At 71.2% G+C, this 230686-nt stretch carries 198 protein-coding genes, 7 tRNA genes and 3 pseudogenes (2 of these 208 cut by a window edge); 90 read left to right on the top strand and 118 right to left on the bottom strand.

What is annotated here, in order from left to right:
- Window positions 1-1140 carry the 5' portion of a histidine--tRNA ligase gene (gene hisS, locus OG352_RS07375; RefSeq protein WP_329215577.1) on the bottom strand. Its footprint begins 123 nt before the window's first position, so the window shows 1140 of its 1263 coding nt (coding positions 1-1140); the start codon lies at window positions 1138-1140; its stop codon lies beyond the left edge, outside the window.
- Window positions 1141-1152: 12 nt separating this feature from the next.
- The gene (locus OG352_RS07380) at window positions 1153-1869 is read right to left on the bottom strand and encodes an MBL fold metallo-hydrolase (RefSeq protein ID WP_329215578.1); all 717 of its coding nucleotides are present in this window, start codon (window positions 1867-1869) and stop codon (window positions 1153-1155) included.
- Between the two features lie 177 nt (window positions 1870-2046).
- Between OG352_RS07380 and OG352_RS07385 the strand changes: the two genes are divergently transcribed.
- The gene (locus OG352_RS07385; protein ID WP_329215579.1) at window positions 2047-2877 is read left to right on the top strand and encodes a peptidylprolyl isomerase; all 831 of its coding nucleotides are present in this window, start codon (window positions 2047-2049) and stop codon (window positions 2875-2877) included.
- Window positions 2878-3045: 168 nt separating this feature from the next.
- Complete coding sequence (locus OG352_RS07390) at window positions 3046-4275, top strand: DUF349 domain-containing protein (protein ID WP_329215580.1); 1230 nt, start codon at window positions 3046-3048, stop codon at window positions 4273-4275.
- A gap of 73 nt (window positions 4276-4348) precedes the next feature.
- Here OG352_RS07390 and OG352_RS07395 read toward each other — a convergent pair whose 3' ends face one another.
- From OG352_RS07395 to pgsA, 15 genes are all read right to left on the bottom strand, one after another.
- On the bottom strand, window positions 4349-6865 hold the full coding sequence (locus tag OG352_RS07395) for a RelA/SpoT family protein (RefSeq protein ID WP_329215581.1): 2517 nt from the start codon (window positions 6863-6865) through the stop codon (window positions 4349-4351).
- Between the two features lie 192 nt (window positions 6866-7057).
- Window positions 7058-7606: an adenine phosphoribosyltransferase gene (locus OG352_RS07400; RefSeq protein ID WP_329215582.1), complete on the bottom strand. Its 549-nt coding sequence runs from the start codon at window positions 7604-7606 to the stop codon at window positions 7058-7060.
- Window positions 7603-8718 (bottom strand): protein translocase subunit SecF, encoded by a 1116-nt coding sequence (secF, locus tag OG352_RS07405; protein WP_329215583.1) that lies wholly within the window; start codon window positions 8716-8718, stop codon window positions 7603-7605. The genes OG352_RS07400 and secF overlap by 4 nt, the downstream gene beginning before the upstream one ends.
- A gap of 3 nt (window positions 8719-8721) precedes the next feature.
- Window positions 8722-10524, bottom strand: coding sequence for a protein translocase subunit SecD (gene secD, locus OG352_RS07410; RefSeq protein WP_329215584.1), 1803 nt, complete (start codon window positions 10522-10524; stop codon window positions 8722-8724).
- A gap of 134 nt (window positions 10525-10658) precedes the next feature.
- Window positions 10659-11177 carry a preprotein translocase subunit YajC gene (gene yajC, locus OG352_RS07415; RefSeq protein ID WP_329215585.1) on the bottom strand — a complete coding sequence of 173 codons (519 nt, stop codon included), beginning with the start codon at window positions 11175-11177 and terminating at the stop codon, window positions 10659-10661.
- 224 nt (window positions 11178-11401) lie between these two features.
- Window positions 11402-12496 carry a Holliday junction branch migration DNA helicase RuvB gene (ruvB, locus tag OG352_RS07420; RefSeq protein WP_329215586.1) on the bottom strand — a complete coding sequence of 365 codons (1095 nt, stop codon included), beginning with the start codon at window positions 12494-12496 and terminating at the stop codon, window positions 11402-11404.
- Window positions 12497-12506: 10 nt separating this feature from the next.
- Window positions 12507-13112, bottom strand: a complete 606-nt coding sequence (gene ruvA / locus OG352_RS07425) for a Holliday junction branch migration protein RuvA (protein WP_329215587.1) — start codon at window positions 13110-13112, stop codon at window positions 12507-12509.
- Window positions 13109-13675 carry a crossover junction endodeoxyribonuclease RuvC gene (ruvC, locus tag OG352_RS07430; RefSeq protein ID WP_329215588.1) on the bottom strand — a complete coding sequence of 189 codons (567 nt, stop codon included), beginning with the start codon at window positions 13673-13675 and terminating at the stop codon, window positions 13109-13111. Before ruvC ends, ruvA begins: the two co-directional genes overlap by 4 nt.
- A 120-nt stretch (window positions 13676-13795) precedes the next feature.
- Complete coding sequence (locus tag OG352_RS07435) at window positions 13796-14548, bottom strand: YebC/PmpR family DNA-binding transcriptional regulator (RefSeq protein WP_329215589.1); 753 nt, start codon at window positions 14546-14548, stop codon at window positions 13796-13798.
- A gap of 48 nt (window positions 14549-14596) precedes the next feature.
- Complete coding sequence (gene pdxT / locus OG352_RS07440; RefSeq protein WP_329215590.1) at window positions 14597-15202, bottom strand: pyridoxal 5'-phosphate synthase glutaminase subunit PdxT; 606 nt, start codon at window positions 15200-15202, stop codon at window positions 14597-14599.
- 6 nt (window positions 15203-15208) lie between these two features.
- Entirely contained in the window at window positions 15209-16120 is a 912-nt protein-coding gene (gene pdxS, locus OG352_RS07445) for a pyridoxal 5'-phosphate synthase lyase subunit PdxS (RefSeq protein ID WP_329215591.1), read from the bottom strand.
- A gap of 141 nt (window positions 16121-16261) precedes the next feature.
- Entirely contained in the window at window positions 16262-16804 is a 543-nt protein-coding gene (locus tag OG352_RS07450; RefSeq protein ID WP_329215592.1) for a hypothetical protein, read from the bottom strand.
- Between the two features lie 44 nt (window positions 16805-16848).
- Window positions 16849-18027 carry a glycosyltransferase family 4 protein gene (locus tag OG352_RS07455; RefSeq protein WP_329215593.1) on the bottom strand — a complete coding sequence of 393 codons (1179 nt, stop codon included), beginning with the start codon at window positions 18025-18027 and terminating at the stop codon, window positions 16849-16851.
- Window positions 18024-18941: a phosphatidylinositol mannoside acyltransferase gene (locus tag OG352_RS07460; protein ID WP_329215594.1), complete on the bottom strand. Its 918-nt coding sequence runs from the start codon at window positions 18939-18941 to the stop codon at window positions 18024-18026. The genes OG352_RS07455 and OG352_RS07460 overlap by 4 nt, the downstream gene beginning before the upstream one ends.
- Entirely contained in the window at window positions 18938-19636 is a 699-nt protein-coding gene (pgsA, locus tag OG352_RS07465; protein ID WP_329215595.1) for a phosphatidylinositol phosphate synthase, read from the bottom strand. The genes OG352_RS07460 and pgsA overlap by 4 nt, the downstream gene beginning before the upstream one ends.
- A 305-nt stretch (window positions 19637-19941) precedes the next feature.
- Between pgsA and OG352_RS07470 the strand changes: the two genes are divergently transcribed.
- Together OG352_RS07470 and OG352_RS07475 are read left to right on the top strand one after the other, a co-directional pair.
- The gene (locus OG352_RS07470; RefSeq protein ID WP_329215596.1) at window positions 19942-22137 is read left to right on the top strand and encodes an elongation factor G-like protein EF-G2; all 2196 of its coding nucleotides are present in this window, start codon (window positions 19942-19944) and stop codon (window positions 22135-22137) included.
- Between the two features lie 187 nt (window positions 22138-22324).
- Window positions 22325-23989 carry a hypothetical protein gene (locus tag OG352_RS07475; RefSeq protein ID WP_329215597.1) on the top strand — a complete coding sequence of 555 codons (1665 nt, stop codon included), beginning with the start codon at window positions 22325-22327 and terminating at the stop codon, window positions 23987-23989.
- Between the two features lie 141 nt (window positions 23990-24130).
- Here the strand turns inward: OG352_RS07475 and OG352_RS07480 are convergent, their stop codons facing one another.
- Complete coding sequence (locus tag OG352_RS07480) at window positions 24131-24694, bottom strand: HIT family protein (RefSeq protein ID WP_329215598.1); 564 nt, start codon at window positions 24692-24694, stop codon at window positions 24131-24133.
- Between the two features lie 67 nt (window positions 24695-24761).
- Between OG352_RS07480 and OG352_RS07485 the strand changes: the two genes are divergently transcribed.
- Window positions 24762-25424, top strand: coding sequence for a potassium channel family protein (locus OG352_RS07485; RefSeq protein ID WP_329215599.1), 663 nt, complete (start codon window positions 24762-24764; stop codon window positions 25422-25424).
- A gap of 28 nt (window positions 25425-25452) precedes the next feature.
- On the opposite strand, the gene thrS is transcribed toward OG352_RS07485, so the two are convergent.
- From thrS to OG352_RS07500, 3 genes are all read right to left on the bottom strand, one after another.
- Window positions 25453-27429: a threonine--tRNA ligase gene (gene thrS, locus OG352_RS07490; RefSeq protein WP_329215600.1), complete on the bottom strand. Its 1977-nt coding sequence runs from the start codon at window positions 27427-27429 to the stop codon at window positions 25453-25455.
- Between the two features lie 98 nt (window positions 27430-27527).
- The gene (locus tag OG352_RS07495) at window positions 27528-28745 is read right to left on the bottom strand and encodes a hypothetical protein (RefSeq protein WP_329215601.1); all 1218 of its coding nucleotides are present in this window, start codon (window positions 28743-28745) and stop codon (window positions 27528-27530) included.
- Window positions 28742-29365, bottom strand: a complete 624-nt coding sequence (locus tag OG352_RS07500) for a DUF4365 domain-containing protein (RefSeq protein WP_329215602.1) — start codon at window positions 29363-29365, stop codon at window positions 28742-28744. The genes OG352_RS07495 and OG352_RS07500 overlap by 4 nt, the downstream gene beginning before the upstream one ends.
- Window positions 29366-29533: 168 nt before the next feature.
- Here OG352_RS07500 and OG352_RS07505 point away from each other — a divergent pair, with 168 nt between their 5' ends.
- Window positions 29534-30259: a 3'-5' exonuclease gene (locus OG352_RS07505; RefSeq protein ID WP_329215603.1), complete on the top strand. Its 726-nt coding sequence runs from the start codon at window positions 29534-29536 to the stop codon at window positions 30257-30259.
- 54 nt (window positions 30260-30313) lie between these two features.
- Here OG352_RS07505 and OG352_RS07510 read toward each other — a convergent pair.
- Window positions 30314-30385 (bottom strand) — tRNA-Val (locus tag OG352_RS07510).
- Window positions 30386-30424: 39 nt separating this feature from the next.
- On the bottom strand, window positions 30425-30871 hold the full coding sequence (locus OG352_RS07515; protein ID WP_329215604.1) for an SRPBCC family protein: 447 nt from the start codon (window positions 30869-30871) through the stop codon (window positions 30425-30427).
- An 81-nt stretch (window positions 30872-30952) separates the two neighbouring features.
- Between OG352_RS07515 and OG352_RS07520 the strand changes: the two genes are divergently transcribed.
- Window positions 30953-33358: an SCO7613 C-terminal domain-containing membrane protein gene (locus tag OG352_RS07520; protein WP_329215605.1), complete on the top strand. Its 2406-nt coding sequence runs from the start codon at window positions 30953-30955 to the stop codon at window positions 33356-33358.
- Window positions 33359-33365: 7 nt separating this feature from the next.
- On the opposite strand, the gene OG352_RS07525 is transcribed toward OG352_RS07520, so the two are convergent.
- The 5 genes from OG352_RS07525 to OG352_RS07545 all read right to left on the bottom strand — a co-directional run bounded on the left by OG352_RS07525 (window position 33366) and on the right by OG352_RS07545 (window position 40046).
- Window positions 33366-36101: an exo-rhamnogalacturonan lyase family protein gene (locus OG352_RS07525; protein ID WP_329215606.1), complete on the bottom strand. Its 2736-nt coding sequence runs from the start codon at window positions 36099-36101 to the stop codon at window positions 33366-33368.
- Between the two features lie 112 nt (window positions 36102-36213).
- Window positions 36214-36843 carry a hypothetical protein gene (locus tag OG352_RS07530; RefSeq protein WP_329215607.1) on the bottom strand — a complete coding sequence of 210 codons (630 nt, stop codon included), beginning with the start codon at window positions 36841-36843 and terminating at the stop codon, window positions 36214-36216.
- Between the two features lie 13 nt (window positions 36844-36856).
- On the bottom strand, window positions 36857-37777 hold the full coding sequence (locus tag OG352_RS07535; RefSeq protein ID WP_329215608.1) for a carbohydrate ABC transporter permease: 921 nt from the start codon (window positions 37775-37777) through the stop codon (window positions 36857-36859).
- On the bottom strand, window positions 37774-38739 hold the full coding sequence (locus OG352_RS07540; RefSeq protein WP_329215609.1) for a carbohydrate ABC transporter permease: 966 nt from the start codon (window positions 38737-38739) through the stop codon (window positions 37774-37776). The genes OG352_RS07535 and OG352_RS07540 overlap by 4 nt, the downstream gene beginning before the upstream one ends.
- 20 nt (window positions 38740-38759) lie before the next feature.
- Window positions 38760-40046 carry an ABC transporter substrate-binding protein gene (locus OG352_RS07545; RefSeq protein WP_329215610.1) on the bottom strand — a complete coding sequence of 429 codons (1287 nt, stop codon included), beginning with the start codon at window positions 40044-40046 and terminating at the stop codon, window positions 38760-38762.
- 324 nt (window positions 40047-40370) lie between these two features.
- Between OG352_RS07545 and OG352_RS07550 the strand changes: the two genes are divergently transcribed.
- Window positions 40371-40658: a hypothetical protein gene (locus OG352_RS07550; protein ID WP_329215611.1), complete on the top strand. Its 288-nt coding sequence runs from the start codon at window positions 40371-40373 to the stop codon at window positions 40656-40658.
- Window positions 40659-40744: 86 nt separating this feature from the next.
- Here the strand turns inward: OG352_RS07550 and OG352_RS07555 are convergent.
- Window positions 40745-40816: transfer RNA gene (locus OG352_RS07555), tRNA-Val, on the bottom strand.
- Between the two features lie 123 nt (window positions 40817-40939).
- The gene (locus OG352_RS07560; protein WP_329215612.1) at window positions 40940-41401 is read right to left on the bottom strand and encodes a TIGR02611 family protein; all 462 of its coding nucleotides are present in this window, start codon (window positions 41399-41401) and stop codon (window positions 40940-40942) included.
- Window positions 41402-41592: 191 nt separating this feature from the next.
- On the opposite strand from OG352_RS07560, the gene OG352_RS07565 reads away from it, so the two are divergent.
- A complete protein-coding gene (locus OG352_RS07565; RefSeq protein WP_004002642.1) occupies window positions 41593-42006 on the top strand; it encodes an SsgA family sporulation/cell division regulator in 414 nt (137 codons plus the stop codon).
- A 577-nt stretch (window positions 42007-42583) separates the two neighbouring features.
- A complete protein-coding gene (locus OG352_RS07570; protein WP_329215613.1) occupies window positions 42584-43144 on the top strand; it encodes a CGNR zinc finger domain-containing protein in 561 nt (186 codons plus the stop codon).
- A gap of 79 nt (window positions 43145-43223) precedes the next feature.
- On the opposite strand, the gene OG352_RS07575 is transcribed toward OG352_RS07570, so the two are convergent.
- Window positions 43224-43427, bottom strand: coding sequence for a hypothetical protein (locus OG352_RS07575; protein ID WP_329224183.1), 204 nt, complete (start codon window positions 43425-43427; stop codon window positions 43224-43226).
- A gap of 174 nt (window positions 43428-43601) precedes the next feature.
- Window positions 43602-44042 (bottom strand): hypothetical protein, encoded by a 441-nt coding sequence (locus OG352_RS07580; protein ID WP_329215614.1) that lies wholly within the window; start codon window positions 44040-44042, stop codon window positions 43602-43604.
- 290 nt (window positions 44043-44332) lie between these two features.
- Here OG352_RS07580 and OG352_RS07585 point away from each other — a divergent pair, with 290 nt between their 5' ends.
- Entirely contained in the window at window positions 44333-44863 is a 531-nt protein-coding gene (locus OG352_RS07585) for a DsbA family protein (protein ID WP_329215615.1), read from the top strand.
- 22 nt (window positions 44864-44885) lie between these two features.
- On the opposite strand, the gene OG352_RS07590 is transcribed toward OG352_RS07585, so the two are convergent.
- The 3 genes from OG352_RS07590 to OG352_RS07600 all read right to left on the bottom strand — a co-directional run bounded on the left by OG352_RS07590 (window position 44886) and on the right by OG352_RS07600 (window position 47674).
- Window positions 44886-45710: a GNAT family N-acetyltransferase gene (locus OG352_RS07590; protein ID WP_329215616.1), complete on the bottom strand. Its 825-nt coding sequence runs from the start codon at window positions 45708-45710 to the stop codon at window positions 44886-44888.
- 93 nt (window positions 45711-45803) lie between these two features.
- On the bottom strand, window positions 45804-46625 hold the full coding sequence (locus OG352_RS07595; RefSeq protein ID WP_329215617.1) for an aminotransferase class IV: 822 nt from the start codon (window positions 46623-46625) through the stop codon (window positions 45804-45806).
- Window positions 46622-47674, bottom strand: a complete 1053-nt coding sequence (locus tag OG352_RS07600; protein ID WP_329215618.1) for a chorismate-binding protein — start codon at window positions 47672-47674, stop codon at window positions 46622-46624. Before OG352_RS07600 ends, OG352_RS07595 begins: the two co-directional genes overlap by 4 nt.
- A gap of 190 nt (window positions 47675-47864) precedes the next feature.
- On the opposite strand from OG352_RS07600, the gene OG352_RS07605 reads away from it, so the two are divergent.
- From OG352_RS07605 to OG352_RS07625, 5 genes are all read left to right on the top strand, one after another.
- Window positions 47865-47937: transfer RNA gene (locus tag OG352_RS07605), tRNA-Gly, on the top strand.
- Window positions 47938-47976: 39 nt separating this feature from the next.
- Window positions 47977-48050: transfer RNA gene (locus OG352_RS07610), tRNA-Cys, on the top strand.
- 1 nt (window position 48051) lies between these two features.
- Window positions 48052-48123: transfer RNA gene (locus OG352_RS07615), tRNA-Val, on the top strand.
- Between the two features lie 19 nt (window positions 48124-48142).
- A tRNA-Val gene (locus tag OG352_RS07620) sits at window positions 48143-48214 on the top strand.
- Window positions 48215-48233: 19 nt separating this feature from the next.
- Window positions 48234-48305, top strand: a tRNA-Val gene (locus tag OG352_RS07625).
- A 69-nt stretch (window positions 48306-48374) separates the two neighbouring features.
- Here the strand turns inward: OG352_RS07625 and OG352_RS07630 are convergent.
- The 3 genes from OG352_RS07630 to OG352_RS07640 form a co-directional block, all read right to left on the bottom strand.
- Window positions 48375-48683, bottom strand: coding sequence for a TFIIB-type zinc ribbon-containing protein (locus tag OG352_RS07630; RefSeq protein WP_329215619.1), 309 nt, complete (start codon window positions 48681-48683; stop codon window positions 48375-48377).
- Between the two features lie 81 nt (window positions 48684-48764).
- Window positions 48765-49700, bottom strand: a complete 936-nt coding sequence (locus OG352_RS07635) for a phosphotransferase family protein (protein WP_329215620.1) — start codon at window positions 49698-49700, stop codon at window positions 48765-48767.
- 206 nt (window positions 49701-49906) lie between these two features.
- A complete protein-coding gene (locus tag OG352_RS07640; RefSeq protein ID WP_329215621.1) occupies window positions 49907-50101 on the bottom strand; it encodes a hypothetical protein in 195 nt (64 codons plus the stop codon).
- Window positions 50102-50724: 623 nt separating this feature from the next.
- Here OG352_RS07640 and OG352_RS07645 point away from each other — a divergent pair.
- Together OG352_RS07645 and OG352_RS39940 are read left to right on the top strand one after the other, a co-directional pair.
- The gene (locus OG352_RS07645) at window positions 50725-52110 is read left to right on the top strand and encodes a serine/threonine-protein kinase (protein WP_329223749.1); all 1386 of its coding nucleotides are present in this window, start codon (window positions 50725-50727) and stop codon (window positions 52108-52110) included.
- A gap of 5 nt (window positions 52111-52115) precedes the next feature.
- Complete coding sequence (locus tag OG352_RS39940) at window positions 52116-52493, top strand: hypothetical protein (RefSeq protein ID WP_443072179.1); 378 nt, start codon at window positions 52116-52118, stop codon at window positions 52491-52493.
- A 124-nt stretch (window positions 52494-52617) separates the two neighbouring features.
- Here the strand turns inward: OG352_RS39940 and OG352_RS07655 are convergent, their stop codons facing one another.
- A complete protein-coding gene (locus OG352_RS07655) occupies window positions 52618-54051 on the bottom strand; it encodes an aldehyde dehydrogenase family protein (protein WP_329215622.1) in 1434 nt (477 codons plus the stop codon).
- Window positions 54052-54248: 197 nt separating this feature from the next.
- Between OG352_RS07655 and OG352_RS07660 the strand changes: the two genes are divergently transcribed.
- Entirely contained in the window at window positions 54249-55010 is a 762-nt protein-coding gene (locus tag OG352_RS07660; protein WP_329215623.1) for an SDR family NAD(P)-dependent oxidoreductase, read from the top strand.
- A gap of 120 nt (window positions 55011-55130) precedes the next feature.
- On the opposite strand, the gene OG352_RS07665 is transcribed toward OG352_RS07660, so the two are convergent.
- The 11 genes from OG352_RS07665 to OG352_RS07715 all read right to left on the bottom strand — a co-directional run bounded on the left by OG352_RS07665 (window position 55131) and on the right by OG352_RS07715 (window position 75136).
- Complete coding sequence (locus OG352_RS07665) at window positions 55131-56570, bottom strand: carotenoid oxygenase family protein (RefSeq protein WP_329215624.1); 1440 nt, start codon at window positions 56568-56570, stop codon at window positions 55131-55133.
- Window positions 56567-57814, bottom strand: a complete 1248-nt coding sequence (locus tag OG352_RS07670) for a cytochrome P450 (RefSeq protein ID WP_329215625.1) — start codon at window positions 57812-57814, stop codon at window positions 56567-56569. Before OG352_RS07670 ends, OG352_RS07665 begins: the two co-directional genes overlap by 4 nt.
- Window positions 57811-60300: an SDR family NAD(P)-dependent oxidoreductase gene (locus tag OG352_RS07675; protein WP_329215626.1), complete on the bottom strand. Its 2490-nt coding sequence runs from the start codon at window positions 60298-60300 to the stop codon at window positions 57811-57813. Before OG352_RS07675 ends, OG352_RS07670 begins: the two co-directional genes overlap by 4 nt.
- Window positions 60297-61826 carry a cytochrome P450 gene (locus tag OG352_RS07680; RefSeq protein WP_329215627.1) on the bottom strand — a complete coding sequence of 510 codons (1530 nt, stop codon included), beginning with the start codon at window positions 61824-61826 and terminating at the stop codon, window positions 60297-60299. Before OG352_RS07680 ends, OG352_RS07675 begins: the two co-directional genes overlap by 4 nt.
- Window positions 61826-68029: an SDR family oxidoreductase gene (locus OG352_RS07685; RefSeq protein WP_329215628.1), complete on the bottom strand. Its 6204-nt coding sequence runs from the start codon at window positions 68027-68029 to the stop codon at window positions 61826-61828. Before OG352_RS07685 ends, OG352_RS07680 begins: the two co-directional genes overlap by 1 nt.
- A gap of 76 nt (window positions 68030-68105) precedes the next feature.
- Window positions 68106-69536, bottom strand: a complete 1431-nt coding sequence (locus OG352_RS07690) for an acyltransferase domain-containing protein (protein WP_329215629.1) — start codon at window positions 69534-69536, stop codon at window positions 68106-68108.
- A gap of 139 nt (window positions 69537-69675) precedes the next feature.
- Window positions 69676-70023 (bottom strand): response regulator transcription factor, encoded by a 348-nt coding sequence (locus tag OG352_RS07695; protein WP_329215630.1) that lies wholly within the window; start codon window positions 70021-70023, stop codon window positions 69676-69678.
- A gap of 313 nt (window positions 70024-70336) precedes the next feature.
- Window positions 70337-71539, bottom strand: a complete 1203-nt coding sequence (locus tag OG352_RS07700) for an MFS transporter (RefSeq protein WP_329215631.1) — start codon at window positions 71537-71539, stop codon at window positions 70337-70339.
- 167 nt (window positions 71540-71706) lie between these two features.
- On the bottom strand, window positions 71707-72825 hold the full coding sequence (locus OG352_RS07705) for an NADH:flavin oxidoreductase (RefSeq protein ID WP_329215632.1): 1119 nt from the start codon (window positions 72823-72825) through the stop codon (window positions 71707-71709).
- Window positions 72826-72931: 106 nt separating this feature from the next.
- On the bottom strand, window positions 72932-74506 hold the full coding sequence (locus OG352_RS07710; protein WP_329215633.1) for an MDR family MFS transporter: 1575 nt from the start codon (window positions 74504-74506) through the stop codon (window positions 72932-72934).
- A gap of 30 nt (window positions 74507-74536) precedes the next feature.
- Entirely contained in the window at window positions 74537-75136 is a 600-nt protein-coding gene (locus OG352_RS07715) for an NADPH-dependent FMN reductase (protein ID WP_329215634.1), read from the bottom strand.
- A gap of 119 nt (window positions 75137-75255) precedes the next feature.
- On the opposite strand from OG352_RS07715, the gene OG352_RS07720 reads away from it, so the two are divergent.
- The 28 genes from OG352_RS07720 (at window position 75256) to OG352_RS07855 (ending at window position 105286) form a co-directional block, all read left to right on the top strand.
- The gene (locus OG352_RS07720; RefSeq protein WP_329215635.1) at window positions 75256-75993 is read left to right on the top strand and encodes a TetR/AcrR family transcriptional regulator; all 738 of its coding nucleotides are present in this window, start codon (window positions 75256-75258) and stop codon (window positions 75991-75993) included.
- 130 nt (window positions 75994-76123) lie between these two features.
- A complete protein-coding gene (locus OG352_RS07725) occupies window positions 76124-76984 on the top strand; it encodes a hypothetical protein (protein ID WP_329215636.1) in 861 nt (286 codons plus the stop codon).
- A gap of 323 nt (window positions 76985-77307) precedes the next feature.
- Window positions 77308-78795 carry an FAD-dependent monooxygenase gene (locus OG352_RS07730; RefSeq protein WP_329215637.1) on the top strand — a complete coding sequence of 496 codons (1488 nt, stop codon included), beginning with the start codon at window positions 77308-77310 and terminating at the stop codon, window positions 78793-78795.
- A gap of 13 nt (window positions 78796-78808) precedes the next feature.
- Window positions 78809-79135: a TcmI family type II polyketide cyclase gene (locus tag OG352_RS07735; protein WP_329215638.1), complete on the top strand. Its 327-nt coding sequence runs from the start codon at window positions 78809-78811 to the stop codon at window positions 79133-79135.
- Window positions 79132-80412, top strand: coding sequence for a beta-ketoacyl-[acyl-carrier-protein] synthase family protein (locus OG352_RS07740; protein WP_329215639.1), 1281 nt, complete (start codon window positions 79132-79134; stop codon window positions 80410-80412). The genes OG352_RS07735 and OG352_RS07740 overlap by 4 nt, the downstream gene beginning before the upstream one ends.
- Window positions 80409-81635 carry a ketosynthase chain-length factor gene (locus tag OG352_RS07745; RefSeq protein WP_329215640.1) on the top strand — a complete coding sequence of 409 codons (1227 nt, stop codon included), beginning with the start codon at window positions 80409-80411 and terminating at the stop codon, window positions 81633-81635. Before OG352_RS07740 ends, OG352_RS07745 begins: the two co-directional genes overlap by 4 nt.
- Before the next feature lie 93 nt (window positions 81636-81728).
- Window positions 81729-81998, top strand: coding sequence for an acyl carrier protein (locus tag OG352_RS07750; protein WP_329215641.1), 270 nt, complete (start codon window positions 81729-81731; stop codon window positions 81996-81998).
- Between the two features lie 129 nt (window positions 81999-82127).
- Window positions 82128-82913, top strand: coding sequence for a 3-oxoacyl-ACP reductase FabG (fabG, locus tag OG352_RS07755; RefSeq protein ID WP_329215642.1), 786 nt, complete (start codon window positions 82128-82130; stop codon window positions 82911-82913).
- A gap of 20 nt (window positions 82914-82933) precedes the next feature.
- Window positions 82934-83869: an aromatase/cyclase gene (locus OG352_RS07760; protein ID WP_329215643.1), complete on the top strand. Its 936-nt coding sequence runs from the start codon at window positions 82934-82936 to the stop codon at window positions 83867-83869.
- Window positions 83870-83871: 2 nt separating this feature from the next.
- On the top strand, window positions 83872-85857 hold the full coding sequence (locus tag OG352_RS07765) for an SDR family oxidoreductase (protein ID WP_329215644.1): 1986 nt from the start codon (window positions 83872-83874) through the stop codon (window positions 85855-85857).
- 20 nt (window positions 85858-85877) lie between these two features.
- Window positions 85878-87089: an MFS transporter gene (locus tag OG352_RS07770; protein WP_329215645.1), complete on the top strand. Its 1212-nt coding sequence runs from the start codon at window positions 85878-85880 to the stop codon at window positions 87087-87089.
- 81 nt (window positions 87090-87170) lie between these two features.
- Window positions 87171-88463: an activator-dependent family glycosyltransferase gene (locus tag OG352_RS07775; protein ID WP_329215646.1), complete on the top strand. Its 1293-nt coding sequence runs from the start codon at window positions 87171-87173 to the stop codon at window positions 88461-88463.
- A 36-nt stretch (window positions 88464-88499) separates the two neighbouring features.
- A complete protein-coding gene (locus tag OG352_RS07780) occupies window positions 88500-89696 on the top strand; it encodes a nucleotide disphospho-sugar-binding domain-containing protein (RefSeq protein ID WP_329215647.1) in 1197 nt (398 codons plus the stop codon).
- Window positions 89696-90277 (top strand): dTDP-4-dehydrorhamnose 3,5-epimerase family protein, encoded by a 582-nt coding sequence (locus tag OG352_RS07785; protein ID WP_443072181.1) that lies wholly within the window; start codon window positions 89696-89698, stop codon window positions 90275-90277. The genes OG352_RS07780 and OG352_RS07785 overlap by 1 nt, the downstream gene beginning before the upstream one ends.
- Before the next feature lie 2 nt (window positions 90278-90279).
- Window positions 90280-91407, top strand: coding sequence for a nucleotide disphospho-sugar-binding domain-containing protein (locus OG352_RS07790; RefSeq protein ID WP_329223750.1), 1128 nt, complete (start codon window positions 90280-90282; stop codon window positions 91405-91407).
- 25 nt (window positions 91408-91432) lie between these two features.
- Entirely contained in the window at window positions 91433-92500 is a 1068-nt protein-coding gene (locus tag OG352_RS07795) for a glucose-1-phosphate thymidylyltransferase (protein WP_329215649.1), read from the top strand.
- A complete protein-coding gene (gene rfbB, locus OG352_RS07800) occupies window positions 92497-93480 on the top strand; it encodes a dTDP-glucose 4,6-dehydratase (protein WP_329215650.1) in 984 nt (327 codons plus the stop codon). The genes OG352_RS07795 and rfbB overlap by 4 nt, the downstream gene beginning before the upstream one ends.
- On the top strand, window positions 93470-94531 hold the full coding sequence (locus OG352_RS07805; RefSeq protein WP_329215651.1) for an NAD-dependent epimerase/dehydratase family protein: 1062 nt from the start codon (window positions 93470-93472) through the stop codon (window positions 94529-94531). Before rfbB ends, OG352_RS07805 begins: the two co-directional genes overlap by 11 nt.
- Complete coding sequence (gene rfbH, locus OG352_RS07810; protein WP_329215652.1) at window positions 94528-95832, top strand: lipopolysaccharide biosynthesis protein RfbH; 1305 nt, start codon at window positions 94528-94530, stop codon at window positions 95830-95832. The genes OG352_RS07805 and rfbH overlap by 4 nt, the downstream gene beginning before the upstream one ends.
- Before the next feature lie 43 nt (window positions 95833-95875).
- Window positions 95876-96622: an NAD-dependent epimerase/dehydratase family protein gene (locus OG352_RS07815; protein ID WP_329215653.1), complete on the top strand. Its 747-nt coding sequence runs from the start codon at window positions 95876-95878 to the stop codon at window positions 96620-96622.
- A gap of 27 nt (window positions 96623-96649) precedes the next feature.
- Window positions 96650-97594 carry a hypothetical protein gene (locus tag OG352_RS07820; RefSeq protein ID WP_329215654.1) on the top strand — a complete coding sequence of 315 codons (945 nt, stop codon included), beginning with the start codon at window positions 96650-96652 and terminating at the stop codon, window positions 97592-97594.
- A 47-nt stretch (window positions 97595-97641) separates the two neighbouring features.
- The gene (locus OG352_RS07825; RefSeq protein ID WP_329215655.1) at window positions 97642-99042 is read left to right on the top strand and encodes an NDP-hexose 2,3-dehydratase family protein; all 1401 of its coding nucleotides are present in this window, start codon (window positions 97642-97644) and stop codon (window positions 99040-99042) included.
- The gene (locus OG352_RS07830; RefSeq protein ID WP_329215656.1) at window positions 99039-99998 is read left to right on the top strand and encodes a Gfo/Idh/MocA family protein; all 960 of its coding nucleotides are present in this window, start codon (window positions 99039-99041) and stop codon (window positions 99996-99998) included. The genes OG352_RS07825 and OG352_RS07830 overlap by 4 nt, the downstream gene beginning before the upstream one ends.
- A 384-nt stretch (window positions 99999-100382) precedes the next feature.
- On the top strand, window positions 100383-101915 hold the full coding sequence (locus OG352_RS07835; RefSeq protein ID WP_329223751.1) for an acyl-CoA carboxylase subunit beta: 1533 nt from the start codon (window positions 100383-100385) through the stop codon (window positions 101913-101915).
- A gap of 40 nt (window positions 101916-101955) precedes the next feature.
- Complete coding sequence (locus OG352_RS07840; RefSeq protein ID WP_329215657.1) at window positions 101956-102636, top strand: DsbA family oxidoreductase; 681 nt, start codon at window positions 101956-101958, stop codon at window positions 102634-102636.
- A gap of 198 nt (window positions 102637-102834) precedes the next feature.
- Complete coding sequence (locus tag OG352_RS07845; protein ID WP_329215658.1) at window positions 102835-104382, top strand: FAD-binding oxidoreductase; 1548 nt, start codon at window positions 102835-102837, stop codon at window positions 104380-104382.
- A 117-nt stretch (window positions 104383-104499) separates the two neighbouring features.
- A complete protein-coding gene (locus OG352_RS07850) occupies window positions 104500-104937 on the top strand; it encodes a DUF6069 family protein (protein ID WP_329215659.1) in 438 nt (145 codons plus the stop codon).
- Window positions 104938-105016: 79 nt separating this feature from the next.
- On the top strand, window positions 105017-105286 hold the full coding sequence (locus OG352_RS07855; RefSeq protein WP_329215660.1) for a hypothetical protein: 270 nt from the start codon (window positions 105017-105019) through the stop codon (window positions 105284-105286).
- A gap of 223 nt (window positions 105287-105509) precedes the next feature.
- Here OG352_RS07855 and OG352_RS07860 read toward each other — a convergent pair whose 3' ends face one another.
- Window positions 105510-106166, bottom strand: coding sequence for a response regulator transcription factor (locus tag OG352_RS07860; RefSeq protein ID WP_329215661.1), 657 nt, complete (start codon window positions 106164-106166; stop codon window positions 105510-105512).
- A gap of 672 nt (window positions 106167-106838) precedes the next feature.
- Between OG352_RS07860 and OG352_RS07865 the strand changes: the two genes are divergently transcribed.
- Complete coding sequence (locus tag OG352_RS07865; protein ID WP_329215662.1) at window positions 106839-108734, top strand: 2-oxoacid:acceptor oxidoreductase subunit alpha; 1896 nt, start codon at window positions 106839-106841, stop codon at window positions 108732-108734.
- Entirely contained in the window at window positions 108724-109749 is a 1026-nt protein-coding gene (locus OG352_RS07870; RefSeq protein WP_329215663.1) for a 2-oxoacid:ferredoxin oxidoreductase subunit beta, read from the top strand. The genes OG352_RS07865 and OG352_RS07870 overlap by 11 nt, the downstream gene beginning before the upstream one ends.
- A 198-nt stretch (window positions 109750-109947) precedes the next feature.
- Here the strand turns inward: OG352_RS07870 and OG352_RS07875 are convergent, their stop codons facing one another.
- The 8 genes from OG352_RS07875 to OG352_RS07910 all read right to left on the bottom strand — a co-directional run bounded on the left by OG352_RS07875 (window position 109948) and on the right by OG352_RS07910 (window position 121692).
- Window positions 109948-110847 carry a TrmH family RNA methyltransferase gene (locus OG352_RS07875; protein WP_329215664.1) on the bottom strand — a complete coding sequence of 300 codons (900 nt, stop codon included), beginning with the start codon at window positions 110845-110847 and terminating at the stop codon, window positions 109948-109950.
- Between the two features lie 64 nt (window positions 110848-110911).
- Complete coding sequence (gene cobA, locus OG352_RS07880) at window positions 110912-112144, bottom strand: uroporphyrinogen-III C-methyltransferase (protein WP_329215665.1); 1233 nt, start codon at window positions 112142-112144, stop codon at window positions 110912-110914.
- Between the two features lie 180 nt (window positions 112145-112324).
- Complete coding sequence (cobT, locus tag OG352_RS07885; RefSeq protein ID WP_329215666.1) at window positions 112325-116491, bottom strand: nicotinate-nucleotide--dimethylbenzimidazole phosphoribosyltransferase; 4167 nt, start codon at window positions 116489-116491, stop codon at window positions 112325-112327.
- A gap of 367 nt (window positions 116492-116858) precedes the next feature.
- The gene (gene cbiE, locus OG352_RS07890) at window positions 116859-118076 is read right to left on the bottom strand and encodes a precorrin-6y C5,15-methyltransferase (decarboxylating) subunit CbiE (protein ID WP_329215667.1); all 1218 of its coding nucleotides are present in this window, start codon (window positions 118074-118076) and stop codon (window positions 116859-116861) included.
- 96 nt (window positions 118077-118172) lie between these two features.
- Window positions 118173-118811: a GNAT family N-acetyltransferase gene (locus tag OG352_RS07895; RefSeq protein WP_329215668.1), complete on the bottom strand. Its 639-nt coding sequence runs from the start codon at window positions 118809-118811 to the stop codon at window positions 118173-118175.
- Window positions 118812-118968: 157 nt separating this feature from the next.
- A complete protein-coding gene (locus tag OG352_RS07900) occupies window positions 118969-119814 on the bottom strand; it encodes a MetQ/NlpA family ABC transporter substrate-binding protein (protein ID WP_329215669.1) in 846 nt (281 codons plus the stop codon).
- A gap of 88 nt (window positions 119815-119902) precedes the next feature.
- A complete protein-coding gene (locus tag OG352_RS07905; protein WP_329215670.1) occupies window positions 119903-120652 on the bottom strand; it encodes a methionine ABC transporter permease in 750 nt (249 codons plus the stop codon).
- Window positions 120649-121692 carry a methionine ABC transporter ATP-binding protein gene (locus tag OG352_RS07910; protein WP_329215671.1) on the bottom strand — a complete coding sequence of 348 codons (1044 nt, stop codon included), beginning with the start codon at window positions 121690-121692 and terminating at the stop codon, window positions 120649-120651. Before OG352_RS07910 ends, OG352_RS07905 begins: the two co-directional genes overlap by 4 nt.
- A gap of 467 nt (window positions 121693-122159) precedes the next feature.
- Here OG352_RS07910 and OG352_RS07915 point away from each other — a divergent pair, with 467 nt between their 5' ends.
- Together OG352_RS07915 and OG352_RS07920 are read left to right on the top strand one after the other, a co-directional pair.
- Window positions 122160-122519, top strand: a complete 360-nt coding sequence (locus tag OG352_RS07915; protein ID WP_329215672.1) for a hypothetical protein — start codon at window positions 122160-122162, stop codon at window positions 122517-122519.
- Window position 122520: 1 nt separating this feature from the next.
- Window positions 122521-122961 carry a hypothetical protein gene (locus tag OG352_RS07920; protein ID WP_329215673.1) on the top strand — a complete coding sequence of 147 codons (441 nt, stop codon included), beginning with the start codon at window positions 122521-122523 and terminating at the stop codon, window positions 122959-122961.
- Here OG352_RS07920 and OG352_RS07925 read toward each other — a convergent pair.
- The 3 genes from OG352_RS07925 to OG352_RS07935 form a co-directional block, all read right to left on the bottom strand.
- A complete protein-coding gene (locus tag OG352_RS07925; RefSeq protein WP_329223752.1) occupies window positions 122951-123448 on the bottom strand; it encodes a GNAT family N-acetyltransferase in 498 nt (165 codons plus the stop codon). The two genes, OG352_RS07920 and OG352_RS07925, sit on opposite strands and share 11 nt — an antisense overlap.
- Window positions 123449-123493: 45 nt before the next feature.
- Window positions 123494-124000 (bottom strand): RNA polymerase sigma factor, encoded by a 507-nt coding sequence (locus tag OG352_RS07930; RefSeq protein WP_329215674.1) that lies wholly within the window; start codon window positions 123998-124000, stop codon window positions 123494-123496.
- 67 nt (window positions 124001-124067) lie between these two features.
- The gene (locus OG352_RS07935) at window positions 124068-125270 is read right to left on the bottom strand and encodes a glycerophosphodiester phosphodiesterase (protein WP_329215675.1); all 1203 of its coding nucleotides are present in this window, start codon (window positions 125268-125270) and stop codon (window positions 124068-124070) included.
- A gap of 382 nt (window positions 125271-125652) precedes the next feature.
- Here OG352_RS07935 and OG352_RS07940 point away from each other — a divergent pair, with 382 nt between their 5' ends.
- On the top strand, window positions 125653-126324 hold the full coding sequence (locus tag OG352_RS07940) for a lysophospholipid acyltransferase family protein (protein ID WP_329223753.1): 672 nt from the start codon (window positions 125653-125655) through the stop codon (window positions 126322-126324).
- 55 nt (window positions 126325-126379) lie between these two features.
- On the opposite strand, the gene OG352_RS07945 is transcribed toward OG352_RS07940, so the two are convergent.
- The 4 genes from OG352_RS07945 to argH all read right to left on the bottom strand — a co-directional run bounded on the left by OG352_RS07945 (window position 126380) and on the right by argH (window position 131161).
- Complete coding sequence (locus tag OG352_RS07945; RefSeq protein WP_329215676.1) at window positions 126380-127891, bottom strand: MFS transporter; 1512 nt, start codon at window positions 127889-127891, stop codon at window positions 126380-126382.
- On the bottom strand, window positions 127888-128469 hold the full coding sequence (locus OG352_RS07950; RefSeq protein WP_329215677.1) for a TetR/AcrR family transcriptional regulator: 582 nt from the start codon (window positions 128467-128469) through the stop codon (window positions 127888-127890). The genes OG352_RS07945 and OG352_RS07950 overlap by 4 nt, the downstream gene beginning before the upstream one ends.
- A 104-nt stretch (window positions 128470-128573) precedes the next feature.
- Window positions 128574-129545 (bottom strand): aldo/keto reductase, encoded by a 972-nt coding sequence (locus OG352_RS07955; RefSeq protein WP_329215678.1) that lies wholly within the window; start codon window positions 129543-129545, stop codon window positions 128574-128576.
- 182 nt (window positions 129546-129727) lie between these two features.
- Window positions 129728-131161, bottom strand: a complete 1434-nt coding sequence (gene argH, locus OG352_RS07960; protein ID WP_329215679.1) for an argininosuccinate lyase — start codon at window positions 131159-131161, stop codon at window positions 129728-129730.
- A gap of 434 nt (window positions 131162-131595) precedes the next feature.
- Here argH and OG352_RS07965 point away from each other — a divergent pair, with 434 nt between their 5' ends.
- The 7 genes from OG352_RS07965 to OG352_RS07995 all read left to right on the top strand — a co-directional run bounded on the left by OG352_RS07965 (window position 131596) and on the right by OG352_RS07995 (window position 139495).
- A complete protein-coding gene (locus tag OG352_RS07965; RefSeq protein WP_329215680.1) occupies window positions 131596-132504 on the top strand; it encodes a hypothetical protein in 909 nt (302 codons plus the stop codon).
- 163 nt (window positions 132505-132667) lie between these two features.
- Window positions 132668-133249 carry a pyridoxamine 5'-phosphate oxidase family protein gene (locus OG352_RS07970; RefSeq protein ID WP_329215681.1) on the top strand — a complete coding sequence of 194 codons (582 nt, stop codon included), beginning with the start codon at window positions 132668-132670 and terminating at the stop codon, window positions 133247-133249.
- 140 nt (window positions 133250-133389) lie between these two features.
- The gene (locus tag OG352_RS07975; protein WP_329215682.1) at window positions 133390-135090 is read left to right on the top strand and encodes a peroxidase family protein; all 1701 of its coding nucleotides are present in this window, start codon (window positions 133390-133392) and stop codon (window positions 135088-135090) included.
- A 94-nt stretch (window positions 135091-135184) separates the two neighbouring features.
- Window positions 135185-135907, top strand: coding sequence for a L,D-transpeptidase family protein (locus OG352_RS07980; RefSeq protein ID WP_329215683.1), 723 nt, complete (start codon window positions 135185-135187; stop codon window positions 135905-135907).
- Window positions 135908-136108: 201 nt separating this feature from the next.
- Window positions 136109-137491, top strand: a complete 1383-nt coding sequence (locus OG352_RS07985) for a ferredoxin reductase family protein (protein ID WP_329215684.1) — start codon at window positions 136109-136111, stop codon at window positions 137489-137491.
- 65 nt (window positions 137492-137556) lie between these two features.
- Window positions 137557-138702, top strand: coding sequence for an FMN-binding protein (locus tag OG352_RS07990; RefSeq protein WP_329215685.1), 1146 nt, complete (start codon window positions 137557-137559; stop codon window positions 138700-138702).
- A gap of 55 nt (window positions 138703-138757) precedes the next feature.
- A complete protein-coding gene (locus tag OG352_RS07995; RefSeq protein WP_329223754.1) occupies window positions 138758-139495 on the top strand; it encodes an FAD:protein FMN transferase in 738 nt (245 codons plus the stop codon).
- A 272-nt stretch (window positions 139496-139767) separates the two neighbouring features.
- Here OG352_RS07995 and OG352_RS08000 read toward each other — a convergent pair whose 3' ends face one another.
- The 5 genes from OG352_RS08000 to argC are packed head-to-tail and all read right to left on the bottom strand — an operon-like array spanning window position 139768 to window position 144601.
- Window positions 139768-140313: an arginine repressor gene (locus tag OG352_RS08000; RefSeq protein WP_329215686.1), complete on the bottom strand. Its 546-nt coding sequence runs from the start codon at window positions 140311-140313 to the stop codon at window positions 139768-139770.
- A 7-nt stretch (window positions 140314-140320) separates the two neighbouring features.
- Window positions 140321-141514 (bottom strand): acetylornithine transaminase, encoded by a 1194-nt coding sequence (locus tag OG352_RS08005; protein ID WP_329215687.1) that lies wholly within the window; start codon window positions 141512-141514, stop codon window positions 140321-140323.
- A complete protein-coding gene (gene argB, locus OG352_RS08010; protein ID WP_329215688.1) occupies window positions 141511-142428 on the bottom strand; it encodes an acetylglutamate kinase in 918 nt (305 codons plus the stop codon). Before argB ends, OG352_RS08005 begins: the two co-directional genes overlap by 4 nt.
- The gene (gene argJ / locus OG352_RS08015) at window positions 142425-143576 is read right to left on the bottom strand and encodes a bifunctional glutamate N-acetyltransferase/amino-acid acetyltransferase ArgJ (protein ID WP_329215689.1); all 1152 of its coding nucleotides are present in this window, start codon (window positions 143574-143576) and stop codon (window positions 142425-142427) included. Before argJ ends, argB begins: the two co-directional genes overlap by 4 nt.
- Window positions 143573-144601 (bottom strand): N-acetyl-gamma-glutamyl-phosphate reductase, encoded by a 1029-nt coding sequence (gene argC / locus OG352_RS08020; protein ID WP_329215690.1) that lies wholly within the window; start codon window positions 144599-144601, stop codon window positions 143573-143575. Before argC ends, argJ begins: the two co-directional genes overlap by 4 nt.
- Before the next feature lie 88 nt (window positions 144602-144689).
- On the opposite strand from argC, the pseudogene OG352_RS08025 reads away from it, so the two are divergent.
- The 4 genes and pseudogenes from OG352_RS08025 to OG352_RS08040 all read left to right on the top strand — a co-directional run.
- A pseudogene (locus OG352_RS08025) lies at window positions 144690-145043 on the top strand (VOC family protein); the annotation flags it as partial.
- A 1191-nt stretch (window positions 145044-146234) separates the two neighbouring features.
- Window positions 146235-147740 carry a hypothetical protein gene (locus OG352_RS08030; protein WP_329215691.1) on the top strand — a complete coding sequence of 502 codons (1506 nt, stop codon included), beginning with the start codon at window positions 146235-146237 and terminating at the stop codon, window positions 147738-147740.
- Window position 147741: 1 nt separating this feature from the next.
- The gene (gene ribD / locus OG352_RS08035; RefSeq protein WP_329215692.1) at window positions 147742-148644 is read left to right on the top strand and encodes a bifunctional diaminohydroxyphosphoribosylaminopyrimidine deaminase/5-amino-6-(5-phosphoribosylamino)uracil reductase RibD; all 903 of its coding nucleotides are present in this window, start codon (window positions 147742-147744) and stop codon (window positions 148642-148644) included.
- A gap of 1406 nt (window positions 148645-150050) precedes the next feature.
- Window positions 150051-150170 (top strand): annotated as a pseudogene (locus OG352_RS08040) (VOC family protein); the annotation flags it as partial.
- Between the two features lie 36 nt (window positions 150171-150206).
- Here the strand turns inward: OG352_RS08040 and OG352_RS08045 are convergent.
- Window positions 150207-152696, bottom strand: coding sequence for an alpha-L-arabinofuranosidase C-terminal domain-containing protein (locus OG352_RS08045; RefSeq protein ID WP_329215693.1), 2490 nt, complete (start codon window positions 152694-152696; stop codon window positions 150207-150209).
- 181 nt (window positions 152697-152877) lie between these two features.
- On the opposite strand from OG352_RS08045, the gene OG352_RS08050 reads away from it, so the two are divergent.
- Window positions 152878-153336 carry a DUF6314 family protein gene (locus OG352_RS08050; protein WP_329215694.1) on the top strand — a complete coding sequence of 153 codons (459 nt, stop codon included), beginning with the start codon at window positions 152878-152880 and terminating at the stop codon, window positions 153334-153336.
- Here OG352_RS08050 and OG352_RS08055 read toward each other — a convergent pair.
- The 3 genes from OG352_RS08055 to OG352_RS08065 all read right to left on the bottom strand — a co-directional run bounded on the left by OG352_RS08055 (window position 153318) and on the right by OG352_RS08065 (window position 155979).
- Window positions 153318-153911: a histidine phosphatase family protein gene (locus OG352_RS08055; protein WP_329215695.1), complete on the bottom strand. Its 594-nt coding sequence runs from the start codon at window positions 153909-153911 to the stop codon at window positions 153318-153320. The two genes, OG352_RS08050 and OG352_RS08055, sit on opposite strands and share 19 nt — an antisense overlap.
- A gap of 97 nt (window positions 153912-154008) precedes the next feature.
- On the bottom strand, window positions 154009-154443 hold the full coding sequence (locus OG352_RS08060; RefSeq protein ID WP_329223755.1) for a GNAT family N-acetyltransferase: 435 nt from the start codon (window positions 154441-154443) through the stop codon (window positions 154009-154011).
- A gap of 54 nt (window positions 154444-154497) precedes the next feature.
- Entirely contained in the window at window positions 154498-155979 is a 1482-nt protein-coding gene (locus OG352_RS08065) for an aminotransferase-like domain-containing protein (RefSeq protein WP_329215696.1), read from the bottom strand.
- Between OG352_RS08065 and OG352_RS08070 the strand changes: the two genes are divergently transcribed.
- Both OG352_RS08070 and OG352_RS08075 read left to right on the top strand, forming a co-directional pair.
- Window positions 155978-156928, top strand: a complete 951-nt coding sequence (locus OG352_RS08070; RefSeq protein WP_329215697.1) for a DMT family transporter — start codon at window positions 155978-155980, stop codon at window positions 156926-156928. The genes OG352_RS08065 and OG352_RS08070 overlap by 2 nt on opposite strands.
- A 41-nt stretch (window positions 156929-156969) precedes the next feature.
- The gene (locus tag OG352_RS08075; protein ID WP_329215698.1) at window positions 156970-157176 is read left to right on the top strand and encodes a DUF1918 domain-containing protein; all 207 of its coding nucleotides are present in this window, start codon (window positions 156970-156972) and stop codon (window positions 157174-157176) included.
- Window position 157177: 1 nt separating this feature from the next.
- Here OG352_RS08075 and OG352_RS08080 read toward each other — a convergent pair whose 3' ends face one another.
- Window positions 157178-158446: a glycoside hydrolase family 10 protein gene (locus OG352_RS08080; RefSeq protein WP_329215699.1), complete on the bottom strand. Its 1269-nt coding sequence runs from the start codon at window positions 158444-158446 to the stop codon at window positions 157178-157180.
- 204 nt (window positions 158447-158650) lie between these two features.
- Between OG352_RS08080 and OG352_RS08085 the strand changes: the two genes are divergently transcribed.
- The 3 genes and pseudogenes from OG352_RS08085 to OG352_RS08095 all read left to right on the top strand — a co-directional run bounded on the left by OG352_RS08085 (window position 158651) and on the right by OG352_RS08095 (window position 160013).
- Entirely contained in the window at window positions 158651-159523 is an 873-nt protein-coding gene (locus OG352_RS08085) for a 3-hydroxybutyryl-CoA dehydrogenase (protein WP_329215700.1), read from the top strand.
- A gap of 237 nt (window positions 159524-159760) precedes the next feature.
- Window positions 159761-159808: pseudogene (locus OG352_RS08090) on the top strand (hypothetical protein); the annotation flags it as partial.
- On the top strand, window positions 159807-160013 hold the full coding sequence (locus OG352_RS08095) for a 2Fe-2S iron-sulfur cluster-binding protein (protein WP_329215701.1): 207 nt from the start codon (window positions 159807-159809) through the stop codon (window positions 160011-160013). The pseudogene OG352_RS08090 and the gene OG352_RS08095, both read left to right, overlap by 2 nt.
- Before the next feature lie 31 nt (window positions 160014-160044).
- On the opposite strand, the gene OG352_RS08100 is transcribed toward OG352_RS08095, so the two are convergent.
- A complete protein-coding gene (locus tag OG352_RS08100) occupies window positions 160045-160320 on the bottom strand; it encodes a pyridoxine 5'-phosphate oxidase C-terminal domain-containing protein (protein WP_329215702.1) in 276 nt (91 codons plus the stop codon).
- A gap of 188 nt (window positions 160321-160508) precedes the next feature.
- On the opposite strand from OG352_RS08100, the gene OG352_RS08105 reads away from it, so the two are divergent.
- Window positions 160509-162716, top strand: coding sequence for a helix-turn-helix transcriptional regulator (locus tag OG352_RS08105; protein WP_329215703.1), 2208 nt, complete (start codon window positions 160509-160511; stop codon window positions 162714-162716).
- Between the two features lie 256 nt (window positions 162717-162972).
- Here the strand turns inward: OG352_RS08105 and OG352_RS08110 are convergent, their stop codons facing one another.
- Window positions 162973-163602, bottom strand: coding sequence for a helix-turn-helix transcriptional regulator (locus tag OG352_RS08110; RefSeq protein WP_329215704.1), 630 nt, complete (start codon window positions 163600-163602; stop codon window positions 162973-162975).
- Window positions 163603-164048: 446 nt separating this feature from the next.
- Here OG352_RS08110 and OG352_RS08115 point away from each other — a divergent pair, with 446 nt between their 5' ends.
- The 6 genes from OG352_RS08115 (at window position 164049) to OG352_RS08140 (ending at window position 173209) form a co-directional block, all read left to right on the top strand.
- On the top strand, window positions 164049-167690 hold the full coding sequence (locus OG352_RS08115) for a putative Ig domain-containing protein (RefSeq protein ID WP_329215705.1): 3642 nt from the start codon (window positions 164049-164051) through the stop codon (window positions 167688-167690).
- The gene (locus OG352_RS08120; RefSeq protein ID WP_329215706.1) at window positions 167687-168316 is read left to right on the top strand and encodes a ferritin-like domain-containing protein; all 630 of its coding nucleotides are present in this window, start codon (window positions 167687-167689) and stop codon (window positions 168314-168316) included. The genes OG352_RS08115 and OG352_RS08120 overlap by 4 nt, the downstream gene beginning before the upstream one ends.
- Window positions 168313-169038, top strand: a complete 726-nt coding sequence (locus OG352_RS08125; protein ID WP_329215707.1) for a ferritin-like domain-containing protein — start codon at window positions 168313-168315, stop codon at window positions 169036-169038. Before OG352_RS08120 ends, OG352_RS08125 begins: the two co-directional genes overlap by 4 nt.
- A 124-nt stretch (window positions 169039-169162) precedes the next feature.
- Window positions 169163-170242 carry a hypothetical protein gene (locus tag OG352_RS08130; RefSeq protein ID WP_329215708.1) on the top strand — a complete coding sequence of 360 codons (1080 nt, stop codon included), beginning with the start codon at window positions 169163-169165 and terminating at the stop codon, window positions 170240-170242.
- Window positions 170243-170255: 13 nt separating this feature from the next.
- Window positions 170256-172388 (top strand): hypothetical protein, encoded by a 2133-nt coding sequence (locus tag OG352_RS08135; protein WP_329215709.1) that lies wholly within the window; start codon window positions 170256-170258, stop codon window positions 172386-172388.
- A 38-nt stretch (window positions 172389-172426) separates the two neighbouring features.
- Complete coding sequence (locus tag OG352_RS08140) at window positions 172427-173209, top strand: Pvc16 family protein (protein WP_329215710.1); 783 nt, start codon at window positions 172427-172429, stop codon at window positions 173207-173209.
- Window positions 173210-173361: 152 nt separating this feature from the next.
- Here OG352_RS08140 and OG352_RS08145 read toward each other — a convergent pair whose 3' ends face one another.
- From OG352_RS08145 to OG352_RS08215, 15 genes are all read right to left on the bottom strand, one after another.
- A complete protein-coding gene (locus OG352_RS08145) occupies window positions 173362-173793 on the bottom strand; it encodes a hypothetical protein (RefSeq protein ID WP_329215711.1) in 432 nt (143 codons plus the stop codon).
- Between the two features lie 43 nt (window positions 173794-173836).
- Window positions 173837-174676 (bottom strand): NADase-type glycan-binding domain-containing protein, encoded by an 840-nt coding sequence (locus tag OG352_RS08150; protein ID WP_329215712.1) that lies wholly within the window; start codon window positions 174674-174676, stop codon window positions 173837-173839.
- 896 nt (window positions 174677-175572) lie between these two features.
- Window positions 175573-176112 carry a phage tail protein gene (locus OG352_RS08155; RefSeq protein ID WP_329215713.1) on the bottom strand — a complete coding sequence of 180 codons (540 nt, stop codon included), beginning with the start codon at window positions 176110-176112 and terminating at the stop codon, window positions 175573-175575.
- Window positions 176112-178112 carry a putative baseplate assembly protein gene (locus tag OG352_RS08160; protein WP_329215714.1) on the bottom strand — a complete coding sequence of 667 codons (2001 nt, stop codon included), beginning with the start codon at window positions 178110-178112 and terminating at the stop codon, window positions 176112-176114. Before OG352_RS08160 ends, OG352_RS08155 begins: the two co-directional genes overlap by 1 nt.
- The gene (locus OG352_RS08165; protein ID WP_329215715.1) at window positions 178112-178519 is read right to left on the bottom strand and encodes a GPW/gp25 family protein; all 408 of its coding nucleotides are present in this window, start codon (window positions 178517-178519) and stop codon (window positions 178112-178114) included. Before OG352_RS08165 ends, OG352_RS08160 begins: the two co-directional genes overlap by 1 nt.
- Window positions 178520-178528: 9 nt before the next feature.
- The gene (locus tag OG352_RS08170; protein ID WP_329215716.1) at window positions 178529-180400 is read right to left on the bottom strand and encodes a phage baseplate assembly protein V; all 1872 of its coding nucleotides are present in this window, start codon (window positions 180398-180400) and stop codon (window positions 178529-178531) included.
- Entirely contained in the window at window positions 180397-181188 is a 792-nt protein-coding gene (locus tag OG352_RS08175) for a CIS tube protein (RefSeq protein WP_329215717.1), read from the bottom strand. Before OG352_RS08175 ends, OG352_RS08170 begins: the two co-directional genes overlap by 4 nt.
- A gap of 11 nt (window positions 181189-181199) precedes the next feature.
- The gene (locus OG352_RS08180; protein ID WP_329215718.1) at window positions 181200-181814 is read right to left on the bottom strand and encodes a phage tail protein; all 615 of its coding nucleotides are present in this window, start codon (window positions 181812-181814) and stop codon (window positions 181200-181202) included.
- A gap of 36 nt (window positions 181815-181850) precedes the next feature.
- On the bottom strand, window positions 181851-182384 hold the full coding sequence (locus OG352_RS08185; RefSeq protein WP_329215719.1) for a phage tail protein: 534 nt from the start codon (window positions 182382-182384) through the stop codon (window positions 181851-181853).
- Window positions 182385-182471: 87 nt separating this feature from the next.
- On the bottom strand, window positions 182472-184784 hold the full coding sequence (locus tag OG352_RS08190; protein ID WP_329215720.1) for an eCIS core domain-containing protein: 2313 nt from the start codon (window positions 184782-184784) through the stop codon (window positions 182472-182474).
- Between the two features lie 36 nt (window positions 184785-184820).
- A complete protein-coding gene (locus OG352_RS08195; RefSeq protein WP_443072183.1) occupies window positions 184821-184964 on the bottom strand; it encodes a hypothetical protein in 144 nt (47 codons plus the stop codon).
- 32 nt (window positions 184965-184996) lie between these two features.
- Window positions 184997-185425: a hypothetical protein gene (locus OG352_RS08200; protein ID WP_329215721.1), complete on the bottom strand. Its 429-nt coding sequence runs from the start codon at window positions 185423-185425 to the stop codon at window positions 184997-184999.
- 13 nt (window positions 185426-185438) lie between these two features.
- Entirely contained in the window at window positions 185439-185906 is a 468-nt protein-coding gene (locus tag OG352_RS08205) for a phage tail protein (protein ID WP_329215722.1), read from the bottom strand.
- A 71-nt stretch (window positions 185907-185977) separates the two neighbouring features.
- Window positions 185978-186493 (bottom strand): phage tail protein, encoded by a 516-nt coding sequence (locus OG352_RS08210; RefSeq protein WP_329215723.1) that lies wholly within the window; start codon window positions 186491-186493, stop codon window positions 185978-185980.
- Between the two features lie 37 nt (window positions 186494-186530).
- The gene (locus OG352_RS08215) at window positions 186531-188141 is read right to left on the bottom strand and encodes a phage tail sheath family protein (RefSeq protein WP_329215724.1); all 1611 of its coding nucleotides are present in this window, start codon (window positions 188139-188141) and stop codon (window positions 186531-186533) included.
- Window positions 188142-188518: 377 nt separating this feature from the next.
- On the opposite strand from OG352_RS08215, the gene OG352_RS08220 reads away from it, so the two are divergent.
- Window positions 188519-190774 (top strand): helix-turn-helix transcriptional regulator, encoded by a 2256-nt coding sequence (locus tag OG352_RS08220; RefSeq protein WP_329215725.1) that lies wholly within the window; start codon window positions 188519-188521, stop codon window positions 190772-190774.
- 119 nt (window positions 190775-190893) lie between these two features.
- On the opposite strand, the gene OG352_RS08225 is transcribed toward OG352_RS08220, so the two are convergent.
- The 9 genes from OG352_RS08225 to infC all read right to left on the bottom strand — a co-directional run bounded on the left by OG352_RS08225 (window position 190894) and on the right by infC (window position 200566).
- Window positions 190894-191442, bottom strand: a complete 549-nt coding sequence (locus OG352_RS08225) for an NUDIX hydrolase (protein ID WP_329215726.1) — start codon at window positions 191440-191442, stop codon at window positions 190894-190896.
- A gap of 52 nt (window positions 191443-191494) precedes the next feature.
- Window positions 191495-192835, bottom strand: coding sequence for a transcriptional regulator (locus OG352_RS08230; protein ID WP_329223757.1), 1341 nt, complete (start codon window positions 192833-192835; stop codon window positions 191495-191497).
- Between the two features lie 264 nt (window positions 192836-193099).
- Window positions 193100-195616 (bottom strand): phenylalanine--tRNA ligase subunit beta, encoded by a 2517-nt coding sequence (gene pheT / locus OG352_RS08235; RefSeq protein WP_329215727.1) that lies wholly within the window; start codon window positions 195614-195616, stop codon window positions 193100-193102.
- Window positions 195616-196737: a phenylalanine--tRNA ligase subunit alpha gene (gene pheS / locus OG352_RS08240; protein WP_329215728.1), complete on the bottom strand. Its 1122-nt coding sequence runs from the start codon at window positions 196735-196737 to the stop codon at window positions 195616-195618. The genes pheT and pheS overlap by 1 nt, the downstream gene beginning before the upstream one ends.
- A 139-nt stretch (window positions 196738-196876) precedes the next feature.
- Window positions 196877-197992: a sensor histidine kinase gene (locus tag OG352_RS08245; RefSeq protein ID WP_329215729.1), complete on the bottom strand. Its 1116-nt coding sequence runs from the start codon at window positions 197990-197992 to the stop codon at window positions 196877-196879.
- A gap of 52 nt (window positions 197993-198044) precedes the next feature.
- Window positions 198045-198899 (bottom strand): TrmH family RNA methyltransferase, encoded by an 855-nt coding sequence (locus OG352_RS08250; RefSeq protein ID WP_329215730.1) that lies wholly within the window; start codon window positions 198897-198899, stop codon window positions 198045-198047.
- 117 nt (window positions 198900-199016) lie between these two features.
- Entirely contained in the window at window positions 199017-199400 is a 384-nt protein-coding gene (rplT, locus tag OG352_RS08255) for a 50S ribosomal protein L20 (RefSeq protein WP_329215731.1), read from the bottom strand.
- A 111-nt stretch (window positions 199401-199511) separates the two neighbouring features.
- Window positions 199512-199706, bottom strand: a complete 195-nt coding sequence (gene rpmI, locus OG352_RS08260; RefSeq protein WP_006374321.1) for a 50S ribosomal protein L35 — start codon at window positions 199704-199706, stop codon at window positions 199512-199514.
- 107 nt (window positions 199707-199813) lie between these two features.
- Window positions 199814-200566: a translation initiation factor IF-3 gene (infC, locus tag OG352_RS08265; RefSeq protein WP_329223758.1), complete on the bottom strand. Its 753-nt coding sequence runs from the start codon at window positions 200564-200566 to the stop codon at window positions 199814-199816.
- Window positions 200567-200962: 396 nt separating this feature from the next.
- Here infC and OG352_RS08270 point away from each other — a divergent pair, with 396 nt between their 5' ends.
- Window positions 200963-201337 (top strand): DUF1844 domain-containing protein, encoded by a 375-nt coding sequence (locus OG352_RS08270; RefSeq protein WP_329215732.1) that lies wholly within the window; start codon window positions 200963-200965, stop codon window positions 201335-201337.
- Window positions 201338-201358: 21 nt separating this feature from the next.
- Here OG352_RS08270 and OG352_RS08275 read toward each other — a convergent pair whose 3' ends face one another.
- A complete protein-coding gene (locus OG352_RS08275) occupies window positions 201359-202138 on the bottom strand; it encodes an SseB family protein (RefSeq protein WP_329215733.1) in 780 nt (259 codons plus the stop codon).
- A gap of 151 nt (window positions 202139-202289) precedes the next feature.
- Here OG352_RS08275 and OG352_RS08280 point away from each other — a divergent pair, with 151 nt between their 5' ends.
- Entirely contained in the window at window positions 202290-203279 is a 990-nt protein-coding gene (locus tag OG352_RS08280; protein WP_329215734.1) for a serine hydrolase, read from the top strand.
- 23 nt (window positions 203280-203302) lie between these two features.
- On the opposite strand, the gene mycP is transcribed toward OG352_RS08280, so the two are convergent.
- Together mycP and OG352_RS08290 are read right to left on the bottom strand one after the other, a co-directional pair.
- Window positions 203303-204523 carry a type VII secretion-associated serine protease mycosin gene (gene mycP, locus OG352_RS08285; RefSeq protein WP_329215735.1) on the bottom strand — a complete coding sequence of 407 codons (1221 nt, stop codon included), beginning with the start codon at window positions 204521-204523 and terminating at the stop codon, window positions 203303-203305.
- The gene (locus OG352_RS08290; RefSeq protein ID WP_329215736.1) at window positions 204520-206340 is read right to left on the bottom strand and encodes a hypothetical protein; all 1821 of its coding nucleotides are present in this window, start codon (window positions 206338-206340) and stop codon (window positions 204520-204522) included. Before OG352_RS08290 ends, mycP begins: the two co-directional genes overlap by 4 nt.
- Window positions 206341-207054: 714 nt before the next feature.
- Between OG352_RS08290 and OG352_RS08295 the strand changes: the two genes are divergently transcribed.
- A complete protein-coding gene (locus tag OG352_RS08295) occupies window positions 207055-208257 on the top strand; it encodes an amino acid deaminase/aldolase (RefSeq protein ID WP_329215737.1) in 1203 nt (400 codons plus the stop codon).
- An 11-nt stretch (window positions 208258-208268) separates the two neighbouring features.
- On the opposite strand, the gene OG352_RS08300 is transcribed toward OG352_RS08295, so the two are convergent.
- The 3 genes from OG352_RS08300 to OG352_RS08310 are packed head-to-tail and all read right to left on the bottom strand — an operon-like array spanning window position 208269 to window position 211830.
- The gene (locus OG352_RS08300; RefSeq protein WP_329215738.1) at window positions 208269-209060 is read right to left on the bottom strand and encodes a 3-oxoacyl-ACP reductase; all 792 of its coding nucleotides are present in this window, start codon (window positions 209058-209060) and stop codon (window positions 208269-208271) included.
- Window positions 209057-210430, bottom strand: a complete 1374-nt coding sequence (locus OG352_RS08305) for an aldehyde dehydrogenase family protein (RefSeq protein ID WP_329223759.1) — start codon at window positions 210428-210430, stop codon at window positions 209057-209059. The genes OG352_RS08300 and OG352_RS08305 overlap by 4 nt, the downstream gene beginning before the upstream one ends.
- A 29-nt stretch (window positions 210431-210459) precedes the next feature.
- Window positions 210460-211830: a glutamine synthetase family protein gene (locus OG352_RS08310; protein ID WP_329215739.1), complete on the bottom strand. Its 1371-nt coding sequence runs from the start codon at window positions 211828-211830 to the stop codon at window positions 210460-210462.
- 75 nt (window positions 211831-211905) lie between these two features.
- Between OG352_RS08310 and OG352_RS08315 the strand changes: the two genes are divergently transcribed.
- Both OG352_RS08315 and OG352_RS08320 read left to right on the top strand, forming a co-directional pair.
- Complete coding sequence (locus OG352_RS08315) at window positions 211906-212664, top strand: FadR/GntR family transcriptional regulator (protein WP_329215740.1); 759 nt, start codon at window positions 211906-211908, stop codon at window positions 212662-212664.
- Between the two features lie 43 nt (window positions 212665-212707).
- The gene (locus OG352_RS08320; protein WP_329215741.1) at window positions 212708-213424 is read left to right on the top strand and encodes a gamma-glutamyl-gamma-aminobutyrate hydrolase family protein; all 717 of its coding nucleotides are present in this window, start codon (window positions 212708-212710) and stop codon (window positions 213422-213424) included.
- A gap of 134 nt (window positions 213425-213558) precedes the next feature.
- On the opposite strand, the gene OG352_RS08325 is transcribed toward OG352_RS08320, so the two are convergent.
- Window positions 213559-214452: a LysR family transcriptional regulator gene (locus OG352_RS08325; RefSeq protein ID WP_329215742.1), complete on the bottom strand. Its 894-nt coding sequence runs from the start codon at window positions 214450-214452 to the stop codon at window positions 213559-213561.
- 160 nt (window positions 214453-214612) lie between these two features.
- Here OG352_RS08325 and OG352_RS08330 point away from each other — a divergent pair, with 160 nt between their 5' ends.
- Window positions 214613-215779, top strand: a complete 1167-nt coding sequence (locus tag OG352_RS08330) for a TDT family transporter (protein ID WP_329215743.1) — start codon at window positions 214613-214615, stop codon at window positions 215777-215779.
- Here OG352_RS08330 and OG352_RS08335 read toward each other — a convergent pair.
- On the bottom strand, window positions 215691-216410 hold the full coding sequence (locus tag OG352_RS08335; RefSeq protein WP_329215744.1) for a helical backbone metal receptor: 720 nt from the start codon (window positions 216408-216410) through the stop codon (window positions 215691-215693). The two genes, OG352_RS08330 and OG352_RS08335, sit on opposite strands and share 89 nt — an antisense overlap.
- Window positions 216410-217036, bottom strand: coding sequence for a helix-turn-helix domain-containing protein (locus OG352_RS08340; RefSeq protein ID WP_329215745.1), 627 nt, complete (start codon window positions 217034-217036; stop codon window positions 216410-216412). The genes OG352_RS08335 and OG352_RS08340 overlap by 1 nt, the downstream gene beginning before the upstream one ends.
- Window positions 217037-217614: 578 nt before the next feature.
- Here OG352_RS08340 and OG352_RS08345 point away from each other — a divergent pair.
- From OG352_RS08345 to OG352_RS08355, 3 genes are all read left to right on the top strand, one after another.
- Window positions 217615-218553, top strand: coding sequence for a 5'-3' exonuclease (locus OG352_RS08345; RefSeq protein ID WP_329223760.1), 939 nt, complete (start codon window positions 217615-217617; stop codon window positions 218551-218553).
- An 84-nt stretch (window positions 218554-218637) separates the two neighbouring features.
- Window positions 218638-219483 (top strand): siderophore-interacting protein, encoded by an 846-nt coding sequence (locus tag OG352_RS08350; RefSeq protein ID WP_329215746.1) that lies wholly within the window; start codon window positions 218638-218640, stop codon window positions 219481-219483.
- Window positions 219484-219859: 376 nt separating this feature from the next.
- The gene (locus tag OG352_RS08355) at window positions 219860-221422 is read left to right on the top strand and encodes an amino acid permease (protein WP_329215747.1); all 1563 of its coding nucleotides are present in this window, start codon (window positions 219860-219862) and stop codon (window positions 221420-221422) included.
- A gap of 31 nt (window positions 221423-221453) precedes the next feature.
- Here OG352_RS08355 and OG352_RS08360 read toward each other — a convergent pair whose 3' ends face one another.
- On the bottom strand, window positions 221454-222035 hold the full coding sequence (locus OG352_RS08360) for a GNAT family N-acetyltransferase (RefSeq protein WP_329215748.1): 582 nt from the start codon (window positions 222033-222035) through the stop codon (window positions 221454-221456).
- A 67-nt stretch (window positions 222036-222102) separates the two neighbouring features.
- Here OG352_RS08360 and OG352_RS08365 point away from each other — a divergent pair, with 67 nt between their 5' ends.
- On the top strand, window positions 222103-223086 hold the full coding sequence (locus OG352_RS08365) for an RluA family pseudouridine synthase (RefSeq protein ID WP_329215749.1): 984 nt from the start codon (window positions 222103-222105) through the stop codon (window positions 223084-223086).
- Here OG352_RS08365 and OG352_RS08370 read toward each other — a convergent pair.
- The 6 genes from OG352_RS08370 to OG352_RS08395 form a co-directional block, all read right to left on the bottom strand.
- Window positions 223080-224573 carry a cytochrome P450 gene (locus OG352_RS08370; RefSeq protein WP_329215750.1) on the bottom strand — a complete coding sequence of 498 codons (1494 nt, stop codon included), beginning with the start codon at window positions 224571-224573 and terminating at the stop codon, window positions 223080-223082. The two genes, OG352_RS08365 and OG352_RS08370, sit on opposite strands and share 7 nt — an antisense overlap.
- A gap of 69 nt (window positions 224574-224642) precedes the next feature.
- A complete protein-coding gene (locus OG352_RS08375) occupies window positions 224643-225263 on the bottom strand; it encodes a GTP-binding protein (protein WP_329215751.1) in 621 nt (206 codons plus the stop codon).
- Window positions 225244-225660: a DUF742 domain-containing protein gene (locus OG352_RS08380; protein WP_329215752.1), complete on the bottom strand. Its 417-nt coding sequence runs from the start codon at window positions 225658-225660 to the stop codon at window positions 225244-225246. Before OG352_RS08380 ends, OG352_RS08375 begins: the two co-directional genes overlap by 20 nt.
- Window positions 225657-226064 (bottom strand): roadblock/LC7 domain-containing protein, encoded by a 408-nt coding sequence (locus tag OG352_RS08385; RefSeq protein ID WP_329215753.1) that lies wholly within the window; start codon window positions 226062-226064, stop codon window positions 225657-225659. Before OG352_RS08385 ends, OG352_RS08380 begins: the two co-directional genes overlap by 4 nt.
- Window positions 226061-227686 (bottom strand): sensor histidine kinase, encoded by a 1626-nt coding sequence (locus OG352_RS08390; protein ID WP_329215754.1) that lies wholly within the window; start codon window positions 227684-227686, stop codon window positions 226061-226063. The genes OG352_RS08385 and OG352_RS08390 overlap by 4 nt, the downstream gene beginning before the upstream one ends.
- Before the next feature lie 336 nt (window positions 227687-228022).
- Complete coding sequence (locus OG352_RS08395; protein ID WP_329215755.1) at window positions 228023-228649, bottom strand: TetR/AcrR family transcriptional regulator; 627 nt, start codon at window positions 228647-228649, stop codon at window positions 228023-228025.
- Between the two features lie 145 nt (window positions 228650-228794).
- On the opposite strand from OG352_RS08395, the gene OG352_RS08400 reads away from it, so the two are divergent.
- The 3 genes in view from OG352_RS08400 to OG352_RS08410 are tightly spaced (each overlapping or abutting the next) and all read left to right on the top strand, a layout consistent with a single transcriptional unit that may run on beyond the window.
- A complete protein-coding gene (locus OG352_RS08400) occupies window positions 228795-229619 on the top strand; it encodes an urea amidolyase associated protein UAAP1 (protein ID WP_329215756.1) in 825 nt (274 codons plus the stop codon).
- The gene (locus tag OG352_RS08405; RefSeq protein WP_329215757.1) at window positions 229616-230251 is read left to right on the top strand and encodes an urea amidolyase associated protein UAAP2; all 636 of its coding nucleotides are present in this window, start codon (window positions 229616-229618) and stop codon (window positions 230249-230251) included. Before OG352_RS08400 ends, OG352_RS08405 begins: the two co-directional genes overlap by 4 nt.
- On the top strand, window positions 230248-230686 hold the start of the coding sequence (locus OG352_RS08410; protein WP_329215758.1) for a 5-oxoprolinase/urea amidolyase family protein. The gene runs 3110 nt beyond the window's last position; 439 of the gene's 3549 nt are visible here — the first part of the coding sequence; its start codon is at window positions 230248-230250; its stop codon lies off the right edge, out of view. Before OG352_RS08405 ends, OG352_RS08410 begins: the two co-directional genes overlap by 4 nt.

Genomic DNA, 230686 nt, shown 5'->3' on the forward strand with positions numbered 1-230686 from the left:
CGTGTAGCGGGCCCCGCTGCGGTTGGCGCTCTTCATGGCCCCCTTGAGCCCCTTGGCGCCGTAGGAGAAGTCGGCCGCGATGCCCACCTTGCGCAGCTCCGTCACCTTGGCGAAGAGCACCCGGCGGGCCTCCTCGCCGAGCGGGACCGCGAACACGGAGGTCGAGGCCGGCAGCTCCAGCCGCACGCCCTCCGCCTCCAGCGCCAGGACCGTACGGTCGACGCCCAGCGCCCAGCCCACCGACGGCAGCGCGGGGCCGCCGATCATCTCGGAGAGACCGTCGTAGCGGCCGCCGCCGCCCACCGCGGACTGGGAGCCCAGACCGTCGTGGACGAACTCGAAGGTCGTCCGGGTGTAGTAGTCCAGGCCGCGGACCAGCTTCGGGTCGTCCTCGAAGACGACGCCCGCCGCCGTGATCAGCTCGCGGACCTCCTCGTGGTACGCCTTGCAGGCGTCGCAGAGGTAGTCGCGCAGCAGCGGGGCGTCGCCGAGCTGCTTCTGGACCGACTCCCGCTTGTCGTCCAGGACGCGCAGCGGGTTGATCTCCGCGCGGCGCAGGGTGTCCTCGTCGAGGTCCAGGCCCCGCAGGAAGGTCTGCAGCGCCTCCCGGTACACCGGACGGCACTCCGTGTCGCCCAGGCTGTTCAGCAGGATGCGGAAGTCGCGCAGGCCCAGCGAGCGGTACGCCTGGTCGGCCAGGATGATCAGCTCGGCGTCCAGCGCCGGGTCCTCCGCGCCGATCGCCTCGGCGCCGACCTGGGAGAAGTGGCGGTAGCGGCCCTTCTGGGGGCGCTCGTAGCGGTAGTACGAGCCCGAGTACCAGAGCTTGACCGGCAGGTTGCCCAGCTTGTGCAGGTTGGCCTCGAGGGCGGCGCGCAGGACGGAAGCGGTCCCCTCGGGGCGCAGGGCGAGCCGGTCGCCGCCCTTGGTCTCGAAGGCGTACATCTCCTTCGTCACGATGTCGGTCGACTCGCCGACACCGCGCGCGAAGAGCTCCACGTTCTCGAAGCCGGGCGTCTCGACGTAGCCGTAGCCGGAGTTGCGCAGGGGCGCGGCGATGGCCTCGCGGACGGCGAGGTACGCGGCGCTGTCCGGCGGAATCAGGTCGTACGTGCCCTTGGGGGCCTGGAAGGTACTCACGGAGGTCTCTCGTCACATTCCTCGTCGGGGAGGGGTGTTCGATCCCGCTCCCTGGCCGCCGGGCGCCACCTGCCGCAGATACGGGTTGGTGGCGCGCTCCTGGCCGATGGTCGTCTGGGGGCCGTGGCCGGACAGGACCACGGTCGAGTCCTCGAGGGGCAGGCACACGCGGGCCAGCGAGTCGAGCATCTCGGCCATGTCACCGCCGGGCAGGTCGGTGCGTCCGATGGAGCCGGCGAACAGCAGATCCCCGGAGAAGAAGACCGACGGGACGTCGGTCTTCTCGGGCATCCGGAAGGTCACCGACCCCTTCGTATGGCCCGGCGCGTGCGCGACGGAGAACTCCAGACCCGCCAGATCCAGCCGCACTCCGTCGGTCAGCTCCCGGACGTCGTCCGGCTCCCCCACGGTCAGCTCGCCCATCAGCGGCATCCCGATGGACCGGCCGAGCGCCTTCTCGGGGTCGCTCATCATGAAGCGGTCCTCGGGGTGGATCCAGGCCGGCACGTCGTGCGCGCCGCACACCGGGACGACCGAGGCCACATGGTCGATGTGGCCGTGGGTGAGGACGACGGCGACGGGCTTGAGCCGATGTTTCTTCAGCGCTTCCTCGACTCCTGGGGCCGCCTGATGGCCCGGGTCGATGATCACGCACTCCTCACCGGCGGCGGGGGCGACGAGATAACAGTTCGTCCCCCAGGCCCCGGCGGGGAACCCGGCAATGAGCACGATCGTCCTTCGTTTGTGTCGATACGCGTGGGCTTCTGGCGGCTGCGCCAGTGGTCAGAGCCTACCGGCGCTGCCGTTTCCTCAGCGAACCCATATACGGTACGGGGCACACGCAGGCGGTCGGCTCACAAGACGCACGCGTCCCAGTCGACGTACGAGACGCACGAGGAGAAACCGGTGGTCACCCAGGAACAGCGGAAGCGTCAGCTCGCTCGGGAGAAGTTCTTGCGGCAGCAGCAGCGACGCACCTCCGCACGACGCAAGGCGCGGGTGCGCAACTCGGTGATCGCGTCGGTGCTCGGCGTGATCATCATCGGCAGTCTGGCGCTGTACACGACCGGCGTCCTGAAGGACGACGACAAGGCGAACGCGAGCGCGGAGACCAGTGCCTCTCCCTCCGCGGCGCCCAGCGCGGTGAAGGACCCGTGCGAGAAGGCGGCCGCGGGCTCGATCAAGAAGTTGACCTGGAAGAAGGAGCCGGCGGTCACGATCGACACGTCGGCGAAGTACACGATGAAGCTCGCGACGACGTGCGGTGACATCGACATAGCGCTGAAGGCCAAGGCCGCGCCGCACACGGTGAACTCGTTCGACTTCCTGGCCGGCAAGGGGTACTTCGACCACACCAAGTGCCACCGGCTCACCACCAACGGCATCTACGTGCTGCAGTGCGGCGACCCGACGGGCTCCGGCAGCGGCGGCCCCGGCTACACCATCCCGGACGAGAACCTGAAGGACGCCACCCTCAAGAGCAACGTCTACCCGGCGGGCACGATCGCGATGGCCAACACCGGTCAGGCGCACACCGGCGGCAGCCAGTTCTTCCTCGTCTACCAGGACAGTCAGCTGCCGCCCAGCTACACGCCGTTCGGTACGGTGTCGGCCGACGGCATGAAGGTTCTGAAGAAGATCGCCGCCGCGGGGTCACAGCCCGCCGACCCGACGACACAGAACACCGCCCCGAACGCGACGGTCGTGATCAACAAGGCGACGGTCACGAAATCCTGACGACAACCCGACGACAATCCGACGACTAAGGCGCGGTCAACCGCGCAATTTCGGTCGCGCTGGATGCGGACAGGCGACCCGCCGGTCGCCTATGTTGGCCGTGACGAAACTGTGGAGGATGCCCAGGGGCACTGAAGCCCCTCGGAGGCATCATGTGGAGGAGGCGCTGTGAGCAGCGACCCGTGGGGCCGCGTCGACGAGACGGGGACCGTGTACGTGCGTACCGCCGACGGCGAGCAGGTGGTCGGTTCCTGGCAGGCAGGCTCCCCTGAGGAAGCACTGGCCTACTTCGAGCGCAAGTACGAGGGCCTGGTTGTCGAGATCGGCCTCCTCGAGAAGCGAGTGCAGACCACCGATCTGTCGTCGAAGGACGCCCAGGTCGCCATCGACCACATCCGCGACCAGGTGGACGCGCATCACGCGGTCGGCGATCTTCAGGCCCTGCGGGACCGGCTGGACAAGCTCGTGGCGACCGTCGAGTCGCGGCGCGAGGAGCGCAAGCAGCAGCGCGCCAAGCAGTCCGACGAGGCCCGCAAGGCCAAGGAGGACCTGGTCGTCGAGGCGGAGCAGTTGGCCGAGTCCGACCAGTGGCGGGCCGCCGGTGAGCGGCTGCGCTCCCTGGTGGACATCTGGAAGGGTCTGCCGCGCCTGGACCGCAAGTCGGACGACGAGCTGTGGCACCGTTTCTCGCACGCGCGCTCGGCGTTCTCCAAGCGGCGCAAGGCGCACTTCGCGCAGTTGGACGCGCAGCGCGAGGACGCCCGTCGGGTCAAGGAGCGGCTGGTCTCCGAGGCCGAGGCGCTGTCCGGTTCGGCGGACTGGGGTCCGACGGCCGCGCGCTACCGCGAGCTGATGGCGGACTGGAAGGCGGCGGGCCGCGCCCAGCGCGAGCACGAGGACGACCTGTGGAACCGCTTCCGCGGCGCCCAGGACGTCTTCTTCGCCGCCCGCAGCTCGGTGTTCGCCGAGCGGGACGCGGAGCAGACGGAGAACCTGAAGCTCAAGGAGGAGCTGGCCGAGGAGGCCGAGAAGCTCCTCCCGATCGGTGACCTGAAGGCGGCGCGTGCCGCCTTCCGCTCGATCAACGAGCGCTGGGAGGCCATCGGTCACGTCCCCCGTGACGCACGGCCGAAGGTCGAGGGCCGGATGCACACCGTGGAGCGGGCGATGCAGGAGTCCGAGGAGACCGAGTGGCGCCGGACGAACCCGGAGGCACGCGCGCGTGCCGAGGGTCTCACCGGCCAGCTCCAGGCCGCCGTGGACAAGCTGCGGTCCCAGATCGACCAGGCCCGCACCCAGGGCAACTCCGCGAAGGCCGACAAGCTGGAGCGCGAGCTGGAGGGCCGCCAGGCCCTGCTGGACCAGGCCCTGAAGGGCCTGCACGAGTTCGGCGGCTGACAGACGCGGCCAACAACACAGGGCATGAGGGAGGCCCCCGTACATCACGTACGGGGGCCTCCCTCATGCCGCCCTACGGCCGCCGCGCCGACGTCACGCGGTACACGTCGTAGACGCCCTCCACGCCTCTGACCGCCTTCAGGACGTGGCCCAGGTGTTTGGGGTCGCCCATCTCGAAGGTGAAGCGGGAGGTGGCCACGCGGTCGCGGGAGGTCTGGACGGCGGCGGAGAGGATGTTGACGTGCTGGTCGGACAGGACGCGGGTGACGTCCGACAGGAGGCGGGAGCGGTCCAGGGCCTCGACCTGGATGGCGACCAGGAAGACCGAGGACTGCGTCGGCGCCCACTCGACCTCGAGGATGCGCTCCGGTTCGCGGGACAGTGACTCCACGTTGACGCAGTCGCTGCGGTGAACCGATACGCCACTACCGCGTGTGACGAAACCGATGATGGGGTCGCCGGGCACCGGCGTACAGCAGCGGGCCAGCTTGACCCACACGTCGTCGACGCCCTTGACGACCACACCCGGGTCCTGGTTGCTGCGCCGCTTGCGGCCACGGCCGTGGGACGGCGGGACCGACTCGTCGATCTCCTCGGTGGCCGCCTCCTCGCCGCCGAGGGCCTGCACCAGCTTCTGCACGACGTTCTGCGCGGCCACATGGCCCTCGCCGATCGCCGCGTACAGCGAGGAGATGTCCGGGTAGCGCATCTCGTGCGCGAGGGTGACGAGCGAGTCGCCGGTGAGGATGCGCTGGATCGGCAGGTTCTGCTTGCGCATCGCGCGCGCGATGGCGTCCTTGCCCTGCTCGATCGCCTCGTCCCGGCGCTCCTTGGAGAACCAGGCCCGGATCTTGTTGCGGGCGCGCGGCGACTTGACGAAGTTCAGCCAGTCCCGGGACGGCCCGGCCCCGGCGGCCTTGGAGGTGAAGACCTCCACCAGGTCGCCGTTGTCCAGGGTGGATTCCAGCGGCACGAGGCGTCCGTTGACCCGGGCTCCTATGGTGCGGTGGCCCACCTCGGTGTGCACCGCGTACGAGAAGTCCACGGGCGTGGCACCGGCCGGCAGCGCTATCACGTCGCCCTTCGGCGTGAAGACGAAGACCTCGTTGCGCGACAGGTCGAAGCGCAGGGACTCCAGGAACTCGCCGGGGTCCTCGGTCTCCTTCTGCCAGTCGAGGAGCTGGCGCAGCCACGCCATGTCGTTGAGGTGGTCGTCCTTGCCGGTGGTTCTCGGCTGGTCCGAGCGCACCTTGGAGGCGCCGGCGACGGCCTCCTGCTTGTACTTCCAGTGCGCGGCGATGCCGTACTCCGCGCGGCGGTGCATGTCGAAGGTGCGGATCTGCAGTTCGACCGGCTTGCCGTTGGGGCCGATGACCGTCGTGTGCAGCGACTGGTACATGTTGAACTTGGGCATCGCGATGTAGTCCTTGAACCGGCCGGGGACCGGGTTCCATCGCGCGTGCACGGTGCCGAGGGCCGCGTAGCAGTCGCGGACGGTGTCCACGAGGACGCGGATGCCCACCAGGTCGTAGATCTCCGCGAAGTCGCGCCCGCGGACGATCATCTTCTGGTAGACGCTGTAGTAGTGCTTCGGGCGGCCGGTGACGGTCGCCTTGATGCGGGCGGCGCGCAGGTCGGCCTGGACCTCGTCGGTCACTATGGCCAGGTACTCGTCACGCTTCGGTGCCCTTTCGGCCACCAGCCGGACGATTTCGTCGTACATCTTGGGGTAGAGGATCGCGAAGGCGAGGTCCTCCAGTTCCCACTTGATGGTGTTCATGCCCAGGCGATGGGCGAGCGGCGCGTAGATCTCCAGGGTCTCGCGCGCCTTCTTCTCCTGCTTCTCGCGCTTGAGGTAGCGCATGGTGCGCATGTTGTGCAGGCGGTCGGCGAGCTTGATGACCAGGACGCGCGGGTCCTTGGCCATGGCGACGACCATCTTGCGCACGGTCTCGGCCTGGGCGGCCTCGCCGAACTTGACCTTGTCGAGCTTGGTGACGCCGTCGACGAGCAGGGCGACCTGGTCGCCGAAGTCGCGGCGCAGGTCCTCCAGGCCGTACTCGGTGTCCTCGACGGTGTCGTGCAGCAGGCCCGCCATGAGGGTGGCCGGGTCCATGCCGAGCTCGGCGAGGATCGTGGTCACCGCGAGCGGGTGCGTGATGTACGGGTCGCCGCTCTTGCGCTTCTGGCCGCGGTGCCAGCGCTCGGCGACCTGGTAGGACTTCTCGATCTGGCGCAGCGTCGCGGTCTCGATCTTGGGGTCGTTGCTGCGCACTATCCGCAGCAGCGGTTCCAGGACCGGGTTGTACGGGTTCTGGCGCTGGACGCCGAGGCGGGCGAGGCGGGCCCGGACGCGGTTGGAGGAGCCGGAGCGGGCGGGCTGCTGGGCCGCGGCCGGGCGGCCGGCGGGCGCGGCCGAGGGGTGCTCGGCAGGGGCCGACTTGGGGCGGGGCTGCTCGGCTGGCTTGTCGACGGGCGCGGAACGGTCGTGCTCGACCGGCCCGTGAGTGTCGCTCTTCGCGGGCGTGGCCGCGGGGCCCGAGGTGGACTCGGGCTTGGCGGCGGTCAGGTGCTGGGCCTCGTCTGGCAAGAGGACTCCTCGTGCGCGATCCGGGTCCCCGGTCAGGCTCCGGAGCACCCATCGTAGCGATCCCGGGCTCCGGCATCGCCTTCAGGCCGCTGTGAGGGCCGTCCACCGGGGAAAACACAAGGGGCGGGCGCCGGATTCCTCCGGGCCCGCCCGCTTGGCGTACGGCGTTCGAGAGATCGTGTTCAGACCGCCTCAGATGGTGAGGAGGGCCTCCAGGGGCGCCCCGCCGAGGGCCGCCTCCAGTCGTGGCCTGCCGTCGAGGAAGCCCAGCTCCATCAGGACGGCGACGCCCGCGACCTCGGCGCCCGCGCGGTGGATGAGCTGGATCGACGCCTCGGCGGTGCCGCCGGTGGCGAGCACGTCGTCGACGATGAGGATCCGGTCGTCGGCGGTCAGGTCCTCGGCGTGCACCTCGATCTCGGCCGAGCCGTACTCCAGGTCGTAGGCCTGGGCGAGGGTGGCTCCGGGGAGCTTGCCCGCCTTGCGTACGGGGATGAAGCCGAGGCCGGCGCGGACGGCGACCGGGGCGCCGAGGATGAAGCCCCGGGCCTCCAGGCCGACGATCTTGGTGGCACCGGTGCGCTCGGCGATCTCCGCGAACGCGTCGGTGAGCGCGGAGAACGCCACCGGGTCCGCCAGGAGCGGGGTGATGTCCTTGAACATCACCCCCGGCTCCGGGTGGTCCGCCACGTCACGGATGCGGCCGAGGAGCAGCGTCGTGACGTCGGTGAGTTCCGTCATCGGCGCTTCCCCGACGGCCGGCCGCGGCCCCGGCCCCGGGCCGCGGGCTGGGTGCGCGGGCCGACGACCGCGTGTGCGGCGTCCTCCGGCTCGTCGTCGTAGCCGTCGTCGCCGCGGGTCTCGGTGCCCTCCTCCTCGGCGCTCGCCTGGGCGGCGCGCTTGGCGAGGACGCGCTTCTTCAGCGCCTTCATCTGCGGCTCGCGCTCCTTGAGGTCGGCGACGAGCGGCGTGGCGATGAAGATCGACGAGTAGGCGCCGGCCGCGAGGCCGACGAACAGCGACAGCGAGATGTCGTTGAGCGTGCCCGCGCCGAGGAAGCCGCCGCCGATGAACAGCAGGCCGGCCACCGGCAGCAGGGCGACCACCGTGGTGTTGATGGAGCGGACCAGGGTGCCGTTGATCGAGCGGTTGGCGACCTCGCTGTAGGTGAAGCGGGTCTGCTTCGTGAGGTCCTTCGTCTGCTCCTTGAGGGAGTCGAAGACGACGACCGTGTCGTACAGCGAGTAACCGAGGATCGTCAGCAGACCGATCACCGTGCCCGGCGTGACCTCGAAGCCCACCAGGGCGTAGATGCCGACCGTGATGGTGATGTCGTGGATCAGGGCGATGAGCGCGGCGACGGCCATGCGCAGCTCGAAGGCGATCGCCAGATAGATCACGACCAGGACCATGAAGATCGCCAGGCCCTGCCAGGCCTTGTTGGCGACCTGGTCGCCCCAGCTGGGACCCACCAGCTCGGCGGTGATCGACTCCGGGTCGGCCTTGAGGTCCTTGGCGAGGTCGTCCTTGATCTGGTTGGACTGCTTGATGTCCATACCGGCGATCTGGATGCGCAGCGAGCCGTTGCCGAGCTTCTGCACGACCGCGTCATGGCCTGACGCGTCCTTGGCGTACTCCTCGGCCTGGGAGACGGAGACGCTCGTCTTCTCCGTGGTGAAGACGGCGCCGCCCTGGAAGTCGATGCCCATGTTCAGGCCGCGCACCGCCAGGCCGACGATCGCCGTGATGGTGATCAGGATCGAGATGCTGTACCAGAGCTTGCGGTGGCCGATGAAGTCGTAGCTGATCTCGCCACGGTGCAGTCGGGCGCCGAGGTTACCGAGTTTCGACATCGCTCACGCCTCCTTCGTCTCGACAGGGCCGGCGGCGGGACCGGCGGGACGGCGGGTGCGGCGGATCGGCGGCTGCGCGCCCAGGCTCTTCGGGTCGAGCCCGGACCACTTGTGGCCGTCCGCGAAGAACTTGCGCCGGGCGATGAGCGTCATCAGCGGCTTGGTGAAGAAGAAGACCACGACCACGTCGAGGACGGTGGTCAGGCCCAGCGTGAACGCGAAGCCCTGGACCTTGCCGACCGTGACGATGAACAGCACGGCGGCGGCGAGGAACGACACGAAGTCGGAGACCAGGATGGTGCGCCGGGCGCGCGGCCAGGCCCGCTCCACGGCGGGGCGCAGGGTGCGGCCCTCGCGGATCTCGTCCCGGACCCGTTCGAAGTACACGATGAACGAGTCCGCCGTGATGCCGATGGCGACGATGGCGCCACAGACGGCGGGCAGGTTCAGCGCGAAGCCGATGGCCGGGCCGAGCAGCGCCATGAGTACGTACGTGAGGGCCGCGGAGACCAGCAGCGAGGCGAGCGCGATGAGCGCGAGACCCCGGTAGTAGGCCACCAGGTAGATGACGACCAGGACGAGGCCGATGGCGCCGGCGAGCAGACCGGCGTGCAGCTGGTCACCGCCGAGCGCCGCGGTCACCGTGGTCACGCTCTGCTCCTTGAAGGAGAGCGGGAGCGCACCGTAGGACAGCATGTTGGCGAGGCTCTGGGCCTCCTCCTGCGTGAAGCTGCCGGAGATCTGGGCCTGGCCGCCGGTGATGGAGTTCTGCACGAACGGGCTGGAGACCACGTTGCCGTCGAGGACGATGCCGAACTCGTTCTGCGGCTGCTGGTTCTGCGCGAGCTGGGCCGTGATGGCGGCGAACTTCGCGGCGCCCTTCTTGGTGAACTCCATGGTGACCTGCCAGCCGGAGGCACCCTGTGTGTCGAAGACCGCCGAGGCCTTGTCGACCTCGGTGCCGTCGACGGCGGCCGGGCCGAGCAGGTACTTGTACCAGACCTTGTCGATCTCACCGCAGGCCACGGTCGCGTTCCCGGGCTGGACGCCCTCGCCCGCCGTGGTGCGCACCGACTCCTTGGAGCAGTCCAGAGCCGCGTACTTGGCCTGGAGCGCGGCGTCCTCCGGCGTGACGGCGCCGCCGCTCGCGGCGGCCGACGGGCTGGCGGAGGTGCCCGCCTTGGCGCTCGCCTTCGTGCTCGCCGAGGCCGACGGGGTGGAGTCGGCCTTCAGCGCGTCGGTGACGGCGCGGCCCTGCGAGGTGGCGCTGGCCGACGGGGACGACGAGGTCGCCTTCTCACCGGTGGACCCGGACGCGCTCGGCGAAGCACTCGTCGACGCGCTCGGCGAGGCGGTGGACGCGCCGCTCGTGGACGCGCTCGGCGAGGGGACGGCGGCGGAGCCGGTGGCCTCCTGGGCCAGGACCGGACGGAAGTACAGCTTGGCGGTGGTGCCGACCTGCTCCCGGGCCTTCTCGGAGTTGGTGCCCTTGGGGATGTTCACGATGATGTTGTCGCTGCCCTGGGTCTGCACCTCCGCCTCGGAGACGCCCAGCCCGTTGACACGGCGGTTCATGATCTCGACCGCTGTGTCCATGTTGGCCTTGTTGATCGCGGATCCCTGGTCCGACTTCGCCTTCAGCGTGATGCTGGTACCGCCGGCAAGGTCGATGCCGAGACGCGGAGTGGTGTGACCGGAGACGAACATGCCTCCGGTGAGCGCCACGATGGCGATCAGGATCAGGGCCAACGAGCGCCCTGGCTTGCTCTGGGCGCTCGCGCTCCGGCCCTTCTTAGGTGCTGCCACCTTCTCGTACTCCCTCTCGGGCCGCCTTGCGCCGGGTCAGCGCGGCAGCGGCCATGACATGGTGTCGGGATCCCCTGGCGAGATGCGCGCGCCCCGGCATGCACGGGTGTGACCCGTGTTCGCCGGGGACGTGACTACTTCTTCGCGTCGGAGTCGCCGTCGGTCTTCTTCGGCTCTTCGTCGGCCTCGGCCTGGTCGGCCTGCTCGGCCTCGTCGGCCTTCTCCTGGACCTCGTCAGGCCCGTCCTTCTTACCGAGGTCGACGGCCTTGTCGCCGGGGGCGGCGGCAGCTTCGTCGGCGGACTCGTCGGTCTCGGTGAGGGAGGAGGCGTCGTCGGGGACGACGTCGGAGTCGGACTTCAGGTCGTGCTCGATGCCGTGGACGATGCGGTTGTACTCGTCGTCGGTCAGGACGGCGCCGATCGCGTTCTTCGCGAAGAGCAGTTCCACGCCCGGTCCCGCGTCGAGGAGAAGCGTGTCGTCGCTGACCTCCTTGACCGTCGCGTACATGCCCCCGATGGTGCGGACACCGCTGCCGGGCTGCAGTTGGTTACGCATGTCGGCCGCTTGCTGCTGCTTCTTCTTGGCCGATCGGGTCATCAGGAACATGGCCCCGATGAGCACGATGAACGGGAGGAGGGTCAAAGGACTCACGGGACGGAACTTCCTTCAGACGACCGCGATGGTTGAGCGGCCTGATGGATGGGGGTGTGTGCTGCCGACAACGGCGGCATCGGCGGAGTCTAAGCGAGTCCGCGTGCAGGGAACAACGCTCAGCATGGCACCTGGGTTCCTGACCCGGCCAATGTCTCCGCTGCGGCCCTCTGTGTCCACGTGCCGGGTCACATATCGGGTCATGTCCTCGGTCACATACCGGGTTATGTACCGAACAGGTCCTGTTGTCCGCTTCCCTGGCCGGGGGCGCGGGCCGGGGTGAGGCCGAGGTGCGTCCAGGCGGCCGGGGTGGCCACCCGCCCGCGCGGTGTACGGGCCAGTAGCCCCTCCCGTACGAGGAAGGGTTCGGCGACCTCCTCCACGGTCTCGCGCTCCTCGCCCACGGCGACGGCGAGCGTGGACAGGCCGACCGGGCCGCCGCCGAACAGCTTCAGCAGGGCCTGCAGTACCGCGCGGTCGAGACGGTCCAGTCCCCGGCCGTCCACCTCGTAGACCTTCAGGGCCGCCTGCGCGATCTCGCGGTCGATGATCCCGTCGGCCTTGACCTGCGCGTAGTCGCGTACGCGGCGCAGCAGGCGGTTGGCGATGCGGGGCGTGCCGCGGGAGCGGCCGGCGATCTCGGCGGCGCCGTCGGTGTCGATCTCGACGTCGAGGAGGTTCGCCGAGCGGTGGATGACGCGCTCCAGCTCGGCGGGCTCGTAGAACTCCATGTGTCCGGTGAAGCCGAAGCGGTCGCGCAGCGGGGGCGGCAGCAGGCCCGCGCGCGTGGTGGCGCCGACCAGGGTGAAGGGGGGCAGTTCGAGGGGGATCGCGGTGGCGCCGGGGCCCTTGCCGACGATGACGTCGACGCGGAAGTCCTCCATCGCCATGTAGAGCATCTCCTCGGCGGGCCGCGACATGCGGTGGATCTCGTCGAGGAAGAGGACCTCGCCCTCCTGGAGGGAGGAGAGGATCGCCGCGAGGTCGCCGGCGTGCTGGATGGCGGGGCCGCTGGTGATGCGGATCGGGGCGCCCATCTCGGCGGCGATGATCATCGAGAGGGTGGTCTTGCCGAGGCCTGGGGCGCCGGAGAGCAGCACATGGTCGGCGGTCGCGCCACGCGCGCGTGCGGCGCGAAGGACGAGGTCGAGCTGTTCGCGGACCTTCTCCTGGCCGATGAACTCGCCCAGGTCCTTGGGGCGCAGGGCGGCCTCGACGGCCTGGTCCTCACCGTCGGCGACAGAGCCCACCAGCCGGTCCTCGGCGGGGCCGACGAGCCGCTCGGGGGCGCTCTCCTCGGTCGTGTCGTCCCAGTTCACTGACGTTCTCCTAGCGGGCGCGGTTCAGGGTCTGCAGGGCGGCCCTCAGCAGGTGGCCCACCTGGGGTGTGCCGCCGGCGGCCTCGGCCTGCGGGGTCACGGCGGCGACCGCCTCGTCGGCCTCGCGGGTGGCGTAGCCGAGGCCGATCAGGGCGGCGTGCAGCTGGTCGCGCCAGCCGCTGGTGACCGGGGCGCCGACCGCGGGTGCGCCGACCGGCGCGCCCAGCCGGTCCTTGAGCTCCAGCAGCAGCTTCTGCGCGCCCTTCTTGCCGATGCCGGGAACCGCGATGAGCGCCTTCTCGTCCGCCGTGGCCACCGCTCGGCGCAGGGCGTCCGGCGCGTGGACCGCCAGCATGGCCTGGGCCAGCCGGGGGCCGACCCCGCTCGCGGTCTGCAGCAGCTCGAAGACCTGGCGTTCGTCGTCGTCCACGAAGCCGTACAGGGTCAGGGAGTCCTCCCGTACGACGAGGGAGGTGGCGAGCTTGGCGGGGCGGCCGAGCCGGAGCGTGGACAGGGTGTTCGGCGTGCACTGGACGGCCATGCCGACGCCACCCACCTCGACCACCGCGGTGTCGGGGGCGAGTGCGGCGACCGTGCCGCTGACGAAGGCGATCATGCCGTACGGCCTTTCGAAGTCATCGGTGCTTGGGGGGCTTTGGGGGCCTTGGCCGCGTGCAGGGCGACGGCCTGCTGGAGCCGGTTCTGCGCGGGGGCGCGCCAGATGTGGCAGATGGCGAGGGCCAGGGCGTCGGCGGCGTCAGCCGGTTTCGGGGGTGCGTCGAGCCGCAGCAGGCGGGTGACCATCGCGCCGACCTGCGCCTTGTCCGCGCGACCGCTGCCGGTGACGGCGGCCTTGACCTCGCTGGGCGTGTGCAGGGCGACGGGGATGCCGCGGCGGGCGGCGCACAGCATGGCGACGGCACTGGCCTGGGCGGTGCCCATGACCGTGCGCACGTTGTGCTGGCTGAACACCCGCTCCACGGCGACGCATTCGGGCCGGTACTCGTCCAGCCACGCTTCGATGCCCTGCTCGACGGCGACGAGGCGCGGCCCCAACTCGGCGTCCGCGGGCGTCCGTACGACACCGACGCCGACCATCGTGAGCGGTCGGCCCGCGACGCCCTCGACGACACCGACGCCACACCGCGTCAGTCCGGGGTCCACCCCGAGTACGCGCACGCCCAACCCCTCCCTTCGGCCACCTGTTTGTGCAGGCTATCCGCTGCCACCGACAACAGCGGCGGGCCGGGGGACGTGTGTCCCACCCGGCCCGCCGAAACCGCGTCGCTCGCGGCAGCGTTACGCGTCGACCTTCTCCATGACCTCGTCGCTGACGTCGAAGTTGGCGAAGACGTTCTGCACGTCGTCGCTGTCCTCGAGCGCGTCGATCAGCTTGAAGATCTTCCTCGCGCCGTCCTCGTCCAGCTCGACCTGCATGGTCGGGACGAAGTTGGCGTCGGCGGAGTCGTAGTCCACGCCGGCTTCCTGAAGGGCGGTGCGGACCGCGACCAGGTCGGTGGCCTCGGAGATGACCTCGAAGGACTCACCGAGGTCGTTGACCTCCTCGGCGCCCGCGTCGAGGACCGCGCCGAGCACGTCGTCCTCGGTCAGCTCACCCTTGGGGACGAGCACGACGCCCTTGCGGTTGAAGAGGTACGACACCGAGCCCGGGTCGGCCATCGAGCCGCCGTTGCGGGTCATGGCGACGCGGACGTCGGAGGCGGCGCGGTTGCGGTTGTCGGTGAGGCACTCGATGAGCACCGCGACGCCGTTCGGGCCGTAGCCCTCGTACATGATCGTCTCGTAGTCGGCGCCACCGGCTTCGAGACCGGCGCCGCGCTTGACCGCGGAGTCGATGTTCTTGTTCGGGACCGAGCTCTTCTTGGCCTTCTGGATGGCGTCGAACAGCGTCGGGTTGCCGGACACGTCAGCGCCGCCGGTGCGGGCCGCGACCTCGATGTTCTTGATCATCTTCGCGAAGAGCTTGCCGCGTTTGGCGTCGATCACGGCCTTCTTGTGCTTCGTCGTAGCCCATTTAGAGTGGCCGGACATCTGCCTGTCTCCTTCGCGTAACCCGTCTATGAACCAACGGCAGAGATCCTACAAGGACTCCGTCGCGCGGCTCGCGCGCACCATGTCGACGAACAGGGCGTGCACGCGGTGGTCGCCGGTCAGCTCGGGGTGGAACGACGTGGCGAGCGCGTTGCCCTGGCGGACCGCGACGATGTGGCCGTCGTGCTCGGCGAGCACCTCGGTCGCGGCGCCGACGGACTCGACCCAGGGGGCGCGGATGAAGACGCCCTCCACAGGATCGCCCGCGATGCCCCGCACGTCGAGCGCCGCTTCGAAGGACTCGTTCTGGCGGCCGAAGGCGTTGCGGCGGACGATCATGTCGATGCCGCCGATGGTCTCCTGGCCCGAGCGCGGGTCGAGGATCTTGTCGGCGAGCATGATCATGCCCGCGCAGGTGCCGTAGACGGGCATTCCGCCGCGCACGCGCGCGCGGAGGGACTCCATCACGCCGAAGAGGACGGCCAGCTTGGAGATGGTCGTGGACTCGCCGCCGGGGATGACGAGGCCGTCGACCTCGGCGAGTTCCTCGGGGCGCCTGACCGGCCTGGCCACGGCGTCGGCCGCGGCCAGGGCGATGAGATGTTCCCGGACGTCGCCCTGGAGGGCCAGGACGCCTATGACAGGGGTGTTCACAGGTGACTACCAGCCGCGGTTGGCGTAGCGCTCGGACTCGGGGAGGGTGTCGCAGTTGATGCCGACCATGGCCTCGCCCAGGTTGCGGGAGGCGTCCGCGATGATCTTCGGGTCGTCGTAGAAGGTGGTGGCCTTCACGATGGCGGCGGCGCGCTTGGCCGGGTCGCCGGACTTGAAGATGCCGGAGCCGACGAAGACGCCCTCGGCGCCGAGCTGGCGCATCAGCGCGGCGTCGGCAGGGGTGGCGACGCCGCCGGCGGAGAACAGCACGACCGGGAGCTTGCCGAGTTCGGCGACCTCCTTGACGATCTCGTACGGGGCGCGCAGCTCCTTGGCGGCGGCGTACAGCTCGTTGTTGTCGTAGCCGCGCAGGCGGGCGATCTCGTTCTTGATCTGGCGCAGGTGGCGGACGGCCTCGACGACGTTGCCGGTGCCGGCCTCGCCCTTGGAGCGGATCATCGCGGCGCCCTCGGCGATGCGGCGCAGGGCCTCGCCCAGGTTGGTGGCGCCGCAGACGAAGGGGGTGGTGAAGGCCCACTTGTCGGAGTGGTTGACCTCGTCGGCCGGGGTGAGGACCTCGGACTCGTCGATGTAGTCGACGCCGAGGGACTGCAGCACCTGCGCCTCGACGAAGTGCCCGATCCGGGACTTGGCCATCACCGGGATGGACACGGCCTCGATGATGCCCTCGATCATGTCCGGGTCGGACATCCGGGCCACGCCGCCGTCCTTGCGGATGTCGGCCGGGACCCGCTCCAGCGCCATGACGGCCACGGCGCCGGCGTCCTCGGCGATCTTCGCCTGCTCGGCGTTGACCACGTCCATGATCACGCCGCCCTTGAGCTGCTCGGCCATACCGCGCTTCACGCGCGCGGTGCCGGTCTCGGGGGTCTGGTTTTCGGAGATCGTGCTGGGCACGGGGTGACCTCACTCGTCGAAAAGAGGATCTTTACCCCACCGAGGAAACGCGAGGGGACCAGTCCACAGCAAGGGCCAATGAACAGCCGGTGGATCCTTTTCGGCCGACAGCGGCGGGCGGAGGCGTCATCGGGCAGCGGGTCAGGCCGAGCGATCCGCCAGGGTGGCCGGGGGTTCGTCGTCCATTTCGAAGGCCATCGGGAACGGGGCGTGGCCGGCCAGGCGGAACCAGCGGACCTTGCGGTGTTCGCGGAGGCGGCGGGCCGCGCCCACCGCGTCGTTGTGGAAGCGGCGGGCCATGGGGACGCGGCGGACGGCCTCCGTGAGCTCGCGGGCCGCCGCGACTCCGCCGGGCGCCTCGCGTACGACGTCCAGTTGCCGCGCGTCCGCGAAGACCGCGCGCAGGGCCTGGCTGAGATCGCTCTCGGCGACCTCCCGCTGCTCCTCCTCGGCCTGCCGGGCGGCGTGCGCGGCCTCGTACAGGACGATCGACGCGGCCGGGTCCAGGACCTTGGAGGTGGCCAGTTCCTGGGCGACGGACGCCCGGCGCAGCAGTTGTGCGTCGAGCGCGGCGCGGGCGGCGTCGATGCGGGTGTGCAGCCGGTCCAGCCGTCCCGCCGTCCAGCTCAGGTAGAGGGCGATGGCGACGAGGACGACGAGGGTCCAGATCAGGGTTGCGGTCACGGGCGGCAAGGCTACCGGGGCGCCCTACGGCCACGGGGCTGCGGTCAGTCGCGCGCCAGTCCGAGCCGGGCCCGCAGGCCCGCCCCGCCCGCCGATCCCCGGTCGTCGTCGGCCGCCACCGCCGCCGCGCCGTCCGTCACCGTCTCGTACACGGACAGGATGTCCGCGCCGACGGTCGACCAGTCGAAGCGCCGTACGTGGGCGCTGCCCCGCTCCCGCAGTTCGGCCCGCCGCTCCGGGTCGCCCAGGAGCCGTACGGCGGCGTCGGCCAGCGCGTCCGCGTCCTCGTTGGCGAACAGTTCGCCCGCCGCTCCCTGGTCGAGGACCTGGGCGAAGGCGTCGAGGTCGGCTGCGAGCACGGGGGCCCCGGCCGACATGGCCTCGACGAGGATGATGCCGAAGCTCTCGCCGCCGGTGTTGGGCGCCACGTACAGGTCGACGCTGCGCAGGAAGCGCGCCTTGTCCTCGTCGCTGATCATGCCGAGGAACTCCACGCGCGCGTGCAGCTCCTTCGGCAGGTTCGCCACCGCCTCCTCCTCGTCGCCGCGGCCCGCGACCAGCAGACGGGCGTCCGGCCGCTCGGCGAAGATCCTCGGCAGCGCCTTCATCAGCACCGGCAGGCCCTTGCGGGGCTCGTCGATGCGACCGACGAAGCCGATGGTGCCGCCCTGCCAGGCGGGGTTGGGCTCGGCCCTGGCGAAGAAGTCGACGTCGACGCCGTTGGGGATGACGACCGCGTCCCCGCCGAGGTGCTCCACCAGCGTGCGCCGGGCGTACTCGCTGACCGCGATCCGCGCGCTGATCTTCTCCAGGGCGGCCTGGAGGATCGAGTACGCGGCGATCATCGCGCGCGAGCGCGGGTTGGACGTGTGGAAGGTGGCCACGATCGGCCCGGAGGCCGCCCAGCAGGTCAGCAGGCCCAGCGACGGCGAGGTCGGCTCATGGATGTGGACGACGTCGAACGCGCCGTCGTGCAGCCAGCGGCGCACCCGCGCGGCGGACAGGAAGCCGAAGTTGAGGCGGGCCACCGAGCCGTTGTAGGGCACCGGGACCGCGCGGCCGGCCGAGACGACGTACGGCGGCAGCGGGGTGTCGTCGTCGGCCGGGGCCAGGACGGAGACCTCGTGGCCGAGCCGGATGAAGTACTCGGCGAGGTCGCGGATGTGGAACTGGACGCCGCCCGGAACGTCCCACGAGTACGGGCAGACGATGCCGATTCTCACGCGAGGTCCCCGTCCGACGGGCGGGGTTCCAGGTCCGCGAGCCACAAACGCTGGAGCATGTGCCAGTCCTCCGGGTGGTCGGCGATGCCGGTGGCGAAGGCGTCTGCCAGCGCCTGTGTCATGACGGACGTCTTCTCCGCGCGCGTGCCTGTCTCGGGTACCTCGATCGGGGGATGCACGCGCCCCCGCATGACGGGCGAGTCGTCGTACCAGAGTGTGACGGGCAGCAGGAGCGCGCCGGTCTGCTGGGCGAGCAGGGCCGGGCCGGCGGGCATCCGGGTCCGGTCGCCGAAGAAGTCCACCTCGACGCCGGAGGCGGACAGGTCGCGCTCGGCGACCAGGCAGACCAGGCCGCCGTCGCGCAGCCGCCGGGCCAGCGTGGCGAAGGCGGTGCCGCCGTTGTGCGGCAGCACCTCCATGCCGAGGCCCTCGCGGTAGGCGACGAAGCGGTCGTACAGCGTCTCCGGCCTGAGGCGTTCGGCGACCGTGGTGAACGGTGTCTTCAGCCTGGTGGTGACCCAGGCGCCGGCCAGGTCCCAGTTGCCCATGTGCGGGAGGGCGAGGACGACGCCCCGGTCGGAGGCGATGCCGTCGATCAGGTGATGCCCGTCATGGAGGTCGAAGCCGTCCCGGATCCGCTCGGCGCTCCAGGCCGGCAGCCGGAAGGACTCCATCCAGTAGCGCAGGTAGGAACGCATCCCCGCGCGCGAGAGCTCCGCCAGCCTTTCGGGGCCCGCGTCCGGCACCACGCGCGCGTAGTTGCTCTCCAGCCGCTGAACACCCTTGCCGCGCCGCTTCCACGCGAGGTCGGCGACGGCGCGTCCGAGACGTACGGCGACGGGCTCGGGGAGCTTCTTGACGGTGCTCCAGCCGAGGCCGTACAACGCGTCGGTCAGGCGCTCCTGGGCGCTCACTTCGCGGCCTCGCTCCCCTGGGCCTCCTGCTGCTCCGCGGTGCCCTCCGCCTCCGCTTCCGCTTCCGCCTCGGCCTCCGCGGACTCCCGCCGGACCGTGACGACGCGCTGGATCAGCGTGACCAGGCTGCCGACGGCGACGATCCACAGCGCGATCGGCAGCAGGACCTGGACGCCGGGCACGCCGAACGTGTGCAGGCCCGCCAGACCGGCCGCGACCAGGGAGATCACCAGCCGCTCGGCCCGCTCGACGAGCCCGTTGACGGCGACCGGCAGGCCGATCGACTCACCGCGCGCCTTGGTGTACGACACCACCTGGCCGCTGGCGAGGCAGAAGATCGACACGGCGCACAGGGCGTTGTCGTCGCCGTTGCCCGCGTACCAGAGTGCGAAACCGCCGAAGATCGCCCCGTCGGCGACCCGGTCGAGCGTGGAGTCGAGGAAGGCGCCCCAGCGGCTGGTGCGGCCCAACTGGCGTGCCATGTTGCCGTCGACGAGGTCGGAGAACACGAACAGCGTGATGACGATCGTGCCCCAGAAGAACTCCCCCCGGGGGTAGAAGACCAGCGCGCCCGCGATCACTCCGGCGGTCCCGAGGAGCGTGACCGTGTCGGGGCTCACCCCCCGGCGGATGAGAAACGCGGCGAACGGTGTGAGGACACGCGTGAAGAATGCACGCGCGTACTTGTTCAGCATGGCCTTCCCGAGGGTCGGTGTCGCCGCGCGGCCCTGGTGGCCACCGGCTGGCCCATCGTAGCCACGCGCGTGTGTGTGCGACGGTCGGGCACCCGGACCCCCGTGTCACGGCCTGACGGCATCCGGGTCACGGCCGGGTCGCGTACGTCGCCGTCCGCTGTCGACCGCCGTCGTCCGCCGTATGGACGCGCGGTGACGGGAGTGGAAAGCTCGAAGGACCGCGGGCGTCGCCGGAGCCGCCATCGCACGCGGGGCCGCCGTGCCCGCGCCCCCAGTGACCTCACCGTGCACGGGAGGCAAGGAAAATGGGCGACAAGGCGAACACACACCCCGGAGCCGCCGGCAGGGCTACAGCGGCCGACCACCCCGCAGCCGTACGAAATGTGGTGCTGGTCGGCCACTGCGGATCGGGCAAGACGACCTTGGTGGAGGCTCTCGCGCTCACGGCGGGAGCCGTGAACCGCGCGGGCCGCGTGGAGGACGGCACCGCCGTCTCCGACTACGACGAGATCGAGCACCGGCAACAGCGCTCGGTACAGCTCTCCCTGGTGCCCTTCACCTGGGACGGCATCAAGATCAACCTCCTCGACACCCCCGGCTACGCCGACTTCGTCGGGGAACTCAGGGCCGGTCTGCGCGCGGCGGACGCGGCCCTCTTCGTCGTCTCGGCGTCGGACGGCGTGGACGGCTCGACCCGCATGGTGTGGGAGGAGTGCGCGGCCGTCGGCATGCCCCGCGCGATCGTGGTCACGCACCTGGAGGCCGCCCGTGCGGACTTCGAGGAGATGACCCGGATCTGCGCGGAGGCCTTCGGCGGCGACGACCCGGACGCGGTCCTCCCGCTGTATCTGCCGCTGCACGGGCCCGAGGGGCCGGACGGGCACGCGCCCGTGACCGGACTGACCGGGCTGCTCTCCCGCAAGCTGTTCGACTACTCCTCCGGCGAGCGCAAGGAGGCCGAGCCGGACGCGGACCGGCTGGCGGACATCGAGGAGGCCCGCAACCGGCTGATCGAGGGGATCATCGCCGAGAGCGAGGACGAGACCCTCATGGACCGCTATCTCGGCGGCGAGCAGATCGACGTCACGACACTGATCGACGACCTGGAGCGGGCCGTCGTGCGCGGCACGTTCTTCCCCGTCCTGGCGGCCGCCCCCGCCGCCGAGGGAGCCCGGCAGGGCCTCGGCACGGTCGAGCTGCTGGAACTGGTCACCAGGGGCTTCCCGACGCCCCTGGAGCGCACGGCACCCCACGTGACGACCGTCGACGGCATCCCGCGCGAGCTGAAGGCGTGCGATCCGGACGGCCCACTGGTCGCGGAGGTCGTGAAGACCTCCTCCGACCCCTACGTCGGCCGCGTCTCGCTGGTCCGCGTCTTCTCCGGCACCCTCCACCCCGACGAGACCGTCCACGTCTCGGGCCACGGCCTGGCCGACCGCGGCCACGAGGACCATGACGTCGACGAGCGCATCGGCGCCCTGTCCGCGCCGTTCGGGAAACAGCAGCGGGTCCTGACGCACTGCATCGCGGGCGACCTCGCGTGCGTGGCGAAACTCGGCCGCGCGGAGACCGGCGACACGCTCTCCGCCAAGGACGACCCGCTCCTCATGGAGCCCTGGCAGATGCCCGACCCGCTGCTGCCGCTCGCCATCGAGGCGCACAGCAAGGCCGACGAGGACAAGCTCTCGCAGGGCCTCGGCCGGCTGGTCGCCGAGGACCCGACGATGCGCCTGGAGCAGAACCAGCACACCCACCAGGTCGTCCTGTGGTGCCTGGGCGAGGCCCACTCGGACGTCGCCCTGGAACGGCTGCGCTCCCGCTACGGCGTCCAGGTCGACGTCGTCCCGCACAAGGTCTCCCTACGGGAGACGTTCGCGGCGCCGTCCGCCGGGCGCGGCCGGCATGTGAAGCAGTCCGGCGGGCACGGCCAGTACGCGATCTGCGAGATCGAGGTGGAACCGCTGCCGGGCGGCTCGGGCATCGAGTTCGTCGACAAGGTCGTCGGCGGCTCGGTGCCGCGCCAGTTCATCCCGTCCGTCGAGAAGGGCGTCCGGGCCCAGGCGGCCAAGGGCCTGGCGGCCGGGCATCCGCTGGTCGACGTCCGGATCACGCTGCTCGACGGCAAGGCGCACTCGGTGGACTCCTCCGACGCCGCGTTCCAGACGGCCGGCGCACTCGCGCTGCGGGAGGCCGGCGCCGACGCCCGCATCCATCTCCTGGAGCCGGTGGCCGAGGTGACCGTGCTGGTCGGCGACGACTACGTGGGCGCTGTGATGAGCGACCTGTCGGGGCGGCGCGGCCGGGTGCTGGGCACCGAGCAGACCGACGGCGGGCGCACGCTCGTACGGGCCGAGGTGCCCGAGATCGAGATCGGCCGGTACGCGGTCGACCTGCGCTCCGTCTCGCACGGCACGGCCCGCTTCGAGCGCGCGTACGCCCGGCACGAGCCGATGCCGCCGCAGGTCGCCGAGAAGCTCCGCCAACAGGCGCAAGCCGGTTAGGGGTTGTTGCCCGGGCACACTCAAGTGACCGGTGCGGAAGGTGATCCTCCGGTTCGGCGGGCGGCTTCGGCCGTCCGCCGACGGATGTCGGTGGCTGGAGATACGCTGATGACCTGATCAACAGGTGTGCGGAGTACGGAAGTCGGGAAGGCCGCAGAAGCGAGAGTGGCGGCGATCGGGGGCGGGAATGACCGTTGACAGCGGTTACGCGGACATCTTCGGACCACAGGTGCCGCGCACGGGCGGCGAGGGGCAGGCCCCGACGAACGCCCTGGCCTCGGCGGCCTATCGGGACACCCCGATGGAGGAGATCAAGAAGGCCGACAACGAATGGCACCAGTCGACGGTCAACGACGGCCGCAAGTGGGCGAAGATCTTCCGCCCCAACTTCGGTGAGGCGTACTCCCAGGCGGTCATCGACCGCATGCTGGGCGTCGGCCGCAAGCCGCTCATCCAGTCGTTCGGCAGCGAGCCGCAGGTCGTCGTCGAGCACTGCCTCGCGGCCAACCGCATCCGCCGGGAGCGCGACAAGAAGCTCACCGGCCTCATGCTGCTGTGCGGCGTGCTCTTCCTGCCGGGCCTGGTGGTCTGGCTGCTCGTGTTCCAGCTCCGCGCCACCGTGGGCAGGACGGACAACAAGCGGATATCCGGGCTCGGCACCGGCCTGCTGGTCGCCGTCGGCGCCCTCGCCGTGCTCTTCCTGGTCAAGATGCCGTTCACCGGCCTGGCCGGGTGGTACGCGCGCGGGTGCATCGTCGCCCCCGTGGTCGGCTGGTTCCTGGCCAAGCGGATCTGCGAGAGCACCGCGAAGGACCTGCGCGAGCGCTGGGACGGCCTGCTGTCCGGCGGCAGCGTCGGCGCGAAGGTCCCCGAGGCGGTGCCGACCAGCCCCGACCAGGCCGCCGCCGAGCAACTGCGCCAGTCCCTGGCCCGGCTCAGCGCCGAGCAGCAGTCCAACTCCGTCTTCTACGCCGGCCCCAAGGGCATCCTCGGCATGGGCACCCGCTGGGGCGCGTGGCATCTCGCGGAGGAGCTCAAACCGCTGGACCCCGTCAAGGGCGTCCACGAGTTCCGCAGTTGGACGGTCGTACGGGCGATCCACGACGAGCTGTCCGTGCTGCACCGGCAACGCCTGAAGACCGGCGGTTTCCCCGCCCCTTCGGTACGGCACTGGATCGTCACGCACGTGGGCGAGAAGGCCACGGCGGTGGCCCGGCCCGAGGGCACCGACGTCGAGGCGTACCAGGTCAAGCCGAGGGCCGTCGAGGACATCTGCAACAACCAGCAGTTCGACAGCGGCGACCGGCACTATCTGGGCGTGCAGTGGGCGCACCTGTGGGGCGGCGATCTGATCCTCACCATGCTGATCACCGTCACCGTGCTGAAGGAGACCCTCCGCATCGAGGTCACCGGACACGCCCTGGGCCCGGTCAACGGCCTGTTCAGCGGCAAGCCGGAGGCCCCCACCAAGGAGGTCGCCAAGACCGTCCGCTTCTGGGAGACCCGGACCATCAAGCTGCCGCTGATCACCACCGACGAGGTGGTCCGGCTCGCCGCGCGGGCCACGATCAGCTGGTACCCGCCGGTCCTGAAGTGGCTCGGCGGCTCCCTGGGCCTGCCCGAGCCGTTCGGCCTGCGGCACGCCTGGGCCGACCAGCCCTGGCGGCACCGTTTCATGGCCGACGACGCGCTGCGCGCGGCCACACCGGTGCTGCGAGCGGTGCACACGGCCGCGCTCAAGGTGCTCAAGGAGCACGACGTGGACACCGAGAAGTTCAGCTCACGCTCGTCGGCCCTCAGCGGAGCGGTCCAGGAGGTCTCGCCGAAGAAGGCGGACACCTACGACGCGTAGGCCTCCGGCGGTGGGGCGGGTATTCGTGCGGGTGGGTCTGGGTGGCTGTCCACTGGGGGCTGCGCCCCCAGACCCCCGCTTCGGCCCTTAAGGGGCCTCGTCCTCAAACGCCGGACGGGCTGAGTGTGCCGGACCGGCTGACTAGAGGCCCGTCGGCCAGGCCTCTGCCAGCATTTTTCTCGTGTCCGCGAGGAGTTGTGGCAGCACGCGCGTGTGGCCCACCACCGGCATGAAGTTCGTGTCGCCGCCCCAGCGGGGCACGATGTGCTGGTGGAGGTGGGCGGCGATACCGGCGCCGGCGACCGTCCCCTGGTTCATGCCGATGTTGAAGCCGTGCGCGCCGGACGCGGTGCGCAGCGCCGTCATCGCCTGCTTCGTCAGCTCGCCCAGCTCGGCGGTCTCGGCCAACGTCAGGTCGGTGTAGTCGGCCACATGCCGGTACGGGACGGTCATCAGGTGGCCGCCGTTGTACGGGTACAGGTTCAGCACCGCGTACACGTGCTCACCGCGCCGGACCACGAGCCCGTCCTCGTCGGACTTCGCCGGGATCGAGCAGAACGGACAGCCGTCGTCGGCCCCCGGACCGGTCGGCTTGTTCTCACCCTGGATGTAGGCCATCCGGTGGGGCGTCCACAGGCGCTGGAACGCGTCCTGCGTCCCCACTCCGATCTGCTGCTCCGGCTCACTCGTCATGCAAGGCAGCATATGGCTTCGCCCGTTCGCGGCGTGTCGCCGGGGTTGCGGGCGGCGCCCTCCGGGCCAAGCTGGGCCGATGGACGCCAACAGCCCCACGGCCCGCTGGGAGGAGCACGTCGAGCTGCCGCTCGCGCTCGCCTCGATCCTCTACCTCGCCGCGTACGCCGTCCACGTCCTCGTCCCGGGCATGTCCGCCTTCTGGCACACCGTCTGCCTCGCTGTCCTGTTCACCATGTGGGCGGCGTTCGGCGTCGACTACGCGGTCCGCTGGCGGCTCAGCGGACGCCGCCTGGGCTTCGTACGGACTCACGTGCTGGACACCCTCGTACTGTTCCTGCCGCTGCTGCGCCCGCTGCGGGTCGTGAAGGTGTACGAGGCCGTCGAGCGCCGGCGCGGGCAGCCACGGCTGTCCCTGCACGGGCGCGTGGCGGCCTATGCCGGGCTGGCCACCGTACTGCTCGGTTTCTCCGGAGCCCTCGCCGTGTACCAGCAGGAGCGCTACGCCCCCGGGGCCAGCATCCGCACCTTCGGGGACTCGCTGTGGTGGACCTGCGCCACCCTCTCGACCGTCGGCTACGGCGATGTCGTACCGGTGACGGAGAAGGGCCGGGTGATCGCGGTCGGCATGATGGCCTGCGGACTGGCCCTCCTCGGCGCGGTCACCGGGTCGTTCTCGTCCTGGCTGCTCCAGGTGTTCACCCTGGAGAGCGACAAGCAGGAAGGGCCCCCGGGGACCTGAGTCCCCGGAGGCCCCTCACCGCACGGCGTCAGACCTGGGACCGCTCCTCGACCACCTTGGCGATCTTCGCGATGGCCTCGTCGAAGGGGATGCCGTTCTCCTGCGAGCCGTCCCGGTAGCGGAAGGACACCGACCCGGCCGACATGTCCTCGTCGCCCGCGATGACCATGAAGGGCACCTTCTGCTTCTGGGCGTTGCGGATCTTCTTCTGCATGCGGTCGGACGAGGAGTCGACGTCCACCCGCAGCCCCTGCTTCCTGGCGGCCGCGGCGAACTTCTCCAGGTACTCCACGTGCCCGTCGCCGATCGGGATGCCGATCGCCTGGACCGGGGCCAGCCACGCCGGGAACGCGCCCGCGTAGTGCTCCAGGAGCACCGCGAAGAACCGCTCGATGGAGCCGAACAGCGCGCGGTGGATCATCACCGGACGCTGCTTGGAGCCGTCGGGGCCGGTGTACTCCAGGTCGAAGCGCTCGGGCAGGTTGAAGTCGAGCTGCACGGTCGACATCTGCCAGGTGCGGCCGATGGCGTCCTTGGTCTGGACGGAGATCTTCGGCCCGTAGAACGCGGCGCCGCCCGGGTCGGGGACGAGGGGCAGGCCCTGCTTCTCGGCGACCTGGCGCAGCGTCTCCGTGGCCTCCTCCCACACCTCGTCGGAGCCGACGAACTTCTCCGGGTCCTTGGTGGACAGCTCCAGGTAGAAGTCGGTGAGGCCGTAGTCGCGCAGCAGGTTCAGGACGAAGGTGAGCGTCTTGTCGAGCTCCTCCGCCATCTGCTCCTTGGTGCAGTAGATGTGCGCGTCGTCCTGCGTGAAGCCCCGCGCGCGGGTGAGTCCGTGCACGACGCCCGACTTCTCGTACCGGTAGACCGTGCCGAACTCGAAGAGCCTCAAGGGCAGTTCACGGTACGAGCGGCCGCGCGCGTCGAAGATCAGGTTGTGCATCGGGCAGTTCATGGGCTTGAGGTAGTAGTCCACGCCCTCGTCGAGCTGCATGGGCGGGTACATGCCGTCGGCGTACCAGTCCAGGTGCCCGGACGTCTCGAAGAGCTTCCCCTTCGTCGCGTGCGGGGTGTAGACGAACTCGTAGCCCTCCTCCTCGTGGCGGCGGCGCGAGTAGTCCTCCATGACCCGGCGGATGACGCCGCCCTTGGGGTGGAAGACGGCGAGGCCGGAGCCGATCTGCTCGGGGATGGAGAAGAGGTCCAGCTCGCTGCCCAGCTTGCGGTGGTCGCGCTTCTCGGCCTCGACGAGGAAGTCGAGGTGGGCCTTCAGCTCCTCCTTGGAGGGCCAGGCGGTGCCGTAGATGCGCTGGAGCATGGGGTTCTTCTCGCTGCCGCGCCAGTAGGCGGCCGCGTTGCGCATCAGCTTGAACGCCGGGATGTTGCGGGTGGTGGGCAGGTGGGGACCGCGGCAGAGGTCCTTCCAGCACAGGTCGCCGGTCTTGGCGTCGAGGTTGTCGTAGATCGTCAGCTCGCCGCCGCCGACCTCGACGTCCGCGCCGTCGTCGGTCGACGCGGAGCCCTTGATGCCGATCAGTTCCAGCTTGTACGGCTCCGCGGCCAGCTCCTCGCGGGCGGCCTCGTCGGTGACCACGCGGCGGGAGAACCGCTGCCCCCGCTTCTGGATCTCCTGCATCTTCTTCTCGACGGCCTTGAGGTCCTCGGGCGTGAACGGCTTCTCGACGTCGAAGTCGTAGTAGAAGCCGTCCTTGACCGGCGGGCCGATGCCCAGCTTGGCCTCGGGGAAGAGCTCCTGGACGGCCTGGGCCATCACGTGCGCGGTGGAGTGGCGCAGGATGTTGAGGCCGTCCTCGGACGAGATCTCGACGCCCTCGACCTCCTCGCCGTCCGCGAGCACGTACGACAGGTCCCTGAGCTCCCCGGCCACGCGGGCGGCGATGATCGAGCGCTCGCCGGCGAAGAGGTCGGCGGCCGTGGTGCCCGTCGTCACCGTGCGCTCTTCCCGCTCGGAATCGCGTTGGATGATCACACGGACGTCTGACACCGGTCTCTCCTGACTGAAGGGGGTGCGGCGCCATACCGTGAGCGCGCGCAAGTGAGGATCGTACCGACCCGCACCCGTCGACCGCGAAACGGTTACTTTCAGTCCTCGCCTCCGCACGCTTCCTCGAAGAAGTCCAGGTTCTCCTGGAGGGACTTCATCAGCCGGTCCCGCTCGGCCTCGTCCACCTGTACGGGGACGACGCCGCCGGCGCCGGTGAGCCTGCGGAAGCCGCCTCTGCTCTCGAGCCGGCCCTGCACCCGCACCGGCAGTCCGACCAGGTGGGCCTGCCCGGCGATGCGGTAGTCCTCCTCGTCGAGGGTGAGCCGGACGTGCGGGATCTCGGCGCCGGCCAGCACCCGCAGCCGTACGCTGCCCTCGCCGCGCGGCCCCGACCTGCGCATCCGGACGACCGTGCCGGTGACCCGCACGGGCACGGAGGGCTCCTCGCGCAGATAGCGGGCGCCGGCCTCACGCAGCACGGGCAGGTCGCCGGGCGAGAACTCGACGGGTTCGTCGCTCGCGGCGCAGTCCTCGGGGACACCGGCCGCGGGCGACCACTCGACGGCGATCCGGGCGCCCTCGGTGCCCCGCACGAGGGCGATCAGCGCCTCGGTGAGCTCACGGCTGGCGCCGGCCTCCACGGCGCCGTCGAAGGCGTCCATGCCGCCGGTGGCCCGCTGGTAGTCGATGGCCTCGCGGACGGCGTACAGGGCCTGGTGGAGGCGGACGGCGAGGGGGCGGGCGCCCGCGACGGGGGCGAAGGCCGTCAGCCGGCGTCCGCCGGCCGCGCTGCCGACGAGGACGCTCTCCAGGGTCGTCAGGGCCGCGCGGCGGTGGCGGGCGCCGTAGTAGCCCGCACGCGCGCGGGTGGCCAGCGCGCCGGCGACGAGCAACTGGCGGGCTGCCCCGCGCAGTTGTTCCTCGACGGCCCAGGACGCGGCCCCTGCGGGCCCGGTCGGCGCGTCCCGCCACCAGCTGATCTCGTCGCTGGGCACGGCGAGCCCGACGAGCACCTCGCGGGCGGCGGGCGTGCCGCTGCGGGCCAGCGCGAGGAGCGCCTCGCCGAGCAGGTCGTCGCTGTCGGGGAAGGCGCGGCTCTCGGGCACGAGGAGGCTGGTCCCGCCGCCGCCCGGGCCGGGCGGGGTCCAGCGGCCGTAGCGTCCGGCGGCGCCGCCGCGCCGCTGCCAGCCGTGCCGGCGCAGCAGGGCGGCGAGGACGGCCGGGTCGACCTCGCCGGGCTGCGGGGTCTCGTTCCAGTGGATTTCGGGGTGTGGCCGTACGGTCCGCAGCGGCTCGCCCAGGGGGCGGTGGTTCATGGTCTGCCTCCCGTCCCGGCCCGCGTCATGATCTCGCACAGCGCCCGGTCGTCGAAGATGCGTGTGGTGGGTATCCGCACGGTGGTCCGGGTCCGGCCGGTGATCGGGTGGCCGGCGAGATTGACCCAGTAGCAGCAGTGCCGCAGGTCGAGACGGTCGTGACCGGCGCGCAGCCAGTCGTCCTGGGATCGGGGCACGAGCATCACGACGAGGATCTTGTGCACCGACACCGGGGTACGGGCGAGCTTGCGCAGGTGGTCGTTGTCGAGGGTGAAGGAGAAGAAGCGGCGCATCGAGTGGGGCGGGGGCGCAGCCCCCTCGGTCGAGGGTGGTGGTGGGAGACGGGCGGGCGGGTTGGGCCGCACCTGGTAGGTGGCCTTGAGCTGCACCTTGATGGTGACCTCGTCGTCGACGGTGTGGCCGGGTGCGCTGTGGCTGACGTGCCAGTCGATGCCGTTGTCGGGGAACGGCTGGGACAGCGAGCACCCGGCTGCCGCCGCGACGGCGTGCAGATAGCCCACCTGCAGTGTCTCCATGCAGGCGGTGGTGGCGAGGGTGCCGCGATGAATGCCCGCGCTTTCGGGCAGCAGCCCGCCCCGCTCGGGCTGCGCTATCGCCATGGCCAACAGCCTTCCACGCAGAGCCAGTCCCCGTGACGGGTCGCTGAACTGCAAAGACCCGTACTCGTGTTGTGTCCTTCCGGCGTACGGCGCAAACAGCCCGGGTATCACCAAACAGGCAGAAGACGGTGCGTCAGCTGCCGTGGGTGAACGAGGGGTTGAGTAGGTATGACGTACTGGTACGAGGGGCCGTTGGCCGCCTTTGACACGGAGACGACGGGCGTCGACGTGGAGACCGACCGGATCGTGTCGGCCGCCCTCGTCGTCCAGGACGCGCCGGGGGTGCGGCCGCGGGTGAGCCGCTGGCTGGTGAACCCGGGCGTGCCGGTGCCCGCCGGGGCGACGGAGGTGCACGGGCTGACGGACGAACACCTGCAGCGCAACGGCCGCTGGCCGTCGCCGGTGATGTTCGAGATAGCCGAGCTGCTCGCCGAACAGGCCGCCGCGGGGCGCCCGTTGGTGGTGATGAACGCGCCGTTCGACCTGACGCTGCTCGACCGCGAGCTGCGCAGGCACCGCGCCTCGGCGCTGGGCGACTGGCTGGACGCGACGCCGCTGCGGGTGCTGGACCCGCGGGTCCTGGACAGGCATCTGGACCGCTACCGCAAGGGCCGGCGCACGCTCACCGACCTGTGCGGGCACTACGGCGTGACGCTGGCCGAGGCGCACGACGCGGCGGCGGACGCGCTGGCCTCGCTGGAGGTCGTCCGGGCGCTGGGCCGACGGTTCGCGACGCGTCTGGAGCGCCTGTCCCCCGCAGATCTGCACGCCCTGCAGGCGACCTGGCACGCGGCCCAGGCGCGGGGCCTGCAGGCATGGTTCGCGCGCAGCGGCACTCCGGAGACGGTGGACACGTCGTGGCCCCTGCGCCCGGAGCTGTCGGAGGCGGCCTAGGGACTGCCCGGGCATAAAAAAGTCGGCCCGCGTGACGCGGACCGACTTTCCCGGTGGGCGATACTGGGTTCGAACCAGTGACCTCTTCGGTGTGAACGAAGCGCTCTCCCACTGAGCTAATCGCCCGGGAACGCAGCGAACAATACAGGTCTCCGCGCGCTTCGTTCAAACCGCTTGCAGGTGGGCCGTCAGGCCGCGCCGTCCGGCCCGCATCATCAGCCGGTGGTTCAGGCGGAACACCGGCCGCCCGGCGACGGCGAACCGCCTCAGCAGCGGCTTGTTGACGTCGACCACCTGGTCGTAGCGGGCGAGGGTGCCGGGGCCGCCGGCGGTGAGGGTCCAGCGCGCCCAGCCGTCGACGTCGCCGGTCATCGCGATCTCCAGCACCCCGGCCGCCGGATCGCGCCGCACCTCACGCGCGGTGAAGGTCAGGTCGTACGGGAGGACGGAGCGGATGCGGACGACGCCGGTGGTGTCGTCGAGCCGGTTCACCTCGCGCACCTGGGGCCACCAGCGCGGGTAGTCCTCGGCCTGCTCCAGGGCTTCGTACACCCGGGCGGGCGGCGCGGGCAGGGCCCACAGGCTGCGGAAACGGTAACGGGTCCAGTCCATGGGCCGAGTGTGCCCGCGCGGGCGGGTGCCGGCGGCATTGAGCACGTGCGGCATTTGAGTACGTCCTGAGTACGTGCACTCATGCCGCCGCGCGTGACGCGGACCACACTCCGGGGCATGACGCATTTTCCGCCCCCGGCCGAGGAGCTGCGGCTCCTCGACACCGAGCTGCGGCAACTGGACGCCCGCCGCGCCCAGTTGCTGGACCGCCGCACCTGGCTGGTCGCCACGCTTCAGCAGGCGGTACGGCCGGCCCAGCCGGTGTGGCCGACCCCGCCGATGCCTGCGGGACCGTCCGCCCGACCCGAGGCCACCGCGCCGGGTGTGCAGAACCTTCTGCTCCTGCTCGGCGGCGTCCTGCTCACCGTCGCGGCGATGGTGTTCACGCTGGTCAGCTGGGGTCACCTGGGCATCGTCGGCCGGTCCGTGGTGCTGGGCGCGGTCACGTTGGCGGTGCTCGGCGCTCCCGTGGCGCTGCTGCGGCGGGGGCTGCGTTCGACCGCCGAGTCGGTCGCGGGTCTGGGCCTCGCGCTGACGGTGCTGGACGCGTACGCCCTGCGTGAGGCGGCGTTCCCGGCGGCGGACGGCACGGCGTACGCGGCGGCCGCGTCGACGGTGCTGGCGGCGCTGTGGGCGGCGTACGGCACGGCGCTCGCCGCGCTGCCGGGCTCGGCCACGGTGCGACTGCCTCGACCGGCCGCCCTGATGGTCGGTCAATTTCCTTTGCTGCTCTGGGTGTTGGCAGCCGGCGGCGAGGCACACACGGTCACGGCCGCAGTGTTGCTGACGGCGGCGTTCGACACGGTGGTCGCGCTGCGGGTGACCGACCGGCCGGTGCGTCTGGTCGCCGTGGTGTGCGCGTTCGGCACGGGCGGCTGGGGCGTCCTGGCAGCCGGCCTGCTCTCCTTGGACGCGGCCGGTCCGGTCGCCGCCGTCCGGGCGGCGGCGCTGCTCGCCCTCGCGGCGGCGATCGCCCTGGGCGTGGCCCGCATCGCCCCTCGCCCTGAACTCGTGACGGGGGCGGCGGCGACCGGCGCCCTGTGCGGGGTGGTCGGCCTCGGCGGCATCCTGCGGGTGTGGGTGCCCGGCGACTGGGCGGTGCCGGCGTATCTGGCGTGCGCGATCGCCCTGTTGGCCGCCGTGCGGGGCCGGGAGGCGGTGCGGCGGGGTGTCGCCCGGGCCTCCGGTGTCGTCCAGGCGGGGGCGGTGCTGTGGGCGGTGCCGGCCGTCGGTGTGACGCTGCTGGGTCCGGCGGCGTGGCTGCGGCAGCCGTGGTCCGGAGCTCCGGCCGGCGCGCGCGCCGCGTCGACGATGGACGCCTTCTGGCCGCCGTACGCCGTCACGGCTCCCCTGATCCTCGTCGCGGTGGCCGCCGTTCTGGCGACGGCGGTCCGCGACGAGGAGTGGCGCCCGCAGGCGCTGACCGGCGCGCTGACGTTGGCATGGGCCGCAGCCCTCGTCACCCCGGCCGCGCTGCAACTCCCCTACGCCGTGGGCCTGTTGATCCAGGGGTCCACGACGCTGGCGCTCCTGGTGCCGGTGGCGCGGACGGCCACCGGGCTCGCCCTGGTCACCTCCCTCGGCCTCGCCTTCCTCTCCCTGGCCACCGAACCGGCGACTCTCACCGTGCTCGGCTCACTGACCGTGGTGTTCGCGGTGGCCGCCCGGCGCGAGCGCCTGGCACCGGCGTCGGCGGCCGCCGCTCTCGGCTACGCCACCGCCCTGGCCTGCGCCGTGGGCGCCTCCGCCGGCTGGCGGCCGGAACACATCGCGCTGCCGGTGCTGGTGGTCCCGGTGGTCGCGGCCCTGGTCGCACCCCGGATCGGCGACGCCGCGACGACGGTCGCCGTCGAGGTGACGGGGGCCGTGGCGGGCCTGGTCGCCATCGGTCTGGCGGTGTCCGATCCGCCGCTGCTCGCCCTGGTGCTGTCCCTGTGCGCGGTGATCGCCGCGGGCACGGCGGTACGCCCGGACCGCCGCGCCGTCGGCTACGCGGCCGTCGTCCTGTTCGTGCTGGCCGCGTGGGTGCGGCTGGCGGCCTGGCGGGTGGGGCTCCCGGAGGCATACACCCTGCCGGTCACGGTTCCGGCGCTGCTCGTCGGCGCCCTGCGCCGGCGCCGCGACCCGGCGGCGTCGTCCTGGACGGCGTACGGTCCCGGGCTCGCCGCCACGCTCCTGCCGAGCCTGGCCACGGCCTGGGCCGACGTCGAGTTCACCCGCCCCCTGCTGCTGGGCGCGGCGGCGCTGGCGCTCACCCTGCTGGGCGCCCGGCACCGGTTGCAGGCGCCGCTGGTGCTGGGCGGTTCGGTGCTGGTCCTGGACGCGCTGCACGAACTCGCCCCGTATCTCGTCCAGATGACCGACGCACTCCCCCGCTGGGTGCCTCCCGCCCTCGCCGGACTGCTGCTGCTCGCACTCGGTGCGACGTACGAGCAGCGGCTGCGGGACGTCCGGAAGGCGCGGGAGGTCCTGGGGAGGATGAACTAGCCGTCGGCTACGGCATCTTGTCGCCGAGGAGGGACAGGTTCTCGATGGCGGCGAGGCCGTAGAGCGCGGTGTCGTTGGAGGACACCCAGACGGCCTCGCTGCCCGCGACCAGGGTGGCGGGGCCGCTCAGCGCCTCCGTCTTCCACGGCGAGGACTCCATGTATCCGTCGGAGCCGAAGAACTTCGTCCACGCCCGCTTGGCGAGCGCCGTGTCCCCGGTCTGGACGGCGGCGTACGCGTCGAGGCGCGAGTGGCCCTGGAAGAGCAGCAGGGAGCCGAAGTTGGAGCCGTAGCGCGCCGCCTGTTCGGCCTTGGTGGCGTTGAAGTAGCGGCAGTAGTCGAAGTACGCCTCGTTGAAGGCCGGCATGTCCACCAAGTGGATGAGTTCGGCGCACAGTTCGTTGAGGCCGAAGACGGCGGAGAGGTGGGAGACGCTCACCACGGGTGCCGGGGCGACGGCGAACTTGCCGGTGTCGAGGTCGTACAGCCCGCTGCCCTGCACGAAGCCGTTGGGCTGGGCGGCGATCGTCTCCATGGTGGACAGGACACGGGCCTTGGCCTTCTCCCACTTGGGGCCCTTGCGTTCCCACTCGGTCAGCCACGCCGAGACCAGGCCGCTCCAGTCGGTGCCGAAGCCGATCGACAGGGCGTGCCGGTCGGGCGTGTACGGCTCGGTGCGGATCTTGCGCAGCGGGTCCAGGGCGAGGAACGTCTCGTCGGAGTCGACGTTGGCGTGCATGAGGTCGCCGACCCGCTCGTCGGCGGTGAGGAAGTAGTAGTAACGGCGGTAGGTCGTGTTGGCGATGCGCTGCTGCTTGGCGCTGTCGGCGTAGTGCTGGACGCCGTGCCGGGTGCCAAGGCCCGCCCACTGGCCGATGTGGTAGACGTCGACCTCGCCGGTGTGCCGGGTCATCGCCTCGGCGAAGCGGAAGATGTCCGCGCGGCCGGAGCGCAGGTACGCGAACCACAGCCACAGGTCCGGCGACAGCTCGGAGTTGTCCCAGGCGTAGCCGCCTATGTCGTACCGCCACTGGTGCCGGACGCTGTCGTACGTGTGCATGATGTCGCCGTAGTCCCAGAAGCCGTACCAACGGCGTTGCTCCACCTGGTCCTTGTAGTACGTGAAGAGGAAGTCGAGGTGGTCCTCGATCTTCGCCTTGGCCGGGGTGGAGCGGTCCGGCTCGGAGTAGAGACCGGGGCCGAAGACCTTCGCCTTGATGAGCTGCTTCGGCGGGGCGGCGAGCTGCGGCAACACCCGTACGGCCTCGACCTGTTCGGCGAGCTTCTCGGGGGCGGGCGTCGACTCGTTGACCCAGAAGAGGAGTTCGGAGGTACGGGCGATGCCGTAGGGGGTGCCGAAGCCGGGCTCGTAGTCCTCGTAGGTGATGTTGAGGCCCTCGAGCTGCTCGGGGAAGGTGTCCTGGCCCATGCCGTCGTGGTAGAAGCGCAGGTCCATGGGCTGCGCCTCGGGCGACCAGAGCCAGAGAGTGACCTCGGCCTCGTCGGTGTGGGCGTCGCGGATGTCGAGTTGGCTCGGGTGCTTCTCCCAGAAGTCCCTCAGCCCGAAGGAGAATCCGCCGCTCGCGCCGCCGACGTACCCGAAGCCGGAGGCGCGCTTGCCGCCGCCGGCGCCGATCCAGCCGTAGCCCTTCTTGGTGCGCTTGCGGAGCGTGAAGCCGTCGGCGGAGAGCTGGGAGAGGGTGTAGTCGCCCCACTCGGGGATGTACTGGAGACGGGTGGTGACCCGCTGGTCCCAGGCGGCCGGGTCGGGCAGCTTCTGGCCCGCGTACTGGGCGGCCTGGACCGCCGCGCCGGGGTCGCGGCGCAGACCCGTGATGCCTTTGACCGCTTCCCTCAGCAGGCCGGTGCCCTCGCCGCCGATGCGGATGTGGCGGTCGTAGGACTCGTCGCGCATCGGGACGGTGAAGCGGACGCCGAGGCCCCGGATGAAGTCGCCGCTCGCCTTGCCGGGCTCCTGCTTCCCGTCGTAGGTGATGGTGTGCACCATGCGGAAGGAGTCGGCGCCCGCGTAGAAGTAGAGGCGGATGGAGAACGGGAGCCAACTACGGCCGCCCTTGCGGTGCTTGCCGTCGATGCGGACGACCGCGCGGACGGGGCCCGACTGCTCGACGGTGACGGTGTCGATGGCGCCCTCGAAGCGCTCGGTCTTGACGGTGCCCTGGTCCTCGTCCTCGATCTCGGGCTGACGGATCAGGACGAGGCGGCCGTTCTTGGCGATCTCGGTGGAGCCGCGGGTGACCGATTTGATGAGCGTGGCCCCGGACTTTCCGATCCTCGCGGTGATGACGCCGGTCGAGACGTCGATGGTGCCGCCGCTCTTGTCGACGGTGACCTTCTTCGCGGGGGCGGCGGGCGCGCCGGCGGCGAGGGTGAGCTTCCCGGAGCCCGAACTCACCGCGTGCGCGGTCCACTTGAGCGATCCGTCCGGCCAGTACGCGAGCGGCCAGGACTGTACGGGGACGTCCTCGCCGGCGGTGTCCGTCAGCGCGAAGGTCTGGTCCTGCCGGTAGGCGCCCATCGGCCAGGGCACGCCGAGCGTGGCGCCGGGGGCGGCGCCGAGACCGCCGTCCTCCAGCCAGTCCAGGGTGACCGGATCGGCGTCCGCCGCCCCGGCTCCCGGCGCGGCCTCGGCGCCCTTCACACCCAGCGCCCAGCTGAACTGTGCGGCGGCGCCGGCGACGGCCGCCGCCTTGAGGAGGGACCTGCGGGGGATGGGAGACATGAGATGCGGCCTTCCTTTGCGTGCGGGATGCGATCCGTACGGTGGTCAGGACGATGGTCAGGGGCATGACAGAGAGATTCGCGGGCGCCATCCCGGGCGCCGACCATGGTGCTCAGCGGTCGCGGTACCGCTGCTCCACGGCCACGGCCGCCGCAGCCACCGCCCCCAGGACGGGGACCGCCAGCGGTACGACGACCCAGCCGGACAGGGCCACCATGGCCAGTCCGGCGATGAGCAGAAACGATCCGGCGGGGTCGAGCACGGTACGGCGACCGGCCTGCGCGAGCAGGGCGCGCCAGGAGTCGCCCGGCGTCCAGACCGCCGCCGCGCGCAGCCCGGCGACCATGAGGCCGATCAGCGCGAACAGGCCGACGGCCCCGACGAACGGCCCGCCGGGAATTCCGGCCCGCGCGGCCTGGACGTCCACCCAGACCGCGGCCACCGCCAGCCACCCGGCCAGCCCGGCCGCCCAGCCGCCGCGCACGGCGGAGCGGAAGTCGGCGACGAACTCCCGCCGGCCGCCGCGCTCATGGGCGATGCGGCGGCGCAGGTGCCGGGACCCGGCGGCGAAGGCGGCCGGATACGTGACCACGCCGACCGAGGCCACCACGATCCACACCCCGGTCAGCAGACACTCGGCGAACACCCCGAACCGCTCGGCGAGGACCGACTCCTCGCGCTCCTCGTGTCGCTCCCTACGACGCCCTTTGTGGCTACGGGCTTTCACACGCGCTTCGGCCATGACGTGACCCGCCTCAGCCCTTCAGTCCGGAGGTCGCCATTCCGTCGATGAGATACCGCTGGAAGGCGAGGAAGAACAGCACCACCGGCAGCAGCGCCACCAGCGACATGGCGATCAGTCCGCCGTAGTTGGCGGCGACGCCGTCGGAGTCGCGGAACATCGTCAGCCCGAGGGAGACGGTGTACTTGCCGGGCTCGTTGAGGTAGATCAGCGGGCCCATGAAGTCGTTCCAGGCGTTGATGAAGGTGAAGATGGCGCTGGTGATGAGCGCGGGCCGGCACAGCGGCAGCACGATCGACCAGTAGATGCGCAGGTGCCCGCACCCGTCGAGCCGGGCGGCCTCGTCGAGCTCCCGGGGCAGGTTGCGCATGAACTGCACCATCAGGAACACGAAGAACGCCTCGGTGGCCAGGTACTTGCCGATGAGCAGCGGCACGTAGGTGTTGATGAGCTCCAGCTTCTGGAACATCACGTACTGCGGGATGAGCAGCACGTGGTAGGGCAGCAGGAGCGTGCCGATCATCAGCGAGAACAGCAGGTTCCGGCCCGCGAACCTGATCTTGGCGAACGCGTACGCGGTCAGCGAGCAGGAGACGAGGATGCCGGCGACGGAGCCGAGCGCGTAGAAGAGGGAGTTCTGGAAGAACGTCCAGATGCTGATGTCCGCTATGCCGTCGGCGAGGCCCTTGAAGTTGCCGAGGATGGGGCTGGTGGGGAACAGGTCGAGGCTGTTGATGATGTGCTTGCTCGGCTTGAACGAGGCGCCGACGACCCAGAGGACCGGGTAGAGCACGACCGCGAGGACGAGCAGGGAGCCGAGATGCCAGACGAGCGAGCCGGCCCGTCTGCGGCCGAGGCCGGCCGACTTGTACGCGGCGGGCGGGCCGGCGGGTGGGCCTGCGGGTGCGGCGGTGGGCGTGGTGGTGGCGCTCATCGGGCGTCCTCCGCGTCGTTTTCGTAATGCACCCACTTCTTCTGCGACCAGAAGAGGACGGCCGTCACGAGGGCCACGGCCAGCAGCAGCATCCAGGCCATCGCGGAGGCGAAGCCCATCTGCGCGTTCTTGAAGCCCTGCTGGTAGAGGTAGCAGGTGTAGACGAGCGTGGCGTCGGCCGGGCCGCAGTAGCTGTTGGAGACGACGTAGGCCGAGCCGAAGATCTGGAAGGAGTGGATGGTCTCCAGCAGCACGTTGAAGAAGAGCACCGGGGAAATCATCGGGAGCGTGATGCTCCAGAACCGGCGAAACGGCCCCGCGCCGTCCAGTTCGGCCGCCTCGTACAGTTCCCTGGGCACCTGCTTGAGACCGGCCAGGAAGATGACCATGGGCGCGCCGAACTGCCAGACGGTGAGCGCGACCAGGCAGTACAGGATCCAGTCGGGGTTGCCGACCCAGCCGCCGACATGGACTCCGAAGACCGACATCGTCCGGTCGACGATCGCGTCGTCGGAGAACATGGACCGCCAGACGAAGGCGATCGACACGCTCGCACCGATGAGCGAGGGCGCGTAGAAGGCCGCCCGGTAGAAGGCCTGGCCGCGCCGGCTCTGGGCGAGCAGGAGGGCGACGCCGAGCGCGAGCAGCAGCTTCAGGGGCGTGCCGATGACGACGTACTTCGCCGTCACCTCGACCGACTTCTGCCAGCGCGGATCGTCGAACATCTTCGTGAAGTTGTCGAAGCCGATCCACTTCGGACTGTTGAAGAGGTTGTAGTCGGTGAAGGCGAAGTAGAGCGACGCCACCATGGGCCCCGCCGTCAGCAGTACGAAGCCGGCGATCCACGGGGACATGAAGAGATAGCCGGCGAGGTTCTCCCGGCGCCCCCGCCGCTTGCCGACGGCGGGGGCTGCGGAGCGGGCCTTCCGGGTGGTGGGCGGAGATTCCTTGACGAGCGTCACAGTTGGTTCCCCATCAGGCGTCAGGCTTGGAAAGCGGCCTCGGACTCGTCGAAGAACTGCTTCACCGCGTCGGAGACCTTGGTCTTTCCCAGGCTCATGTCACCGGCGATGCGCAGGAACGCCGCCTCGACGGTGTCGGCGCCGGAGGGGTGCGGGGTGATCGTGCCGAGGACGCCTGACTTCGTGGTGTCGGCCTCGTACTGGGCGATCTCCTTGGCGACCGCGTCGGTCGGCTTGAACGCCGCGTACTGCTCGGTGCTGGCGAGGATGCCCCGGTCGTAGCCCATGATCCTGCCGACCTCGGGGTCGTGGACCATGAAGTCGATGAACTGGGCGACTTCCTTGGGATGCGAGGTGCGCGCGGAGGCGCTCAGCATCAGGGAGGCGAGGTACTGGCCGGTGTTCTTGCCGTCCATGGTGGGGATCGGGGCGAGGCCGTACTCGCTGTCGCCCTCGGCGGTGTAGCGGACGGTGAAGTTGTCCCAGGTGAACTCCGAGGCGGCGTGCCCGGCCGAGAGGGAGGACTTGGGGCGGTCCTGGGCGACGATCTTCGGGTCGGTGACGACTCCGGCCTTGGTGCGGTTGTAGCCGTCCTGCCACCACTCCGTCAGATCGGCCTTGTCGAAGCCGAGTCCGTCCTTGGTGAAGAACGCCTTTCCGTTCTGACGGAGATACAGGTCGTAGAGATACATGATGCTGAAGTAGCCCGTGTCCCCGGGAACCTTCGTCTTGTCATAGATGGTCTTCAGTGCCTTGAAGTAGTCGTCCCAGGTCCAGCCGGGAGCGGCCTCGACGCCCGCCTTCTGGAACGCCTTCTTGTCGATGACCAGCGCCATGGTGTTGGAGCCCACCGGAACACCGAGCTGCTTGCCGTCGACCTCGCCGACCTTGGTGACGCCCGCGCGGAAATCGTCGAGTCTCAGATTGCCCGCGTCCACCTGGGACTTGAGGTCGAGCAGGATTCCTCTCTTGTCGTACTTCCGAAGAAATCCGACGGCGTTCTGGAATACGTCCGGGGGATTTCCGCCGGCCGCCTGCGTCTGGAACTTCTCCCAGAATGCGACGTAGTCCTGGAAGTCACCCTGGACCTTGATCTTCGGGTACTTCTTCTCGAAGAGCGCGATGCTCTGGTTGATCCTCTTCGTGCGCTCCTCGGCACCCCACCACGCGTAACGGATCGTCACCGTCCCGTTCCCGGAACCGCTGTCGCCCCCGCATCCCGTCGTCGCGGCCAGCCCGAGCGTGACCGCCGTGGCTCCGGCCGCCTTCAGGATCGTTCGCCTCTCAATATTCCCGCTGGTTCCCACGGTCGGGCCCTCCCCGGAGCGTCGTTGCCGCCTGCATGAATCGTTTCAAGAAAGCGCTTGCTGGCACAAGGTACGAGGGGGCCGGGGGAGCGTCAATGATTCGGACAGGAATTTCTTGTGCGCGGCCTCTGCGAGAAGCGCGGCACTGCTGGGCGATGTTGCGTCTACTGCGGGACGAACTCGCAGGTGAGGTACGTCCGTTCGGCGCCTCGAACCGGTGACCGGCCGCTGGGGAATCGAACCGGCGGGCCGAAATCCGCCTGGGGGACGGGGGTTGCGTGGGCGATGGGGTGACGGTTGGGGTGACGGAAAGGAGTTGCCGGTGTGGAGGCAGGACAGGCGGGGCACGGCCTGACCGGCTGGCGGCTGGCGGCTGGCGGCTGGCGGCTGGCGGCTGGCGGCTGGCGGCTGGCGGCTGGCGGCTGGCGGCTGGCGGCTGGCGGACCACGGGACACCCCGGGGCGGGTGCCGAAGGGCTGCGCGACGGAGTGGCGCGAGGGGTGGGAGGAGTGTGTAGCGCCGACGGGGAGGCGCGCGATGATCGTGTCGACAGCGGGAACATCGGGCGGCCGTCGGGGCGGTTGCCAGCGACTTCTGGGCGGTTGTCAGTGACTGTCGAGCGGACGCCGGGGAGCATGCCGGCCGCACAGAACGACGGCGGCCCGTCTGCACTCTCGCAGACGGGCCGCCGTTCCGGGTGGGCGATACTGGGTTCGAACCAGTGACCTCTTCGGTGTGAACGAAGCGCTCTCCCACTGAGCTAATCGCCCGGACGCAGGAAGAACATTACCCCATGTCAGGGGGTGGCCGTGACCACTACCGACCGGCCCCCGCACCCGTGCAGACGATCAGCCGAAGGCCGCCCGAAGATCACCGGACTCGCTCTCCGAAGATCACTGGTTCTTGATCTTCCAGGGCATCTCCAGACCGAACTTCCACAGGTAGACACCCATGAGCGTGCCGATGATCACGAGGCCGATCGAGGTCAGGATGATGTTGCGGCGCCGCACCGTCGGGTCGAGTGCGCGCTGTGCCGCCTCGGTGACCTTGCGCTTGGTCCAGCGCAGCACCAGCTGGGCCCAGACGAACTCGGTCGCCCAGATCGCCATGCCGCCGAAGATCACGACCCAGCCGGGACCGGGCAGCGGCAGCATGATGATGCCGGCGACCACCACGGCGAGGCCGATCACGAAGACACCGACCTGCCAGCTCAGGTGCAGCATGCGGCGCGCCTTGACGTATTCGGGCGCCTTGGAGCCGAGCCCCTGCCCGCGATCTTCCGCCGGCGTCCCGCCCGGCTTCGACCCGTTCACCGTCACGACCGCCTCACCCGGCTCGTCACTCCCCGTATTCATACAGCCAGACCCTACCCGAGAGATTCCAGTCACCGGAATGGTGGTACTTCGCGAACGAGGCATCGGCCGGAAGAGTTACGTAAAGGCACGCAAAACACGCAGAGGGGTTTACAACGGCACCGTAGGTGGCATGTCGATTTCGCCGACGTGCGAATCCCCGAGCGCACACTGAGCGAAAGGCCCTGGCGCTTATGAACACCACGGTCAGCTGCGAGCTGCACCTGCGCCTCGTTGTGTCGAGCGAGTCCTCCCTGCCTGTCCCCGCAGGCCTGCGGTACGACACGGCCGACCCCTACGCCGTGCACGCCACCTTCCACACCGGAGCCGAGGAAACCGTCGAGTGGGTGTTCGCCCGCGACCTCCTCGCCGAGGGCCTGCACCGGCCCACGGGAACCGGCGACGTCCGTGTCTGGCCGTCGCGCAGCCACGGTCAGGGCGTCGTCTGCATCGCCCTGAGCTCTCCTGAGGGCGAGGCCCTGCTCGAAGCCCCGGCGCGGGCCCTGGAGTCCTTCCTGAAGCGGACGGACGCGGCCGTGCCACCTGGCACGGAACACCGGCATTTCGATCTCGATCAAGAGCTCTCGCACATCCTGGCGGAAAGCTAGCGCGAGGCTCACACCGAGCCGCCCGGCGCCGTCCACTCGGGGAGACGGCTCGGGCCGGTACAACCGCATAGGGCATGCGCCGACGCCGTGCCACGGGCTCCCGTGGGGCGGCGTCGGCGTGCGTGCGGCCCGTTGTGCCTGTTCGCGGCGCGTTCGACGCGTTCGGACAGCGCTCCCAGGCCTCGGGCGTCCGGGCTCCGTCGGCTTCGGACGTCCGGGCTCCGCCAGGGGTCGGGCATCCGGACTCCCCCAGGGCTGGAGTGTCCGGCACCCCGCAGGCTTCGGAGGGGCCGGTGCCCCGCAGCCTTCAGGGGCGGTGCCCCGAAGCCTTGGGGCCCGGTGCCCCGAAGCCTTGGGGCCCGGTGCCTTGAAGGCTTGGGGCCCGGTGCCTTGAAGGCTTGGGAAGCCGGTGCCCTCGAAGGCTTCGAGGGGTCCGGTTGTCCCGCCCTTTCGGTGCCTGGTGGCTGGCACGCGCGGGATCCGTGCCGCGATCGGCCGTGGTTCGACTGCCCGGTGCGGCTACCATCGGCCAGCATCGGCGGGCGCTCGCCCGACCCTCCATGCCAGGGAGCGAAACGTGCTGATCACCCATGACACCCGGTGCGCGCTCGATGTCGTGGTGGATCTGGTGAACACCGCGGCCGAGGGCGACTCGGCCCCGGACACGCTGCCGGACGTCGCCGCCCTCGCGGATTTCGTACGAAAGCACGACTTCAGTGATGTCGGTGTGCTCTCCGAGTTCGACCTGTCGGCGGTGCGCAAGGTCCGTGGGCGCTTCGCCGGGATCTTCGCGTCTACGGACCCCCGGACCGCCGCCGGACTGATCAACGAGCTGGTCGCCGCCGCCGGCACCACGCCCCAGCTCACGGACCACGACGGCTACGACTGGCATGTGCACTACTTCGCGCCCGGCGCGTCCGTCGCCGACCACCTGGCGGCCGACTGCGGGATGGCGCTGGCGTTCTTCGTGGTGGCCGGGGAGCAGGAGCGGCTGCGGCGCTGCGAGGCCCCGGACTGCCGGCGCGCCTTCGTCGACCTCTCCCGCAACCGCTCCCGCCGGTACTGCGACAGCCGCACCTGCGGCAACCGCCTCCACGTGGCCGCCTACCGGGCGCGCCGCAAGGAGGCCGCGGGCTGAGGAGCCCGTGCAGGTTCCGTCGGAATTCCTTGATGCCGACGCGGCCCCGGCGGGTGACGCCGGGGACCGCGGGTACGGCTCAGAGCAGCAGCAGATCGTGCAGCGAAGCCATGAGCAGCAGACACCCGATCACCGCAAGGAAGATCATCAGCGGTGGCTGGGAAAGGGCGAAGAGGCACCCGCGCGGCTCGTCCTTGGGCGGCGCGGCGTCGCTCTGTGTCGTGTCCAGCATCTCGCGGGCGATGATGACGCAGGTGGCACCCCCCGCGCGATCAACACGCACGGATTGAGCGGGAGTTCGCCGGATTCCGTGACGTCGGTTTCAGGCCGTGATCACTTACGTGCGCGGGCAGGCCGACTGTGTCGTTTCCATGCGAGGGCAACTGTCACGGCCGCAGGTCAGGCCGCCGTCATATGCGGGCCGCCGAAGGTGCGGACCCGCCCCCTGCGCCGTGCGTCATATGCCGTGCTTCTTGAGGATGGCCTCGATATCTCTGAAGTCGTCGGAGGCGCCGGTCGCGCGGGGTGCGGCTGCGGGTCGGGGGGCCGGGCGGGAGGCCTGGCCCAGGGAGGGGGCGGAGGCGGTGGGGGCCACGGCCTCGGGCTGTGCGGAGCGGGTCGCCGCCTTGCGCTCCTTGCCGCCGCGGCGGCGCTCCACGGCACGGGTGGTGGCGAACAGCGCCCAGGCGCCGCCGAGCACTCCGAAGCCCAGCCAGGCCGTGGGACTGAAGGCGGTGTCGGCGACCCATCCGACGATGCCGGTCATCACCAGGCCGAGCGGTACGAGGGCGTAGGCCGCGATGCGGGCGGCCGCCAGGAAGCGCTTGCGGTAGGCCGTGACCACCGCGATGCCCAGGCCGGCCACGGCGACGGCGGAACAGACTGTCTCGGCGATCATCCGGTCCTCCAGGCGTGACTCACTCGGGCAGGGCTCATACCGACTCGGCACCACGCCCGGCAGGCCGGCGCCTCGTCCCTTCCATCCTGCACCTGCGCACCCCTCGCGGGCCATCCTTCGACCCGGACATCAGGGACATCTCCGGGTCGGCTCCTTCGCAGGTGCCGCCCGCGCTCCTCCCTCGGGGGCGGGTCGGGGTCTCCGTGGCGTGCGGCCATGATCCAGGCTCCGGGTTCCGGGGTCCAGGTTCCGGATTGGGGCCGTCGGGCAGGGGCTGGAAGACTGGCGTCATGAGCGACTCGTCCCCGACCTCCTCCCCCGCCCGTCCCGCCGTCGTCCTTGACGTGTGGTGCGAGCTGCAGTGCCCGGACTGCCGTGGCGCCCTCGACGACCTGCGCGCCCTGCGCGAGCGCTACGGCGACCGGCTGGAGCTGCGGTTGCGGCACTTCCCGCTGGACAAGCACCGGCACTCCTTCGCCGCCGCGCAGTCCGCCGAGGAAGCTCTGGAGCAGGGGCAGGGGTGGCCGTACGTCGAGGCCGTGCTGGGTCGCGTGACGGAGCTGGACCGTAAGGGAGAACCCTTCCTGGTCGAGGTCGCCGGGGAACTCGGGCTCGACGCCGAGGAGTTCGACACCGCTCTGATCGACGGCCGGCACATCCTGATCGTGGACGCCGACCAGGCCGAGGGCAAGGCGATCGGCGTCACCGGGACCCCGACGTACGTCATCGGAGGCGAGCGGCTCGACGGCGGCAAGAGCCAGGAAGGACTGCGCGAGCGCGTCGAGGAGATCGCCGACCGGCTGCTGGCCGAGCAGGCGTGAGAGCGGATCCCCACAGGTCGGCTCAGAGCAGGTTCTTGTACATCGAGTAGCCCACCGGCACGTATCCCAGCGACTCGTACAGCCGCTCGGCCGGGGTGTTGTCGGCGAAGACGTTCAGGCCGAGGACCCGCTTGCCGGCCGCGATCGCCTGGGTCTCGGCCAGCAGCATCAGGGAGCGGCCGTGGCCCCGGCCGCGGAAGGGCGCTTCGGCCTCGACGTCGAACACGAACGCCTTGTCGTCGGCGAACGACACCCAGAGGAAGCCGACCCGGGTTCCTTCGTGTTCCAGGACGCTGATCAGCGTGTTCTCCGTCGCCAGGCCCCGCGGCAGCAGGAGGTCCTGGTCCCGCCGCGACTTGGCCCGCGCCTCGTCCTCGGGCACCCCGCGCTCCCACCAGTCCCGGGCGTACTCCTCGATGCCGCGCTCGAACCAGGGCCCGTACTCGGCCTCCGTCATCGGCCTGCCCCGGCTGCCCTCGGGCAGTCGGGGAGCGGTGGCGGCGAGGTGCTTCTCCATGCCGCGGTTGCGGTGGACGTAGCCGAGCGCCGTCGCCAGCCGCAGCGCGGTCCGCGCGTCGGCGGGCACCCTGACGTCGATCCGTTTACAGCCCCAGCCGCGTGCCACTTCCTCGGCGGCGAGCGCGGCCACCGTGCCCCGGCCGCGACCGCGGTCCGGTTCCTCGATGCGCAGGTCCGCGATCTGGGCGACGCCGGGCCCGAAGGCGGGGGACGTCGAGAGGTGGACCGTTCCGACGGGACGGCTGTTCACGCACACCTGGTAGTGGCGCGACAGCGCCCCGTCGGCGGCGCGCTGAAGCGGCTCGGTCGGCCGCAGAGTCGTGGTCATCAGGGGCTTTCTACCCACTGCGGCGACCCACGTCAGCCTGTTTTCCGGGTCTTGCCGGGTCTTAAGGGGTCCAGGCCTTACGGGTTCGGGGCCTTACGGGTCGAGGTCGTTCCCGGCTCGCTCGGTGAAGATCCGCATCGCTTTGGCGGTCACCGGCCCCGGTGTGCCCGGCAGTTCGCGGTCGTCGACGCGGTGGACGGCCTGGACGTCGCGCAGGGTGGAGGTGAGGAAGACCTCGTCCGCCCGCTCCAGGACGTCCAGCGGGAGGTCGGTCTCCTTGGCGCCGGTCCACTCGGCGGTCAGCTCGCGGGTGATGCCCGCGAGGCAGCCGGAGGCCAGCGGCGGAGTGTGGATCTCGCCGTCCAGGACGACGAAGACGTTGGACCCGGTGCCCTCGCAGAGTTGCCCGACCGTGTTGGCGAACAGCGCCTCGGTGGCGCCGTGTTGGTGGGCACGGGCCAGGGCGACGACGTTCTCGGCGTACGAGGTCGTCTTCAGGCCGGTGAGCGCGCCGCGTTCGTTGCGGGTCCAGGGGACGGTGACGACGGCCGTGGAGTCGGCGCGCCGGGTGGTCCCGCCGAGGGCGACGACGAGGGTGGGGCCGTGGTCGCCGCGGTCGGAGCCGAGCGGGCCGTAGCCTCCCGTGTAGGTGATGCGCAGCCGGCCGAGCGGCATCGGGTCGGCCTCGAGGACGGCGGCGCAGGCGCGGCGGACCTCGTCGTGGTCGGGGTCGGTCAGGCCGAGGCCGCGTGCGGAGCGGGTCAGCCGGTCGAGGTGGCGGGTGAGCGCGAACGTCGTGCCTTCCACCGCCTTCACCGTCTCGAAGATGCCGTCGCCCACGGTCAGCCCGTGGTCGAAGACGGAGACACGGGCGGACTCGGCGTCCTGCAGCCCGCCGTCGAGCCAGATCTTCACGTCAGTCCCTCTCCTTCGGCCTCGTACGTTCCCGACGCTACCGCGAGCAGCCGGGACGCCTTCAGCTCGGTCTCCGCCCACTCGGCCTCGGGGTCGGAGCCCCAGGTGATGCCGGCGCCGGTGCCGAAGCGCAGCACGGCCGTGCCGTCGGCGGCGCGGCCGATCCAGAAGGTGCGGATGCCGACGGCCAGCTCCCCCGTCCCCCGGTCGGCGTCGACCCACCCGATGCCGCCGCAGTACGGGCCGCGGGGTGCCGTCTCCAGCGCGTCGATGATCCTGAGGGCGCTGGACTTCGGGGCGCCGGTGACCGAGCCGGGCGGGAAGGCGGCGGCGAGCAGCTCCGGCCAGCCGGCGCCGTCGGGCAGCTCGCCGCGGACCGTGGACACGAGGTGGACCAGGCCCGGGTGTTTCTCGACGGCGCACAGGTCGGGGACGGTCACGCTGCCGGTGGCGCAGACCCGCCCGATGTCGTTGCGCACGAGGTCCACGATCATCACGTTCTCGGCGTAGTCCTTGTCGAGCAGGTCGGCCTCGGTGCGCCCGGTGCCCTTGATGGGCCCGGACTCGACGACCCGGCCGGCGCGGCGCAGGAAGAGCTCGGGGGAGGCGGTGGCCGTCTCTATGCCGTGCGCGGGCAGGCGAATCGTTCCTGCATAGGGCGCCGGGTTGCCCCGAGCCAGCAGGGCGGTGAGCGCGTCCACGTCGGCGTCGGCCGTCACGGGCGCGGTCAGGACGCGGCAGAGGTTGGCCTGGTACACCTCGCCGGCCGCGATGTGCTCGCGGATGCGGCGCACGCCGGCCGTGTACGCGGCGCGGTCGAGGGAGGACGTCCAGTCACCGGCCGCGGGCCCCCGCCACGCCCCCGGCACCGGAGCGGGCACGGGCTCCTCGCGTACGTCGGCGAAGCGCGCGCAGACCAGACGGCCGTCGAAGTCGGCGCAGACGGCCCAGAAACCGGCGGAGTCGAGGGCCGCGGGATCGCTGGTGACGTCGAGGAGGCCGGTCGCGACGCGGGCGCCGAAACGGGCGAGAGGAGGGAGGTCGGGCACATTGTCGAGTCTAGGGCGGGTCTCCCGGGGGCCGGGTCGGGCATGTCCCGCAGGTCCCGCCCAGGGGGCCTGACCAGGTCATCGAGCAGGCACAGCGCAGCACGCTGCACAAACGCGTTTTTGTGCTGGCCGAGGAATCCGCTAGAGTTCAACACGTCGCCGCGACGCGCAAGCCGAGCGGAAACGACAAGCGGACGTAGCTCAGTTGGTAGAGCGCAACCTTGCCAAGGTTGAGGTCGCCAGTTCGAACCTGGTCGTCCGCTCGCAGGAAGTGGGGGATCTTCCCGAACCCCTACGCTCCTGGTGGAGTGGCCGAGAGGCGAGGCAACGGCCTGCAAAGCCGTCTACACGGGTTCAAATCCCGTCTCCACCTCCAAGGACGATTAGCTCAGCGGGAGAGCGCTTCCCTGACACGGAAGAGGTCACTGGTTCAATCCCAGTATCGTCCACTGGATCTTCGGATCCCTGGCGCGATTAGCTCAGCGGGAGAGCGCTTCCCTGACACGGAAGAGGTCACTGGTTCAATCCCAGTATCGCGCACGCAGCACCACAGCATCCCGGACGATTAGCTCAGCGGGAGAGCGCTTCCCTGACACGGAAGAGGTCACTGGTTCAATCCCAGTATCGTCCACACGCCGAGAGCCCCCGGCCGCCTTCGCGGTCGGGGGCTCTTCTGTGTGCCAGCTCAGCTTGCGCCGGTTCAGCTGGAGAACAGCATGTGGCCGAAGCTCTTGTGGCGGTTGTGGCCGCCGTGGTGACCGCCGTAGTGCGCACCGCCGTGACCGCCGCCGTGCGGGGCGCCCCAGGCGGGCGCGGCCGGGGCCGCCGGGTACGCCTGCGGGGCGCCCGGGGGCGGCGGCGCGGGCTGGGACCACTGGGACTCCACGCGGGTCAGCGCCTCCAGCTCGCCGTAGTCGAGGAAGATCCCGCGGCAGTTGCTGCACTGTTCGATCTGGACGCCGTTGCGGTTGTATGTGTGCATTTGAGCGTGACACTTCGGGCACTGCATGGTTCGGCTCAACTCCTCGCCGGTCGGTGCTGTTTCACGTACCGCCAGTTCAGACACTGTCCGACCGCGGTCGGTTGCACCCTACTTCGCGGCATCTGCCGCCAACTGCGGGGGGACCGAACCCATTCGGGCACAGGCGTCGACGAGGCACTGCTCGACCTCGTCCAGCGACCGCCCCTGCGCGATCGACTTCGTGACAGCCCGTGCGGCGGTCTGCACGGTGAGTGCACGCGCCGGGACGTCGAGGGCGGGCCAGGGGTCGCCGGACCCGGGGACGGCGGGGCCGGCCCCGGCCCGGTAGGCGGTCAGGAAGCGGGTCCACTCGTCGGGTGGGAGCAGACCACAGGCGTACCAGGCGGCGGGGCGGGCGAGGTCCCAGGCCGGGACGCCGACGCCCAGATCATCGACGTCGATCAGGCGCCAGGGTCCGTCGGGGGCGGGGTGGCGGACGAGCTGGCCGAGGTGGAGGTCGCCGTGGCAGAGGGTCGCGGTGTCGGGCATGGGGGCCTCGGCGCGGGCCCAGGCGGGCAGTGCGCGCCAGGCGGCCAGGACGGGGGCGACGGCGGCATGCGAGGCGGCGGCGCGCAGGCGGGCCACGGCGTGGGCGGCCTTTGCGGGGCCGCGCATCGGGGGGAGTGCGGTCGGGGCGGGGGTGCGGTGGAGGCGGGCGAGCAGGGTGCCCGCGGCTTCCCAGGGGGCCGCGTCCGGGTCGTCCGGGTCCACCGGGGTGCCGTACGGCCAGAAGGTGACGAGTCTGCCGTGGAGGGGGGACGGGGTCGCGGCCAGCGGCGGGAGGAGGACGTCGGGGAGGTGGGCGGCCGTGGTGAGGCGGGGCGTGAGGTCGGCCGGGTCGGTTTCGGGGGCGTGCGCCTTCGCGACGGTCCCGGCGTGCCGGACGACGGTGGCGTCGGGGCGGTCGGCGAGGGTGGCCGCGCCGCACGGGCAGGACGAACCGGTTTCGTGAGCCCGGTCCCGGGCGTGGAAGGTGAGCTCGGTGAGCAGGGGGTGGGCGGTCACGGGGCTCCCTGAGCGGCGGCGTGCGGTCTCCCCGCGAGGGTACGCAGGTGAGGGCGCCGGGGCCGTCCTGCGCCGGGGAAAAGCAATGCAGGCGCAGCTCCCCAGCTGCGCCTGCATTTTTTGCCGTCCGCCGCACCCCCGTCCCCACGGGGTTTCATGGGTGGATGTCCCCGCCCGGACCGCTCTTCCGGGCCTGGGGTCGCCGCTCAGCGCCCCAGCATCACTCCCACGGACGACGCCTGTGTGGCCACTGTCTCCCAGCCGTCGAAGACGACGAGGAGCAGGACCGCCAGAGGAAGGGCCATCAGCGTCGCCACCAAGGGGTGGCGGCGGCCCGTGCGGCGGGTGCGCTTGGTGCGTCCCTGCGTGCGGATCATCGTCCGCGGTGCCGTAAGGGCCATGGTCCCTCTCCTGACCTGATCAGTTGTCGTTGGCAGCGGCGGGTGTCTGACCTCGGGGGACGAGTGCTGCCACCCGCCGCTTGACTTCAAATCTAGGCGTGCGGCGGGCGCCGGGCGTCATGCCCTCGTACCGATTGCCGGGCCTCCCGGAGGATGAGCCATGACCTGGGGAGTACTCCCCTGGGTGGAGACGCGGTCCCAGGTCTCGGGGTCTTCCCTGAGGGGGTGTCCGGTCCGGGCCGGTTTCCGCGCCGCCCCGGGGACCCCCGAACGAAGCCTCGGGGACGGCCGTGGTGACTTCGCTCACTCGCACCACCCCTCGCCGGACCGCCGCAACCACCCGGCGGCCCGCCCTCAAAGCCATCACCGCATCGGTCAGGGACGTGTCGGCGACGTCGACGGCCCTCGCCACACGGCCACTCCGCACAGGTTCAATCCCCCTTCCGGGAAGGGTGGTTGAGGCCACCCGACCGCCAAAACGCGCCAGATCTCAGGCCCTCTGACCACCCTTCAACTGTCCCACCGGGCACTGACAATCGATCAGGACGAGAGGGCGCGGCCTCTGCGCGCGAACGGCCGTGTAAACGTAAGCTGTGCCACGTCACACGGACCGGGCAGCGGGGATGAACATGGCGATGATGCGCCTGAGGCGCGAGGACCCGCGTGTCGTCGGCTCGTTCAGGCTCCACCGACGGCTCGGCGCGGGCGGGATGGGTGTTGTCTATCTGGGGTCCGACAAGAAGGGGCAGCGGGTCGCGCTGAAGGTGATCCGGCCCGATCTGGCGGAGGACCAGGAGTTCCGGTCGCGGTTCGCGCGCGAGGTCTCGGCCGCCCGGCGGATCCGGGGCGGGTGCACGGCGCGGCTGGTCGCGGCGGATCTGGACGCCGACCGGCCGTGGTTCGCCACCCAGTACGTCCCCGGGCCCTCCCTCCACGACAAGGTCAACGACGACGGGCCGCTCGGCGCCGCCGAGCTCGCCTCGATCGGGGCCGCGCTGTCGGAGGGGCTCGTCGCCGTGCACGAGGCCGGGGTCGTGCACCGGGACCTGAAGCCCTCCAACATCCTGCTCTCCCCCAAGGGCCCCCGGATCATCGACTTCGGCATCGCCTGGGCGACGGGCGCCTCCACGCTGACGCACGTCGGCACGGCGGTCGGCTCCCCCGGGTTCCTCGCGCCGGAGCAGGTGCGAGGGGCGCTGGTCACCCCGGCCACCGACGTGTTCTCGCTCGGCGCCACGCTCGCGTACGCCTCGACGGCCGACTCGCCTTTCGGGCAAGGCAGTTCCGAGGTGATGCTGTACCGCGTGGTGCACGAGGAGCCGCAGTTGCACGGCGTTCCGGACGCGCTGGCCCCGCTGGTGCGGGCCTGCCTCGCGAAGGACCCCGAGGAGCGGCCCAGCACCCTCGACCTCTCCCTGCGGCTGAAGGAGATCGCGACCCGGGAGTCCCAGGGGATGGCGGACGCGCGACCTCCGGTGCCTCGGACGGCCGAGGCGGACCGTCCCACGGGACGGCTCTCCGACCACAGCCACCCGGAGCGCACGCTGCGCCAGCCGGGCGGGCCGGGCACTCCCCCGCCGCGCGGCGGGGCGCCGTCCTCGCGCGGGCCGGTTCCCTCGCGGGGCGGGGCTCCCGTTCGTGGGGGAAGCCCTTCGCGAGGCGGCGGTGGCGGCAGTGCCTCGTCGTCGCGGTCGGGGGCCCGGCCGGTGCCCGGTTCGCGCAACACCCGTCCCGGCAGCGGCAGTCGGCCGGCGCCCCGTGGCGGGCGGCCGGGGCCGCGGACCACGGGGACCGGGCTGCGGCCCGCCAATCCGCGGCTGCTGCGTCAGCGGCTGTTCGTCTTCGTCGTGGTGACCCTGCTCGTGGCGCTGGGCATCGCCGTCGTCCAGGGCTGCGAGGGACCGGCGCGCGGGCTCGGCGGGGACGACGGCGTCGTACGGCAGGACGTCGTACGGCAGGAGCCGGGGCACGTCCTGCCGGAGCCGGGCGGCGGTCCGCTGGGGGACTGACCCCCGTGGGCTACGTCTCCGGCAAGCAGGTCCACGGCGTTGCTCGCGGTGCCGACCGCCTCGTCCAGCCTGTTCTGCAGGAGGAACGCCGTCGCGAGCACCGAGCGGCTGATGGCCTGGCGACGACGGCGGTCGCTGTTCGCCTCGACGGACGCCATGGCGAGATGCTCAGCCTGAGTCGCCTCGCCGAGGTCGCAGTGGACCAGGGCGGCTTCAGCCTCCAGATAGTGGTGGTCCAGGAAGCGAACCCACGGCGATTCCTCGGCCGGCCCCTGGCTGACTTCCAGCCGCTCAAGCTCCATGCGAAGGTCGCCGCCGCGAGCCTGCACCCGAGCTGGCCGCGGCGGCGGGAGGGACGAGACGTGCTGCCCGACGCCTGCTGATCGAGGCCGGCGGCACCCCGCGTGTGCGCTGAACACCACGACGGCACACACGAAGCGGAGCCCCGCGCACTGGCGCCGGTCGGGGCAAGCCAGCGCCGACGGCAGTCATGTGGTTCCGTTCGGGTCAGGACAGGTCGGCGATGACCGTTTTGGTCTCGAGGTAGTTCTCCAGCACCGCGTGCCCCATCTCCCGGCCCCATCCGGACTGCTTGTAGCCGCCGAAGGGGAGGGCCGCGTCCAGGGCGTTCCATGTGTTGACGAACACGGTGCCCGCCCGCATGGTGTCAGCCGTCCGGAACGCCTTGCCGATGTCGCGGGTGAAGACGCCGGCGGCCAGGCCGTAGGGGTTGGCGCGCTCGATGCCCACGACGTCCTCGAGCCGGTCGAAGGGCAGGACCACCAGCACCGGGCCGAAGATCTCCTCGTCGACGATCCTCATGCCGGGTTCGGTCCCGGTGAAGATCGTGGGCGGGGCGAAGTACCCCGTGTCCGGCAGACTCTGGCCTCCGGTGTGCGGGACGGCCCCGTCGCGCACACCGGACTCGACGTAGCCCTGGACCCGGTCGAGCTGCTCCTTGGACACCAGCGGGCCGAGCTGAGTCGCGGGGTCGGCGCCCACGCCGACGACGAGCCGGTTCATCTCGGCGACCAGGCCTTCGACCACCTGGTCCAGGACCGGCCGCTGCACGTACAGACGGGAGCCCGCCATGCAGGACTCGCCCTGGTTGAAGAAGATGGCGCCGGCCGAAGCGGCCACGGCGCGTTGCAGGTCGGCGTCGGCGTAGACGATGTTCGGGGACTTGCCGCCCAGTTCCAGGGTGAGCTTCTTGAGGTTGCCCGCCGAGGCCCGGACGATCTCCTTGCCGACCTCTGTGGAACCGGTGAAGGCGACCTTGTCGACGTCCGGGTGGGCCACCAGGGCCGCCCCCGTCGCGCCGTCGCCGGTCACGATGTTCACGACGCCGTCCGGGAACCCCGCCTCCTGGATCAGCTCGCCGAGCCGCAGCGCGCTCAGCGGTGTCTGCTCGGCGGGCTTGAGAACGACGGTGCAGCCGGCCGTCAGCGCCGGGGCCAGTTTCCAGGCGGCCATCATCAGGGGGAAGTTCCAGGGGATGATCTGGCCGACCACGCCGATGGGCTCCCGCGTGGTGTAGGAGAGGAAGCTGCCGGGCGGCGCGGCGGAGAACGGGATCGTGTTGCCCTCGATCTTGGTGGTCCATCCGGACATGTAGTGGAACAGGTCGGCGGCCATCGGGATGTCCGCCATCGCCGCGTACGCCACCGGTTTGCCGTTGTCCCGCGACTCGGTCAGGGCGAGTTCCTCGGCGTGTTCCAGGACGAGGTCGCCGAGCCGGTGGATGAGCCTGCCCCGCTGCGACGGGGACAGCCGACGCCACGGCGAGCCCGGTTCGAAGGCCGCGCGGGCGGCGCGGACGGCACGGTCCACGTCCGCGACGCCGCCCAGTGGCACCGTGGTCAGCACCTGCTCCGTCGCGGGGTCCAGAGTCTCCAGGACGGCGCCGTCGAGCGCGTCCGCCCACACTCCGCCGACGAGCATCTTCCGCGGCGCCGTGGAAATTCCAGGCGCCGGGCGTTCCGTCGTGACTGACATTCGCACACTCCATTCTCGTATACCAAGAAAATCGTCGTATTTCGACCGGCGCAAATTACTTGACAGCCACTACTGCCGGGCTATTCCATACCTCTGCCTGCAATGCATCCGCATTCCGGGCTTCCTGGACGCGAGGAGATCCGATGAGCAACGCATCCGAAAAACCCGTCGCCCTGGTCACCGGAGCCGGCCGGGGAATAGGCCGGGCGACCGCGGCGCTGCTCGCCGAGCGCGGCTACTCGATCGTCGCCGTGGACCAGGACGAGTCCGCGGAGACCACGGCTCGGTCGGTCGGCGGGACCGGCGTCCGCTGCGATGTCCGCGACGCCGCGGGGCTCCGGTCCCTGGCGGCGGGATTGGACCGGCTCGACCTGCTGGTCAACAACGCCGGCGTATGGACGTTCAGCTCGCTGGAGGAAATCGACGTCGAGCATTTCCGCCGCGTTCTCGATGTCAATGTCCTCGGTAACCTGATCTGCACCCAGATTTTCGCTCCGATCATCGCACGCAGCGGCGGCGGGGCCATTGTGAACGTCACCTCCTTCCTCGCCGAGACCGCCCGCGCCAATTCCGGTGTCTATCCCGCGGCAAAGGCCGCGATCATCGCCCTCACCAAACAGGCCGCCATCGAGTACGCCGACGCGGGAATTCGCGTCAACGCGGTCGGCCCCGGCCTCATCCGCACCGAGGGGGCCGCCAACCTGTTCGGCCCGGACCCGGCCGAGCACGCCCGGCGGGGGGCGTACCTCCCGCTCGGCCGACTCGGGGAGGCCGACGACATCGCCGGTGTGATCGCCTTCCTGGGCTCCGCCGAGGCCCGCTACGTCACCGGGCAGACGCTGTATGCGGACGGCGGCATCGGCGTCGGCACCATGCGGTTCCTCCATCAGGCCTGGACGCCGTGACTGCGGTCCGGTCGGCCGGGCAGGAGCGCTCATGCCCGGCCGACCCGGACCGGTCCGGGTCGGCCATGACGGGCGTGAATCAGTGGTGCCCCGTCCCCGGCGGTGGTGCCCCGGTCCGGATCAGCGGTGCAGATCCGGGAAGAACTGTCCGTGGAAGTCGTTCGGAATGTGGTGCGGTACCTCGGCCCGGCCCAGTTCCTCGAACGAGGGCCCGTCGAGGACCAGCAGGAACGACCGCCCGCTCCGGGCGTCCAGCACACCCGACAGCACCACGCCGTCGTCCTCCCCCGTGGCCCCCGGGCGCGGCACGAAGACGCCCTCGCCGGGGAAGCAGCCCTTCTCGTACCAAGCCTTGTGGGTGCCCGCCACCACGTCGACCTTCAGCAGCCTGTTCATCGCGCGCAGGCTGCGCGGGGAGTGCCCGAGGCCGTAGGCATAGCGGTACGCCCTCCCGTTGTGCTGCCGGTAGTTGATGCGCGGCATCTCCACGCCGGCGTCGGCGAGCGGCTCCCACCCGACCGAGCCGCCGGAGCGCGCCAACGGCAGTGTGTAGCGCCGCAGTTGGTACCCGTACGTCTCGAGGTCGAGCTGGTCCTCCGTCGGCTCGAGGCCGAGCACGGTCTCGTAGGGATGGTGCGTGGCCGCGATGTCGACCAGGAGGTCCCCGCCCGTCTCGACGGCGTTGACGTGATGGAAGGCGAAGAACGCCTCGCTCTCGAAGGTGGCGACCAGTCGGCCCTCGCGCTTGTCCACCACGAGGAAGCGGGCCGGCCGCTCGGGCTGCCATTCGAAGGTTGCCAGAAACGGGTTTCGGGCCTGCCGGAAACGCTCGGCGTCGATGACGACCGGGAACTCCACGAGGACGACGTAGTTCTCGGTCGCGGCGAAGCTGTGCATGTAGCACGGCTCGCCGACCTCGACCGTGGCAAGCGGCCGCTGGACGAGCTCGCCGTCCGGGACGTAGAAGAGCTGGTACGCCGCTCGGTCCGCCATCGACGTGGTGTAGTTGATCAGCACCCGCCGGTCGAAGTCGTAGTGCGGGTGCGGCGTGGACGTCTCGCCCTGGACCTGGCCCTCGAACGGTACCTCGCCCAGTGTGTCCAACGTCCGTGGGTCGAACTCATTGGCCAGGGGCTGCTCCGCGAAGGCGAAGTAACGCCCGGCCATCCGGGCCACGTTGACGTTGGTGTTGTCCGTGAGGTTCGGTGAGTAGGCCGCGAAGTGCCGTCCGAAGAGCTGCTCGCAGGGGTCGTAGCCGAACTGCTTTCCGTAGAGCTGGTCCTTGGTGGTGGCCAGGTCGTACGCCGTCGTGCGCAGGAACTTGTTGGCGTACTTCACCCGGCCGTCGGCGAAGGAGAACGCGTGCAGCATCGCCAGACCGTTGAACCAGTGCGTGAGCCGGTAGTCGCCGACCTCGAACTTCGCCGGCCCGTTGCGCAGCAGGGTGCCGCTCAGCCAGCCGGGGAGGGCCCCTCTGACCGGCAGCCGGTCCAGCGACACCTCCCGGTCCAGGGTGGTGAAGCCGGCGAAGTCCGGCAGCGGCGGCCTGGCGGTGCTCATCGTGTCTCCTTGGCGTCGAAGGTCATCGGCATCACGTGGGGACCGCGGAAGGTGGGGGTGGCCGTCCGGTGGACACCGGAGAGGTCGACGCCCGGTCCGGTCACCCGCTCCAGGAAGCTCCGTACGGCGATCTCGTTGACGAGCTGCCCGAGTCGGCCGCCCAGGCAGTAGTGGGCCCCGTGGCCCAGTGCGAGGTTCGGGGTGCGTGGACGGTCCAGGTCGATCCGGTCGGGGCCGGGGAAGACCGCCGGGTCGCGGTGGGCAGCGCCGATCCAGACAAACACCTCCTGGCCCGCCTCGATGAGCCGGCCGCCGAGTTCCACCGGCTCGGTCGCGCGTCGTTTGGTCAGCTGCACCGAGCTGTCGTACCGCATGAACTCGGGCGTGGCCGCGGGCACGAGGGACGGGTCGGCGGCGACCTTGCCGTACACCTCCGGCTGGGCCAGCAGGGCCAGCACGGTGTTCCCGATCTGGTGGGCGGTCGTCGTCTGGCCGGCTGTCAGCAGGAAGATCAGGTTGCCCAGCAACTCCTCCTCGCTACTGAACCCGCCGTCGTCCCAGGCGTCGGCCACGGTCTGCATCAGGTCGTCGGTGCGCCGCCTGCGGCGCAGGGCCAGCTGCCCGCGGAAGTAGTCCATGTACTTCCCGATCCCGGCCAGGTGGTACTCCGGGTGCTCTTTGCTGAGCGGACCCTCGTCCACGAGCAGTCCCCAGCTGAGGATGAACTTCCAGACCGTGCCCCGGTCCTCCCGGGGGACGCCGAGGACCTGGCAGACCGTCTCGGACGGCAGTGCCAGGGCGTAGTCCGCCATGAAGTCCATTTCCCCACGGTGCAGTACGGCGTCCAGCAGCCGGTGCGCGGCCCGCTCGATGTCCCCTCGCATCGCGTCCACGGCCCGCGGCAGGAACGGCTGGGACATCGCCTTGCGGATGCGCTGGTGGTCCGGCGCGTCGCTGACGAACACCTGGGTGTGCAGGGCGCGCAGGGGGGACGCGGTGCGCTCGGTGCCGGTCGCCGGGTCCCACTGGGGGCGGTGGGCGGAGAACCGCGCGTCGCGCAACGCGGTGAGAGCCGTTTCGTAGCCGGTCACCATCCAGGCCCCGGCGTCGCCCATCTGCGGGTCCCAGAGCACTGGGTCCCTCTCACGGGCCCGCCGGTAGAGCGGATACGGGTCGTCGATGAACTCGGGCCGGTACACCCCTGACAGCGACACTTCGGGGGCGGTCGGCCGTGGCTGCGTCATCGCTGATCTCCTCGGTAGGTGACGCCAGAAAGACGGAGTGCACGGTTGTCGCCGTCTGCCGCGGACACCGTCCAGCGCCCGGCGCCCGGGCTTCCCCGGACGACGAGCGCCGCGCCCGGGGCCGCCGGTGAGGGGATCCCGCCCCGGACCTCGAGGCGCCGGACCGTGAGCGCGGCGCCCGGGGCGTGCTCCGCCGTCCGGCGGAAGACGTTCTCCAGGGCGGTCAGCGGGAGTGTGCTGACCGGCCAGCTGGGCAGCACCCACAAATCGCCGGCCGGCGTCTCACGGACCTCGGCCGTGCACGTGTCCTGCGGCCCGGTGCGCCAGCGGGCGCCCCGCAGGACCAGACCCGACCAGCGCAGGGGAAGCCCTGCCGCGCCAAGGTGCGGGGGGTGGCGGGCGGCGTCGGTGCCGGCCTCAGCGGCGTCGTCGGTGTCGGCCTCGCCGTCGGCGTACGGCTCCCCGGTTCCGTCCGCGTCGCCGCCCTGTCCGGCGTACGGCTCACTCGGAGCGTCCGCGCGGCGGTACGCCAGGCACAGCCGGGCGGCCTCGTGGCCGGTGTCGGCGTGGTGAAAGCGGACGTGAGCGGTCCAGCGGCCGTCGGCGTAGCCCGCGGTGACCGACCGTCGAAGGGCGATGCGGCCGTGCCGGAGGCGGAGTTCCGGGAGGGCGACGTACACGTCCTCCAGGCTCTGCAGGGCCAGCGGGGTGTAGTCCTCCGGCTGCACCCAGGCGGCGCCTCGTACCGCGTTCTCCAGCAGCAGGGACACCGGCAGCGCGGGCTCCCCGCCGACCAGTACGTCGTTCAGGACGGGGGCGTGCGCGCTGTCCAGGGCGAACAGCGCTTCCTGCGCTGTATGCGGCACGTGGGTGCGCAGATCGCCCAGGTGGAACACGGCCGACAGCACGTCTCGGTGGCCCGGCAGATCCGCGCTCACCCGGTATCCGCGGCTCTGGAGCGGGCCGAGCGCGCGGCCCAGCGGGCCGATGTAGGTGATCTCGCCGCGGGAGGCGGCCGTCAGTTCCCGCGTCCACAGGTCGAGCCCCTCCTGCACGTCGAGCGCGGCCATGTAGCGCAGCGTGGCCTCGAAGTTGGCGACCATGCCGAGCCGGTCCCAGGTGGGCCAGCACAGCGTCATGACGGGGAACGCGACCCGCGCCTGGGCCCAGAGGCCGAGGCGGGCCAGTCCGTCGTTCGCGGCGGCGTAGTCGAGCTGGCCGACCATGCCGCCCAGCCGTCCGGTGAGGGAGCCGACGTTGCAGAAGAACTTGAGGGGCAGCTCGCGTACCGCGCAGAAGAGGTTGACGAAACCGTCCACCTTGGTCGCGACCGTGCTCAGGAACTCGTCGTCGGTCTTCTTGGGCAGCCGCGCGGGCGTGTCGACGCCCGCGTTGTGCACGACGGCGGTGATCGCCTTCCCGTACCGGGCGACCAGGGCCGCGGTCTGGTCGCGGTCCGTGACGTCGCACACCGTGTAGGAGATGCGCAGGCCGGCCCGCCGGGCCTGGTCCAGATGCCGGACCAGTTCCCGGTCGCGCCGGGCGGCGTCGACGGCGGTGCGGACGGCGGCCAGCCCGCGGCCCTGCCGCCGCTGCGCCCACAGGCTCTGCTCATAGACCTTGAACTGCTCGTCGTCGAGCGCTCGGGACGGGTCGTCCGGGCCGGGCAGCGGGCCGCGCCCGGTGACGACCACCCGGCAGCCGTGGCGGGCCGCGAGCGTCCGGGCGAGCCGCCAGCCGATGCCGCGTCCGCCGCCCGAGAGCAGCACCAGGTCCCCGGTGTCCAGGGACAGCCCCGGCGGGCCGGCGTCCTCCGGGGCCGCCTCCAGGGTGCGGCGGCGCCCCGCACGGTAGCCGACCTCGAACAGGCCCCAGCGGTACAGCTCATGGGTGATCCGGCGCGGCAGCTCCGCCAGGTCGGCGGGGTCGGTGTCCACGACTCGGGTGTTGCAGTTGGCGATCTCCCGGTGCACGGTCTTGGCGAGGCCGGCCCAGATGCCGCCGAGCGGCTGCTCGGCCGTTGCGGCGTCGTCGGGAGCGTCGTATCCCATGGCACCGCCGAGGTAGGTGACGACGACATAGAAGAGCAGGTGCGCGTCCGGTTCGCGCCGCCAGTACGGGTAGCAGGCCCGCAGCGCTGTCACCGAGCGCAGCAGCGACCGGCGGTAGCCGTGGTGTTCTCCCGGTACGAAGGGTTCGGCGTGCCCCAGGTCCACCAGCCCGTCGGGCGCCTCGCCCGCGACCGGCCACCGCCCCGATTCGTCGGCGTGGGCCTCGGCGCCCGCGGCCCGCAGGGCGTCGCAGACGGCGCGGGCCAGCTGGTGTGTGCCGCCGAAGACGAGCACCCTGGCCCCGCGCAGGGCCGGCGCCGGATGCGGCGGCGGACCGGACGCGGTGACGGTCCGCCACCGGACGCGGCGCACCGGGGCCACGGCCGACGCCGGGGGGCGGGTCGTCGCGGGCACCGGCCAGGAGACGGTGCTCATGCCGTGGGCGCCTTCCGCTCCGCCGGCCTGATGTGCATGAGGACACCGGGCTGCGGTCGGAGCGAGACCAGCGCCGCGGGGCTGACCGGGCGGCCCGCGACCAGCTGGAGCCGGTAGCGCTGCACCACCATGGCGACGGCGAGGCGCAGTTCCAGCAGGGCCAGGTCCATTCCGATGCACTTGCGGGCGCCGCCGCCGAAGGGGAAGTAGTCGTAACGGTCACGCTGCCTGGGCGTGCTGCGGGCACCGCTCCCGTTCTCGTCTGCGGTCCCGCTTCCGGTCCCGCCTCCGTTCGCGCTCCCGATTTCGTCTGGGCTCCCGTCTCCGCTGTTCGTGGGGCGGACGGCGTGGGCAGGGCAGAAACGTTCCGGGTCGAACGCCTCCGGGTTGTCCCACACGGCCGGGTTGTGGTGGGCCGCGTACACCGGGACGATCACCGTGCTGCCGGCCGAGATGTGGTAACCGCCGACCCGGTCATCGGCGACCGCGTCCCGCGGAAACAGCCAGATGGGCGGATACAGACGCAGCGACTCGTCGACGACCGCCCGCAGATACGGCAGGTCGTCCACGTCCTCGGCCGTGGGCACCCGGCCGCCGAGCACCTCGGTCAGCTCGGCGTCGAGCCTGCGCCGGACGTCCTCGTGCTGGGCGACCGCGTACAGCGTCCAGGTGAGGGCGCAGCCGGTGGTCTCGTGGCCGGCGAGGAACAGCGTCTTGAGCTCGGCCCGTATCTGCCGCTGGTTGAACGGTTCGCCGGTGACCTCGTGCGTCGCCTTCAAAAGCGCGGAGACCACGCTGTCGGGGCTGCCCTCGCCGCGCCGGTGGAGGTCGATGATCTCGTCCATGACGTCGTTGAGGACCTGCTGATGACCCTTGAGGCGGCGCTGGTAGGCGGTGGGCACCCAGCGGGGCAGCAACTGCTTGACCTCGCCGGTGAGGATCATGGCCTTCAGCGAGAAGCGGACCGCGGGCAGCAACCGGTCCGCGTACCGGCGCAGGTCCACGCCGAACAGCATGCGGCCCAGCACACCCATCGCCAGCCACATCATGTCGTCGGTGATGTCGACCGGGTCGCCCGAGCGCGCGCTGGGCTCCCATCGCGCCAGCAGCTCCTCCACCGTGTCGGTGACGGTGCCGGAGCGCGCGCGCAGCCCGGCCCGGTGGAAGAAGGGCCGACTGACCGCGCGACGGGTCCGCCACTCCGCGCCGTCGGTGGTGAGCATCCCCCGGCCGAAGAACAGGTTGAAGCCCCGGTAGAACCTGCCGCGCACGTAGTTGCGCGCGTTGTCCTGGAGGACCTGCTTGACGGCCTCGGGTTCGGTCACCTGATGGACGAGGTAGGGACCCATCTTCATCCGGGCCACGCCGCCGTACTGGCGTTGAAGCTCCGTCAGCAGACGGAGGGTGTCCTTCTTGAAGCTGCTGAGCGCGCCGAACAGCACACTGCCGACGGGCCCGGGGGCCTGCTCTGCCTGCACGTGCCTCTGCTCCCCGGCCGCGTCCTTGGTCGTCGTCCGCTGCTCCATCAGCCGGCCTTCCTCGGGGTCTCGGTGTCGGCAAGGCCGGGAAGCGGTTGCTTGTCCGGGGAGTACAGGCGCCCGGAGACCGCGTCCAGGTAGCCGACGACGGTGGCGGAGACGTCCTTCATCTGGGCGACGACCCGGCCCTCGGGGGTGACGGCGAGGAACCGGTTTTCGGGTGCGTGTCCGGTCATTTCGAAGCCGGCGGGCGTGGCGTAGAGGTGGAGCCGGCCGTACCGCCTGGTCAGTTCGATGTCGTTGGCCTCCTCGTACAGATCCACCCGGCGGATGGACAGGGGTGCGGCGACGGGCACGAGCCGGCCGTCCTCCAGGTGCAGGACACCGGTGCGGGCCAGACCGTCGAGCAGGATCGCGGGGGTGGTGAACCGGGAGAGCGCGGGATCGTCGGCGGCGACGTCGGCCCGGTAGACGGAGCGTTTACCCAGGGGGTGCAGCCGGGTCTGCGCGGTGGAGACGAAGGGGCCCGTCAGGGACACCGGCGACGCCGGGGCATGGTATGGGTCGAGGACCGGGACGTCGTCGCCGTCGTCCCAGTGCTGCCAGCCCGGGGCCTCGGGCAGCTCGCTGCGCAGCAGCACCCGCGCGGTGAAGTGCACCCTGTCCTTCACCAGCAGGACGCCGCCGGGCGCCCGTACGTCTGCGGTCACGGACACCTCGACCACGGTGAGTTCGTCGCCGCGTTCCAGCACCCGGGCGGTGATCTTCTTGGGGTCGGGGGCCGACCGGACGGCGTTGTGGACGCGCAGGAAGTGTTCGAACCGGAGGTCCTCCAGGGCGACGGCCCTGAGGCCGGGCGCCAGGTGGCGCGCCGCCTCCGCGGCGATCTCCACGACGAACGTGCCCGGCAGGGTCGGTACGCCGCGGACGGTGTGGTGGGCGAGGTAGCCGTCGGTGCTCAGGTCGAAGGCACAGGCGAAGACCGCCGAGTCTGCGTCCGAAGACAGCGTCTCGCGCAGGTAGAACGTACCCTTGCCGGCGCCCTCCGGCACGGACCCGCCCGACGCGGTCACGCAGGACGCGGTCGCGCAGGACGCGGTCGCGCAGGACGCTTGACGGTCCAAATAACCGGGATAGAAACCCTCGATCGTCTCCCGCTCCGCCGCCCCTATGTGCACCACCGACGCCGTACGGCGCTCGGCGTGGAGCTCCTGGAGGAAATGGTGCACGCCTTCGCGCACCGGCATGTGGCTGTAGGAGCCGGCGCGTTTGAAGTACGCCTTGGTCAGCTCGTTGGCTCCCATGCCCACGCCGTCCCAGAGCGTCCAGCCGACGGTGAACTCGTCGGCCCCGTGCGCGGCGGCGTCGACCGCGGCCGCTGCCAGGTAGTCGTTGCCCGAGGCGTAGTCTGGCTCGCCGAGCTGGCCGAAGTGGCCGAGCAGGGAACCGAAGTTGCACCATGTCGCCGGGGACCGGCCGGCGAACGCGCGCTTGAGGTTGCGGTAGGCGAGGGCCTTCAGGTCGCGGATGGCCTTGAACTCGGCGAACTCCTTGTCCTTGATCAGGGCGGACCTGTTGCGTCCGGCGGCGTTGACGAGCAGGTCCACGGCCGGCTGCTCCGCCAGGACGCGGTCGACGGCCTGGACGACCGCCTTCCTGTCCCGGACGTCGCACGTCAGATAGGTCACCCGGCCGGCTCCGCAGAACTCCTCCATGCGCCGGATGACGCGGCGGGCAGCGCGGGCGTCCAGCAACCGGTCGAACGCGCGGTTGACGTCCGCGACCGTCCGGCCACCTCCCGCCAGGTTCTCGCGAATGTAGGACCGCCGGGTGGCGGCGAAGGTCTCGTCGTCCCCTTCGAAGACAGCCTCGGGATACCCCTCCAACGGGTTGCTCCCCAACAGGTAGATCCGCGGGCGGAAGTGCTCGGCCAGTGCCGTGACGGCCTCCGCGGTGATACCCCGGGCGCCGCCGACGGCGACCACCACGGAGTCGGGGCCGAGGCGGCCCGCGGCGCTCCCCCGTCCGGCGCCGGAGAGGGCGTACTCCGGCGTGAGCACGGGGGCGTGGCGCCGGCCGTCCTCGTGGAAGACGACCGGTAAGGCGCGTACGGCCCGTGTCTCCCGCTCCGCGAGCAGCGCGCCCTTGCGCAGTCCTCGTTCGCCGGTGGCCAGGAGGAACGTCAGGGTGTCGGGCAGTTCCAGGGCCGCGCACTTGACCAGCCCGGAGAACAGGCCGGTGCAGGGGTGCGGGATCCGCTCCGTGACGGCACCCAGGAGCAGGGTCAGGAACGACGATCCTTCGGCGGCCAGGTCCGTATGGGCGGTCTGCAGCACGAGGAACGTCGCGTCGTGCAGGGTGGTCAGGGAGGGGACCAGGCCGTCGCGGGAGGCGGGCGGGCCGGCCTGGGGGTCGGGCAGCGGCGCCGAGCGGGCGAGGTCGGCGACGACCCGCAGATGCCGTACGGGCCCGTGGTCGGCCAGCACCGCGCGGACCGCGTCCGGGGTGGCCTCGGGCAGATGGCGCCAGCCGGGCCGGGTCACACTGACCGGCGCCGTGCACAGCACGGTCGCGTCGGCCGGCAGATGACGCAGGGAGGCCCACAGGTCGGGCATGTCGGTGAGCACCACGACGCCGGGCGGCAGGAACGCGACCCGCTCGTGCGGCTCGGGTCCGGCCGCAAGTTCGGACAGCACCGACACATGACGCGCGGTCATCAAGCCCTCGCCCGTGGCCAGCCGGTCGGCGCCGGCGAACTGGGCGGGCAACGGGAGCAGCGGGGCCTGCGGGCGGCGAGGGGCCGGTCGCGGACCGGGGGTGGGCGGTTGTGCGGGGTTCCGGGGGCCGGTGATCGTCGGGTGGGGCCGGTCCGGCGGCGCCTCAGCCGTGGCGGCGGGTATGCCGAGGGTGAGACGGACGGTGCTCTGCTCGGTCCGGCCCGGGCAGGTGACGTCCACCGCGCCGGACGGGCCGAGCAGTCCCTGGAGGACGGCCAGGGCGCCGGCGGCGCCGAGGTAGCGGGCGGTGGAGGCCTCGGCCGGCCGTGCCGGCAGGAGGTCGATGCGGCGGCCGCCGGACGGTGTGCCGCCGACCGTCAGATCCGCCACGTGGCCGAGGACCGGCAGCCCCGCGGCGACGGCTCTGGCCTCGGTGGTGAGGGCGAACATGAAGGCGCCCTCGGCGAGTTGCCCGTCCGCGACGCCCTCCGGAAGCCCGGCCAGCAGCGTCGCGTACTCAGGGAGGCTGTTGCCGTTGATCCCGCCCGCCAGGGCGAAGTCCAGCTGTCCGGCCCGCAGATAGCGCGCGGCCGTCTCGATGGCGGTCAGACTCGAGGCGTACCCGGAGTCGAGGGTGATGTTGGGGCCCTTGAGGTCGAAGTAGTTGGCGACCCGGGCGGAGATGACGTTGGGCATCATTCCGGGGAACGAGTCCTCGTTGGACGCCGGGATCTCCTCGCGCACCAGCTCGCGCAGCCCCGTCAGCAGCTCGGCCAGTCCGGGCAGGGACGCCGTGGCCGGGTCCTCGGTGAGAGCCTTCTCGACGTCGTCGAGGAAGCAGCGGTTGGCGAACAGCATGGCCGCCCTGGTGGGGCCCATGTTGCCCACGAACACGCCGGTCGACCCTGTGGTGGCGTCCCAGAACTCGGTGAGCCGGCCGCGCAGGTCGTGGGCGCACTCCAGGATCATCAACTGGCAGCGGTCGATGGTGCGCACCGTCGCAGGAGGCAGCCGGACCCTGTGCAGCGGCGGCGTCGGGTACGAGGAGCCGAAACTGTCGGCCGGCCCGGCGCCCCGCCCGCCGATCCACTCCACGACGCCCTCGCGGTCGAGGCCCGGGACATGCGCGGACCATCCGACGACCACCACCCGGTCCTCGGCGCCGGCGGCCCCAGGTCGCGCGGGGCGGCCGTCGCGCGGACGGTGTTGCGGGCCGTGGTCCCGCGGACGGCGTTCGGGCGGACGGTGCTCACCCGCGAGGTGTTCCCGCAAGAGCACGTGCGCGTTCGTGCCGCCGAAGCCGAAGCCGGACACCGCGACCGTGCGGGGCCGGCCCGCCGACGCGGTCCAGGGGACGTTCTCGGTCGGGATCTCCAGCAGGCTGTCGTCCAGGCCGAACGACTCGGGAGCGCGGGTGAACCGGAACTGCTTCGGGATCGTCTCGTGCTCCATCGCCAGCAACGCCTCGATGACCGATACGACGCCCGCCGCCCATCCGGTGTGCCCGATGAGCGACTTGTTGGACGTGACGTACGCCGGCTTCGTCCGGCCGAAGTGCGCACGGAGTGTGGTGAACTCGGCGAGGTCTCCGGCCGGGGTGCCCGTGGCGTGGGCGATGATCCAGTCGACGTCGGCGGGCGAGGCGCCGTCGGAGAAGGCGGCGCGGACCGCCAGGTCCTGACCGGCCGAGTTCGGTGCGTAGACCGCCTTGCCCCGGCCGTCGGAGGAGGCTCCGACAGACGTGAGCACGCCGAGGATCCGGTCCCCGTCGCGCCGCGCGTCGCTGAGCCGCTTCATGACGACGACGCCCGCGCCGTCGGCGAAGATCACGCCGTCCGCGTCCGCGTCGAGCGAGTGGACCGCGCCGCGCCGGGACAGACCCTGCAGTTTGGAGAACAGCACGGTGCCGCGCGGGGCCAGGGCGAACGCGCCGCCGCATACGGCGATGTCGTGCTTGCCGCTCAGCAGGCCCTTGGCGCCGATGTCGATGGCGTAGAGCGACGACGAGCAGGCGGTGTCGATCATCTGCACTTCGGTGTCGGCCGGCAGGACTCCCGCCATCGCGAGCTGTCCCACCCGGTGCGGGAGGAACCGCTCCGGCGCCCGTGCGCCGCGCCGGTACCGCCGGGTCAGGGTGTCCTGGACCGCGTCGAGGAGGCGGTCGCGTTGCGGTGCGGTGAGGTCGAGCGAGCCGGCCGTCCGTCGGGCCCGTGCGGCCATGCCCGCGAGGACGCCGGCCTCCTCCAGGTGCTGGCTGCCGTCGGGGGTGTAGCCCACCAGGAAGGAATGGCGGGCGGACGGGTCGCGCCGTACCCCCTCCAGCGCCTGCACCAGACTGTGGCGCAGCCAGGTGGTCGTCAGTTCGTGGTCTGCGCCGCCGGCCTCGTCCATCGTCTCGACGGCTGCGGTGACCGGCTGGAAGTCGGTGATGAAGACACAGGTGTCCTGGTACGACTTGTCGAGCGCCGAGAGGTCGGCCGAGTGGAAGGTCGAGCGCTGCCAGCGGTCCTCGGGAACGGGGACGAACAGTTCGGCCCCGGTGGTGCGCAACTCCCAGAACTCCTCCGGGCTGTTGGCGCCGGCGACGGCCAGACCCATGCCGACGATGGCGATGCCGTCCATGGCACTGTCGTCGTCCACGACCTCGCCAGAAACGGTGCCGCCGTTCAGGGCGGGTTCCTCCACGGCGTCTGCGTCCAAGGCACCGTCGTCCACGGTGTGTTCCTCGGCAGCGAGAGCGCTTTGGTCCACGCGCGGCGGCGACAGCAACGCCGCCCCCAGGGACAGGCCGCCGTCCGCCAGGATCGTCTGGCCGGTGATCCAGCGGGAGTCGTCGGAGGCCAGGAACGCCACGAGGGCGGCGAACTCCTCCGGCGTGCCGAGCCGGCCGAGCGGGGTGGCGTCCCGGATGACCTCCTGCATGGCCTCGGCGTCCGGGAACGCGTCCGCGACCTCGCTGACCAGCATGGCCGCGGACGCGGTGTTCACCCTGATGCCGAGCGGGGCGAACTCCACGGCCAGATAGCGGGTGAGGGTCTCGACGGCGGCCTTCGCCGGCGCACAGGCCAGATAGTTCGCCATCACCATCTGGGAGCTGCCGAGGGCCGACATCTGGACGATCGAGCCGCCGCCCCGGCGTGCCATCAGCGGGGCCGCGGCCCTGGCGCAGCGCAGGCTGCCCTTGTAGTTGGTGTCGAGGGCCTTGTCGAGGTCGGCCTCGGTGATCCGGTCGAGCGGGAGCAGCGCGCCGTTCGCGGCGCTGTTCACCAGGATGTCGAGGTGGCCGAAGCGTTCCTCGATCTCCGCGAACATCCGCTCGACCTGGTCCTGTCGGGCCACCGAGGCCCTGATCAGATCCACCCGGGCACCGAGCGCCGCCAGCTCCGCGCGGGTGCGCAGGGCCTCCTTGTGCGAGTGGAAGTAGTTCACCAGAACGTGGGCGCCGCGCTCGGCGAGCGCCCTGGCCACGCTCCGGCCGATGTTCCTGGCACCGCCGGTGACCAGGGCGAGCCTGCCACTGAGCTGCTGCTGCATCGCGAGATTGCTCCTTGTCGCGCGGTCCGGGACCGGAAGCGGGCGGGTCGCCGCCACTCCGGTCGTGGTGATCCGCTCAGGCGGCTGCGATGGACACGTCGCCGCTCGCCAGGCGGGCGTGCAGCAGGTCGACCACCTTGCCGACGGTGTCGTGGTCGGAGAGACGGATGTCGCTGGGCGACAGGCCGTAGCGACCGGTCACCCGGGTCAGCAGCTCCACCTGCTTGACGGAGTCGATGCCGAGTTCGGCCTCCAGCAGGACCTCTTCGGTGAAGACCTCCTCGGGATACTCCAGCGCCTGCGCGTACAGCGAACGGAGCTCGGCGAAGAGCTCCTCCCGGTCCGGCGCCCCGCCGGGGGCGGGCGCGGCGGGCGCGGCGGACACGGGGACCGGGGCAGCCGCCGCGGCCGGCGCCGGCGCCGCCGGGCCCGCGAGTGCGGCGGCGGAGGCAGCCAGCTCTGCCTGGACGCGCGCGACGAGCCGCGTGCCGAAGGCGGCCCAGAACTGCTCGAAGGAGTCCGGTGCGGCGCCAGAAAGGCCGGTGACGGCCTGCTCCACACCGAGCCGTCCGTCCGCCTCCAGCCTGAAGGTCGACCGGACCGTGAGGTCGCCGGCGTCGGCCAGGACGCGTTCGACGCACCGGCCGAGGGAGCCGAGCCCGCCCGCCTCGACGAACGTGGTGACGCCGCCGTCGTAGAGAGAGCGCACCGTCCCGCGGAAGTCGACCGGCCGGACCAGGTGTTCGGCGAGCAGTGTCGCCAGGTCGTCGTCCGCCCGGTAGGTCCGGCGCAGGATCGGCGAGTACACGGCCGTGCGCGGAGCCTGCCGGAGCAGGCCGCCGATCCGGGCGGCGAACGGCGCCCGCACCGGCTCCAGCGCGGGGTGGTGGAACGCGAACGGCGAGGCGAGCAGGAGGCCCCCGGCATTCAGTTCGCGGGCCACGCGCAGCGCGGCGCGCACGGAGTGCTCGGGGCCGCTGATCACCGTCTGCCGGTCGTGGTTCTCGGCGGCCACCACCAGGGCCGGGTCGTCGAGGAGGTCGAGCAGCTGCCGGGTCCGCTGCCCGTCGAGCGTCAGAGCCGCCATTCGTCCCGCCGGCAGGTCCGCCTCCTCCAGGGCGCGCAGCCGCTCCGCGACGATGCGCGCGCCGTCTTCCACGGAGAACGCCCCTGCGGCGACGAGCGCCGGTATTTCGCCCATGCTGTGGCCCACGAAAAGCCGCGGTCGCAGGCCGTGTTCCTGCAGAATGCGCCAGGCAGCCACATCGCTGCCATAAATGGCCAGTTGTGACACCCAACTGGTTTGTTGCAGCAGGTCGTCCAGGGTGAGCGGAGGGCCGTCGAAGAGTACGGCGGAAACCGCACCCCCGAATATTTCCTCCGCCACCGCGTCAACGGCCTTGAAAGTCTCATCGACTTGCTGATACTTCATTCTGGCGGCATTGAGCGCCGCACCGCTGAATCCGCCCTGTCCCGGAAAGAGAACCGCCGATTCCTCTGCCGTCATCCCCGTTTTCACTCCACTCGACTTGAACCGTAAAAGCTATTGCGAGATACGAGACTTGAGGAGCGTGTATACGTACGGCAGGAGTCAACCATCGGACCGGCCGGCAGCGCACCGGACGAAAGTACAGTTGACAAATGCGCTATTTGGAGCTGAGCGCGACCACGTGCATGTAGGCCTGGGCCACCAGGCCGGCCTGCAGCCGCGAGTCCAGTTGCAGCTTGGCCAGGATGCGCGTGACGTGCGACTTGACCGTGCGCTCGGTGACGTAGAGGGCCGTCGAGATCCCATGGTTCGACAGGCCTCGGCCGAGGAGGATGAACACGTCGAATTCTCGGTCGGTGAGTTCTTCGATGTGGCGCACGGGGTCTTCGACCCAATTGGCACCGCTTTCACCGATGAGTGAGCTGATGCGTCTCCACTCCTGTCCGGACTCCCCTCTGTCGTCGGTCAGTTCATGCCAGGTTTCAGAGAGTAGGGCGATCAACATTCCCCCCTTGCTGACCAGCGGGGCGCCCGATCAGACCGGCGCCCCAGAAACCTTGCAGCCTTGTGCGGCGTGTGTGGCAGATCACCGGATCAGCATTGATCGGCGATCGTCAGGCAACGCCGAAGAACAGCTCCGTCCGGGGCGGGTCTGTTGACCGGGCCTCATTGAGCCGGTGGCCGCTCGACCGGAGAATTCTCGCAGGAACAGGGAAATTCAAACCGGTCCCGTAATCGGAGCTTCCCACTACCGTAGCAAGACCTGGGCACGATTTTCTATGGCAGCATGGAGAAATTGCCGTGCCGTGTGGAACCGGTCAACGGACGGTCCCGCTCGGGGAGTCGGGAAGAGGCACGGCGCCGTCGGCCGGGGCCGTCGCGGACTCCTCCCGGCGCCGGATGACCCGGTGCGCCAGCTCGGCGCTGCACAGCCCCAGGGCGAGGAACACCACGCTGATCAGACCGAGTCGATGGGCGCCCACGAGATGGAGACCCGCCGCACCGATGACGCCGGACAGGCCGACCCCGAGGTAGGTCGCGGTCGCGTTGAGCGCGATCGACAGCGGAGCTCCGGCGCCGGACACGGAGATCAGCCGGTGCTGTTGCGGGACGAGCACTCCGAAGCCGCACACGCCCCACACCGCGACGGCGAGCAGCGCACTCGGCAGGCCGGACCCGCTCCAGGGCATCAGCGCGAAGTCGACGACGCAGGCCAGCAGGGCGACGGTGAGCACCCGGCGGGTGCCGAACCGGTCGGTCAGGCTGCCGGCGGTCAGGTTGCCGGCCGTGGCCGCGAGGCCGAAGACGACGAGCAGGAGGGCGAGGCGGTTGCCGCTGCCGTCGGTCGCCCGGTCGAAGGAGAGGCTGATGTACGTGTAGACGGTGTACAGGCCGGTCAGGGTGAGCAGGGTCGTCGACAGCACCGTGGCGATCCGGATGTCGCGCAGGGGCGCGAGCCGTCGGCGCAGGCCGACGGCCGGCGGCCGGGGCGTCTCCGGGAGGAGGGCCGCGACGCCGAGTGCCGCGACGATGCCCAGGGCCGCCACTCCCCAGAGGGAGAGCCGCCAGTGGCCCGCGCCGCCGAGCGCGGTGCCCAGCGGAGCGCCGAGCGCGGTCGCCGCGCTCAGCCCGGCCACGACCAGGGCCAGCGCCCTGCCCCGCTGTTCGGGTGGGACGAGCCCGGTCGCCACGACGGTGGCGGCCGGCGTCACCACGGCCGCCCCGGCGGCGGCCACCAGCCGACCGGCCATGGCGACGCCGTAGTCGGGGGCGACGGCGACGATCACGTTGCCCAGGGTGAAGACCAGCAGCGCCGTCACCAGCAGGCGACGTCGCGGCCAGGACGCCGTGGCCGCGGCCAGCACGGGCGAGAGCAGCGCGTAGGCGAGCGCGAAGAAGGTCACCAACTGCCCGGCGACGGACGGCGAGACGTCGAGGGAGCGGGAGATGTCGGGCAGGATCCCCGCGATGAGGAAACCGTCGGTGCCGACGGCGAACGTCGCAGACGTCAGAACGAGCAAGCGTGGGTTCACCTGGATCCTCCGAATTTCCGGACATGCAAGCACGCGGACGGCCGCGGTGGTACCGGACTTACGTACACATCCGCGCCGCCCGCGCGGCCGTCGCTCCGGAGGCCGTCCGGAGCGACGGGATCATCGGCCTGCGGTCGGGCAGGCGGCCGTACGGCTCAGTGGAGGCCGCTGACGAGGCCCCGGTGGAACGGGGTGAGTTCGTCGACGCGTCCGGCGAGGACCTTCTGCAGCCACTCGGGGTCCCCGAGCAGGGCCCGGCCGACCGCCACGAGGTCGAACTCGTCGTGCTCCATGCGGTCGAGCAGCTCGCCGATGTCCGTGACCGTGGCCTGCTCGCCCTGGAACACCTGGAGGAACTCGTTGCTGAGGCCCACCGAGCCGACGCTGATGGCGGGTTTGCCGGCGAGCTTCTTCGCCCAGCCCGCAAGGTTGAGGTCGGACCCCTCGAACTCGGGGAGGTGGAACCGCCGGGTGGAGCAGTGGAAGGCGTCGGCGCCCGCGTCGGCCAACAGGCCGAGCATGGTCTCCAGTTCCTGCGGCGTCTCGGCGACCCGCGCCTGGTAGTGGTTCATCTTCCACTGGGAGAACCGGAAGGAGATCGGGAAGTCGTCGGAGACGCTCTCCCGGCAGGCGGCCACGATCTGGGCGGCGAAACGGCTGCGGCCGACGATGTCGCCGCCGTAGGCGTCGGTGCGCCGGTTGGTGTGCCCCCACAGGAACTGGTCGATGAGATAGCCGTGGCCGCCGTGGATCTCGACGCCGTCGAAGCCCAGCGCCTCGGCGGACGCCGCGGCCGTGGCGTAGGCGGCGACCACGTTGTCGATGTCCGCCTGGGTCATCTCCTTGCCCGACTTCGTGCCGTCCAGGGCGATGCCCGAGGGGCCGATCTGCGGGGCGTGGGGGACCGGCGGATTGCCTGCGGTGCGGTCCATGCCGACGTGCCACAGCTGCGGCATGATCCGGCCGCCCGCCTGATGGACGGCCTCGGCCACGGCCGACCAGCCGGCGAGCGCCTCGTCGCCGTAGAAGTGGGGGACGCGGGCGCTGTTGCCCGCCGATTCGTCGCCGACGTAGGTGCCCTCGGTGATGATCAGACCGACCCCGGCGGCCGCCCGCCGGGCGTAGTACTGCGCCACGTCGTCGCCCGGCACGCCGCCGGGGGAGAACTCGCGCGTCATCGGGGCCATCACGACGCGGTTGGGCAGTGTGAGGCCTCCCAGGGAGAACGGACGGACCAGGATGTCCCTGACACGTTCGACGGAATTCGTGGGCATCGGTGTTCACCTTCGATAGGGGCCGACCGCACGGCGACGGGGGATTCGGACCGTGCGGCCGGCAGCTTGGGTGGGTGCGGGGACCGGTGGCGGCGCGGGGCCGCGCTCAGTCCCCCGGAGGGGTGCGGGCGGAGTGCTTCCCGGCGCCGGCGATCGGCGTCCCGGCGGCCGCCGGGATCGGGGCCGGCGCCGCACGGACGAACCACGCCGTGCCGAACGCGATCGCGGACAAGACGGCCGCGCCGACCAGGACGCCGTGCAGACCGCTACTGACGGCTTCCCGGACCGCGTCGCGCATGGCGGTCGGCATGTCCTTCAGCAGCGCCGGGGTCAGTCCGCCGCCCGCGGTCAGCCGCTCCTGCGCGGCGGAGCCGAGCCGCTCGGTCAGCACCTCGCTCATGCGGCTGCTCTGCAGGGCGCCGAGCAGGGCGACCCCGAGGGAGCCGCCGATGGTGCGCACCAGGGTGACCGTGCCCGTGGCCGCGCCCATGTCCCGCACGTCCGCGTTGTTCATGGTGGTCAGCAGGGTGCTCTGGATCAGGGCGCCGACTCCCACCCCGATGACCAGGGTGAGCGCGGAGGCCGCGGCGAGCGGGGTGTCCGTGCCGAGCAGGAGCAGCAGCAGCGCCCCGGCGAAGGTGACGGCGCCGCCGGCGAGCGGCACGACGCGGTCCAGACCGCCGCCGTCCATCAGCCGCCCGGTGGTCAGCTGGGCCGTCAGCATGCCGAGCATCAGCGGCAGGATGAGCAGGCCGCTGGCCGTGGACGAGGAGCCCTGGACGAACTGCATGTACTGCGGGAGGTAGTTGACGACGGAGAAGAGGACGGCGCCGACCAGGAAGCTGAGGATCTGGGCGAGGGTGAAGTCCCGGCGGGCGAAGAGCCGGGGCGGCGTGATCGGTTCGGCGGCGCGCAGTTCTACGCGCACGAACCAGGCCAGGGCCGACGCGACGACCACGGCGAGTCCGGCGATCTGCCAGGACGTCCAGGCGTAGGTGGTGCCGGCCCAGCCGGCCAGCAGGGTGAGGGCCAGGATGCCGGTGGTGAGCAGGGCCGTGCCGAGCCAGTCGATCCGCCCCGTGACGCGGCCGGCGGGCAGCCGTACGCCCTTGGCGACCGCCAGCAGCGCGACGAGGCCGACGGGCACGTTGACGTAGAAGGCCCAGCGCCAGCTCATGTAGTCGGTGATGAACCCGCCGAGCAGGGGGCCGCCGACGAACGCGACCGGCATCATGACGCCCACCATCGACTGGATGCGGCCGCGGTCCTGCGCGGGCACCACCACGCCGATGACCGAGAGCGCGCCGACCATCAGGCCGCCCGCGCCGAGGCCCTGGAGGGCGCGGAAGGCGATGAGCTGCCCCATGCTCTGCGCCAGGCCGCAGAGCACCGTCCCGACCAGGAAGAGCGTCACGGAGTTCATGCAGGCGCCCTTGCGGCCGTACAAGTCCCCGAGCTTGCCCCAGATGGGAGTGGACGCGGCCATGGTGAGCAGGTACGCCGTCACCGACCACGAGAAGTGGTCGAGGCCGCCGAGGTCGCCCACGATCGTGGGAAGCGCTGTGCTGACGATCTGTCCGTCGAGCGTCGCCAGGAAGATGCTGAGCATCAGTCCGAAGACGCCCAGCCGGGGCAGACCGGGCCGGTCGGGCGCGGGAGCGTCGGTAGGGCGGTCGTTCATCGCTGCCCCCAGGGCACGAGTGGAGGGATGTCAGACGGCATACGGGCGCACGCGCCTGGCCTCGCGCAGGGCCTGCCCCCACCAGGTGAGCTGGTCGAGCATGGCCTTGGCCGCAACGTCGCACCCGGGGTCGGTCGGCCTGCCGTCGGCGCCGAAGACCTCGCCGTAGTTGTGGAAGCTGACGGTGTTGCGGATCGTGACCGCGTGCAGCTCCGCGAGCACGACACGGAGCTGTTCGACGGCGCGCAGGCCGCCCGCGAGTCCGCCGTAGGAGACGAAGCCGACCGGCTTGGCGTGCCACTGCTCGTTGTGCCAGTCGACGGCGTTCTTCAGCGGCGCGGGGAAGCTGTGGTTGTACTCGGGCGTGACGATCACGAAGGCGTCGGCCCGGGCCAGCCGCGGCGACACCGCGCCCAGTTGGGCCACGACCTCGTCGGTGGGGGCCTGCCCGAACGCCGGGAAGACGGTGGGCAGAGGCGTCTCGACGAGGTCGATCAGGTCGACCTCCATGTCCTCGCGCTGGGCGATGTGTCCGGCGATCCAGTCCGCGACGACCGGACCGAACCGCCCATCCCGGGTGCTGCCGATGATCACCGCGGTCCGGAGGGTGCCGTCAGTCACGTCGGCCATGGAAGACTCCTCGGTGGTGTGTACGCCGTATCGTTCTCGTACAACGTACACATTGAAGTGTACGTTGTCCACTCCTGATACGATGTACACAGCACCGTTCGTCGGAAGGAACCGAAGCGATGGCCGCCCAGGAGAGACAAGCAGCGAGCGAGGACAAGGACCACGTCTCCGTGTGGGAACGCCTCGAACGGCCGACGCCCGCCCCCCGCACCACCCTCACCCCCCTGCGGATCGCCGGGGCCGCCGTCGGCGTCGCCGACGCGGAGGGACTCGACGCGGTCACCATGCGCCGCCTGGCCACCGAACTCGGCGTCGCCCCCATGGCCGCGTACCGCTACGTCACCGGCAAGGACGAGCTTCTCGAGCTGATGATCGACTTCGTGTACGCGGAGCTGGAGCTGCCCGACGGCAAGGAGGGCTGGCGCGCGACCATGCGGTCCGTCGCCCTGCGGATAAGGGAGGTCCTGCTGCGGCACTCGTGGGTGACGCGGGCGACGTGGTGCGCGCCGACCCCGAACCAGCTGGCCGTGCCGGAGGCCGTCCTGGCCGCGCTCGACGGCCTCGGGCTCGACGCGGACAACGCCATGGCGGTCTACAACACCCTCACCGCCTATGTCCACGGCGCGGTGGACTCGGAGGTCGGGCTGACGCAGATGCTGCGCGTCCGCGGCTGGTCCACCCGCGAGGAGGCCCGCGCCGGACTGGCCTCACAGATGGGCTGGCTCGTGACCACCGGCCGTTTCCCGATGTACGCGCGCTACATCGGCGAGGCCCGGCGCAAGGACGATCAGCAGTGGCAGTTCGAGGCCGGTCTGGACTCCGTCCTCGACGGCATCGCGGCGCGCCTCTCGATCTGAGGACATCGCCAGGACAGGTCGGTGCGGAAAACCGAAGGCCCGCTACAGAGAAAATACATGTAGCGGGCTTTCGCTTGCCGGTTCCTGAATCCGAGAAATAGATTCGCCGCACTTCGAAGCGGTGGGGGAAATGACTTACGGATTCACGGACACCACGGATACAGCCCTTACGACGACCACGGAACCGACGGAGTGCGAGGGCGCCGCGTGCCTGCGCAGCGAGACCGCCGGCCGCGCCCCGGAACTGGCCGTCGCCGGCAGCCGGCTCTGCCCGAACTGCCGGCTCCGTCTCACCCACGACCTGCGGCGGCTGCCGCGCCTGCACGACGAGTGCGGACAGTTGCTCACCGGCGTCGACCGGCCGCGCGACCGCACGTCCGGCGGCGGCTCCGTGCCCGGTCTGCCCTTCAACACGGCGGCCGCCGAGGCCCGTTCGGGGATCATCGGGATTCTGCGGTCCTGGGCTGCGCTGGTGATCGAGGAGCGGGGCATCGGCGCCCCGCAGGACACCCCGGCCGGGATCGCGGACTTCCTGCTGCAGCACTGCGCATGGCTCTTCGTACACCGGGCCGCCGGTGAGCTGTCCGACGAGGTGGCACGGTGTGTGCGCCGGGCCCGCCGGGTGATCGACCCGGCTCCGCGGCGCCGGGTCCAGGTCGGCGACTGCGTCGTGCCGGGCTGCGGGGGCGTCCTGACCGCGGCGGTCCGGCCCGGCGGCTCCGACCCCGCGGTCGAGGTGGGCTGCGACGCAGAGCCCGCGCACCGCTGGTCCGGGCAGGAGTGGATGCGGCGGGGCGGCCGGCTCGGCGCGGAGCGCACGGAGCCGGCGGGGCGCTGGATGACCGCCCGGGACATCGCCGTGCTGTGGGGCGTCGCGCCCGGCAGCGTCTACCGCCGCGCCAGCGAGGACCAGTGGCGCCGCCACGCCGTCAACGGCCGCACCTACTACCACGAGCAGGACGTCCACGCGTCATTCGGCGCCCGCGCCTGACAGACGCAGGCGACGGCGCCGGCGCCGGCGACAGCCGCAGCGATCAACGGCTCCACCAGGGTGAACCGCCCTGGTGGAGCTTTTTTCGTTGCCCCCGGAAATTTGATTTAACAAAGGTTTGACTCAAACATGTCGTTGAACTGGAATACGGGTATTGACATCCGTCGGGATTCCGAAGAAGCTCTTCATTAGCTTCCGCAGCACTGTGTCGATTCATCCGACACGAACGTCACTGCAGAAAAGCATCAAGCGGCGCACCGATGTCCCATTCCGGTGCGCCGCTTCGTCGTATCGACCATTCCGACGCCCCGGAGGACACATCCATGGACGCTTCCGTCATCGTCGCCGGCGCAGGTCCCACCGGACTCATGCTCGCCGGGGAACTACGGCTTGCGGGAGTCGACGTCATCGTGCTGGACCGGCTTCAGGAGCGCACCGGCGAGTCCCGCGGGCTAGGCTTCACGACACGGACGATGGAGGTCTTCGACCAGCGCGGACTGCTGCACCGCTTCGGCGACATGGGCACCAGCAACGCCGGCCACTTCGGCGGTCTGCCGGTGGACTTCGGCGTCCTCGACAGCATCCACCAGGCGGCCAAGACCGTGCCGCAGTCGGACACCGAGACAATGCTCGAAGGCTGGGTGCGCGAGCTGGGCGTCGACCTCCGGCGCGGCCACAGCCTGGTCACCCTGCGCGACCACGGCGACCATGTCGAGGCCGAGGTGCGCGGCCCCGAGGGCGAGGAGAGCCGGCTGACGGCTTCCTACCTCGTGGGGTGCGACGGCGGCCGCAGCACCGCGCGCAAGGCCTCCGGCTTCGACTTCCCGGGCACCGCGGCGACCATGGAGATGTACCTGGCGGACATCAAGGGCGTGGACCTGGCCCCGCGGCTGATCGGCGAGACGTACTCCGGCGGCATGGTCATGTGCGGCCCGCTCGGCGACCGCGGCGTCACCCGCATCATCGTCTGCGAACGCGGCACGCCGCCGCGCCGGCGCACCGAGCCGCCCTCGTACGCGGAGGTGGCCGCGGCCTGGCAGCGGATCACCGGCATCGACATCTCGCACGCCGAGCACGAGTGGGTCAGCGCGTTCGGCGACGCGACGCGGCTCGCCACCGAGTACCGGCGGGGCCGGGTGCTGCTGGCCGGGGACGCCGCGCACATCCATCTGCCGGCCGGCGGCCAGGGCATGAACACCGGCATCCAGGACGCCGTGAACCTCGGCTGGAAGCTGGCCGCCGTGGTCCGCGGCGCCGCGCCCGAGGAGCTGCTGGACACCTATCACGGCGAACGGCACGCGGTGGGCGAGCGGCTGATGATGAACACCAAGGCGCAAGGCCTGCTCTTCCTCAGCGGCGACGAGGTCCAGCCGCTGCGCGACGTGCTGGCGGAGCTGATCCGGTACGAGGAGGTCAGCCGCCATCTCGCCGGCATGGTGAGCGGCCTGGAGATCCGCTACGACGTCGGCCCGGGCCGCCACCCGCTGCTGGGTCTGCGGATGCCGCACCTGGAGCTGGTCGGCGACCGGCGCAAGACCAGCAGCACCGAACTGCTGCGCGCGGGGCGGGGTGTGCTGCTCGACCTGGAGGACAACGCCGTCCTCCGCGACCGCGCGGCCGGGTGGTCGGACCGGGTGGACATCGTGACCGCAGAGCCCCACGGCGTCCTGGCCGGCAGTCCGCTCTCGGGCACGTCGGCGGTGCTGGTCCGTCCCGACGGGCACGTGGCCTGGGCCGCGCCGGGCAGCCATCACGATCTGCCCATGGCACTGGAGCGCTGGTTCGGTCCGTCCCGGATCCAGCAGGTCTGACAAGGAGAGACTCATGCACAGCACATTGATCGTGGCCCGGATGGAACCCCATTCGGCTGATGACGTCGCCCGCCTCTTCGGCGATTTCGACGGCACGGACATGGCACACCGGATGGGCACCCGGCGCCGACAGCTCTTCACCTACCGGGGCCTCTACTTCCACCTCCAGGACTTCGACTCCGAGGACGGCGGCGAGCGGATCGAGGCAGCCAAGACGGACCCGCGGTTCGTCGGCATCAGCGAGGACCTCAAGCCGTTCATCACCGCCTACGACCCCGCCACCTGGCGCTCCCCCGCCGATGCCATGGCGCAGCGCTTCTACCACTGGACCGCGCTGTGAGCGGCCCGTACGGCAGGCGGGTCGTGATCACCGGCATCGGCGTCACCGCGCCGGGCGGCGTGGGCGCCAAGAGCTTCTGGAGCCTGCTGTCCGACGGGCACACCGCGACCCGGCGCATCAGTTTCTTCGACCCCTCCCCGTTCCGCTCGCAGGTCGCCGCCGAGGTCGACTTCGACGCCGAACTGCTGGGCCTCGGCGCCCAGGAGATCCGGCGGATGGACCGGGCCGCACAGTTCGCCGTGGTCACCGCGCGGGAGGCGGTGGCGGACAGCGGACTCGAGTTCGACGCCCTCGCCCCGCACCGCACCGGCGTGACCATCGGCAGCGCGGTCGGCGCGACAACGGGGCTCGACGAGGAGTACCGGACCGTCAGCGACAGCGGACGGCTCGAGCTCGTCGACCACCAGTACGCGGTCCCGCACCTCTACAGCTATATGGTGCCCAGTTCCTTCGCCGCGGAGGTGGCCTGGGCGGTGGGCGCGGAGGGCCCGACCACGGTGGTCTCCACCGGCTGCACCTCAGGCCTCGACGCCGTGGGCTACGCCGCCGAACTGATCCGCGAGGGATCGGCCGACGTCATGGTGGCCGGCGCGGCGGACGCCCCGATCTCGCCCATCACCGTGGCCTGCTTCGACGCGATCAAGGCCACCACATCGCACAACGACGACCCACAGCACGCCTCCCGCCCGTTCGACGGGACCCGCAACGGGTTCGTCCTGGGCGAGGGTTCGGCCGTCTTCGTCCTGGAGGAACTGGACAGCGCGCGGCGGCGCGGCGCCCATGTGTACGCGGAGATAGCCGGGTACGCCACGCGCAGCAACGCCTTCCACATGACGGGGCTGCGCCCCGACGGACGCGAGATGGCCGAGGCGATCCGGGTCGCCCTGGACGAGGCGAGGCTCGCCCCGCAGGCGGTCGACTACATCAACGCGCACGGTTCGGGCACCAAGCAGAACGACCGGCACGAGACCGCCGCGTTCAAGCGCAGCCTCGGCGAGCACGCGTACGCCGTGCCGGTCAGCTCCATCAAGTCGATGGTGGGGCACTCGCTGGGCGCCATCGGCTCGATCGAGATCGCGGCGAGCGCGCTGGCGATGGAGAACAACGTCGTGCCGCCCACCGCCAACCTGCACACGCCCGACCCCGAGTGCGATCTCGACTACGTGCCGCTCACCGCGCGGGACTGGAGGACCGACGCCGTGCTGTCCGTGGGCAGCGGCTTCGGCGGATTCCAGAGCGCCATGGTGCTCGCCCGTCCCGATCGGAGGGCCGCATGAGCGGGTCCGGCGTCCGGGTCGCCGTCACCGGGCTGGGCGTGGTCGCGCCCAACGGCCTGGGTGCTGAGGCCTACTGGACGGCGACCCGCAAGGGGATCAGCGGCATCGGCCGCATCTCACGGTTCGTCCCCGACCGGTATCCGACCCAACTGGCCGGTGAGATCGAGGGATTCGCCGCGCAGGAGCATCTGCCGGGCCGGCTGCTGCCGCAGACCGACCGGATGACCCAGCTCGCCCTCGTGGCCGCGGACTGGGCGTTCGAGGACGCCGCGGTGCGGCCCGGGGAGCTGCCCGAGTTCGAGATGGGCGTGATCACGGCCAGCTCGTCGGGTGGCTTCGAGTTCGGCCAGCGGGAGTTGCAGGCCTTGTGGAGTCAGGGGAGTCGGTACGTCAGCGCGTATCAATCGTTCGCCTGGTTCTACGCCGTCAACAGCGGCCAGATCTCCATCCGCAACGGCATGCGAGGCCCGAGCGGCGTGGTCGTCAGCGACCAGGCGGGCGGGCTCGACGCGGTCGCCCAGGCGCGGCGGCAGATCCGCAAGGGCACCCGGCTGGTGATGTCGGGGGCCGTCGACGCCTCGATCTGCCCCTGGGGCTGGGTCGCCCAGATGGCGAGCAACCGGCTGAGCACCAGCACCGACCCGGCGCGGGCCTATCTGCCCTTCGACGCCGCGGCGAACGGCCACGTGGCCGGCGAGGGCGGCGCCCTGCTCGTCCTGGAGGAGCTGGAGCAGGCCCGGGCCCGGGGCGCGAAGCAGATCTACGGCGAGATCGCCGGGTACGGCTCCACGCTCGACCCCCGGCCGGGCAGCGAGCGTCCCGCGGGTCTGCGCAAGGCGATCGAACTGGCGCTGGCCGATGCCGGGGCCACGCCGGGCGAGATCGACGTGGTGTTCGCCGACGCGGCCGCGATCCCCGAGCTGGACCGGATCGAGGCCGCGGCGATCACCGAGGTGTTCGGGGCCGGGGCGGTGCCGGTGACGGCGCCCAAGACGATGACCGGGCGGCTCTACTCGGGAGCGGCTCCCCTGGACCTGGCCGCCGCGTTCCTCGCCATGCGGGACGGGGTGATCCCGCCGTCCATCGGCATCACGCCCTCCCCCGAGCACGGCCTCGACCTGGTCGTCGACCAGGAGCGGACCGCCACGGTGCGCTCCGCCCTGGTGATCGCCCGCGGCCACGGCGGTTTCAACTCCGCGATCGTGGTGCGCTCCGCCGCATAGGGCCCGGCCCGCCGACGAGCGGCGACTGTCACCCGGCGCGCGGAGGACCGGCGTGACCGACTCCCCACCCCAGCAACGAAAGGACACTCACCCATGCCTTCACACGAGTTCACCATCGCCGACCTCAAGCGCATCCTGCGCGAGGGGGCCGGCGCGGACGAAGGCGTCGACCTCGACGGGGACATCACCGACATCGACTTCGAGTCGCTGGGCTACGAGTCCCTGGCCATGCTGGAGACCGGCGGCCGCATCGAGCGCGAGTTCGGCGTCACCCTTGACGACGACACGCTGACCGACGCCAAGACGCCGCGCGCGCTGATCGAGTCCGTCAACGCCCTTCTGGTGCCCGCCGAGATCGGCTGAGCCCAGCCCCGGACCGCGCCGCCGGTTCCCGCCGGTTCCCGTCGATGCCTCCGACGGGAACCGGCGGCGCGCTTTCTCCTCCTCGCCCCCCTGCGCTTTGCGCCTCCCACCCTTCTGCAGGAGACAGACATGAAACAGCAGAATCCGAAGGTCGCCCTCGTCACCGGCGCGACCAGCGGCATCGGCCTGGCGGTGACCAGGCTGCTGGCCGAGCAGGGCCATCGGGTGTTCCTGTGCGCCCGCACCGAGGACAGCGTGACCCGCACGGTCAAGGAACTCCTCGACGAGGGGCTGGAGGTGGACGGCGCCCCCTGCGACGTCCGCTCCCCCGACGACATAGGACGGTTCGTGCGGCAGGCGGTCGAGCGCTTCGGCACGATCGACGTACTCGTCAACAACGCGGGCCGGTCCGGCGGCGGAATCACCGCCGACATCACCGACGAACTCTGGTACGACGTCATCGACACCAACCTCAACAGTGTCTTCCTGATGACGCGCGAGGTGCTCACCACGGGCGGCATGCGCGACAAGGACCGCGGCCGCATCATCAACATCGCCTCCACCGCGGGCAAGCAGGGCGTGGTGCTCGGCGTCCCCTACTCGGCCTCCAAGCACGGTGTCGTCGGCCTCACCAAGGCGCTCGGCAACGAGCTGGCGCCCACCGGCATCACCGTCAACGCGGTCTGCCCCGGCTATGTCGAGACGCCGATGGCGCAGCGCGTGCGCCAGGGCTACGCGGCCGCGTACGACACCAGCGAGGACGCCATTCTCCAGAAGTTCCAGGCGAAGATCCCGCTCGGCCGCTACTCGACGCCGGAGGAGGTCGCGGGCCTGGTCGGCTATCTGGCGTCCGACACCGCCGCCTCCATCACCTCCCAGGCGCTGAACGTCTGCGGCGGCCTGGGCAACTTCTGAGACACGGAGGAGAGCACATAATGACGACCCGTCAGGTCGAGCACACCATCACCGTCGAGGCCCCGGCCGCCGCCGTCTACCGGCTGATCGCCGAGGTGGAGAACTGGCCGCGGATCTTCCCGCCCACCATCCACGTCGACCACGTCGAGCGCGGCGCGGGCGAGGAGCGCATCCGGATCTGGGCCACCGCCAACGGCGAGGCGAAGAACTGGACCTCGCGCCGCACCCTGGACCCCGAGAGCCTGCGGATCACGTTCCGCCAGGAGGTCTCCACCCCGCCGGTCGCCGCCATGGGCGGCACGTGGATCATCGAGCCGCTGTCCGGGACGTCGTCGCGGGTGCGGCTGCTGCACGACTACCGGGCCGTCGACGACGACCCGGAGGGCCTGAAGTGGATCGACGAGGCCGTCGACCGCAACTCCCGCTCGGAACTGGCCGCGCTGAAGACCAACGTCGAACTGGCCCACGCCTCCGAGGAGATCACGTTCTCCTTCGAGGACACCGTGCAGATCGCCGGCGCGGCCAAGGACGCCTACGACTTCGTCAACGAGGCCGGGCTGTGGGTGGAGCGGCTGCCGCACGTGGCCTCCGTCCGCTTCTCGGAGGACACCCCGGGGCTGCAGACCCTGGAGATGGACACCCGCGCCAAGGACGGCTCGACGCACACCACGAAGTCGTACCGGGTGGTCTTCCCGCACCACAGGATCGCGTACAAGCAGGTCACCCTGCCCGCGCTGATGACCCTGCACACCGGCTACTGGACGTTCGCGGAGAACGACGGCGGCGTCGCCGCGACCTCGCAGCACACCGTGGTCCTCAACACGGCGAACATCGCCGCGATCCTGGGCCCCGACGCGACCGTCGCCGACGCCCGGGGGTACGTCCGCAGCGCGCTGAGCACCAACAGCCGCGCCACCCTGGGCCATGCCAAGGACTACGCCGAGAACAAGCGCTGACCATGGCCGCGCTGGACACCGATGTGCTCGTCGTCGGCGCCGGACCGGTCGGTCTGCTGCTCGCCGGGGAGCTGCGCACCGGCGGGGCACGGGTGACCGTGCTGGAGCGGCTGACCGAGCCCACCGCCGAGTCGCGGGCGTCGATCCTGCACGCCCGCACCATGGAACTGCTGCACGAGCGGGGCCTGGTCGAACGGTTCGGGCCCCCGCCGGACGCCGGGCCCGGCCACTTCGGCGGCATCCCCCTCGACCTGACCGAGGCCGGCGACAGCCCGTACGCCGGTCAGTGGAAGGCACCGCAGACCCGTGTCGAGGCCGTTCTCGCGGACTGGGCGACCGGGCTCGGCGCCGAGGTGCGACGCGGCCACACGGTGACCGGTCTGGTCGAGGCGCCCGACCGGGTGCACGTCGTCGCGACCACGTCGGCGGGTGAGCGGCTACGGCTGAGCGCCGCGTACGTCGTAGGCTGCGACGGCGAGGAGAGCGCCGTACGGCGGCTGGCCGGCTTCGCGTTCCCCGGTGCCGGTCCCACCAAGGAGCTGCTGCGCGCGGACCTGGCGGGCATCGACCTGCGGGAGCGGCGCTTCGAGCGGCACGCGGGCGGGGTGGCCAACGCCCGCCGCGGACCGGACGGCGTCACCCGCATCATGGTGCACGCGTTCGACCGGGTACCCGGCGAGTCGAAGACCCCCGCCTTCGAAGAGGTCTGCGCGGTGTGGGCCCGGGTCACCGGCGAGGACGTCAGCGGCGCCGAGCCGGTCTGGCTCAACGCGTTCCACAACGCCCGGCGGCAGGCCGCCCGTTACCGCATCGGCCGGGTGTTCCTCGCCGGGGACGCCGCCCATGTCCAGCTGCCGGTGGGCGGGCAGGCTCTCAACCTCGGCCTGCAGGACGCGGCGGACCTCGGCGGAAAGCTCGCCGCACACCTCACCGGCCGGGCCGGCGAGGAACTGCTCGACACCTACCACGCCGTCCGCCACCCGGTGGGCGCACGCGTGCTCGGCAACATCGAGGCTCAGGCTCAGCTGTTGTTCGGCGGGCCCGAAGTGGACGGCGTGCGGACGGTGTTCCGGGAACTGCTCGGGATCCCGTCGGCCCGCCGCCATCTCGCCGCGATGATCAGCGGGCTCGACGGCGGCGGCCCGGCCGTGACGGAGCCCGGCGGCCCAGCCGTTCCCGGCGCTCCCGGACCGAATCGTCAGCACACCACGCACAGGAGGATCACCATGGGCAAACTGACCGGAAAGACCGCGCTCGTCACCGGCTCCAGCCGCGGCATCGGCCGGGCCACGGCGATCCGGCTGGCCCGCGAGGGGGCGCTCGTCGCGGTGCACTGCTCCAGCAACCGCGAGGCCGCCGACGAGACCGTCACCGCCATCGAGAAGGAGGGCGGCCGGGGCTTCTCGGTGCTGGCCGAACTCGGGGTGCCCGGCGACGTCCACGAGCTGTTCCTGGTCCTGGAGCGGGAGCTGAAGGAGCGCACCGGAGCCAGCACCCTCGACATCCTGGTGAACAACGCCGGCGTCATGGGCGGCGTGGCCCCCGAGAACCTCACGCCCGAGGCGTTCGACCGGCTCTTCGCCGTCAACGCCAAGGCGCCGTACTTCCTCGTGCAGCGCGCGCTGGACAACCTCCCCGACGGCGGCCGGATCATCAACATCTCCTCCGGGCTGACCAGGGTCGCCAACCCGCAGGAGGTGGCGTACGCGATGACCAAGGGCGCCATCGACCAGCTCACCCTGCACTTCGCCAAGCACCTCGGCCCCCGCGGTATCACCGTGAACAGCGTGGGTCCGGGTATCACCGACAACGGCACGCCGATCTTCGACGACCCGGAGGCGGTGGCGGCCATGGCGAACTACTCGGTCTTCGGACGGGTCGGCGAGACACGGGACGTCGCCGACGTGGTGGCCTTCCTCGCGAGCGACGACTCCCGCTGGATCACCGGCTCCTATTTGGACGCCAGCGGCGGCACGCTGCTCGGCTGAGCGAGCGGACGGCCAAGCCGATGAAGACGCTCTCCTCGCACCCCGCCCCCCGGATCGGCGCCGGACGGCGGGCCCTGCTCTTCGTGCTCGCCGGCAACATGCTCATCGACGCCCTCGAGGTCTCCGTCGTGCTGGTCGCCCTGCCGGCGGTGGGACGGGACCTCGGTCTCTCGATGCTCGGCAGCCAGTGGGTGATGAGCGGCTTCGCCGCCGGTTTCGCGGCGCTGCTGCTGCTCGGTCCGCGCCTCGTCGCCCGGTGGGGCAGGCGGCACGTGTACCTGGCCGCGCTGCCGGTGTTCATCGCCGCCTCGGTGGCCGGCGGTCTCACCGACCATGGCGCCGTGCTGGTCGCCACCAGGGTGGTGAAGGGCATGTGCGCCGCGCTGACCGCGCCCACCGGGCTCGCGATCATCAGCACCGCGTTCCGCCCGGGAGCCGAGCAGCGCCGGGCTGTGTCGGTGTACTCGCTCTTCGGGGCGGCCGGGTTCACCGCGGGACTGCTGTGCTCGGGGGCGCTCACCGAACTGAGCTGGCGCTGGAACCCGGTGTTCCCGGCCCCGGTCGCCCTGCTGTTGCTGGCGGCCGGATCCCGGCTCATCCCCCGCGACGCGGCACCGGCGCCCGCCGCGCCGCTCGGGGCGACCCTGGCGCGGCTGTTGCGCAACGGTCCGTTCCGGCGCTCGGCGGTGTGCGCGGCCACCCTCAACGGTACGTACCTGGGCCTGCTGATGCTGCTCGTCCACCGGCTGCACGACCAGTGGGGGTGGAGCCCCTGGCGCACGGCGCTCGCGTTCCTGCCGGCCTGTCTGCCCCTGGCGCTCGCGCTGCCCTTCGCCGGCCGGATGGTGGCGCGCTTCGGCACCGAACGGCTGATCAGGGCCGGAAGCTGTGCCGCGGCGCTCGGCTGCGTGACCGCGCTGCTGACCGGGACGCCCGAGACGTACGCCACGGGAGTGCTGCCCGCGCTGCTGCTCGTCGAGGCCGGCTTCGTGCTGTGCTTCGCGGCCCTCAACCTCCAGGCCACGTCCGGGATTCCAGCCGAGCACCGGGGTTGCGCGGTGCCGGTCTACCAGACAGCCGTACAGCTGGGCGCGGTGCTCGCGCTGCCGGCCACGGCCGCGTTCTCCGGCGCCGGTTATCGGGGCGCGCTGGCGTTCCTCACCGCCGTGTCGGCGACGGGCGCGCTCGTCGCCTGCACCGCCCGCACCCGCGGGGGCGACGCCGCGCCCTGACGGCGCAGGTCCTCACGCACCCCGGGCCCGTCCCCGCACCGCCATACCCCCGTGCACCCGAATACGAACGGAGTTTCAACGATGCGTGTCCTGTTCACCATCTTTCCGGCGACGGCACACCTCTATCCCATCGTGCCGCTGGCCTGGGCGCTGCAGAGCGCCGGGCACGAGGTCGTCGTGGCGAGCCATGCAGGCGTCGTGGACCCGGGGGTGATCTCGAACATCAGCGCGGCGGGGCTCACGGCCGTACCGCTGGGAACGCCGGAGGAGTTGCCGGAAGCCCTGAGCAAGAACACGGGGGACGGCAAGCCGGACCGCCCCACGCTCTCTTTCGACGCGTTCGAACCGGCGGAGTCGCAGGGCTGGCGCACGGCGCGCTCGGTCTTCACCGGCATGTTCAGGATGCACTACCCCGAGCCCGAGGAGCCGGGCGGCCGCAGGCCCGTGCTGGACAACCTGGTCGACTTCGCCCGCGCCTGGCAGCCCGATCTCGTGCTGTGGGACCCGCTGATGTTCCCCGCGCCCATCGCCGCGCGGGTCAGCGGCGCCGCGCACGCCCGCCTGGTCTGGGGCACGGACAACATCGCCGTGATCCACGAGCGGACGAAGCGGGAACTGGCCGACCCGGAAGCGGAGTTGACCGAGCACCCCTGGCTGAGCTGGTACGGCCCGATACTGGAGCGGTACGGGCTGGAGTTCAGCGACGAGATGCTGCTCGGCCAGTGGACCCTCGACCTGACCCAGTCCAGGATGCGGCTGCCGCTCGACCTCACGCACGTCCCGGTGCGGCGGGTCCCCTACAACGGCGCGGCCTCCCTCCCGGCGTGGCTGCACCACCGGCCCGAACGCCCGCGCGTGGTGCTCACCCTGGGGGTGAGCCGCCGCAAGATCTTCGGCAAGTACAGCGGCTTCCCCATGCGCGAGTTCTTCGACTCGGTGTCCGCCCTGGACATCGAGGTCGTCGCCACCCTCAACGGCGAGCAGCTCGCCGCGGTCGGCGCCCTGCCCGACAACGTCCACACGGTCGAGTACGTGCCGCTCAACCAGGTCCTGCCGACCAGTTCGGCGATCATCCACCACGGCGGGGGCGGGACCTTCTCCGCCGCCGTCGCCTTCCAGGTGCCCCAGCTCGTGGTGCCGCTGCCGATGTGGGACGAGATGGTCACGGCCCGGTACGTCGAGGACATGGGGGCGGGTCTGGCCGCCGATCCCGAGGCCCTGGACGTCGCGGGACTGCACAAGCAACTCGTGCAGCTCCTGGAGGACCCGTCGTTCTCCCTCGGCGCGCGCCGTCTGTACGACGAGATGCTCGCCGCGCCCGCGCCGAAGGACATCGTGCCCCTGCTCGAGCGCCTGACCGCCGAGCGCCGCTGAACGCGCCCGTACAGGCCGGAGAGGACTGTCCGTCAGATGCGCGTACTGGTGATCACCACCCCTGTACCGTCCCATTTCCTGCCTCTGGTGCCCCTGCTGTGGGCGCTGCGGTCGGCCGGCCACGAGGTGACGGTGCTCGGCCAGCCCGATGTGCTCGGCGCGGTCCGGGCCTGCGGGCTCACCGGCGTCGAGGTGGGCAAGTCGTTCGACGTCGACGCCTTGCTGCTGAGGAACCTGCCCGCAGAGCAGCGGCCCCTGCAGGCCCGGCCCCGGCCGGCCCCCGAACTGCTCGGCGGGTACGGCAGGCTGTGGTGGGCCCACGCCGCCGCGCTGCTCGACCGCTACACCGCCCTGGCCGAGGAGTACGGCCCCGAGCTGATCTTGGCCGACCCGCTGGAGTACTGCTCCCTGATCATCGGCGCCCGGCTGGGTGTGCCGGTGGTGCACCACCGGTGGACGGTGGACGCCATCTCCAGCCCCGCCCGGCGCTTCGTGCGCGCCGACGTCCCGGAGCCGGCCGGGGGACCCGGGCCGTCCGGGCTGCCGGACCCGACCGTTCTGCTCGACCCGTGCCCGCCGGGCCTGCGGATGCCGGACGGCGAAGCGGGCGTGCCGATCAGGTACGTGCCCTACAGCGGGGGCGCCGAGACGCCGGCCTGGGTGCGGGCGGACCCCGGCCCGGGAGCCGGGCGGCGACGGGTCGCCGTCTCGCTGGGCAACACGCCGGCCCTGCACGGCGGGCCCTTCGTCCGCGGCCTGCTGCACGCCCTCGCCGCCCGCCGTGACGCCGAGATCCTCGTCACACTGCCGCGGCCGTACCGCGCGGCGGTCGGGCCGCTGCCGGGGAACGTGACGGTCGTCGACCCGCTGCCCCTGCACCTGTTCCTCGGGACCTGCGACGCGATGGTCCACCACGGCGGCGCCGGCACGGCGATGACCGCCACCGCGTTCGGACTGCCGCAGCTGGTGCTGCCGCAGCTGGCGGACCACTTCCCGCTGGCCGACCGGCTCGCCGCGACCGGGGCGGGACTGTCCTTCGACACCGCGGCGCGGCAGGACGACCCGCAGGTCGTCGGCCGGGCCCTGGACGAGCTGCTGTCCGACCCGCGCTACGCCGAGTCGGCCCGCCGGCTGGCCGCGGAGATGGCCGCGATGCCGTCCCCCGCCACCGTGGCCGCCGATCTGGAGCGACGGGCGGGAGCAGCCACGAAACCGAGAGAGGCGAGCGTGTAGTGCACATCGAGGAAATGACCCTGCCCGGGACCTACCTGATCACGCCCGACCAGATTCCGGACGAGCGCGGGACGTTCTACGAGTCCCTGCGCAGCGACGCGCTGGAGAGCGTGACCGGCGTCGCCTTCCGGCCCCAGCAGATCAACTACTCCGTGTCGAGACGGCACACACTGCGCGGGATCCACAGTGTGCGCATACCGCCCGGGCAGGCCAAGTTCGTCACCTGCGTCCGCGGTGCGCTGCGCGACATCGTCGTGGACCTGCGGATCGGCTCCCCGACCTTCGGCGAGCACCAGGTCAACGAACTGGACGCGGACTCCGGCAGGTCCGTCTACGTCCCCGAGGGCGTGGGCCACGGATTCCTCGCGCTCAGCGACGACGCCTGCATCTGCTACGTCGTCTCCACCGCGTATGTGCCGGGCACCCAGATCGACGTCAATCCGCTCGATCCGGAACTCGATCTGCCCTGGGACTGCCCTGAGACCCCCCTCATCTCGGACAAGGACGCGAAGGCGCCGACCGTGGCCGAGGCCGTACGGGCAGGCCTGCTGCCCCGATTCAGCAAGGCAGGGACACCGTGAGAATGCTCTTCGTGGCGGCGGGCAGCCCGGCGACGGTCTTCGCCCTGGCACCGCTCGCCACCGCCGCTCGCAACGCGGGCCACCAGGTGGTCATGGCCGCGAACGACGACATGGTCCCGGTCATCACCTCCTCGGGCCTGCCGGGCGTCGCGACCACCGAGCTGCCGATCCGGCACTTCATCACCACGGACCGGGCCGGCAACCCCGAGGAGATTCCTTCCGATCCGGTCGAGCAGGCCCTGTTCACCGGGCGCTGGTTCGCCCGCATGGCCGCCTCGAGTCTGCCGCGGATGCTGGAGTTCTGCCGCGCCTGGCGGCCCGACCTGATCGTCGGCGGCACGATGAGCTACGTCGCCCCGCTGCTCGCCCTGCACCTCGGCGTGCCGCATGTGCGCCAGACCTGGGACGCCATCGAGGCCGACGGCATCCATCCCGGCGCCGGCGCCGAACTCCGGCCGGAACTAGCAGAGTTCGGCCTTGACCGACTGCCCGACCCCGATGTCTTCGTGGACATCTGCCCGCCGAGCCTGCGGCCGGCGGGCGCCGCCCCGGCCCGGCCGATGCGGTATGTCCCGGCCAACGCCCAGCGGCGGCTGGAACCCTGGATGTACAGCCGGGGCGAGCGCCGCCGCGTCCTGGTGACGTCCGGGAGCCGGGTCGCCAGGGAGAGCTACGACAAGAACTTCGAATTCCTGCGCGGCCTCGCCAAGGACGTCGCCGCCTGGGACGTCGAGCTGATCGTCGCCGCACCCGAAGCGGTCGCCGACGCCCTGCGCGACGAACTGCCGGGTGTCCGGGCCGGCTGGGCGCCCCTCGACGTGGTGGCGCCCACCTGCGATCTGCTCGTGCACCACGGGGGCGGCGTCAGCACCCTGACCGGACTGAACGCCGGTGTGCCCCAACTGCTCGTTCCCAAGGGCGCCGTGCTGGAGAAGCCGGCCCGTCGCGTCGCCGACCTCGGGGCCGCGATCACGCTGCTGCCCGGCGAGGACTCGGCCGACGCGATCGCGGACTCCTGCCAAAAACTGCTGTCCGAGGACGGATACGGCGAGCGGGCCCGCGAACTCTCCCGGGAGATCGCTGCCATGCCCTCGCCCGCGAGCGTGCTCGACGCGCTCGAACCGGCATGAACACACGAACCGAGAGGACCTCTCGATGAAAGCTCTGGTGCTCGCCGGCGGATCTGGAACCCGCCTGCGGCCTTTCAGCTATTCGATGCCCAAACAACTCATCCCCATAGCCAACACGCCCGTGCTGGCGCATGTGCTGAACGCGGTCCGGGAATTGGGGGTGACCGAGGTCGGCGTCATCGTCGGCAACCGCGGCCCCGAGATCGAGGCCGTGCTCGGCGACGGCTCCCGGTTCGGCGTGAGCATCGTCTACATCCCTCAGGACGCGCCGCGCGGACTGGCCCACACCGTGTCCATCGCCCGCGGCTTCCTCGGCGACGACGACTTCGTGATGTACCTCGGCGACAACATGCTGCCCGACGGAGTCGTCGAGATCGCCGAGGACTTCAACCGGCAGCGGCCGGCCGCCCAGGTCGTCGTGCACAAGGTCGCCGACCCGCGCTCCTTCGGCGTCGCCGAACTCGGCCCCGACGGGGAGGTGCTGCGTCTGGTGGAGAAGCCGCAGCACCCGCGCAGCGACATGGCCCTGATCGGCGTGTACTTCTTCACCCCCGCCATCCACGAGGCGGTGGCCGCCATCGCGCCCAGCGCCCGTGGCGAACTGGAGATCACCGACGCCGTCCAGTGGCTGGTCTCCTCCGGCGCGGACGTGCGCGCCAGGATCTACGACGGCTACTGGAAGGACACCGGGAAGGTCGAGGACGTCCTGGAGTGCAACAGCCACCTCCTGGACGCCCTGACCCCACGCGTCGACGGACAGGTCGACGCCGACAGCGTCCTCGTCGGCCGGGTCGTGGTCGAGGCGGGGGCGCGCATCGTGCGGTCCCGGGTCGAGGGACCGGCGATCATCGGCGCGGGCACGGTCCTGCAGGACAGCCATGTGGGCCCGCACACCTCCATCGGGCGGGACTGCACGGTGACGGACAGCCGGCTGGAGGGCTCCATCGCCCTGGACGAGGCGTCGGTCACCGGCGTGCGCGGGCTGCGCAACTCGCTCATCGGACGCGCCGCGTCCGTCGGCACCACCGGCCCGGGCACGGGCCATCACTGCCTGATCGTCGGAGATCACACCCGAGTGGAGGTCGCGGCATGAGGATCCTGGTCACCGGAGCGGCCGGCTTCATCGGCTCGCACTTCGTGCGCAGCCTGTTGGCCGACAAGTACACCGGCTGGGAGGGCGCCCAGGTCACCGCCCTGGACAAGCTGACCTACGCGGGCAACCGCGAGAACCTGCCCGCCTCGCACGAGCGGCTGGTGTTCGTCCGCGGCGACGTCTGCGACCGCGGCCTGCTGCGCGAACTGCTGCCCGGCCACGACGCCGTGGTCCACTTCGCGGCCGAGTCGCACGTCGACCGCTCCCTGGAGGGCGCCGACGAGTTCTTCCGTACGAACGTCCTGGGCACCCAGACCCTGCTGGACGCCGTGCTGGAGAGCGGGATCGAGCGGGTCGTGCACGTCTCCACGGACGAGGTGTACGGCTCGATCAACGAGGGCTCCTGGACGGAGGAGTGGCCGCTGGCGCCCAACTCCCCCTACGCCGCCTCGAAAGCCGGTTCGGACCTGGTCGCGCGGGCGTACTGGCGCACCCACGGCCTGGACCTCTCGATCACCCGCTGCTCCAACAACTACGGGCCCTACCAGCACCCCGAGAAGGTCATCCCGCTGTTCGTCACCAACCTACTGGAGGGCCGCCAGGTCCCGCTGTACGGCGACGGCCGCAACGTCCGCGAATGGCTGCACGTGGACGACCACTGCCGTGGCATCCACCTGGTGCTCAACGGGGGGCGAGCGGGCGAGGTCTACAACATCGGCGGCGGCAACGAGTACAGCAACCTCGCCCTCACCGAACGGCTGCTGGAGCTGACCGGCGCGGGCGAGGAGATGATCCGCCGCGTCGCGGACCGCAAGGCGCACGACCTGCGCTACTCGATCGACGAGTCGAAGATCCGCGAAGAGCTCGGCTACGCGCCGCTGACCGGCTTCGAGACGGGCCTGGCCGACACGGTCGCCTGGTACCGGGACAACCCCGACTGGTGGAAGGCCGTCAAGCACGGCACGAGCCGTGTCCTCTGAGCACCGGCCGGTGACCGGGCTCTCGGTCGTGGTCCTCGGAGGTACCGGTTTCCTGGGCCGCCGCATCGGTGCGGCGTGCGCCGCGGCCGGCGCCCGAGTGCACCTGGTCTCCCGCGGCGCGCCGGCCGTCCCCGCGCCGGACCTCGGGTCCGAGGGGTCGGCCGTGGGCCTGGACCTGGTCACGGCTTCGCCGCGGGAGATCGCCGCGGTCCTCGCGGCGGCCGACGCCGACGTCGTGGTCAACGCGGCCGGCCGGGCCTGGCAGGCCGACGAGGCGCAGATGGCCGCGGGAAACGCCGAACTGGTCGAGCGGGTCGTCACGGCGCTCGCCGCACTGCCCGGTCCGCCGGTACGGCTGGTCCAGCTCGGCACCGTCCACGAGTACGGGGCGGGCGCCCCGGACGCCGCCACCGGCGAGGAGCACGAGCCCGCCCCGGTCACCCCGTACGGCCGCACCAAGCTCGCGGGCACGCGGGCCGTGCTGCGTGCCCGGCGTGAGCAGGGGGTGGACGGCGTGGTGCTTCGGCTCGCCAACGTGATCGGCGCCGGGGTTCCGCAGGGCAGTCTCTTCGGCCGGGTCGCGGCGCACCTCGGTGCGGCCGCCCAAGCCGACGCACGCGGTGAGAAGGCCGCCGAACTGCGCCTTCCGCCGCTGCGCGCGGCCCGCGACCTGGTGGACGCCGGCGACGTCATCGCGGCGGTGCTGGCCGCGGCCACCGCGCCGCAGGCGGACGTCGCCGGTCAGGTGATCAACGTGGGCCGTGGCACGGCTGTCCCGATGCGCGCTCTGGTCGACCGGATGATCGCACTCAGCGGGCTCGAGCTCCAGGTGGTGGAGGCGGCCGAGGGACCGGGCTCGCGCACCGACGTCGCATGGCAGTGCCTGGACGTCTCCCGCGCACGGCGCCTGCTCGGCTGGCGCCCGCTGCGCAGCCTCGACGACTCCCTGCGCGAGCTGCTCGCCTCCGTACTGCCGCCGGAGCACCCCCGGTCCGGCACACCACTCGGGATCACGGCCGACGCACCGGCCGAAGAAGGGAAACAACCATGAGCGACCGCAAGGACCTGGTACTCGACGGCGTCCGCGAGTACCACCGAGAAGCCTCCCCCACCCGGGAGTTCGTCCCCGGCACGACAGAGATCTGGCCGTCCGGCGCCGTGCTGGACGAGAACGACCGGGTGGCCCTGGTGGAGGCGGCGCTGGAGATGCGCATCGCCGCCGGGACCAGTTCCCGCAAGTTCGAGTCGGCCTTCGCCCGACGCCTCAAGCGCCGCAAGGCCCACCTCACCAACTCGGGTTCGTCGGCCAACCTGCTGGCCGTGTCGGCCCTCACCTCCCACACGCTGGAAGACCGTCGGCTGAAGCCGGGCGACGAGGTCATCACCGTCGCGGCGGGCTTCCCGACCACGGTCAACCCGATCCTGCAGAACGGCCTCGTCCCGGTGTTCGTGGACGTGGACCTCACCACCTGCAACGCGACCGCCGACCGGGTGGCGGCGGCGATCGGTCCCAAGACCCGGGCCATCATCATCGCCCATGCGCTCGGCAACCCCTTCCCGGTCACCGAGATCGCCCAACTCGCGGAACAGCACGACCTGTTCCTCATCGAGGACAACTGCGACGCGGTCGGCTCGCTGTACGACGGGAAGCTCACCGGCACCTTCGGCGACATGACGACCGTCAGCTTCTACCCGGCGCACCACCTCACCATGGGCGAGGGCGGCTGCGTCCTGACCGCCAACCTCTCCCTGGCACGGATCGTGGAGTCGCTGCGGGACTGGGGCCGGGACTGCTGGTGCGAGCCCGGCGAGAACGACAAGTGCCTCAAGCGCTTCAAGTACCAGATGGGCACGCTGCCGGCCGGCTACGACCACAAGTACATTTTCTCGCACGTCGGTTACAACCTGAAGGCCACCGACATCCAGGCCGCGCTCGGGCTGTCCCAGCTGGCCAAGCTGGACACCTTCATCGAGGCGCGGCGGCGCAACTGGCAGCGGCTGCGGGAGGGCCTGGACGGGGTTCCGGGGCTGCTGCTGCCCGAGCCCACCCCCCGCTCCGAGCCCAGCTGGTTCGGCTTCGTGATCACCGTGGACCCCGAGGCGCCGTTCCGCCGCGCCGAGCTGGTGGACTTCCTGGAGGAACGCAAGATCGGCACCCGCCGGATGTTCGCGGGCAACCTGACCCGCCACCCGGCCTACATCGACCAGCCGCACCGGATCGTGGGCGAGCTGACGAACAGTGACCTCATCACCGAGCACACCTTCTGGATCGGGGTCTATCCGGCGCTCACCGACGAGATGCTGGACTACGTCACCGCCTCGATCAAGGAGTTCGTGGCCGCGCGCGGCTGAGCTGAACGGCCCTCCTACTCCCCAGAGATCGGGACGACGACGTATGGACATTGTGGGAACCGGTTTCCTGGCGCAGAACCTGCGTCCGCTGGCCGGCCGGCATCCGGACACCGTGGCCCTGGCGGCGGGGGTGTCGTGGGCGAGCGGCACCTCGGACGCGGATTTCGCCCGCGAGGCCGCGCTGGTGGGCGAGGTCGCGAAGCGGTGCGCGGCCGACGGGCGGCGGCTGCTGTTCTTCTCCACCGCGGCGACCGGGATGTACGGGCTCGCCGAGGGGCCGGGCAGGGAGGACGTCCCGGTGACGCCCTGCACCCCCTACGGCGCGCACAAACTCGCCCTGGAGGAACTGCTGCGCGACACCGGGGCCGACCACGTCATTCTCCGACTGGGACATCTGGTCGGCCCCGACCAGCCCGAGCACCAGTTGCTGCCCACGCTGGTGCGGCAGTTGCGCGAGGGCGTGGTCCGCGTGCACCGGGGCGCGGCCCGCGACCTGATCGACGTCTGCGACGTCATCACCGTCGTCGACCGCCTGCTCGCCACGGACCTGCGGGCCGAGACGGTCAACGTGGCGTCGGGTTTCGCGGTTCCGGTGGAGGACGTCGTCGACCATCTCGCAAAGGCACTCAAACTCAAGGCGCGCAGGGAGTACCACGACACGGGCGGCCGCCAGCACGTCATCTCCACCAAGAAGCTGCACGCCCTGGTTCCGCAGGTCGCGGAGATGGGCTTCGGACCCGACTACTACCGGCGGGTCCTCGGCGACTTCACGGCATCCGTGTACGTCTGACAAGAGAGAGGCGACGACGCTCCCGCCATGAATCACAAGAGGACGAAACGCACGACGACCTTGTTGTGCGGCGCCACGCTGCTCCTGGCCGGCGTCCAGGGGCCTGCCCTCGCGGCCCCGTCGCTCCCCGCCCAGGGCCTCCGGACCGCCCAGGACGTCCACGCGGTCCAGGCGTCCGAGGCCTCCCACACCGTCGACCTCGTCTCGACCGCCGACGGCTTCACCGCGCCGGCGACCACCCGGCCCGGCCTGACCACCTTCCGCGCCTCGACCACGCAGGCGGGCAAGGGCTGGATCGGGCTGGCCCGGCCGAAGGACGGTGCCGGCTGGGACGACTTCCTGGACGCCCTCTCACGCGCGCTGTCCAACACGCCGTCCGACGTCCCCCAGGGGGCGAAGGACCTGGACGCGACCGCGACTTTGCTCGGCGGGCTGGTGATCCATCCCGGCCGGCCGGGATCGTTCACCCAGCACCTCGACCCGGGCAGATACCTGCTGTTCGACTATCTGGCCGTGGGCGACGCGGAGCCGCGCTATCGCTGGCTGACCGTCTCCGGCGACGCCGTCGCCCAGGGCCTGGCGCCGACCGCGACGATCGTGTCGAAGAACGTGCCCGGAGCGGGTCCGCGCTTCGAGGTCCGCGGCACGCTGCGGGCCGGCCGGCCTCTGCGGTACGTAAACGAGATCCCCGGCCAGGTCAACGAACTGCTCTTCGTGAAGATCGCGGAGGGCACGACCGAGGCCGACCTCAAGGCGTACTTCGACGCCATGCCCGACGACGGCACGTTCCCGCCGAACTCCCCGTTCGTCTCGGCCAGCCTGGGGAGCCTGCACCTGTCCACGGGCCGGTCGTCGGTGGTGCAGGTCCCCCTGGAAAGCACCCGGTACGCCGCGCTGACCTGGTCGAAGGACGCCACGGACGGCATCAGGCTCGTCAAGAAGGGCCTGTTCACCATCGTCGACGTCGGATGAGCCGCACGTCACGCGCACCGGACACATCGAACACGGGGAGTTCTCTGATGCTGCCTCTCACCCTTCAGCCGCGCGACGACGCGAAGCTGCTGGCGGACCGGCTCGCACTGTCGGCCGCCACCACTCGGGGCGCGCACCTGGCGACCGCCGGCTTCGCCGACTGGCTCGCCGAGCGGGGCCGCGCCAACGCCTTCCACGTGGACCGGATCCCCTTCGCCCGCCTGGACGGCTGGTCGTTCCACGACACCACCGGCAACCTCGAGCACCGCAGCGGCCGCTTCTTCACGGTCGAGGGCCTGCACGTCACCGAGCGGGGCGCTCCGTACGGCGACGGCCCGCACGCCGAATGGCACCAGCCCATCATCAAGCAGCCCGAAGTCGGCATCCTGGGCATCCTCGGCAAGGAGTTCGACGGGGTCCTGCACTTCCTGATGCAGGCGAAGATGGAGCCCGGCAACCCGAACCTGCTCCAGCTGTCCCCGACCGTGCAGGCCACCCGCAGCAACTACACCAAGGTCCACCAGGGCGCGGACGTGAAGTACCTCGAGCACTTCGTCGGCCCGGGCCGCGGCCGGGTCGTCGCGGACGTCCTGCAGTCCGAGCACGGTTCGTGGTTCTTCCACAAGTCCAACCGCAACATGATCGTGCTGACGGACGACGACGTGCCGCTCCTCGACGACTTCTGCTGGCTCACCCTCGGGCAGATAGCGGAACTCCTGCACCAGGACAATGTCGTCAACATGGACTCGCGTACGGTCCTGTCCTGCCTGCCCGTCCCGGAGACGGCGGCCGGCGCCCTGCTGTCCGACGCCCAGCTGCTGTCCTGGATCACCGGTGAGCGCTCCCGGCACGACGTGCACGCCGAGCGCGTACCGCTGGCCGGGCTGCCCGGCTGGCGGCGCGACGAGATGACCGTCGAGCACGAGGAGGGCCGCTACTTCAAGGTGGTGGCGGTCGCCGTGCAGGCCGGCAACCGCGAGGTCACCGGCTGGACCCAGCCGCTGTTCGAGCCGGTGGGCCTGGGCGTCACCGCGTTCCTCACCCGCACGTTCGACGGCGTCCCCCATGTCCTGGTGCACGCCCGGGTCGAGGGCGGTTTCCTGGACACCGTCGAGCTGGGCCCCACGGTCCAGTACACGCCTGGAAACTACGCCCACCTGCCCGCGAAGGAACGCCCGTCGTTCCTCGACACCGTGCTCGCGGCGCCGGCGGACCGCATCCGGTACGAGGCCGTGCACTCGGAGGAGGGCGGCCGGTTCCTCAACGCCGAGAGCCGGTATCTGATCGTCGACGCCGACGAGCACGATGTCCCGCTCGATCCGCCGGCCGGCTACGCCTGGGTCACGCCGGACCAGCTCACCTGGCTGGTGCGCCACGGCCACTACCTCAACGTCCAGGCCCGCACGCTCCTGGCCTGCCTCAACGCCGCGGCGGCGAACGCCCGATGAGCGGGCCGGTGCGGATCGGGGTGCTCGGCTGCGCGGACATCGCGGTGCGGCGGATGCTGCCCGCGTTCGCCGCCTCCCCTGGTCTGGAACTCGCCGCGGTCGCCAGCCGCGACCGGGCCAGGGCCGAGCAGGTCGGCCGCCGCTTCGACTGCCGCCCCGTCCAGGGGTACGACGAACTGCTCGACGCCGACGACATCCAGGCCGTGTACGTGCCCCTGCCGGCCGCGCTGCACGCCCCGTGGGTGGAGTCGGCGCTGAACGCGGGCAAGCACGTCCTGGCCGAGAAGCCCCTGACTACGGACCCGGAGAGCACCGAGCGGCTCCTGGACCTCGCCGCGAAGCGGGGTGTGGCCATGATGGAGAACGTCATGTTCGTCCATCATCCCCGGCACGAGGCGGTGCGGCGCCTGGTTGCCGAGGGGCGGATCGGCGAACTGCGCGCATTCCGCGCGGAGTTCGCCATCCCCCCGCTCGTCGGCGACGACATTCGGTACTCCGCCGAGCTCGGCGGCGGCGCGCTGGCGGACGTCGGCCTCTACCCGCTGCGGGCCGCCCTGCACTTCCTGGGCCACGGTCTCGACGTGGTCGGCGCCCGTCTCACCCGGCGCGCCGGGCGGCAGGTCGAGACGTCGGGTGCCGCGCTGCTGGCCACTCCCGGCGGGGTCACCGCGCACCTCACGTTCGGCATGGAACACGCCTATCTCTCCCGGTACGAACTGTGGGGCAGCGAGGGCCGGATCACCGTGGACCGGGCCTTCACCCCGCCGGCGGACTTCGTGGCCGCGATCGGACTGCACCGGGGCACCGAGACGGAGGAGATCCTGCTGGAGCCCGCCGACCAGGTCGCGGCCACGGTCGCCGCGTTCGTCACCGCGATCCGCGCCGGGGCCGCCCCGCGCGCGGACACCCTGCGGCAGGCCGTCCTGCTGGACGACGTGCGCCGCCGTTCCGCATGACGCTCGCTCCCTGGCCAGAACTCTCCCTGGAAAAAGGCCACTTGGCCGTCTGGCTGCTGACGCCGCCCGAGGAGGCGCCGCTGGCGTTGGACGAACTCGACGCGGCCGAGCGGCGCCGAGCGGACGCCTTCCGGCTGCGCGGCGACCGCACTCTGTACGCGGCCGCGCACATCGCGCTGCGCCGGCTGCTGGGCGGGTACCTGCGGACGCCGGCCAAGGAGCTGGCGTCCGCCCGTCAGGAGTCCGTCATATCCCTGATGCCGATCACGCACTCGACGACCTCGCCGCGCGTGACGCTCCCGATGCACGTGAGGAGGAACTCTCTTGACCGCGGTGGACGACAGGCCTCTGACGGCGATCGAACCCACGGACGCGCGCGGCCGGGTGGCCGAGCTGCACGAGATCCGTGCCCAGGCGCTGGCCGGCCCGAGCGAGAAGGCGACCCAGGCGCAGCACGCCAAGGGCAAGCTGACCGCCCGGGAGCGGATCGAGCTGCTGGTGGACCCGGGCTCCTTCCAGGAGGTCGAGCAACTGCGCAGGCACCGGGCGACCGGGTTCGGCCTGGAGACCAAGAAGCCGTTCACCGACGGTGTCATCACCGGCTGGGGCACGGTGGAGGGCCGTACGGTCTTCGTCTACGCCCATGACTTCCGTATCTTCGGCGGCGCGCTGGGCGAGGCCCACGCCACGAAGATCCACAAGATCATGGACATGGCCATCGCGGCCGGCGCCCCGCTGGTGTCGCTGAACGACGGCGCCGGCGCACGCATCCAGGAGGGCGTCAGCGCCCTCGCCGGGTACGGCGGCATCTTCCAGCGCAACACCAAGGCGTCCGGCGTCATCCCGCAGATCAGCGTGATGCTCGGCCCGTGCGCGGGCGGCGCGGCCTACAGCCCCGCCCTCACCGACTTCGTCTTCATGGTCCGCGAGACCTCGCAGATGTTCATCACCGGCCCGGACGTCGTCAAGGCGGTCACCGGCGAGGAGATCACCCAGAACGGCCTCGGCGGCGCCGACGTGCACGCCGAGACCTCCGGCGTCTGCCACTTCGCGTACGACGACGAGGAGACCTGCATCGCCGAGGTCCGCTACCTCCTCTCGCTGCTCCCGCAGAACAACCGCGAGAACCCCCCGCGCGTCGAGTCCACCGACCCGGCCGACCGCCGCAGCGACGTCCTGCTCGACCTGGTCCCGGCCGACGGCAACCGCCCGTACGACATGACCAAGGTCATCGAGGAGATCGTCGACGACGGCGAGTACGTCGAGATCCACGAGCGCTGGGCCCGCAACATCATCTGCGCGATGGCCCGCCTCGGCGGCCAGGTCGTCGGCATCGTGGCCAACCAGCCCCAGTCCCTCGCCGGTGTCCTGGACATCGAGGCCAGCGAAAAGGCCGCCCGGTTCGTGCAGATGTGCGACGCCTTCAACATCCCGATCGTCACCCTTCTGGACGTCCCCGGCTTCCTGCCCGGCGTCGACCAGGAGCACGGCGGAATCATCCGGCACGGCGCGAAGCTGCTCTACGCCTACTGCAACGCGACCGTGCCGCGGATCTCGCTGATCATGCGCAAGGCGTACGGAGGTGCCTACATCGTCATGGACAGCCAGTCCATCGGCGCCGACCTCACCTATGCCTGGCCGACGAACGAGATCGCCGTGATGGGCGCCGAAGGTGCCGCCAACGTCATCTTCCGGCGACAGATCGCCGAGGCCGAGGACCCCGAGGCCATGCGGGCCCGCATGGTCAAGGAGTACAAGTCCGAGCTGATGCACCCGTACTACGCGGCGGAGCGAGGCCTGGTCGACGACGTCATCGACCCCGCCGAGACCCGCGAGATCCTCATCCGATCCCTCGCCATGCTCCACTCCAAGCACGCGGACCTGCCCTCCCGCAAACACGGCAACCAGCCACAATGACAGGACACTTGACCGCATCAGCCCAAAGGAGGCACCACACATGGAGGAGCAACAGACGAGGAGCACGACGGTGCGCGTTCGGATCGCGCTCGACGTGATCTGCGTTCACTCCTTCCTCGGCTACACCCGCTTCACCCGTGCGGCGGACCGGCTGCGCGCCGAAGGCCACCGGGTCCAGGTGGAGTTCCTCCCCTTCGAGCTCGCGCCGGGCGCGGGCACCGAAGGGGAGCCCCTGCTCCCCGTACTGGAGCGGGTGTTCGGCCCGCAGGCGGTACGGCAGACGCTCCTGTTCGCCGAGCAGGTGGCCGCGGAGGGACTGGAGCTGCGCTACGAACGCGCCGTGGCGACCGGCACGTTCGAGGCGCACCGGCTCATCGCCCGGGCCGCGCGGCAGGGCAGGGCCGAGCAGATGGTGGAGCGTCTCTTTCGCGCGCACTTCACCGACGGACTGCACATCGGCGACGGCGCCACCCTCGCCCTCCTCGCCGAGGAAGTCGGCGTCACGGCGGACGACTCGGGCTCGGGGGCAGCAGGAACGGCACCGGACACAGCTGCGGAGGCGGACCGCCTGCAGACCGAACTCGACCGTGTGCGCCGGCTCGGCGTCACCGGTGTGCCGGTGTTCTTCATCGACGGCGCACAGCCGTTGACCGGATCCCAGTCGGAGGCCGGGCTGCTCGCGGCCCTTCGCGACGCGGCGCGGTCCGCCTCGGACAGCTGATCGGAGTGTCCGGAACATCAACTTTCGTATCGAGGCACGACAGATCCACGTCAAGCACGTGGTGACGTACCCCGGGTACTGATTGGCTGAAGTCCACCCCCCGGTCCGCATCCGCCAATGCGGTGATTCGTCGGCATCCCAGCACAGATAGGGCTCAACATGTTTTCGCGACGCAGGTTTCTGGGCTCCGCGATAGCGGTGGCCGGTGCCACCGCGGGGTTCACCGCACTGTCCTCCACCACGGCCCAGGCCGCCGCTCAGGTCGATCCGGAGGTGATCGTCAGACCGGGCGACGCACGGTACGCCGAGCTCACGAAGCGCGGTTACAACAGCCGCTTCGTGGCCACGCCGGACGAGATCTGGCTCGTGCACTGCGCCTCCCAGGTGGAGAAGGCGGTGAACAAGGCCCTCGCCAACAATCAGCGCATCACCGTGCGCAGCGGCGGTCACTGCTTCGAGAGTCTGGTCGACAATCCGCAGTTCCGTGTTCTCGTCGACACGTCCGAAATGAAGAGCGTCACCTTCGACCCGGCGATGAACGCCTTCGCCGTCCAGGCAGGCGCCCGGCTGGGCGAGGTGTACAAGGCGCTGTACGAGGGCTGGGGCGTCACGGTCCCGGGCGGCGTGTGCCCGGAGGTCGGCGTCGGCGGTCACGTCTCCGGCGGTGGATACGGCCCGCTGTCCCGCCGCTACGGCCTCGTCGTGGACCACCTGTACGCCGTCGAGGTCGTCGTGGCGGACAAGGGCGGCAAGGCCCGCACGATCGTCGCCACCCGCGACGCGAACGACCCGAACCGCGACCTGTGGTGGGCGCACTCCGGCGGTGGCGGCGGCGGGTTCGGCATCGTGACGAGGTTCTGGTTCCGTACCCCGGGCGCCACGGGCAGCGCGTCCTCGCTGCTGCCCAAGCCGCCCGCGCGGATGCGCAAGACCATCGTGACCTGGCCCTGGGCGCAGCTGACCGAGGCAGGCTTCACGCGTCTGGTGATGAACCACGGCGCCTGGCACGCCGCGAACAGCGCTCCGGGATCCGTGTACCAGACGATGCACAGCTCGCTCCAGCTGCACTCGTCGGTCGCGGGGACGGTCCAGCTGGAGATCCGTATGGATGCCACACTGGCGGACACCGCCAAGCTCCACGACGACTACATTGGCGCGCTCTCCGCGGGCGTCGGGGTGCAGCCGACGATCGACGTCACGGAAGGCACGTGGCTGGAGATCGCCCTGGAGCCGACCGCCAGCTACGGCTCGTACTCGCGCCAGAAGTCCATGGGCGGCCATCTGCGCAAACCGCTGACGGCAACTCAGGTCGGCGCGGTCTACCGCTCGCTGACCGACCCGAACCACTACGGCGTCGGCCTGGTGTACCTGGCGGCGTACGGCTGCCAGATCAACACCGTGTCGTCGTCCGCCAGGGCGATCCCACAGCGGGACTCCATCATCAAACTCTGGTACTCCAACAACTGGTCCGAGCCGGCCACTGACGAGACCGAGGTCAACTGGCTGCGCACGCTGCGCAAGAACGTCCACGGCGCGACCGGCGGCTTTCCGGCGCCCAACGACCAGCAGGACGGCGGCTACATCAACTACCCGGACATCGACATGCGCGACCCGGCGCAGAACACGTCCGGGGTGCCCTGGTACTCGCTCATCTGGAAGGGCAACTACCCCAGGCTGCAGCAGGTCAAGAACACCTACGACCCCAAGAACGTCTTCCGGCACGGCCTGTCCCTGGACCCCTCCTGACACACCGCTCGGGCGGTCGGTCCTCGCGCCGGAAGCGCACACCCCCATCTCGACGACCACCGCGACGGGCCCGGGCAGAACCCGGTCCCGGCGCGGCACGACAGCCCGGAGGGCTCCATGACCAGCAGTAACCCCGCTGCCGCCAACACCGCTCCAGGACGGCGGGCACTGCCCGCGTGGCAGGCCGTGGCAGGGGCCGCCGCCCTCGCCGCGGTCGTCAATCTGATCGTCCTGTTCATCGGTGACGCCGCCGGGGCCTCGCTGGTCCTGGAGCTCAACGGCAAGCCCGACGAGATCGGCGCCAGTGACGTGATCTTCATGTCGATCGCCGCGCCGGTGATCGGCGTCACGGCCGTCGTGCTCCTGGCCCGCTGGAAGCCGGTGTTCCTGCGGGTGGGCCAGCTCGTGGGCGGCGCGGTGGCGGTGCTCACCGCCATCGGCCCGCTGACCCAGGACACCGACGGCGGCACCGCCGCCACGCTGATCACGATGCACCTGTTCGTCGGCTTCGTCGCGGTGGCCGCGTTGGAAGTGATCCGCCGGTCCCGCGTCTGACACACGGGATTCGCCGGGCGGCCCTCCGGAACCCGATTCGGGTTCCGGAGGGCCGCCGACGTCTTACGGAGAGCAACCAATGACAGCAGAGGAAAACACCGCGGTCGACGTCTCCCAGATGCTGACCGCGCACTCCTGGCGTATCACCAGCGGAGCTCCCACGGCCGAGGAGATCGCCGCGGTCGCGGTGGCGCTCTCCACCGTTCTCACCGCGCGCACCGTCCAGGCGGCGCAGGAGACGGGCTCGGGCTTCAGGAACAAGGCCCCCTGGACGCTGTTCTCGGCCAGGCGCAGGACGGCCACTTCATGGGCCGCCAGCCCATTGCCGGGCTGGCGCGGCGCGGCGTGAGGACGCCCCGCCGAGGAGGCCTTCGCGGACGGGTCGGTGATCCCGTCGGCACTTCACGACGGGCCCGGGAGGGGAGGACCGCCGGTCGCCATTGACCGAGCGTCCTCGAATTCAAACCTTTGATCCGGGAGTTTCCCGAGTCGGGTACGCCCTGGAATAAAAGGTGAATCCCATGGAAGGGACAGCCGTCACCCGGATGCCCCAGGATGACCGCCATAAAGGATCAGGCATGCCCCATGCGGAATCCGACACCGCGGGCCGTAATGATCCAACTGCTCGATCCCAGCTTGCTCCGCAAGCTGCTGACATGTGTGTCGATGGTGCGCCCCGGCTCCGACCGGGAATCCCTCCAGACCTGCGCCATGATCTGTTTGCGGGTAACGACGCTACCCGGGCGCGAGGCGAGCAGATACAGCAGATCGAATTCCTTGCGTGTCACCTCGACGGGCCGGCCGTCGAGGCTGATCTGCCGAGCGCGCGAGTCGATGCCGAGCGGACCGACGGTAATGGCCTCCTCGACGGAGACCGGCTGCCGCAGGGCCCGGCGCATGACGGCTTCGATCCGGGCGATCAGTTCGGCGAGACTATAGGGCTTGGTCACGTAGTCGTCCGAACCGGCGCGCAGACTGAGCACCCGGTCCAGTTCCGAGTCACGAGCCGTGACGACGATGATCGGGACGTCGCAGACGGCCCGGATGCTGCGGCAGAGTTCGACCCCGTCGAGGTCGGGCAGGTCCAGGTCGACGAGGAGCAGATCGACGTTCCGGTACTGCTGTAGCGCCTGAGCCCCGGTCGGCACGCTCTCCGCCTGGAACCCGTGCCGGCTCAGGTTGCGGATGAGCGCTTTCGCGACCTGAGGCTCGCTCTCGACGGTGAGCACGCGTAACGCTTTGCGAGCTTGCTTCGCCTCAGGTCTGACGGACGCACCCCGCACGGCAAGTTGCTGCGGAATGCGCGGTTCTACAAGCCTTATGGACTGATGCCCCATCCGTGAAATCCCCCATATTCATCTGGTAAAGCGGAGCGTCGCGCCAAGCCATAGAGGGTCCCTATTGAGGGTACAGACCATGCAGCCGATCCGTCAAAGATCAATAGTTGACTGCCGGTGAATAACGGAAACCGGAAACGCCGCCGAAACAAAAGAGAATTCAATCGGAACCTGAAAAGGAAACCAAAAGAGCGTCCGGCGCGTGTCGACGATTTCCACCCCACGAGGAAACATCACTCAGACGAAGGCAGGCCACAGAAAGCCTGGTTTTTACCCATTTCTCAGCCCCCCAGGCGCTGCCACGCCCGGCATGCCCAGTTGCTTGGCCAACCAGCTCCCCCGTACACAGCCGTATCAGACTCTCACGATACATCGTACACGGACGCGCGTACGACGTATACGTGTGCCAGGTCGCCCTGGCCCGAACAGAGAACCATACGGTCTCGGCCCAAAAGAGCACACTATCGAGACGCTTTATGAAGAAGCAGAGATGAATCGGCCAGCTTATGGCCGACACGCGCCTGACTTGATCTTGACATCACCTCGGGGAGAGGGAACGAGTACATGACCTCAGCACATGCGGTGAGCCGTGAGGCATCGGAAGCGAAGGAGGTCCGCCGACTGGACCGGGTGATCATCAGGTTCGCGGGGGACTCCGGAGACGGCATGCAGCTCACCGGTGACCGCTTCACCGCGGAGACGGCGTCGTTCGGCAACGACCTGTCGACGCTGCCCAACTTCCCGGCCGAGATCCGCGCGCCCGCCGGCACCCTGCCCGGGGTGTCGTCGTTCCAGCTGCACTTTGCCGACCATGACATCCTCACCCCCGGTGACGCGCCGAACGTGCTGGTGGCGATGAATCCGGCCGCGTTGAAGGCGAACATCGGCGACCTGCCGCACGGCGCGGAGATCATCGTCGACACGGACGAGTTCACCGGGCGGGCGATGCGGAAGGTCGGCTACGACGGCGACCCGCTCGAAGACGGCTCGCTGGACGGCTACCACGTTCACCCGGTGCCGCTGACCACGCTGACGGTGGAGGCGCTGAAGGAATTCGACCTGTCCCGCAAGGAGGCCGAGCGCAGCAAGAACATGTTCGCGCTGGGGCTGCTGAGCTGGATGTACCACCGGCCCACCGAGGGCACGGAGAAGTTCCTGACCGCCAAGTTCGCCAGCAAGCCCGTCGTCGCGGCGGCGAACATCGCCGCGTTCCGGGCGGGCTGGAACTTCGGCGAGACCACCGAGGACTTCGCCGTCTCCTACGAGGTCGCTCCGGCCTCCGCCGCCTTCCCGACCGGTACCTACCGCAACATCTCCGGCAACCTGGCGCTGTCCTACGGCCTGGTCGCCGCGTCCCGCCAGGCGGACCTGCCCCTGTTCCTGGGTTCGTATCCGATCACGCCGGCCTCCGACATCCTGCACGAGCTCAGCCGGCACAAGAACTTCGGCGTGCGGACCTTCCAGGCCGAGGACGAGATCGCGGGGATCGGCGCGGCGCTGGGCGCGGCCTTCGGCGGCTCCCTCGCCGTCACCACCACCTCGGGCCCGGGCGTGGCCCTGAAGTCGGAGACCATCGGGCTCGCCGTCTCTCTGGAACTGCCGCTGCTGATCGTGGACATCCAGCGCGGCGGGCCGTCCACCGGGCTGCCGACCAAGACCGAGCAGGCCGACCTGCTCCAGGCGATGTTCGGGCGCAACGGCGAGGCTCCGGTGCCGATCGTTGCGCCCCGCACACCCGCCGACTGCTTCGACGCGGCCCTGGAGGCGGCGCGGATCGCGCTCACGTACCGGACGCCGGTGATGCTGCTGTCGGACGGCTACCTGGCCAACGGCTCCGAGCCCTGGCGCATCCCCGACCTGGACGAACTCCCGGATCTGACCGTGCAGTTCGCCCGGGGTCCGAACCACACCCGGGACGACGGCACCGAGGTCTTCTGGCCCTACAAGCGCGACCCCCGGACCCTGGCCCGCCCCTGGGCCGTTCCCGGCACGCCGGGGCTGGAGCACCGCATCGGCGGCATCGAGAAGGAGGACGGCACCGGGAACATCTCCTACGCCCCCGCCAACCACGACTTCATGGTCCGCACCCGCCAGGCCAAGATCGACGGCATCGACGTCCCCGACCTCGAGGTCGACGACCCGCACGGCGCCCGCACCCTGATACTGGGCTGGGGCTCCACCTACGGGCCCATCACCGCGGCGGTACGACGGCTGCGGGCGGCCGGGGAATCCATCGCGCAGGCCCACCTGCGCCACCTCAACCCGTTCCCGGCCGACCTCGGCGACGTCCTCGCCCGGTACGAGCGGGTCATCGTGCCCGAGATGAACCTGGGGCAGCTGGCGATGCTGCTGCGCGCGAGGTACCTGCTCGACGTGCGGTCCTTCAACCAGGTCAACGGTATGCCGTTCAAGGCTGAACAACTGGCTCGCGTGTTGGAGGAGGCGCTTCGTGAAGACTGAACTCAAGCTCCGGGCGAAGGACTTCAAGTCCGATCAGGAAGTGCGCTGGTGCCCCGGCTGCGGTGACTACGCGATCCTCGCGGCCGTCCAGGGCTTCATGCCGGAACTGGGGCTGGCCAGGGAGAACATCGTCTTCGTGTCGGGCATCGGCTGCTCCTCCCGCTTCCCGTACTACATGAACACGTACGGCATGCACTCCGTCCACGGGCGCGCCCCGGCCATTGCGACGGGCCTCGCCGCCAGCCGGCGCGACCTCAGCGTGTGGGTGGTGACCGGTGACGGCGACGCGCTGTCCATCGGCGGCAACCACCTGATCCACGCCCTGCGACGGAACGTCAACCTCAAGATCCTGCTGTTCAACAACCGGATCTACGGGCTCACCAAGGGCCAGTACTCGCCCACCTCCGAGGTCGGCAAGATCACCAAGTCGACGCCGATGGGTTCGCTGGACTCGCCCTTCAACCCGGTGTCGCTGGCACTCGGCGCGGAGGCGTCGTTCGTCGCGCGGACCATCGACTCCGACCGCAAGCACCTGACGGAGGTGCTGCGCCAGGCCGCCGCCCACCCGGGCACGGCCCTGGTCGAGATCTACCAGAACTGCAACATCTTCAACGACGGCGCGTTCGACGCGCTGAAAGACAAGCAGTCGGCGGACGAGGCGGTGATCCGGCTGGAGCACGGGCAGCCGATCCGGTTCGGCAGCGATCTCCGCAAGGGCGTGCTGCGGGACCTGGCCACCGGCGACCTGAAGGTCGTGACCGTGACCCCGGAGAACAAGGCTGACGTCCTGGTCCACGACGCGCACTCCGCGTCCCCGACCACCGCCTTCGCCCTCTCCCGCCTCGCCGACCCCGACACCCTGCACAACACGCCGATCGGCGTCTTCCGCTCCGCCGAACGGCCGGTCTACGACACCCAGCTGGCCGAGCAGCTCGACAAGTCGATCGAGCAGCACGGCAAAGGCGACTTGGCCGCACTGCTCGCGGGCGGCGACACCTGGACCGTCGTCGGCTGACGGAAACCGGTGGTCTCCCCAGGGCCCGGTCTCCGCCGCAGGTCAGAGGCCCTTTGCGAGGCAAAGCCGCAGGCAGCGGCAGACGAGTCGGGCTGTTACGCCGGGAACAGTCCCTCCGCGGGCAGCGACCTGGTGTCCTTCCCGTCCATCACCTCGGAACGCCGCATCAGGCGGGCTCATGATCCTCACCTTCCGGGGTCAGCCGGACCTCGGCCGGGTGGCATAGAAGGCGACAGCCGAGGCAGCGGCCACGTTCAGTGAGTCGACACCGGCATCCATCGGGATGCGTACATGCTCGTCGGCAGCCCGTAGCGCTCCGGCCGACAACCCCTCCCCTTCCGTGCCCAGCATCAGGGCCAGCTTCTCGTAACGGCGGTCGGCGAGTTCGTCGAGAGTGATGGACCTCCCCGAGAGGCAGAGGGCCGCGAGCACGAAGCCGTGCTTCCGGACGACATCGGCGTCACGCGGCCATGACTCAAGCCTGGCGTACGGGACGGCGAGGACAGCCCCCATGGACACCTTCACGGCCCGCCTGTAGAGGGGGTCGGCACAGCGCGGGGTGAGGAATACGGCATCCACTCCCAGAGCTGCCGCATTGCGGAAGGCCGCACCCAGGTTGGCATGATCAACGATGTCCTCGAAGATCGCAATACGACGTTGATCAGCACGCTCTTGTAGACCCAAAGGCAACACCGCGCCGATGCTGGTGTGGTCGTTGACCGACTCCATGACGACGACCCGGCGGGCGGTCTGCAGGAGTTCGGCGGCGGTGGGCAGCGGTTTGCGCTGCATGGAGGCGAGCGCTCCGCGGTGGACGTGGTATCCGGTGACGCGTTCGGCGAGCTCCGGGCTGACGGCGTAGACCGGTGCCGGGAGTTCGTCGATGACGTCGCGCATGACGTCGACCCACTTGGCGGAGAGCAGCATCGAGCGCATCTCGTACCCGGCGTCCTTGGCCCGGCGGATGACCTTCTCGCCCTCGGCGATGAACAGGCCCTCGGCCGGCTCGCGTTTGCGGCGCAGCTCGACGTCGGTCAGGCCGGTGTAGTCGCGCAGGCGCGGGTCGTCGGGGTCCTCAACGGTGATGAGATCGGCCACAGAGGTGATACTGCCTTGTCCTGGGTGTGGTGCCAACGGCTCGGAACGGTTGTGTTACCCGCGGTTACTCGGTTGTCCGGGGGCCGACGGTCACGACCGCGCCGACGACGATCACCGCGGGCGGCCTGACCTCCTGGGCGCGGACCGTCTCGGCGACCGTCGCGAGGGTCGCGTCGACGCGGCGCTGGGCGGCCGTCGTGCCCTCCTGGACCAGGGCGACCGGGGTGTCGGGCGACTTGCCGTGCGCGACGAGCGTCTCGGCGATCTTCCCGATCTTGTCGACGCCCATCAGGATCACCAGCGTGCCGGTCAGCTTCGCCAGGGACGGCCAGTCGACGAGGGAGCGCTCGTCGTCGGGGGCGACATGGCCGCTGACCACGGTGAACTCGTGGGCGACGCCTCGGTGGGTGACGGGGATGCCGGCCGCGCCCGGCACCGAGATCGAGCTGGAGATGCCCGGGACGACCGTGCAGGCGATGCCGGCCTCGGCGAGGGCTTGGAGCTCCTCCATGCCACGGCCGAAGACATACGGGTCGCCGCCCTTGAGCCGGACGACCGACTTGCCCTGCCTGGCATGCTCGATCAGCGCGTTGTTGATGGCCTCCTGGGCCATGAACCGGCCGTACGGGATCTTCGCCGCGTCGATCACCTCGACGTGCGGCGGGAGTTCGGCGAGGAGGTCGCGGGGGCCGAGCCGGTCGGCGATGACGACGTCCGCCTCGGCGAGGAGGCGGCGGCCGCGGACCGTGATCAGGTCCGGGTCGCCGGGGCCGCCGCCGACCAGGGCGACGCCGGGGGCGCGGGTGCGGTGGTGGGGGGCGACGAGGGTGCCGTCGCGCAGGCCCTCGACGACCGCGTCGCGGATGGCGGCGGTGTGGCGGGGGTCGCGGCCACGGGCGTCCGTGGTGAGGACGGCGACCGTGACGCCTTCGCTGTGGCCGGTCGCCGGGGTCCAGGCGGTGGCCTGGTCGGCGTCGTCGGAGCGGACGCACCAGACGCGGTGTTCCTCCGCCTCGGCGGAGGCCCGGGTGTTCGCCTCGGCGTCGCTGGTGGCGATGAGGGCGTACCAGGCGTCGGCCAAATCACCCTCGGCATAGGGGCGCTGGTGCCAGGTGATCTCGCCCGCGTCCGCCATCGCCTCGACGGACGGGGTCGCCTCGGGCGACACGAGGTGGACGGCGGCGCCCGCCGCGATCAGCGCGGGGAGACGGCGCTGGGCGACCTGGCCGCCGCCGAGGACGACGACCCGGCGGCCGGTGAGGCGGAGGCCTACGGGGTAGGCGGGGTGTTCGGCCATGAGGTGCGGCTCCTCGTGCGGGCAAGGGTGGGCGCTGCGGCTCTGGAGCGGCCCTGACGTGCAGATTTTAGGGGTGCGCTCAGCCTACGGCGGGGTCGGGGGGGCATGCAGGAGCGCAGACCCGCCGACCCCGGTGCGGGGCTACTACTCGGCGTAACTTCGCGGTGCTGCTTGTCGGCGCTACTTCTCGGTCACGCCCGCCGAGTCGAACGTCGCCACCTCGTGCATCGCTCGCGCCGTGCTCTGGACCAGGGGCAGGGCCAGCAGCGCGCCCGTGCCCTCGCCGAGGCGGAGGTCGAGGTCGACCAGGGGGCGCAGGCCCAGTTTGTTGAGGGCGGCCACGTGGCCCGGCTCCGCACTGCGGTGGCCGGCGATGCAGGCCGCGAGGACCTCGGGGGCGATGGCGCGGGCGACCAGGGCGGCGGCGCCGGCGCTGACGCCGTCCAGGATCACCGGCGTACGCAGGGACGCGCCGCCGAGGAGGAGGCCGACCATCGCCGCGTGTTCGAAGCCGCCGATCGCGGCCAGGACGCCGATGGGGTCGGCCGGGTCCGGCTGGTGGAGGTCCAGGGCGCGGCGGACGACCTCGGTCTTGCGGGCGAGGGTCTCGTCGTTGATGCCGGTGCCGCGGCCGGTGACCTCGGCCGGGTCGGCGCCCGTGAAGACCGAGATGAGGGCGGCGGACGCCGTCGTGTTCGCGATGCCCATCTCGCCCGTGAGCAGCGCCTTGTTGCCGGCCGCCACCAGATCGCGGGCGGTCTCGATGCCCACCTCGATGGCCTGCTTGGCCTCCTCGCGGGTCATCGCGGGGCCGGTGGTCATGTCGGACGTGCCCGCGCGGATCTTGCGGGGCAGCAGACCGGGGGTGGCGGGGAGTTCGCTGGCCACGCCGACGTCCACCACGCAGACCTCGGCGCCCACCTGGGTCGCGAAGGCGTTGCAGACCGCGCCGCCGCCGAGGAAGTTGGCGACCATCTGGGCCGTCACCTCCTGCGGCCAGGGGGTGACGCCCTGCGCGTGCACGCCGTGGTCGCCGGCGAAGATCGCGACGGCCGCGGGCTCCGGGATCGGCGGCGGGCACTGCCGGGACAGGCCGGACAACTGCGCGGAGATGATCTCCAGCATGCCGAGCGAGCCCGGCGGCTTCGTCATGCGCTTCTGCCGCTCCCAGGCCTCGCCGAGCGCCTTGGCGTCCAGCGGGCGCACGCTCGCGACGGTCTCGGCGAGCAGGTCGTGCGGGTCCTCGCCGGGCAGCGCGCGACGGCCGTACGTCTCCTCGTGGACGACCCACGACAGCGGGCGGCGCTTGGCCCAGCCCGCCTGCATCAGCTCGGGCTCCTCCGGGAACTCGTCGACGTAGCCGACGCACAGGTAGGCGACCACTTCGAGGTGCTCGGGCAGGCCGAGCGCGCGGACCATCTCACGCTCGTCGAAGAAGCTGACCCAGCCGACGCCGAGGCCCTCGGCGCGGGCGGCGAGCCACAGGTTCTCCACCGCGAGCGCGGAGGAGTACGGCGCCATCTGCGGCTGCGTGTGCCGGCCGAGGGTGTGGCGTCCGCCGCGGGTCGGGTCGGCGGTGACGACGATGTTCACCGGGGTGTCGAGGATGGCCTCGATCTTCATTTCCTTGAACTGCTTGGCCCGGCCCTTGGGGAGGGACTTCGCGTACGCGTCGCGCTGCCGGGTCGCCAGTTCGTGCATCGCGCGCCGGGTGTCGGCGGAGCGGATGACGACGAAGTCCCACGGCTGCGAATGCCCGACCGAGGGTGCGGTGTGGGCGGCCTCCAGAACGCGCAGCAGCACCTCGTGCGGGATCGGGTCGGCGCGGAAGCCGTTGCGGATGTCCCGGCGCTCCCGCATGACCTTCAGGACGGCCTCGCGCTCGGCGTCGTCGTACGGAGGCGCGGCGGGGCCGGTGGACTCGCGCGCTTCTTCCACTGCGGCCGGGCTCTCTTCCTGGTCGGCGGCCCTGGTGTCCAGGTCCTCCGCACTCTGTGCGACATCGGGGTGGACGACGGGGTCGACGATGTCTGCCGCGGCCGCGTGCTCCGCCTCCGGGGTCGCCGGGACGGGAGCGGGGTCGGAAGCGGGGTCGGCGCCGCGCGGGGCGGGAAGCGGGGCGGCGGGGGCGGGAGCGGGGGCGGGGGCGGGGGCGGGGGCGGGGGCGGGGGCGGGGGCCGTTTCGACTTCGGCGGCCTGCGGCTGTTCCGCCACCCCCTCGGTCGCCTCGGGGGCCGGCTGCTCCTCCGTGGAGGGCACGAGGGGGTGCGGCGGGGCCGGGACTAGGTGCGGGGTGGTGGGGGCTGCGCCTTCGACCGGCGTGAACTGGGCCAGGGACTGGTCCGGTTGGACTTCCAGGGGCTGGTCCGGGTGGTCGGCCAGGGGCTCGTCCTGGTCCGGCTGGTCCGGCTGGACGTCCAGGGGGGCGGGGGGCTCGGGGGACGCGAGGGGCTTGGGGGACGCGAGGGGTGCCTCGACGGGCGACTCCGCCGTCTCCGTCAGGGGCTCCGGTTCCGGCTCCGGCTCCGGGAGCGGGTGCGGTTCCGTCTCCGGTTCCGGGAGCGGGTGCGGTTCCGGCTCCGGTTCCGGCTCCGCGTGGGTTGCGGTGGGGGCGGGCTCCGGCTCGGCAACGGGGGGTGCGGGCTCGGGCTCCGCCTCCGCCGACGGGACCCGCTCCAGGCTGGGGGGCTCGTTGGCGGCCTCAGGCTCGAGGTCCGACTGCGGGGCCGGCTCGGGCTCCGCCTCCTGGGCGGTCGGCTCGGCGGGTGCCTCGGAGGCGTCGATGAGCTGGACGGCCTCGGGAGCGGCGGCGGGGATCTCCGGGTCGGGCACGGACGCCTCGACCTCAGCGGCGGGCGCTTCCTCCACGGGTGCCGGCGGTTCCGGCACCTCGGGGTGCACGATCCCCTCGGGCTCGGGAGCCTCAACGGCTTCGGGCACGGGGACGGGGACGGGGGTGGGCTCGGGGGTCTCGACCAGGTCGGGAACAGGGGCCTCGGGAGCGGCCTCCGGTGCGACGACGACGTCGGCGACCGGAACCACCGTCTCCGCCACCGGCGTCTCGGGGGCGGCGGGTGCCTCCGGGGCCTCGGTCGGCGTGGCGTCGACGTTCGCGTCGGGCTCCTGAGGCTGCGGCACCTCGGCAGGGCTCGCCTCAGCGACCTCGACCGCCTCCGCGACCTCCACCACCTCGACGACAGGCACCGCCTCGGCGACGGGCGCCTCCAGGGGGTTCGGCTCGGCAACGGCTACCGGCTCGGCCACCTCGGCCACCTCGACTACAGCTTCGACGGCTTCGGCCACCTCGGCCACGACCGGCTCAGCCGCCTGCGCGTCTTCGGGGGCGACGGCCGGTTCCTCCGCGGCCTCCGGTACCTCTGCCGCCTCCGGTGCCTGCGCCTCTCCCACCGGGTGTCCGACAGCGTCCGGCACTGCGGGGGTGTCCGGTCTCCCGTCGTCGCCGGAGACGGGAACGGCGACGGGGACCTCGGCCGCGTCCTGCCCGGCCTCGGCCACCGCACCCGCGGGAACGGGAGCCTCCTCGGCCTCCGCCATCATCGCGGCGCCGAGCAGCTCACCGGGGTCGACGACTCCGTACGTCTCGGCGGCTTCCGGAGTCGCGGCCTGGGCGTCGTACGCGTCGTCTTCCTGCTCCTGCGGGGCGGTCGCGGCGATCGCCGCCTCGGTCGCCACGCGGGAGACGACCGCCTGGGCGACGCCCACCGGCTCGGACATCGGCTCAGCCAACGGCTCGGCCTGCTGCGGCTGCGGGGCGGCTGCCGGAGCAACCGTTTCCGTGGCCGTCACCACGGGAGCGACCGGCGCCTGGGCGGGGGCCTGGACCGTGGCATGCGCGGTGCCCCAGGGGGACGCGCCCTGCGGGGGCATCTCGCGCAGGGGCGGGACGTCGAGGTACTCGGGGCCGGGCGCGGGCGGGCCGGGCTGGCGTACCGGCGCGCCGGCGGGGCCGCGGTCGGCGAGGGAACGGACCGGGCTGGCGGAGGTGTCGGGGATGGGCGGGCCGAGGTGCAGGGGACGGCGCGGTGCCGACTGGGGCGTCGACGGGCCGGGGAGGCGGACGGCGCTGAGGTCGACCGAACCGCTGTCGCGGCCGGCCGTCTCGTGCGGGCCCGGCTCGTGCACGGTCTCGACCACCGGTTCCGGCGCGGGCGGTGCCACCTCGTTGCCCCATGCGCTCTGGGCACCCGGCAGCAGCAACAGGTCTTCGTCCTCGGCGGTGGTCTCGGAGAGGTAGGTGTACGCACCGTGCGCGGGGGCGCCCGGCTGCTCCACCATGCCTGCGTTCTCCGGCAGTCCCTCGCCCGGGACCTGGCCGGTGTCGGTCATGCGTAACCCCTCGCCCATCGGTTAGTGCTTCTACGGCCGGCTCACCCGGAGCGGCGCACCGACCGCCCCGTAGTGAAGAACGAGCGTCCGTGCCCAGCGGCACGAACGACCCGCGCGAAAAAGCGACAAAGCCATTCAGTGGCATTGTCCCGGCCGCCGTCGCGTCGCGACAGCTTGATCCGCGACGCTCCGCTGTGGACTGCGCCACGTTGCGCGCCCACCGGTTCTGCCCTACCACACGGTTCCCAAAAGGGATGTGTTTTCCGGACATTGACCGACGAAGCGCCGGGCGAACGGAAGCGGTACGACGATCGGCCAGCCTACCGCGCGCGGTACGACAACAGGATCACGGGGAGGGCGGCGCAGGTCACGTCCGCCGGTCCGGCAGTACCCCGCTGAGCAGGAACGCGACGCTCCGTTCCGTCTCCGTCCAGGCCCGGGTGTCGAGTTCGACGGACTGGACGAGTGCGCACTCGACGCGGTAGCCGTGCTCGGACAGGTCGCGGCCCACGCGTTCGGCCGCGTCGCGGGTGGCCGCGTGGGTGACGATGCGCTGCGGGCGGCGGTCGGCGACCGCGGAGACGACGGCCGCTCCCCCGCCGCCGACCCGGACGACGTCCGGTTCGGGCAGGTTCTCCAGGACGTGCGGGGCGGTGCCGCGAACGATCTGCAACTGGACGCCGTGGCGGCGCGAGGAGGCGTCGGTGCGGCCGCACGCTTCCAGGTCCCGGTCGACGGCGATGACGGCGGCGCCCGCCCGCGCCGCCTCGGTGGCGAAGGCGCCGCTGCCGCAGCCGATGTCCCAGACGAGGTCGCCGACCCGCGGGCCGAGCCGGGCGAGTTGGGCCGCGCGCAGCAGCTCCCCCTCCCCCTCGCCGAGTCCGCCGCCGTACGCCTCGGTCGGCAGGGCCCAGCCGCGCGCGCCGGTGTCCGGGGCGCGGCCGGCGATCCAGCCGCTGTCGCCGGAGACGGCGAGCCCGGTGGGGCCGCCGATGACGATGACGACGTTGGGGTCGCGCCAGGTGTGGTCGGCGGCCTTGTCGGAGGTGACGACGCTGACCTGTTCGCGGGTGGTGCCGAGTTCCTCGCAGACCACGAAGGTGCGGTGCACGCCCTCCATGAGCAGGCCGAGCTCGGCGGGGCCGGCGCCCGGGGAGGTGAGGACGGCCACCTTGGTGTGGGCGCGGCACACGTTCACGGCGCGGCGCAGGGTGCGCCGGTGGGCGACGACCACCTGGGCGTCGTCCCAGGGCATGCCGGCCCGGGCGAAGGCGGCGGCGACGGCGGAGACGGCCGGGACGACCTCGACCTCGAGGCCGAACTCGGGTGCGCGCAGGGTGCGTACGACGCCGAAGAAGCCCGGGTCGCCGTCGGCGAAGACGACTGCCGTGCCGCGGTGGCCGGCGATGCGGCGGGCGGCGAGGGAGACGCTGCCGAGCCGGATGCGTTCCGCGGCGGGGGGTACCTCGGGCAGCGCCAGGTGGTGGGCGGCGCCGGCCACCAGCGTGGCGGCGCTCAGGGCCGAGCGGGCCGCGGCGGTCAGCGGCGAGCCGTCCCAGCCGATCACCGTGACGCGGTCGGCCATCGTCGTCAGTCTCCCCCGGGGTTCACGCAGGCAGCGGGCTCCGTGAGGGTACCTGGTCGGCCGGGCCGGGCGGCGGTGCCGGCGGCGGCCCCGGGGTCAGTTCCAGTCGGTGTACGACGGGTAGCCGCCGCTCTCCGCGAAGTGCTCGCCGGGGCCCTCCAGGTCCTCCGGGAGGAGGCTCCACACGATGTAGTCGGTGCGCACGTCGGTCCAGGTGCCGTCCTCGGCGCGGGCGTGCGCTATGCAGGCGCCCCGCAGGACGCCCTCGCTGATGCAGCCGATCTTCTGGGCGACCTGCTGGGAGGCGGTGTTGTCGGCGGCCGTGCGCAGTTCGATGCGTTCGAGCTTCTGGTCGGTGAGCAGCCAGCGGGAGGTGGCCAGCGCCGCCTCGGCGGCGTAGCCCTCGCCGCGCGCCCAGGGGGCGATGATGTACGACAGCTCGGTGGAGCGGATATGCCAGTTGGTCTTGGTCAGTTGGACGATGCCGACCAGGCGCTGGGTGAGGAACTCGGTGACGGCGAGGTCGAGGCCGCGTCCGGTGGTGCGTTCGGCGGGGGCGTACTCGGTGATCCAGCGGCGGGCGGCGGCCCGGCTGAAGGGCTGGGGCACGGCCGTCCAGGCGCCGACCTGCTCGTCGTTCATCATGTCGGCCAGGGCGGGCACGTCGTCCTCGTCGAGGGGACGCAGCACCAACCGCTCCGTGCTGATGGAGATGTTGGGGAAGGTGCTCGTCATGAAGCCGCTCCGTAGCCTTCGAAACCGTCAGGGCCCGACCTGCTGGGCCGTCAGGGCCTGCTGAACTGCCCAGCATGCAGCATGCGAGCACCGCACCGCACCACGGGGTCCACACCGGGTGAAGGTGTGGACCCCGTGGTCCTGCAGGGCAGTTGGCTCAGAAAGAGGCGATGACGGAGCCCGCGTACTTGTCCTGGATGAACTTCTTGACCTCGGGCGAGGTGAGGAGCTTCGCGAGCTTCTTGACGCGCGGGTCGCTCTCGTCGCCCTTCTTCACGGCGAGGAAGTTGCCGTACGGGTTGTCCTTGGCGGACTCGAGGACGAGGGCGTCCGAGGCGGGCTTGAGGTCGGCCTCGATGGCGTAGTTGCCGTTGATGACGGCGGCGTCCACGTCGTCCAGGGAGCGCGGGGTCTGGGCCGCCTCCAGCTCCTTGAACTCGAGCTTCTTCGGGTTCGCGGTGATGTCCGCCGGGGTCGCCTCGTTGCCCGCGCCGGCCTTGAGGGTGATGAGCCCGTTCGCGGCGAGCAGCTTGAGGGCGCGGGCCTCGTTGACGCTGTCGTTCGGGACGGCGATCGTCGCGCCGCTCTTCAGGGCGTCGGCGCTCTTGACCTTGTGGGAGTAGAGGCCGAGCGGCTCCAGGTGGACCGTGACGACGGGCACGATGTGGGTGCCGTTCTTCTTGTTGAAGTCGTCGAGGTACGGCTGGTTCTGGAAGTAGTTGGCGCCGACCGAGCCGTCCTCCGTCGCCGTGTTCGGCGTGACGTAGTCGGTGAACTCCTTGACCTCCAGGTCGAGGCCCGCCTTCTTCGCCAGGTTGTCCTTGACGAAGTTCAGGATCTCGGCGTGCGGGGTCGGGCTCGCGGCGACGATCAGCGGGCCGCTGGTGTCGGAGGTGGAGGCGGAGGCGGAGGTGGAGCCCTTGTCCGAGCCGCAGGCGGTGAGTCCGAGGGTGAGGGCTCCGGCGGCGAGGACGGCGGTGGTGAATTTGGCGGTGTTACGCACGAAAAGTGCCTTTCCTGTGGTGGTGCGTCCCCGTGATGGGTGGACGGGGGGTTTGGGAGAAGGGATGGGGAGGAGGGAGGTGTGCGGGTCAGGCGACCTTGCCGATGTCCGCGGTCGCCGGCTCGTTCGCCTTCGCCTTCGCCTTCAGGAGGCGGAGCCTGGGCGCGGGACCGGAACGGCCGCCGCGGCGGTGCAGGGAGCGGGCCGCGTGGTCGCCGGCGAACTGGATGAGCGAGATGACGACGGCGAGGATCGCCACCGTGATCCACATCAGCTCGGTCTCGAAGCGCTGGTAGCCGTAGCGGATGGCGATGTCGCCGAGGCCGCCGGCGCCGACCGTGCCGGCCATGGCGGAGTAGCCGATGAGGGCGACGATCGTGGTGGTGGTGCTGGCGATGAGCGAGGGCAGGGACTCCGGTACGAGGACCTTGCGCACGATCGTCCAGGTGTTGCCGCCCATCGCCTGGACGGCCTCGACGAGCCCGCCGTCCACTTCGCGGACAGCCGTCTCGACCAGGCGCGCGAAGAACGGGATGGCCCCGATGGCCAGCGGCACGATCGCGGCCTCGCGGCCGATGGTCGTCCCGGTGATCGTGCGGGTGAAGTTCATCAGCGCGACCATCAGGATGATGAACGGCATCGAGCGGGCGATGTTCACGACCTGCCCGAGCACCCGGTTGGCGACGAGGTTCTGCAGCAGCCCGCCCCGGTCGGTCAGGACCAGCAGGACGCCGAGCGGAAGGCCGCCGACGACGGCGATGAGCGTGGACCAGCCGACCATGTAGAGGGTGTCCCAACACGCCTGGGACAGCAGGGGCTGCATCTCCGACCAGGTCACTCGGCACCGCCCTTCAGCGGTACGGGCTCCTGGGCCGCGTGGTCCACGACGTCGATCTGCAGGCCCTGTTCGCGCAGGAAGCCGATCGGCACGACGTTGTCCTCGTAGCGGCCGGGCAGTTCGATGCGCATGCGGCCGACCTGGAGTCCGGCGACGGTGTCGATGGCGGCGCCGAGGATCGAGATGTCGATGTTGTAGGTGCGCGAGAGCTGGGAGATGACGGGCTGGGTGGCCCTCTCGCCGCGGAAGGTGACGTCGATGACGGTGCGGTCGTCGCCGGTGGCTTCGCCGCCGACCGGGAAGAGCGCGGCGGCCAGTTCGGAGCCGGGGGTGGCGAGCAGCTCGCTGACCGTGCCGGACTCGACGACGCGGCCGTTCTCCATGAGCGCGGCGGAGTCGCAGATCGACTTCACGACGTCCATCTCGTGGGTGATGAGCAGCACGGTCAGGCCCAGTTGGCGGTTCAGGTCGCGCAGCAGCCGGAGGATGGAGCGGGTGGTCTCCGGGTCGAGGGCGCTGGTGGCCTCGTCGGAGAGGAGCACCTTCGGGTCGCCGGCGAGGGCGCGGGCGATGCCGACGCGCTGCTTCTGGCCGCCGGAGAGCTGGGCGGGGAAGGACTTCGCCTTGTCGGCGAGACCGACGAGGTCGAGCAGCTCCAGCGCCTTGCGGGAACGTTCCTTCCCTGAGCCGCCGAGGATCTCCAGGGGCAGTTCGACGTTGTCCTGCACGGTCCGTGAGGACAGCAGGTTGAAGTGCTGGAAGACCATGCCGATCCGGCTGCGGGCCTGCCGCAGCTCCTTGCCGGCGCGGGGTCCGCGTCCGGCGAGCGCGGTGAGGTCCTGTCCGGCGACGGTGACCGTGCCGGCGGTGGGGCGCTCCAGGAGGTTGATGCAGCGGATCAGCGAGGACTTGCCGGCGCCGGACTGGCCGATGACGCCGTACACCTCGCCTTCGCGGACGTGCAGGTCGACGCCGTCGAGGGCGGTGACCGCACGGCCGCGCGAGCGGTAGACCTTGGTGAGGCCCGTGGTGGTGATCACGTGGATTTCCGTCACTGTCGAGTGCGCGGGCGTGGGTGTGCCCGGGCGCACGGGTGCAGGGGCATGCAGGGCTGTCAGGGACGCGACACGGTTCTCGCTGTGGCGGTGAACCGGGGAGAAACATGTGCGCGGGGCGCGGCTCGTGTCACGTACGGCGGACATGCGGCGTACGGACGTGCCACGGCGTCTCGCTTCGGGGCGCGAGCTCGGGGGTGGTGCGGGGGCCCTCTAGAAGGCGCGCATTCGACACAGACAACGAGCACCGGGCGTCATGGTCGCCTCGGTCGCAAGGGTGCGGCTGCTCGTCGTGGTCATGAGCATCAGTAAACCAGACGTACGGTCCTGACCAGGATCCCGCTGTCCGGATGCTGGACAGTCGTGGACAGGTCGCGGCCGACGCCACGGTCGCCGTCGGGCCGCGCGGGGCCGGGAGCGGGGGGCCGATTACGCCGTAATAAGGTCGCTGCATGCTTGATGCCCTGACGCTGGTGACCGGCGTCGCCGCGTTGCTGCTCGCCGCCTGGTGCGGCTGGGCCGCCTACCGTGACCAGCCGACGAAGGACTGGCACTTCATCGGTATGGCCGTGGTCTCGCTGCTGGCCACGGTCCAGCTGGTGGTCGGCATCGTGCAACTGGCGCGGGGCGAGAAGCCGGAGCAGGGCACGACGATCTTCGTGGCGTATCTGCTGGGCGCGTTCGCGTGTGTGCCGACGGCGGGGTTCATGTCGCTGGCCGAGCGGACCCGCTGGGGTTCGGTGACGGTCGCCGCGGGCGGTGTGGTGCTCGCCGTGCTGGAGGTGCGGCTCTATGACATCTGGGGAGGCTGAGATGACGGTGGCACAGGAGAAGCCGGCCCGGCTGATCGGTGGGCCGGGGATGCTGCTGCTGTGGTTCTACGGCGTGATGGTGGTCGGGGCCGTGTCGCGGTCGGTGTACCAGATCGCGACGGAGTTCGACCGGGCGCCGCTGTCGTACACGCTGTCCGCGGTGGCGGGGGTCGTCTACGGGTTCATCACGTACTCGCTGGTCCGGGGCGGAGAGACGGCGAGGCGGGCGGCGCAGGTCTGCTGCGCCGCCGAGCTCGCGGGAGTGCTGATCGTCGGTACCTGGACCCTGATCGAGCCGTCCGCCTTCCACGACACGACCGTGTGGTCGGACTACGGGATGGGGTACGTGTTCATCCCCGTGCTGCTGCCGCTGTCCGCCCTGTACTGGCTGCGGAAGTCCCGTACGGCCACCACCGCAAGCACCCCTGCCGCTACGCGGTAGCCGCGTACTCGCCCGCCTGCTTCTCCAGGACGATCATCAGGACGCCGTCGGTGCCCTCGGAGGTGCCGACCGTCTCGTAGCCGACGCGGCGGTAGAGGCGGAGGTTGCCCTCGCTGCGGTGGCCGGTGAAGAGGCGGAACTTCTTGGCGCCGCGTTCCTCGGCGAGCGCCGACTCGGCCGCGCGCAGCAGTCTCGCGCCGATGCCGTGGCCCTGGAGGCGGGGGTGGACGCAGAGGCTGCCGATGGCGGCGGCGCCGTCCTCGGTGAGGCTGCCGCGTACGGAGCCGATCACCTCGTCGCCGAGGCGGGCCACGAAGACGCAGTCGGTGGCGAGTTCCTGCCGGACCGAGTCGAGGGTCTGGACGAGCGGGGCGATGCGGTAGTTGCCGTACAGCGCGGCTTCACTCTGGAAGCACAGGTACTGCAGCCTGAAGATCTGCTCTACATCCTGCTCGGTCGCCACCGAGATGGTCACGCTCATGCCCATGTGCGCACGCCTCCCGCTCACCTGATCGTCTGTGGTCCTTCACTCCTATCCCCGCACTCCGCGAGCCGCAACCTCCGGCGTCAGCAAACGTCGAAGACATCCCAGACATCTGGAACGTTCCGGGCCGAGACTGCCCTGTGAGATACCCAACTCCCCCGCGATCTCGCGGTAGGTGAGGTCCTCGGGCGAGAGGAGCGCCTGCAGGAGCCGGGAGCAGCGGCCGGGGAGGCGGTGCACGGCCTCGCGCAGCGCGCGGTGCCGTGCGGCGGTGAGGGCGAGCTGCTCGGGGCCGCGGTCGGCGTCGTCGGCGGGCTCGCTCTGGTACGGCAGTTCGCGGCGGGTCGTACGGCGGGTGCGGCGGACCTCGGCGCGGACGGCCCGGCGCAGCCAGCCCTGCGGGTCGAGGGGCGGGCCGTCGGTGGCGAGGTGCTCCAGGAGGCGGAGCCAGACCGCCTGTTCCAGGTCTGCGGGTTCGGTCCCGGTGGCGTGGGCCTCGGCGGAGGCCTCCGCGGTGAGCAGCGGGCGCAGGGTGGCGAGCAGGTCGTTCGTCATATGCCACACGATGCGGCCGCCCGGGCGGCTGGTTGCCCGGGCGGCCGACTGTCACTCCAACGGGGACTCAGCCGTTGACGAAGTCCGCGCGGGCCAGGAGGCCCGTGTCCGCGTTGTCGGTGAAGACGCCGTCGATGCCGGTCGCGAAGTAGGTGCGGTAGGCGCCGAACACGTCGCCGTAGGCGTCCGCGTCCGAGCCCCTGCGGAAGTTCGCGGGAAGGAAGGGGTTCTCGTTGCGCATGGTGTACGGGTGCAGGATCAGGCCGACCGCGTGGGCGTCCTTCACCAGGGTGGTCGGGGTGGTGAGGTTGCCGGCCGCGTCCTTCGGGATGACCAGGTCGAGGGTGGGGCCGATGCCCTGGGCATAGCCGGCGATCTCCCTGAGGCCCGCCCGGGTGACGAGGTCGGCGACCGTGCGCGGGTCGCCCGCCTCGACGAAGTCCCAGGGGCGGGAGTCCGCGCTCGACAGGAGCACGACGAGGGGGTTGTCGACCAGCTTGTTCAGGCGCTGGATGCTGCCGGGCTCGAAGGACTGCAGGATGACCGGCGAGTTCTTCTTGTCCTTGCCGTGCTTGTGCAGCAGCTTGGCGACCCGTTCCTCCAGGCCGAGGCCCAGCTTGCGGAAGTAGGTGGGGTGCTTGGTCTCGGGGTAGATCCAGACCTGCTTGCCGCGCTTACGGGTCTGCTCGTCCTGCCACTTCAGGACTTCCTCGAAGGTGGGGATCTGCCAGCGGCCGTTGTAGAGCGTGTTGTGCGGGCGGTTGGCCGGGATGCGCTCGATCGCGCGCAGTCTCTTCAGCTCGGCGAGCGTGAAGTCCTCGGTGAACCAGCCGGTCGTGGGGATGCCGTCGAGCACCTTCGTCGTCCTGCGGGCGGCGAACTCGGGGTGGTCGGCGACGTCCGTGGTGCCGCCGATCTCCGGCTCGTGCCGGCAGACCAGGTGGCCGTCCTTGGTGGGGACGAGGTCGCCGGCCTCGACGATGTCGGCGCCCAGGTCGAGGGCCAGTTGGTACGAGCCGAAGGTGTGCTCGGGGCGGTAGCCGCTGGCGCCGCGGTGACCGATGATCGTCGGCACGGGCAGGCTCTTCAGGCCGCCGCCGTGACCGCCGTCATGGCCGCCGCCGGTCCGGGGCTCGGCGGCTCGTGCGGTGCCCGACAGGCCGAGGACGCTTCCGGTGGCGCCGAACATCGCCGCGCCGAGCAGTGCCCGCCGTCCGGTTCCGCTCACGTTCGCCTGCTGGTTCGACTCCTGCGCGTCCTGCGTTCCCATGAGGGCCTCCCGACCGTCGGTTCGTGCATGCGCGCCGATCGTAGGGGCGTGGACATGACCGTCGGGAGACCTCGGCCCCAACACGCGGGTGACGGTGGATGGCGGGTGCCGTACGACCCGTAGGACCCGTAGGACCCGTAGGACCCGCTAAGACCGTCCGGCGGTCATCCGGCGGGTATCGCGCGGTCGTTCGCCACGTTCCGCCCAGGTGACGGGCCGGAGACGGGCGGGAGACCGGCGGGTGTCGGTACCGCCGTACAGGTAAACGTACGTCAACAATGCGTAAGACCTGGGTGACCCGATGTGCGCCACCCCCTCCGCCGCGAGTATCGTCCTCACCTGCACAGACTCATACCGTTTTCCCTTGACACCGGAGGGCTCGTTGTCCCGCTTCGTGCTCATCAAGGCAGTGCTCGGACCGATCATGCGCCTGATGTTCCGCCCACGGGTGGAGGGTGCGGAGCACATCCCGGGCGACGGCCCGGTCATCCTGGCCGGCAACCACCTGACCTTCATCGACTCGATGATCCTGCCGCTCGTGTGCGACCGGCAGGTCTTCTTCATCGGCAAGGACGAGTACGTCACCGGCAAGAGCCTCAAGGGCCGCCTCATGGCCTGGTTCTTCACCGGGGTCGGCATGATCCCGGTGGACCGCGACGGCGGACGCGGGGGCGTGGCCGCGCTGATGACCGGGCGGCGGGTGCTGGAGGAGGGCAAGGTCTTCGGGATCTACCCCGAGGGCACTCGGTCGCCCGACGGCCGGCTGTACCGGGGGCGTACTGGCATCGCGCGGCTGACGTTGATGACGGGTGCGCCTGTCGTTCCCTTCGCGATGATCGGCACGGACAAGTTGCAGCCGGGCGGGGCTGGGATGCCGCGGCCGGGGCGGGTCACCGTCCGGTTCGGTGAGGCGATGGAGTTCTCGCGGTACGACGGGATGGGGCGGGACCGGTATGTGCTGCGCGCTGTGACGGACTCTGTGATGACTGAGGTCATGCGGTTGTCCGGGCAGGAGTATGTGGACATGTATGCGACCAAAGCCAAGGTCGCGTAGAGGTTGTACGTCGGGTGCAGGTGCTTCGTGGTTGCTCGCGCCGTTCCCCGCGCCCCTAAAGGCGTTGCCCGCGCAGTAGGAACCAAGCCGCCGTTGCGGTAGCGAGCAGCACGATCGCGCCTGCGCCCGCTGCCAGCGTGAGGCCGTCCACGAAGGCTTCTCTCGCCGATGACAGCAATGCCTCGCCCGTTGCTGTCGGCAGATGGCCTGCTGCTTCCACCGCGCCGCCCAGGGAGTCGTGGGCGGACGTTGGTGTGCCTGGCGGGGACGGGAAGCCTCTGTACACGCCGGTGACGATCGAGCCGAGTACGGCGATGCCCAGGGCCGCGCCGAGTTCGTAGGCCGTCTCGGAGACCGCGGAGGCCGAGCCCGCCTGGTCCTTCGGTACCGAGCTCAGGATGACGTCGGCCGTCACCGTGAAGGAGAAGCCGGCGCCCACGCCGACCATCAGCAGGGCGGCTCCCAGCAGGGGGTAGCCGGTGGACTGGGTGATCGTCGTCAGGGCGGCCAGGGCCAGGCCGATCGCCGCGAGGCCGCCGGAGACCACGGCCCGCACCGAGAAGCGGCGGGCCGTGCGGCCCGCGATCAGACCGGCCGCCACCGCGCCGACCGCGGCGGGCAGTTCGGCCAGGCCGGCCTCGAACGGCCGTCTGCCCTGGACGAGTTGCAGGTACTGGGAGAGGAAGAAGATCAGGCCGGACAGGCCCAGGACGGTCAGCAGGTCGGCCAGGACCGCGCCGCTGAAGCCGCGGTTGCGGAACAGCCGCATGTCCAACAGGGGTGCCGGGAGAGTCAGTTGGCGGCGGATGAAGCCGTACAGCGCTGCCGCGCCCAGCAGGCCGGCGCCGAGTGAGGCCCAAGTGAGGCCGTGTGTGGCGGCCTCCTTGACGGCGTAGACGATGCCGATCAGGCCGACGAGGGACAGGACCACGCTCGCCAGGTCCCACGGGCCCGGGTTCGGGGTGCGGGACTCGGGGAGCGTTCTGATGCCGACGACGATCAGGACGACCATCACGGGCAGGTTGATGAGGAAGACCGAGCCCCACCAGAAGTGTTCGAGGAGGAAACCGCCCACGACGGGGCCGACCGCGGTGCCCGCGGAGGCCGTCGCGCCCCAGATGCCCACCGCCAGGCTGCGTTCGCGCGGGTCGTGGAAGAGGATGCGGATCAGGGCGAGGGTGGCGGGCATGAGGGCCGCGCCGGCCACGCCGAGCAGAGCGCGGGCCGCGATCATCAGCTCCGGGGTCGTCGCGTAGGCGTTGAGGACCGATATCAGCCCGAACGCGGTGGCGCCGATGAGCAGGATCCGCTTGCGGCCGATGCGGTCGCCGAGGCTGCCCATCGAGACGAGCAGACCGGCGATGACGAAGGAGTAGACGTCGCCGATCCACAGGAGCTGGGTGCCGGAGGGCTGGAGATCCTCGCTGATGTAGGGGGTCGCGAGACCGAGGACGGTCGCGTCGACGGCCACCAGCAGCACGCCGAGCACGAGGACGGAGAGCGCGAGCCAACGGTCCGGACGCTTCACCGCCTCCGTCGTGGTCGCCGGCCGCAGGGCGCTGGTCATGATTCCTCTCTCTGCCGTTCGGGATTCTGTGGTGCGGGATGGCGTAGGGCTCCGCCCAGGAGCAGTTCGGCGGTCATGTGCTGGAAGTCCCTGGGGGCGCCCTTGCCGCTCTGCACCAGCCAGGCGGCGGAGGCCAGCAGGCCGTACAGCGCCTCGGTGAGCCAGGCGGGCGTGAGGTCGATGCGGAACGCGCCGTCCTGCTGTCCGCGCCGGAACAGGGCGGAGATCCGGTCGTCGATCCGGGTCCAGCCCGGGTGCTGTTCCTCGCCCTCGAACAACTGGTTCTCGGTGTAGAGGAAGGCGAGCAGGCCGGCGGCGGACTCGATCTCCCCGACCAGGCGGCGTACGGCGTCGTCGGCCGGGCCCTCGTCCAGCCGGGCCGCGTCCAGCGCGTTCTCGCACTCCGCGATGCCGAGTGCCTCCAGGGCTCGGACGAGCGCGTCGCGCCCGGCGAAGTGCCGGTGCAGCGTGGCGCGGCTGATCCCGGCCGCCTTGGCGACCTCGTCCATCGTCGTGGTGGAGGTGCGGGTCAGCAGAGCGGCGGCGCTGCGCAGTATGTGGTCACGGTCGACGGCCATGAGACAACCATAGCTCATGTGAGACACCGGTGTCTCATCCTGGGCGTGTAAGGCTCACCGTCGTCGGCCGTGTGGGGTGCGGATGCGCGGGTGTGCGGGTTTTCTCAGTGCCAGGGCAGGCTGCCGCGGCGCTCCCAGTACGTCCGCGGGTCCTCCGCCAGCGTGGACAGCCGGTCGAGCTGGTCGTCGTCGAGGTCCACGGCCGCCGCGTGCAGGTTGGAGGCGAGCTGGGCGGCGGTCGCCGCGCCGGAGAGGACGACGCCGGCCCAGGGCCGGCGCAGGATCAGGGCGAGGGCGACCGCGTCGCAGCCGAGGGACGTCTCTCCCGCGACGGTCTTCAGGGCGTCCGGCGCGTACGGCTCCGCGAGGCGGCCGTTGGCCATGCCCTCCTTCACGATCACCGTGAGTCCGGCGTCGTGGGCCTCGGTGAGGGCGGGGCCGGCCGAGGTCTCCAGGGCGTTGTACGTCGACTGGACGGTACGGAAGAGGGGCTCGCCGTCGACCGTCACGGCGAGGGCGGCGCGGATGGCGGCGGCCTGGGCGGGGCCGCTGGTGGAGAAGCCGACGGTGAGGCCCTGGGCGGCGGCTTCGGCCAGCTTCGCGTGGAGTTCCTTGTCGGTGAGGGCCGGGCTGTCCGGGGTCACCGAGTGGATCTGGTAGAGGTCGAGCCGGTCGCCGAGGAGTTCGGCCGTCTCGGCGCGCTGCCGTGCGTACGTCGCGAGGCCGTGGTCCTTGACCTCGTGCTTCTCCGCGTCCGTGGTCCAGTCGGCGGTGTAGGTGTAGCCCCACTTGCTGCCTACGACGATGTCGTCGACGTCGGGCCTGGCCCGCAGCCAGTCGGCGAGGAACTCCTCGGAGCGGCCGTAGGAGCGGGCCGCGTCGAAGTAGCGGACGCCCTGGGCGTAGGCGGCGTCGAGGAGTTCGTGGGTGCGGGTGCGCAGCGTCTCCACGCTGCGGTCGTCTCCGAGGTCCTGGTCGCGGCCGAGGTTGATGTAGCCGGGGCGGGCTACTGCGGCGAGCCCGAAGCCGAGGTGGCAGGTGGGGGTTGTCGCTGAGGCCAGTCGGGCAAAGGGCATCGCGGGCTCCGATCGGTCGACTCCGGTGCGGCTTCGACCAACGTAACCCGCGACGACCTTCGGTGATGCGAGGGCGCCTGATAGCTCGGCTTGTTCGGTGCTTCGGCGGGTGCGGGTGCGTTGTGGCTTGTCGCGCCCACGCGGCGGAGCCGCAAATCGATACAGCCCCGCGCGCCTGGGAGTCACCGCTTGTTCTTGGCCGTCGCCCATTCTTGCTGGGTTGCCACGTTCGTCTTGAGCTCTGCCAGTTGGACGGCTACCGCGCTGGGGGCTGTGCCGCCGCGGGCGTTGCGGGAGGCCAGGGCGCCGGGGACGTTGAGGACCGAACGGACCTCGGGGGTGAGGTGCGCGGAGATCTTCGCGAACTGCTCGTCGGTGAGGCCGTCGAGCTCCTTGCCGTCGGCCTCGGCGACCTTGACGCACTCGCCGGCCACCTCGTGCGCGACGCGGAACGGCACGCCCTGCTTGACCAGCCACTCGGCGATGTCGGTGGCGAGGGAGAAGCCGGCCGGGGCCAGTTCCTCCATGCGCTCGCGGTGGATCGTGAGGGTGGCGACCATGCCGGTGAAGGCGGGGAGCAGGACCTCGAGTTGGTCGCAGGAGTCGAAGACCGGCTCCTTGTCCTCCTGGAGGTCGCGGTTGTACGCGAGGGGGAGGGCCTTGAGGGTGGCCATGAGGCCGGTCAGGTTGCCGATCAGGCGGCCGGACTTGCCGCGCGCCAGCTCGGCGATGTCGGGGTTCTTCTTCTGCGGCATGATCGACGAGCCCGTGGAGAACGCGTCGTGCAGCGTCACGAAGGAGAACTCCTTCGTGTTCCAGATGATGATCTCCTCGGAGATCCGGGAGAGGTTCACGCCGATCATCGCGGTGATGAAGGCGAACTCGGCGACGAAGTCGCGGGAGGCCGTGCCGTCGATGGAGTTGCCGACGCTGCCGTGCTCGAAGCCGAGGTCCGCGGCCACCGCCTCCGGGTCCAGGCCGAGGGAGGAGCCCGCCAGGGCGCCCGAGCCGTACGGCGAGACGGCCGTGCGCTCGTCCCACTGGCGCAGCCGCTCGGCGTCCCGGGACAGGGACTGGACGTGGGCCAGGACATGGTGGGCGAAGAGCACCGGCTGGGCGTGCTGGAGGTGGGTGCGGCCGGGCATCGCCACGTCCGGGTGGGCCTCGGCCAGGCCGATCAGGGCCTCCTGGAGGTCGGCGATCAGGCCGCCGACGATCCGGGCGTGATCGCGCAGGTACATCCGGAAGAGGGTGGCGACCTGGTCGTTGCGGGAGCGGCCGGCGCGCAGCTTGCCGCCGAGGTCGGCGCCGAGGCGCTCCAGGAGGCCGCGCTCCAGGGCGGTGTGGACGTCCTCGTCGGCGATCGTGCCGACGAAGGAGCCGTCGGCGACGTCCGCCTCGAGCTGGTCGAGCCCGCCGATCATCCGGGCCAGCTCGTCCTCGGTGAGCAGGTCCGCCTTGTGCAGCACGCGCGCGTGGGCACGCGAACCGGCGATGTCGTAGGGCGCGAGCCGCCAGTCGAAGTGGACGGACGCGGACAGCTTCGCCAGGGCCTCGGCGGGGCCGTCGGCGAAACGGCCGCCCCAGAGCCGTACGTCACCGCTGTTGCTGCTCACTTGCGTCGCTCCTAGAGATGGTGTGGATGAGGTGGCCTCAGACCCTGAGATCTTCGCAGGTCCACCCGAGGTTCCCGGCAGGCTCAGCCCGCAGCACACGCCGTGCCGCGAGTCCTTGGCGTCGACCACGACGGCCACGACGGCCACGACCTCGGCGCCCGTCTCCTCGGCGATCCACGGCTTCTCCTCGCGGTGCGTTCACTGACCCCGCCTGCATGCATGAGTATGCAGAGTCATGCATGATTCGTCAATCCGTTGCCGCCGGGCCCCCTCGCCCCTCCCCTGTCCGGTTCCCGGCCCCGCCCCCTGTCCGGTTCCCGATCGGGAGAAGTTTTTGGCTGCGCTTTGAACAACGACAACCGCTTGCCCGTACTCACGACTGAACGCCGGCGCCGCGTTTGCACACCCACCCCAGACCCAAGTGAGGCATCCGCATGTCCAGGGCTCTTCCGAAGTACAACAAGCGTCGCGTAGTGATCATCGGGGCGGCCGCCGCTCTGGCGCTGACCGGTGCGGTGGTCGTCAACTCCGCCCTCGCCGGGGAGCCGTCCAAGAGCAGCGGCACGACCAACGCCAAGACCCTCGCCAGCCCCGGCACCATCTCGTGCCCGGACGTGGCCTCGAAGTTGCCCGCGATCCCCGCCACCGCGCAGGCCGAGGTGGACCGGAACCTCGCGCTGCTCCAGACCCAGATCGACGAGGCCAACAAGCGGCTCGTCGACACCGTCGGCCAGGGCGGCGCCAACTTCGTGCAGAACGCGATCCTCGGCCCGCTGGAGGACAAGCGCGTCGCGACCGTCAACCGCATCGCCACCGCCATCGGCCGCACCGCCGACAAGCCGCAGGGCCTCGACGCCCTCGCGCCGTGCGCCCTCGACGCCGGCGGCGTCGCGGACACCGGCGACCAGGCGGGTACCGGTGGGGAAGCGGGCGCAGGAGCGGGTGCGGGTGCCGGGGCCGAGGCGGGTGCCGGCGACGCCGCCACCGAGCCGGCCACCGGCGGAGACGCCGCGGGTGAGGCCGCCGGTGACGCGGCGGGCAACGCCGGTGTCGGCACGATCACCTGCCCGGACGTGGCCTCGCAGCTCCCCGCGATCCCCGCCACCGCGCAGGCCGAGGTCGACCGCAACCTGACGCTGCTCCAGACCCAGATCAACGAGGCCAACAAGCGGCTCGTCGACACCGTCGGCCAGGGCGGCGCCAACTTCGTGCAGAACGCGATCCTCGGCCCACTGGAGGACAAGCGCGTCGCGACCGTCAACCGCATCGCCACCGCCATCGGCCGCACCGCCGACAAGCCGCAGGGCCTCGACGCCCTCGCGGCCTGCACGTTGAACAAGTGACGTGACAGGCACGGTGGCCGCCCCGAGAGAAGCGCCGTCCGGGGCGGCCACCGTGGCGTACCCGCAGCTCCACAGCTGCACAGCCTCACAACTCCACAGCTTCACAAGGGGAATCGCGCATTTCCTTAGACGTGCGAAAGGCTTTCCCGGATCATCGTGAGACATGGGAAAGACCTACGAGCGCATCGACGGAAGGCTCCGTAAGTTCATCGAGGAGCAGCCCCTCTTCTTCACCGCGACCGCGCCCCTGTCCGGCGACGGCACGGTCAACCTCTCCCCCAAAGGCCTCAAGGGCTCGTTCGCCGTGCTCGACGAACACACCGTGGCCTACCTGGACTTCGCCGGATCCACCGCGGAGACCATCGCGCACCTGCGCGAGAACGGCCGGATCACGCTGATGTGGTGCGCCTTCCAGGGGCCGCCGAACATCGTGCGGGTGCACGGCCGCGGCGAGCCGGTCTTCCGTGACGACCCCCGCTTCCGGGAGTTCCTCGCCCACTTCGCCGGCATCGACCCGGCCTCGCACGGACTGCGCGCGATCATCGTCGTGCACGCCGAACTCGTGCGGGACAGCTGTGGGTTCGCAGTGCCGTTCATGACGTACGACGAGGACCGCGCGCTGCATGGGCAGCGCTTCGCGCGGGAGGACGACGCGTCACTCAACGCGTACTTCACGAACAAGGAGCACATCGCCACGAGCCTGGACGGACTGCCCGGACTGCCGTTGCCCATGCGTCCCATTTGACACGTATGCACTATGTGTAGAGACAGTGAACAGATGCGCCTGTTGGGGCATTTGACGGAATTCACCCTTCCGCCGCTCTCGTCCCCTACCGTGGGCTCACACGTGCGCGCTCTCGCGCAGGTGTGACACATGGGGGATTCATGTTCCGACCCGCACGCGAACCACAGAGCAAACGTCATCTCCGCTCCTCCTTCTACGTCGTCGGCGAAGGCATCCTCGCCGAGTCCCGGGACGGCGACGCCGCCGAGCCGCTCACCGCCTCCACCCTGGCGGACCTGCGCAAGTTCCGCTTCTCCCGACTGGGCCCCCCGTCCAAGCCGGCCCAGCAGCTCGACCGGAACGCCCGCACCGAGCTGGCCAAGGCGATGACCGACCCCGCGCTCGACCAGCCCGACCAGCCGGGAGTCCCGTCCGGGTTCACCTATCTCGGCCAGTTCGTGGACCACGACCTCACCCTGGACGCCACCGCGGTGCGCCTGGAGGACGAGATCACGGTCCGCCAGCTCCTTCAGGGCCGCTCCCCGGCCCTCGACCTCGACTCCCTCTACGGCCTCGGGCCCGACCACCGCTTCGACCGCCGGTTCTACGAGGACGACGGGATCAGGCTCAGGTCCGGGACGACCCAGGGTGTGCCGAACGACCCCTCCATCGTGGGCCGGCCCCTCACCGGGTTCGACCTGCCCCGGGCGGGCACGGGCTCGCTGAAGTCCGAGCGGCGCCGGGCGCTCATCCCGGACCCGCGCAACGACGAGAACCTGATCGTCGCCCAGATCCACACCGCCTTCATCCGGTTCCACAACCGGGTGGTGGCCGACCTGGTCGGCAAGGGCGTGTCGAGCGCGGTCCTGTTCGAGTCGGCGCGCGAGACGGTCGTCAAGCACTACCAGTGGATGCTGCGCCACGACTTCCTGCGCAGGATCGTCGACCCCGAGATCGTCGAGGACGTGTTCAGCAACGGCCGCCGGGTGTTCGAACCGGCGCCCGGCGAGCACCATCTGCCGACCATGCCGATCGAGTTCTCCGTGGCCGCCTACCGGCTGGGCCACAGCATGGTCCGGGGCCGCTACAACTGGAACCGGGTCTTCGACCAGGGCCGGGGCACCCTGGAGCTGCTGTTCCGGTTCAGCGGCACCAGCGGCATCCTCTCGCCGCCGCCCGCCGACCCGGCGGACCCGGAGGCGGGCGATTTCGAGCGCCTGCCCACCAACTGGATCGCCGACTTCCGGCGGCTGTTCGCCTTCCAGGAAGCGGTGCCGGACCGGGCCGAACTCCAGGTGCCCGAGGCGCAGTTCAACCTCGCCAAGCGCATCGACACCCTGCTCGTCAATCCGCTCGCCAACCTGCCGCTCGGTTCGTTCGGCGGCCGGGGCCAGCCGGCGCCCCCGGAGATCGAGCTGAACCTCGCCTTCCGCAACCTCACCCGGGCCTCGATGCTGCGGCTCGCGACGGGACAGCAGATGGCCGAGTACTTCATCGGCCGCAAGGTCGACGTGGAGCCCCTCACCAAGGCCGACTTCGCGCAGGGCGGCGGGGCTCAGCTCTCCCCCGCGCTCGCGAACGCGGTCGCCCGGCACGCCCCGCTGTGGTTCTACATCCTGCGCGAGGCCGAGGTGAGGGGCGGCGGGAAGCTGACCGGCGTCGGCGGTCGCATCGTCGCCGAGGTGTTCCACCGGGCCATGGAGGGCAGCCGGCACTCGATCGTGCGCGACCCCTTCTGGCGTCCCTTCCTCAGCCCGGTCGAGGACCGCAACGCCAAGGACGTCTTCGAGATGACCGACCTGCTGCTGTACGCCTTCGACGGACGGGCGGACCAGCTCAACCCGCTGGGCCCGGTGACCTGATCGGCCCACCGGACACGTCGTAGGGGAGGGGGCACCCCGCACGGTCGGCCCACCCGGCCTGCCGGTGCCGCCTCCCCGCTCTAGCGTCAGCAGCATGCGTCCTCGTGTCGTCGCCGCCGCCGCTCTCGTCTGCGCGTCCCTTCTGCTGCTCGGTGCGGCTCCCGGGACCGGCGCTCCCTCTCGGCCGCCGCTGCCGCTGCCCGCGCGGATGGCGGACACGGGCGGCGGCACACAGTTGATCACCGCCGTGGCCCCGGACGCCGGTGCCACCACGGGCACGCTGACCTGGTGGGAGCTGCGGGACCGGCGATGGGTGCCGGCCGGTTCCGCGCCGGCCCGGTTCGGCGCGAACGGCCTGGTCGAGGGAGCCTCTCGGCAGCAGGGCACGAACACGACGCCCACCGGCCTGTACGGCCTCCCGTTCGCCTTCGGCATCGAGGCCGCGCCGCGCGGGACGTCGTACCCGTACCGTCCCGTGCGCCCGGACTCCTGGTGGTGCCAGGACAACGACTCCCGTGCCTACAACCGGTGGACGGAGCCGCGGCCGGCCGACTGCCGGGCCGCCGAGTCCGAGCACCTGGTCGCCTACCGGACGCAGTACGCGCACGCGCTGGTCATCGGGTTCAACTACGGCGAGCCGGTGCACGGTCGCGGGGCGGGGATCTTCCTGCACGTCAACGGGCGTGGCGCGACGGCCGGTTGCGTGTCCCTGCCGGCCGGGGCGATGCGCCGGATGCTGGCGTGGGCCAGGCCGGGGAAGCGGCCGCACATCGCGATCGGCACGGCCGACGGCCGGACGGCGATCAGCCGGTACTGAGCCGGACAGGGAACCCGCACGCAAGGCCGCGCAGGGCTCTGTCGATCAGCACGGGAAACGCGCCCCGGCGAGTGACCGGGCTGCGGTTACCGGCGGTCACTGCGGTGGGGCGCGGTCCTCGACGGGCTCGGTGTACGGCTGAACACTCCGCGGCTGCGGCCCGTATCTCTGGGTCAAGGGTCAAGTCCCCACGGAGGAACCGTGACCACCACGATCGCAGGCGGACGCGCCGCCCGCCGCCAGACGATGCGACGCATCCGCCCGCGCCGATCCCCGGCCGTCCCGTTGCTGCTCGCCGTATGGGCGGGCGCGGCGGGCGTGCTGTGGCTCTGGTGGGCGAACACGCCGAACGTCGCGGACGACAACAGCAGGATCCTCAACGCGGGACGGATCACCGGCCTGCTCGCCGGATACCTGATGGCGCTCGTCGTGCTGCAGATGGCGCGGGTGCCGGCGCTGGAGCGCCGGGTGGGGTCGGACCGGGTGGCGCGCTGGCACGCGATGAGCGGCCGGTACACGCTCTGCCTGGTCTTCGCGCACGTGTTCCTCATCATGTGGGGGTACGCGCTGCAGGCCGGCAAGACCCTCGGCGACATCGTCCAGCAGACGATCGACTCCATCAACCAGCTGCCGGACATGGGCAAGGCCGCCATCGGCACCGGTCTGTTCCTGCTCATCGGGCTGGTGTCGATCGGCCCGGTGCGGCGCAGGATGCCGTACGACACCTGGTACCACATCCACCTGATGACGTACGCGGCCGTGTTCCTGACGTTCTGGCACCAGATCACCACCGGCAACGACTTCGCGATCGAGCCGACCGCGAAGACCGTCTGGTACGCGCTGTACGGGTCGGTGACCGGGCTGGTCGTCTGGTACCGGATCATCACCCCGCTCCGGCTGAACCTGCGTCACCGCATGTACGTCGAGGCGGTCATCGAGGAGACGCCGGGCATCGTGTCGGTGCTGATCGGCGGGCGCAAGCTGCACCGGATGGGCGCGGAGGCCGGTCAGTTCTTCCGGTGGCGGTTCATGTCGCCGGGGATGCGGTTCAGCTCCCACCCGTACTCGCTGTCGGCGGCGCCCCGCCCGGAGCTGCTGCGGATCACCGTCAAGGCGATCGGCGACCACAGCGCGGCGCTGCGCGAGCTGCAGCCCGGCACGAAGGTGTGGGCCGAGGGTCCGTACGGCGCGATGACGGCGTCCCGGCGCAGCCGCGGCAAGGTGCTGCTGGTGGCCGGCGGGGTCGGCATCACGCCGATGCGCGCACTGTTCGAGACGCTGCCGGGCGCGGCCGGTGACATCACCCTCCTCTACCGCGCCAACAGCACCCAGGATCTGGCTCTGTGGGACGAGCTGGCGAAGATCGCCGACGAGCGCGGGGCGCGGCTGATGTACGCCGTCAACAGCCCCGACGGGGAGCGCCCCGACATCTCGGCGGAGTCCCTCCAGCGGAAGATCCCCGACATCGACAGCCACGACGTCTTCATGTGCGGACCGAACGGCTTCGCCCAAGGGGTGTACGAGGCACTGCGCGGCGCCGGGGTCCCCGCCCGCCGTATCCATCACGAGTCGTTCGAGATGTGAGCGACCCGGACTCACGGGAACCTCGCCAACCTCGCCACCAACGGGAATCAGGAGCTCAGGAAGACATGAGGAAGAGCCACCCTCTTCGGCGCGTCGTGCTGGCCACCGCCGCCACCGTGTCCGGGATCGTGCTGCTGCTGACGCTGAAGCCGTCCTCCGACCCGGACGCCGCGCAGGCGGCCGGCTCCGGCGCGGGCACGGGCACGGCGGCGCAGGAGGCGGCCCAGGGCGGGGCCGGGGCGCCCGTGTCGGGGACGATGACCGGGGACGCCGTCCAGACGCAGTACGGAAACGTCCAGGTCCGCATCACCGTCGTCAACAACAAGATCACCAAATCCGAGGCCGTCCAGGCGCCCAAGGGCGGCACCAGCGACCAGAAGACCGCGCTGGCCATCCCGAAGCTCAACGCCGATGTGGTCGCCAAGCAGAGCCCGCAGATCGACACGGTGTCGGGCGCCACGTACACCAGCGAGGGCTACAAGAAGTCTCTCCAGTCCGCGATCGACAAGGCGAACGCGAGCGCGGGGGCGGGTGCCTCCCAGGGTTCCGGGTCCGGCAGCGCGCAGGCCGCCGGCGCCTTCACCGGGGACGCGGTCCAGACGCAGTACGGCAACGTCCAGGTCCGGATCACCGTCGCGGGCGGGAAGATCACCAAGGCGGAGGCCGTCCAGGCGCCGAAGGGCGGCACCAGCGACCAGAAGACCGCGCTCGCCGTCCCGAAGCTCAACCAGGAGGCGGTCGCCGCGGGCAACGCGGACATCGACTCGGTGTCCAGCGCGACCTATACGAGCGAGGGCTACAAGAAGTCGCTGCAGTCGGCGCTGGACAAGGCGAAGGCCGCCAGCGCGGGTTCGTCGTCCGGCTCGGGGTCGGGTTCGTCGTCGGGCTCCGGCTCGGGGTCGTCGTCCGGCTCTGGTTCCTCTTCCGGTGCCGCGCAGGCCAAGACCGTCACCGGGAAGGTCGAGCAGACGCAGTACGGGCCGGTCCAGGTGCGGATCACCGTCGCCGGCGGGAAGATCACCAAGGCGGAGGCCGTCCAGGCGCCCTCGGGCGGGACCAGCTCGCAGAAGACCGAACTGTCCGTCCCCAAGCTCAACCAGGAGGCTGTCGCGGCCGGCAGCGCGGACATCGACTCGGTGTCGGGCGCCACGTACACCAGCGAGGGCTACAAGAAGTCGTTGCAGTCGGCGCTGGACCAGGCCGGTGGCTGACACCGTGGCCGAGTCGGCGGCGGTTCCCGCCGTGGTGCGTCACGCGGAAGAGGTCATGGGGACCGTCTTCTCCTTCGACGTCCGCGGCGGGGAGGCCGGGGCGGTGCGGGCGGCGCTGGACGAGGCGATCGCCTCGCTGCACCGGGTGAACGAGGTGTTCAGCACCTACCGCGACGACAGCCAGGTCTCCCGGCTGGTGCGCGGCGAGCTGACCGTCGAGGAATGCGATCCCGAGGTGGCCGAGGTGCTGGAGCTGGGCGCCGAGGCGGAGCGGGTGAGCGACGGCTGGTTCAGCATGCGCTACGAGGGCCGGCTCGACCCGACCGGCATCGTGAAGGGCTGGGCCGCCGAGCGTGCGGCCCGGCTGGTCGCGGCGGCGGGCGTGAGTGGCGTGAGCGTCAACGGCGGCGGGGACGTGCAGTTGCTGGGCGTTCCCGGGCCCGAACGGCCGTGGCGGGTCGGGGTGTCCGACCCGCTGCGCCCGGGCGGCCTCGCGGCGGTGGTCTCTGCGGCGGGCGCGGACGAACTGGCGGTCGCCACGTCCGGGACGGCGGAGCGGGGCGCGCACATCGTCGACCCCCGCACGGGCCGCTCCGCGGTGACGGACCTCGTGGCCGTCACGGTCGTCGCCCCCAGCCTCACCTGGGCGGACTGCTGGGCCACGGCCGCGTTCGCCATGGGCTCGCGGGAGGCGTTGGCATGGCTGGAGTCATTGCCGGACGTAGAGGCCCTGCTGATCACGGCCGGCGACGAGGTCCGCTGCACCGGAGGGCTGGCGCGCCGGCTGGGCTGAGCTGCGGCTGCCCCGGGCGGATTGCCCAACGCGGCGCTTACGGGGTGCCGCCCTCTGTGGGTCGGGAGCCGCCCTCGGGCGGCACGACTGCCCGCAGTTCAACGGCTCCACTGGACGCCAACGCGCGCTCGCGGATGAGCTTTGGGTGACTCGCGAGTCGCGTGACTGCACGCCCCCGAGGGGCGCGGGGCTGTGTCGATATGCGGCTCCGCCGCGTGGGCGCGACCAGCCCCCACCCACCCGCAGTCGGCGCACAACCCCAAGCCGCCCCCTCAGTGGCCGTTCTGAGCCAGCCTCAGCAAGTGATCCGCCAGGGCCTGCCCACCCGTCGCCTCCCGGCTGATCAGCAGCAACGTGTCGTCACCCGCGATCGTCCCGAGGATGTCCTGCAACTCGGCCTGGTCGATCGCCGAGGCCAGGAACTGGGCCGCGCCCGGTGGAGTGCGAAGGACCACGAGGTTCGCCGAAGCCTCCGCGGAGATCAGCAACTCCTGCGAGAGCCGCCGCATCCGCTCCTCCTTCGCCGACTCCCCCAGCGGAGCGCGCGGCGTCCGGAATCCCCCTTCGCTCGGCACCGCGTAGATCAGGTCGCCGTCGGTGTTGCGGATCTTCACCGCGTTCAGCTCGTCCAGGTCCCGCGACAGCGTCGCCTGGGTGACGCTCAGCCCGTCGTCGGCCAGCAGCTTCGCCAACTGGCTCTGCGACCGCACCGGTTGCCGGTTGAGGATGTCCACGATCCGGCGGTGACGCGCGGTGCGGGTCTGCGGCACGGCGGGCCCGTTGACCCCGGCCTGCTCATGGTCCTGCGCCTGACTCATCGTCGTCTCATTCTCCGGATCCGTCCCCGTTCACTGCGTCGAGGATGCCTGGCAGGGCCCCGAGGAAAGCCTCCACCTCGTCGTCGCCGAGGTTCAGCGGCGGCATCAGCCGTACGACGTCGGGGGCGGGCGCGTTCACCAGGAATCCGGCCTCCTGAGCCGCCTTGCGCACCTGGGGTGCGAGGGGCTCGGTGAGCACGATACCCAGGAGGAGGCCCGCTCCCCGGACATAATCGATCAACGGGTGGCCGGCACCCTCGATTCCGTCCCGCAACTTCTCGCTCTGCTGTTTGACGTTCTCCAGCAACCCCTCGTTCTCGATCGTGTCGAGTACGGCGAGTCCGGCGGCGCAGGCGACCGGGTTGCCGCCGAAGGTCGTCCCGTGGTGGCCGGGCTGGAGCAGTTCGGCGGCCCGGCCGAAGGCGACGGTCGCGCCGAGCGGCAGTCCGCCGCCGAGGCCCTTCGCCAGCGTCACGACGTCCGGCAGGACGCCCTCGTGGGCCTGGTACTCGAACCAGTGCCCGGTCCGGCCGATGCCGGTCTGCACCTCGTCGAGAACGAGCAGCGCGCCGGTCGCGGCGGTGATCGCGCGGGCCGCCTTGAGGTAGCCGACGGGCGGCACGACGACGCCCGACTCGCCCTGGACGGGCTCGATGACGACGAGCGCCGTGTCCTCGGTGACCGCGGCGGCCAGCGCCTGCGCGTCCCCGAACGGCACATGCGTGACCTCGCCGGGCAGCGGCAGGAACGGGTCCCGCTTGCCGGGCTGGCCGGTGAGCGCGAGGGCGCCCATGGTCCGGCCGTGGAAGGCGCCCTCGGTGGCGACGACGTGCGTCCGCCCGGTCAGCCGGCCGATCTTGAAGGCGGTCTCGTTGGCCTCGGCGCCCGAGTTGCAGAAGAAGACCCTGCCGTCCCGGCCGAAGTGCTGGAGCAGCCGTTCGGCGAGCGTGACGGTCGGTTCGGCCATGAAGAAGTTGGAGATGTGGCCGAGCGATCCGATCTGCCGGCTCACGGCGTCGACGACGGCCGGGTGGGCGTGCCCGAGCGCGTTGACCGCGATGCCGCCGACGAAGTCGAGGTACTCGTTGCCGTCGGCGTCCCAGACCCGGCTGCCCGCGCCGCGCACCAGGGGCAGCAGCGGGGTGCCGTAGTTGTTCATGAGCGCGCTCTGCCACCGCGCGGTCAGTTCCTGGTTGCTCATGACGACTCCCCCTGTGCGTCCGGCTTCTCGTCGGGCACGACCATCGTGCCGATGCCTTCGTCGGTGAAGATCTCCAGCAGGATCGAGTGCTGGACCCGCCCGTCGATGACCCGGGCCGTCGTCACGCCGTTGCGCACGGCGTGCAGGCAGCCCTCCATCTTCGGGACCATGCCGGAGCTCAACTCCGGCAGCAGCTTCTCCAGTTGGGAAGCCGTGAGGCGGCTGATCACCTCGTCGCTGTGCGGCCAGTCCTCGTAGAGGCCCTCGACGTCGGTGAGGACCATGAGGGTTTCGGCGCCCAGCGCGGCGGCGAGCGCCGCGGCCGCCGTGTCGGCGTTGACGTTGTAGACGTGTCCGTCGTCCTGGCTGCAGGCGATCGAGGAGACGACCGGGATGCGGCCGTCGGCGAGCAGCGCCTCGAGGGCGCCCGTGTCGATCGCGGTGATCTCGCCCACCCGCCCGATGTCGACCAACTCGCCGTCGATCTGCGGCCGGTGCTTGGTGGCGGTGATGGTGTGCGCGTCCTCGCCGGTCAACCCGACGGCGAGCGGCCCGTGTTGGTTGAGCAGCCCGACCAGCTCGCGCTGGACCTGCCCGGCGAGCACCATGCGTACGACGTCCATGGCGTCCTCGGTCGTCACCCGCAGGCCGGCCTTGAACTCGCTGACGATGCCGTGCCGGTCGAGGGCGGCGCTGATCTGGGGGCCGCCGCCGTGCACGACGACCGGCTTGAGGCCGGCGCGGTGCAGGAAGACGACGTCCTGTGCGAACGCGGCCTTCAGGTCCTCGTCGATCATGGCGTTGCCGCCGAACTTGATGACGACCGTCTTGCCGTTGTGCCGGGTCAGCCAGGGCAGGGCCTCGATGAGGATCTGGGCTTTCGGCAGGGCGGTGTGCTTACGCGTAGTGCTCATGACGAGTAGGCGCTGTTCTCGTGGACGTAGTCGGCGGTCAGGTCGTTGGTCCAGATGGTGGCGGTCTCGGCGCCCGCGGCCAGGTCGGCGACGATGTGCACCTCGCGGTAGCGCATGTCGACCTTGTCGCGGTCCTCGCCGACGCCGCCGTTCTTGCAGACCCAGACGCCGTTGATGGCGACGTTCAACTGGTCCGGCTCGAAGGCGGCCCGGGTCGTGCCGATCGCGGAGAGCACGCGGCCCCAGTTGGGGTCCTCGCCGTGGAGGGCGCACTTGAGGAGGTTGTTGCGGGCGATGGAACGGCCCACCTCGACGGCGTCCGCCTCGGTCGCCGCGTTGACGACCTCGATCCTGATGTCCTTGCTGGCGCCCTCGGCGTCGCGGATGAGCTGCTGGCCGAGGTCGTCGCAGACGGTCCGTACGGCGGCGGCGAACTCCTCGTACTCCGGGGTGACTTCGGAGGCGCCCGAGGCGAGCAGCAGCACGGTGTCGTTGGTGGACATGCAGCCGTCGGAGTCGACCCGGTCGAAGGTGACCTCGGTGGCGGCGCGCAGCGCCCGGTCCAGGGTCGCGCTGTCGAGGTCGGCGTCGGTGGTGAGGACGACCAGCATGGTGGCGAGGCCGGGGGCGAGCATGCCCGCGCCCTTGGCCATGCCGCCGACGGTCCAGCCCTCCTGAGTGACGACCGACGTCTTGTGGACGGTGTCGGTGGTCTTGATGGCGATGGCGGCCTTCTCGCCGCCGTGCTCGGACAGTTGGGCCGCCGCCGTCTCAACTCCCGGGAGCAGCTTGTCCATCGGGAGCAGGACGCCGATGAGGCCGGTGGAGGCGACGGCGACCTCGGCCGCGTGGTGGCCGAGCACCTCGGCGACCCTCTCGGCGGTCGCGTGCGTGTCCTGGAATCCCTTCGGCCCCGTACAGGCGTTGGCGCCACCGGAGTTGAGGATCACCGCGGACACCTGACCGCCCTTGAGGACCTGCTGCGACCACAGGACGGGCGCGGCCTTCACACGGTTGGAGGTGAAGACGCCGGCGGCCGCCCGGCGGGGCCCGTCGTTGACCACGAGGGCCAGGTCCGGGTTGCCGTTCTGCTTGATCCCTGCGGCGATGCCCGCGGCCTGGAATCCCTTGGCTGCCGTGACGCTCACGGTGCGACTCCGATCGTGGAAAGCCCGGTGGCCTCGTCGAGTCCGAGGGCGATGTTCATGCTCTGGAGGGCACCGCCCGCGGTGCCCTTGGTCAGATTGTCGATGGCGCTGATGGCGATGATGCGGCCCACGGCCTCGTCATACGCGACCTGCACCTGAACGGCGTTGGAACCGTGGACGGACGCCGTGGCGGGCCACTGGCCCTCCGGCAGCAGGTGGACGAAGGGCTCGTCGGCGAAGGCCTTCTCGTACGCGGCGCGGACGGACTCGGCGGTGACGCCGGGCTTCGCCTTGGCGCTGCACGTGGCGAGGATGCCGCGGGACATCGGCACGAGCGTCGGCGTGAACGAGACGGCGACCGGCTCCCCCGCCGCCGCGCTCAGGTTCTGGATCATCTCGGGCGTGTGCCGGTGCCCGCCGCCGACGCCGTACGGCGAGACCGAGCCCATGACCTCGGAGCCCAGCAGGTTCGTCTTGGGCGCCTTGCCCGCGCCGGAGGTGCCGGAGGCGGCGACGATCACGGCCTCGTGCTCGGCGAGGCCTGCGGCGTACGCGGGGAACAGCGCCAGCGTGACGGCCGTCGGGTAGCAACCGGGGACCGCGATGCGCTTGGACCCCGTGAGCGCGGCGCGGGCGCCCGGCAGCTCGGGGAGGCCGTAGGGCCAGGTCCCGGCGTGCGCGGAGCCGTAGAACCGCTCCCAGTCGGCCGCGTCCTTCAGCCGGAAGTCGGCGCCCATGTCGACGACGAGGACGTCCGGACCGAGCTGCTCGGCGACGGCGGCGGACTGGCCGTGCGGGAGGGCGAGGAAGACGACGTCGTGTCCGGCGAGCACCTCGGGGGTGGTCTCCTCCAGCACCCGGCCGGCCAGCGGCAGCAGATGCGGCTGGAGCGCGCCCAGCTTCTGGCCCGCGTTGGAATTGCCGGTCAGGGCGCCGATCTCGATCCCGGGGTGCGTGAGGAGCAGGCGCAGCACCTCTCCGCCCGCATACCCGCTCGCTCCGGCCACCGCCGCACGTACCGCCATGTCCACCCTCCTCTTGGATGGCATGACTATACGTCGCTATGCACGTTTATACAATCCACTGGGGGTTGGGAGCCCCACGATCACCGGCATGGCTCTGCGACCTGTCCTGGTGAACACAAAGGCTCTGGACGGCTCGGCGGTCGGCCGGTTCTGGGCGGAGGCGCTCGGCTGGACCGTCGCCGGCGAGGAACCCGGCGCGACCGCCGCCAAACCCGTCGGCTTCGACTGGCTGGACCCGGTCGGCGTCTGCATCGACGTCATCGCCGTCCCGGAGCCCAAGGCGACGACGAAGAACCGTGTGCACCTCGATCTCGCCACCACCTCCGCGACCCACCAGACGGAGCTGGTCGCGCGCCTCCGGTCTCTCGGCGCGACGCCCACCCACGTCGGCCAGGGCGATGCGCCGTGGACGGTCCTCGCCGACCCCAACACTTCTGACTACCAGTTCTGAGCGTATCGGCTGGTCAGGCAACGCAGAAGCCCCGCCCGCGCGCCTCGGGGAAGGAAGCGCAGCGAACGGGGGCTCGTTTCTGGGAGTGCCTCAGGGCATCCAGCCCTGGTCTGCCTCCAGACACTCAGGGCATGTGACGGCTCGCTGCCACTCGGTCACCTTGCCGGTGACGCTGCATACCGGCTTTCCTTGGCTGAGCCTGTGAACGGTCAGCACGTCATCCCCGACCGTGCCCGTGAACTCGTCAGTGGGTGCCAAGAGGTCTCGGTCATCGGTCATGGTCACTGGCTGGTCTCTCTGGTCGCGTTGCGGGGGTCATTCGGGTGGCCGGAGAAGGTGTGCGTGTGCATGTCGATCACGACTCCGCGAGCCATCACGGCACTGCGCGACGCGATTGCGGCAGTCAGGCTCGCGCGTAGCCGGGCGCACACCGGGCACCTGTCGGGGTCTACTCGGTCAGTGCGAGGGATTCTCAGGTCTGCGCCCGAGAGCAATAGCGGCGGTTCACTCACGTGTTGCTCACCCCCGGGTGCCGGGGGCATGAGTGCGGGCAGGGAGGGGACTTGGGGCGGGGAGGTAGACGACCCCGGACTCTGTGTCCTGCGCCCCGCTGTACTCCGTCCACCAGCCCTCAGGAGAACCCGCATACGGCTTGGCGGGATCGTCTACGAGACTGACCAGCTCAGGGGCAGGTAACACGCTCACGCGGACACAGGCCCGCTTCACGGGGGTGGTCACTGGGGGCACTCCAAGTGCCGGTACCGAACGGCCGGACTGCGTGAGGCTTGCCGAAGCTCAATCCGGCGGCAGGGTTCGAGCGACTTGATCCGCTGCTGGCAGTCGGGGCACGTCTCCCCTGAGGGCGCGTATGTCGTGTACTCACCCTGTCTCGCGTCGGTGTCAGCATCTGCACGCTGGGGACTTCCGAGAATTCTGGTTGTAGCTTTGGGCACTGCCGTCAACCTCCTATCGGTTGGTGGCCACGCCCCCGGACGTTCGCCGCGTCGCGGGGGTCTGACCGTTCGGCACGTGGGTCGCGCCGTCTGAAGATCTTCAGCCGGACAGGACACCTCCGGGAACCGCGAACGGGGAACCCCGCAAGCCCATTTGGGGAACCCCTCTGGAGCGCCAGGACTACCCTGGGACGAGATCACTTCCGTCCCCTGCAAGGTGGTGGCGCTCATGGACGATCGCGAGACACGGCGCATCGGTTACTCGCTGACGATCCCTGACACGCTGTTACAGAGCGATGCCATGCGCGGAGCCTGCGTGACCCATGACTTTCAAGAGATTTTCCGGCTCGTCAACAGGCGCACGGGCTCCAGTTACGCAGTGATGGCTGCCGCAGTCGGCAAGATGACCAGTTCACGCGTGAGTGATGTGATCCGTGGTGTACGGAGAATTCGCGGGCAGGAAGTGATCGAACGCGTGGCTGACGGCTTCGGCATCCCCGGCGAAATGCTTGGGTTACCCCAACGGCCGTGGGAGGATTCCCCGGAAAAAGTCCACCTGCCTCAATCGTCGACTTATTCTGACCCAAGTCGAGAGGCGGCGGACACAGCGCATCTCCTCCCGCGGAACGACGAAGGAACTCGTACTGCTACTCATTCCGATGTGCTTCTGGTCTCGGTATGGATTGGGGGGAGAAAACAGATCGTGCCCATCAGCCGGCGAACCCTGATTACTGGCGCGATTGGCGCTGCCCTACAAGCAGCAGACCTGACGCTATTTCCCGAACCCGTTAACGAATCCAATCCGCTCTGCGCACCGTTTCCGAAACTCGACGCAATCCGCATCGAAGCAGCGATAGAGCATCTCCGAGATATGTGGCATTCCCTTGTCCGGGCTGACAATCTCTTCGGTCCACGGCACGCTCTCACGTCGGTGCGCCAACAACTATCCATCCTCGAATCGCTTCTAGAATACGCCAGAGGAACGCAGCGCTCCGAGTTGCTGAGACTTGCCGCCCAATACGCCGAGTCCGCTGCATGGTTGCATGAAGACTCGGCAGACATGCCGAACGCCACAAAGTGGACCAGTCAGGCCATGGAATGGGCAACCGAGTCCGGCGATCAAGCCATGCTGACGTGGACGCTTTTCCGCAAGAGTCAGCAAGCCACCACGAAGAAGAATGCGGCACAGGCTATTAGCCTTGCCCAGGCTGCCCAGCGAAATAGTTCCGCCCTTACGCGGCCCATGCGAGCGGCTGCCATACAGCAGGAAGCGCACGGGTACGCATTGGATGCAGACGAGGTTTCCTGCCATACCCGTCTGGACGATGCCCAGGACTTTGCCGCATCGCCGGACACAAAGGGAGACGCCCGTTCCGGGCACGGAGATTTCTGTACCGCAAGTTACATCGAGATTCAGCGCGCTAATTGCTGGCTCACCCTCGGGCGGCCCGACCTGGCCGTCCCACTTTTTGAAACTGCGCTCGACGAGCTTCCCGACGCCTACCAGCGCGACAGAGGTCTCGCGCAAGCGCGCCTGGCACTTGCATACGCGGGAACACGAGAGTACGACTCGGCGGCAGCGCAAGCCGCCTCCGCACTGAGCATCGCGCGCAGTTCAGGATCGTTGCGTACGATGCACGAGACGGTGTCCGCAGTTAACGCACTCGGGGAAGTTCACACATCACAGGCAGTGTCTCAACTGTTTGACGCCATTAAGGAAGAGGGGAATTTCTGAAGTGGCACATGTGCACGAGATCGCGGCCATGCGTCGCGCAATCGCAATTTCGGCTCAGGGGCTGGGATCAACCAGCCCGAACCCGCCTGTTGGCTGTGTCATTCTCGACAGCGAAGGGCGAACGGTCGGTGAGGGCTATCACGTGCGCAAGGGCGAATCGCACGCGGAGGTCAATGCACTTACCGCCGCCGGAAAACGGGCAGAGGGCGGAACGGCCATTGTAACACTGGAACCATGCAATCACTACGGACGCACACCACCATGCCGCGAAGCCCTGATCAATGCGAATGTAGCAAGAGTACTCATTGCCGTAATGGACCCAACGTCTCGTGGTGAAGGCGGGGCAGCGCTCCTACGAAGGGCCGGAGTGCAAGTCGAGCAGGGCTTCCTGAAAGATGAGGCGCTTCTTGTTCTAGGCACTTGGCAAGATTCTCTGAATGGTGGCCGCCCATTCATTACGTGGATCTACGAAGCGGGCGAAGACGGGAAACCCGACCTTAATTCCGCACAAGGTGTTGCTTTTGGAGAAGTGGATTCACTCCGGGGATCGTACGATCTCGTGATCAGCCAGGAACGCGGTATCGAAGAAGGAGTTCCAGGGGGTCACGGCAACGGCGTATTCCATCTTCCGAACGGAGCGCTGGGCAACGACGCCGATGAAATATTGAAAGTGCTCGGCGATACAGGAGCGCGGTCTATTTTGCTATCCGGTGCAGTCGATCAATTTTCTCGGATCACTTTCGCAGGAATGATTGATCGGGTGATCTCCTATCTGCCGCGAACATCACCCTCTTGGTCGCCTGGGGAGGACCTTGACAACGTTACTGCAATTCCGTATGGATATCGACTGACTGAGGTTACCCGAACGGCATCACATGTCCGCCTGGTGGGGCACAGGACCTAGTTAGGCGACAACAAGATAGTCCCTACTCCCCGTTTCGAGGAGTAGGGATTTTTCTATGTGCCACCTTTTGTCGACTCTTCCCCGCACAAATGGCAGTAGCTGCGGCGTGAGTTTTTTTCCTCCCTGCCGTTCTTTTGCAGGAGGGCGAGGGGGCACACGCCTGGTCGGCTACGACCGGCGAGGCTTCACGTGCTCGGCGGCCCAACCGCCCGGCTGGTGCTTCGCGGTCTCTTTGCTGTGGCACGTCGTGCACAGCGGACAGAGTTGAGGGAACGCGTCCGGATCTTTGACGCCCTTGGCGACCAACTCACGGCGCGACTCGGGGAAGTGGTCGGCGACCGTCGCTGTCTTGCTGCACAGCACGCACCACGGATGCGCGTACAGATAGCGGCGGCGAATACGCTCCCGCTTGACCCCGTATCCCTTGGCCGTGGTCGTCCCGCACTGCTGCTCGGCTTCCTTGGCGTGCTTGGAGCAGCGTCCGCCCGCGGTCAGTTCCGGGCAGCCGGGGACAGAGCAAGGGGGGCGGGGCTTGCGTGGCGTGGTGCATCTCCGATCGGGGTGGGGTGTCGAGTCGAAATGCCACCGGGAGCCCAGGAAGAGGATGCGGAATCATTGCTGGCCACCCATAGATCACCCGTCCACCTGAGCGGAGCACGGCATATCGGACAGGAAAAAGACCGGTGAGGTGAGGGGGTGGCCGGATAATTTCCGGCAGATTTCCTGATGGCCCCCTTGGTGGGGAAACCTCCCCTACATACGGTCCCCGGTAGTCAGTCGGTTGGACGCGAAAGGGCACGTCATGTCACCAGGGTCGAACCAGCAAGCGCCAGCTATCGAAGTCCACTGCGGCGGGCTGCACGTGATCATTGAGCGGGTTCCCGCATGGCTCATCACGCTGGTGACCACAGCAGCTGGGGCAGGGGTCACCTGGTGGACTAGTCGCTAACTCCGTCAGAGCGCATGGCCAGGGCTTACCCTCTGCCGCTGTAGTGTCGGCTGAGTCCGTTCGTTCAGCTTGGGGTCAGGCAGCCGGTTCGAGTCCGGCCGCCACGGTCTCCGCCCTCTTGCTCGTTCTGCACGTATCCGAACTCGTCTGGCACGTCCTCAACAAGAAGGCACGCCGTTGGGTGCAGGATCACATCAGGAAGGGGGTGCGGAGCATGGTCCCTAGTAGCCTGCCCGTCTTCGCGGCGGGGGCCGGTGTCGCGGGAGGCGTCTACCACCTGACCCATGCTGAACGAACGGCCGCTAACTAAAACGGGGATTTGGCCACCCCTGAAGTCCTCGCCAGTCTTGGCCAAGTGGCAGCCGTGGCAAACGGGTTGAACGTTCGTGTCCATGTCCTCGCCACAGAGGGCGAGCGACTGCACGTGGTCTACGTCCACCACGTCCGCGAGGACGAGGAGGTGGCCCGGCTGCGGGCCCTCGGCGCCACCGACCTCGACGTCGGCCAGGGCGACGTCCCGTGGACGTGCCTGGCCGACCCGGAGGGCCACGAGTTCTGCGTCCTCGCCCGGTCCTGAAGCGGGGCCCCAGGACCGGGAGCTTGCATGTCGGGTCTAGCGCTGCCTGATCCGCAGGAAGGTGATCGAGTTCGCCGGGAAGGTGTAGGTGAACTTGTCGGTGACTCCGGTGAAGGTGGAGGTCACCGGGGCGACCGGGGTCTGTGTCTCGGTGTTGACCGCGTTGGGCACGGCGGCCAGTGTGGTGACCTTCGCCTTGGCCGCGACCTTGGCGCCGCCGAGGTCGATCGCCGTACGGGCGTCCGTGGACTGGGCGTTGACGACCTTGACGATCAGGTCGCCGGTCTCCTTGTCGTGGGTGACGACCTGCCGGAACGGCTCGGCCGGCTTGTCGTCGGTGAAGCTGCCCCACTCCTTGCCGTCGAGGTAGAAGGTGACCTGGCGGCCCCGCACCTTGACGTCGAGGTCGTAGGCGCGGCCCGTCTCCACGCTGCCCGGCTTGGTCATCAGCGTCGACTTGGCGCCGTCCACGCCCTGTTCGACGGCGGACTGGGTGTTGTTCCAGCCGCCCACGTTCCACCAGTAGTAGTTGCCGGTGTCCTTGACGCCGAAGGCGACGAGGAAGCCCTCCTTGCCGGACTTCTTGGTGGCCTTCACATGCAGGTCGTAGTCGTGCCAGCTGGGGTCACCGGCCGAGACCATGGTGTTCTCGGCGGCGGTGTCGGTCTGCACGTACTGCCCGTCCTGGAGCGCCCAGGAGCCGCCGCCCGTGTGCGTCCACTGCGAGGCGTCGCCGGAGAAGTCGTCACTCAGCAGCGGGGCGCCGTCCGCGTCGGTGACCTTCACGTCGTCGTACGCCGTGCTGGTCGCCCAGGTCGACAGGCCGACGGCGCCGGTGATGGGGGCTTGCAGGGACGGGGTGCCGGTGGCGGTCGAGGGTACGACGCGGTCGCCGACGTTGGTCATGAACAGTTTCTGGACCTCGTAGTTGGCGGAGTTCCAGGAGGCGTGGTTGTTGAGCCACACCAGGTCCGGGCTCCACTGGACGTAGTCCTCGTTGGCGAACAGCGGTGCGTAGGAGGCGAGTTTGACGACGTCCGCGTTGCGCTCCAGGCCGGTCATGAACGCGGCTTCGGACAGGCCGTTCTTGAAGGTGTTGCCCCAGGAGGCGTACTCGCCGAGGAAGACCTTCGGGCCGTTCCTGTCATACGAGTCGTAGCGGTCGTTGTTCTGCAGGAACCACTGCGGACTGTTGTAGTAGTGCTCGTCGACCATGTCGACCTTGGCGTCCTTGTTGAGCTGCCAGGCCGTGTCGAAGGTCGAACCCTCGTCGTCCGGGCCGGAGTTGGAGATGACGGTGATGTCCGGGTACTTCGCCTCGATCGCGGCCCGGAACTGCTGGAAGCGGGCGAAGAACTCGACGGGCAGGTTCTCCTCGTTGCCGACCTCGAGGTGCGTGAGGTGGAACGGCCTGGGATGGCCCATCGCCGCGCGCTTCCTGCCCCAGGTCGAGGTGACCGGGCCGTTGGCGAACTCGATCAGGTCCAGCGTGTCCTGGATGTGCCGCTTGAGCAGCGCGTCGTCGACCACGGCCTGGTTCTGGCCGCAGCCGGTCACCAGGGCGGGGACCACGGGCAGCGGCATCGCGCCGACGTCCTCGGCGAGGCGGAAGTACTCGTAGTAGCCGAGGCCGTAACTCTGGTTGTAGCCCCAGAAGTTGGAGTTGGTGGCGCGCTGCTCGACCGGGCCGATGGTGTCCTTCCACTGGTAGGAGCGGGCGCGCTGCCAGCCGGAGGCCTCGCTGTAGTCCTGCATGGAGCCGGTGTTGACCAGGCAGCCGCCAGGGAAGCGCACGAAGCCCGGGTGCAGGTCGGCGATCTTCTGGGCGAGGTCCTTGCGCAGGCCGTTGGGCTCGTTCTTGTAGGTGTCGCGGGGGAACAGGGACACCATGTCGAGGGCGGTCGCGGCCGAGGAGGCGACGGTGAGGCGGCCGTTGCTGCTGGTGCGGGTGGCGGTGAAGGTCGCCTTGTACTGCGCCCAGCCGCCGCTGCGCACGGCCACCTTGCGGGCGGCCGCCAGGGTGCCCTCGGCGTCCTGCAACGACACCGTCAGGGCGGTGCCGCCGGCGGCGTGGGCCCACACCGAGAAGTCGTACCTCTTGCCCTGCTCGACCCGGACACCGGTGTTGTAGCCGGCGTTGGTCACGGACGAACCGGCGCCCAGGGAGAGGTAGTTGCGGTTGCGGTCGTTGAGTCGGCCCGCGTCGCCCAGGACCTGTGCCGTGCCGTCGACCGTCCAGGAGGTCAGCGGCGTATATGACTTGTTGTCGACGGTGGAGTACTCGAAGGACCGGTTCTGCACGAGCTCGGCGTACAGACCGCCGTCGGCCGCCCGGTTGATGTCCTCGAAGAAGACGCCGTACATCGTGTCGTCGATCTTCGCGCCCTTGGCGGTGGGGTCGACGGTGATGGCGTAGTCGGTCACGGCCTCGGCGTGCGCGGGTACGGGGACCAGGGCGGTGGCCGTCAGGAGGGCGGTCGTGGTGAGACCGATTCTCCAGCGGGTGCGGGTGGTGCTGCGTGACATGGATAACTCCGCGGCTCAGTGGTGCGAGTTGTATGTCAGTCGTAGGTCGGCCGTAGGTCAGCCGCATGCGAGCGGTTCGAAATGCCGGACGATGATCAACACTTCGAACGGCAAGATAGGCAGGGGGCAGGAGCGCGTCAATGGGGCGTGCAGCAACGGGTGTGACGGAGGGCGGCACGAGATGGGCGAGTTCCGGCCAGTGCCGGACGTCCTGGCGTATCTCGCGGGGCGCTGGCGGGTGGAGCGGTCGGTGCGCGACCGGGCGAGCGGCGCCGAGGGCCGCTTCGACGGGATCACCGTCTTCGGCGCGCCGGAGGTGGGCACCCTGTCGCACGGCGGCCTGTCGCACGAGGAGTCCGGCACGTTCGTCTGGCTCGGTGTCCCCCGGCCCGCCGCGCGTACCCTGCGCTTCCTGCCGGGGCCGACGCCGGGCGCCGCGGACGTCCGGTTCGCCGACGGCCGGCCCTTCCACGACCTGGACCTGACGACCGGGCGGCACACGGCCGACCACCCCTGCTCCGCGGACGTCTACCGGGGTGAGTTCACCGTCCGGGACGCCGACCACTGGCGGACGGTCTGGCGCGTGGCCGGCCCGGCCAAGGACCTGCTGCTCACCACCGACTACGCGCGGGTCGGCTGAGCCGCGGCCCCTTCGAGCCGGAGGTTCCAGCGCCCGCCCCGGCCGGTGACGGTGGTCGTGGACAGCGGGCGCACGTCGATGTTCCAGTACGTCGCCGGCGGCGCCTTGAGCACGTACACCAGGGCGGCGCGGATCACGCTCGGCTCGGCGACGGCGACGATCCGGCCGCCGTCCTCCACCGGCCGGGTGTCGAGCCAGCCGCCGACACGGGAGATGAACGCGAGCAGCGACTCGCCGCCGTGCGGGGTGGCGAGCGGGTCGGCGAGCCAGGCGTCCACGGCCTGCGGCTCACGGGCCATCGCCTCGCCCAGCGTGAAACCGCGCCAGCGGCCCATGTCGCAGTCCCGCAGCGCGAGTTGCACGAGCGGGGCGTAGCCGAGCGCGTCCCCGGTGGCGCGGCTGCGCGGTGTCGGCGAGCAGTAGCGCAGCTCGGCGGCGGCGAGCGGCAGCAGCTCGGCGGACGCGCTGAGCACCTCGCTCCAGCCCGCCTGGTCCAGCGGCCGGTCGTCCTCGAAGCGTTCCGCGAGCAGCGAGGAGCTGCGAGCGGCGGCGACGAACGTGACCCGAAGTGGCATGCGGTGATGGTGAGGCGCGCAACTGCGCAGGTCAAGGGGTGTCGGGCGGTCGGATCCGGGAATCTTACCGACGAGTCAGGACCTGCCGGACAACTCGCTAGAAAACGAGCAGCATCCACCGGTCCGGCTTCTCCAGCGGCGCGAAACCGACCTGCTCGTAGACCCCGTGCGCGTCGTGGGTGGCCAGCAGTATGCGGCGCAGCCCGTGCGGCCGGAGGTGGTCGCGTACGGCGGCGACGAGCGCGGTGCCGATGCCCTTGCCCCGGGCCGCCGGGTCCACGTACACGTCGCACAGCCACGCGAAGGTCGCGAAGTCGGTCACGACCCGCGCGTAGGCGGCCTGCTCGCCGGACGCCGTGTCGTAGACGCCGAAGTTCAGCGAACCGGCGATCGCCCGGTCCTGCGTCTCCCGCTCGCGCCCGAGCGCCCAGTACGCGTCGGTGGACAGCCAGCGGTGGACGCGTGCGGGGTCGACGCGGGCGGGGTCGGCGGAGATCTCGTAGCCCTCGGCGAGGGGCGGGGTGTCGTTCACAGCCGGGGTGCCGTTCGTGGGCGGGGTGTCGTTCATGGCCGGATCCTCACAACATCACGGGCGTCGTGTCGAACGGTTTCCGGGGAGGACCCCGTTTCCGGGGAGCACCTCGTCGCACGCCGCCCGCAGCCGTCGTACCCCCTCCGCGATCTCCTCCGTCCCGGCGACGGCCGCGAAGCTCAACCGCACGTGGGCGGCCGGGGGTTCGGCGCTGAAGTAGGGGCGGCCGGGGGTGAGGGCGACGCCCGCGCGCAGGGCGGCGGCCGTGAACGCGCCCTCGTCCGTGCCGTCGGGCAGCCGCAGCCACAGGTGGTAGCCGCCGGACGGGATGTGCGGGAGGGCGAGTTCGGGCAGCCGCAGCCGCAGCGCGGACGTCATCGCGTCCCGCCGGGCCCTCAACTCGCCGGCGACGGCCCGCAGATGACGTGGCCAGGCGGGCGAGCCGACGAGTTCGAGGGCCGCCTCCTGGAGCGGGCGGGGCACGAAGAAGGTGTCGACGACCTGGATGGCCCGCAGGCGTTCCAGGACCGGGCCGCGGGCGGCCAGGGCGCTGACCCGGAAGCTCGGCGAGGTCGCCTTGGTGAGCGAGCCGACGTGGACGACGACGCCGTCCGGGTCGTCGGCGGCGAGCGGGCGCGGCAGCGGCCCGGCGTCCTCGTGCGCGAGCCGCCGGACGAAGTCGTCCTCGACGACGAAGGCGCCCGCCTCCCGCGCGATGCGCAGCACCTCCGCGCGCCGGCCGGGGGCGAGGACGGCGCCGGTCGGGTTCTGGAACAGCGGCTGGCAGACGAAGACCCGGGCGCCGGTGGCCCGGAACGCGTCGGCGAGCAGCTCCGGCTTCACGCCGTCCGGGTCGACCGGGACCGGCACCGGGCGCAGGCCCGCCGAGCGGGCGATCGCGAGCATGCCGGGGTAGGTGGGCGACTCGACGAGCACCGGCGCGCCGGGCGGGGCGAGGGCGCGCAGGGCGGTCGTGAGGGACGCCTGACCGCCCGCGCTGACCAGCACCTCGGCCGCGGTGACGGAGCCGCCGATGGTCCGCGCGAACCACTCGCGCAGCTCCGGGAGTCCCTCCATGGGCGGCCGCCCCCAGGCGCCGGGCCGCCGCCCGGCCCGCGCCAGGGCCGCGGCCATCGCCCGCTCCGGTTGCAGCGAGGGGTGCAGATAGCCGCCGTTGAACTCGGTCACGCCGGGCGGCGGGGCGGCCAGCGACACCGTGACCCCGGAGGCGTCGACGGAGCGCGGGACGACGTCGGCGGCGCCGTCCGCGCTGAGGGCGATCTCCTGCCAGGAGGTGTCGCCCGCCGGGGTGGCGGCCGGGTGCGGCGGCCGGGCCCGGAAGGCGCCCGCGCCGGGCCGGGTGACGACCAGCCCCTCGGCGGCGAGCTGCGCCAGCGCCCGCGAGACCGTCACGGGGCTCACCCGGAACCGTTCGACCAGGGCCCGGCTCGACGGGAGCTTTCCACCGGGAGAGTAGCGGTCGAACTCCCGCCGCAGCCGATCAGCCAGCTCACCCACACTGCTACGCTCTTGCATGAAGCCAGAGAGTAGCGCTACCGCGCGGCCCGCGATAGCGGTCAGCACACCGGACGTCAGCCCAGGCCCCACCCCGGACGCCGCCCAGCACCGGAACGGCCTCGGCACCCTCCTCGCCGCCCTCGGTGTCGTCGCGTTCTCCCTCACCTTCCCCGCCACCGCCTGGGGACTGGAGGGGTTCGGCCCCTGGACGCTGGTCGCCGTGCGCAGCGTCCTGGCCGCGCTGATCGCGGGGGCGTGTCTGCTCGCGCTTCGTGTCCCGCTGCCGGCCCGCCGGCACTGGGCGGGGCTCGCCGTCGTGGCCGCCGGGGTCGTCGTCGGCTTCCCGCTGCTCACCACGCTGGCGCTGCGGACGTCCACCACCTCGCACGCCGCCGTCGTGGTCGGCCTGCTGCCGCTGACGACCGCGCTGCTGTCCGCCCTGCGCATGGGCACCCGCCCCTCCCGCACCTTCTGGGCGGCGGCCGGGGCCGGCGCGGCCGCCGTGGCGGTGTTCACCGTGCAGCAGAGCGGCGGGGTCCTGACCAGCGCCGACCTGTACCTGTTCGGGGCGCTGCTGGTGTGCGCGGCCGGCTACACCGAGGGCGGCAGGCTGGCCCGGGTCATGCCGGGCTGGCAGGTCATCGGCTGGGCGCTGGTGTGCTGCCTGCCGCTGGGCGTGCCCGCCGCCGCGCTCGCCCTGGCCCACGAGCCGGTGGAACCGACCGCGCACAGCGTGGCCGGGCTGCTGTGGGTGGCGGCGGGCTCGCAGTTCCTCGGCCTGGTCGTCTGGTACCGGGGCATGGCGGTCATCGGCGTCCCCAAGGCCAGCCAGTTGCAGTTGGCCCAACCCCTGCTCACACTGGTGTGGTCGGTGCTGCTGCTGGGCGAGCACCTCGCGCCCGCCGCTCCGCTGACGGCCGCGGCCGTGCTCATCTGCATCGCCGTGACGCAGCGGGCGCGCGGCTAGACACGTACCGCTGCTCCCGCACAGGTGAGGAGGCCCCACAGATGCGCGCAAACGCCGGCGACCAGCTTGTGCAGCACGGCAGGGTGGTCGGGCAACACGACAAGGTCGGCGAGATCGTCGAGGTCCTGGGCCAGGGAGGCAACCCTCCGTACCGCGTCCGCTTCGCGGACGGGCACGTGGGCGTGTGCTCGCCCGGCCCCGACACGGAGATCCGCCACAGGACGGCCGAGGAACGACGACGACGGTAGGTCAGCTCGGGGGCTGGGCCGGCCCGCCGTAGTGGTCGGCGATCACGCGGGTCATCGCGCCGATCCGGTCCAGCTCGACGTCCTGCCCGCCGAAGAACATGTGCCCGCGCACCTCGGGGTACTTCTTCGCGAGCGTGAGGTGCTTCGACAGCTCGTCCTTCTTCCCCCAGGCGGCGGGCTGCCCCGACGTGCCCGCCTTGTAGAGGCCCTCACCCAGGTACAGCCGCGTCTTGGTGCCCTTGGCGACCGCCGCCCACCAGGGCACGAGCTTGGCGTAGTCGGCGGCGGAGTTGCCGATCTCCCAGTACAGCTGCGGGACGACGTAGTCGATCCAGCCCTCCTTCACCCACTTGCGGCTGTCGGCGTAGATCTCGTCGTACGACTGGAGGGCCCGGGTGTCCGAGCCGCGCGAGTCGGTGGAGGCGTTGCGCCACACCCCGAACGGGCTGATGCCGAACTGGGTGCCGGGGCGTACGGACTTGATCCGGGCGGCGATCTCCCGCACGAGCGTGTCGATGTTGTCGCGCCGCCAGGCGGCCCGGGTGGCGAAGGCCCCGCCGTACGCGTCGTACTCGGCGTCGTCGTCGAAGGTCTGGCCGGCCACCGGGTACGGGTAGAAGTAGTCGTCGAAGTGCACGGCGTCCACCGGGTACTTCTTCACCGCGTCGAGGATCGCGTCCTGCACGAAGGAACGGACCGCCGGCAGACCGGGGTTGTAGAAGAGCTTGCCGCCGTACGACACCACCCAGCCCGGGTGCCTGCGCGCGGGGTGGGAGGCGACGAGCCGGGTGGGGTCGTCCTGGGTCGAGACCCGGTACGGGTTGAACCAGGCGTGCAGTTGCAGGCCCCGCGCATGGGCCTCCGTGACGGCCGTGCCCAGCGGGTCCCAGCCCGGTGACTTCCCCTGGGTGCCGGTGAGGACCTGCGACCACGGCTCGTACGGCGAGGGCCACAGCGCGTCGGCCGCCGGCCGCACCTGGAAGACCACGGTGTTGAGCCGCCTGCGCACCGCCAGGTCGAGCCAGGCGATCAGCTCGGCGCGCTGCGCGGCGGCGGTCAGTCCGGTGCGGGACGGCCAGTCGCGGTTCGTGACGGTCGCCAGCCACATCCCCCGCATCTCGGCCGTCGCCCGCGGCCCCGCCGACGACGCCCGCCTCCCGTCCGTCGCCCGCCGCTCCCCGTCGTCTCTTCCGGGAGCGGCCGCCGCACCCGTCGTCGTGACCGCCGACAGTGCTGCCAGCGCGAACGCCCGCCGGGTCAGTCGCCCCATCGCACACATCCCCACATACGTAGCGGATCCGCTCGGTCACGGATCGTATCGGGGCCCAGCATGCCCCCACCCCGGCGATCGATCATCGATACTTGCTAGTAACGTGCACGTTCGGAGCAGGCCGACCGAAACCCGGCAGACCTGTCACAGCCAGAGACACAGCCATATGAGTCAGCCATGAGAGTCAGCGGCGAAAGGGACGATGTGACGGACATCCCAGCGGGAGACCTTTCGCGGGTCGGAGTGGTGGGCTGCGGCCAGATGGGGGCGGGCATCGCCGAGGTCTGCGCCCGCGCCGGCCTCGACGTCAAGGTCGCCGAGACCAGCGGCGAGGCCCTGGAGATCGGCCGTACCCGGCTGCTGAACTCCCTGACCAAGGCCGCCGAGCGCGGCAAGATCTCCACGGCGGAGCGGGACGCGGCGCTGGCGCGGCTCAGCTTCACCACGGACCTCGGCGAGTTCGCCGACCGTGACCTGGTCATCGAGGCCGTGGTCGAGAACGAGCAGGTCAAGACCGAGATCTTCCAGGTCCTCGACCAGGTGGTGACCCGCCCGGACGCGATCCTGGCCTCCAACACCTCCTCCATCCCGCTGGTGAAGCTGGCGGTCGCCACGTCGCGGCCCGACCATGTCGTCGGCATCCACTTCTTCAACCCGGCCCCGGTGCAGCAGCTCGTCGAGCTGATCCCGGCGCTGACCACCTCCGAGGGCACGCTGAGCCGGGCGCAGCTGTTCGCCGAGAAGGCGCTCGGCAAGCACGCGATCCGCGCCCAGGACCGCTCCGGCTTCGTCATCAACGCGCTGCTGATCCCGTATCTGCTCTCCGCGATCCGGATGTTCGAGACGGGCATCGCCGGCCGCGAGGACATCGACAACGGCATGGAGATGGGCTGCGCCCACCCGATGGGCCCGCTGAAGCTGTCCGACCTGATCGGCCTGGACACGGTCGCCTCGATCGCGCAGAGCATGTACGACGAGTACAAGGAGCCGCTGTACGCCGCTCCCCCGCTGCTCCAGCGCATGGTGGACGCGGGCCGGCTGGGCCGCAAGACCGGCTCGGGCTTCTACACGTACTAGCGAGTGCGGCGGCGCCGCCAAGTGGCGCTGTTCAAGGGCGAGTTCACCCGGAACAGCGCCCACGGCGACGCTACCGTCGGGTGGCTCTCGCGGCCCCGCCAGGTCCTCATCCGCGCGTCCTCGCCCAGCCCACGTGGACTGCACGGGGACACGGCCTGTTGAGCGGCATCGACCGACAGCAAACCGACCCTGACCCGGGGCTTTGTATCTTTCGAAGCTGTCAGGCCCTTTCTCGGCATCTGCCCGCACCGCGGCGTCCCACTCAGTAAGGGCTACGGCGCCGGTGACGGCACCGGCATCCGCTGCGCCTACCACGGGCCTGCGCTTCGGAGAGGGAGGCCGCTGCTGCGGCGCCTGCCTCACCCCCGTCCTGGCCGGCGAACCCGACCACCGCGACGAGGTCCAGACGGACGAGGAGCGGGCCGCGAACAACCGGATGACCATCTGCTGCTCGCGCTCCCGCAGCGCCGAGCTCGTCCTGGGACTCTGAAGCCCCCGAGGTCCGCCTTCGGCCCGTGGGGCTACGGCCACAGCATGTGGCGTTCCCACGGGCTGTGGCGGTCGGGGCGTTCGTAGCGCAGCCGGTTGTGGAGGCGGCCCCTGTCCGCCTGCCAGAACTCGATCCCGGCCGGGACGAGGGTGCAGAGCATCCACTCCGGGCTGACCAGAGCGGGACCGGACTCGATGCGAGCCGGCGCCGTACGGAAGGCACGCTCGCGCTCTTCGGAGCTTTCCAGGTGGTCGCTCTGGCGGCCCGGCAGCACTTCGGCGCGGGCGGAGGGCGCACGCGCGAGCACTGAAGCCGCTTGACATACCCGGGATCATCACATATAATAGCTCGATTCCCCCCTCATAGCAGGCTAGCGTCGTTGGATTTCACCCGACGCGAGCGCGCCATGGCCGGGCATTCCGCTTGTCATGGGCACGAAAAGGAAGTTGCCGTCATGCGCGTTCTGCCGATCGGCGCCCGAGAGTCAGCCATCGCGTGAGCACTTTCTCTCCCACCCCGCAGCCCACGACCGCAGCAGACGGCCTCGGCGCGGCGCCACGGGCCGGACATGAGGCGGTCGGACGTACGGCGCGGTCCGATGGAGGACAGGAGACGCCCGCCGAGCTGCGCGCGGAGGCGCTGCACCATGCAACCGCGCGCACGCTCGACGAACTACCCGAGCCGAGTCTGCGTCTGCTGGCGGCGATGGCCGTGGTGGATCAGGAGACCCCGCTGCCGATCCTCGCTGTCATCGCGGACGTGGCCGATCCCAGCGCCGCGCTCGACGACCTGATCGAGGCCGGGTTCGTCACCTGGTTCCCGCGCGGCCTCGCCCAACCGGTCGGCATCAGCTCCCCGTCCTTGCGCGGCGTCGTGTACTGGAACCTGCCCGCATCCCTGCGTCGGGCGATGCACCTCGCCTCGGCCGAGCAGGTCAGCGGCGTCCACGGGCTCCAGCACGCACTGCTCGGCGCCGGCCGGAGCGATCCCGGACTTGCCACGCGGCTGGAGGACGAGGCGACGCGCTATCACCAGGCCGGGGACACGGAACGTGCCGGAACCCTCCTCCTGTGGTCCGCCGACGTCTCGGTGGACAGGGACGAGCAGGAACGAAGGCTGCTCATCGCTGCTCTATGGGGCCAGTTGATGCCCACCGCCGGATGGGCGGCGGCGCTCGGACAACGGCTCGCCCTTCTCGAGCCCAGCGTGGAGCGCAACCTGTTCCTCGGTCATCTGGCCGGGCGCGAGGCGCGGTTCGAGGCCGCACAGTCGCTGTTCGATCAGGCCAGGAGACTCGTCGACGACCGGCCCCCCGCAGAGCGCGCAGCCGTGGAACTCGCGGTCGCGACCCTGCACGCGGACACCGGGGACCTCGAAGCCGAGCAACGGGTCGCGTTGTCCCTGCTGGCGCAGGAGGGACTCCCGGAGGAGTTCAGAGAATGGTCGGTGTGGTTCGCGGCGGACGCGCACGGCAGGATCCACCATTCGGTGGACGCTTCGCTTCGCCGGCTGGAGCTGCTCGCGCCTGAGCTCGCCGCGTCGGATGACGACCGGCCCGGGCACGTGGTCCTGCGGTGGGCGCGCGGCATGTGGCTGGCGCAGAGCGGCAGGCCGAGCCAGGCCATGAGCGATCTCCAGTGGGTTGTGCGCTCGTACGACGGCCCGGTCGGGCCGGTCCTTCCGCTGTCGTACGCCCTGCTCGGCTACGCCCGGTTCCAACTCGGCGACTGGGAAGCGGCGTTGCGCGACGCCCACGAGGGCATACGGGTGGCCGCAGCCCGCAACGACCGGCGTTACGCCATCCCGGCGGCCGCGCTTACGGCGAGTATCAGCGCTCTGCGCGGCGATTGGCACGTGGCCGCCGAGCGGGTGGACTCCCTGGCCAGGGACCAGCGCACACTGGGTCCGGCCCGCTACGCGGTGTTTCCGGCGATGGCCGCGGCGACGCTGGCCCATGCACGCGGGGAGCCCGGCCGCGTGCTGGCAGCACTCGCCCCCGTGGCCGCCCAGCTGGGGTTGTTCTCGATCGAGCAGTCGTTGTGGCGACCCCTGTACGTCGAGGCGCTGATCGACACCGGCCGACTCGCCACGGCGCACACCGCCCTCGCTTCGTTGCGCGCCGCAGTCGAGCCCGGCGCCCGCCCGACGACGGTCATGGCCAGGCTCGAAGCCCGGCTCGCCGCCGCCGAGGGCGACTTGGCCGCCGCGGCCGAGCAGCTGGCCGGCGCGGTCGAGCAACCGGCCGACGAGGACTCGCCGTTCGGCCTCGCCCAGCTCGAACACGACTACGGCAGGCTGCTGCTGGGCACACGGCGACGAAGGTCGGCCATCAGGTGGTTGCTGTCCGCACACGGCCGCTACGTCGATCTCGGTGCGCGGCCGTTCGCGGAACGGTGCCTCAGGCAGCTGCAGGAGGTCGGCGCGCACATCCCCTGGGCCGCAACCGGTGGTGTGGAGGGGGACGTCGAGACGGCCGACCGCTCACCCGTCGCACTGACCCAACAGGAGTACCGCATCACACAGCTCGCCGCGCAGGGCTTGACGAACCAGCAGATCGCACGTGCCCTGTTCGTGAGCGCCAAGACGATCGAATACCACCTGGGAAACGTCTTCGCCAAACTCGGCATCGCCTCGCGCCGCCAACTCCGCGCCGAACTCGACGCACTGAACGACGGTCGCGCCGAGAAGAGCCCTACGGTGTGAACGCTCTGACACGGCGGTAGGAGGCCGTGGTGTTCGGTGGGCCGGTGATGGTGCATGGTGCGGCGCCGACATGCTCGTACCCGACCGCCCCTCGCGCGGCGCAGCAGGGACGAGCGGCGGGGGTGAGTGGCAGGGGTGAGCCGCACAGGCGGCGGCGCACCGGTGTCATTCCCCGGTCGCAGGGGCGGCGCCCACGCGGCAGCTCCGCCTGGTGGCTCCCCCGCGCTCGTCCGCCGCCAACGTGCCGGCCACGTCCTCAGATCAGACCTTCGCGGATGGCGAATGCGACCGCGTGCGTCCGGTTGCGCAGCTGGTACCGGACCGTGACGTCGTGCAGCACGCTGGCCACGGTGCGTTTCGAGTACGCGAGCTCGCCCGCGATCTCGTCGGTGCCGAAGCCGTCGGCCGCCAGGCGCAGCACCCGGCGTTCACGGTCGGAGAGTCCGGTCAGGGTCAGGCCCTGGGGGCGCAGCACGTGCTGCTGGAGCCGTCCCACCTGCTTGAGCAGACGGGTCAGCAGATCGGAGGGCAGGGCGGCGTTGCCCGAGGCGGCCCTGATCACCGCCTCGGTGAGCGAGGTGGCGGTGGTTTCCGACCGCCACAGCACTGCGTAGGCTCCCGACTCGACGACCGTCAGCAGCTCGTCGTCCGACAGGGCGGAGAGGACGAGCACGACCTGCGCCCCGTCGCGCGAGCGCGCCGCCCTGATCAGTTCGAGGGCCGATACGGACAGCACGTCGAGCGCGAACACGACCACGCGGGCCGATCCGCCCGGGGGCAGTAGGTCGACGAGCTCGACCTCGGCGCGCTGGCGCAGCTCGGTCGTCAGCCCCGCCCGCGTGATGGGGTCGTCCGCGTAGATCGACACCGGTATCCGACGTTCCAAAACGACCTCCCAGGGTGCGATGGCCGGCCGAGGTGGATGCGTCGGCAGCTGCGGCCGGATCTGGTGCCACTCCAGGAGCCTGTTTCGCCGTGAAGTGTGCGCTACGTGTGCGGCCTCTTCACGAAATGATCACATCCCGCCTGGGGATGTCGACTAGGGGAAGCGCCTAGGCGATGCCTAATCGCGCATCGGACGTCGCGGAGAACGGCAGCACCGCGCCCCCATGAGCAGGCGCGCCGCGACCCGTCCCGGCTGCGCTTTTTGCTGCATGTTCACGCAGGTGCCCGGCCATGTGCGCTGCCAGTCTGTTCCGGCACTCGGGATGCTCTGCGTCACGTGCCGTGCTGACGTGCGCGCTCATCCGAGCGGCCCGGGGTGAGCAGAACGGTCGGCAGCGCGACTCCCGAGGAACGAAGAACGAAGAAGAAGAAGGGGGGACCGGGCCGATGGGAGTTTCCGTCGTCTTCGAAGACGGTGGCGACGCGGTCGAGGTCGTGCCGGGCGAGGAGGCCGTGTGCGTCCTACGCGTGGAGAACACCGGGATGGTGGTCGACCGGGTCCTGCTCGACGTGCTCGGCGAGGCCGCCGAGTGGGCCCGCGTCGAGCCCGCGCAGGCCAATCTGCTGCCGGGCGAGGTCCAGCAGGTCCGCGTCCTCTTCCACCCGCCGCGGACCGCCTCCCAGGCCCCGGGCGAGGTGCGGTTCGGGCTGCGCGCGATGTCCACCGAGGACTCCGAGGGCTCCTGCGTCGAAGAGGGCAGTGTCAGGGTCGGGGAGTTCGGCGACATCGGCGCGCAGTTGGTGCCCAGGAGCGCGACGGGACGGCGCTCGGCGCGGTTCAAGCTCGTCGTGGAGAACCGCGGCAACCGGCCGGAGCGGGTACGGGTCGAGGCGCTCGACCCGGAGGTCAAGCTGGGCTTCAAGACGAAGCCCGCGACGTTCGTCGCGCGACCGGGCACAGCGACTTTCGTACGCCTGAAGACCGTGCCACGCAAGACGTTCTGGAGGGGGCCCAACCGCACCCTGCCGTTCGAGGTCTCCGCGTTGCCGGAGCGGGGTGAGGCGGCGAAGACCGAGGGCGTGATGCTGGAGAAGCAGACGCTGCCCGAATGGCTGCTGCCGGTGCTCGGGATCACGGTGTTGGCCTGCGGCCTGCTGTTCGCGCTGTGGATGACCGTGCTCCAGCCCGTCGCGCACTCCGCCGCGTCGGCGGCGGCGGACGCGCAGGACGCGGCCAGCTCCGCGAAGTCGGCGGCGGCCAAGGCCATGGCGACCGCCAAGCCCAGCCCGCCCGCCAAGCCCACGCCGCCGACCGGGCTGGCCGTCAAGCTGTCCTCGTCGACCGTCGCCATGGGGGCGAGCGAGCGGGCGACGAGCAGCTTCTCGGGCGGCACCGGCTCGCACCCCGAGCTCGTATGGACCTCCTCGGCTCCGCGTGTCGCCACGGTCTCGCAGAGCGGCGTGGTGACCGCGCTCAACCCGGGCACGGCGATCATCACCGCGACCAGCGCCGGCGGCCCGGCGTCCACCGCCTCCGGTGCGCCCGCCTCCGGTGCGCCCTCCCCCGGCGCTCCGGCCACGGCGGCGCCCTCCGCCGACGCTCCGTCCACGGCGGCGTCCTCGTCCGCCGCCGGCGCGAAGCCCGGTCCGGCGGCGGGCACGTCGAGTCCGAGCCCCGCGGGCGGGGCGGTCCTGTCCGGTTCCGTGACGGTCAACGTGGTGGGCCCGGTGTCCGTCACCACGGCCTCGCTGTCCGAGGCGGCGCGCGGCAAGGCCTACTCCGAGTCCCTCGGCGCCACCGGTGGCACCGGCGCGTACACCTGGTCGGTCACTTCCGGGTCGCTCCCGGCGGGCCTCTCGCTCTCGCCCCGGACGGGGGCCATCACCGGAACCCCGGTCACGGCCGGGACAAGCGGATTCACCGTGCGGCTGGCCGAGCCCGGGCCGCCCGCCCTTTTCACCACCAAGGCGTTCAAACTGACCGTCCGCAACTCGCTGGCCGTGAACAGCTCCTCGCTGCCCGGGGCGACCACGGGCACCGCGTACTCGCAGACCCTCGAAGCGGTCGGCGGCACCGCCCCCTACAAGTGGTCGCTCGCCCCGGGACAGGGGGCGCTCCCGAACGGGCTGCGCCTCGACCCGGCCTCCGGGGCGATCACCGGTACGCCGGCCGTGGCCGGCACCTACGGCGTCACCGTCAAGGTCGCGGATTCGGCCGTGCCGAGCCAGTCGGCCACCCAGCACCTGTCCATGACGGTCGCCACCCCGCTGGGGATCAACACCCTGGCCCTGCCGGACGGGGTCACCAAGACGCTGTACTCGCAGCCGCTGAGCGCCTCCGGCGGCGTCGAGCCGTACACCTGGTCCGTCTCCGCCCCTCCCCGTTCGCTGCCCTCGGGGCTGACGCTCGACCCGAAGTCCGGCGTGCTCGGCGGAACGCCGGGGGCGGCCGGCTCCTCGACGTTCACCGTGCGCGTCACCGATTCCGCCATGCCCGCCCACACCACATCGCAGACGTTCACCGTGGAGGTGGTGACCGGATTCGCCGCCACGACGTCGAGCCTGCCCCAGGGAACGATGTGTGACTCTTCGTGCGCGAAGGATTACGCGACGCAGCTGACCGCGGCAGGCGGTACCGCGCCGTACGTATGGACGCTGACGGGGACGCTGCCGGACGGCCTGAGCCTCACGCCGAACGGCTCGATCACCGGCAAGCCGAAGGCGACGGGCAGCTTCCCGTTCAGTGTGCAGGCGACCGATTCGAGCAAGCCCCCGCTGACCACCACCAAGACCCTGACCATGACGGTGGTGGCATCGCTGCGGATCATCACGGTCTCGCCGCTGCCCCACGCACTGACCGGGAAACCGTACTCGCAGACCCTCAAGGCGGTCGGCGGCGCGGCCCCGTACACCTGGTCCCTGGCCCCTGACAGTCCGCTGCCGGACGGCCTGAGCCTGGATCGCGTCACCGGCGTCATCAGCGGCACACCGGAGTCGACCGGCACCGCGACGCTCAGCGTCTCCGTGTCCGACTCAGGTCCCACGCCCCAGACCGCCGACCTGTCCGCTCTCACGCTGACGGTCGTCCTGCCGCTGGGCTTCCAGGAGCCCCCGGCGATACCCGAGGCGGCCCTGGGATTCCCGTACAAGGGATTCGCGCCGACCAACGTGATCGGCGGCTCCGGCACGCAGCGTTGGTCGGTGACCGACGGAGCACTGCCGAACGGCCTTCGGCTCGACCCCAGGACCGGGGCGGTCACCGGCACCGTGCAGCCGCCCGCCAGTGCCGGGACGTACCAGTTCACGGTCACGGTGAGCGACGCCACGGACTACACGGTGACCGCGAAGACCAGCATCTCCATCACCGTCGTCAATCCGCTGGCCGTGCAGAGCCGGTACGAGTGGGCCGGTACGGTCGGCACGCCGTTCCAGGGCGGGACGGTCCAGCCGACCGCGGGTCTGGCGCCGTACAGGTTCACCCTGGCCGCCGGCCCGGGATCGGGATGGATGTCGATCGGCTCCTCGACGGGTGAGGTCACCGGAACCCCGGACGGGCCGTGCCAGAATCCCGCCTCCACCGACGGACCGGACAGCGGATCCGTGACGATCACCTGTGCGGCGAGCGGCTTCACCGGGCAGGTGACCGTCACCGACGCCCTGGGCGAGTCCGTGACCACGACGCTGAACGTGACGGCCGCCGTGCCGCCGCTGAGCGTGAAGTTCAACACGAGCACCCCCACCCAGACAGGGGGTTCCCCGCTGACGGCCTTCAGCGTGACCGCCGAAGGCCCGAGCGGCGGCTACGGCGCCGGCACGTACTCGTACGCCGCCAGCCCTCTGCCGTGCGACGAGTCCGGCTCCCACTGCGACCGGATCGACCCCGTCACCGGGGCGGTGAGCGGAGAGATCGACGATCTCGTCGCCGGGACGACGACCTTCACCGTGACGGTCACGTCCACCGATCCCCACGACAGCCACAACACGGTCACGGCTCGTTTCCAGGAGTCGATCAAGACCCGGCCCGCCCCCACCCCCGCCCCCAGCCCTGCCCCTTCCAGCGCCGGTTCGATCGGTGGAGGCTCCATATGACCGGATCACCCAGCGGGTCACCTACCGGGTCACCCGCCGTGGCGGCGCCGCCGGGCGCCCCGCTGGCCGTGCTTGTGCTCCAGACGGCCGCGTCCCTGGAGAACCTCGCCGTCCGGTCCTACACGACCGCGGCGGGCCTGCCCTGCGTGGCACGGGGGAGCGCGCGACTGCGCGCTCTCGTAGCCCGCAACCTGGCCCACCACCTCGCGCACGCGCAGGCGTTCAACCAGGCCGTGGTGAAGGCCGGCGGGGCCCCACAGCATGCCGCGGACGCACGGTACGCCGCGACCGTGAGCCGGCGGCTGGCCGGCCTGACCGATCCGGACTCGCTGGTCAGCCTGCTCACCGAGCTCGAAGGCATCAACGCGCAGACGTGCACCCGCTACGCGAGCCTGGCCGAGGGCGGCAGCCTGCGCTCGCTGTTCGTGAACGTCGCGTCGGTCGAGGCACAGCACGGCTCGGAGCTGCTGATCCTCCGCACGCTGCCGGACGGCGGCGACACCGCGGCGCACACGACCGGGGCCACCGCGCGGGCGGTCCCGGCGGCGGCCGGCACGGCCGGCATTCCGCACGCCGCCTTCCCCACCGGAAACGCGTCCGCGATCAACGAGGGGGCGGTGCGGTGAGCGGCACCCGACACGCGCCCGACGCGCACGGCGCTCGCCCGCCCGGCCCGCAGGACGTGCCGCCCGGGACAGAAGACGCGCCGCCCGGCTCGAAGAGCGCGCCGTCCCGTCGGTCCCTCGTCCTGGGCGCCGCGGGTGCCGTCCTGGGCGCCGCGGGGATCGGTGTCGGCCTCGCGCTGCACGCGGACGGCGGCAGCCACCACGCGCCGTCGCCGTATTCAGGAGACCTGCGGACCGTGGCCCTCGCCGCCGCTCTGGAGAACCAGGCGGTGAGCGCCTACCAGGCCGTCGACGCGGCGCTGCGCGCCGGGAGGCTCGGCCCGGCGGTCCCCGCGCTCGCCGAGTTCGTGCGGACCGCGACGGCCCACCACACGCAGCACGCCGCGACCTGGAACGCGATCCTGCGCGAGGCGCACAAGCCGGTCGTCACCGGGGCCCCGCTCTCGGGCCACGCGCAGTTGATGAAAAGGATCAAAGCGGCGTCGACCGTGGCCGAGGTCGTGTCCGCGGTGCAGGGTCTGGAGTACCGGGCGGCGCAGACCCACACGGCGGCGGCCGGGAGCCTGACGGGCACCGGGCCGGCCGTCGTCGCCGCCGCCACGATCGCGCCCGTGGAGGCGATGCACGCCGCGACGCTGGGCTATGTGCTCGGCGGACCGTCCGGGACGGCGAGCTTCCTCGGCATGTCCGAGGCGCTGCGGACCACGGAACTGACGGCATGAAGGCTCGCTGCGGGCACGCTCTCGACCGGATCGCGATGACCGGATCGAACGCCGTGCCGGGCATGACTCGTACGAGCGATCTCCTCAGGAGGATGCTTTGCAGCAGATAATCCCTTTGATACCGATGTTCAAGACGCTTCTGGCCACCGCGGGGACCGTCCCGGAAGAGGAGGCGCGGAGCCCGGTCCACCTGGCGAACAGCACGAAGCGCGGTGACGTCGACCGGCTCGACGCGGTCCTGGTGCCGCTGGTCTTCTTCAACGAGCGTGCGTGGTCCGAGCAGGACGACGGCTGGGTCGCCGAGTGTCTCGCCGAGTGGCTGGACCCGGACACCGAGGGGTTGTTCCGCTCCTCGCTGCGGGAGGACGCCGGGCAGAGCGAACTGGAGATGTTCGTCGACGCCTTCGGGGGCGTCGTCGAGCAGTGGCGTGTCCAGAACGAACAGGCCCGGCCGCAGCCGAATCCCGACTTCGATCCCGCGGAGCCCGTCGAGGGCACGCAGTTCTACAAGTACGCCAAGCTCCCGGGAACGGACGAGTTCCAGTGGCTCTACGCCTCGGAGCCGGACTCCGCCGACTGGCAGATCCTGCAGGTCCGCTACGACCGGTACGAGGCCGACGCCGCCGAACAGCACACCGAGGCCATCGAGCCCTACGGCGACCATTTCATGAAGGCCGTGGACGGGCGATGGACGTTCGGTGCCACCCGCTCCGCGGCCACCTGGTACGACGACTACCAGAAGATGCTCGAACGCGAAGGCCTGCTCTCCCCCGCCCCCGAGGCACCGGGCGTCGCTTCGGCGCCGGACGAGGTCCAGCCCTACGGCGACCACTTCATGAAGCTCACCGACGGGCGGTGGACGTTCGGCGCTTCCCGCGACGCGGCCGTCTGGTACGACGACTACCAGGAGATGCTCGAGCAGGAAGGCCTCATTCCTGCCGCGCCCGTGTCGGTGCGCGCGGCCGTCCAGGCGTTCCAGGCGCTCCAGGCAGATCTGGATGAGCGGGTCTTCCAGCCGGAGGCCGCGCTCACGGCCGGCGAGGCGGCGGAGATTCTCAGCAGCGACGCGGGCCAGGAATTCGCGGAGGCGCTGAACCAGACGCTGCTCGACATGCAGGCGGAGCAGTTCGAAACGTTGCTCATGGGAACCGAAGGCCTCAGCGAAGAAGAGCTGAAACTCCTGCTGGACAGGGTTCGGCAGTAAAGGAGTGCATACGATGTCGACAGAAATTCCCGAGTCCGCCAGGAACGCTCTCGCCGTATTCGAGGAAAAGAAGCGAGAATTCGATGCGCTCCTCAACGAGGAGTTCCTGCGCGGCCATATCAGGACGTTGGGAATCAGGATGTTCGGACTCGAGGACACGAGTGAAGGATTCGTGTTCCATCCGGAGTTCGAGAAGGTTCTGATAGAGAAGTATGCCGACTACCTGCTGAAGCGCTACGCCGCCAGGATCTCTGCGCAGATCGACAAGGATGTGCGGACGGCGGCGAAGGAGCAAGCCCGGATACACGTCCATCAGCTGATGGCGGCGGAGCTCTACAAGCTCAAGGGCGACAGGAATCTGAAGGAGCGGGCCCAGGAGCTGATCTCGTCGATGGACGCACTCATCGACGACATCGGGCACGCGAAGGACAACGTACAGAAGATCTGCAACGAGGTCGAAAAGTTCAGGAACCTCGAGTTCGTCCGAGGTGTTTCCGGGAGCGCGGCTCTGGTGTCCGTGAAGGGGGAGCGTGAACTGACGCAACTGCTCCCGACCTTCGAGAAGTACGACACCCTGCTCCAACGGGCTCGCACGGCGATGCAGGAGGCCGTCAAGGACAACGGCGCCAACGCCGGCGACAAGCTCATCACCGCCTTGGAGCAGGCATACGGGGTCATGGGGACGTACTTTCCCGACCGGGGGCGGCTGTCCATGGCGATCGCCGACGCCTACAAGGAAATGACGGTCACGATCAACGCGGGCATGCTCGACGCCTACATCTACCACGACGTGGCCGAAGCGAACTTCCAGGCCGTCAAGAAAATCGTCGAGACGGGCACGGGCCTGACCGATACGGTCCTCAAGACGAGCAACTACTCTGGATTCTTCGTGAGGCTCGTCGACCTGGTCAACATCGTGGGCAACAGGCTGGCGACCGAGAGGGCGATAAAGCAGGGGGCCGGTAAGTTCCGCCAGGAGAAGGCGGCGGGCAGCCTCTTCAAAGCGTACGAGAACAATCCGGAACTGCTCTTCCAAAGGTTGCATGACAACCAGCGGGCCGCGCTGGAGATTCTCCTTGCGGTCAGTGGGGTCGTGATGTCCGGCTCACTGACCCTCGCCCCCGGGGTGGGCGAGGTGGCCACGAAGGTCTTCGACCTGGTGGCCGGTGCTGTCACCGCTGTCGTCGACGAGGTCCTGAAGCGGCGGGCGGACGCCGCCATGGAGGAGATCAGAAAACTGGGGATCCCGGAGCAGAAGGACGGCGAGCAGAGCTACTGGACACGTGCCGGAGAAATCTGGGACGCCAAGTGCCAGGACCTCTCGGAGGAGATCAAGGACAAGCTGCGGGTCAGAATCAGTGCGAGTGCGATATCCGATGCCGTCTCCCCGGATACCGCCCTGGGCGTGACCCAGGCCGCCTACAACCCGGGCGAGGAGGGCGAGCCGGGCGGCACCGAGTTCAGCCCGTTCGCTCTCGCCGGCCTGCTGGAGGACTTGATCATCCCGCCGGTGACGAAATACGCGCTCCAGTTCGTCAGGATCAAGCCCGCGCAGTTCTTCACGGGAACCGACCTCGCCACGATGCTGACCGGCATCAACCGGGCCCAGTTGCCGGTGGGTTTCCTGCTGGAGCAGTCCAGGAAGCCCAACGATCCGCCGGCCCGGCTCACCGCGCAGAGCTACGACGGCCCGGTGCCGACCGAGATCGGCGGCCACAAGGTGATCTGGACGGACGCGAACCGCAGCAAGCTGGACGGCGACCGCGGATCCCGCCACATCTACGCGGCGCTGGACATCGACGGAGTCAAGGTCTGGGGGCGCTGGTACGTCCAGAGCGAGAAGTGGGAGGCCTGCGACATCCACCAGGACACGTTCGCCGACTGGAGCGGCACCGTCGTGATCGGCAGAGATGCCATCGAGGTGAACGGCGTCAAGCAGACAGGGTCGTGGCACGCCTTGGTGAGCCCCGAGAAGAACTACACGTACATCGGATTCCAGGACGCGGGCAAGGTCTGGCGGATCGGCCACTTCATGGATCTGACGAAGGGGGCGGCTCGCACCCCGGAGTACACCCTCGGCGCACAGACCGAGGGGTTCTGGGTGCGGCGACCCATCGGCGATCACTTCTGGATCACGTCTTCATGACCGACGGATTCGTGACCGACGGGAAGGACGGTGCGTGAGTGAGCGTACTGCGGGACGCGGATCTCTCCCTCGCGAACTGGCTGCAGGGCGTGCTGCCTCCGGGCACCGGCGTCAGGTTCGACGCGCCGCGCGCCGACTGGGAGCGACCGGTGTCCGGCACTCCTTTCGTCAGTCTGTTCCTCTGCGACATCCGGAGTGGTGGGCAGGATCTGCCCCCCTCCGGATGGTCAGAGGTTCGTGACGCCGACGGGCGGCTGGTGGGCAGGCAACCCGCGGTTCGCCACTACCGGATCTCCTACACGGTCACCGTGTGGGTCGGCCCGGCAGGCGCCGGCCAGGCAGGCGCCGGCCAGGAGGCGTCCGAGGAGGCGTCCCAGCGGGCGATCGAGGAGCACGACCTGCTCGGCCTGCTGATCGAGGCGTGCACGAACACGGACACCATCGCGGACGACCATCTGACGGGAGCCCTGGCCGAGGCCGGGCTCCCGTCCTTCGTGCGCTGCGGGGGCGATGAGCCGGGGCGCTCGGCGCAGGGCCCGTGGCCGGGCCTCGGGATCGCGCCGCGCGCACATCTGGTGCTGGAACTGGTGATCCCGGTGGTGCCGCCGATGGTGACCGACCTCGCGCCGCCGGCCCGCGGGATCGTGCTCAGCGCGGGCCGGTTGCCCGCCCCCGGCCCGACCGGCGAGGCCGCCGCGCAGGCCGGTTCGGCCCCGTCGGGCCCGGCGCCGGCCCGGGCTGCGGGAACCGTGCGGCTCTGGGAGCGGCGCACGATCACCGAGTCCCGCCAGGCCGGGCCCCGGCCGGGAAACGGGCCGTAGCGGCGCGGTCGGAGCGCGGCACGACGAGGCTCCGTGGCGGTTGATGAGGTGTCACACATCTGCATGAGGTGTCACACGTCTCGACTTTTCCGCCACGGAGCTTCGTCGTACGCCTGGCCCGCCTCGCCGCACCCGCCGTGCTGCCCGCGCCCTCAGCCCGCGGTCACCGAGGTGTTGGTGGTGATGAACCGCGCGGTGCCCGGCTTCTGCAGCAGCGGGTCGGGAACGCTGGCCGGAGGCGGCTGGGTGGCGGGCGTCTGCACCGTGAACATGGCCGTGAACGTGCCGCCCCCGATGAGGATCGGCTTGCCGCCGTTGGTGGTCTTGCGCGTCAGGTTCCCCGGCGACAGTGTGAGTACCAGGGTGCCCGTGCCGGGAACGGTGCAGGGCGGTGCCGTGTACACCAGCGGCGCGCGCAGCACCACCGGCAGTTCGTCTCCCTGAAGGCAGACGGGCGTTCCGCCGACGGTCACGTTCGAGCTCGAACCGGTCAGTGGCAGCGGCGCCGCCAGCGCGGGTATCACCGCGGGCACCGGGATGGTCACTTCGAGCAGGTCCCCGGTCCTGATGACGAAATCCGCCATGCGTCCTCCCGTGCCGTGTCGTGCCCTGTCATGTCGTGCCCTGTCATGTCGTGAAGCCGAACAGCTCGACCTCGGAGATGGCCACGGTGGATCCGCTGCTGCCCGGATACACCGCGCCGACCTGTATCTGCACGCTGCTGACGAGTTGCGCGTGCCTGACGGAGAACTCCTGCTCCTTCGAGGTGTCCTTCGGGATGATGGTGAAGGACTCGCCGTTGGAGTACACCAGCCGCAGTACGCTCGGCCTGCCGTCCTTGATGTAGGAGTTGCTCGCACCCGAGTGCAGGATGATCTTCATCAGCGTCACGCGGTGTGCGAACTTGAAGGTGAGGATCGGCTTGGCCGAGTTCGACCAGGGCGCCAGCCAGTACTTGTTGAGCAGTTCGTCCCCGGCGTTCAACGCGGGATGTCCGTGCTCCGAGACGTTCGCCGTCAGGCTGACGGCGTGTATCGGCGAGAGGTCGTGGCCGACCGCGCCGGTGACCTTGGCCTTCACGGCGCGCGCCCGGCTGTCGACCGTCGCGCGGAACGGCGGGTACGTGCCGTAGAGCGTGCCCGCGCAGAGCAGCGCCACCGCGACGACGATGCGGGCCTTGCGGTAGACCTTCCGGAGCGCGAACTTCAGGTCGAAGCCGGGCGTCGCGAGGTGCGTGGCGGACGTGCCGTCCGCCTGGCCGCCGCCCGCGGCCTGATCGAGCTGGACGGTGCGCGGTCCGCGCCGGGGCACGAACCTTCGCCACCACGGTTCCTTGACCGTCACCGCCTCGACCAGCGAGGTGCCGCACCGGCTGCAGAAACTGCGGGTGCTCGGATTGCCCTCGCCGCACGCCCCGCACACCAGGTCGCCCCGGTGCAGCCGACGGGTCGGCGTGGTCCTGGTCACCGCGACCGCCCGGGCCCGCGCGATCTGCGGTGCCTGTTCGCGGATGTCCCCGGGCGACCGTACCGGGGCGGTGTCGGCCCCGGTGGCCGCCGGAGGGGTGGGCTGTGCATCAGGCGCGCGTGCCTCGGGGGCGGATGCGGGCTCGGGGTCCTCGACGGGGGCGACCAGGGCCGCGGCGTCGCTCCGCCGGGCCGCTGGCGCCGGCGACCGGGGTGCCGGCGGGACCGGCGGAGCAGCCGCCGCGCTCTTCCGGGGCGGGACCGGCGGAGCAGCGGCCGTGCTCTTCCGGGGCGGGACCGGCGGAGCAGCCGCCGCGCTCTTCCGGGGCGGCGGCGGGGGAGGCGGGGGCGCGGCCGTGCTCTTTCGGGCCGACGGCGGTGGGGGCGGTGGAGGCGGGGGCGTGGCAGAGCTCTTCCGGGGCGGCGGTGGGGGTGGGGGTGGCGGAGCGGCGGCCGTGGTCTTCCGGGCCGACGGCGGTGGGGGAGGCGGCGGAGGCGTGCTCGCACCCGACTGCGGCCTCGGCGGCGGGGGCGGGGGCGCGGGAGGTGGGGGCGCGCCGGCTCCGGTACGCGTCGCCGCGCGCGCACCTGGAGGCGGGGAAGGAGCCTCCGCAGGGCGTCGTGGCCCGGCCGGCGGTGCCTGAGGCTCCGCTCCGGCGGTCTCGGACTCGGAGGCCTCCGGCCCGGGCCCGGCGATGAAGGTGTTCGTCCCCTGGATCACGCGCTGAAGCAGGCCGACCCGCGGTTCGGCGGCCGCCTGCTCCTGCTCGATCTCCTGGACCACCTCCTGCGCGACCTTCGGCGTCTGCTTCTCCCCCGTCCATTCGAGGAAACCTCCGCAGGAGCCGCAGAAGGCGTCGTCCTCCCCGTTGCGGAACCCGCACTTACGACAAACGATCATCTCTCCACGACCTCCAGCCCGTGCGGGACATGCGCCGGTTTCTCGGCGACGATCAGTTCCTCCAGCGCGGTGATGTCCACCGACGCGCCCCTCGGCAGCGTCACCCGGACGGACAGCCGAGCCACCGCCTCGCCCGGCAGCGAGGCGTTCGGCGCCGTCGACCAGCAGACCCCGCCACTCTCGGTGAGCTCGACGTCTCCGCCGGTGACCAGCTCGACCAGGGTCCGCAGACCTTCGGCGGTGCCTCGCAGCCGGTAGAGCGGCACGGAGTGCGCCACGGCCGCCCGCTGCCGGTCGAGGGGCCAGTTCTCGTCCAGGACCGTGCCCAGCCAGCCGGCGAGCCACCGCACGAAGTCGGCGGGCGCGAGCATCGGGTCGGTGTAGGACGCCAGGCAGTCCAGGGTCGAGATGGCCGGAGCGAGCACCTCGTCCAGGGCTCCGGTCCACCGCATGGCCGCCGGGTCCTCCTGGAAGACCGCGGGCAGCAGGGTGCCGATCGGATACGGCGTGCCCAACCCCGCCACGGCTGCGCGCATCAGTGTGCCTCCACTCTGACCTGGTGCTCGTAGGAGAACACCAGACTGTTGGCGTCGAGATCGATCCGGCGGGCCTCCTTGCCGCGCACGCCGGTGACCGGGTCGGCGGTGAACAGCCGCACGTCCTCGACCAACTCGACCCCGGGTACCTGTTGCAGCCGGCCGAAGATCTCGCCGGCCTGCACGGGACGGCCGAACGGCCAGCCGGCGCCCTCGGGCCCGCCGCCGGGCAGCGGATTGAGATAGCGGTGGAGGGCTTCGAGCGCGTCCTCGCGCATCCGCTCGACGTTCACCCTCGGCCGGGCCACCAGCCGGGCGACCACGGTGACGCCGCGGTAGAGCGGCGGTTCGAGCATGACGCGGGTGCCCACGACCCGCGCGCGGTCGAGCCGTTCGGCGATCCGGCGCAGCGTGGGCTCCGGCGGGACGAGGTTCTCGAACAGGATCCGGCCGTCCTGCATGGCTGCGGCCGGGACGACCAGCACCCGGACTCCGCCGGCCTCGGCGGGGTCCTGGCCGGTCGGCACGCAGCGCACCCGGGCGATCTCCGGTGCCGCCTCGCGGGTCAGGATCTCGTAGTCCTCCGCCGTCACCGCGCGGCTGCGGGTGCGTACCAGCAGCGGCCCGCGGTCCTTCGCCTCGTCGAGGGTCTCGCCGTCCACCCCGCCCTGAGCCGGGCGCCGGTTCTCCACGGCGGAGACGGACGGGACCGAGGACTTCAGCCGGCAGACCGACCCGGTCGCGACGTTCCCACGGGCGCCGCCTCCGGTCGCGTACCCGCGGATGCGTACCTCGGCGCCTTTCTCGGGCACGGCGCCGTAGTGGCGCAGGCTGCCGTCGGTCTCGCGTACCGCCGGGCCGAACAGGACGAGTCCGGAGACCGCGTCCAGGGAGAAATGCCGGTCCTTCGGCCGGCTGTCGGCGAAGTGCTCGACCTCGGTCCACTCCAGCCAGCCGTCCGGTGAGCCGGTCTCCACGACCGGCGGGCCGTAACCGGCCAGCACCGGACTGTGCCGGAGTGGGAACTGCTGCCCGGGCACGCCCTCCGCCTGGCCCAGTTCCTCGAGACCGACCGGCTCGGCGTGCACGGCTTCGACCGTGCCGCCGACCGTGCAGACGGTCATTCCGTCGACCACGGGCGAGTCCGTGTACGGGGGTTGTCCCTCCTCGGGCTCGGTGACCCGGGCCCTGATCCACCCGGCGCGGTCGCCGTCGACCACGCTCGCCCGATGCGTGGCCGGCACGTGCAGGACGATCGCGCCCGAGGTGTTCAGGCCCCCGGTCTCGTCGAGTCCCGCCTCGCACTCCGTCCAGCCGTCGCCGGTCCATGCCTCCCAGATCAGCGGGGGGTGTTTCGGGTTGACCCCCACACCCTCGACCCGGCCGCGGAATCCCAGCCGGACCACGCACCCGGGCACCGGGTCGGTGAGGCCGATCAGAAGTGCGTCCCCGATCTCGGGGCGTCGGCGGAACACGGGGAACGGCCTGCCGTCGGAGAGCAGCCGGGAGCGGTCCGCGGTCTCGTCCGGCCGGCCGGCCTCGGTGCCCGCGCCGGCCTGTCCGCCCTCGGACTCCGGTTCGAGCACGGTCCTGATCCTGGCGAGCGAACAGGGCACGACGGCCAGGTCCTCCCTGGTGGTGAAGACGACCGACTCGGCGGTGGCCGTACGAAGTGTCCCCGCGCGGGTGCCCGCGGCGATCGTCAGCCGCGCGCGGGCGGGACTGGAGAGCCAGAAGGTGACGGGTACGTGCGCCGGGGTGGGCGGGAGGATGCGCAGGCCGATCAGGTTCAGGAAGGTGATGTGCAGCCGGTCGGGCACCTGGTTGAGCCGGTAGAGCAGCTGTTCGGTCATATGGGCGAAGGTCTCGATCAGGGTGATGCCCGGGTCGGAGACGTTGTGGTCGGTCCACTCCGGGCAGCGCCGCATCACCAGGCGCTTGGCCTCGTCGACCAGGTCCTGGAACCGGCGGTCGTCGAGATCGGGGGCCGGCAGGGGCATCAGTACTCGCCTTCTTCGTGCTCGGGGATGGTGTAGAAGGGGAAGACGAGGTTGCGCGGGCTGTTGGTGCCGGGCACGACGTAGCGGATGTCGATGTAGAGCAGACCTGGCTGCTCCTCGTCGGGGTACACGTCCACCTCGGCCACGTCGACGCGTGGCTCCCACTGCTCGATCGCGTCCTTGACCACGTCGGCTATTTCAGCGGCCTTGTGGACGCCGGCCCCGTCGAAGATGTAGTCCCGCAGAGTGCTGCCGAACCGCGGCCGCATCGGGCGCTCTCCGGGATAGGTCTCCAGGATCAGCCGCATCGACTGCTCCAGTTTGGCGGTCCCGGAGGCCATGGCCGGCGCTCCGGTGGGTTCGAAGGCGAACGGGAACGACCAGCCGGTGCCGGTGAAGTCGGTCATCGCCGCCCCTCACCCGCCCAGCGAGACGGACGCGCCGGAGAGGGAGACGGTGCCCTGACTCTGGATGGTGAGCGAGCCGACGGACTTCAGGGTCAGCGAGTCCCCGCCGTCGATGGTCACCGTGCCGCCCTCGCCGGTCACGATGTTGACCGTTCCGGCCTGGCCACACCTGATGGTGAGCTGCCCCGCCGGGTCGGTGGGCGCGCAGGCGAGCTCCACCGACCCCCGGACGACGTCGACGCCGAGCCCGAGCCCGCCGTCGCCGGTGCCGAGCGCGATCCGCGACTGCTCCGGCTTCGGCCCCTCGCCCATCTCGTCGTGGAACACCAGCCGGTTGCCCGAGGCCGAGACGAACCCGCGGCGTGCGACCGACGAGTCCGCGCCGCCCGGCCCCTGCCGGACGGCGCTGCCGCCGAGGTCGTAGGCGCTGTGCTCGGTGACGAGGCCACCGAGCACGTACGGGCGGCGCGGATCGCCGAACTCGAACCCGACCAGGACCTGGTCGCCGACCTCGGGCAGGAACATCGCGCCGCTGCGCCTGCCGGCGCCGAACTGCACGACCGGGGCCCAGTCGGTGCGCACGTCCGGAGACAACCACGGCAGCGTCAGCCGCACCCGGGCGTGGTCGCCGCCGATGTCGTCGACGATGGCGCAGACGAGACCGGGGATCCGCAGCGGGTCGGCGACGCCACCGGCCGAGGTCAGGCCCAGCAACGAGCGGTCGTGCGCGCCGCCCGCGGCGAACTCGGTGTGGTAGCCGTTCTCCGCCAGGTCGAACACGTGCCGGGCACGGGTCACCAGCCAGACGGCGGGAAAGCGTCCGGGAATGCCGGAGACCTTGACGGAGGCGCCGGCGCGGATCGCGGGGTCGCCCATCGCGTCCCCCTCGGCCTCGGCGAAGGTCCCGCCGACGGACGCGGCGAGAGCCGCGGACGCGGCCTCGGCGTCCGCGACCGGCACGGTGCCGACGACATGGGCGGTCGGGCTCGGCGGGGGGCCGAGGCCCTCCCCTGCCGCGAGGCCCTCCCCGGGCTGTAGGCCCTGCCCGTCCGCCGCGACCGCTCCGAGGGGACCGTCGGCGGCCGCGCTGAAGAGCGCCGCGACCTCGGTCAGGCTCTGCGGGCGCTCGGTGGGGGCGGTGGCGGAGGATGTCGGTGTCGAGGGCGCGGCAAGGAGCGTCGCCCGCAGTGGGTCCCAGACCCGCACCTCGACCTCGGGGGCCAGGTTGCCCGCTGTGACGCGCGGCTCGAAGCTCAGCAGCGAGCCGGGCATGGTCAGCTCCGGCAGACCCTTGTGGGAGTCCGCGGGAGTGGATGCCTTCCGGAAGTAGAAGCGCCCGTCGGACATGCCGAATTCAAAGCCGGTCTCGCGTGCCCGTTGGGCCAGGAACTCCCAGTCGCTCTGGTTGCACTGCAGCAGGTGTGCGTGGACGGTCTCCGTCGCGGAGATCTCGCCGACCGGCAGTCTCGCCTCCCTGGCGATCCGCAGCGCGATGTCCGAGTCGGTCGCGTCGTCGAACGACCTGGTCCTACGCGCCCGTTGCAGCCGGTGGCACAGGTCGTAACCACGTACCACGGTCCGCCCCACCGTGCCCCGGTAGTACCCCTCGATGGCGGTGACCTCGCCGACGACCAACCGGCTGCCCGGCCCGGACCCGACCCGCACCTGGACGCGCGTCCCGATCTGGAGGTCGGCCTTGTCCAGCGCGGCACCGGTGAGGTCCGCGAAGCTGAGCGCGAACATCGTCGGCAGCAGCAGGTGCGTGCTGACCTCGGTGCGCACCAGGCAGCTCGCGGCGGCGCCGGACAGTTCCCGGCCAGGGCCGGCACCGACCAGTACCGTCGGCCACACGGTGGCGCCGAGGCGCGACGACACCGTCATCGCTCGCCCTCCTGCGTGCTCGGCAGGTACACGCGGGTCCCGGGCCGCACCCGCAGCGGGTCGTCGAACCGGTTCGCCGCGGCGATCTCCCGCCAGTGCTCCGGCCCGCCGTAGCACCGCGTGGCGAGTTCGGGCAGGGTCTCGGCACCGGAGAGCAGGTGGGTGCGGCGCCCCGCGAGGCCGCCCGAGCTCGGATTGGTCGGCCCCGGGATGTTCGGGATCGAATGGAGCGTCAGGTCGACGGTGGCCCGCAAGGGCGTCCCGGACGGGCTGAACCTGGTGTACGTGACCGTCACCTGGTTGAGATGGACGAGGTAGACCTGGGAGCCCCAGATGAACTTCAGCCGGGGCAGCTCGGTCCGCTGCGTGGACGTTTTGTCTCTGGCGGCCACGAAGTGGGACCACTTGAGCAGGCGCAGGCAGGTGCGCGCCACGTTCGTGCCGTCGAAGGTCAGCGAGCGCAGGTTGATGCTCGTAGTGCCCTTCGCCTTCTCGACTTCGTCGACGGATATGGCGGCCAGTTCGACGTTCGCCTTCGGGTCGGAGATCCCGGCGCGGTTCTCGCCCTGCTGTTGCAGCCCGGCAGTCGGTTCCACCGGCGCCGCGTGCGAAATCACGATGGTCGCCGGGTTGAAGTCGAACTCGACGTAGTCGGCGGCGGTGGTGGACTTCGCCGGGCCGAGTTTCGCGTTGCCGTCCGGGGCGAGCGGGGGTGCCGGGGCCCGTGGGACGCGCCGCGAGGTCATGGCCGCGCGCTGCTTCTGCAGCGTCTCGGGGGTGATGCTCATGAGTCCGGCTCCTATCCGTGGATCGCGTCGGAGGGCGGCAGGAAGCCCTCGTGTTCGAGGGTCAGCGTCTCGATCGCGACCGCGTTCTGCCTGGCGTCCAGGACGGGGCCGCTCCACGACACCGGGTACGCGTTGCGCAGGCTCCAGGAGGCGACGACGTTCTGGTGCACGTCCTGGAGGGCGATGTCGACAGTCCCCTTCGGCGCCCTGGCGCTCTTCTCGTCGCAGTTCATCCAGGTCGTGACCAACTTGCCGAGCCAGCCCTGCAACGCCTGTGACGGCTGCCTCTCCATCGCTCTTTCCAGGACCACCGGGGAATAGGACACCTGGGCGGGCAGCTTCACCTCGCCGCTGTAGTCGCCGCCGACCTTGATCGTCTCGGTCCTGAAATCGACTTTCAGTCCCTTGCACGAGGACCATTCGCCGAGTCGGTCGATGCCGTCGCCGTTGGAGAAGGCGACGGTGAAGCGCATGGACAGGCCGTAGTACCGGAACGCGCTGTCGGCGGTCGCGCTGCGCGCCGCCGAGGCAGCGGTGGACGCGGCTGTGCCGCCGGCCCGCGCGAGGGGGAGGCCGAGCCGGCCGCCGCCCTGCCCGGCCGCGGAGGCGAAGGACGCGATGCTCACTGACGAAACGCCTTTCGAGTGCGTTGGTGCTGGCGGTCAGAACGGCGAGATCATCGACGAAGTCGGGGACAGGGCCGAGGAGTTCAGGTCGTCCTCGAGGAAGCCGGTGTGGGCGAGCTTGAGCGTCTCGACCGCGGGCTTGGCACCGGCGGCGTCGAAGGAATCGACAGACCAGGCGATCGGGAAGAACTCGCTCAAACGCCACTGGACCATCGGGATCCCGGTGAAGTCCACGAGTTGGATCGTGCCGCTCTGCGGCTGCGGGCGCTTCGAGGTCTGCGTCAGCCAGTGCTGCACGACTCGCGAATAGGGTCCGGCCGCCCGGCTGAGCGTGATCGGCTCGTATCTGGTGGCGCCGGGGAACAACCAGACCTGGTTGCCGCTGTCCCCGACCCGGTGCTCGATCTGTTGCCAGGACACCGACAGGCCCGTCACCCTGGACCAGTCGCCGAAGTGGTAGGCGACGTTGTCGATCAGCACCGAATACCGGTGACTCATGCCGACCGCCGGCAGACCGGCGATGTTCTGGGCCTGCTCGGCCGCGCCGCGCAGCGACCCCATCATGCTCATGGGTTCCCGTGACTCCCGTCCGTCTCGTCTGTTTCGTTCGTACAGTCCGTTTGATCTCGGCTGTCTCGTCCGTCTCGGCTGTCTCGGCTATCTCGCCCAGCCGAACGAGCCGGCCTCACCGAGCCTGCCCGCACGTTCGCGGTCGACCAGGAGCTCGCGCCGGAGCCGTCTGTGGATCTTTTCGTAGACCTGGACGGCCACTTCCTCGATGTCGCCCGGGTCGTCGAGGTCGAGCGGACGCCGGCCGCTGAGCTCGATGAGCCTGTCCCTGACCGAGAGCAGCTCCGCGTCGAACGGCGCCGGCGTCCGGGACGCCGGTACCTCGGATGCCGGTGCGTGGGACGCCGGTACCTCAGGTGCCGGTGCGTGGTACGCCTGGGAACCGGACGGCGTCCCGTCCCCGGGCGCGGCCATCGCCGTCGGCGGCTGCGTGGGCCCGACCGCGGTGGGCCCGACGGCGGTGGGCTCGGCCATGGTCGTCACGTCGCCGGGCTGCCGCTGCACCCCGCTCGCGGGCGCCGCGGTCCACGGCGCGGCCCACGATGCCGCAGGCACCGCGCCGGCTTCCGCAGGTTCCGCGCCCAGGCCGCGTACCCACCGCTCGGTCGCCACGGCCGCGGCCTCCAGAGCGCTGCCGGCGTCGGATTCCTCGGAAGGAAGGGCGGAGCCGAGGGCGCGCTGCTGGGCGGCGTGGGTGAGTTCGTGCGCGATCAGGCCGCGCGCGGCCGGTCGGTCGAGCGGCCCCTCGTCCGCGGGCAGGAACACCTCGCCGTTGCGGGTGAAGGCGCGTGCGCCGAGCGACCGTGCCTCGGCCGCCACCTCGGGACCGCGGTGGATCAGCACATCGGAGACGTCCACGCCGTGAGCCCGCCGCACGGCGTCGGCGAGTTCGCCCGGGGCCGTCCGGACCGGCGGCGGGAAGGGAGCGGGCGGTTGCGGCTCAGGCCCGGGGCGGTCGCCGTCCGGCCGACGCCGCGCACGCGGACGTACCAGAGGTCTGCCCGTGGAAGTGGCCGTGGAAGTGGGCGTGGTCGGCTTCGGTGCGGCGCCGGTCGGACGGGATACCTCGGCGACGGGCGGAGTCGGCCGCTCGCCGGGAACGAAACGGTAGACGGGACGGACCGGAAGCGGCGCCGCCGGGCGCACGTCCTCGTCGACGGCAGGGGTCTGCGTGTGCGATTCCGGTTGCGGCTCCGGTTCCGGTTCCGTCGGTGCCGGCGACGTACGCTCGCGCGTCGGCCGGGTGCGGGACGATGTGCCGTGGAAAGGCCGCACCGGCTTGTCGACCGGGGCCGCGAGTCCAAGCACAGGTGCCTCGGGACCGGCGGTACTCCGCCTCGTATCCGGGGGGACGTCCAGCCCGGGGCGTGGCGACGGACCGGCGTCCGCGAGGCGTGGCGACCGGCCGGCGTCCGCGACGACGCCCGACGCGGGCGACGAGTCGGCCTCCGCAGCACCGGTGCGCCCCGACTGCCCGTCCTGGACTTCGGGCCCGGGCGCGTCGAGAGAGTCGGCAGGTGAATCCACCGCCGTCCGCGCGTCCGGGGAAGCCGGATGACGAAGCGGGTTGCCGAGGCCGAGTCGTCGGCTCTCGGCGAGGGAGGCGCGGCGCGCCGCCGCTTTCGGCACCCCCGTACGCGGCTCCCGCGACGGCCGGGGCGGTGGGAGCGTCGCCTCGCTCGACCACGAGGCGCCGCCTTCGGGCATCTGTGGCGCGGGACCCTGCGGCGGAGACGAGGCGGCTCCTGCCTCGGTCGCCCACGGCGGACGGTAGGACTCGAGCATGCGCAGCCAGTCCGACGAGGCGTTGGGCGCGTCGTCGGGGGCAGGAGCTGCGGAGGCGTTGGACGTCTCGTCGGGCATCGGATCGCCCACGTACTCGTCGATGGCCTCGACCAGGCTCGGCCGGTGCCCGGCGGACGCGAGCACGCGCGGAGTGCGCCGCGGCGCGGCAGGCGGCGGCTGCGGGACCGGGACGCGGTCCGATACGGGCGCCCGCCGCCGGCCACGTGCCGAGGGCGGCGCGACCGTCTCCTGCTCGGCTTGCGCTTCGGCTCGGACGGCGACCAGTCCCGTCACGCGTCCGGCGACCCGCTCCACGCCATGAGCGGCGCCCGGGTGAGCGGGCACCAGGTTCCCCGAGACGCCCGCATTGCCCGTATTGCCGTTATCCTGACGGGCTGTCGGGCGGGTGCGACCCGGCGCGTGGATCAGCGGCCGGGTCCGGTCAGCCGCGGTCACGCCCATCGAGACGGCCGCGGTCAGCGGCGGCCGTCGAACAGTCGGGACGAGGGGTGGCAGCCGCCGCCAGTGCGCGTCACCGGGCAGCAGACCGACGTCGGGCCGCGTATCGCGGGTCTCGCGGGTCTCGCGGCGCCACCGTCGAGGCAGCCAACTCATCTCGTCTCCTCTCCATACACCGGGGCGGGACCAGGACTAGAAGGTCTGGGCAGGTCCCGCCGCGCCGCTGTCCGGGCGGCCGTGGATCCGGCCGATCTCCTCGATCACCCGGGCCCTCACCGGGTGTTCGAGATCGAGAATCTCCCGCAGCGGCCAGTGCAGGTAGTAAGCGAGGTACACGGCCTCCTCCCAGAGCCGGTCGGCCGTGTACGTCAGGATTCCCCCGGGACATCACCGGCGATGTCCACCGCGAATCCGTGCCCGCAAGCGGGGCAGTCGACGTCGGCCTCGGTGTGCCCCTCCTGGTTGATCCGCCGGTAGAGGTCCTGGAGGAAGGCGAGATCGGAGGCGAACAGGTTCTCGATCACCAGGTTGTCCACCCCGGGGACCGAGCCGAGCCGGGTCACCGTACGCGCGAGAAGCAGCACGCTGAGGTAGACGGGGTTCTGCCTGACCCGCGGATCGCTCTGGCTCGCTATCTCGTCGCGTGCCGTGGCCAGGCGCATCACGCCGTCCCGGTGCAGTGTGCCCTGCTCGTCCACATAGCCCCGGGGCAGCACGAACGGGTAACGGGTCATCAGCCCGGCCGCCGAGTCGGGCGGCGCGCCCCCGACGCCGGCGGCGGACGGTTGCGTCAGCATGGCCTCTCCTCGGTCATCCGGCCGGCTGCATCAGGATCTGGTCGCAGTGCAGCACCACGGTCTCGGTCACGATTTCGGTCGCTCCGGCCTTCATCCCGCCGATCTCCAGCTTCGACGGCCAGGCGTTCTCAAGGAGGTAGGTGATGATCGGCTGACCCGACTTCGGGGACGAGGACGCCCCGAACATCTGCAGCGAGCAGGTCTTGCGGGCCAGGGGATCGCCTTGCAGCACCGCCTGGTGCCAGAGCCACATGTACGTCTCCGTATCGAGGCCGCGCTTGAGCGTGACCGTCGGCGGCTTGGTCTTGCCGAACTGCTTCGTGTGCAGGACTCCCTCGGTACCGCTGGAGATGTACTCGACCGATTCGACCTCGGTGTTGATCCCGGAGAGTTCGCTGAACGTGGCGACCTTGAGCCCGTCCACCTGGATCACGAAGGTCGACGCGCTCATCACCGTAGGGTTGCCGCCGGCGATGGCCATGGGGCTGTCCCTCCTTCCACTCGGAATTCACTGTCGTGTTCGTCTGCTTCGTCTGCGCCGCGCCGGGTGGCTCACCCGCCGTCGCCCTGCGTGATCACGTCGCAGGCGATGGTGACGTCCTCGGTGACGACGCCCTCCCCGGCCCTGGCCGAGGAGATGTTGATCTTCGCGCACCAGGCGTTGACGAGCGTGTAGCTCATCAACGGCTCCCGGTCCTTCATCCCGGCGAGCCCGCCGCCGTAGATGTCCAGACTCAGATACTGGGCGCGGGCCGCGGGATTGCCGCTGAGGGCCATCTGGTGCCACGCCCAGAGCGCCAGACTGTTGTCCAGGCCGCGCTTGAGCGTGACCGTCGGCGGCCTGGTCTGGCCGAACTGCTTGGTGTGGTTGATGAACCCGGCCGTGTCCACCGAGACGTACTGCTCGATGCCGATCTCGCTGCTGATGCCGCCGAGCTCCTGGAACGCCATGTTCTGCAGCTGGTATCCACCGGTGATCTGGATGTTCGAGGAGACCACGAAGATCGGTGCGGACGCGACGGTGGACAACGGTCGCGAGGTCGGCGCGGGTGGGAAGGTCTGTGCCACGGTGCTCGGTCTCCTCTCGGCGCGGGCAGGCTCCGGCTCACTCCTCCAGGGCCGCGCCCTGCGCGTACTGCGAGACCCGGAAGACGATGAACTCCGCCGGCTTGACCGGGGCGATCCCGATGTCGACGGTGAGGATCCCGGCGTCCCGGTTCTCCGGGGGGTTGTTCTCCTCGTCGCACTTGACGAAGAACGCCTCCTCCGGGGTACGTCCGAACAGCGCCCCGCTGCGCCAGACCCGGCGCAGGAACATCGTGATGGTGCGGCGTACCGAACCCCACAGGAAGCGGTCGTTGGGCTCGAACACGACCCAGTTGGTGCCGTCGAGGATGGACTTCTCCACGAAGTTGAACAGCCTGCGCACGTTCAGGTAGCGCCACTCGGGGTCGCTGGAGAGCGTCCGCGCGCCCCACACCCGGATGCCCTGACCGGGGAAGGAGCGGATGCAGTTGACGGCCACCGGGTTGAGCCGGTCGTGCTCGCCCCGGGTGATGTTGGTCTCCAGGTCGATCACGCCACGGACCACCTCGTTCGCCGGGGCCTTGTGCACGCCGCGGGTCTCGTCGCTGCGCGCCCACACCCCGGCGATGTAGCCGCTGGGAGGGATGAGCACCGGACTGCCCTTGACGGGGTCCACGACCTTGAACCAGGGCCAGTACAGGGCCGCGTACTTGGAGTCGTATCCGGCGACGTCCATCCGCCAGTCCCTGACCTGCTGGGCGCCGAGCCCCGGCGGCGGGTCGAGGATCGCCACCCGGTCCGCCATCAGCTCGCAGTGCGCGATCATGGCGAGTTGCACGGCCTTGACCCCGTCGAGGTCCACGGCCCCGTGCTGATAGGCGGCCATCAGGTCGGGGACGCAGAGCATGCTGACGTCCTCGATCGCCTCGAGCCCGGCGAATCCGGTGCGGTCGGCGGTGTCCCCGACATAGTCGGCCGGGGTGATCCGAGGGGCCGGCGACGGCCCCTGCGGCACGACGGCCGCCGACGAGGACGCCCCTCCGCTCAGCGCGACCAGCGCGCCCTTCGCCGGTACCAGCGTCGACGCGCCCTTGACCTCGTCCAGGGCGATGAGCTGCGAGGACTCCTTGACGACCGTGGCGGCGTTCCGCGGTCCGCGCCGCAGTGAGAGGTTGTCGAAGACCTCTGCCTCGCGGTCTTCCCGGCGGACGACCAGCTTGAACAGTTCCTCGCCGGGTTCGCTCGCGTCGGCGACCTCCACGCTCAGCTCGTTGCCCACTTCCCCGGGGGCCAGCGCCCTGGCCTGGAGGGCCGGACGCCCGCCGTCTCCCGCCGCGGGCACTTCACCCCGCGCGACGGAGCCGAGCGCCGCCGCGCTCCCGTCTGCTCCGCCGTTCGCGGACGCCTGCTCCTCGTCGTGCGTGTCGGTGGCACCGACACGCACGACGTACGCGGCCCCGCCCCCGTTCAGGAAGTACCCGTAGACCGACTGCGGAAGATGCGCACCCTCGACGAAGCCACCGAAAGCCTTGGTGTACTGCGTCCAGTTGGTCACGAGCGTCGGCTGGTTGGAGATCCCTCGCTCGGTGAACCCCACGAAGGCGCACAACGCGGAGCCCACGCCCTCGATGGGCCGCGAGCCCGAGGAGACCTCCTCCACGTAGACGCCGGGGGAATGGTAGGTAGGCACTGCCCCTCTGCCCCTCTTTCAGAACCGCCGGGAACCAACACTGAGATATGCGATGCCGACCGAGGCACCGCGAAGGGTCCGCAAGGTGATCACTGGGCCGACGACGATCAGTATTCGGTCCGCCGACTCCGGTCGACGTGCGCGCGAGCGCGGGCAACGGAGCAGGTTCCGGTGCACGATGATGCAATGCGACGAGCGCGGTCGAGGACCGGTCCCTTCCCTCACAGCTGACGACCGAGCCGGTCAGCGTCCTGTGTGAGGGCTCTGCCACCATGAAACCCGCGTGCGTCCCGGAACCCTGCCGAATGCGGCAGCCGTGAGCGCATACGTGCGTTCCCCGTTCCCCGCCGGGTCTGAGAGGCAGGTTCGCACCTGACATGTACCGGAACCCTGGCGAGTACTGGGAACCAGACGAGTACGGGGAACCAGGCGAGCAGGCCGCGTCCGGCGACGACGCCGAACGACGCCTGCTGGCCGCGGACCGCCTCTGCCAGGACAGCAGCGCGTTCCTGGAGGCGCTGTGCGTGCTGGCCGGGGAGTACCCGCCCGCCACGGTGGCCCGCGTTGCCGCGGTTCCGGCGGCCACACGGATCTCCGGCCTGCTGATCGGCCTCGGCCTCGTCGTGTCGGTCGGCGGCCCGCCGGGCTCAGGCCAGATCGCGTTCGCACGGGAGAGCGACTACCGCCTCGTGCGCGCGCGGCTGAGCCCGACGAGATGGCGGGCCCTGCACCGCGCCGCCGCGGAGGTGCTCGATCCGCGTCCGGCGCTGGCCCACCGTGCCCGGGCGGCCGACCGCCCCGACCCGGCGCTGGCCGCCGCCCTGGAGGAAGCCGCCTTCGGCGGACGCGCGCTGGAGGACGAGATCGGCGTGCCGAGCCGGCAACTGCTGCTGTGGGCGGCAGATCTGACCGAAGACCGTGCAGAACGGGAGCGCCGAGTGCTCCTGGCCGCGATGCACGACGTGTACGGCGAGGAGTTCAGGAACGGCGGCCTGTGGACGCGGGTCGATGCCTTGCCCCCTTCGCCGCTGCGGTACTGCGCGCTGGCGGGCCGGGCCTTACTCGAACACCGTCTCGGTGCCGCCGTCGACCACCTGCGAGCGGCGTCCCGCGCCCTAGCCGCCGGGGACACCCATGCGGCCCCGGATTCAGATGCGGAGCCGGATGTGAAACCGGATGCGGAGCCGGATGCGGAGCCGGATGCGGACCATGCGCCTTCCGCGCGGTCGCGCGGAGACCGGGTCCTGTCGACCGCCGCGGCGATCGATACCATGGAGGCCGCCGTGGCGTGCCGCACGGCACGGGGCAAGGCCGCGGTCGAGGCGGCGACCAGGGCGCTGGACGCCGCGAGCGGTGACGCGGTCCAGATCCGCACGGCTCGGCGTCTGCTCCAGGTGGGCCGAGCCTATGCGGATGGCCCGCACGGGGTGCTGCGATCCCTCGACGAAGGCGCGGCTGCCGCCGAGGCGAACGCGACGGCGCCGGGGCGCCGGACTCACATACCGGAGCTCTGCGACGTTGGACTGCTGCTGTTGCGCGGCGAGTGTCGAGTGCTGGCGGGCGATCTGGAAGCGGGCGCCCGTGATCTGGAGGGCCTTGCCCGACGGCACGACACGCACCCCGGGCATCCGGACCGGCTGCGTGCGCTGGAGCGGCTGGCGATCGCGCACTTCCTGCTGGGAAGCTGGCAGGAGGCTGATTCCGCAGTGGACGGCATCGACGAAGCCGCCGGCGATACGGCGGGGCGAGCACTGCGGGCCATGCTCTCGGCCGTTCGCGGAACGGGCGCCGCGCCGCGGCGCGGAGTGCCGGCGTCGGCATCGGCATCGGCATCGGCATCGGCGAACGGGAGGGTGCCTGGCTCGGCGGAACCCGACCGCCTCACCATCGCCACGTATGCGGACGCCGTCGCCATGCTGGCGCACGGTCGCCACGCGGACATCCTGACCGCGATCACCTGGCTGACCTCCGACTCCGCCGGATTGGCGGACGCGCCGGCCAAGTTCGTCCCGCTGTGGCTGCCGGTGTATGCGGAAGCGGCGATCGAGGCCGCGGCGAGCGCCGCGTCCGAGGCGGGCCTGGCACAGCTGCGCGAACACGCGAAGCACAGCCCGTACCTGATGGTCACCTTCCATCGGCTCGCGGGTCGGGCGGCCGAGCTCCGGTGCGACCCGACTATGGCCAAAGACGAGTACGAGGCGGGCTTGCTGGCCGCGGAGGGCTGCGCACAGGTGCCGCCCATGCACCGCGCGCAACTGGACTACGCGTACGGTCGGTTCCTGTGCGCCCTCGGTCAGACGGCGACCGGCCTCGGACGGTTCCAGCGGGCACAGGACGCCTTCGCTTCGCTCGGCGCCCACGCCTTCGTCCGGAACTGCGCCCAAGACCGGGAGGCCGTCACCCGAGGAGCGTCGCCATGCCCCGACGCCGCCTTGACAGAACGTGAGGCGACGGTGGCCGGGATGGTCGCATCCGGGATGACGAACCGCCAGGTCGCTGAGAAGCTGCTGATCGGCGTGAAGGCGGTGGAATACCACCTGGGAAAGATCTACCGGAAACTCGGAGTCCGCACGCGCAGGGAACTCGCGAGCAGATGGCCGAGCCGTCCTGAACGTCGCTGGTGGAGCGGATGATCTCCTTACGTACTGATGACCCGCGTGTTCCGTACGACGGGCCCGGCACTCCGCGCGGTGCCGGGCCCGTCGTGACGATCCGGCGGTCGCCGGCCCGCCAGGGCCGCCAGGGGCTCCCGCTAGGGCCTGCTCTCGTCTCCGGCGAGCCTCAGGTGGTGCAGCAGCAGCAACGCGGCGGCCATGTTGGCGGCCGGGACCTCTCCCCGGGCGACCAGGTCGGGAACGACCTTGAGGGGGACCCACTCCCGGCGCTCCGACTCGAAGTCGTCCACCGGGTGTCCCACGTACTCGCCCTCGTCCGACCAGTAGATGTGGTGGACGGCGTCGGTGAGCCCGTTGGACGGCTCCACGCTCAGCAGGTGGTGCAGCGGCCCCGGTCGCCAGCCGGTCTCCTCCTCGAGTTCCCTTGCGGCCGCGCGGGCGACGTCCTCGCCGTCCTCGACGACGCCCGCCGCGAGTTCCCACCCCCAGCTGTCGGTGATGAAGCGGTGGCGCCACAGCAGGAGCACCTCGTTGGCCGCGTTCACGACCGTCGCCACCGCGACGGGCCTCAGCCGTATGAGGAAGTGGTCGAGATGCCGGCCGTCGGGCAGCTCCACATCTGCCAGGTTGACGCTGAACCAGCGGTTTTCATACACAGTTCGTTCGTTCTGCTTCGTCCACTGCACGGCTCTGCCACCTTCCGTCGAGTAAGTGGCAATATCGCAGCAGGGGCTGTGTCTACAGCGGTACGCGCAGTGCCCCGTCGATGAGTTCGGCGGCCTCGGCCGTGCCCGCGCAGCGGCTGCGCACGAGGTGCTCGCGCACCGCCCGGAGTCTGTCGCGCAGCCGCTGGGACTCCATTCCCCGCGCCTGCTCGGCCATCCGCACCGCGGTGACCACCGCCTTGTCGGTGTTGCCCTGACGCAGTTCGATCGTGCTGAGCATGGCGAGCCGGTGTACCCGTCCCCGGTCGTGCGCCGGGTTGTCGACGGCGGCCGTCGCATGCTCGGCGGCGGCCGCGAGATCGCCGAGGCTGAGCAGCGCCTCCGCCACCTGGACGTTGACCAGACCCGGCTGGACATAGCCGGTCTCGTCGGGCTCGTGTCCGCGCCGGATGTGTTCGGCGGCCGTCTCGGCGCGGCGGATGCACGACAGGGCGCTCGTGCCGTCGCCGAGGTGGGCGTACGCCTTGGCCTGCATCGCGTACAGGTCGGAGGCGAGCGCGGGCGTGATGTGCCGGCCCGCCGCCCGCAGCGCGGCCTCCGCGAAGGCGACGGCCTGCCGGTACTCCCGCATGAACAGCGACTGGTTGACGAGGAGGGCGATGACGTACGCCCCAAGTCCCCGGTCTCCACTGGCCTTTGCCAGCCGCAGCGCCTGGTGGAAGTAGCGCTGGGCGAGGCCGTGGGCGTCGGAGTCGTACGCGCAGATCCCGGCGACCGCGACCAACCCGCCGGTGGCGCGGTGCAGTTGACGACCCGTCAAGTCGGTGTAACTGCCCCGCAGCAACGGGGCGGCCTCGGCGTTCAGGAAGCCGACGATCCGGCCGCGGGTCGCGATGCCGCCGGCCTTGCGGTACATCTGCTCGTAGTGGGTGCGGGCGGCGCGCAGCATCTCGATGTCGGCGGAGGTGACGCGGTGCCGGCCGCCGCGCGAGACGTCCACGTCCTCCGGCGGGTTCTCCCACTCCCACACCGGCATCACGGCGGGCGTGCCGGTGACGGCGGGCGCGCCCAGGATGTGCGGGCGCTGCTGCTCGTCGCAGCGCCACAGCGCGGTGGCCCGCTCGACGAACCCGGAGAGCGAGGTGGCGTGCGGGGTGGACGGTTCGCCCGGCACGCCGAGGCCGATGTCGTCGAGGGTGACCGGCCGGCGCAGGCGCGTGGCGAGCACCTCGCAGATCAGGTCGGGCACCTGGCCGCGCGGCCGCTGGCCCTTGAGCCACCGGGCCACCGCCGTGTGCTCGTAGCGCAGGGCGAGTCCGCGCGTCCGTCCGGCCTGGTTGACGTGGGCGGCGAGGCCCGCGTGCGAGACGCCCGCCTCGTCCAGGATCGCGTCGAGCAGAGTGTTGGGCTGCAGCATGGGTGCCCCCCGGTGCCTCGGTGCCGCCGCCAGAGTAGTGGGTGCGTCTTCACACGGGGTGTGAACGGAGTGCGCGCATTCGCAGGGTGCGCGTACTGTCGCAGAGCGTTTCCGGCCGCTTGACTGAAACGCCTCGCAAGAGGTCCGCCGGGCCGCCGGCTCCCCCTCACAAAGCGCGGCGGCCCGGCGTCGCCGTCCGTCCTCCAGGGGCGCGGGGAACTGCGCGACCAGCCACAGCTCACCCGCACCCGGCGCACGACCTCAGCCCCGCAGAACCGCCCCCGTACGCTCGCCCGCGAGAGCAACCGCCGCATCGCGGGCCGCCGAGGCCTCGTCGACGGTCAGCGTCCGGTCCCCCGCGCGGAAGCGCAACGCGTACGCGAGCGACTTCCGCCCCTCACCGAGCTGGTCCGCGTTCACGTACACGTCGAACAGACGGATACCCTCCAGCAGTTCACCCGCGCCTTCGCGCAGCGCGGACTCGACCTCGGTGTGCGGCACGAACTGGTCGACGACGAGCGCGACGTCCTGCGTGGCCACCGGGAACGTGGAGATGCTCGGCGCCTGGGGCGTGTCGTCGCCGACCTGCTCCAGGACGTCGAGGTCCAGCTCCATCGCGGAGGTCCGCGCGGGCAGCCCCAGCGCCTTCAGCACCCGCGGGTGCAGCTCACCGGCATGGCCGACGACCCGCTCCGCACCGTCGACGACCACGACCAGCTCGGCGCAGCGACCGGGGTGCCACGGCCCGTACTGCCCGCCCCGGACGACCAGTTCGGCGCCGGCCTCGCGGGCGACGGCCCGGGCCGACTCGACCGCGTCGGCCCAGTCCGCCGGGCGGCCCTTGCCCCACCAGCCGGCCTGCTCGCGGGCGCCCGCGAGGACGACGGCGACATGGCGCGGCTGCTCGGGGAGCACGGCGTCGAGCGCGGCGATCTCCGCGCCGGTCGGACGGCGGTCGACCGGAAGGTGGCCGGCGACACCGGCCGCCTGCTCGCGCGGGTGGAAGACGAGCCCGGTCTCGAACAGCGCCAGATCGTGGCTGCCCCGCCCGTCGTTGCGCCGCAGGGCACCGAGCAGGCCCGGCAGCAGCGACGTACGGAGCGCGGGCTCCTCGTCGTTGAGCGGGTTGGTGAGCTTGACGACACGGCGGGCCGGGTCGTCGGCGTCCAGCCCGAGCTGGTCGAAGACCTGCTCGCTGATGAACGGGTAGTTCGGGGCCTCGACGTAGCCGGCCCCGGCCAGGGCGCGGCCGACGCGGCGGTGCAGGCGCTGGCGGTGGGTGAGGCCGCGGCCCGAGGGGGGCTTGGGCAGCGTGGAGGGCAGGTTCTCGTAGCCCTCCAGCCGGATGACCTCCTCCGCGAGGTCGTTGACCTCGGCGAGGTCGGGCCGCCAGGACGGGACGGTGACGACGAGCTCGTCCTGCCCGTACACGTCGCAGCCGATCTCCTGGAGGCGGCGTACGACGGTCTCACGGCCGTAGACGACGCCCGCGACCTTGTCCGGGTGGTCGGCCGGGACGCTGATCGTGTGCGGGGCGGACGGGGCGACGACCTCCGTGACGCCCGCGTCGGCCGTGCCGCCCGCGAGGAGGACCAGCAGGTCGACCGTGCGCTGCGCGGCGGCCGCCGCGGCGGCCGGGTCGACGCCGCGCTCGAAGCGGCGGGACGCCTCGGAGGACAGCTTGTGGCGACGGGCCGTCCGCGCGATCGCCACCGCGTCGAAGTGGGCGGCCTCGATGACCACGTCGGTCGTCGCGTTCGCCACGTCGGTGTGGTCGGCGATCTCGGTGTTGGCGCCGCCCATGACACCGGCGAGGCCGATGGGACCGCGCTCGTCGGTGATCACCAGGTCCTCGGCGTGCAGCTTGCGCGTCACCCCGTCGAGGGTGACGATCTGCTCGCCCTCCCCGGCCCGGCGCACGCCGATGGTGCCCTGGACCAGGCCGCGGTCGTAGGCGTGCAGCGGCTGGCCGACCTCCGTCATCACGTAGTTGGTGACGTCGACGGCGAGCGAGATCGGGCGCATGCCGACCTTCTGCAGCCGCCGCTGGAGCCAGATCGGGGAGCGCGCCTCGGGGCTCAGACCGGTGACGGTGCGGGCGGTGAAGCGGTCGCAGCCGGCCGGGTCGGAGACCTGCACCGGGTAGCCGAAGGCGTTCGGGGCCGGTACGTCGAGGAGGGCGGGGTCGCGCAGCGGGATGCCGTAGCCGATGGCCAGCTCGCGGGCGATGCCGCGGATGGACAGGCAGTCGCCGCGGTTGGCGGTGACGGCGATGTCCAGCACCTCGTCGACCAGTTCCAGCAGCTCGATGGCGTCCTTGCCGACCTCGGTCTCGGGCGGCAGCACGATGATGCCGTGGCTGCCGTCGTCGCCCATGCCCAGCTCGTCGCCGGAGCAGATCATGCCGTGGGACGTCTTGCCGTACGTCTTGCGCGCGGCGATCGCGAAGTCGCCGGGGAGGACGGCGCCCGGGAGGACGACGACGACCTTGTCGCCGACGGCGAAGTTGCGGGCGCCGCAGACGATCTCCTGCGGCTCGCCGGTGCCGTTGGCAGTGCCGACGTCGACCGTGCAGAAGCGGATCGGCTTCTTGAAGCCCTCCAGCTCCTCGATGGTCAGCACCCGGCCCACGACGAGCGGGCCCTTGAGGCCGGCGCCGAGCTGCTCGACGGTCTCGACCTCGAGGCCGGCCGACACCAGCTTGGCCTGCACGTCACGGCCGGTCTCGGTGGCGGGGAGGTCGACGTACTCCCGCAGCCAGGAAAGCGGGACCCGCATCAGATCTCCATCCCGAACGGCCGGGTGAACCGGACGTCACCCTCGACCATGTCTCGCATGTCTTCGACGTTGTGGCGGAACATCAGCATCCGCTCGATCCCGAACCCGAAGGCGAACCCGCTGTACTTCTCCGGGTCGACGCCGCAGGCGGTCAGCACCTTGGGGTTGACCATGCCGCAGCCGCCCAGCTCGATCCAGCCCTCGCTGGAGCAGGTGCGGCAGGGCCGGTCGGGGTTGCCGACGGACTCGCCGCGGCAGACGTAGCACACCATGTCCATCTCGGCGGACGGCTCGGTGAAGGGGAAGAAGTTCGGCCGCAGCCGCGTCTTCATGCCCGCGCCGAACAGCGACTGGACCATGTGGTCCAGGGTGCCCTTGAGGTCGGACATGGTCAGGCCCTCGTCGATCGCGAGCAGCTCGACCTGGTGGAAGACCGGGGTGTGCGTGGCGTCCAGCTCGTCCGTGCGGTACACGCGGCCGGGGCAGATCACGTACACCGGCAGCTCGCGCTCCAGCAGGGAGCGGATCTGGACCGGCGAGGTGTGGGTGCGCAGCACGACACCGGACTCGGTGCCGCCCTGGGGGCCCTGCACGAAGAAGGTGTCGGCCTCGCCGCGGGCCGGGTGGTCCGGGCCGATGTTGAGGGCGTCGAAGTTGAACCACTCGGCCTCGGCCTGCGGGCCCTCGGCGACCTCGTAGCCCATGGCCACGAAGACGTCCTCGATGCGCTCCGACAGCGTGGTGAGCGGGTGGCGGGCGCCGGCCGGCACGCGGTCGTGGGGCAGCGTGACGTCCACCGCCTCCTCGACCAGGACGCGCTGGTCCCGCTCGGCCTCCAGCTCCTCCTGGCGGACGGCGAGGGCCTTGTTCACCGCGCCCCGGGCCTGGCCGACCGTCTTGCCGGCGGCGGCCTTGGCCTGCGGGGGCAGGGCGCCGATCTCGCGGTTGGCGAGGGCCAGCGGGGAGGCGCCGCCGGTGTGGGCGACCTTGGCCTCCTGGAGGGCGTCGAGGGAGTCCGCGGCGGCGAAGGCGGCGAGCGCCTCGTCCCGCATGCGCTCGATCTCTTCCGGTTTCAAGGCCTCGACCTCTACCGGGTCGTACGACTTATTCGGTGCCGACATCTCTTCCCGTGCTTCCGATTAGCTGGCTGAAGGTCCCCGTCACCGACTCACGCAGAGGTCAGAGGGCCGTCCATGGGACACAAAGGTGCCAAAGGCCGAGTCTAACGGGGTGGAGGTATACGGATGCGCCCGCGGGCACTCAGGTCAGGTAGGCCGGAGTGCTCACGGGCAACGTAAACCGGAACTCGGCGCCGCCGCCGGGGGCGCGGCCGACCGTGATGGTGCCGCCGTGGACTTCGACGATGCCCTTGACGATGTACAGCCCGAGGCCCGTGCCGCCGCGCTTGCTGCCCCGCCAGAAGCGGGTGAAGACGCGGTTCATGGACTCCTCCGGGATGCCGGCGCCCTCGTCGCTCACGGTGACCGACGTGCCGGTGTCCTCCCCTTCCCGGGGGGACGCGGCGGGCGTGATGTCGATCGTGACGGTTCCCTCGCCGTGGCGCACCGCATTTTCGATCAGGTTGCTGAGGACCTGGTCGACCTTGTCGGGGTCGGCCCACAGGGCGGGCAGCGGCTGCTCGACGCGGAGCAGGAACCGGTCGGCGGGCTGTCCGGCGGCCACGTAGGCCTGGATGTGGCGTCCTACGGCCGCGCCTATGTCGACGGGCTGGCGGCGTACTTCCAGCCGTCCGCTGTCGATCCGCGAGATGTCCAGCAGTTCGGCGATGAGCCGGGTGACGCGGTCCGCGTCGGCGTCGACGGTCTCCAGCATCAGCCGCTTCTGGTCGTCGGTGAACCGCGACCACTTGGCGAGCAGGGTGGCGGTGAAGCCCTTGACGGAGGTGAGGGGCGAGCGCAGCTCGTGGGCGACGACGGCGATCAGCTCGGCGTGGCTGCGTTCGGTGCGGCGGCGGGCCTCGGTGTCGCGGAGGGAGACGACCACCCGGCGGACGGGGCCGGTGGGTTCGGCGCGCAGGTACCGGACGGTGACGAGCACCTCGCGTCCGCCCGGCAGCAGCAGGTTGCGCTCGGGCTGGCCGACGCGGATGGCGAGGCCGCCGTAGGGGTCGGTCAGTTGCCACCAGCGGCGGCCTTCGAGGTCCTCTAATGGCAGGGCCTTGTCGAGGGGCTGTCCGAGGGCGTCCTCGGCGGGGATGGTGGTGATGCGCCGGGCGGCGGCGTTGAAGCAGATCACGTGCCCGTGCTCGTCGGCGACGACCAGTCCGTCGGGCAGGTCGTCGGGGTCGATGCCGAGTCCGGTGAGGTCACCGGCGGGTCGGGCCGCTCCCGGTGCGCTGCTCGTGCCGACACTCATCCCCGTACCTCACCTCCCGTCCTCCCGGAAGAGGCCCCCCGAGCACGTCACCCTACTCGCTCTCGGTGACAGAGCGGCACCCTCCGGAGGCGCGCTGTGCACGGGCCGACGCATACAGACATACGGCGGCGGCGGTCGCCAGGTTCAGGCTCTCGGCCTTCCCGTGGATCGGGACGCGCACGACGGCGTCCGCGAGGTCCCGGGTCTCCTCCGGCAGGCCCCAGGCCTCGTTGCCGAACACCCAGGCGGTGGGCCCGCCCATCGTCTCCTTGTCGAGCTCGTCGTCGAGGTCGTCCTCCCCCGCGCCGTCGGCGGCGAGGATCCGCACACCGGCGTCCCGCAGCCCCGCCACGGCCTGTTCGACGGGGACCCCGACGGCGACGGGCAGGTGGAACAGCGACCCGACGGAGGCGCGGACGGCCTTGGGGTTGTACAGGTCGACGGAGGCGTCGGTGAGGACGACGGCGTCGGCCCCGGCGGCGTCGGCGCACCGCAGGACGGTGCCGGCGTTCCCGGGGTCGCGCACATGGGCCAGTACGGCGACGAGCCTCGGCCGGGCGGCGAGGATGGCCTCGAACGGCGTGTCCAGGAACCGGCAGATGGCGACGAGTCCCTGCGGGGTGACGGTGGTGGAGATGTCCTCGATGACCTGCTCGTCGGCGAGATGGACCCGGGCGCCCGCGCCTCGCGCCTCGCCGATGATGTCGGCGTACCGCTCCGCGGCCTCGACGGTGGCGAACAGTTCCACGAGCGTGTCCCCGCCGTGCCCCGCCGCCTCCCGCACGGCCTGCGGCCCCTCCGCGAGAAACAGCCGCTCCTTACCCCGGAAGTTCCGCTTGGCGAGCCGCCGGGCGGCGACGACGCGGGGAGAACGAGGGGAGATCAGCTCGGGGGTGGCGGAGGTCATGGGCGGTTCGCTTTCACCAGTCACTCGGGTACAGACACTCGGGTACGGACACAACAGGACCCGCAGGTCTTGAAACCTGCGGGTCCTCAGTCACGTCGGCTCAGAGCCGGCGCAGCGTCACGCGGCCTTCGGCGCGTTCACGTCCGCCGGGAGGGCCTTCTGCGCGGCCTCGACGAGCGCGGCGAACGCGGTGGCGTCGTTCACGGCCAGCTCGGCCAGGATCTTGCGGTCGACCTCGATGTTCGCGGCCTTCAGACCCTGGATGAGGCGGTTGTAGGTCATGCCGTTCTGGCGGGCCGCAGCGTTGATGCGCTGGATCCACAGCTGACGGAAGTCGCCCTTGCGCTTCTTGCGGTCGTTGTAGTTGTAGACCAGCGAGTGGGTGACCTGCTCCTTGGCCTTGCGGTACAGGCGCGAACGCTGACCGCGGTAGCCGGAGGCCGCCTCGAGGATCGCCCGGCGCTTCTTGTGGGCGTTTACTGCCCGCTTGACGCGTGCCACTTTTTAACTCCTTGTAGCGGGGCCGTGGTTGTCGTCACACGACCCGGAATCGATGGGGTCCCGGTCCAGACGTACGGCGCGCGGTGATCAAGGGATCAGGCGCCGCGAACGTCACTTGCCGAGAAGCTTCTTGATCTTCGCGGCGTCGCCCGGGGCCATCTCGGCGGTGCCGGTGAGGCGGCGCGTCACGCGGGACGACTTGTGCTCGAGCAGGTGGCGCTTGCCGGCGCGCTCACGGAGCACCTTGCCGGAGCCGGTGATCTTGAAGCGCTTGCTGGCACCGCTGTGCGACTTGTTCTTCGGCATAGCGCCGTTCTCTCCTCGTCGGTGGCGTTCCGGTGCCCGGCCGTGAAACCGGGCACGATGGAACGTCGCTTGTATCGGTTGGGTCCTCGGGACTCGCGTCCCTCGGATCACGCCTCGGCGGAAGCCTGCTGGGCAGGGGCCTCGACATCGTGTGCTTCGACGTCGTGTGCTTCGACGTCGTGCGCTTCGACGTCTTCGTCGACGTCGTCCGCTTCGAGATCGTCATCGAAGTCGGTCTCGGCGTTCACGGCGTCGGCGTCCGCGGCGTTCTGCGAGCGGCCGGGGTTGGCCTTCGCCTCGGCCTTGCGGGCCTCCTGCGCCTGCCGGGCCTCGGCCATCGCCTCGGTCTTCTTCTTGTGCGGACCGAGAACCATGATCATGTTCCGGCCGTCCTGCTTCGGGTTCGACTCGATGAACCCGAGATCCTGGACATCTTCCGCGAGACGCTGCAGCAGTCGGTATCCCAGCTCGGGACGGGACTGCTCACGACCGCGGAACATGATCGTGATCTTGACCTTGTCGCCCTGCTTGAGGAACCGGACGACGTGACCCTTTTTGGTGTCGTAGTCGTGCGGGTCGATCTTCGGCCGGAGCTTCATCTCCTTGATGACCGTGTGCGCCTGGTTCTTGCGCGCTTCACGGGCCTTCATGGCCGACTCGTACTTGAACTTGCCGTAGTCCATGAGCTTGCAGACCGGCGGGCGGGCGGTCGCCGCGACCTCGACCAGGTCCAGGTCGTACTCCTGCGCAAGCTCCAGTGCCTTGGCCAGGGGGACGATGCCCACCTGCTCGCCACTGGGACCGACAAGTCGCACCTCGGGAACGCGAATCCGGTCGTTGATGCGGGGCTCGGCGCTGATGGATCCTCCTCGATAGCACCACGCGGCGGTCTGGCGGACGGCCGCGTAACGTCTGTGTTCGTTAGGCTTATAACCACGCCGAAGCACAAAAAATGCCCCGAACGATCACATGCGGGGCTCCAAGCACTACCGGAGCACCGCCGCGAGGATCGCGGGGCGCACTACCGGGCGACTCCATCGTCCGTACGGAACGATGGTGGCCGCCTGACCGGGGTGACCCGCCGTCCGTGAGGACAGTCGGGTGGGAGCTCGGAAACTCCACTTGTGGGCCGGGCCCGCCGTGCTGGGGCGCACGCGTGTCCGACCGGTCGTTACACGAGATTAGCAGCCTGCGCCAGGAACGGCGAATCGAGCCTCGGTACGGAGCTTGTCCGCCCTGCGCCTATCGTGTCCTGCATGAGTGACACCTCCCCCGCCGGCTCCGCCGAGACCCCCGGCCCCGACTTCGACGAGATGACCCGCGACATCGCCGAGGTCCCCGCCGTCGAGGTGATCGTGACGGTCGCCGTCAACCTGATGAGCGCCGCGGCCGTGAAACTCGGGCTGACGGAGGAGGGCGACAAGTACAAGGACCTGGACGAGGCCCGCAAGCTGGTGCACGCCCTCGCCGGGCTGCTCGACGCGAGCACGACCGAGATCAGCTCCTTCCACGCGGCCCCGCTGCGCGACGGCCTGAAGTCGCTCCAGCTCGCGTTCCGCGAGGCGTCCCTCGTCCGGGACGAGCCGGGTCAGGGCCCGGGCGAGAAGTACACCGGCCCGATCTACGGCTAGCCGGCACGGTGATCGTGTAGCTCAACCTCTCACGTACAGGGGCTCGCCCGGAGGCGTCGTCCCGGCCGGCAGCAGTGCCAGGTCGAGGCCGCGCACCAGGCGGGCCCTCAGTGTTTCGTCGGCGGCGAGCCGCCGGGCCACGGCCCGGGCGGCCTCGGCGGGGACGGCGGCCGGGTCGAGGACGAGGGCGAGGGTGCCGTCGGCCTGCCCGGGGCCGAGGTGGGCGGTGACGACGTCGGGTTCGGCGGCCACCGCGTCCCGGACCGCGCCCCGGACCGCCGGATCGGCGAGCGGGTCGGTCGTCGTACGGCCCTCGGCGAGCGCCAGCAGCGCGGGCCCGGTCAGTTCGAAGGCCACCGGTCCGGCCAGGTCGAGGAGGACGGTGTCCGCCTTCTCGTGCGCGGCGGCCCGCAGCGCCTGGTGCAGGGGTACGGCGACGGGGCGGGCCTCGGGGTCCCAGCGGGCGAGGGAGTCGGTGGACGTGAAGGCGGGCAGCGCGGTGCGGGCGCCCGCCTTGAGGGTGGGAACGGCCATGTCGCTGGTCTTCTCGCGGCGCAGCCCGCCCTCCCGTCTCCCACCACCACCCTTCCAAGGAGCTTCGCGCCCCTCCTCACCGTCCTCCTCGACCTCGCCGAGCACGGCGACCACCGGGACGAGGAGCCGGGCGCCCTTGAGGGCTGCCAGGACGGGTCCGACGGCGGTGCGGTCCTTGGCCCAGGCGGCGAGGGCCGCGGTCAGCCGGGGGTCGGCGGAGCCGTCGTCGTCGGAGAAGCCGGGGTCGGGAATGTTCTTGTTCGCCACGGTCGTCGACCTTATCGGGGGGATGCCGCCGGGGTTGTGCGGGGCCCGAAAACGCGGTGGTCACCGCTCTCACGGGATTCTCAGTCTCCCCTGACACGCCTCTCACGTCCGTCCAACGGGGTGCACAGCCGCCGCCCCGAGCATCGGCGGCATGGAGTCTTCCAGAGCACGTCGCGGCCGTCGCGCTCGTCCCTCCCGGCGCCGTCCGCTGCTGCACATCGCGCTCGCCACGGTGGCCGTGCTGGGTGCGACGGCGGGCGGGACCGTTTATGTGAAGGCACAGGCGCACTCGGGTACGGGAGCCGTATCGTCGGCCTCCGCGACGCCGTCGGCGTCCGGGTCGGGGAACGGGGAGGTGTCGGTGGAGTCCGTGGCGGCGCCCGGGACGGATCATGACGCGCTGCTGGCGTCGGCGGTGAAGTCGGTGACCGTGCCGGCGGGGGTGGCCGTGTCCGTGGCCGTGCTCGACGTGGACTCCGGCGGCGGTGCCACGTACGGCGAGGGCGTCTTCGACACGGCGAGCATCGTCAAGGTGGACATCCTGGCGACGCTGCTGCTCCAGGCGCAGGACGCGGACCGTCGTCTCACCGCGGCCGAGCAGGCGTACGCCACCGCGATGATCGAGAACAGCGACAACGACTCGGCGTCGGCGCTGTGGCGGACCATCGGGAAGGCGGCGGGTCTGCACGCGGCGAACGAGCGGTTCGGGCTGACGGACACCGAGGGCGGCGACGACATGCTGTGGGGGCTGACCCAGACCACGGCCGCCGACCAACTCGTCCTGCTCCAGCAGGTGTTCGGGGACGACTCGGAGTTGAGCGAGGCGTCGCGGGCGTACCTCCAGGGGCTGATGGGGCAGATCGCCGTCGGACAGCAGTGGGGTGTCTCGGCCGCGGCCGAGGGGGCTTCGTGGGCGCTGAAGAACGGCTGGCTGCCGCGGAGCACGACCGGGCTGTGGGACATCAACAGCATCGGGCGGGTGACCGTCGACGGCCACGACTACCTGGTCGCCGCGCTGTCGAACGGCAACGCGACGCAGGCGGCGGGGATCTCGCTGGTCGAGTCGGTGGCCGAGGCGGCGGTGTCGGCGTTCACGTCGGCTTCGACGGCCAGGTCTGCTTCGGCGTCCGCCGCCGAGTAGCGGGACCGGCCGCGAACCGTGCGCTAGAAGACCTCGTGCGACGCGCGGGCCGCGTGCGGGTCGCGTGTGCGGCGGCCTCGCCACAGGACGACCGCCGTCACCAGCAGCACTCCCCCGGCGCCGCCGGCGAGCAGTCCCGCCCAGCTCGACGTGTCGTCGTCCGTCTTCGGCTGGTCCGGGCCGGAGCCGAAGTAGCGCTCGCCGGAGGCCGCGGACTGCACGCCCTGCGGCTTGAGGCCGGCGGCGGCCTTGATCGCGGCGGCCGGGTCGATGAAGCCGTAGCCGCGGGAGTCGTCGCGGCCGTCGGCGGGGGCGTTGCGGGCGGTGTCCTCCAGGAGCTTCTTGATCTGCGCGGGGGTCAGCCCGGGGTGAGCGGCCTTGACGAGGGCCACGGCGCCCGAGACGAAGGCGGAGGCGGCCGACGTCCCCCAGCCTTGGTAGTACTTGTGGTCCGGGTCGGCGATGACGACGTCGACGCCGGGCGCGCTGACCGTGGCGTACCAGCGGCGGGTGGAGAACGAGGCGCGGGTGCCGTAGCGGTCGACGGCGGTCGCGGCGATGACGCCCGGGTAGGCGGCCGGGTAGGAGATGTGGTCGCCCTTCTCGCCGCCGTTGCCGGCCGAGGCGACGACGACCGAGCCCTTCTTCAGCGCGTACTGGACGGCCTCGTCCTCGGCGGGCTCGGGGTGGGCGGAGGCGGAGTCGTCGCCGAGGGAGAGGTTGATGACGTCGGCGCCCTGGTCGGCGGCCCAGCGGATGCCTTCGGCGAGGGCGTTGCCGCGGGTGTTGCGGGCCTTGGTGCGCTGCGGGTCGCCGTCCTCCAGGATCACCCGGACGGGCAGGATCTTCGCCTCCGGGGCGATGCCGATGACTCCGTCGTCGTTGTCGTAACCGTGGCCGTGACCGGCGATGATGCCGGCCATCGCGGTGCCGTGGCGGGCCCAGGCGCGATCGCCGGGCACGGCCCCGAAGCCGACCATGTCCTTGCCGGCGAGGACGTTGCCGTCGAGGTCGGGGTGGTCGGCCTCGACGCCGGTGTCCAGGACGGCGACGGTGACGCCCCGGCCCTTGGTGGTCCGCCAGACCTCCTGCGTGTGCAGGGCGTCCAGGGCCCACTGCTGGCTGCGGATGCTGTCGGCGTAGGCGGTGGTGGGCGGCACGAGGGCGACAGTGGCGGCGAGGAGGCAGCCCAGGAGCCCGCCCCTGCGGGCCGTACGGGTCGCCCGGGTCGTGCGGGGGCTCATGAGGGATGCTCCGAGGGCGTGACGACGGTCTTGCGCAGGCCGCGCTCGACGCGGTCGGCGAGGCCCTGTGCCTCGTTGCCGAGGCCGGCCTGGGCGGGGGCCGTGGTGGCGCCGGTCGCGGTGGCCGCCGGGGCGGGCTGCGGGGTGTCGACGTCCCGGCCGTCGGCCCAGCCGGAGACGGCGTAGACGACGACGGGTGCGTCGGTGAGGACGGAGACCGTCCACGCGGCGCGCTGTTTGTCGCCGAAGGCGGCGGCGACGGTGTCCTTCGCGGCGTACGGGCGGGGCATCAGGTCCGCGCGCTGTGCCAGGCCCTCCTTCGCGAAGCGGCTGTCGAGCGAGCGCATGGCGGTGGCGTCGGCCTTCGTGAACAGCAGGCCGACGGTGGTCACGTAGCTCTGGGTGGCGTCGGTGTAGGTGGCTCGCAGGAGCCGGGTGCAGCCGACGGGGGCGAGGACCTGCTCCAGCAGCGGGTCGAAGGCGTCGGCGCAGCCGCTGTCCGGGGCGACGGCGATCCGCGTCCAGGTGCGGTCGGCGCCGCCCGGCCCGGCGCCCTGTCCGTCGACCGTGGGCGGGAAGAGCTGGTCGACGGGCACGTTGTGCCACAGGCCGCCGGCGGTGACGTAGGTGCTGCGTTCGCCGGTGTCCTCCGAGTCCCCGACGAGCCAACTGCCGGTGACGGCACCACCGATGAGCCCCAGTCCGAGGACGACACAGGCGGCGGCCGCGGCGGTGCGGCCCCGGCGGCCGAAGCGGCCCCGGTACCCCTCGGGCCGGGCGAACGTCACCACGGGGCGCATGGCGCCGGGGGTGGCGCGGGTGCCGCCGGGGGCCACGGGGGCGCTCCAGGAGAGGGCCGGGTCGGGTCCGCTCGGCACGTCCGGGGCGACGTCGGGCCGCCGCGGCGTCTCGGGCGCGGTGGGCTCGGCCGGCCCGACGAAGTCGGGCTGCCGCACGGCCGCGCCAGGGCTCCAGGCCGCCCAGCCGTCCGCCTCCGGCGCGCTCTGCCGTTCGCCGCTCCCGGCACTCCCCGCCTCCGCCTCCTGCCGCTGCGGCCCGGGCGCGGGCACCCAACTCCGCGGCAGCGGCGACCAGCCACTGTCGGCAACGGAGGCGGACCCGCCGTCCGAGCCGAGAGGCCGGGAGGGGGCAGCCGCGGCACCACCGGAACGGACGTCGTCCGAGGCTGCGGGGCGAGGAATGTCCGAACCCGAGACGTCCGGGGCGGCGGCACGGGAGGGGGGCGCGCCCAAGGGACGGGAGGCGGCCGAGGCGGCTGGACCCGAAGCGTCCGGAGCGGCGGCGCGGGAAGGGGGCGCGCCGAAGAAGCCGGAGTCCGTCGTGGCGGCGGGAGCCTGGGGACCGGCCGAGGAGGCGGGCGGGTCGGCGGGGCGGGGTGCCGGCCTGGTGACGCGGGGCGCTCGGCGGAAGTCGCGGGGTGGGGCGGAGCGGGGGACGTTGGGTTGGGCGGACGGGCGCGATTCGGCTCGCGCGGGCGTCCCCGTGTCGCCGCCGCGCGGGGGTGAGGCAGGCCGGGCCGGCTGTGGCGGGGTGTCCGGGAAGCGGGCCGACGCGGGCGGCGGGGGCTGGGTCATGGCGTCCGTGTGCTGGGCCCGCGGGTCGGCGAAGCGGGGGGCGGTGCGGGGGATGGGGGGAACCGTGTCCGAGGCGGCGCGAAAGCCGTCCCCGGCCGCGCCTTCACCCCCGGCGACCGGCGCCCCCGCCGGGGACGCGGTCGCCCGGCGCGCGGCCTGCGGCTCGGCCGGCCCTGCGGCGGCCGCGCGCGGGGCCTCCGGCTGAGCCGGACCAGAAGTCATCCGGCGGGACTCCTGCTGCCCGGCCGGGCCCGTAGCCGCCCTACGCGTGGCCTCCTGCCCCGCCGTGCCAGCGGATACCGGGCGGGCAGTTCCGCCCACCGCCGGACCGACGGACGACCAACGCCCAGGCTCCCCCTCCGCCGGGCCGGAAGTCACCCGGCCCGCGGGCTCCCGCTTCGCGGGGCCGGTGGTCCACCAGCTTCCCGGGCCCCGCTGCTCCAGTCCCGGGGCCGCACGTCGGGTGGGTTCCGCCTCGCCCGGGGCCGCTCGGCGGGTGGGCTGTGCCTCGCCCGGGGGCGACGGGGGCGGGGGCTCCTGCTGTGCCTCGGCGGTGGGTGCCTGACCCCAGTGGTCCTGCTCCGCCTCGTTCGTGGCTGTTGCGGGTGGGGTTGTGGGGCGTGGGGGTGTGGTCGGGCGTGGGGGGATCGAGGCGCGGCGTGCTTCTGTGCTCATGCACCCCCCGTTTCCTCGTGCCCGGGCCGTCGTTCTCGTACGCGGGCCGACGTGCGGTTGCCCGGTGATCTGTTCAGGGCACGCATACCCGCACGGGCGGACCGGCATCCCGACGCGGCTGCCCGGCCGGAGCCGTCCTGCGTGCGTGCGCGTCACTCTACGGCTTCTCGCTGGGCAAACGGGAACCAGTCCGCACCCCCCGGGGCTTCTGCCCGGAACGTCCCCCTACCCTGCGGTAATCCTGTCTGGCAGGCTTCGTTCATGACTGCGCGCGCCGCCGACCGGGCCCGTTACGACCGGGCCACCGAGCATCTCGACGCCCCACTCGCGATCGTCGACCTGGAGGCATTCGACGCCAACGCGGCGGATCTCGTCCGCCGGGCCGGCGGCAAGCCGATCCGGGTGGCGAGCAAGTCCGTGCGCTGCCGAACGCTCTTGGAGCGCGTCCTCGCGAAGGACGGCTTCGCGGGCATCATGTCGTTCACCCTCGCCGAGTCCCTGTGGCTCGCGCGGTCCGGGTTCGAGGACATCCTGCTCGCCTACCCCTCCGCCGACCGCACCGCCTTCGCGGAACTCGCCGCCGACCCCAAGCTCGCCGCCGCCGTCACCGTCATGGTCGACGACGTCGCGCAGCTCGACCTCATCGACTCCGCACGGGCCGGCGGCAGCGAAGTCGTCCGTGTCTGCCTGGAGTTGGACACCTCGCTGAAGCTGCTCGGCGGCCGGCTCCGGGTCGGCGCGCTGCGCTCGCCGCTGCACTCCCCCGCCCAGGTCGCCGACGTGGCGCGGGCGGTGGCCCGGCGGCCGGGGTTCCAGCTCGTGGGGATCATGGCCTACGAGGGTCACATCGCCGGGGTCGGCGACGCCCTCGCCGGGCGGCCCTTCCGGTCCCGGGCGATCCGGCTGATGCAGGCCACCGCCCGCCGTGAACTCGCCGAGCGGCGCGCCGCCGTGGTGCGTGCGGTGCGGGCCGTCGTACCGGATCTGGAGTACGTCAACGGCGGCGGCACCGGCAGTGTGCAGCACACCGCCGCCGAGGACGCGGTCACGGAGATCGCGGCCGGGTCTGGGCTGTACGTGCCGCGTCTCTTCGACAACTACACGTCGTTCAGCGGGCGTCCGGCCGCCCTGTTCGCCCAGCCCGTCGTACGGCGGCCGGGGGTCGGGATCGTGACGGTCCTCGGCGGCGGTTACCCGGCGTCCGGCGCTGCCGGACCCGACCGGCTGCCGGTGCCGTACCTCCCGGAGGGGCTGCGTTACGACCCCCAGGAGGGCCCCGGCGAGGTGCAGACGCCGCTCATCGGCTCGCCCGCCGACGATCTGCTGATCGGCGACAGGGTGTGGTTCCGGCACGCGAAGGCCGGTGAGCTGTGCGAGCGGTTCGACGTGCTGCACCTCGTCGAGGGGGACAGGGTCACGGCGACCGTGCCCACCTACCGGGGTGAGGGCCACACGTTCCTGTAGAGCGAGCGGGCCTACAGCGGGGTGACGTACGCCCCGGAGATCCCGCCGTCCACCAGGAAGTCGCTGGCGTTGACGAACGAGGAGTCGTCGCTGGCCAGGAAGGCGACGGCGGCGGCGATCTCCTCGGCCTCGGCGAACCGGCCGACGGGGATGTGGACCAGCCGGCGGGCCGCCCGCTCGGGGTCCGTGGCGAACAGCTCCTGGAGGAGCGGGGTGTTGACCGGCCCGGGGCAGAGGGCGTTCACGCGGATGCCCTCCCGCGCGAACTGCACGCCCAGCTCACGGGACATGGCCAGCACCCCGCCCTTGGACGCCGTGTACGAGATCTGGGACGTGGCCGCGCCCATCCGCGCCACGAACGACGCCGTGTTGATGATCGACCCCTTGCCCTGGCGCCGCATGTAGGGGATGGCGGCCTTGCAACACAGGTAGACGGAGGTCAGGTTGACCTCCTGGACGCGCTTCCAGGCCTCGAGGCCGGTCTCCAGGATGGAGTCGTCGTCGGGCGGCGAGATGCCCGCGTTGTTGAAGGCGATGTCGACGCTGCCGTAGGTGTCGTAGGCCGTCTTGAACAGCGCTTCGACCTGCTCGGGGTCGGTGACGTCGACCTTCACAAAGGTCCCGCCGATCTCGGCGGCGGCGGCCTTGCCGCGGGTCTCGTCGACGTCGCCGCAGACGACGTGCGCGCCCTCGGAGGCGAGCCGGCGCGCGGTGGCGAGGCCGATGCCGCTGCCGGCGCCGGTGATGACGGCCGTCCGGCCGACGAGGCGGCGGCAGACGATGTCAGGGGTCTGAGCGGTCACTGTGCGGGGCCCTCCGTGCTGATGAAGACGTTCTTGGTTTCGGTGAAGGCGGTCAGGGCGTCCGGGCCCAGCTCACGGCCGACGCCGGACTGTTTGAAGCCGCCGAAGGGCGTCCAATAGCGGACGCTGGAGTGGGAGTTGACGGACAGGTTCCCGGCGCGCACGGCCTGCGAGACGCGCAGGGCGCGGCCGATGTCGCGGGTCCAGATGGAGCCGGAGAGGCCGTAGGGGGTGTCGTTGGCGAGCCGGATCGCGTCCGCCTCGTCGATGAAGGGCAGCAGGACGGCCACGGGTCCGAAGATCTCCTCGCGGGCCGCGCCGGAGTCGGGCGCGGCGCCGGTGAGGACGGTCGGCGGGAACCAGAAGCCGGGGCCGTCGGGGGCCGTTCCGCGCAGGGCCTGGGCGTCGTCCGGCACGAACGACCGTACGCGGTCCACCTGTTGGCGGGAGATCAGCGGGCCCATCTGCGTCGCCTCGTCGGCCGGATCGCCGACCACGACAGCGGACAGCTCCCTGGCGAGGTGCTCGGCGACCTCGTCGTACACCGACTCCTGGACGAGGATCCGGGTGCGGGCGCAGCAGTCCTGGCCGGAGTTGTCCAGGAAGGAGAAGGGGTCGACGGCGGTCTTCAGGTCGGCGTCCGCGAAGACGACGTTGGGGCTCTTGCCGCCGAGTTCCAGGGTGACCGGTTTGACCTGCCGGGCGCAGCGTTCCATGACCTCGCGGCCGGTGCGGGTGGAGCCGGTGAACACGATCTTCGCGACGCCGGGGTGGTCGACGAGCGCGCGTCCGGTGACCGCGCCGTAGCCGGGGAGGACGTGGAACAGGCCCTCGGGGAGGCCTGCCTCCAGGGCGAGTTCGGCCAGGCGCAGGGCGGTGAGCGGGGTGGTCTCGGCGGGCTTGAGGAGGACCGCGTTGCCGGCGGCGAGGGCCGGGAAGGAGCCCCAGGCGGCGATCGGCATCGGGAAGTTCCAGGGGGCGATCACGCCGACCACGCCGAGGGGCTCGTGGAAGGTGACGTCCCAGCCGCCGGCGACGGGGATCTGCCTGCCGAGGAGCCGTTCGACGCCACCGGCCGCGTAGAGCAGCAGGTCGCGGGCGTTGCCGGCCTCCCAGCGGGCGTTGCCGAGGAGGTGACCGGCCTCCCGGACCTCCAGCCGGGCCAGTTCCTCCAGGTGCGCGTCGACGACGTCGGCGAAGCGGCGCAGTTGGCGGGCGCGGTCGGCGGGCGGGAGCGCGGCCCACTTCGCCTGCGCCCCGGCGGCGCGTACGACGGCCGCGTCCACGTCGGCCTCGGTGGCGGCGGGGACGGTCGCGACGACCTCTTCCGTCGCGGGATTGAGGACGGTCAGCTCATCCTCGACGGTCAGCTCATGCTCGTACGGCAACGAAGGACCTTTCACAGACGTTCGAAGGAGCGGCGCAGCTCCCAGTCGGTGACCGCGGCGTCGAAGGCCTCCAGCTCGACGCGGGCCATGTTGCTGTAGTGCGCGACGACCTCCTCGCCGAAGGCGGCCAGCGCGATCGGGCTGTTCGCCCACAGCTCGGCGGCCTCGCGGAGCGTGGTGGGGACGTGCGCGTAGTCGGCGGTGTAGGCGTTTCCGGAGCAGGCCTCGGGCAGCTCCAGTTTCTGTTCGATGCCGTACAGCCCGGCCGCGACCAGTCCGGCGACCGCGAGGTGGGGGTTGACGTCGCCGCCGGGCAGCCGGTTCTCGAAGCGCATCGAGCGGCCGTGGCCGACGACCCGCAGCGAGCAGGTGCGGTTGTCGTGCCCCCAGGCGACGGCGGTCGGGGCGAAGGAGCCCGGCTGGAACCGCTTGTAGGAGTTGATGTTGGGGGCGTAGAGGAGGGAGAAGTCGCGCAGGGCTGCCAGTTGTCCGGCGAGGAAGTGGCGCATGACGTCGGACATGCCGTCCGCGTCGGCGGGGGTGCCGGCCATGACGTTGGTGCCGTCGGCGTCGGTGAGGGAGAGGTGGATGTGGCAGGAGTTGCCCTCGCGCTCGTTGTACTTCGCCATGAAGGTCAGCGAGACGCCCTCCTGCGCGGCGATCTCCTTGGCGCCGGTCTTGTAGATCGCGTGCTGGTCGCAGGTGACCAGGGCCTCGTCGTAGCGGAAGACGATCTCGTGCTGGCCGGGGTTGCACTCGCCCTTGGCGGACTCGACGGTGAGGCCGGCGCCGGCCATCTCGTTGCGGATGCGGCGCAGCAGCGGCTCGACCCGTCCGGTCCCGAGGACCGAGTAGTCGACGTTGTACTGGTTGACCGGGGTGAGGCCGCGGTAGTTCGCGTCCCAGGCGGCCTCGTAGCTGTCCTTGAAGACGATGAACTCCAGCTCGGTGCCGACCTGGGCGGTGAAGCCGTGCTCGGCGAGGCGCTCCAGTTGGCGGCGCAGGATCTGGCGCGGGGCGGCGACCACGGGCGAGCCGTCGCTCCAGGCGAGGTCGGCGACCAGCATGGCCGTACCGGCGTTCCAGGGCACGCGGCGCAGGGTGGAGAGGTCGGGGTGCATGGCGAAGTCACCGTAGCCGCGCTCCCAGGAGGACATGGCGTACCCGTCGACGGTGTTCATCTCCGTGTCGACGGCCAGCAGGTAGTTGCAGCCCTCGGTGCCGTGCCGGAGGACCTCGGCGAGGAAGAATCCGGCGGCGAACCGCTTGCCCTGGAGCCGCCCTTGCATGTCGGGGAACGCCAGGACGACAGTGTCGATCTCACCGCTCGCGACGAGGGCGTGCAGTTCCTCGACGCTGAGCGGGGGTGTGCGGTCTGACACTGGAGGGCCTCCTCAGGCTTCCGGGGACCATAAGGTATTGCGGAGAACCATTGCTTGGGAAGGGGGCACGGCCAGATGTCGGTGGACGCGGACGGCACACCGGACGGCGGACCGGGCGGCACACCGGACGACCGGCTGACGCCGGTACTGCGGCCGGTGCGGGCCGGGAACGGCTTCGAGGAGGCGCTGGAGCAGATCCTCCAGGTCGTCCGGCTGGGTCTGGTGCCGGGCGGCGAACGGCTGCCGGCCGAGCGGGATCTCGCGGAGCGGCTCGGGATCAGCCGGGTGACGCTGCGCGAGGTGCTGAAGGTGCTCCAGGACCAGGGGCTGGTCGAGTCGCGCCGGGGGCGTTACGGCGGCACGTTCGTGCTGCCGCGCGCGGACGCCGGCGGCGAGGACGAGCTGCGGCGGCGGATCGCCGAGGTCGACGTCGAGGACGTGCTGCGCTTCCGCGAGGTGCTGGAGGTGGGCGCGGCGGGCCTGTGCGCGACGCACGGGCTCGACCGCGAACAGGCGGAGCGCCTGCGCGAAGCCCTCGCCCGCACCGAGGACGCGCCGCTCACCGACTACCGGCGCCTGGACACGATGCTCCACCTCACCCTGGCCGAGCTGTGCGGCTCACCGTCGCTGACCGCGCGGTACGCGGCGGTACGGGCCACGGTGAACGACCTGCTCGACTGCATCCCGCTCCTCGTGCGCAACCTGGAGCACTCGCAGCGCCAGCACATCGCGCTGGTGGAAGCGGTGCTGGACGGCGACTCGGACGGCGCGCGGGAGATGATGCGGGAGCACTGCGCGGGGACGGCGGCCCTGCTCAGGGGCTTCCTGACGTGAGACAAAGGTATGCGAGCAGTCCATTGAAGGCCGGGGAGGCGACATGGCGGGCAGGACGGGTGTCACGGACGCGAGGAGCGGCAGGCCGCTGATCGGCGTCAGTACGTACCTGGAGTCCAGGACGCGCTGGGGCGTGTGGGAGCTGGAGGCGGCCCTGCTGCCCGCCGGGTACCCGCGGCTCGTGCAGCGGGCCGGCGGACTGGCCGCGCTGCTCCCGCCGGACGCGCCCGAGCAGGCGGCGGGAGCCGTGGCCCGCCTCGACGGCCTGGTGATCGCGGGCGGCCCCGACGTCGACCCGGTCCGCTACGGCGCCGAGCGCGACCCGCGCACCGGGCCGCCGGCGCGGGAGCGGGACGCGTGGGAGCTGGCCCTGATCCAGGCGGCGCTGGCGGCGGACGTCCCGCTGCTGGGCATCTGCCGGGGCATGCAGTTGCTGAACATCGCCCTCGGCGGCACCATGACGCAGCACATCGACGGCCACACCGGGGGCGTCGGCATCGTCGGACACCACTCGGTCAAGCCGGTCCCGGGCACGCTGTACGGCGGGCTCGTCGACGAGGAGACCTCCGTGCCGACCTATCACCACCAGGCGGTGGACCGCCTCGGCGCGGGCCTGATCCCGTCGGCATACGCGGCGGACGGCACCGTGGAAGCCGTCGAACTGCCGTCGGCGGGCGGCTGGGTGCTGGGGGTCCAGTGGCACCCGGAGATGGCGGAGGACGTACGGGTGATGCGCGCGTTGGTCGAAGCGGCGGGGTAGAGCGGCGGGGTAGACCAGAAGCACCGGCCGGCGTCTTTCAGCCCGTCCGGCGATTGAGGACGAGGCCCCTTAAGGGCCGACAGCGGGGGTCTGGGGGCGCGGCCCCCAGCGGACGGGACGGGACCGGCCGCCCCCTACCCCCGCGTCAGCGACAACAGCTCCCGCGCAGGCCCCGCAGGGCGATGCCCCGTCGGCCACACCGCGCGCAGGTCGCGCGCCAGCGCGACCCCCTCGACCGGTATCGAGACCAACCGCCGCAGCGCCAACTCCTCGCCGACCGCCAGTTCGCTCAGCACCGCCGGCCCCGCCCCGCTCACCGCCGCCGCCTTCACCGCCGTCGTCGAGGACAGCTCGATCAGCGGCCGGGCCAGACCGCCCAGCGCCGTGTCGAGAACCTGACGCGTCCCGGACCCCTCCTCCCGCAGGATCAGCGGCGTCGACGCCAACTCGGCCGCGGGCAGCGGGCGTCGGCGCCGGGCCCACGGGTGGCCGGGGGCGACGACGACGATGAGGTGGTCGTGGGCTATCACGGTGGAGTCGAGGCCGGGCGGCACCGTGAGCCCCTCCACGAAGCCGAGGTCCGCCTCCCCTGACAGCAACCGCTCGGCGACGGCCGCCGAGTTGCCCGCGAGCAGCGACACCGCCGTGTCCGGCCGCCCGGCGCGCAGCGCGAGCAGCCAGCCTGGCAGCAGGTACTCGGCGATGGTCATGCTGGCCGCCACCCGCAGCCGTGAGTCCCGCCGGTCCCGCAGCGCCTGCGCCCCCGCGTCGAACGCCTGCGCCGCCTCGACGATCCGCCGCGCCCAGTCCGTGACCAGCGCGCCTGCGTCCGTGAGCCGGGAGCCGCGCGGGGAGCGGTCCACCAGGGCCACGCCGAGCTGGCGTTCCATGGACCGGATCCGGCTGCTCGCCGCCGGCTGCGTGATGCCCAGCTCGCGCGCCGCCGCACCCAGGCTGCCCAGCCGGGCCACGCCCAGCAGCAGCTCCAGCGCCCCGAGATCCGGGACACGGTGCGCGATCGAACCCATCGGGCCTGTCGAAACCGTCGTACCCGTCGATCCCGTCGTACCCGTCGTACCCGTTCCTGCGCCCGCGGGCTGTTCCTCCACACTCCCCATAAGCCCAGCTTATGTCCCCATAGAGACATCCTCCCTGGTCGCGGGCGGGCGACCGGGCGACGGTGGAGTCATGGTCACCGCCGTCCAGCCCCTGTACGCCCTTCCCCGCCCGCGCGCCGTCGCCGTCCGTCACCTCGGGCCGAACTGGTACGCGACGGTGATGGGCACCGCGATCCTCGCCACGGCGGGAGCCGCGCTCCCGGTCCGGCTGCCGGGGCTGCGGACGCTCTGCGCCGCCTTCTGGGCGCTCTCCCTCGCCCTCCTGCTGGCCCTGCTCGCCGCCCGCGCCCTGCACTGGCGCCACCACCGCGACCAGGCCCGCGCCCACCTCCGCGACCCGGCGACGGCCCCGTTCTACGGCTGTCTGGCCATGGCGCTGCTCGCCGTCGGGGGCGGCGCGGTGACCGTCGGCCGGGACTGGATCGGCATCCGCGCCGCGGTCGCGCTCGACGCCGTGCTGTTCGGCGCCGGGACGCTCGTCGCGCTCACGGCCGCCGTCGCCGTCCCGTATCTGATGGCCGTCCGCCACCGGGTGGAGGCCGCCCAGGCCACGCCGGTGTGGCTGCTGCCGCTCGTCGCGCCCATGGTGTCCGCGGCGCTCGGGCCGCTGCTGGTGCCGTATCTGCCGGCCGGGCAGCCGCGGCAGACCCTGCTGCTGGCGTGCTTCGCGCTGTTCGGGCTGAGTCTGCTCGCCACGCTCATGATGCTGCCGGTGGTGTTCGGGCGGCTGGTGACCGGCGCGCCGCTGCCCCTCGTCCTCACCCCGACCCTGTTCCTCCTCCTGGGCCCGCTCGGGCAGTCCACCACCGCCGTCGGGAAGTTCGCGGAGGTCGCTCCCGGGGTCGTGCCCGGCCCGGACGCGCGCGGCTTCGCCGTCCTCGCCGTGCTGTACGGGGTGCCCGTCCTGGGCTTCGCGCTGCTCTGGCTGTGTCTGGCCGGGGCGCACGTGCTGCGGGCCCGCCGGCACGGGATGGGCTTCGCGATGACGTGGTGGGCGTTCACCTTCCCGGTCGGCACCTGTGTGACCGGGGCGGCGGCGCTGGCCCGGCACACCGGGCTGGCCGTCTACCAGGTGCTGGCCTGCGCGCTGTACGTCGTCCTCGTCGCCGCCTGGACGGTCGTCGCCGGGCACACCGTGCGCGGGCTGCTCAGCGGCGGGCTGCTCGCAGCGCCTCGCCCAGCGCCTTCGGCGCCTCGGCGAGCGACGGGCCGTACCACGTCAGGTGCCGTCCGCTGACGAGCGCGCAGGGCAGGCCGGGGAAGGCCTCCGGGCCGTCGTCGGCGGTGAAGCGGTAGGGCTCGTCCGGGAGGACGACCAGGTCCGGGGCAGCCGCCCGCAGCTCGTCGACCGGGACCCTCGGATAGCGCTCGGGGTGCCCGGCGTACAGGTGGTCGACGCCCAGCCGGGCCAGCACGTCCCCGGCGAACGTGTCCCGGCCCAGCACCATCCACGGGCGACGCCAGATCGGTACGACGGCCGTGCGGCGCTCCTCGAAGACGGGCAGCGCGGCCCACGCCTCCTCCGCGTCCACCAGCCAGCCCGGCAGGGCCGGCGCCCCGCACGCCCGGAGCACCCGCGCCAGTTCCCGGAAGGCCTGCGGGACGTCCCGGACCTCCGTCACCAGCACCTCGACGCCCGCGGCGCGCAGCGCGGCCAGGTCCGGTTCCCGGTTCTCCTCCTCGTTGGCGATCACCAGGTCGGGGGCGAGGGCGACGATCCGGTCGACGTCGGGGTTCTTGGTTCCGCCGATCCGGGTGACGTCGAGGTCCGCCGGGTGGGTACACCAGTCGGTGGCGCCGACCAGGGCGCCGGGCACGGAGGTGGCCACCGCCTCGGTGAGCGACGGGACCAGCGAGACGACCCTCACTAGCGCCTGCGCCCCCGGTCACGGTCGCGGACCGCCTCGATGTGCTCGGCCACGGCGACGACGACCAGCCGGGTGTCCGGCACAGTCGCCCGCCAGCGGTGACGGACCCCGCCGGTGAGGTACAGGGTGTCGCCGCGGCCCAGACGGTAGGCGCGGCCCTCCGCCTCGATCTCCACGGCGCCGTCGGCGACGTACATCAACTGGTCGTTGCGGTACTGGAATTCACGGCCGGCGTCGTGGTCGCCGGTGAACTCGGAGGCGTGCATCTGGTGGTGACCGCGCACCAGGGAACGCGAGCGCGGCTCCGGATCCGGCCCCGCACCCGCGCCGTGGCCGCTGCTCTGGCCGGTGCCCTGGCCCGGCTCGGTGACGTCGGCGCGTACGACGTCCACGCTGCACGCCGGGTCGGCGGCGGCGAGGAGTTCGACGGCCGTGGTGCGCAGGGCGTCGGCGACCTTCTCCAGGGAACTGGTGCTGGGCCGCGCGCGCTCGTTCTCGACCTGGCTCAGGAACGGGACGGACAGGCCGCTGCGCTCGGCCACGACGGCGAGGGTGAGCTGCAGGGACCGGCGTCGGCGCCGCACGGCCGCGCCCACCCGCAGGGGCTGTTCTTTGTGGTCGCCCATAGCCCGGCTCCCTCCTTCGCTCGTCGTACCGTTTGCGTCGTCGCGTCGTGACCGTCGCGTCCTCTGATACTTCCTCTGATGAGTTGTCTGCACCCTACGCATGTTCGGCAAACCGTTTCATGTGCCCGTCACATCGAGGACACACGGCGTAACGCCCGACCTCACAGTTCGCGCCAGATGAACCGGCCCCGGACCCGCGGAGCGGACAGCCGTCCAGCCGTTTTCCGGTTCAATGCGCGAACGGCCGCCAGTGTTCCCGCTCGTCCCCGGCTTCGCGGTCCTTCGGCCCGGGGATGGGCATGGCTCTCTGTGGTTGGCCGGATCCTTGCCGTGTCCGGGAGGGCGGGAACGGCTCCGGGAACCGGGCTGGGAACGGCACGAGGGCGGGCCCCGTCACCGGCCGTGGAAGCCGTACGCCGGCGCCCGCCCCTCGTCGTACGGCCGCGGTGCTGCCAGGTCACCGGGCCGCCCGGCCCTTCTGTTCAGTTCACAGGAGGCGGCGCAGGGGGTTCAGCAGGATGTTCACGCCTGCCACGGGAGTGAATACCCGCCGGTCACATGGGCACCCGTGCGGCATGATGCGAGGCGTGACCGGACGACTGATGCTTCTCGACACCGCCTCGCTCTACTTCCGCGCCTACTTCGGCGTCCCGGACTCCGTGAAGGCGCCGGACGGCACTCCGGTGAACGCCGTACGCGGGCTGCTGGACTTCATCGACCGGCTGGTGAAGGACCACCGGCCGGACGAACTGGTCGCCTGCATGGACGCCGACTGGCGCCCCCGGTGGCGCGTCGACCTGATCCCCACCTACAAGGCGCACCGCGTCGCCGAGGAGCGCGAGGTGGGACCGGACGAGGAGGAGGTGCCGGACACCCTCTCCCCGCAGGTGCCGATCATCGAGGCGGTCCTGGACGCGCTCGGCATCGCCCGCGTGGGCGTCGCGGGCTACGAGGCGGACGACGTGATCGGCACGTTCACCGGCCGCGCGAAGGGCCCGGTCGACATCGTCACCGGCGACCGCGACCTCTACCAACTGGTCGACGACGCGCGCGGGGTGCGCGTGCTCTACCCGCTGAAGGGCGTCGGCACGCTGCAACTGACGGACGAGGCGTGGCTGCGCGAGAAGTACGGCGTGGACGGGCGCGGGTACGCGGATCTGGCCACGCTGCGCGGCGACCCGAGCGACGGCCTGCCGGGCGTGCCGGGCATCGGGGAGAAGACGGCGGCCAAACTGCTGGCCGAGTTCGGCGACCTGGCCGGGATCATGGCGGCGGTCGAGGACCCGAAGGCGAAGCTGACGCCGTCGCAGCGCAAGCGGCTGGACGAGGCGCGGCCGTACGTCGCCGTCGCGCCGAAGGTCGTCGCGGTCGCCGGCGACGTGCCCCTTCCGGACGTGGACACCGTGCTGCCGGGTGCGCCGAGGGACGGGGCGACACTGGAGGCACTGGCGGCGCGCTGGGGGCTCGGAGGGTCACTGCAACGACTGCTGAACACGCTGAACACAGCGCGCGCGTAGACGTTCTGGGGGCACCACCGGGAGAGAGATGCTAACTTAGGTAAGCCTAACCATGATGACATGGGCAGAGACTGGGAGGCCGTCATGGCAGAACGTCCGGCACGGAAGCCGCGGAAGCCTCATTCCGCGCAGGTCGTCCGCACCGAACGGCTCACCCCGCACATGCAGCGCGTCGTGCTCGGCGGCGAGGGTCTGGCCGAGTTCACGGCGGGCGACTGCACCGACCACTACGTCAAACTCCTCTTCGGCCCCGAGGGCGTCACCTACCCGGAGCCCTTCGACCTGGAGCACATCCGCGCCGAGTTCCCCCGCGAGCAGTGGCCCGTGACGCGGACGTACACGGCCCGCTACTGGGACGCCGAACACCGCGAGCTGACCCTGGACTTCGTGCTGCACGGCGACGAGGGCCTGGCCGGGCCGTGGGCGGCGCGCGTGCAGCCGGGCGAGAAGGTCCACTTCCTGGGCCCCGGCGGCGCCTACACGCCGGACACGACCGCCGACTGGCATCTGCTGGTCGGCGACGAGAGCGCCCTGCCCGCCATCGCGACCGCCCTGGAGTCGCTGCCCGCCGGCGCCCTCGCCCACGCCTTCATCGAGGTGACCGGCCCCGAGGAGGAACAGAAGATCGACTCCGACGTGGAGGTCGTCTGGCTGCACCGCGGCGACCGGCCGATCGGCGAGCGGCTCGTCGAGGCCGTACGGGCGCTGAAGTTCCCCGAGGGCCGCCCGCACGCGTTCGTGCACGGCGAGGCCGCCTGCGTGAAGGAGCTGCGCAAGCTGCTGCGCGTCGAGCTGGGGATCCCGCGCGAGGACCTGTCGATCTCCGGCTACTGGCGGCTCGGCCACAACGAGGACGGCTGGCAGGCGTCGAAGCCGGAGTGGAACGCGCGCGTGGAGGCGGAGCAGGAGAAGGCGACGCCGACCGCGTGACCCGACAGCCGCCAGCCGACCGCTGGAACGACCGGAACGTCCGGACGTCCGGGTCGGCTGAGAGTGCCGAACAACCCACGGCCATCGCCCAGTTGAGCGGGTCGAAGTCGGCTGCGTGCCGCATCCACGAAGGCATCCGGGCCGGTGCCGGGAACGCGGCACCCGGCAGCACGGCTGCGAACATCCACGGCCGGACATGTCGCGAGTCGGACCAGCGGACGAGAGACACGATGTAACGCGACCGAGTGGCGTTCGAGAGAACGTGAGGACTTGGGCCCGCCCCGGACACGACGGCGTGACGCGCATGAAACAGCGCGTCCCTAATTTCTGTCGCCCGACAGGAATTCCGTCCCCCTGGGCCCAAGGCAGGTTCGCCGTGACGACAACGACACCCCCCGACGTACGCCCCGACCCGCCGCACTCCCCCGTCGCCGACGCCGGCGACGGCTCCCTCGCCGAGTTCGGCTACCGCCAGGAACTGCACCGCAGCCTGGGCCGGTACGCCTCGTTCGCCGCCGGGTTCTCCTTCATCTCCGTCCTGACGACCGTCTTCCAGTTCTTCGCCTTCGGTTACGCCTTCGGCGGCCCGGTCTTCTTCTGGGCCTGGCCGGTGGTGCTGGTCGGGCAGTTGCTGGTGGCCGCGTGCTTCGCGGAACTGGCGGCGCGCTATCCCATCTCCGGCGCGATCTACCAGTGGTCGTCGCGGCTGTCGACGCCGTCGTTCGGCTGGTTCGCCGGCTGGATCATGGTGATCGGGCAGATCGTCGTGGTCGCCGCCGCCGCGCTCGCGCTGCAGATGGTGCTGCCGGCGATCTGGTCGGGCTTCCAGCTCATCGGCACCGACCCGGCGCCCACCTCACCCGACGGCGCGGCCAACGCGGCGCTGCTCGGCGTGATCCTGCTGGTGCTGACGACACTGGTGAACGTCCTCGACAACCGCGTGATGTCCGTGATCAACCGGGTCGGCGTCACCGCCGAGATCATCGGCGCGGTACTCATCGTCGTGCTGCTGCTCACCCACTCCGAGCGCACCCCGAGCATCACCTTCCACACCGAAGGGGCCGCGCAGAACGGCCTGTTCGGGGCGCTGCTCGTCGGCTCGTTCACGGCCGCCTACGTGATGATCGGCTTCGACAGCGCGGGCGAGATGAGCGAGGAGACGCGCGACCCGCGGCGCACCGCGCCCCGCACCATCCTGACCGCGCTCGGCGCGGCGGGCCTGCTCGGCGGCCTGATCGTGCTGGGCGGCATACTCGCCGCGCCCAGCCTCACCGACGGCCGCCTCGGGGTCGACGGGCTCAGCTACGTCCTCACCAGCAGCCTCGGCGACGGCGTCGGCAAGGCGCTGCTCGCGGACGTGGTGATCGCGATCGCGGTGGCGACGCTCGCCATCCAGACGGCGGCCTGCCGGATGCTGTTCTCCATGGCCCGCGACGGACAGCTCCCGTTCTCCGGCCGCCTCGCGCGCGTGAACCCGCGCACCGGCATGCCGAGCGCCCCGGCGCTGGTGGTCGGCGTCCTCGCGGCGGCCCTGCTGCTGCTCAACTTCGCCTCACCGGAGGCGTTCCTGGCCATCGGCACCACCTGCATCGTGATGCTGTACCTGGCGTACGCGATGGTCACCGGCCCCCTGCTGGTGCGCCGCCTGCGCGGCCGGTTCTCCTCGACGGGCACGGACGAGACCGGCGCCCGCCTGTTCTCCCTGGGCCGCTGGGGCGTCCCGGTGAACACCCTCGCCCTCCTCTACGGCCTCCTGATGACGATCAACCTGGCCTGGCCCCGCGCGGCGGTCTACGACCCGGCGGGCGGCCACTGGTACTTCCAGTGGTTCACCGTGCTCTTCCTCGGTGTGACGGTCGCGATCGGTGTGGCCTTCCGGGCCTACCGGCGGCGGGCGACGGCGCTGGCCGGTGCCGTACCGGAGGCCGCGACGGCGTGACGCGAGGGCGGTGGGCGCGTGCCGCGCCCGCTCAGTCGCCCTGTACGCGGGCGTGGAGGTGCATGTCGTGCCAGCCGTCCTGGTGGAGGGCGGCGCTGCGCCGGGTGCCCTCCAGGGTGAAACCGGCCTTCGTGGCGACGCGGCAGGAGGCCTCGTTGGCGGTGGCGTGCATCAGCTCCAGGCGGTGGAAGCCGATCTCGTCGAGGGCCCAGCGGGTCAGTGCGGTCGTGGCCCGGGGGGCGACTCCCCGGCCACGGGCCGCCTTGGTCGTCCAGTAGGCGACCTCCGCCACGCCGTCACCGAGGTCGATGCTGCGCAGCGCCACCCGCCCGAGCAGTTCACCGGTGTCCGTGTCGGCCACGGCCCACTGGGCGTTGCGCTCCCCCGCCCAGCCCTTCCGCCACGCCTCGATCCAGCCGGCGACCTCCTCCTCGCAGTCGGCGGACCTGACGTGCCACTGGTGCATCGCCGGGTCCTGGAAGGCGGCGTACACGGCGGGCGCGTCCTCGGCCCGCCACGGGCGCAGGAGGAGGCCGTCGCCGGTGCGGAGCACGGGCTGCGGGGTGCCTGAGAGGGTTCCGGCGGGCAGGACGGAGCCTGCGGTGTAGGGCATGATCCGCATCCTGCCAACGGGCCGTGAGGAGTCAACCGGGTTTCCCGTCGCCGTACGCTGGACCCCGATGAGACGCCGCACCCCTCCCCCGCCCTCCCCGCTGCCGCAGCGCGACGGGATCGACGCCGTGCGGGTGCGGCTGCCGGGCGAGGGCGCCTGGGCCACCGTCCGGGAGCACCTGGTGGAGCGGCTCGGCGGGGCGCGGGCCGCGGCCGTGGACGGGATGCTGGCGGCCGGGCTCGTGGTCGGCGCGGACGGGGCGGCGGTGGCGCCGGACGCGGCGTACGTGCCGGGGATGTTCGTGTGGTTCCACCGCGAGCTGCCCGCCGAGGTGCCCGTGCCGTTCCCGCTGGAGATCGTGCACCGCGACGAGCACGTCGTCGTCGTCGACAAGCCGCACTTCCTGGCCACCACCCCGCGCGGCAGCCATGTCACCGAGACCGCGCTGGCCCGGCTGCGCCGCGAGCTGGGCCTGCCCGCGCTCGGTGCCGCGCACCGGCTCGACCGGCTCACCGCCGGGCTCGTGCTGTTCATCGTGCGCCCCGAGGAGCGCGGCGCCTACCAGACGCTGTTCCGCGACCGCCGGGTGCGCAAGGTGTACGAGGCCGTCGCGCCCCACGACCCCTCGCGCGCCTGGCCGGTGACCGTGCGCAGCCGGATCCTGAAGGAGCGCGGCGTGCTCGCCGCCCGGGAGGTGCCGGGCGAGCCGAACGCGGTCAGTCACGTCGAGCCGGCCGAGCACCGGCCGGACGGTCTGGCCCGCTACCGGCTGGTCCCCGAGACCGGGCAGACCCACCAACTCCGGGTGCACATGGCCGCGTTGGGCGTGCCGATCCTCGGCGATCCGCTCTACCCCGAGGTGGCCGCCCCCGTACCGGCCGACGACTTCCGGTGCCCGCTGCAACTACTGGCGCGCGAGCTGGAGTTCACCGATCCGGTCACGGGGACGGAGCACCGGCTGCGGAGTGGCCGGACACTCGAGTCCTGGGCGTCGTACGGCAGTTGGTACGACGGCCCGGCCGCCACTCCGGCACCGGGCGTCGATCAGTAACCGCGCCACCAGGACAGGAAGCGCCGCCAGGCGCCTGGCCGGCGGGCCGGGGTCGTCGGCTCCGGGGCGGGCGGCGCGGGCTGCGCGGCCCGTGGCGCGGTCACCGGGGCGGAAGCGGGCGCCGGCGCGGACTGCGGTTCGGTGCTCACCGGCCGCGTCATGCGCTGCGGCGGGATCGGGACGTGGCTCGGCTTGTGTTTGACGTCCTGCTGGTCCTTCGGCTCGAACCGGACCGGCAGTTCCACCAGGTGCCGCGAGGCGATCGACATCGTCCACCGCAACTCGTCCTCGTCGCAGTCGAGTTGCACGTCCGGCAGCCGCATCAGCAGCGCGTCGACGCCGACGTCGGCGATGGCGCGGCCGATGTCCTGGCCGGGGCACTCGTGCGGGCCGCTGCTGAAGGCGAGGTGGGAGCGGTTGCCCTGCATGTGGGCGGCGAGGTCGGGGCGCACCCGGGGATCCACGTTGCCGGGGGCCGGCGCGAAGAACAGGCCGTCGCCCCGGCGGATGCGCTGGCCGCCCAACTCCGTGTCCTGCTTGGCGAAGTAGGCGAAGACGGTGCTGAACGGGGGCTCGTCCCACAGGGACTGCTCGACCGCCTCCGCCACCGTCATCTGGCCGCCGTTGAGCTGGGCGAGGAACCGCGGGTCGGTGAGGACCATGCGCAGCACGTTGGAGACCAGGTTGACCGTGGTCTCGTAGGCGGCGAAGAGCACCAGGCGCAGATGCTCCCGGACCTCGTGGTCGGTGAGTTCCGCCGGGTGGGTGATGAGGTGGCTGGTGAAGTCGTCCTCGGGCCGGGCGCGGCGGCGGGTGGTGAGCCGGGTCAGCGCCCCCATGACGTAGTCGTGGCTGGCGATGGCGGTCTCGGAGCCCTTGAGCGCGTCGCGGGCGCAGTGGACCATGCGGTCGTTGTACTCGTCGGGCATGCCCAGGACATGGCACATGACGGCCATCGGGAGGTGCTCGACGAACTGGCTCACCAGCTCGGCCCGGCCCTCCTCGCAGAAGTCGTTGACCAGGCGCTGGCTGGAGCGGTTGATGTACCGGCGCACGCTGCGGTCGTCGATGGTGGCCATGGCCGAGGTGACCGCGGCCCGCAGCCGCTTGTGCTCGTCGCCCTCGGCGTGGGCGCACATGGGCTGCCAGGCGATGTGCGGCATGAGCGGGTGGTCGGGCCTGACCTTGCCGTCCAGCAGCGGCGACCAGATGCGGCTGTCCTTGGTGAACAGCGAGGGCGCGCGCACCATGTGCAGGTTCTCGGCGTGCCCGAGGACCATCCACATCGGCAGGTCGTCGTGGATCAGGACCGGCGCCACGGGTCCGTGCTGCTCGCGCAGCCGCTCGTACAGCGCGTTCAGGTCCTCCGAGCCGGGTCCGAAGAGGCGGGTCAGTCCGCCGGGGCCCCGGCCGTGCGCGGGACAGCCGGGCGGCGGGTCCAGGGCGAGGTCGTGCGGACCGGTCGGGACGGGGTGTTCGGGAGTCACAGGGTCGCTCCGAAACTGTGCTGAATCCGGTGTCTGGGGATGTTCTGCGGGTGTCGTGTGCGGTGGCCGTCAGGTGAGGCTGCGGCTGAGTGCCAGGGAGTGCAGGAACTGCATGAGGGTCATCAGGACGTCGCGGCTCGAGGCGCGGCGGCGCACGTCGCACTCCACGATCGGGATCTCGGGCGGCAGGTCGAGGGCCCCGCGCAGTTCGTCGAGGGGGTAACGGGGCCCGTCGGGGAAGGTGTTGACGGCGACGACGAAGGGCACGCCGCCCTCCTCCAGCCGGCCCATGACCTCGAAGCTGACCTCCAGGCGGCGGGTGTCGACCAGTACGACCGCGCCGAGCGCGCCCTCGAACAGCCCGTTCCACAGGAACCAGAAGCGCTCCTGGCCGGGCGTGCCGAAGAGGTAGAGCACGACCTGTTCCGTGATGCGGATCCGGCCGAAGTCCATGGCCACGGTGGTGGCGGTCTTGGTCTCGGAGCCGTAGTTGTCGTCGACCCCGACGCCCGCCTGGGTCATGGTCTCCTCGGTGGTCAGCGGCCTGATCTCACTGACGGAGCCGACCATGGTGGTCTTGCCGACGCCGAAACCGCCCACGATGACGATCTTCGCCGCGGCCGTGGTGGTCTGCGGGAGATAGTCCTCGGACCGTGGGCCGGGGATCGTGTCAGAGCCGTTGAAGTCCATGCATCACCGCTTCGAGAAGGGAACGGTCAGGGAGCTGCTGCCGGACGATCGGGGCGCGCGCCTGAACGAGTTCGGCCGCCAGCATTTCGGTCAGCAGCACCGTCACCACGCTGAACGGGAGACCGAGATAGGCCGACACCTCGGCCACCGAGAGCGGGGCGCCGCACATCCGCAGCACCGCCGTCTGCTCCGGCGTGGCCGAGGAGGGCGGTTCGGCACACGCCACGATTAAGGTGACCAGGTCGACGGGAGCGCGCTCGCCGTCCGCGCCCGTGATGATGTACAGCCGCTCGGGGTTCTTGCCCTCCCCCTCCTGCGGGGGCTGCTGTACGGGCTGCGGCGGGGGCGGGGGCGGTTCCGGCAGGGGTTGTCGCCGCCTGCGTTGCGGAGGCGTCATACGCTGTGCCCGTTGCGCCGGGGCGGGGTGGTGAGGTGGGCGCCGATGCGGACCACGAGGTCGCGCATGCTGGCGCTCATCCGGCCGGCCTCGCAGCGGACGTCGGCGAGGACCGCGAGGTAGGCGTTGGCGCCGGCCGCCATCAGGTAGAAGTAGCCGCCGTCCATCTCGATGATGACGAGGTTCATGTCGCCGACGACGGCGGGGATCTCCTGGGCGACCGCGCCGGCGAGGCTCTGCATGCCCGCGCAGGCGGCGGCGACCCGGTCCGCGGCGTCGGGGTCACCGGCGTAGCGGGCGATGCGCAGACCGTCGGCCGACAGCACCACGATCATCTCGATGCCCGGTACGCCGTCGTAGAGCTCCTTGAGCAGCCAGTCGAAGTTTTGGCGCTGCTGGATCACGTGAGGTCCCCTTCGTCGTCGGCCTCGGGCTTGGCCTTGTCTTCGAGCAGATGCAGGTAGGCGGTGGGGTTGCGGGTGAAGTCGGTCGGGTGGACGCCCGGCGGGATGTCCTTCTTCAGGCCCTCCCAGAACGCCTCGAAGGCCACGCCGGGCTCTTGCTTCTTCCGTTCGGGCTGCGGCTCCGGGCGGGGCTGCGCGAACAGGTCCGGCTTGCCCTGGCGCTCGGCCTCCTGGGCGGCGTACGCCTCCCGGTAGCGCTGGGCGATCGAGATCGTGGTCTTGCTGCGCCGCTGCGGCAGGCCCTGCTCGGTCCACTCGGTGACCTCGGGCACCTCGTCGTCGGTCAGGGAGATCCCGGCCGGGATGCGCGCGTTGGTGGGACGGCGCTTCTTGGGCGGGCGCTTGGGGCCCTCGCCGACCTGGCTGAGGTCGATCTGCGGTACGGCGGTGGCGCCGATGCCGTGCGCGAAGCCGGGGGCGGGTTCGCAGGTCTGCATCTCGCTCGGCACGATGAGGACGGCCCGGACGCCGCCGTAGGCCGACTTGCGCAGCGAGACCTCCAGGTTGAACGAGGTGCACAGCCGGCCGACGACCGCGAGGCCCAGGCGCGGGGTGATGCCGACGTCCTGGATGTCGACGCCCGCCATGGCCTGCTCCAGCATGCGTTCGGCCTTGGCGCGGGCCTCCTCGCTGAGGCTGACGCCGGCGTCCTCGATCTCGATGGCGATGCCGGTCTGCACCTCGACGGCGTTGACGTGCACCTTGCTGTTCGGGGGCGAGTAGCGGGTGGAGTTGTCGAGGAGTTCGGCGAGCGCGTGGATGAGCGGCTCGACGGAGAGGCCGCTGATGTTGACCTTGGCGATGGAGTCCAGCTGGATGCGCCGGTACTCCAGGATCCGGGACATGGCGCCGCGCAGCACGCTGTACAGCGGGACCGGCTGGGGCCAGTTGCGGCTGGGCCGGCCGCCGCCGAGCACACCGATGGAGTCGGCGAGGCGGCCGATCAGCGAGGTGCCGTGGTCGATGCGCAGCAGGTCGTCGAAGACCTCGGGGTTACGGCCGTGGTCCTCCTCCATCTCCCGCAGTTCCGCGGCCTGTTGGTGGACGATGGCCTGCATGCGGCGGGCGATGCTGACGAAGGAGCGCTGGGCGGAGTCGCGCAGGGACTCCTCGTGGTCGACGATGTCGAGGATCTTCCGGACCACGGCGCGTTGCGCGTCGTCGAGATCCCGGAACAACTGGTCGCCCTCGGTGAGGTCGCGCATCACCTCCCTGGGGGAATTTCCGGCCCGCAGCCACTCCACGGCGTTGGGCACGAACTCCTCGGCGAGGAGGCGGTTCTCCTCACCGTGGTCGGCGACGCACTGTTCCAGGTAGGCGACGCGCTGCTCCTTCTCCGCGCGCACCTCGCGCAGCAGGCGGCCGCGGCGCGCCGACTCGGCTCCGGCCGCGATCACCAGAAGCGTGGCGACGGCTCCGCAGACGCCGACGGCGAGCCGGGCCTGCGTCGCCACCAGGGCGACGGCGGCTCCGGTCGCCGCGGCCATCAGTATCGCCGGCAGCAACAGCACGCGTGCGTAAGGAAGTTCTCGGCGACCGGGTGGGGACTGAACACTCACCATGTGGGCACCCTCTGTAGGGATCTGTCGGCATCTTCGGGATGTTTGGGAACAAGCGCACGAATACGCCTCAACTCGGTGCGCCGCGGGCGAGCTTAGTCCGACCGGATCACCACCGCGTCACATTCGGCGACTCTCTGAAACCGGCTCCGCACATGCAGTAGCCTCAAGCCCATTTAAACGCAGGGGATTTGTTCGAACACGATGCGTGACGACGCACGGGCGTGCGAAACACTTCACCGGGACGGATGAGACAACCACCGGCGGGCAACCGTCAGGCGCCCCCAAGTCCTCTCAGGCGGTGTCCAGTTGCCGCGCGGCGTTCGGTCGCCGCGGCGTTCAGTCGCCCACGATGCGCAGCGCCGCGTCGGCGGTGGCGCGGGCGAACTCCGAGACGGAGCGGTCGGGATCCGAGCGGTGGACGAGGATGACGCCCTCGATCAGCCCGAAGACGAGGTCGGTCCGCAGATCGAGCTCACTCTTCGCGAGCGCGCCGCCGGACACCGTCGCGGCGATCAACTGCCGGTAGGCGTCCTTGAGTTCGCCGCGCACGGCATGGAACCCGGCGAACCGCTCGGTGCGCACCTCGGGCAGCAGGTAGAGGCCGCCGAGGTTGTGCGAGCCGCCGCACAGCAGCTCCACGTCGGTGCGGCACAGCTCGCGCAGCCGCTCCTCGGCGGCCCGCACGTCGTCCGCGAGCAACCGACGGGCGCAGGTCAGCGAGGGCGTGACCGTCGACTCCAGCAGCTCGGCGAGCAGCTCCTCCTTGCCGGAGACGTAGTGGTACATGGAGGCCTGGCGCATGCCCGCGCGCTCGGCGACGGCCCGGGTCGTGGTGGCGGCGTACCCGCGGGTGGTGAACAGCTCCGCGGCGGCCGTGAGCAGTTCGGCGCGCGGCGCGAGCCCGCTGTCCGGGCGCTGCGCGGCCCGTGGCCTGCCCACTCGGCGTCCGCCGCTCGTCTCCATGCGTTCGATCCTCGCACACGGCACCGGACAGTGATCTTCGTGAGGGGCCGGTAACGAGGTGGCAACGCGGCGGCAACGGCGGCGACCCGGCCCGCCCCTAATTTCTGTCGGGCGACAGAAATTACCCCCTCAGCCGGAGGTCCCGATGGCGACAGCGACCACCTACGGAGCCCGCGCCCATGCCCGGGCCCAGGAGGGCACGCGCACCGACACCATGCCCGTCGTACCGGCGGCCGACTGGCCGGCCCCGCCGTGCGAGGCGGGCCACCTGGTGTGGGCCGAGACGGTCGCGGGCGGCAACTACACCCACCGGGTCCTCGCGCGCGGCACCGAGCTGCGCCTGACCGACCTGCGCGGCGACGCCTGCGCCCACCTGCTCCTCCATGCGGCGGACCGCCCCTGGGAGCGGCTGAACGTGGCCGACACGGTCAAGGTCCAGTGGAACGCCTACCTCGGCGAGGGCGTGCTGCTCCTGTCCGACCAGGGGCGGGTCCTCGCCTCGGTCGTCGCCGACACCTCCGGCCGGCACGACGCCCTGTGCGGCACCTCCACCCTCGTACGCAACACCGGGCGCTACGGCGACGGCACCCCGCAGTCCCCCTCCCCGGCCGGCCGGGAGCTGTTCAAGCTGGCCGCCGCGAAGAACGGCCTGGAGCCCCGCGACCTGCCGCCCTCGCTGTCCTTCTTCCAGGGCGTGCGGGTCCGCGGCGACGGCACCCTCGACTTCACCGGCTCGGCCGGCCCGGGCGGCAGTGTCACCCTGCGCGCCGAGCAGGACGTGACGGTGCTGATCGCCAACGTGCCGCACCCGGCCGACCCCCGCCCCGAGTACGTCAGCACCCCGCTGGAGGTCCTCGCCTGGCGCGCGGCGCCGACGGCACCCGGCGACCCGCTGTGGGACACCACCCCCGAGGGCCGCCGCGCCTTCCTCAACACCGCCGAATTCCTCACCGCGAGGGGGCTCGCATGAACACCGTCGACCCGTTGAGGACCGTCGACCCGTCGAAGACCGTCGTCGCGGCCCGCGCCGCCTGGTCGTCCGTCATCCGCGCCGGCGAGACGCTGACCATCACCGACCTGCACGGCAACCAGGCCGTCGACTTCCTCGTGTACGACGCCCACGACCCGTCCGTGCGCTACAGCGCGCCGGACACGATCCAGGCGCAGGGCGGCATCTTCCTCACCACGGGCAGTGTGCTGATGTCCGGCGAGCACACCCCGCTGATGACGGTGACCGCCGACGCGGTGGGCCGCCACGACACCGTCGGCGGCGCCTGCTCCAAGGAGTCCAACACCCTGCGCTACGGCCACCACACGTACGCGCAGCACGCCTGCGTGGACAACTTCCTGGCCGAGGGCGCCAAGCACGGCCTCGGCAAGCGGGACCTGGTCTCCAACATCAACTGGTACATGAACGTCCCGGTCGAGCGGGACGGCACCCTCGGCATCGTCGACGGCCTCTCCGCACCGGGCCTTGCGCTCACCCTGCGCGCCGAACGGGACGTCCTCGTCCTGGTCTCCAACTGCCCCCAGATCAACAACCCGTGCAACGGCTTCGAGCCGACCGCCGTGGAGATGACGGTCACCGGGGCGGACGCATGACTTTCGACAAGCTGCTGATCGCCAACCGCGGCGAGATAGCCGTACGGATCATCCGCACCGCCCGCGAACTCGGCCTGCGCACGGTCGCGGTGTACTCCGACGCCGACCGCTCGGCGCCCCACGTCCGGCTCGCCGACGAGGCGCTGCGGCTCGGTCCGGCGCCCGCGAAGGAGTCCTACCTCGACGCCGACCTGGTCCTGAAGGCGGCCAAGGACACCGGCGCGGGCGCGATCCACCCGGGCTACGGCTTCCTCTCCGAGGACGCGCCCTTCGCGCGCCGCTGCGCCGACGCCGGGATCGTGTTCGTCGGACCGACCCCCGGGCAACTGGAGCTGTTCGGCGCCAAGCACACCGCCCGCGCGGCGGCACAGGCGGCGGGCGTACCACTGGCGCCGGGCACCGGCCTGCTCTCGGGACTCACCGAGGCACTGGAAA

The sequence above is a fragment of the Streptomyces sp. NBC_01485 genome (assembly GCF_036227125.1).
Lineage (GTDB): Bacteria > Actinomycetota > Actinomycetes > Streptomycetales > Streptomycetaceae > Streptomyces.

What these genes read in the sequence shown, in the direction of transcription:
- OG352_RS07730 (WP_329215637.1), top strand. Translation starts at nt 77,308, where the DNA reads ATGGACGCTTCCGTCATCGTCGCCGGCGCAGGTCCCACCGGACTCATG.
- OG352_RS07505 (WP_329215603.1), top strand. Translation starts at nt 29,534, where the DNA reads ATGACGTACTGGTACGAGGGGCCGTTGGCCGCCTTTGACACGGAGACG.
- OG352_RS07675 (WP_329215626.1), bottom strand. Translation starts at nt 60,300, where the DNA reads ATGAGCACCGTCTCCTGGCCGGTGCCCGCGACGACCCGCCCCCCGGCG.
- rfbH (WP_329215652.1), top strand. Translation starts at nt 94,528, where the DNA reads ATGAGCGACCGCAAGGACCTGGTACTCGACGGCGTCCGCGAGTACCAC.
- OG352_RS08345 (WP_329223760.1), top strand. Translation starts at nt 217,615, where the DNA reads ATGCGAGGCGTGACCGGACGACTGATGCTTCTCGACACCGCCTCGCTC.
- OG352_RS08170 (WP_329215716.1), bottom strand. Translation starts at nt 180,400, where the DNA reads ATGACGGTGTCGTCGCGCCTCGGCGCCACCGTGTGGCCGACGGTACTG.
- OG352_RS07495 (WP_329215601.1), bottom strand. Translation starts at nt 28,745, where the DNA reads ATGAACCACCGCCCCCTGGGCGAGCCGCTGCGGACCGTACGGCCACAC.
- OG352_RS08190 (WP_329215720.1), bottom strand. Translation starts at nt 184,784, where the DNA reads ATGAGTTGGCTGCCTCGACGGTGGCGCCGCGAGACCCGCGAGACCCGC.
- OG352_RS07930 (WP_329215674.1), bottom strand. Translation starts at nt 124,000, where the DNA reads ATGACGAACGACCTGCTCGCCACCCTGCGCCCGCTGCTCACCGCGGAG.
- OG352_RS08250 (WP_329215730.1), bottom strand. Translation starts at nt 198,899, where the DNA reads ATGACCTCCGCCACCCCCGAGCTGATCTCCCCTCGTTCTCCCCGCGTC.
- OG352_RS08165 (WP_329215715.1), bottom strand. Translation starts at nt 178,519, where the DNA reads ATGACCGACTTCACCGGCACCGGCTGGTCGTTCCCGTTCGCCTTCGAA.
- OG352_RS07955 (WP_329215678.1), bottom strand. Translation starts at nt 129,545, where the DNA reads ATGCCCTTTGCCCGACTGGCCTCAGCGACAACCCCCACCTGCCACCTC.
- OG352_RS07750 (WP_329215641.1), top strand. Translation starts at nt 81,729, where the DNA reads ATGCCTTCACACGAGTTCACCATCGCCGACCTCAAGCGCATCCTGCGC.
- OG352_RS08005 (WP_329215687.1), bottom strand. Translation starts at nt 141,514, where the DNA reads ATGAGCAACCAGGAACTGACCGCGCGGTGGCAGAGCGCGCTCATGAAC.
- pheT (WP_329215727.1), bottom strand. Translation starts at nt 195,616, where the DNA reads ATGCGGGTCCCGCTTTCCTGGCTGCGGGAGTACGTCGACCTCCCCGCC.
- OG352_RS07565 (WP_004002642.1), top strand. Translation starts at nt 41,593, where the DNA reads ATGAACACCACGGTCAGCTGCGAGCTGCACCTGCGCCTCGTTGTGTCG.
- OG352_RS08135 (WP_329215709.1), top strand. Translation starts at nt 170,256, where the DNA reads ATGTCGACAGAAATTCCCGAGTCCGCCAGGAACGCTCTCGCCGTATTC.
- OG352_RS07895 (WP_329215668.1), bottom strand. Translation starts at nt 118,811, where the DNA reads ATGACGAGCACCTTCCCCAACATCTCCATCAGCACGGAGCGGTTGGTG.
- OG352_RS07590 (WP_329215616.1), bottom strand. Translation starts at nt 45,710, where the DNA reads ATGACCACGACTCTGCGGCCGACCGAGCCGCTTCAGCGCGCCGCCGAC.
- OG352_RS07735 (WP_329215638.1), top strand. Translation starts at nt 78,809, where the DNA reads ATGCACAGCACATTGATCGTGGCCCGGATGGAACCCCATTCGGCTGAT.
- OG352_RS07485 (WP_329215599.1), top strand. Translation starts at nt 24,762, where the DNA reads ATGGACGCCAACAGCCCCACGGCCCGCTGGGAGGAGCACGTCGAGCTG.
- OG352_RS08350 (WP_329215746.1), top strand. Translation starts at nt 218,638, where the DNA reads ATGGCAGAACGTCCGGCACGGAAGCCGCGGAAGCCTCATTCCGCGCAG.
- OG352_RS08360 (WP_329215748.1), bottom strand. Translation starts at nt 222,035, where the DNA reads ATGCCCTACACCGCAGGCTCCGTCCTGCCCGCCGGAACCCTCTCAGGC.
- OG352_RS07525 (WP_329215606.1), bottom strand. Translation starts at nt 36,101, where the DNA reads ATGTCTCCCATCCCCCGCAGGTCCCTCCTCAAGGCGGCGGCCGTCGCC.
- OG352_RS08315 (WP_329215740.1), top strand. Translation starts at nt 211,906, where the DNA reads ATGTCGGTGGACGCGGACGGCACACCGGACGGCGGACCGGGCGGCACA.
- OG352_RS07585 (WP_329215615.1), top strand. Translation starts at nt 44,333, where the DNA reads ATGAGCGACTCGTCCCCGACCTCCTCCCCCGCCCGTCCCGCCGTCGTC.
- OG352_RS07765 (WP_329215644.1), top strand. Translation starts at nt 83,872, where the DNA reads ATGGCCGCGCTGGACACCGATGTGCTCGTCGTCGGCGCCGGACCGGTC.
- OG352_RS07690 (WP_329215629.1), bottom strand. Translation starts at nt 69,536, where the DNA reads ATGACGGCAGAGGAATCGGCGGTTCTCTTTCCGGGACAGGGCGGATTC.
- OG352_RS07950 (WP_329215677.1), bottom strand. Translation starts at nt 128,469, where the DNA reads ATGGCCGTCGACCGTGACCACATACTGCGCAGCGCCGCCGCTCTGCTG.
- OG352_RS08245 (WP_329215729.1), bottom strand. Translation starts at nt 197,992, where the DNA reads ATGAGTGTCGGCACGAGCAGCGCACCGGGAGCGGCCCGACCCGCCGGT.
- OG352_RS07530 (WP_329215607.1), bottom strand. Translation starts at nt 36,843, where the DNA reads ATGGCCGAAGCGCGTGTGAAAGCCCGTAGCCACAAAGGGCGTCGTAGG.
- OG352_RS08400 (WP_329215756.1), top strand. Translation starts at nt 228,795, where the DNA reads ATGGCGACAGCGACCACCTACGGAGCCCGCGCCCATGCCCGGGCCCAG.
- OG352_RS08065 (WP_329215696.1), bottom strand. Translation starts at nt 155,979, where the DNA reads ATGCAAGAGCGTAGCAGTGTGGGTGAGCTGGCTGATCGGCTGCGGCGG.
- OG352_RS08280 (WP_329215734.1), top strand. Translation starts at nt 202,290, where the DNA reads ATGGAGTCTTCCAGAGCACGTCGCGGCCGTCGCGCTCGTCCCTCCCGG.
- rpmI (WP_006374321.1), bottom strand. Translation starts at nt 199,706, where the DNA reads ATGCCGAAGAACAAGTCGCACAGCGGTGCCAGCAAGCGCTTCAAGATC.
- argC (WP_329215690.1), bottom strand. Translation starts at nt 144,601, where the DNA reads ATGGCGGTACGTGCGGCGGTGGCCGGAGCGAGCGGGTATGCGGGCGGA.
- OG352_RS07660 (WP_329215623.1), top strand. Translation starts at nt 54,249, where the DNA reads ATGAGCAACGCATCCGAAAAACCCGTCGCCCTGGTCACCGGAGCCGGC.
- OG352_RS07435 (WP_329215589.1), bottom strand. Translation starts at nt 14,548, where the DNA reads ATGTCCGGCCACTCTAAATGGGCTACGACGAAGCACAAGAAGGCCGTG.
- OG352_RS08200 (WP_329215721.1), bottom strand. Translation starts at nt 185,425, where the DNA reads ATGCTGACGCAACCGTCCGCCGCCGGCGTCGGGGGCGCGCCGCCCGAC.
- OG352_RS07670 (WP_329215625.1), bottom strand. Translation starts at nt 57,814, where the DNA reads ATGACGCAGCCACGGCCGACCGCCCCCGAAGTGTCGCTGTCAGGGGTG.
- OG352_RS08055 (WP_329215695.1), bottom strand. Translation starts at nt 153,911, where the DNA reads ATGCCACTTCGGGTCACGTTCGTCGCCGCCGCTCGCAGCTCCTCGCTG.
- OG352_RS08375 (WP_329215751.1), bottom strand. Translation starts at nt 225,263, where the DNA reads ATGGACTTCAACGGCTCTGACACGATCCCCGGCCCACGGTCCGAGGAC.
- OG352_RS07865 (WP_329215662.1), top strand. Translation starts at nt 106,839, where the DNA reads ATGACCTCAGCACATGCGGTGAGCCGTGAGGCATCGGAAGCGAAGGAG.
- OG352_RS07840 (WP_329215657.1), top strand. Translation starts at nt 101,956, where the DNA reads ATGGAGGAGCAACAGACGAGGAGCACGACGGTGCGCGTTCGGATCGCG.
- OG352_RS07480 (WP_329215598.1), bottom strand. Translation starts at nt 24,694, where the DNA reads ATGCTGCCTTGCATGACGAGTGAGCCGGAGCAGCAGATCGGAGTGGGG.
- OG352_RS07850 (WP_329215659.1), top strand. Translation starts at nt 104,500, where the DNA reads ATGACCAGCAGTAACCCCGCTGCCGCCAACACCGCTCCAGGACGGCGG.
- OG352_RS07400 (WP_329215582.1), bottom strand. Translation starts at nt 7,606, where the DNA reads ATGACGGAACTCACCGACGTCACGACGCTGCTCCTCGGCCGCATCCGT.
- OG352_RS07790 (WP_329223750.1), top strand. Translation starts at nt 90,280, where the DNA reads ATGCTCTTCGTGGCGGCGGGCAGCCCGGCGACGGTCTTCGCCCTGGCA.
- OG352_RS07705 (WP_329215632.1), bottom strand. Translation starts at nt 72,825, where the DNA reads ATGCCCACGAATTCCGTCGAACGTGTCAGGGACATCCTGGTCCGTCCG.
- OG352_RS08185 (WP_329215719.1), bottom strand. Translation starts at nt 182,384, where the DNA reads ATGAGCATGATGGGGTCGCTGCGCGGCGCGGCCGAGCAGGCCCAGAAC.
- OG352_RS08070 (WP_329215697.1), top strand. Translation starts at nt 155,978, where the DNA reads ATGAAGCCAGAGAGTAGCGCTACCGCGCGGCCCGCGATAGCGGTCAGC.
- OG352_RS07775 (WP_329215646.1), top strand. Translation starts at nt 87,171, where the DNA reads ATGCGTGTCCTGTTCACCATCTTTCCGGCGACGGCACACCTCTATCCC.
- OG352_RS08000 (WP_329215686.1), bottom strand. Translation starts at nt 140,313, where the DNA reads ATGAGTCAGGCGCAGGACCATGAGCAGGCCGGGGTCAACGGGCCCGCC.
- OG352_RS08130 (WP_329215708.1), top strand. Translation starts at nt 169,163, where the DNA reads ATGTTCAAGACGCTTCTGGCCACCGCGGGGACCGTCCCGGAAGAGGAG.
- OG352_RS07725 (WP_329215636.1), top strand. Translation starts at nt 76,124, where the DNA reads ATGACTTACGGATTCACGGACACCACGGATACAGCCCTTACGACGACC.
- OG352_RS07780 (WP_329215647.1), top strand. Translation starts at nt 88,500, where the DNA reads ATGCGCGTACTGGTGATCACCACCCCTGTACCGTCCCATTTCCTGCCT.
- OG352_RS07970 (WP_329215681.1), top strand. Translation starts at nt 132,668, where the DNA reads ATGGGAAAGACCTACGAGCGCATCGACGGAAGGCTCCGTAAGTTCATC.
- OG352_RS08325 (WP_329215742.1), bottom strand. Translation starts at nt 214,452, where the DNA reads ATGGGTTCGATCGCGCACCGTGTCCCGGATCTCGGGGCGCTGGAGCTG.
- OG352_RS07685 (WP_329215628.1), bottom strand. Translation starts at nt 68,029, where the DNA reads ATGCAGCAGCAGCTCAGTGGCAGGCTCGCCCTGGTCACCGGCGGTGCC.
- OG352_RS08175 (WP_329215717.1), bottom strand. Translation starts at nt 181,188, where the DNA reads ATGAGCATCACCCCCGAGACGCTGCAGAAGCAGCGCGCGGCCATGACC.
- OG352_RS08115 (WP_329215705.1), top strand. Translation starts at nt 164,049, where the DNA reads ATGGGAGTTTCCGTCGTCTTCGAAGACGGTGGCGACGCGGTCGAGGTC.
- OG352_RS08205 (WP_329215722.1), bottom strand. Translation starts at nt 185,906, where the DNA reads ATGGCCATCGCCGGCGGCAACCCTACGGTGATGAGCGCGTCGACCTTC.
- cobT (WP_329215666.1), bottom strand. Translation starts at nt 116,491, where the DNA reads ATGACCGACACCGGCCAGGTCCCGGGCGAGGGACTGCCGGAGAACGCA.
- OG352_RS08220 (WP_329215725.1), top strand. Translation starts at nt 188,519, where the DNA reads ATGTACCGGAACCCTGGCGAGTACTGGGAACCAGACGAGTACGGGGAA.
- OG352_RS07645 (WP_329223749.1), top strand. Translation starts at nt 50,725, where the DNA reads ATGAACATGGCGATGATGCGCCTGAGGCGCGAGGACCCGCGTGTCGTC.
- OG352_RS07715 (WP_329215634.1), bottom strand. Translation starts at nt 75,136, where the DNA reads ATGGCCGACGTGACTGACGGCACCCTCCGGACCGCGGTGATCATCGGC.
- OG352_RS07995 (WP_329223754.1), top strand. Translation starts at nt 138,758, where the DNA reads ATGGGGACCGTCTTCTCCTTCGACGTCCGCGGCGGGGAGGCCGGGGCG.
- OG352_RS07980 (WP_329215683.1), top strand. Translation starts at nt 135,185, where the DNA reads ATGCGTCCTCGTGTCGTCGCCGCCGCCGCTCTCGTCTGCGCGTCCCTT.
- OG352_RS07820 (WP_329215654.1), top strand. Translation starts at nt 96,650, where the DNA reads ATGAATCACAAGAGGACGAAACGCACGACGACCTTGTTGTGCGGCGCC.
- OG352_RS07640 (WP_329215621.1), bottom strand. Translation starts at nt 50,101, where the DNA reads ATGGCCCTTACGGCACCGCGGACGATGATCCGCACGCAGGGACGCACC.
- OG352_RS07795 (WP_329215649.1), top strand. Translation starts at nt 91,433, where the DNA reads ATGAAAGCTCTGGTGCTCGCCGGCGGATCTGGAACCCGCCTGCGGCCT.
- OG352_RS07760 (WP_329215643.1), top strand. Translation starts at nt 82,934, where the DNA reads ATGACGACCCGTCAGGTCGAGCACACCATCACCGTCGAGGCCCCGGCC.
- OG352_RS07630 (WP_329215619.1), bottom strand. Translation starts at nt 48,683, where the DNA reads ATGCAGTGCCCGAAGTGTCACGCTCAAATGCACACATACAACCGCAAC.
- OG352_RS08160 (WP_329215714.1), bottom strand. Translation starts at nt 178,112, where the DNA reads ATGCCCCTGCCGGCCCCCGATCTCGACGACCGCCGGTTCCAGGACCTG.
- OG352_RS08330 (WP_329215743.1), top strand. Translation starts at nt 214,613, where the DNA reads ATGGTCACCGCCGTCCAGCCCCTGTACGCCCTTCCCCGCCCGCGCGCC.
- argB (WP_329215688.1), bottom strand. Translation starts at nt 142,428, where the DNA reads ATGAGCACTACGCGTAAGCACACCGCCCTGCCGAAAGCCCAGATCCTC.
- OG352_RS07720 (WP_329215635.1), top strand. Translation starts at nt 75,256, where the DNA reads ATGGCCGCCCAGGAGAGACAAGCAGCGAGCGAGGACAAGGACCACGTC.
- OG352_RS07665 (WP_329215624.1), bottom strand. Translation starts at nt 56,570, where the DNA reads ATGAGCACCGCCAGGCCGCCGCTGCCGGACTTCGCCGGCTTCACCACC.
- ruvA (WP_329215587.1), bottom strand. Translation starts at nt 13,112, where the DNA reads ATGATCGCCTTCGTCAGCGGCACGGTCGCCGCACTCGCCCCCGACACC.
- secF (WP_329215583.1), bottom strand. Translation starts at nt 8,718, where the DNA reads ATGTCGAAACTCGGTAACCTCGGCGCCCGACTGCACCGTGGCGAGATC.
- OG352_RS07935 (WP_329215675.1), bottom strand. Translation starts at nt 125,270, where the DNA reads ATGGGAACGCAGGACGCGCAGGAGTCGAACCAGCAGGCGAACGTGAGC.
- OG352_RS07500 (WP_329215602.1), bottom strand. Translation starts at nt 29,365, where the DNA reads ATGGCGATAGCGCAGCCCGAGCGGGGCGGGCTGCTGCCCGAAAGCGCG.
- OG352_RS08075 (WP_329215698.1), top strand. Translation starts at nt 156,970, where the DNA reads ATGCGCGCAAACGCCGGCGACCAGCTTGTGCAGCACGGCAGGGTGGTC.
- OG352_RS08390 (WP_329215754.1), bottom strand. Translation starts at nt 227,686, where the DNA reads ATGGTGAGTGTTCAGTCCCCACCCGGTCGCCGAGAACTTCCTTACGCA.
- OG352_RS08045 (WP_329215693.1), bottom strand. Translation starts at nt 152,696, where the DNA reads ATGTCACGCAGCACCACCCGCACCCGCTGGAGAATCGGTCTCACCACG.
- OG352_RS08395 (WP_329215755.1), bottom strand. Translation starts at nt 228,649, where the DNA reads ATGGAGACGAGCGGCGGACGCCGAGTGGGCAGGCCACGGGCCGCGCAG.
- OG352_RS08030 (WP_329215691.1), top strand. Translation starts at nt 146,235, where the DNA reads ATGGACGATCGCGAGACACGGCGCATCGGTTACTCGCTGACGATCCCT.
- OG352_RS07695 (WP_329215630.1), bottom strand. Translation starts at nt 70,023, where the DNA reads ATGTTGATCGCCCTACTCTCTGAAACCTGGCATGAACTGACCGACGAC.
- OG352_RS07945 (WP_329215676.1), bottom strand. Translation starts at nt 127,891, where the DNA reads ATGACCAGCGCCCTGCGGCCGGCGACCACGACGGAGGCGGTGAAGCGT.
- OG352_RS07965 (WP_329215680.1), top strand. Translation starts at nt 131,596, where the DNA reads ATGTCCAGGGCTCTTCCGAAGTACAACAAGCGTCGCGTAGTGATCATC.
- OG352_RS08295 (WP_329215737.1), top strand. Translation starts at nt 207,055, where the DNA reads ATGACTGCGCGCGCCGCCGACCGGGCCCGTTACGACCGGGCCACCGAG.
- OG352_RS08120 (WP_329215706.1), top strand. Translation starts at nt 167,687, where the DNA reads ATGACCGGATCACCCAGCGGGTCACCTACCGGGTCACCCGCCGTGGCG.
- OG352_RS08340 (WP_329215745.1), bottom strand. Translation starts at nt 217,036, where the DNA reads ATGGGCGACCACAAAGAACAGCCCCTGCGGGTGGGCGCGGCCGTGCGG.
- OG352_RS07515 (WP_329215604.1), bottom strand. Translation starts at nt 30,871, where the DNA reads ATGGACTGGACCCGTTACCGTTTCCGCAGCCTGTGGGCCCTGCCCGCG.
- OG352_RS07560 (WP_329215612.1), bottom strand. Translation starts at nt 41,401, where the DNA reads ATGAATACGGGGAGTGACGAGCCGGGTGAGGCGGTCGTGACGGTGAAC.
- OG352_RS07990 (WP_329215685.1), top strand. Translation starts at nt 137,557, where the DNA reads ATGAGGAAGAGCCACCCTCTTCGGCGCGTCGTGCTGGCCACCGCCGCC.
- OG352_RS07825 (WP_329215655.1), top strand. Translation starts at nt 97,642, where the DNA reads ATGCTGCCTCTCACCCTTCAGCCGCGCGACGACGCGAAGCTGCTGGCG.
- OG352_RS07815 (WP_329215653.1), top strand. Translation starts at nt 95,876, where the DNA reads ATGGACATTGTGGGAACCGGTTTCCTGGCGCAGAACCTGCGTCCGCTG.
- OG352_RS07520 (WP_329215605.1), top strand. Translation starts at nt 30,953, where the DNA reads ATGCCGCCGCGCGTGACGCGGACCACACTCCGGGGCATGACGCATTTT.
- OG352_RS08145 (WP_329215711.1), bottom strand. Translation starts at nt 173,793, where the DNA reads ATGGCGGATTTCGTCATCAGGACCGGGGACCTGCTCGAAGTGACCATC.
- pheS (WP_329215728.1), bottom strand. Translation starts at nt 196,737, where the DNA reads ATGTCGGCACCGAATAAGTCGTACGACCCGGTAGAGGTCGAGGCCTTG.
- OG352_RS08270 (WP_329215732.1), top strand. Translation starts at nt 200,963, where the DNA reads ATGAGTGACACCTCCCCCGCCGGCTCCGCCGAGACCCCCGGCCCCGAC.
- OG352_RS07770 (WP_329215645.1), top strand. Translation starts at nt 85,878, where the DNA reads ATGAAGACGCTCTCCTCGCACCCCGCCCCCCGGATCGGCGCCGGACGG.
- pgsA (WP_329215595.1), bottom strand. Translation starts at nt 19,636, where the DNA reads ATGCTGAACAAGTACGCGCGTGCATTCTTCACGCGTGTCCTCACACCG.
- OG352_RS08080 (WP_329215699.1), bottom strand. Translation starts at nt 158,446, where the DNA reads ATGGGGCGACTGACCCGGCGGGCGTTCGCGCTGGCAGCACTGTCGGCG.
- OG352_RS07975 (WP_329215682.1), top strand. Translation starts at nt 133,390, where the DNA reads ATGTTCCGACCCGCACGCGAACCACAGAGCAAACGTCATCTCCGCTCC.
- OG352_RS08050 (WP_329215694.1), top strand. Translation starts at nt 152,878, where the DNA reads ATGGGCGAGTTCCGGCCAGTGCCGGACGTCCTGGCGTATCTCGCGGGG.
- OG352_RS07475 (WP_329215597.1), top strand. Translation starts at nt 22,325, where the DNA reads ATGACCGTTGACAGCGGTTACGCGGACATCTTCGGACCACAGGTGCCG.
- OG352_RS07830 (WP_329215656.1), top strand. Translation starts at nt 99,039, where the DNA reads ATGAGCGGGCCGGTGCGGATCGGGGTGCTCGGCTGCGCGGACATCGCG.
- OG352_RS08365 (WP_329215749.1), top strand. Translation starts at nt 222,103, where the DNA reads ATGAGACGCCGCACCCCTCCCCCGCCCTCCCCGCTGCCGCAGCGCGAC.
- cobA (WP_329215665.1), bottom strand. Translation starts at nt 112,144, where the DNA reads ATGGCCGAACACCCCGCCTACCCCGTAGGCCTCCGCCTCACCGGCCGC.
- OG352_RS07470 (WP_329215596.1), top strand. Translation starts at nt 19,942, where the DNA reads ATGGGCGACAAGGCGAACACACACCCCGGAGCCGCCGGCAGGGCTACA.
- OG352_RS07680 (WP_329215627.1), bottom strand. Translation starts at nt 61,826, where the DNA reads ATGGAGCAGCGGACGACGACCAAGGACGCGGCCGGGGAGCAGAGGCAC.
- OG352_RS08380 (WP_329215752.1), bottom strand. Translation starts at nt 225,660, where the DNA reads ATGACGCCTCCGCAACGCAGGCGGCGACAACCCCTGCCGGAACCGCCC.
- mycP (WP_329215735.1), bottom strand. Translation starts at nt 204,523, where the DNA reads ATGAGCCCCCGCACGACCCGGGCGACCCGTACGGCCCGCAGGGGCGGG.
- rfbB (WP_329215650.1), top strand. Translation starts at nt 92,497, where the DNA reads ATGAGGATCCTGGTCACCGGAGCGGCCGGCTTCATCGGCTCGCACTTC.
- OG352_RS07915 (WP_329215672.1), top strand. Translation starts at nt 122,160, where the DNA reads ATGCTTGATGCCCTGACGCTGGTGACCGGCGTCGCCGCGTTGCTGCTC.
- OG352_RS07535 (WP_329215608.1), bottom strand. Translation starts at nt 37,777, where the DNA reads ATGAGCGCCACCACCACGCCCACCGCCGCACCCGCAGGCCCACCCGCC.
- OG352_RS08320 (WP_329215741.1), top strand. Translation starts at nt 212,708, where the DNA reads ATGGCGGGCAGGACGGGTGTCACGGACGCGAGGAGCGGCAGGCCGCTG.
- fabG (WP_329215642.1), top strand. Translation starts at nt 82,128, where the DNA reads ATGAAACAGCAGAATCCGAAGGTCGCCCTCGTCACCGGCGCGACCAGC.
- OG352_RS07710 (WP_329215633.1), bottom strand. Translation starts at nt 74,506, where the DNA reads ATGAACGACCGCCCTACCGACGCTCCCGCGCCCGACCGGCCCGGTCTG.
- cbiE (WP_329215667.1), bottom strand. Translation starts at nt 118,076, where the DNA reads ATGGCCGACCGCGTCACGGTGATCGGCTGGGACGGCTCGCCGCTGACC.
- OG352_RS07920 (WP_329215673.1), top strand. Translation starts at nt 122,521, where the DNA reads ATGACGGTGGCACAGGAGAAGCCGGCCCGGCTGATCGGTGGGCCGGGG.
- OG352_RS08405 (WP_329215757.1), top strand. Translation starts at nt 229,616, where the DNA reads ATGAACACCGTCGACCCGTTGAGGACCGTCGACCCGTCGAAGACCGTC.
- OG352_RS07655 (WP_329215622.1), bottom strand. Translation starts at nt 54,051, where the DNA reads ATGCTCGTCGGCGGAGTGTGGGCGGACGCGCTCGACGGCGCCGTCCTG.
- OG352_RS07580 (WP_329215614.1), bottom strand. Translation starts at nt 44,042, where the DNA reads ATGATCGCCGAGACAGTCTGTTCCGCCGTCGCCGTGGCCGGCCTGGGC.
- OG352_RS07855 (WP_329215660.1), top strand. Translation starts at nt 105,017, where the DNA reads ATGACAGCAGAGGAAAACACCGCGGTCGACGTCTCCCAGATGCTGACC.
- OG352_RS08290 (WP_329215736.1), bottom strand. Translation starts at nt 206,340, where the DNA reads ATGACTTCTGGTCCGGCTCAGCCGGAGGCCCCGCGCGCGGCCGCCGCA.
- OG352_RS08155 (WP_329215713.1), bottom strand. Translation starts at nt 176,112, where the DNA reads ATGCGCGCAGCCGTGGCGGGGTTGGGCACGCCGTATCCGATCGGCACC.
- OG352_RS07745 (WP_329215640.1), top strand. Translation starts at nt 80,409, where the DNA reads ATGAGCGGGTCCGGCGTCCGGGTCGCCGTCACCGGGCTGGGCGTGGTC.
- OG352_RS07925 (WP_329223752.1), bottom strand. Translation starts at nt 123,448, where the DNA reads ATGGGCATGAGCGTGACCATCTCGGTGGCGACCGAGCAGGATGTAGAG.